This is a genomic window from Alteromonas stellipolaris (assembly GCF_001562115.1).
Lineage (GTDB): Bacteria > Pseudomonadota > Gammaproteobacteria > Enterobacterales > Alteromonadaceae > Alteromonas > Alteromonas stellipolaris.
Genome location: NZ_CP013926.1, coordinates 3056592 through 3287277 on the forward strand (window position 1 = coordinate 3056592; position 230686 = coordinate 3287277).

The 230686-nt window shown below is 42.8% G+C and carries 201 protein-coding genes and 5 tRNA genes (2 of these 206 only partly in view); 75 read left to right on the forward strand and 131 right to left on the reverse strand.

Annotation, left to right across the window (positions count from 1 at the left end; genetic code table 11):
* Window positions 1–743, reverse strand: partial view of a DNA repair protein RadA gene (radA, locus tag AVL57_RS13040; RefSeq protein ID WP_057790699.1) — the 5' portion only. The gene continues 625 nt to the left of window position 1, outside the view; only the first 743 of its 1368 coding nucleotides appear in the window; the start codon lies at window positions 741–743; its stop codon lies beyond the left edge, outside the window.
* 244 nt (window positions 744–987) lie between these two features.
* Here radA and AVL57_RS13045 point away from each other — a divergent pair, with 244 nt between their 5' ends.
* Window positions 988–3546: a PilZ domain-containing protein gene (locus AVL57_RS13045; protein WP_057790697.1), complete on the forward strand. Its 2559-nt coding sequence runs from the start codon at window positions 988–990 to the stop codon at window positions 3544–3546.
* 185 nt (window positions 3547–3731) lie between these two features.
* On the opposite strand, the gene serB is transcribed toward AVL57_RS13045, so the two are convergent.
* Complete coding sequence (gene serB, locus AVL57_RS13050; RefSeq protein WP_417878609.1) at window positions 3732–4742, reverse strand: phosphoserine phosphatase SerB; 1011 nt, start codon at window positions 4740–4742, stop codon at window positions 3732–3734.
* A gap of 126 nt (window positions 4743–4868) precedes the next feature.
* Here serB and AVL57_RS13055 point away from each other — a divergent pair, with 126 nt between their 5' ends.
* Window positions 4869–5486, forward strand: a complete 618-nt coding sequence (locus tag AVL57_RS13055; protein WP_057790695.1) for a hypothetical protein — start codon at window positions 4869–4871, stop codon at window positions 5484–5486.
* A 52-nt stretch (window positions 5487–5538) separates the two neighbouring features.
* On the opposite strand, the gene AVL57_RS13060 is transcribed toward AVL57_RS13055, so the two are convergent.
* The 10 genes from AVL57_RS13060 to rpoE all read right to left on the reverse strand — a co-directional run bounded on the left by AVL57_RS13060 (window position 5539) and on the right by rpoE (window position 14603).
* Window positions 5539–6351 carry a TatD family hydrolase gene (locus AVL57_RS13060; protein ID WP_057790692.1) on the reverse strand — a complete coding sequence of 271 codons (813 nt, stop codon included), beginning with the start codon at window positions 6349–6351 and terminating at the stop codon, window positions 5539–5541.
* A 25-nt stretch (window positions 6352–6376) separates the two neighbouring features.
* Window positions 6377–7015, reverse strand: coding sequence for a pyridoxamine 5'-phosphate oxidase (pdxH, locus tag AVL57_RS13065; RefSeq protein WP_057790690.1), 639 nt, complete (start codon window positions 7013–7015; stop codon window positions 6377–6379).
* 150 nt (window positions 7016–7165) lie between these two features.
* The gene (gene era / locus AVL57_RS13070; RefSeq protein ID WP_057790688.1) at window positions 7166–8077 is read right to left on the reverse strand and encodes a GTPase Era; all 912 of its coding nucleotides are present in this window, start codon (window positions 8075–8077) and stop codon (window positions 7166–7168) included.
* Entirely contained in the window at window positions 8061–8750 is a 690-nt protein-coding gene (gene rnc / locus AVL57_RS13075) for a ribonuclease III (RefSeq protein WP_057790686.1), read from the reverse strand. The genes era and rnc overlap by 17 nt, the downstream gene beginning before the upstream one ends.
* On the reverse strand, window positions 8750–9655 hold the full coding sequence (gene lepB, locus AVL57_RS13080) for a signal peptidase I (RefSeq protein WP_057790684.1): 906 nt from the start codon (window positions 9653–9655) through the stop codon (window positions 8750–8752). The genes rnc and lepB overlap by 1 nt, the downstream gene beginning before the upstream one ends.
* Window positions 9655–11451 carry a translation elongation factor 4 gene (gene lepA / locus AVL57_RS13085; RefSeq protein WP_013783347.1) on the reverse strand — a complete coding sequence of 599 codons (1797 nt, stop codon included), beginning with the start codon at window positions 11449–11451 and terminating at the stop codon, window positions 9655–9657. Before lepA ends, lepB begins: the two co-directional genes overlap by 1 nt.
* A 206-nt stretch (window positions 11452–11657) precedes the next feature.
* Window positions 11658–12098 (reverse strand): SoxR reducing system RseC family protein, encoded by a 441-nt coding sequence (locus AVL57_RS13090; RefSeq protein ID WP_057790682.1) that lies wholly within the window; start codon window positions 12096–12098, stop codon window positions 11658–11660.
* A complete protein-coding gene (locus tag AVL57_RS13095) occupies window positions 12098–13300 on the reverse strand; it encodes a MucB/RseB family sigma factor regulatory protein (protein ID WP_082604877.1) in 1203 nt (400 codons plus the stop codon). Before AVL57_RS13095 ends, AVL57_RS13090 begins: the two co-directional genes overlap by 1 nt.
* 35 nt (window positions 13301–13335) lie before the next feature.
* The gene (locus AVL57_RS13100) at window positions 13336–13935 is read right to left on the reverse strand and encodes a sigma-E factor negative regulatory protein (protein WP_013783343.1); all 600 of its coding nucleotides are present in this window, start codon (window positions 13933–13935) and stop codon (window positions 13336–13338) included.
* A gap of 89 nt (window positions 13936–14024) precedes the next feature.
* Window positions 14025–14603, reverse strand: coding sequence for an RNA polymerase sigma factor RpoE (gene rpoE, locus AVL57_RS13105; protein ID WP_013783342.1), 579 nt, complete (start codon window positions 14601–14603; stop codon window positions 14025–14027).
* Between the two features lie 195 nt (window positions 14604–14798).
* Here rpoE and nadB point away from each other — a divergent pair, with 195 nt between their 5' ends.
* The gene (gene nadB, locus AVL57_RS13110; protein WP_057790680.1) at window positions 14799–16460 is read left to right on the forward strand and encodes an L-aspartate oxidase; all 1662 of its coding nucleotides are present in this window, start codon (window positions 14799–14801) and stop codon (window positions 16458–16460) included.
* 246 nt (window positions 16461–16706) lie between these two features.
* On the opposite strand, the gene AVL57_RS13115 is transcribed toward nadB, so the two are convergent.
* Genes AVL57_RS13115 through AVL57_RS13125 form a run of 3 tightly spaced genes read right to left on the reverse strand, consistent with a single transcriptional unit; the run spans window position 16707 to window position 18316 of the window.
* Window positions 16707–17561: a MaoC family dehydratase gene (locus AVL57_RS13115; RefSeq protein ID WP_057790678.1), complete on the reverse strand. Its 855-nt coding sequence runs from the start codon at window positions 17559–17561 to the stop codon at window positions 16707–16709.
* Window positions 17551–18024: a hypothetical protein gene (locus AVL57_RS21315; protein WP_057790676.1), complete on the reverse strand. Its 474-nt coding sequence runs from the start codon at window positions 18022–18024 to the stop codon at window positions 17551–17553. The genes AVL57_RS13115 and AVL57_RS21315 overlap by 11 nt, the downstream gene beginning before the upstream one ends.
* Window positions 18025–18058: 34 nt before the next feature.
* On the reverse strand, window positions 18059–18316 hold the full coding sequence (locus tag AVL57_RS13125) for an FAD assembly factor SdhE (protein WP_013783338.1): 258 nt from the start codon (window positions 18314–18316) through the stop codon (window positions 18059–18061).
* Between the two features lie 212 nt (window positions 18317–18528).
* On the opposite strand from AVL57_RS13125, the gene ygfZ reads away from it, so the two are divergent.
* Both ygfZ and AVL57_RS13135 read left to right on the forward strand, forming a co-directional pair.
* A complete protein-coding gene (gene ygfZ, locus AVL57_RS13130) occupies window positions 18529–19527 on the forward strand; it encodes a CAF17-like 4Fe-4S cluster assembly/insertion protein YgfZ (protein ID WP_057790674.1) in 999 nt (332 codons plus the stop codon).
* A gap of 54 nt (window positions 19528–19581) precedes the next feature.
* Complete coding sequence (locus AVL57_RS13135) at window positions 19582–20067, forward strand: FKBP-type peptidyl-prolyl cis-trans isomerase (RefSeq protein ID WP_057790672.1); 486 nt, start codon at window positions 19582–19584, stop codon at window positions 20065–20067.
* Window positions 20068–20206: 139 nt separating this feature from the next.
* Here the strand turns inward: AVL57_RS13135 and AVL57_RS13140 are convergent, their stop codons facing one another.
* Together AVL57_RS13140 and nadE are read right to left on the reverse strand one after the other, a co-directional pair.
* Entirely contained in the window at window positions 20207–20545 is a 339-nt protein-coding gene (locus tag AVL57_RS13140) for a P-II family nitrogen regulator (protein ID WP_013783335.1), read from the reverse strand.
* A gap of 5 nt (window positions 20546–20550) precedes the next feature.
* Window positions 20551–21384 (reverse strand): NAD(+) synthase, encoded by an 834-nt coding sequence (gene nadE, locus AVL57_RS13145; protein ID WP_057790670.1) that lies wholly within the window; start codon window positions 21382–21384, stop codon window positions 20551–20553.
* Between the two features lie 266 nt (window positions 21385–21650).
* Between nadE and AVL57_RS13150 the strand changes: the two genes are divergently transcribed.
* Window positions 21651–22220, forward strand: a complete 570-nt coding sequence (locus AVL57_RS13150) for a GspH/FimT family pseudopilin (RefSeq protein ID WP_197427679.1) — start codon at window positions 21651–21653, stop codon at window positions 22218–22220.
* Window positions 22221–22277: 57 nt separating this feature from the next.
* Here AVL57_RS13150 and AVL57_RS13155 read toward each other — a convergent pair whose 3' ends face one another.
* Window positions 22278–22643, reverse strand: coding sequence for a type IV pilin protein (locus tag AVL57_RS13155; protein ID WP_057790668.1), 366 nt, complete (start codon window positions 22641–22643; stop codon window positions 22278–22280).
* 100 nt (window positions 22644–22743) lie between these two features.
* Here AVL57_RS13155 and AVL57_RS13160 point away from each other — a divergent pair, with 100 nt between their 5' ends.
* Genes AVL57_RS13160 through AVL57_RS13175 form a run of 4 tightly spaced genes read left to right on the forward strand, consistent with a single transcriptional unit; the run spans window position 22744 to window position 25393 of the window.
* Window positions 22744–23259 (forward strand): prepilin-type N-terminal cleavage/methylation domain-containing protein, encoded by a 516-nt coding sequence (locus AVL57_RS13160; RefSeq protein ID WP_057790666.1) that lies wholly within the window; start codon window positions 22744–22746, stop codon window positions 23257–23259.
* A complete protein-coding gene (locus AVL57_RS13165) occupies window positions 23253–23852 on the forward strand; it encodes a hypothetical protein (protein WP_057790664.1) in 600 nt (199 codons plus the stop codon). Before AVL57_RS13160 ends, AVL57_RS13165 begins: the two co-directional genes overlap by 7 nt.
* A complete protein-coding gene (locus AVL57_RS13170; protein ID WP_138118211.1) occupies window positions 23842–24846 on the forward strand; it encodes a hypothetical protein in 1005 nt (334 codons plus the stop codon). Before AVL57_RS13165 ends, AVL57_RS13170 begins: the two co-directional genes overlap by 11 nt.
* Window positions 24833–25393, forward strand: coding sequence for a PulJ/GspJ family protein (locus AVL57_RS13175; RefSeq protein WP_057790661.1), 561 nt, complete (start codon window positions 24833–24835; stop codon window positions 25391–25393). Before AVL57_RS13170 ends, AVL57_RS13175 begins: the two co-directional genes overlap by 14 nt.
* A 4-nt stretch (window positions 25394–25397) precedes the next feature.
* On the opposite strand, the gene AVL57_RS13180 is transcribed toward AVL57_RS13175, so the two are convergent.
* From AVL57_RS13180 to murJ, 11 genes are all read right to left on the reverse strand, one after another.
* Window positions 25398–25865, reverse strand: coding sequence for a type IV pilin protein (locus tag AVL57_RS13180; RefSeq protein WP_082604875.1), 468 nt, complete (start codon window positions 25863–25865; stop codon window positions 25398–25400).
* Entirely contained in the window at window positions 25862–29944 is a 4083-nt protein-coding gene (locus AVL57_RS13185) for a PilC/PilY family type IV pilus protein (protein WP_057790659.1), read from the reverse strand. Before AVL57_RS13185 ends, AVL57_RS13180 begins: the two co-directional genes overlap by 4 nt.
* A 14-nt stretch (window positions 29945–29958) precedes the next feature.
* On the reverse strand, window positions 29959–30522 hold the full coding sequence (locus AVL57_RS13190) for a PilX N-terminal domain-containing pilus assembly protein (protein ID WP_057790657.1): 564 nt from the start codon (window positions 30520–30522) through the stop codon (window positions 29959–29961).
* Entirely contained in the window at window positions 30519–31364 is an 846-nt protein-coding gene (locus AVL57_RS13195; protein ID WP_082604874.1) for a PilW family protein, read from the reverse strand. The genes AVL57_RS13190 and AVL57_RS13195 overlap by 4 nt, the downstream gene beginning before the upstream one ends.
* Entirely contained in the window at window positions 31361–31993 is a 633-nt protein-coding gene (locus AVL57_RS13200) for a prepilin-type N-terminal cleavage/methylation domain-containing protein (RefSeq protein ID WP_057790655.1), read from the reverse strand. The genes AVL57_RS13195 and AVL57_RS13200 overlap by 4 nt, the downstream gene beginning before the upstream one ends.
* A 205-nt stretch (window positions 31994–32198) precedes the next feature.
* On the reverse strand, window positions 32199–33143 hold the full coding sequence (gene ispH, locus AVL57_RS13205) for a 4-hydroxy-3-methylbut-2-enyl diphosphate reductase (protein ID WP_057790653.1): 945 nt from the start codon (window positions 33141–33143) through the stop codon (window positions 32199–32201).
* A gap of 2 nt (window positions 33144–33145) precedes the next feature.
* Window positions 33146–33613, reverse strand: coding sequence for an FKBP-type peptidyl-prolyl cis-trans isomerase (fkpB, locus tag AVL57_RS13210; protein ID WP_057790651.1), 468 nt, complete (start codon window positions 33611–33613; stop codon window positions 33146–33148).
* Between the two features lie 11 nt (window positions 33614–33624).
* Window positions 33625–34170: a signal peptidase II gene (gene lspA, locus AVL57_RS13215; protein ID WP_057790649.1), complete on the reverse strand. Its 546-nt coding sequence runs from the start codon at window positions 34168–34170 to the stop codon at window positions 33625–33627.
* Window positions 34163–36982, reverse strand: a complete 2820-nt coding sequence (ileS, locus tag AVL57_RS13220; RefSeq protein WP_057790646.1) for an isoleucine--tRNA ligase — start codon at window positions 36980–36982, stop codon at window positions 34163–34165. The genes lspA and ileS overlap by 8 nt, the downstream gene beginning before the upstream one ends.
* Window positions 36983–37091: 109 nt before the next feature.
* Window positions 37092–38012: a bifunctional riboflavin kinase/FAD synthetase gene (ribF, locus tag AVL57_RS13225; RefSeq protein WP_057790644.1), complete on the reverse strand. Its 921-nt coding sequence runs from the start codon at window positions 38010–38012 to the stop codon at window positions 37092–37094.
* Between the two features lie 76 nt (window positions 38013–38088).
* Window positions 38089–39645 (reverse strand): murein biosynthesis integral membrane protein MurJ, encoded by a 1557-nt coding sequence (gene murJ, locus AVL57_RS13230; RefSeq protein WP_057790642.1) that lies wholly within the window; start codon window positions 39643–39645, stop codon window positions 38089–38091.
* Window positions 39646–40022: 377 nt separating this feature from the next.
* Here murJ and rpsT point away from each other — a divergent pair, with 377 nt between their 5' ends.
* Entirely contained in the window at window positions 40023–40286 is a 264-nt protein-coding gene (gene rpsT, locus AVL57_RS13235; protein WP_013783316.1) for a 30S ribosomal protein S20, read from the forward strand.
* 91 nt (window positions 40287–40377) lie between these two features.
* On the opposite strand, the gene AVL57_RS13240 is transcribed toward rpsT, so the two are convergent.
* Genes AVL57_RS13240 through AVL57_RS13255 form a run of 4 tightly spaced genes read right to left on the reverse strand, consistent with a single transcriptional unit; the run spans window position 40378 to window position 44037 of the window.
* Entirely contained in the window at window positions 40378–41130 is a 753-nt protein-coding gene (locus AVL57_RS13240) for an SDR family oxidoreductase (protein WP_057790639.1), read from the reverse strand.
* Window positions 41127–42203, reverse strand: coding sequence for a phosphotransferase family protein (locus AVL57_RS13245; RefSeq protein WP_057790637.1), 1077 nt, complete (start codon window positions 42201–42203; stop codon window positions 41127–41129). The genes AVL57_RS13240 and AVL57_RS13245 overlap by 4 nt, the downstream gene beginning before the upstream one ends.
* Before the next feature lie 3 nt (window positions 42204–42206).
* Window positions 42207–43076 (reverse strand): SDR family oxidoreductase, encoded by an 870-nt coding sequence (locus AVL57_RS13250; RefSeq protein ID WP_057796022.1) that lies wholly within the window; start codon window positions 43074–43076, stop codon window positions 42207–42209.
* Window positions 43077–43119: 43 nt separating this feature from the next.
* On the reverse strand, window positions 43120–44037 hold the full coding sequence (locus AVL57_RS13255; protein ID WP_057790635.1) for a bile acid:sodium symporter family protein: 918 nt from the start codon (window positions 44035–44037) through the stop codon (window positions 43120–43122).
* A gap of 213 nt (window positions 44038–44250) precedes the next feature.
* Here AVL57_RS13255 and AVL57_RS13260 point away from each other — a divergent pair, with 213 nt between their 5' ends.
* The 3 genes from AVL57_RS13260 (at window position 44251) to olsF (ending at window position 47936) form a co-directional block, all read left to right on the forward strand.
* Window positions 44251–45156 carry a LysR family transcriptional regulator gene (locus AVL57_RS13260; RefSeq protein WP_197427680.1) on the forward strand — a complete coding sequence of 302 codons (906 nt, stop codon included), beginning with the start codon at window positions 44251–44253 and terminating at the stop codon, window positions 45154–45156.
* Between the two features lie 114 nt (window positions 45157–45270).
* A complete protein-coding gene (locus AVL57_RS13265; protein ID WP_057790634.1) occupies window positions 45271–46071 on the forward strand; it encodes a UDP-2,3-diacylglucosamine diphosphatase in 801 nt (266 codons plus the stop codon).
* A 128-nt stretch (window positions 46072–46199) separates the two neighbouring features.
* A complete protein-coding gene (gene olsF / locus AVL57_RS13270) occupies window positions 46200–47936 on the forward strand; it encodes a bifunctional ornithine lipid synthase OlsF (RefSeq protein ID WP_057790631.1) in 1737 nt (578 codons plus the stop codon).
* A 2-nt stretch (window positions 47937–47938) separates the two neighbouring features.
* Here the strand turns inward: olsF and dapE are convergent, their stop codons facing one another.
* From dapE to AVL57_RS13330, 12 genes are all read right to left on the reverse strand, one after another.
* Window positions 47939–49102 (reverse strand): succinyl-diaminopimelate desuccinylase, encoded by a 1164-nt coding sequence (dapE, locus tag AVL57_RS13275; protein WP_057790630.1) that lies wholly within the window; start codon window positions 49100–49102, stop codon window positions 47939–47941.
* Between the two features lie 815 nt (window positions 49103–49917).
* On the reverse strand, window positions 49918–51810 hold the full coding sequence (locus AVL57_RS13280; RefSeq protein ID WP_057790628.1) for a SurA N-terminal domain-containing protein: 1893 nt from the start codon (window positions 51808–51810) through the stop codon (window positions 49918–49920).
* 285 nt (window positions 51811–52095) lie between these two features.
* On the reverse strand, window positions 52096–52368 hold the full coding sequence (gene hupB, locus AVL57_RS13285; RefSeq protein WP_012518978.1) for a nucleoid-associated protein HU-beta: 273 nt from the start codon (window positions 52366–52368) through the stop codon (window positions 52096–52098).
* Between the two features lie 303 nt (window positions 52369–52671).
* The gene (gene lon, locus AVL57_RS13290; RefSeq protein ID WP_057790627.1) at window positions 52672–55026 is read right to left on the reverse strand and encodes an endopeptidase La; all 2355 of its coding nucleotides are present in this window, start codon (window positions 55024–55026) and stop codon (window positions 52672–52674) included.
* A 407-nt stretch (window positions 55027–55433) separates the two neighbouring features.
* Entirely contained in the window at window positions 55434–56711 is a 1278-nt protein-coding gene (gene clpX / locus AVL57_RS13295; protein ID WP_057790625.1) for an ATP-dependent protease ATP-binding subunit ClpX, read from the reverse strand.
* A 78-nt stretch (window positions 56712–56789) separates the two neighbouring features.
* Entirely contained in the window at window positions 56790–57419 is a 630-nt protein-coding gene (clpP, locus tag AVL57_RS13300) for an ATP-dependent Clp endopeptidase proteolytic subunit ClpP (protein WP_013783304.1), read from the reverse strand.
* 98 nt (window positions 57420–57517) lie between these two features.
* Complete coding sequence (gene tig / locus AVL57_RS13305) at window positions 57518–58822, reverse strand: trigger factor (RefSeq protein ID WP_013783303.1); 1305 nt, start codon at window positions 58820–58822, stop codon at window positions 57518–57520.
* A gap of 320 nt (window positions 58823–59142) precedes the next feature.
* Window positions 59143–59219: transfer RNA gene (locus tag AVL57_RS13310), tRNA-Pro, on the reverse strand.
* Between the two features lie 66 nt (window positions 59220–59285).
* Window positions 59286–59370 (reverse strand) — tRNA-Leu (locus tag AVL57_RS13315).
* A gap of 7 nt (window positions 59371–59377) precedes the next feature.
* Window positions 59378–59453 (reverse strand) — tRNA-His (locus tag AVL57_RS13320).
* 98 nt (window positions 59454–59551) lie between these two features.
* Window positions 59552–59628 (reverse strand) — tRNA-Arg (locus tag AVL57_RS13325).
* Window positions 59629–59653: 25 nt separating this feature from the next.
* A tRNA-Pro gene (locus tag AVL57_RS13330) sits at window positions 59654–59730 on the reverse strand.
* A 387-nt stretch (window positions 59731–60117) separates the two neighbouring features.
* Here AVL57_RS13330 and folD point away from each other — a divergent pair.
* The 6 genes from folD to AVL57_RS13360 all read left to right on the forward strand — a co-directional run bounded on the left by folD (window position 60118) and on the right by AVL57_RS13360 (window position 66122).
* Window positions 60118–60972, forward strand: a complete 855-nt coding sequence (folD, locus tag AVL57_RS13335; RefSeq protein WP_057790623.1) for a bifunctional methylenetetrahydrofolate dehydrogenase/methenyltetrahydrofolate cyclohydrolase FolD — start codon at window positions 60118–60120, stop codon at window positions 60970–60972.
* 9 nt (window positions 60973–60981) lie between these two features.
* On the forward strand, window positions 60982–61545 hold the full coding sequence (locus tag AVL57_RS13340) for a DUF1415 domain-containing protein (RefSeq protein ID WP_171008983.1): 564 nt from the start codon (window positions 60982–60984) through the stop codon (window positions 61543–61545).
* A 157-nt stretch (window positions 61546–61702) separates the two neighbouring features.
* Complete coding sequence (tsaA, locus tag AVL57_RS13345) at window positions 61703–62425, forward strand: tRNA (N6-threonylcarbamoyladenosine(37)-N6)-methyltransferase TrmO (protein ID WP_057790619.1); 723 nt, start codon at window positions 61703–61705, stop codon at window positions 62423–62425.
* Between the two features lie 85 nt (window positions 62426–62510).
* Window positions 62511–64175: a proline--tRNA ligase gene (locus tag AVL57_RS13350; RefSeq protein WP_057790617.1), complete on the forward strand. Its 1665-nt coding sequence runs from the start codon at window positions 62511–62513 to the stop codon at window positions 64173–64175.
* Window positions 64176–64284: 109 nt separating this feature from the next.
* Window positions 64285–65130 carry an MBL fold metallo-hydrolase gene (locus AVL57_RS13355; protein WP_057790615.1) on the forward strand — a complete coding sequence of 282 codons (846 nt, stop codon included), beginning with the start codon at window positions 64285–64287 and terminating at the stop codon, window positions 65128–65130.
* Between the two features lie 47 nt (window positions 65131–65177).
* Window positions 65178–66122, forward strand: coding sequence for a phospholipase A (locus tag AVL57_RS13360; protein ID WP_057790613.1), 945 nt, complete (start codon window positions 65178–65180; stop codon window positions 66120–66122).
* A gap of 41 nt (window positions 66123–66163) precedes the next feature.
* Here AVL57_RS13360 and AVL57_RS13365 read toward each other — a convergent pair whose 3' ends face one another.
* From AVL57_RS13365 to guaB, 5 genes are all read right to left on the reverse strand, one after another.
* Window positions 66164–67060 (reverse strand): histone deacetylase family protein, encoded by an 897-nt coding sequence (locus tag AVL57_RS13365; protein ID WP_057790611.1) that lies wholly within the window; start codon window positions 67058–67060, stop codon window positions 66164–66166.
* A gap of 102 nt (window positions 67061–67162) precedes the next feature.
* Window positions 67163–68785, reverse strand: a complete 1623-nt coding sequence (locus AVL57_RS13370; protein WP_057790609.1) for a methyl-accepting chemotaxis protein — start codon at window positions 68783–68785, stop codon at window positions 67163–67165.
* A 192-nt stretch (window positions 68786–68977) separates the two neighbouring features.
* The gene (locus AVL57_RS21040; RefSeq protein ID WP_063456891.1) at window positions 68978–70900 is read right to left on the reverse strand and encodes an acyltransferase family protein; all 1923 of its coding nucleotides are present in this window, start codon (window positions 70898–70900) and stop codon (window positions 68978–68980) included.
* A 269-nt stretch (window positions 70901–71169) separates the two neighbouring features.
* Window positions 71170–72747, reverse strand: a complete 1578-nt coding sequence (gene guaA / locus AVL57_RS13380) for a glutamine-hydrolyzing GMP synthase (RefSeq protein ID WP_057790607.1) — start codon at window positions 72745–72747, stop codon at window positions 71170–71172.
* Between the two features lie 95 nt (window positions 72748–72842).
* Window positions 72843–74312, reverse strand: a complete 1470-nt coding sequence (gene guaB / locus AVL57_RS13385; protein WP_057790605.1) for an IMP dehydrogenase — start codon at window positions 74310–74312, stop codon at window positions 72843–72845.
* A 100-nt stretch (window positions 74313–74412) separates the two neighbouring features.
* Between guaB and xseA the strand changes: the two genes are divergently transcribed.
* Together xseA and AVL57_RS13395 are read left to right on the forward strand one after the other, a co-directional pair.
* Window positions 74413–75768: an exodeoxyribonuclease VII large subunit gene (gene xseA / locus AVL57_RS13390; protein ID WP_057790603.1), complete on the forward strand. Its 1356-nt coding sequence runs from the start codon at window positions 74413–74415 to the stop codon at window positions 75766–75768.
* A 10-nt stretch (window positions 75769–75778) separates the two neighbouring features.
* The gene (locus tag AVL57_RS13395) at window positions 75779–76978 is read left to right on the forward strand and encodes a hypothetical protein (RefSeq protein ID WP_057790601.1); all 1200 of its coding nucleotides are present in this window, start codon (window positions 75779–75781) and stop codon (window positions 76976–76978) included.
* A gap of 349 nt (window positions 76979–77327) precedes the next feature.
* On the opposite strand, the gene der is transcribed toward AVL57_RS13395, so the two are convergent.
* The 20 genes from der to trmJ all read right to left on the reverse strand — a co-directional run bounded on the left by der (window position 77328) and on the right by trmJ (window position 97446).
* Window positions 77328–78773, reverse strand: coding sequence for a ribosome biogenesis GTPase Der (der, locus tag AVL57_RS13400; RefSeq protein WP_057790599.1), 1446 nt, complete (start codon window positions 78771–78773; stop codon window positions 77328–77330).
* 164 nt (window positions 78774–78937) lie between these two features.
* Entirely contained in the window at window positions 78938–80194 is a 1257-nt protein-coding gene (gene bamB, locus AVL57_RS13405) for an outer membrane protein assembly factor BamB (RefSeq protein WP_082604872.1), read from the reverse strand.
* A gap of 31 nt (window positions 80195–80225) precedes the next feature.
* Complete coding sequence (locus tag AVL57_RS13410; protein WP_057790597.1) at window positions 80226–80846, reverse strand: YfgM family protein; 621 nt, start codon at window positions 80844–80846, stop codon at window positions 80226–80228.
* A gap of 12 nt (window positions 80847–80858) precedes the next feature.
* On the reverse strand, window positions 80859–82139 hold the full coding sequence (gene hisS, locus AVL57_RS13415; protein WP_082604871.1) for a histidine--tRNA ligase: 1281 nt from the start codon (window positions 82137–82139) through the stop codon (window positions 80859–80861).
* Window positions 82140–82216: 77 nt separating this feature from the next.
* Window positions 82217–83335, reverse strand: coding sequence for a flavodoxin-dependent (E)-4-hydroxy-3-methylbut-2-enyl-diphosphate synthase (gene ispG / locus AVL57_RS13420; protein WP_057790593.1), 1119 nt, complete (start codon window positions 83333–83335; stop codon window positions 82217–82219).
* Window positions 83336–83343: 8 nt separating this feature from the next.
* Complete coding sequence (locus AVL57_RS13425; protein ID WP_057790591.1) at window positions 83344–84360, reverse strand: RodZ domain-containing protein; 1017 nt, start codon at window positions 84358–84360, stop codon at window positions 83344–83346.
* 8 nt (window positions 84361–84368) lie between these two features.
* Complete coding sequence (gene pilW / locus AVL57_RS13430) at window positions 84369–85403, reverse strand: type IV pilus biogenesis/stability protein PilW (RefSeq protein ID WP_057790590.1); 1035 nt, start codon at window positions 85401–85403, stop codon at window positions 84369–84371.
* Window positions 85404–85427: 24 nt separating this feature from the next.
* A complete protein-coding gene (gene rlmN, locus AVL57_RS13435) occupies window positions 85428–86546 on the reverse strand; it encodes a dual-specificity RNA methyltransferase RlmN (RefSeq protein WP_013783283.1) in 1119 nt (372 codons plus the stop codon).
* Between the two features lie 480 nt (window positions 86547–87026).
* Window positions 87027–87458: a nucleoside-diphosphate kinase gene (ndk, locus tag AVL57_RS13440; RefSeq protein ID WP_013783282.1), complete on the reverse strand. Its 432-nt coding sequence runs from the start codon at window positions 87456–87458 to the stop codon at window positions 87027–87029.
* A 211-nt stretch (window positions 87459–87669) separates the two neighbouring features.
* Window positions 87670–88080, reverse strand: coding sequence for a SufE family protein (locus tag AVL57_RS13445; RefSeq protein ID WP_057790588.1), 411 nt, complete (start codon window positions 88078–88080; stop codon window positions 87670–87672).
* 16 nt (window positions 88081–88096) lie between these two features.
* A complete protein-coding gene (gene sufT / locus AVL57_RS13450; RefSeq protein ID WP_057790586.1) occupies window positions 88097–88630 on the reverse strand; it encodes a putative Fe-S cluster assembly protein SufT in 534 nt (177 codons plus the stop codon).
* A gap of 23 nt (window positions 88631–88653) precedes the next feature.
* Window positions 88654–89010: a HesB/IscA family protein gene (locus tag AVL57_RS13455; RefSeq protein ID WP_057790584.1), complete on the reverse strand. Its 357-nt coding sequence runs from the start codon at window positions 89008–89010 to the stop codon at window positions 88654–88656.
* Window positions 89011–89019: 9 nt separating this feature from the next.
* Window positions 89020–90237, reverse strand: coding sequence for an aminotransferase class V-fold PLP-dependent enzyme (locus tag AVL57_RS13460; protein WP_057790583.1), 1218 nt, complete (start codon window positions 90235–90237; stop codon window positions 89020–89022).
* On the reverse strand, window positions 90234–91490 hold the full coding sequence (gene sufD, locus AVL57_RS13465; protein WP_057790581.1) for a Fe-S cluster assembly protein SufD: 1257 nt from the start codon (window positions 91488–91490) through the stop codon (window positions 90234–90236). The genes AVL57_RS13460 and sufD overlap by 4 nt, the downstream gene beginning before the upstream one ends.
* Window positions 91487–92248: a Fe-S cluster assembly ATPase SufC gene (sufC, locus tag AVL57_RS13470; protein ID WP_057790579.1), complete on the reverse strand. Its 762-nt coding sequence runs from the start codon at window positions 92246–92248 to the stop codon at window positions 91487–91489. The genes sufD and sufC overlap by 4 nt, the downstream gene beginning before the upstream one ends.
* A gap of 3 nt (window positions 92249–92251) precedes the next feature.
* Window positions 92252–93688 carry a Fe-S cluster assembly protein SufB gene (sufB, locus tag AVL57_RS13475; RefSeq protein ID WP_057790577.1) on the reverse strand — a complete coding sequence of 479 codons (1437 nt, stop codon included), beginning with the start codon at window positions 93686–93688 and terminating at the stop codon, window positions 92252–92254.
* Window positions 93689–93973: 285 nt separating this feature from the next.
* Window positions 93974–95152, reverse strand: a complete 1179-nt coding sequence (locus AVL57_RS13480) for an IscS subfamily cysteine desulfurase (RefSeq protein ID WP_057790575.1) — start codon at window positions 95150–95152, stop codon at window positions 93974–93976.
* A 29-nt stretch (window positions 95153–95181) separates the two neighbouring features.
* Window positions 95182–95667 (reverse strand): Fe-S cluster assembly transcriptional regulator IscR, encoded by a 486-nt coding sequence (gene iscR, locus AVL57_RS13485; RefSeq protein ID WP_057790573.1) that lies wholly within the window; start codon window positions 95665–95667, stop codon window positions 95182–95184.
* 187 nt (window positions 95668–95854) lie between these two features.
* Window positions 95855–96679: a serine O-acetyltransferase gene (gene cysE / locus AVL57_RS13490; protein WP_057790571.1), complete on the reverse strand. Its 825-nt coding sequence runs from the start codon at window positions 96677–96679 to the stop codon at window positions 95855–95857.
* An 11-nt stretch (window positions 96680–96690) separates the two neighbouring features.
* A complete protein-coding gene (gene trmJ / locus AVL57_RS13495; protein WP_057790570.1) occupies window positions 96691–97446 on the reverse strand; it encodes a tRNA (cytosine(32)/uridine(32)-2'-O)-methyltransferase TrmJ in 756 nt (251 codons plus the stop codon).
* Window positions 97447–97722: 276 nt separating this feature from the next.
* On the opposite strand from trmJ, the gene suhB reads away from it, so the two are divergent.
* Entirely contained in the window at window positions 97723–98499 is a 777-nt protein-coding gene (gene suhB / locus AVL57_RS13500) for an inositol-1-monophosphatase (RefSeq protein ID WP_057790568.1), read from the forward strand.
* An 89-nt stretch (window positions 98500–98588) separates the two neighbouring features.
* Here the strand turns inward: suhB and AVL57_RS13505 are convergent, their stop codons facing one another.
* Window positions 98589–99893 carry an acyltransferase family protein gene (locus AVL57_RS13505; protein ID WP_057790566.1) on the reverse strand — a complete coding sequence of 435 codons (1305 nt, stop codon included), beginning with the start codon at window positions 99891–99893 and terminating at the stop codon, window positions 98589–98591.
* 107 nt (window positions 99894–100000) lie between these two features.
* Between AVL57_RS13505 and AVL57_RS13510 the strand changes: the two genes are divergently transcribed.
* Window positions 100001–100915 (forward strand): LytR/AlgR family response regulator transcription factor, encoded by a 915-nt coding sequence (locus AVL57_RS13510; RefSeq protein ID WP_057790565.1) that lies wholly within the window; start codon window positions 100001–100003, stop codon window positions 100913–100915.
* 24 nt (window positions 100916–100939) lie between these two features.
* Here the strand turns inward: AVL57_RS13510 and AVL57_RS13515 are convergent, their stop codons facing one another.
* The 9 genes from AVL57_RS13515 to AVL57_RS13555 form a co-directional block, all read right to left on the reverse strand.
* Window positions 100940–102958: a putative bifunctional diguanylate cyclase/phosphodiesterase gene (locus AVL57_RS13515; protein WP_158443228.1), complete on the reverse strand. Its 2019-nt coding sequence runs from the start codon at window positions 102956–102958 to the stop codon at window positions 100940–100942.
* Between the two features lie 50 nt (window positions 102959–103008).
* On the reverse strand, window positions 103009–103548 hold the full coding sequence (locus AVL57_RS13520) for a YfiR family protein (RefSeq protein ID WP_057790561.1): 540 nt from the start codon (window positions 103546–103548) through the stop codon (window positions 103009–103011).
* Between the two features lie 6 nt (window positions 103549–103554).
* Window positions 103555–105507: a TonB-dependent receptor plug domain-containing protein gene (locus tag AVL57_RS13525; protein WP_057790559.1), complete on the reverse strand. Its 1953-nt coding sequence runs from the start codon at window positions 105505–105507 to the stop codon at window positions 103555–103557.
* 306 nt (window positions 105508–105813) lie between these two features.
* On the reverse strand, window positions 105814–106755 hold the full coding sequence (secF, locus tag AVL57_RS13530) for a protein translocase subunit SecF (RefSeq protein WP_057790557.1): 942 nt from the start codon (window positions 106753–106755) through the stop codon (window positions 105814–105816).
* Window positions 106756–106764: 9 nt separating this feature from the next.
* Window positions 106765–108612 carry a protein translocase subunit SecD gene (secD, locus tag AVL57_RS13535; protein WP_057790555.1) on the reverse strand — a complete coding sequence of 616 codons (1848 nt, stop codon included), beginning with the start codon at window positions 108610–108612 and terminating at the stop codon, window positions 106765–106767.
* A gap of 55 nt (window positions 108613–108667) precedes the next feature.
* On the reverse strand, window positions 108668–109006 hold the full coding sequence (gene yajC, locus AVL57_RS13540) for a preprotein translocase subunit YajC (RefSeq protein ID WP_013783253.1): 339 nt from the start codon (window positions 109004–109006) through the stop codon (window positions 108668–108670).
* A 24-nt stretch (window positions 109007–109030) separates the two neighbouring features.
* Window positions 109031–110143: a tRNA guanosine(34) transglycosylase Tgt gene (gene tgt / locus AVL57_RS13545; protein ID WP_057790553.1), complete on the reverse strand. Its 1113-nt coding sequence runs from the start codon at window positions 110141–110143 to the stop codon at window positions 109031–109033.
* Window positions 110144–110320: 177 nt separating this feature from the next.
* A complete protein-coding gene (gene queA, locus AVL57_RS13550; protein WP_057790551.1) occupies window positions 110321–111385 on the reverse strand; it encodes a tRNA preQ1(34) S-adenosylmethionine ribosyltransferase-isomerase QueA in 1065 nt (354 codons plus the stop codon).
* A 379-nt stretch (window positions 111386–111764) separates the two neighbouring features.
* Window positions 111765–112031 (reverse strand): DUF6471 domain-containing protein, encoded by a 267-nt coding sequence (locus tag AVL57_RS13555; protein ID WP_057790549.1) that lies wholly within the window; start codon window positions 112029–112031, stop codon window positions 111765–111767.
* A gap of 183 nt (window positions 112032–112214) precedes the next feature.
* Between AVL57_RS13555 and AVL57_RS13560 the strand changes: the two genes are divergently transcribed.
* From AVL57_RS13560 to AVL57_RS13600, 9 genes are all read left to right on the forward strand, one after another.
* Window positions 112215–112604: a DUF2170 family protein gene (locus tag AVL57_RS13560; protein WP_057790547.1), complete on the forward strand. Its 390-nt coding sequence runs from the start codon at window positions 112215–112217 to the stop codon at window positions 112602–112604.
* A 23-nt stretch (window positions 112605–112627) separates the two neighbouring features.
* Window positions 112628–113308, forward strand: coding sequence for a PspA/IM30 family protein (locus tag AVL57_RS13565; protein ID WP_057790545.1), 681 nt, complete (start codon window positions 112628–112630; stop codon window positions 113306–113308).
* A gap of 103 nt (window positions 113309–113411) precedes the next feature.
* Complete coding sequence (locus AVL57_RS13570; RefSeq protein WP_057790543.1) at window positions 113412–114467, forward strand: ion channel; 1056 nt, start codon at window positions 113412–113414, stop codon at window positions 114465–114467.
* A gap of 14 nt (window positions 114468–114481) precedes the next feature.
* Window positions 114482–115126: a YjfK family protein gene (locus tag AVL57_RS13575; RefSeq protein WP_057790541.1), complete on the forward strand. Its 645-nt coding sequence runs from the start codon at window positions 114482–114484 to the stop codon at window positions 115124–115126.
* 29 nt (window positions 115127–115155) lie between these two features.
* Window positions 115156–115572 (forward strand): DUF350 domain-containing protein, encoded by a 417-nt coding sequence (locus AVL57_RS13580; protein ID WP_057790539.1) that lies wholly within the window; start codon window positions 115156–115158, stop codon window positions 115570–115572.
* 9 nt (window positions 115573–115581) lie between these two features.
* Window positions 115582–116259, forward strand: coding sequence for a DUF1190 family protein (locus AVL57_RS13585; RefSeq protein WP_171008982.1), 678 nt, complete (start codon window positions 115582–115584; stop codon window positions 116257–116259).
* Window positions 116260–116262: 3 nt separating this feature from the next.
* Window positions 116263–117444, forward strand: a complete 1182-nt coding sequence (locus AVL57_RS13590) for a glutathionylspermidine synthase family protein (protein WP_057790536.1) — start codon at window positions 116263–116265, stop codon at window positions 117442–117444.
* Window positions 117445–117538: 94 nt separating this feature from the next.
* A complete protein-coding gene (locus AVL57_RS13595) occupies window positions 117539–118078 on the forward strand; it encodes a rhomboid family intramembrane serine protease (protein ID WP_057790534.1) in 540 nt (179 codons plus the stop codon).
* 63 nt (window positions 118079–118141) lie between these two features.
* A complete protein-coding gene (locus AVL57_RS13600) occupies window positions 118142–118840 on the forward strand; it encodes a VC0807 family protein (RefSeq protein WP_057790532.1) in 699 nt (232 codons plus the stop codon).
* Here the strand turns inward: AVL57_RS13600 and glsB are convergent.
* From glsB to AVL57_RS13615, 3 genes are all read right to left on the reverse strand, one after another.
* Window positions 118834–119742 carry a glutaminase B gene (gene glsB / locus AVL57_RS13605; protein ID WP_057790530.1) on the reverse strand — a complete coding sequence of 303 codons (909 nt, stop codon included), beginning with the start codon at window positions 119740–119742 and terminating at the stop codon, window positions 118834–118836. The genes AVL57_RS13600 and glsB overlap by 7 nt on opposite strands.
* A 23-nt stretch (window positions 119743–119765) precedes the next feature.
* Window positions 119766–121226 carry an alkaline phosphatase gene (locus AVL57_RS13610; protein WP_057790528.1) on the reverse strand — a complete coding sequence of 487 codons (1461 nt, stop codon included), beginning with the start codon at window positions 121224–121226 and terminating at the stop codon, window positions 119766–119768.
* A 247-nt stretch (window positions 121227–121473) separates the two neighbouring features.
* Window positions 121474–122427: a chemotaxis protein CheV gene (locus tag AVL57_RS13615; RefSeq protein ID WP_057790526.1), complete on the reverse strand. Its 954-nt coding sequence runs from the start codon at window positions 122425–122427 to the stop codon at window positions 121474–121476.
* 401 nt (window positions 122428–122828) lie between these two features.
* Between AVL57_RS13615 and AVL57_RS13620 the strand changes: the two genes are divergently transcribed.
* The 4 genes from AVL57_RS13620 to AVL57_RS13635 all read left to right on the forward strand — a co-directional run bounded on the left by AVL57_RS13620 (window position 122829) and on the right by AVL57_RS13635 (window position 129189).
* The gene (locus tag AVL57_RS13620) at window positions 122829–124424 is read left to right on the forward strand and encodes an isocitrate lyase (protein WP_057790524.1); all 1596 of its coding nucleotides are present in this window, start codon (window positions 122829–122831) and stop codon (window positions 124422–124424) included.
* A gap of 258 nt (window positions 124425–124682) precedes the next feature.
* Window positions 124683–125627, forward strand: coding sequence for a LysR family transcriptional regulator (locus AVL57_RS13625; RefSeq protein WP_057790522.1), 945 nt, complete (start codon window positions 124683–124685; stop codon window positions 125625–125627).
* Between the two features lie 154 nt (window positions 125628–125781).
* The gene (locus tag AVL57_RS13630; RefSeq protein WP_057790520.1) at window positions 125782–127959 is read left to right on the forward strand and encodes a malate synthase G; all 2178 of its coding nucleotides are present in this window, start codon (window positions 125782–125784) and stop codon (window positions 127957–127959) included.
* Between the two features lie 348 nt (window positions 127960–128307).
* A complete protein-coding gene (locus tag AVL57_RS13635) occupies window positions 128308–129189 on the forward strand; it encodes a patatin-like phospholipase family protein (RefSeq protein WP_057790517.1) in 882 nt (293 codons plus the stop codon).
* A gap of 21 nt (window positions 129190–129210) precedes the next feature.
* Here AVL57_RS13635 and AVL57_RS13640 read toward each other — a convergent pair whose 3' ends face one another.
* A complete protein-coding gene (locus tag AVL57_RS13640; protein ID WP_057790515.1) occupies window positions 129211–130227 on the reverse strand; it encodes an NAD-dependent epimerase in 1017 nt (338 codons plus the stop codon).
* A gap of 14 nt (window positions 130228–130241) precedes the next feature.
* Entirely contained in the window at window positions 130242–130973 is a 732-nt protein-coding gene (locus AVL57_RS13645) for a S1 family peptidase (RefSeq protein WP_057790513.1), read from the reverse strand.
* Window positions 130974–131235: 262 nt separating this feature from the next.
* Between AVL57_RS13645 and AVL57_RS13650 the strand changes: the two genes are divergently transcribed.
* The 13 genes from AVL57_RS13650 (at window position 131236) to AVL57_RS13710 (ending at window position 146517) form a co-directional block, all read left to right on the forward strand.
* The gene (locus tag AVL57_RS13650) at window positions 131236–132156 is read left to right on the forward strand and encodes a PEP-CTERM/exosortase system-associated acyltransferase (protein WP_082604869.1); all 921 of its coding nucleotides are present in this window, start codon (window positions 131236–131238) and stop codon (window positions 132154–132156) included.
* Window positions 132157–132220: 64 nt separating this feature from the next.
* Complete coding sequence (locus tag AVL57_RS13655) at window positions 132221–133123, forward strand: PEP-CTERM sorting domain-containing protein (RefSeq protein WP_057790511.1); 903 nt, start codon at window positions 132221–132223, stop codon at window positions 133121–133123.
* 168 nt (window positions 133124–133291) lie between these two features.
* The gene (gene prsT / locus AVL57_RS13660) at window positions 133292–136039 is read left to right on the forward strand and encodes an XrtA/PEP-CTERM system TPR-repeat protein PrsT (protein ID WP_057790509.1); all 2748 of its coding nucleotides are present in this window, start codon (window positions 133292–133294) and stop codon (window positions 136037–136039) included.
* A 23-nt stretch (window positions 136040–136062) separates the two neighbouring features.
* The gene (locus AVL57_RS13665) at window positions 136063–136959 is read left to right on the forward strand and encodes a ThiF family adenylyltransferase (RefSeq protein ID WP_057790507.1); all 897 of its coding nucleotides are present in this window, start codon (window positions 136063–136065) and stop codon (window positions 136957–136959) included.
* A 2-nt stretch (window positions 136960–136961) separates the two neighbouring features.
* On the forward strand, window positions 136962–137474 hold the full coding sequence (locus AVL57_RS13670; protein ID WP_057790506.1) for a serine O-acetyltransferase: 513 nt from the start codon (window positions 136962–136964) through the stop codon (window positions 137472–137474).
* Between the two features lie 6 nt (window positions 137475–137480).
* The gene (locus tag AVL57_RS13675; protein WP_057790504.1) at window positions 137481–138668 is read left to right on the forward strand and encodes a glycosyltransferase family 2 protein; all 1188 of its coding nucleotides are present in this window, start codon (window positions 137481–137483) and stop codon (window positions 138666–138668) included.
* The gene (locus tag AVL57_RS13680; protein ID WP_057790502.1) at window positions 138665–139828 is read left to right on the forward strand and encodes a hypothetical protein; all 1164 of its coding nucleotides are present in this window, start codon (window positions 138665–138667) and stop codon (window positions 139826–139828) included. The genes AVL57_RS13675 and AVL57_RS13680 overlap by 4 nt, the downstream gene beginning before the upstream one ends.
* 269 nt (window positions 139829–140097) lie before the next feature.
* A complete protein-coding gene (locus AVL57_RS13685; protein WP_231701217.1) occupies window positions 140098–140814 on the forward strand; it encodes a polysaccharide deacetylase family protein in 717 nt (238 codons plus the stop codon).
* Between the two features lie 2 nt (window positions 140815–140816).
* Window positions 140817–141860: a glycosyltransferase gene (locus tag AVL57_RS13690; protein ID WP_057790498.1), complete on the forward strand. Its 1044-nt coding sequence runs from the start codon at window positions 140817–140819 to the stop codon at window positions 141858–141860.
* On the forward strand, window positions 141857–142999 hold the full coding sequence (locus AVL57_RS13695; RefSeq protein ID WP_057790496.1) for a glycosyltransferase: 1143 nt from the start codon (window positions 141857–141859) through the stop codon (window positions 142997–142999). The genes AVL57_RS13690 and AVL57_RS13695 overlap by 4 nt, the downstream gene beginning before the upstream one ends.
* Entirely contained in the window at window positions 142986–143945 is a 960-nt protein-coding gene (locus tag AVL57_RS13700; RefSeq protein WP_057790494.1) for a GT-D fold domain-containing protein, read from the forward strand. The genes AVL57_RS13695 and AVL57_RS13700 overlap by 14 nt, the downstream gene beginning before the upstream one ends.
* Before the next feature lie 41 nt (window positions 143946–143986).
* Complete coding sequence (locus AVL57_RS13705; RefSeq protein ID WP_057790492.1) at window positions 143987–145483, forward strand: oligosaccharide flippase family protein; 1497 nt, start codon at window positions 143987–143989, stop codon at window positions 145481–145483.
* A 158-nt stretch (window positions 145484–145641) separates the two neighbouring features.
* On the forward strand, window positions 145642–146517 hold the full coding sequence (locus AVL57_RS13710; protein WP_057790490.1) for a sulfotransferase: 876 nt from the start codon (window positions 145642–145644) through the stop codon (window positions 146515–146517).
* 59 nt (window positions 146518–146576) lie between these two features.
* On the opposite strand, the gene AVL57_RS13715 is transcribed toward AVL57_RS13710, so the two are convergent.
* From AVL57_RS13715 to AVL57_RS13760, 10 genes are all read right to left on the reverse strand, one after another.
* Entirely contained in the window at window positions 146577–147710 is a 1134-nt protein-coding gene (locus AVL57_RS13715; RefSeq protein WP_057790488.1) for an acyltransferase family protein, read from the reverse strand.
* 92 nt (window positions 147711–147802) lie between these two features.
* On the reverse strand, window positions 147803–148861 hold the full coding sequence (locus tag AVL57_RS13720; protein WP_057790486.1) for a hypothetical protein: 1059 nt from the start codon (window positions 148859–148861) through the stop codon (window positions 147803–147805).
* Complete coding sequence (locus tag AVL57_RS13725; RefSeq protein WP_057790484.1) at window positions 148854–149840, reverse strand: endonuclease/exonuclease/phosphatase family protein; 987 nt, start codon at window positions 149838–149840, stop codon at window positions 148854–148856. Before AVL57_RS13725 ends, AVL57_RS13720 begins: the two co-directional genes overlap by 8 nt.
* Before the next feature lie 83 nt (window positions 149841–149923).
* Entirely contained in the window at window positions 149924–150847 is a 924-nt protein-coding gene (locus AVL57_RS13730) for a glycosyltransferase family 2 protein (protein ID WP_057790482.1), read from the reverse strand.
* A gap of 11 nt (window positions 150848–150858) precedes the next feature.
* Window positions 150859–151800, reverse strand: coding sequence for a sulfotransferase family protein (locus AVL57_RS13735; protein WP_057790480.1), 942 nt, complete (start codon window positions 151798–151800; stop codon window positions 150859–150861).
* Complete coding sequence (locus tag AVL57_RS13740; RefSeq protein WP_061997808.1) at window positions 151797–152732, reverse strand: glycosyltransferase; 936 nt, start codon at window positions 152730–152732, stop codon at window positions 151797–151799. The genes AVL57_RS13735 and AVL57_RS13740 overlap by 4 nt, the downstream gene beginning before the upstream one ends.
* Before the next feature lie 20 nt (window positions 152733–152752).
* Window positions 152753–154078, reverse strand: coding sequence for an O-antigen ligase family protein (locus tag AVL57_RS13745; protein ID WP_057790475.1), 1326 nt, complete (start codon window positions 154076–154078; stop codon window positions 152753–152755).
* Window positions 154068–155156: a GNAT family N-acetyltransferase gene (locus AVL57_RS13750; protein ID WP_057790473.1), complete on the reverse strand. Its 1089-nt coding sequence runs from the start codon at window positions 155154–155156 to the stop codon at window positions 154068–154070. Before AVL57_RS13750 ends, AVL57_RS13745 begins: the two co-directional genes overlap by 11 nt.
* Window positions 155157–155159: 3 nt before the next feature.
* Window positions 155160–156527 carry an exosortase gene (gene xrt / locus AVL57_RS13755; RefSeq protein ID WP_167542085.1) on the reverse strand — a complete coding sequence of 456 codons (1368 nt, stop codon included), beginning with the start codon at window positions 156525–156527 and terminating at the stop codon, window positions 155160–155162.
* An 81-nt stretch (window positions 156528–156608) separates the two neighbouring features.
* A complete protein-coding gene (locus AVL57_RS13760) occupies window positions 156609–158021 on the reverse strand; it encodes a TIGR03013 family XrtA/PEP-CTERM system glycosyltransferase (RefSeq protein ID WP_057790469.1) in 1413 nt (470 codons plus the stop codon).
* 149 nt (window positions 158022–158170) lie between these two features.
* On the opposite strand from AVL57_RS13760, the gene AVL57_RS13765 reads away from it, so the two are divergent.
* From AVL57_RS13765 to AVL57_RS13780, 4 genes are read left to right on the forward strand one after another with little or no spacing between them, the layout of a single operon-like run.
* A complete protein-coding gene (locus AVL57_RS13765) occupies window positions 158171–158803 on the forward strand; it encodes an XrtA/PEP-CTERM system exopolysaccharide export protein (protein ID WP_057790466.1) in 633 nt (210 codons plus the stop codon).
* Window positions 158804–158829: 26 nt separating this feature from the next.
* The gene (locus AVL57_RS13770; protein ID WP_057790464.1) at window positions 158830–160398 is read left to right on the forward strand and encodes an XrtA system polysaccharide chain length determinant; all 1569 of its coding nucleotides are present in this window, start codon (window positions 158830–158832) and stop codon (window positions 160396–160398) included.
* Complete coding sequence (locus AVL57_RS13775) at window positions 160398–161285, forward strand: XrtA-associated tyrosine autokinase (RefSeq protein ID WP_057790463.1); 888 nt, start codon at window positions 160398–160400, stop codon at window positions 161283–161285. Before AVL57_RS13770 ends, AVL57_RS13775 begins: the two co-directional genes overlap by 1 nt.
* A gap of 43 nt (window positions 161286–161328) precedes the next feature.
* Entirely contained in the window at window positions 161329–162933 is a 1605-nt protein-coding gene (locus tag AVL57_RS13780; RefSeq protein WP_231701218.1) for a TIGR03016 family PEP-CTERM system-associated outer membrane protein, read from the forward strand.
* Between the two features lie 38 nt (window positions 162934–162971).
* Here AVL57_RS13780 and AVL57_RS13785 read toward each other — a convergent pair whose 3' ends face one another.
* Window positions 162972–164045 (reverse strand): XrtA/PEP-CTERM system-associated ATPase, encoded by a 1074-nt coding sequence (locus AVL57_RS13785; RefSeq protein WP_057790459.1) that lies wholly within the window; start codon window positions 164043–164045, stop codon window positions 162972–162974.
* Window positions 164046–164153: 108 nt separating this feature from the next.
* Window positions 164154–165584, reverse strand: coding sequence for a bifunctional D-glycero-beta-D-manno-heptose-7-phosphate kinase/D-glycero-beta-D-manno-heptose 1-phosphate adenylyltransferase HldE (gene hldE / locus AVL57_RS13790; protein WP_057790457.1), 1431 nt, complete (start codon window positions 165582–165584; stop codon window positions 164154–164156).
* A gap of 37 nt (window positions 165585–165621) precedes the next feature.
* Here hldE and AVL57_RS13795 point away from each other — a divergent pair, with 37 nt between their 5' ends.
* Window positions 165622–166008: a GIY-YIG nuclease family protein gene (locus AVL57_RS13795; RefSeq protein ID WP_231751123.1), complete on the forward strand. Its 387-nt coding sequence runs from the start codon at window positions 165622–165624 to the stop codon at window positions 166006–166008.
* Between the two features lie 138 nt (window positions 166009–166146).
* Here AVL57_RS13795 and AVL57_RS13800 read toward each other — a convergent pair whose 3' ends face one another.
* Entirely contained in the window at window positions 166147–167052 is a 906-nt protein-coding gene (locus AVL57_RS13800) for a DUF350 domain-containing protein (RefSeq protein WP_057790453.1), read from the reverse strand.
* A gap of 116 nt (window positions 167053–167168) precedes the next feature.
* Between AVL57_RS13800 and glnE the strand changes: the two genes are divergently transcribed.
* A complete protein-coding gene (gene glnE / locus AVL57_RS13805; protein ID WP_057796016.1) occupies window positions 167169–170117 on the forward strand; it encodes a bifunctional [glutamate--ammonia ligase]-adenylyl-L-tyrosine phosphorylase/[glutamate--ammonia-ligase] adenylyltransferase in 2949 nt (982 codons plus the stop codon).
* A gap of 23 nt (window positions 170118–170140) precedes the next feature.
* Here the strand turns inward: glnE and AVL57_RS13810 are convergent, their stop codons facing one another.
* The 7 genes from AVL57_RS13810 to AVL57_RS13840 form a co-directional block, all read right to left on the reverse strand.
* A complete protein-coding gene (locus tag AVL57_RS13810; RefSeq protein ID WP_057790451.1) occupies window positions 170141–170755 on the reverse strand; it encodes a TcpQ domain-containing protein in 615 nt (204 codons plus the stop codon).
* 123 nt (window positions 170756–170878) lie between these two features.
* Window positions 170879–171805 carry an LpxL/LpxP family Kdo(2)-lipid IV(A) lauroyl/palmitoleoyl acyltransferase gene (gene lpxL, locus AVL57_RS13815; protein WP_057790449.1) on the reverse strand — a complete coding sequence of 309 codons (927 nt, stop codon included), beginning with the start codon at window positions 171803–171805 and terminating at the stop codon, window positions 170879–170881.
* Window positions 171806–171992: 187 nt separating this feature from the next.
* On the reverse strand, window positions 171993–172259 hold the full coding sequence (locus AVL57_RS13820; RefSeq protein ID WP_057790447.1) for a DUF3081 family protein: 267 nt from the start codon (window positions 172257–172259) through the stop codon (window positions 171993–171995).
* Window positions 172260–172365: 106 nt separating this feature from the next.
* Complete coding sequence (locus AVL57_RS13825; protein WP_057790445.1) at window positions 172366–172893, reverse strand: porin family protein; 528 nt, start codon at window positions 172891–172893, stop codon at window positions 172366–172368.
* 98 nt (window positions 172894–172991) lie between these two features.
* A complete protein-coding gene (locus tag AVL57_RS13830) occupies window positions 172992–174179 on the reverse strand; it encodes a hypothetical protein (protein ID WP_138118207.1) in 1188 nt (395 codons plus the stop codon).
* 3 nt (window positions 174180–174182) lie between these two features.
* Window positions 174183–174977 carry an outer membrane lipoprotein-sorting protein gene (locus tag AVL57_RS13835; RefSeq protein WP_057790443.1) on the reverse strand — a complete coding sequence of 265 codons (795 nt, stop codon included), beginning with the start codon at window positions 174975–174977 and terminating at the stop codon, window positions 174183–174185.
* On the reverse strand, window positions 174964–177273 hold the full coding sequence (locus AVL57_RS13840) for an efflux RND transporter permease subunit (protein WP_057790441.1): 2310 nt from the start codon (window positions 177271–177273) through the stop codon (window positions 174964–174966). Before AVL57_RS13840 ends, AVL57_RS13835 begins: the two co-directional genes overlap by 14 nt.
* Window positions 177274–177536: 263 nt before the next feature.
* Between AVL57_RS13840 and AVL57_RS13845 the strand changes: the two genes are divergently transcribed.
* The 5 genes from AVL57_RS13845 to AVL57_RS13865 all read left to right on the forward strand — a co-directional run bounded on the left by AVL57_RS13845 (window position 177537) and on the right by AVL57_RS13865 (window position 184096).
* A complete protein-coding gene (locus tag AVL57_RS13845; protein ID WP_057790438.1) occupies window positions 177537–179786 on the forward strand; it encodes an acyl-CoA dehydrogenase in 2250 nt (749 codons plus the stop codon).
* A 203-nt stretch (window positions 179787–179989) separates the two neighbouring features.
* Window positions 179990–180688 carry a type 2 periplasmic-binding domain-containing protein gene (locus AVL57_RS13850; RefSeq protein WP_061997814.1) on the forward strand — a complete coding sequence of 233 codons (699 nt, stop codon included), beginning with the start codon at window positions 179990–179992 and terminating at the stop codon, window positions 180686–180688.
* Between the two features lie 206 nt (window positions 180689–180894).
* The gene (locus AVL57_RS13855) at window positions 180895–182928 is read left to right on the forward strand and encodes a putative bifunctional diguanylate cyclase/phosphodiesterase (protein WP_231882108.1); all 2034 of its coding nucleotides are present in this window, start codon (window positions 180895–180897) and stop codon (window positions 182926–182928) included.
* A gap of 5 nt (window positions 182929–182933) precedes the next feature.
* Window positions 182934–183524 carry a thymidine kinase gene (locus AVL57_RS13860; RefSeq protein ID WP_057790434.1) on the forward strand — a complete coding sequence of 197 codons (591 nt, stop codon included), beginning with the start codon at window positions 182934–182936 and terminating at the stop codon, window positions 183522–183524.
* 77 nt (window positions 183525–183601) lie between these two features.
* Entirely contained in the window at window positions 183602–184096 is a 495-nt protein-coding gene (locus tag AVL57_RS13865) for a hypothetical protein (RefSeq protein ID WP_057790432.1), read from the forward strand.
* Between the two features lie 22 nt (window positions 184097–184118).
* On the opposite strand, the gene AVL57_RS13870 is transcribed toward AVL57_RS13865, so the two are convergent.
* The 3 genes from AVL57_RS13870 to relB all read right to left on the reverse strand — a co-directional run bounded on the left by AVL57_RS13870 (window position 184119) and on the right by relB (window position 186321).
* Window positions 184119–185150, reverse strand: coding sequence for a LacI family DNA-binding transcriptional regulator (locus tag AVL57_RS13870; protein WP_057790430.1), 1032 nt, complete (start codon window positions 185148–185150; stop codon window positions 184119–184121).
* A 246-nt stretch (window positions 185151–185396) separates the two neighbouring features.
* Window positions 185397–186026 (reverse strand): uracil phosphoribosyltransferase, encoded by a 630-nt coding sequence (upp, locus tag AVL57_RS13875; RefSeq protein ID WP_057790428.1) that lies wholly within the window; start codon window positions 186024–186026, stop codon window positions 185397–185399.
* Between the two features lie 58 nt (window positions 186027–186084).
* Complete coding sequence (gene relB / locus AVL57_RS13880) at window positions 186085–186321, reverse strand: type II toxin-antitoxin system RelB family anti-toxin (RefSeq protein WP_057790426.1); 237 nt, start codon at window positions 186319–186321, stop codon at window positions 186085–186087.
* A 481-nt stretch (window positions 186322–186802) separates the two neighbouring features.
* On the opposite strand from relB, the gene AVL57_RS13890 reads away from it, so the two are divergent.
* Window positions 186803–187258 (forward strand): hypothetical protein, encoded by a 456-nt coding sequence (locus tag AVL57_RS13890; protein ID WP_231751125.1) that lies wholly within the window; start codon window positions 186803–186805, stop codon window positions 187256–187258.
* 135 nt (window positions 187259–187393) lie between these two features.
* Here the strand turns inward: AVL57_RS13890 and AVL57_RS13895 are convergent, their stop codons facing one another.
* From AVL57_RS13895 to fdxA, 7 genes are all read right to left on the reverse strand, one after another.
* The gene (locus AVL57_RS13895) at window positions 187394–187882 is read right to left on the reverse strand and encodes a WbuC family cupin fold metalloprotein (protein WP_057790423.1); all 489 of its coding nucleotides are present in this window, start codon (window positions 187880–187882) and stop codon (window positions 187394–187396) included.
* Between the two features lie 240 nt (window positions 187883–188122).
* Window positions 188123–188656, reverse strand: coding sequence for a DUF2780 domain-containing protein (locus AVL57_RS13900; RefSeq protein WP_057790421.1), 534 nt, complete (start codon window positions 188654–188656; stop codon window positions 188123–188125).
* 179 nt (window positions 188657–188835) lie between these two features.
* Entirely contained in the window at window positions 188836–189639 is an 804-nt protein-coding gene (locus AVL57_RS13905; protein ID WP_057790419.1) for a transglutaminase-like domain-containing protein, read from the reverse strand.
* Window positions 189639–190871: a hypothetical protein gene (locus AVL57_RS13910; protein WP_057790417.1), complete on the reverse strand. Its 1233-nt coding sequence runs from the start codon at window positions 190869–190871 to the stop codon at window positions 189639–189641. The genes AVL57_RS13905 and AVL57_RS13910 overlap by 1 nt, the downstream gene beginning before the upstream one ends.
* Before the next feature lie 105 nt (window positions 190872–190976).
* Window positions 190977–191984, reverse strand: coding sequence for a ribosome biogenesis GTPase YlqF (gene ylqF / locus AVL57_RS13915; RefSeq protein WP_057790414.1), 1008 nt, complete (start codon window positions 191982–191984; stop codon window positions 190977–190979).
* 178 nt (window positions 191985–192162) lie between these two features.
* Window positions 192163–192975: a TrmH family RNA methyltransferase gene (locus AVL57_RS13920; protein ID WP_057796007.1), complete on the reverse strand. Its 813-nt coding sequence runs from the start codon at window positions 192973–192975 to the stop codon at window positions 192163–192165.
* A gap of 65 nt (window positions 192976–193040) precedes the next feature.
* The gene (gene fdxA / locus AVL57_RS13925; RefSeq protein ID WP_013783175.1) at window positions 193041–193367 is read right to left on the reverse strand and encodes a ferredoxin FdxA; all 327 of its coding nucleotides are present in this window, start codon (window positions 193365–193367) and stop codon (window positions 193041–193043) included.
* A gap of 215 nt (window positions 193368–193582) precedes the next feature.
* On the opposite strand from fdxA, the gene AVL57_RS13930 reads away from it, so the two are divergent.
* Window positions 193583–195262, forward strand: coding sequence for an NAD(P)/FAD-dependent oxidoreductase (locus tag AVL57_RS13930; protein WP_057790412.1), 1680 nt, complete (start codon window positions 193583–193585; stop codon window positions 195260–195262).
* 71 nt (window positions 195263–195333) lie between these two features.
* Here the strand turns inward: AVL57_RS13930 and AVL57_RS13935 are convergent, their stop codons facing one another.
* The 3 genes from AVL57_RS13935 to AVL57_RS13945 form a co-directional block, all read right to left on the reverse strand.
* On the reverse strand, window positions 195334–195633 hold the full coding sequence (locus tag AVL57_RS13935) for a hypothetical protein (RefSeq protein WP_057790410.1): 300 nt from the start codon (window positions 195631–195633) through the stop codon (window positions 195334–195336).
* Window positions 195634–195641: 8 nt separating this feature from the next.
* Window positions 195642–195944: a hypothetical protein gene (locus AVL57_RS13940; protein ID WP_057790409.1), complete on the reverse strand. Its 303-nt coding sequence runs from the start codon at window positions 195942–195944 to the stop codon at window positions 195642–195644.
* 177 nt (window positions 195945–196121) lie between these two features.
* Complete coding sequence (locus tag AVL57_RS13945) at window positions 196122–199424, reverse strand: PKD domain-containing protein (protein ID WP_057790407.1); 3303 nt, start codon at window positions 199422–199424, stop codon at window positions 196122–196124.
* Window positions 199425–199736: 312 nt separating this feature from the next.
* Here AVL57_RS13945 and AVL57_RS13950 point away from each other — a divergent pair, with 312 nt between their 5' ends.
* Entirely contained in the window at window positions 199737–200090 is a 354-nt protein-coding gene (locus AVL57_RS13950) for a helix-turn-helix transcriptional regulator (protein ID WP_158443227.1), read from the forward strand.
* Between the two features lie 102 nt (window positions 200091–200192).
* On the opposite strand, the gene AVL57_RS13955 is transcribed toward AVL57_RS13950, so the two are convergent.
* The 3 genes from AVL57_RS13955 to AVL57_RS13965 all read right to left on the reverse strand — a co-directional run bounded on the left by AVL57_RS13955 (window position 200193) and on the right by AVL57_RS13965 (window position 206281).
* Window positions 200193–203522, reverse strand: coding sequence for a serine/threonine-protein kinase (locus AVL57_RS13955; protein WP_057790402.1), 3330 nt, complete (start codon window positions 203520–203522; stop codon window positions 200193–200195).
* A 45-nt stretch (window positions 203523–203567) separates the two neighbouring features.
* Window positions 203568–204164, reverse strand: coding sequence for an ECF-type sigma factor (locus AVL57_RS13960; protein WP_057790400.1), 597 nt, complete (start codon window positions 204162–204164; stop codon window positions 203568–203570).
* A 161-nt stretch (window positions 204165–204325) separates the two neighbouring features.
* On the reverse strand, window positions 204326–206281 hold the full coding sequence (locus tag AVL57_RS13965; protein ID WP_057790397.1) for an aminotransferase class I/II-fold pyridoxal phosphate-dependent enzyme: 1956 nt from the start codon (window positions 206279–206281) through the stop codon (window positions 204326–204328).
* A gap of 270 nt (window positions 206282–206551) precedes the next feature.
* Here AVL57_RS13965 and AVL57_RS13975 point away from each other — a divergent pair, with 270 nt between their 5' ends.
* The gene (locus AVL57_RS13975; RefSeq protein ID WP_057790393.1) at window positions 206552–207208 is read left to right on the forward strand and encodes a crotonase/enoyl-CoA hydratase family protein; all 657 of its coding nucleotides are present in this window, start codon (window positions 206552–206554) and stop codon (window positions 207206–207208) included.
* Window positions 207209–207317: 109 nt separating this feature from the next.
* Here the strand turns inward: AVL57_RS13975 and AVL57_RS13980 are convergent, their stop codons facing one another.
* Window positions 207318–207833 (reverse strand): Mpo1 family 2-hydroxy fatty acid dioxygenase, encoded by a 516-nt coding sequence (locus AVL57_RS13980; RefSeq protein WP_057790391.1) that lies wholly within the window; start codon window positions 207831–207833, stop codon window positions 207318–207320.
* 271 nt (window positions 207834–208104) lie between these two features.
* On the opposite strand from AVL57_RS13980, the gene AVL57_RS13985 reads away from it, so the two are divergent.
* Entirely contained in the window at window positions 208105–209160 is a 1056-nt protein-coding gene (locus AVL57_RS13985; RefSeq protein ID WP_057790389.1) for a hypothetical protein, read from the forward strand.
* Between the two features lie 295 nt (window positions 209161–209455).
* Here AVL57_RS13985 and AVL57_RS13990 read toward each other — a convergent pair whose 3' ends face one another.
* From AVL57_RS13990 to AVL57_RS14005, 4 genes are all read right to left on the reverse strand, one after another.
* Window positions 209456–211468, reverse strand: a complete 2013-nt coding sequence (locus AVL57_RS13990) for a TonB-dependent receptor (RefSeq protein ID WP_138118209.1) — start codon at window positions 211466–211468, stop codon at window positions 209456–209458.
* A 273-nt stretch (window positions 211469–211741) separates the two neighbouring features.
* A complete protein-coding gene (locus AVL57_RS13995; RefSeq protein ID WP_082604866.1) occupies window positions 211742–213034 on the reverse strand; it encodes a PepSY-associated TM helix domain-containing protein in 1293 nt (430 codons plus the stop codon).
* A 3-nt stretch (window positions 213035–213037) separates the two neighbouring features.
* Complete coding sequence (locus AVL57_RS14000) at window positions 213038–215242, reverse strand: TonB-dependent siderophore receptor (RefSeq protein ID WP_057790385.1); 2205 nt, start codon at window positions 215240–215242, stop codon at window positions 213038–213040.
* Between the two features lie 120 nt (window positions 215243–215362).
* On the reverse strand, window positions 215363–216097 hold the full coding sequence (locus tag AVL57_RS14005) for an SDR family oxidoreductase (protein WP_057790383.1): 735 nt from the start codon (window positions 216095–216097) through the stop codon (window positions 215363–215365).
* Window positions 216098–216460: 363 nt separating this feature from the next.
* On the opposite strand from AVL57_RS14005, the gene AVL57_RS14010 reads away from it, so the two are divergent.
* From AVL57_RS14010 to yiaA, 4 genes are all read left to right on the forward strand, one after another.
* A complete protein-coding gene (locus tag AVL57_RS14010) occupies window positions 216461–217042 on the forward strand; it encodes a hypothetical protein (protein ID WP_061093592.1) in 582 nt (193 codons plus the stop codon).
* A 5-nt stretch (window positions 217043–217047) separates the two neighbouring features.
* Window positions 217048–218610 carry a PepSY-associated TM helix domain-containing protein gene (locus AVL57_RS14015; RefSeq protein WP_057790379.1) on the forward strand — a complete coding sequence of 521 codons (1563 nt, stop codon included), beginning with the start codon at window positions 217048–217050 and terminating at the stop codon, window positions 218608–218610.
* Between the two features lie 188 nt (window positions 218611–218798).
* Complete coding sequence (locus AVL57_RS14020) at window positions 218799–220895, forward strand: TonB-dependent receptor (protein ID WP_082604864.1); 2097 nt, start codon at window positions 218799–218801, stop codon at window positions 220893–220895.
* 573 nt (window positions 220896–221468) lie between these two features.
* Window positions 221469–221957: an inner membrane protein YiaA gene (gene yiaA / locus AVL57_RS14025; RefSeq protein ID WP_057790376.1), complete on the forward strand. Its 489-nt coding sequence runs from the start codon at window positions 221469–221471 to the stop codon at window positions 221955–221957.
* Window positions 221958–222012: 55 nt separating this feature from the next.
* Here yiaA and AVL57_RS14030 read toward each other — a convergent pair whose 3' ends face one another.
* The 3 genes from AVL57_RS14030 to rlmF form a co-directional block, all read right to left on the reverse strand.
* A complete protein-coding gene (locus AVL57_RS14030) occupies window positions 222013–222402 on the reverse strand; it encodes a hypothetical protein (protein ID WP_057790374.1) in 390 nt (129 codons plus the stop codon).
* 98 nt (window positions 222403–222500) lie between these two features.
* Window positions 222501–222938, reverse strand: coding sequence for a RidA family protein (locus AVL57_RS14035; RefSeq protein WP_167542087.1), 438 nt, complete (start codon window positions 222936–222938; stop codon window positions 222501–222503).
* An 89-nt stretch (window positions 222939–223027) separates the two neighbouring features.
* Window positions 223028–223999, reverse strand: coding sequence for a 23S rRNA (adenine(1618)-N(6))-methyltransferase RlmF (gene rlmF, locus AVL57_RS14040; protein WP_057790370.1), 972 nt, complete (start codon window positions 223997–223999; stop codon window positions 223028–223030).
* Between rlmF and AVL57_RS21320 the strand changes: the two genes are divergently transcribed.
* Window positions 223998–224165 carry a hypothetical protein gene (locus AVL57_RS21320; RefSeq protein ID WP_167542088.1) on the forward strand — a complete coding sequence of 56 codons (168 nt, stop codon included), beginning with the start codon at window positions 223998–224000 and terminating at the stop codon, window positions 224163–224165. The two genes, rlmF and AVL57_RS21320, sit on opposite strands and share 2 nt — an antisense overlap.
* Window positions 224166–224220: 55 nt before the next feature.
* Here AVL57_RS21320 and soxR read toward each other — a convergent pair whose 3' ends face one another.
* Entirely contained in the window at window positions 224221–224688 is a 468-nt protein-coding gene (gene soxR, locus AVL57_RS14045) for a redox-sensitive transcriptional activator SoxR (protein WP_057796001.1), read from the reverse strand.
* Between the two features lie 134 nt (window positions 224689–224822).
* Between soxR and AVL57_RS14050 the strand changes: the two genes are divergently transcribed.
* Complete coding sequence (locus AVL57_RS14050) at window positions 224823–225251, forward strand: VOC family protein (RefSeq protein WP_057790368.1); 429 nt, start codon at window positions 224823–224825, stop codon at window positions 225249–225251.
* Window positions 225252–225326: 75 nt separating this feature from the next.
* Here the strand turns inward: AVL57_RS14050 and AVL57_RS14055 are convergent, their stop codons facing one another.
* Window positions 225327–226427, reverse strand: a complete 1101-nt coding sequence (locus AVL57_RS14055) for a M20 family metallopeptidase (RefSeq protein WP_057790366.1) — start codon at window positions 226425–226427, stop codon at window positions 225327–225329.
* A gap of 352 nt (window positions 226428–226779) precedes the next feature.
* Here AVL57_RS14055 and AVL57_RS14060 point away from each other — a divergent pair, with 352 nt between their 5' ends.
* The 3 genes in view from AVL57_RS14060 to AVL57_RS14070 are tightly spaced (at most 13 nt apart) and all read left to right on the forward strand, a layout consistent with a single transcriptional unit that may run on beyond the window.
* A complete protein-coding gene (locus AVL57_RS14060; protein WP_126871610.1) occupies window positions 226780–227724 on the forward strand; it encodes an ATP-grasp domain-containing protein in 945 nt (314 codons plus the stop codon).
* A 13-nt stretch (window positions 227725–227737) separates the two neighbouring features.
* Window positions 227738–229204 carry an ATP-grasp domain-containing protein gene (locus AVL57_RS14065; protein WP_057790362.1) on the forward strand — a complete coding sequence of 489 codons (1467 nt, stop codon included), beginning with the start codon at window positions 227738–227740 and terminating at the stop codon, window positions 229202–229204.
* Between the two features lie 13 nt (window positions 229205–229217).
* A protein-coding gene (locus AVL57_RS14070; protein WP_057790360.1) for a M14 family metallopeptidase crosses the window boundary here: on the forward strand, window positions 229218–230686 show its 5' portion. The gene runs 1186 nt beyond the window's last position; the window shows 1469 of its 2655 coding nt (coding positions 1–1469); the start codon lies at window positions 229218–229220; its stop codon lies off the right edge, out of view.

A 230686-nucleotide genomic window follows, 5' to 3' on the forward strand; every position in this document is an offset into this window, starting at 1 on the left:
TAACGACCATCACTTTCCCCTTCTAGCATCATTGAACTGTCAATACAGTGCTCTAACACTTTCGGGCCAGCTAAGTTTCCGTCTTTGGTTACATGACCTACAAGAAACATTGAGATGTGGTGTTGTTTTGCAAAGCGGGTTAGATAAGCTGCACTTTCTCTAACTTGAGATACACTGCCCGGTGCAGATTGCACATCGGCCACATGCATTACTTGAATAGAGTCGATAACCATGATTTTTGGTTTTTTGGTTAACGCCAGTTCGCAAATAGTTTCTACACTGGTTTCTGCCAACATCATTAGCTTATCATCAGGTAGATTTAAGCGTTTTGCTCGCATCGCCACTTGCTGAAGCGACTCTTCCCCTGTTACGTATAAAGCGGTTTCGGTTTGTGCCATTTGACACATAACCTGAAGTAACAATGTACTTTTACCTGCCCCTGGCGAGCCGCCAATTAACATAGCAGCACCTGGCACTATTCCACCGCCCAATACTCTATCGAGCTCTTTAAACCCTGCGCTAAATCGGGGTAGAGATTCCAAATCAATCGCATTGAGCATTTCTATTTTAGCGGCAGTTTGCCCAGCATAACCTGACAAAGTTGGTTTTGAATTGGTTTTGGCGCTACTGACTACAAACTCGCTAATGGTGTTCCAAGCTTTGCATTCAGAACACTGCCCCTGCCAGCGTGGAAATTCAGCCCCACAATCTGAGCATACATAAGCCGTTTTTCGTTTTGCCATATTCCAGTTTTATCCCAGCGTGAAAAGGAGTATTCTATCTTATAAAGGACATCAAGGTACATTCAGCCAGGTCCAACCCAAGTTAACCCAACCCCACTTGGTAGCCCATCTAACAGTTATAGTAGGTTTTAACCCGGTGGTTGTTCGTGCGTCAAACTGCAAAATACTGTTTATTAATGGGTTTAGCATTAGTGCCGATAATAATAATGTCTATAATAATAGAAAGTAACTAAGTTGTGCATACATGAGCCAAGATTTACAGCAATACGCTGACATAATTGAGCAATTGAAACCTCTGGTGAACGAGCCTGAATTTAATAAGGTTCTGTTACAAATTGGCGGTGATATTCCCAAGGAGAAACGCTTTCTATTAAAAATGGAAGTGAAACGCCTTGCGAAGCCTTGTATGCGATCAATAGATTTACGTGGCCAAGTAGACGGTAAATGCAAAAGCTATTTGCATGATGGCAGAACCCATTACATGGATGAAATTGCTGTCGATAAATTCGAAGAGCAAATTAGAATATTTGGTGGGTATACATTCGGTGTTTACGAAGCCGTTCAAAATACTGAAAATAATTACCGTATTATTCGTGAGAAAGCAGAAGAAGCTCGAGACACAGGTTCAACATCAAATACACCTCGCAAAAAAGGCTCTGCTATTTTAGAGCAGTTTAAAGTGCCAACGGTAAACTTACTAGATTATCAACAACGCAATACAGAACGTATGAACTTTGCTGTTGCGGTTGAGCTATTTAACGAAAGTAATCATTCGATTAAAGGCTTAAGCGTTGATGTATCGCTAGAAGGCCTGCAAGTCAAACTCTCCAAAGAAACACTGTTTAAACAAAATGAGCTATTACAAGTCTACTTCCGTGGGCTTGAAGGCGAGTTCGCCATGGATAAGAAAAATGGCATTGCTTATCGCCTTGTGAAAACTATTCGCAAAAAAGATGTTATTTATTTAGCCCTACAGCGTGCGACAGAGCGCCCAGCACCCAGCTTCGATAAATTTCTAGAAAGCTTTATTCACGGCAACAAACGCCGTTATAAAGTGAACATGAACAACACTATTGAAGCGATAACCAGTAAAACGTGTGAACAGTACTTTTCGCCACGAAGCCCAACACTACCTATTTATGTCGATTTAATTGAAGAGCGTCTTATTCCACGCTTTGCAATGGTTAACGAAGTTAATCGCGAAACGGTGAGCTACTGGCAAGATGAAGAAGATGAATGTCGCTTAGGTTTTCTGCTGTCTCAAAATAGATTGAACACCTTGCACGCTAAGCCTGCGCACCGTCGCGAGATATTTGTGTTCAGCTTTACCCACTTACAAAATGACAAAGTCTTTTTTTACTCGGCCTCTTACGAGCAGCTTGTTGAAAAAGACATGTTAAAACAGGTTTTCTTAGGCTTTGGTTCTAAAAAGGTTAGCTGGCGAGTATTTAAACTTACCTTGACCGACATGTTGCCCGAGCAAGCTCATACCCCCTTGTCTATTCCAGACTCTGTGGGTTCGAAAATAAAGCGTCAAAATACACCGCCTTCGCCTCGAGTGATGTCGAAGTTGAAAAACCTAAAATACTTGCTTCATGTTACTGACGTAACCTCTATATATGGGCAGCAGGCGTATAACGAATTACAGTTCAACCGCGACAACCTTTCTCATCTTCGCGTTTTTGGTCATCCAAGAAATCAGAAGACCCCAAACATAGAGTTATTCCGATTCAAATATGAAGATCAACGTTTAGAATCTCGCTACCGTTTGCGCTCTCAAATAGAGCTTAGGTTATCTCATGACGACAGCGTACACGTTGGCGTAAGTGAAGATATCTCGGTACATGGATTGGGACTGCGTGTTGAGTTAAATAAAGAGTACGACGGTGAGCTAGAAGGGCAAGTTGAAGTATCCTTCCCTCGCCTTCAGCAGATTACGCAAAATTTTGACGTAATGCATTTGCAGTATTCGGTAATTTACCACAACGCTGAGAAAAACATTCTTCATTTAAAAGCCATGAACGGTGAAGCAGGTAAAAGTGCAAGGGCGTTCTTTGAAGAATTGATTAAAAAGAACAAACACAGCTTAGAAGAAGACTCTGGTGAAGAAGAATTGCCGGGTATGGGTCAGGCTCTTCGCTGTATCAATGCTCGTAATGCTACATCTCTATCCTTCTTGATGAGTAAGGAAGGGGTTAGGTATACACCGCAAGCGGGTATTATTGGAAAACAAGATGAACGAGTTTCAACGCTAGTTACCTATCTAACAGAAAAGCGTCAGGTAAACTTAGAATTTCTATTTAGAGACAGAAAGCTAGATACGCCTTTCATGCAAAGCGGTATCAAGCAGGTGAAGCTGGAAAATATGCCCTTGCGCCAAGAGCTTTTGATCTCTTTTGATGCCAAGCAAAAAGACCCTCGCATGGCCATTATTCCGCGGTATTCCCACCGGTTTGAAAACAATGAGCAGCGCAAGACCTTTATTACTGAAGCGTTAAACAGAGGGCAATTTATTGCTATTCACGTGATGCTTACCACTACAGGCAAACCAGATTTATCTATGTTACAAACAGAGATAAATTACGTTAGCGTGTATGCTATTCACCGGGCAAAGGAACTTGAAAATAAGCTTTGGAGCTTAGCTGCCTGTTCACACTTAATTGATGTCACTGATGAAGTATTGATTAGATATGAATTCGATGACGACACGATTTCCGCTAACCGAGACACCAAAGCGAAAATAGAAGAGCGCTCTCAGTCCGGTATTCAAGCCTTATTACAAGACCAAGCGTTTGCCAAATAAAGACAAGCTTTGAAGACTCTCGTATCACCTTCAGAGCTTGTACTCGCTATATATTCAGCGCTTCTTACTCTACGCCGCTAATACCCTCGAAAATATCTAACGACTAAAAGTAAGTATCGACCAAAGCGTTTTAGTTAACGCTCAGCTACGCCTTCGTCAACTGCGCCCTAATCAACACTAATCTACTAGGATAAAAAGTACAGTAGGCAATGTAAGCTGCCCAACCGAATAGCAACGTCTGCTTTTTCATTTACAACAGGCTTACCATGGCACGCCACTCCTAACGCCGATTCGGCCATCATGACTAAGTCGTTCGCACCGTCGCCCATCGCAACGGTTTGAGAGCTTGGAACTCCCCAACGTTCAGCCAACGCTTTCACGGTTCGCGCTTTTACCTCAGCATTAACAATTTCGCCAGACACTTCGCCGGTCAATATGCCTTGCTCTATCACCAACGTATTTGAAACCGCTTCATCAATATTTAAGCGGGCTTTTAGATGATTCGCAAAATAAGTAAAACCACCTGAAGCGATAGCTAGCTTCCAGTTATGTTGTTTTAAAATGGCAATCAGCAGTTGTACGCCTGGCATTATAGGCAAGCTATCACGTATTTGTTGAAGCTGGTGCTCTGGCACACCATCTAGGCAAGCCACTCGATGGTTTAAGCTGTCATTAAATGCTATTTCGCCCCGCATAGCCTGTTCGGTTACAGCAGCCACTTGCTCACCAACACCTGCCAGTTTGGCAATTTCATCGATGCACTCAATATCTATTAACGTACTGTCCATATCCATCACAAGAAGACCTGGCTCGTTAAGCGATGGCTGAGTGTCTTGAATGCCTAAATCCACATGATAACGGGCCGATAACGTAGTTATTAGCGACGGCAGCAGTGCTGGCACTGAAGCAGCATCTTGAGCGCCGGCGTTTTCACTTAAGCGCCCTTTCACAACCACCACGCCATCACCCAGTTTGTTGTGTAACGGATGTAAGTGAATCGATGTTGCCTCGAATACTTCGCCCAAACCTTCTACAACCTGACTAACAATATATGGGGTTAATGCTTGACCGATAACGGTTAAAATTGAAAGTCCAGCATCATCTTCATTTGAAGACTTTGTGGTAAGCTGCGTAGATAAGAAAGAGGTATCATGCATTGCATGAGGCGGTATTTCATTTAAAAACGTGATCACTATTAATTTAAACCTTTGTTAGTCTTGCCCATATGCTACCCAAACATTGCACATGTGGAAATACACACTTTCAAATTAGTCAAAATTACCCTACTGTTAGCGCATAAAGATAAAGGAAATTAAGGCGAAATGCTGAACCACTTAGAAAGCGAACGCATGGCTCACAAACACAGCGTTTCACACTCTGCTTACACAGCCTTTAAGCGGCTGATGCATACTATTATTATGGCTACCGCTGTGGCATTAGCTGTGGGTCTGTTTCTAATGTATCAACAGTACCAAACCCATTGGGTTGACGTACAAACGGCGCAACCTGGTACCAGCATAAGCAGTCAATATTCAAAAATCTTACAGCCTGCCTTAATGGCACAAGACACAGTTCGACTAGAGCGTTTAATTACCATTGCGTTAGAAGAGCCTGCCGTTATCTCTTTAAGCGTATTTAATGCCCAAGGCATTTATATAGCGCCTTTACCAAAAGTTGACAGTGTAGTCGCACTGGCCCGAGAACGTGAAGTTGCTCCCAATACTCATGTTGAAAAAATTCTCGATGACGATGGCAAAGTAATTGGTTATTTGAACGTTAACATCGATACTGAAGTGGTGCTTTCTAGTCCGCTAACGCTTCGCCAGCAACTATGGCTTATTATAAGCGCTGTTATTGTATTAGCGCTGATAGTGGGTGTTTATTTAACGCGAGGGTTTTATAAGTTCCGCCCGTGGATAATTCGAGTTTTTCAATCTTGAGTGAAATTTTCACAAATATTAAATAACCCAATTCAGCAAGCCGCACCTATTTTTAATTATTCTTCACCCTGTTACGAAAAAGCGTGAAATAATTTTGGGTGGTAAGTGCGTCTAAAGCTTGTTCATTATACTCCCCAAGTTTATCCAGCGCTGTTAACACATCGCCAAGGTATTCAGGGCTGTTTCGAGCCCCTTGTCGGCCCTGCATTGGCATATCAGGCGAATCAGTTTCTAGTAGCAATCGGTCTGCGTGGTGCTGAAGCAAGTAAGCAATGGTTTCTTTCGTTTTCTTCGCTCTGTCATAGGTAATAGTCCCCCCCACGCCAATATAAAAACCTTTATCGATATACGCTTGAGCCACCTCTACACTGCCAGAAAATGCATGAATAACACCGCCCTCTGTAAATCCTGTTTTTTTAAGACTTTCAAAAATAAGATGATGGCTTTTTCGATGATGCAAAATAACAGGAAGCGCATATTCACTCGCTAATCGCAACTGTGCTTCAAATACCTCTTGTTGAAGCTGCATAGGTATCGATATATGGCCATCTAAGCCGATTTCACCTAATGCTATCATGTGAACGCTAGATTGAGATAAAAGTCGCTGCAGGGCGGTTAAGGCAGTGGCATTATCAGTTTCGTTGGTAGATAAGAAGTAAGGATGCAGACCAAACGCGACATCTACTGAGATGGCGTGCGTACTTTGGTTTGAATAGGATTGTATCGCTTGTTGAGTAGACCACTGCGACACTTGCGTGCCAGGAATAAGAATACGTGTTACGCCAGCACTGATCGCGCGGTTTACCACTACCTGCCAGTCATCTTGAAATGCTGGCAAATCTAAATGGCAGTGGCTATCAATCATTAAAGAATGCCCGGATTAATCCCCCTTAAGGCATTAAACGCTGAGTATTCCAGTTGCCACTTTCATCACGGTTGTATTCAAACCGGTCATGTAACCTGTCTTCGCCGCCTTGCCAGAATTCAATTTGGTGAGGAACAATACGAAAGCCCCCCCAGAAGTCTGGTGCCGGCAGCGTTTTATTCGCAAACTTTTGTTTCATTTGCGCAAACTGAGTATGCAAAAGCTCGCGGCTGCTAATAGGTTTACTTTGCTCAGAAGCATAAGCCGCTAACTGGCTATCTTTGGGGCGAGAAAGGAAATAGGTCGCGTTTTCCTTAAAGGAAAGCTTTTCTACTACACCACACACTCTCACTTGTCGTTCCATGAAAAACCAAGGGAAATGACATGAAACCTTAGGGTTTTGACTAAGCTCTTGTGCTTTGCGGCTGCCTAAATTAGTAAAAAAGACAAACCCAGCTTCACTTACATCTTTTAAAAGCACAATACGCTGTGAAGGCTGACCTGCAGCATCAACGGTCGCCACAGTCATGGCAGTAGGATCGGGAATTTCAGCGCTGATGGCATCTTTTAGCCAACGGTCAAATAATGAAAAAGGATTAGCCGTTAAGTCTTTATCTTGCAGACTCCCTTTTGCATACTGTCTGCGCATATCAGAAATTGCCATACCTACCCCTTTTTATTGCTTTATAACTAATGGATACTAGCTGATTTTTTAGCTGATACGTTTGGGCTTTTGATTTGGGCTACACGTTCTTACATTATATTTTGGGCTAACGACTATTGCGTTAAGCCCAAAACAGATAATTGCTGAGTGCTAACTATCGTCTGAATAACCTAACGAACGTAGAGCACGTTCATCGTCAGCCCAACCTTGTTTCACTTTAACCCACATTTCTAAGAAAACTTTGTTATCAAACAAGTTTTCCATATCTTTACGGGCATGTTCACCAATGGTTTTAAGGTGCTTTCCACCCTTGCCAATAATCATACGCTTTTGCGTTTCACGCTCTACAAGGATAAGACCACTGATACGATAAACACCATTTTCAGCTAGCTTAAACTGTTCGATTTCTACCGTCGTGGCGTAAGGAAGTTCGTCCCCCGTGAAGCGCATTAGCTTTTCGCGAATGATTTCAGCGGCCATAAAGCGACTTGAGCGATCGGTAATGTAATCTTCTGGAAAGAAAAACTCGCTTTCAGGCAAACTCTTCGCCACAAGCTCTCGGATGTCATCCACCATTTTGCCCTGTTTAGCACTAATGGGGATTATATGCTCGAACTTATATTTTTCTGATAGACCTTGAAGGTGAACCATAAAGGCTTCTTTGTCTTCTACTTTATCCATTTTATTGACGATAAGGTAGCAAGGTAGGCCTGAGGCTTTCACTTTAGACAAGACCATTTCATCGTCGTCGTTCCAGCGTGTCCCTTCTATCACAAACAACACCAAACCCACTTCTGCAAGAGAACTTGAAGCAGCCCGGTTCATGTACCGATTCATGGCGCTTTTTTCTTCGCTATGAAGACCTGGGGTATCAACGTAGATGGCTTGATAATCGCCTTCAGTGTCGATACCTAAAATGCGGTGACGGGTCGTTTGTGGTTTACGCGACGTGATACTTACTTTTTGCCCGAGCAATCTATTAAGTAGTGTTGATTTACCTACGTTGGGGCGCCCTACAATAGCGACTAAGCCACATCGGGTTATATCATTTGGCTGTGTCATCGAGTGTCTCCAAGGTAAGTCTTGCTGCTTCCTGCTCGGCTTTTCTTCGGCTATTTCCAGAAGCCGAAACGGGCTTATCTAACGTTGTCACTGTGCAGCTCACTTCAAAAATTTGAGCGTGATCTTTCCCTGAGATAGAGATAACTTCATAAGACGGTAATGGTAGCTTACGACCTTGCAGGTACTCTTGAAGACGGGTTTTACTGTCTTTAGGGTGCGCGTTAGGATTTAACGCTTCAATACGGCTTTCCCATAAATGGTATATAACATTACAGACCTCATCCATCCCTGAGTCCAAGTAGATTGCGCCTAACACAGCTTCTACTGCGTCTGCCAATATTGAACTGCGACGATGACCGCCACTTTTAAGTTCACCAGGACCAAGGTGAAGTAGTTCACCCATGCTCGCTTCACGGGCCAATTCGGCCAACGTATCGCCTTTTACTAAGGTTGACCGCATACGGGTAAGCTTACCTTCAGGCACATCGGGGAAACGCTTAAACAAGGTTTCACCTATGACCATACCTAAAATAGCATCACCTAAAAACTCTAATCTTTCATTGTGCTGCTTTGCTGCACTTCTGTGGGTCAGCGCTTGCTCTAGCAAGGCTTCATTATTAAATGTGTACCCTAACGCTTTACTCAAGCGAATATATTTATCAATACCCTGCATTAATTAATGCCACCTACGCGTTCAAATCTAACGCCCGTTGGGATCCATGTTGGTAAAACACTGTCGCGGCTGCGTTCGAATTCAAATGAAATCCAAATGGCAACGGCTTTACCTACTAAGTTTTCGTCTGGTACAAAGCCCCAAAAACGGCTGTCTCGGCTGTTGTCACGATTATCGCCTAAAACGAAATAATGACCATCAGGTACAATCCATTCATTGCTGCGTGTACCTGGCTGAGTATAGAAGTTACTTGAAGAAATTTCTCTGACTGGGTGGCGTAATATGTCGTGCTCATTATCACCTAGCGTTTCTGTGTAACGCATAAGCTTAGCCATATCCTGCACAAATTCGTCACGGCCGACAAAATCTAGCGGCATAGCCGTAAGCTTACCGCAGTTTTTCGCAGCACCTTCGCACTTAGACTTGATATAAACTTGTTTATCTTGATAAACCACGGTGTCGCCAGGTAACCCGATAACACGTTTGATGTAATCTACCGATGTGTCTTCAGGATATTTAAATACCACCACATCGCCACGCTCTGGTACGCCGGTTTCAACCAGTTTACTGCGAAATACAGGGTCTTTTATTCCATAAGAAAACTTCTCAACCAGAATAAAATCGCCCACCAACAAGGTTGGCATCATCGAGCCTGATGGAATTTGAAATGGTTCGTAAATAAACGAACGCAATACCAACACAAAAGCGATAACCGGGAATATTTGCTGCGAAGTATCAACCAAGTAAGGAAGCTGTGGCTCACCTGCAAAGTTAACCCCTTCCGCTTTTGCCGATTCCTGTAACCGCGCCTTTCGCTTTGGCGCAAACACCATGCTATCCACCAGCCAAACTAGCCCGGTGGTTAGCGTTAGAAGTACTAAAATAAGCGAAAAGTAATTGGCCATTACTTACCTACCTTCAAAATTGCCAGGAATGCATCCTGCGGTAATTCAACATTACCTACCTGTTTCATTCTTTTCTTTCCATCTTTTTGCTTTTGAAGCAGCTTTTTCTTACGACTTACGTCACCACCGTAACACTTGGCGATAACGTTTTTACGTAATTGTTTCACCGTACTACGCGCAATAATGTGATTGCCAATAGCAGCTTGAATAGCGATATCAAACATCTGGCGAGGAATAAGCTCACGGAGTTTCTCAACCAATTCACGCCCACGGCCTTGAGAATTATCACGGTGAGTGATCATGGCTAGCGCATCTACGCGCTCGCCATTAATCATAATATCTACACGTACCATGTCAGAGACTTGGAAACGCTTGAAGTTATAATCAAGAGAAGCAAACCCACGGCTTGTTGATTTCAAACGGTCGAAGAAATCCAGAACCACTTCAGCCATAGGCAGCTCATAGGTTACTGCCACTTGCTTACCGTGATACGTCATTGCGGTTTGCATTCCACGTTTTTCAACACACAAGGTAATGACGTTACCTAAGTATTCCTGCGGCACAAGAATATTCGCTTCCACCAATGGTTCGCGAATTTCGGCAATGTCGTTAACTGCGGGTAGCTTAGACGGGTTATCACAGCTTAAAATTTCGCCTTTGGTGGTTTCTACTTCGTAGATTACCGTGGGTGCCGTCGTAATAAGACCTAAATCGTATTCGCGCTCTAAACGCTCTTGAATGATTTCCATATGAAGCATACCAAGGAAGCCAATACGGAATCCAAAGCCTAGCGCTTGCGAACTTTCTGGCTCATAAAACAATGAAGCATCATTCAAGCTTAGTTTAGCTAACGCATCACGAAAATCTTCGTAATCGTCAGAACTAATTGGGAAAATACCTGCGTAAACCTGCGGCTTAACTTTCTTAAAGCCAGGCAAAGCGCCTACCGCTGGTTGTCTCGCTAAGGTAATAGTATCGCCAACCGGTGCGCCTTGAATGTCTTTAATACCCGCAATAATAAAGCCTACTTCACCGGCGCGAAGCACGCCTGTATCTAGGGCTTTGGGGGTAAACACACCAATTTTATCAACTTGGTGTGTTTGGCCATTCGACATGATTTGAATTTTATCTTTCTTAGTAAGCTCGCCTTCTACGATACGAACTAATGACACTACCCCTTGGTAGTTGTCGAACCATGAATCAATGATAAGCGCTTTTAGCGGCTCTTCACGGTTCCCGCCCGGAGGGGGAATTTTATTTACAATAACTTCTAGTACATCTTCAATACCAATACCTGTTTTTGCCGAGCAGCGAACGGCGTCAATGGCATCTATACCAACAATGTCTTCAATTTCTTCGGCTACGCGCTCTGGTTCGGCCTGTGGCAAATCTATCTTATTTAAAATAGGTACCACTTCCATGTCCATGTCCATAGCGGTATAGCAGTTAGCTAGGGTTTGCGCTTCCACGCCCTGCCCTGCATCAACCACTAACAATGCACCTTCACATGCAGCAAGTGAGCGAGACACTTCGTAAGTAAAATCTACGTGTCCAGGCGTATCGATGAAATTCAGCTGGTAGACTTCACCATCTTTAGCAGTGTAATTAAGCGTTACGCTTTGTGCTTTAATAGTAATTCCACGCTCCCGCTCCAAGTCCATTGAATCAAGAACCTGTTCGGCCATTTCACGATCGGCTAGCCCGCCACAATGTTGAATGAGACGGTCAGACAGAGTCGATTTACCGTGATCGATGTGAGCAATAATACTGAAGTTACGAATGTGCGATTGTTGCATAATGCTGGAAATTACCTGCAGAAAAATTCATTAATATAAAAAAGAATGGTAGCTATTGTTTGTGTTGTAGCTAGCGCGTGCGGATTTTACCCATTTCTTTACACAAAAGCGAATAAGCTTGTGGGTTATATTGCCAAAGATTGGAATAGTGTAAGCCAAAGTAGCCATTTTGGTAATAATATTGCCGAATTCGCGCAAGTATTACGCTAAATAGTATTCAATAGTACGGGTTGAAACTTACCTTTATCAAGCCGTTTAAGCTTAAATGCGATGGCTTTATAAGTTACAAAGGTAAATGCGACGGCGGGTAGCAACCCCCACAATTCATGGCTAAGCCCAATGGAAGATAGCGTGGCATTCCCAAAGGCAAAAACCGCGATAAAAACCGTTAGGGGTAGCAAATACAGCCACGCGGAGGCACTTAACACCCCTTCTTCAGGTACACCCACCGTTACGTCTTGCCCTATCGTTACCGGCATAGGTGAACGCAATGTTAGCTGCTGAGTTTTAGGCGCTAATGCTCTGGATATAGCCCCCGTGCCACAGTCACTTTGGGCTTGGCAACTGCTACAAGTCGATTTAATGGCGGCCTCGACGGTAATAAGATCACCCTCTACAGCAACCACGCGTGCGGTTTCAGTGATCATTATTTATCTGCCATAGGAGAAAGCGAGGTAGCAATAGCATTTGCTGTTTGCAGTGGTATTTCACCCACCACGGTCACTTGCGTGTTTCCATCGGTAAGGGTTAAAAAAGTACTCAAATCATTTCTAAGCACTAAATCACCACCAAGGGCATCTTTTGCTGGTTGTACATAAACAGACACATCGACCAATCCATCACTGTACATCTTGTATTCTACCACTTGCCCCGTTAAGGCAAGACGACGAGTATCACCACGCACTTCTTCCATACCATTAGGCAAGTACTTAACTTCCCAATTAGGTTGGCGCGATTGCTTTTGCGTTAATGCCATAGGCTTAGGTAAAGACTCCTGATTAATTCGTGCGAAATAGTCATCAGGGGCGTCGGTTATTTTAAGTGAAGTTACTTGAATCTGCTCTAACAATCCGCCCTGCAAATCAAGCATGTTAAGTTTCAGTACCATGCCTGAATCTTCATCTAACCATAGCTGGTAGCTGAAGCGACTATTGTCGCGGCTAACGATACGGATTTGTTGAGCAGGTCTACCTGCAACGCGTGCTCTGCCCACAGAGACAAATTCATAACCGCTTTTCAATCTATCAGGATGATGAAGCAGTTCACTGGGGATAGGCCCATTGATAAACTCAGAACGAAGACTATACGGCGATACATCAGGTTCAAACACACTCACAATACCATTAACACGAATTTGCTCGCGGCCTGGCCCATTTTGTAAATTGAGTTGCTCCATACTGGTGCCATCCTCTAGCACTCCATGACGCCATAAAAAGGGAATGGTTTCGCGGCCCGCTCGACTTTGAACAAAAGCAACTTCAAAGTTTTGGGTTTTCACCACTTCACTTAGTTGCATAAGCCAATCTGACGTTGTTTGAGGATGGGGATTCACTACAACTACATCAGTAGCTTGAGGTACTAATTGAGGTACTGTCTGGGGCGAAGTCTGTGAAGCATCTGCGCTTGAGGGCAAAGTTGAAGGCAACGTATCAGCGCGCTCTGAAGATGTATTTTGCGCAGATACATTTTCTTGCGCTACGACGCTAAACGATAAACCCAAAGACGCTACGACGGCATAGAGCATGGCTTTAATGAAGGCCCGAATGCGAATACTTACTTTTACGTTGGCTAAAAACACGCGTACCAGCACTAAAAGCGCTGGTACGTTATTACGATAATCTATTTTCATTAAACGATATTCTTATTAAGCGTCGTATGAACTGCTTACGGGCGGTTATCTGCACTCGCCTCGGCATCGTCAGTTTCAGATTCTTGCGCTTGTTTCAATTTTACCTGCTGCTCGTGATCAGCAATAAGTGCATTGATTTTACGCTTTTTCTCTAATACTTCGTTCATGTCATTGCGAGGCAATGCGCGGGTTTGCTCTAAGCTAACTGGCGCTAAACCACCCTGCGGCCCTGCCGTAGGTGCTGTCATGAAAGGCTCAGTAGGCGCAGGTTGATTGAAGTGCTGAACACCTAAAATCACTGCTACCGCAACGGATGCAGCAACGGCAAACTGACCTGACTGTTTTGCAAAAGGCACTACACCGCCAGAAACTACGCTGCCGAGTACTGGAATTGAACGCCAACGTGAAGCTTTTGGCGCGACAATAGCAGGCTCATTTTCAAGCGCGGCGGCAACACTGGCAGTAATATCTAACTGCGGTGCGACACTGGCCTCTTTGCGCATTGCGCCCCTAATTACATGGTAGCGTTGCCATTTGGCCTGCAATTCTTCATCTTGCTTAATTGCATCAATGATTGCATCGCCATCTATTTCGCCATCCATGAAAGCGGACAAATTTTCTTGCTGTTGCGTCATAAATTCATTTCCTGATCAACTGTGATCAATTAATACCCTAACACAGCTGTTAGTCTGCTCAATATAATGAAAGTTCATTTTCATTATATTTAATTTTCTAACAATGGCTGAATCACTTTATCGATAGCCTCTCGCGCTCGGAAAATTCGTGAACGAACTGTACCCACTGGGCACGCCATCACATTTGCAATTTCCTCATAACTTAGCCCTTCTATTTCACGAAGGGTTATAGCCATGCGAAGGTCATCAGGTAACTTTTCCACCACTTTAAATAAGGTTTCTTCAATTTCATCCGTTAACAAACTGCGTTCTGGCGTGGATTGCTCTTTAAGCGCATCACTGCCTTCGTAAAAGTCTGCTTCGTCTGCGTCGACATCACTAGCGGGTGGCTTCCTTCCTTGCGCAACAAGATAGTTTTTAGCACTGTTTACCGCGATACGGTACAACCAAGTGTAAAACGCACTGTCGCCACGAAAGTTTGGTAATGCCCGATAAGCTTTAATAAACGCTTCTTGGGTAACATCAGCCACATCACCGCTGTTTTTTACATAGCGCGATACCAAATGCATAACTTTGTGCTGATAGCGAGTTACCAGTAAGTTAAATGCATTTTTATCGCCACGCTGTACTTTTTCGACCAATTGTTGGTCGGTTATCTGCTCGCTCATTCGAGCCATTACTCCTACTTCAACTACCCAATAGCTCTAACAAGCATTGATATAGACGCGTACTGTTACAAAAAGTTCTGTATTAGCATTAAAAATATTTAAAAATGCTGAGGGAAAGCCATCTGGATCATTGTGTTTTGCTACTCATCCTTTAGACTTGCCGAACCTTTGCTCGTTTAATATATACAAAAATACATGAAATCAGTGTCATCTTCACTAACTTCCACATCAAATTCTATTGAACATCGATGTGATGTACTGATTATAGGTAGCGGCGCAGCCGGGCTTAGCCTTGCACTTAGGCTTGCCGACCACTGTCAGGTTATTGTGCTCAGTAAGAGCGATCGTAATGAAGGGTCTACCCGCTATGCCCAAGGTGGCATTGCTGCGGTGTTCGATGAGCAAGATTCTATCGATGCTCATGTGCAAGATACGTTAAAAGCGGGCGGCGACCTATGCGATGAACCTGCCGTACGCTTTACTACCGAACGAGCAAAAGAAGCGCTAAGCTGGCTTATTGGTTACGGTGTGCCCTTTGATACCGAGACAACGGAGTCTGGTGAAGAACGTTTCCACCTTACCCGTGAAGGTGGGCATAGTCACAGACGCATTCTTCACGCCGCCGATGCCACCGGTGAAGCGCTGCAAATAACATTAAACGATGCAGTCTCTGCTCACCCTAACATTCACGTTTTTGAACGTTACAACGCTATCGACCTTATTCCTTCGAAGGATGATAAAAAGCGGGTTATCGGTGCGTATGTATGGAACCGCCAACAAGAGCATGTAGAAGTTATTCGCGCGCCTTTTATCTCATTAGCGACGGGCGGTGGAAGCAAGGTATACCAATATACTTCTAACCCTGATGTATCAAGCGGTGATGGTATTGCTATGGCCTGGCGAGCGGGTTGTCGAGTTGCCAATATGGAATTTAATCAATTCCACCCCACGTGTTTATTCCACCCGCAAGCCCGAAATTTTCTGATTACAGAAGCCCTTCGAGGCGAAGGCGCGAATTTATGTCACGCCGATGGCACCCGATTTATGCACAAGTTTGACGAACGAGGTGATTTAGCACCTAGGGATGTTGTGGCCCGGGCCATCGATTATGAAATGAAGCGCCTCGGTGCTGACTGTATGTATTTAGATATCAGTCATAAGCCTGCTGACTTTATTGTTAAACACTTTCCAAATATCTATCGTAAATGCCGCTCATTAGGCATAGATATTACTCGCGAGCCTATCCCTGTGGTGCCTGCAGCCCATTATAGCTGCGGAGGTGTAGTAACTGACTTTAATGGAAAAACAGATTTAGCCAATGTGTACGCGATAGGAGAAGTCGCCTATACCGGCTTGCACGGTGCAAACCGCATGGCATCTAACTCGCTGTTAGAATGCGTTGTGTTTGCCAGTGCTGCCGCCGAGCATATTATCTCTACGTTACCTTCAGCATCCTGTGAAGAAACCATTTTGCCTTGGGATGAAAGTCAGGTATCAGACTCTGATGAAGAAGTTATTATTCAGCATAACTGGCATGAACTACGCCTATTTATGTGGGATTACGTAGGCATTGTTCGCACCGACAAACGGTTAGAGCGCGCCATGCGCCGAATAAACTTACTAGAACAAGAAATTGCGGAATACTACGCGCATTTCAGAGTTAGCAATAACCTACTCGAGTTGAGAAACTTAGTTACTGTGGCTGAATTGATCGTGCGCTGCGCTATGCAACGAAAAGAAAGTCGAGGTCTACACTTCAATCTAGACCACCCTGGGCAACTTGAAAACCCTCAACCCACCTTTTTGTGCCCCGAAAAAGATGCTTTGCCGTCGGTACCGGGAACACTTATTTCTTAACTTTTTGGGGTGAGTTAACACCGTCCCTTAAAGCGTCAAGGTGACTTGGCGTTACAATAGAAATACAAAAAGCCCACTTCCTAATACAGCATATTCAATTCGCTATATTAGGAAGTGGGCTTTTCTATTTACCTTGCGCTTTACGTTGAGCTCGATTTGTTATTGTCTAAATAAACCAAACTAAACAGGTCGACTTACCCGTTAATGAAAACCACTTTGATATAGTATCGAAATAACAACCTCAACTTAAAGCGTCGATACCTCTGCATCTAAATGTACTTGCTGATCATCACTGCTCGTAATCTCCAAAATGGAGCGGTCTTCATCTCGACACATTTGATAGATATTAATGCTGCAAGGCAGCATTACGGGTCGCCTAAAACGACAAACTACATCTGAAATATGCTGACCTTCCGATACGGGTACAAATGATAACGCGCGGGCAAGTGTCCACATCCCATGGGCAATTGGCCGTTTAAAACCAAATGCTTTGGCACTCAATCCAAATAAATGGATGGGGTTATAGTCGCCAGAAATTTTTGCGTAACGTCGGCCGGTATCCGCCGTAACATCGAACTCTGCAAGCAGGTTTCTAGGGCTTTCTACACAGGTTTCAGTGGTATCTTGCACCGAAGCTCTAGGCGCCACGTGTACCGCTTTTACCTTCACCAAATAGCTACTGATTGCTTTGTAAACACAGCGCCCTTGTTGAAAAGCGTCTAAGGAAACATCAACTTCCCAGCCACGCGAGTGCGGCCTAACATCGCTGAATCGAACTCGGCATTCAAAAGTCTCGCTCAAATCGCATTCTTCTAGTACCTCTACACGATTGGCAGCATGTATCAATCCTAGCAAAGGAAACGGGCTTTTCTTATCAAGCAAACACTGCATTTGAAGGGGCAAAGACAGCATTTGCAGATACAAAGGATGCATGGTTGCTGCATCTGGCCACGCCACTTCTTGACAGAAGGCACCGTAGTGCTTGTTATCAATATTAATCTGCTTAGTGTAAATGCGAGGCGGTAATGTGGGTGGTTTGAATTGCATTAACTGTCGGGTGTCGACACGTTTAAACAAAGCTTTTGCATACTCACGAAACATTAATGTTATTCCTTGTTTGGCCTGCTCCTTGAGCGAAGATTATTGCTCGGCACAGCCGCCTATAATCTGCTTCAGAGCATTCACCTTTTAATACCCAGCGTACATGCTCGTAATACGGCTGGTACCATTTTCGCGCAGTTCGTTCCACGTTTAGGTTTAGACCCCATGGCAACAATAATGACGATTTATGAAGATTCACCGCTGGCGAATAAATCTCTTCACCCGATACCATCAACGCCCTCAATGAACCATCGTCTGTAAGCGTGTAAACATCGTTAGATGGCGCTGTTGTCGGTTTGCTTAATTTACGCCATGCATTTCGGCAAAACGCTATATACATCAGCCCACATATAGGCGTGCAAATCAGCGCGCACAACCAAAGCCAACTTGGACTTATCCAAGTCCATACGGCTTCTGGTAAATTTATAATACTGAAACCTAAAGCTGCAATAAGAATTAGCATTCCTACTACATGTCGCCATGGCGAGTAAGTGAGTTTAACCCTGTACTTTGACACGATTAACGATAGTAGACACCATACCAGCAAGTTCTGGATCTTGACATTGCTGATGGCCCATAAACCATGCAAACAAGTCCGGGTCGTCGCTGGTAAGTAAGCGTTCGAATATTTCTTGTTGTTCGTAATCTAGCGAGTCGAAGGCTTCATCAACAAAAGGCATGAGTAACACATCAAGTTCCAACATCCCTCTACGGCATGCCCACTTTAATCTAGCGCGTCTTTTTGGCTCAAACATATATTCTCATTCTTAATTATCGTTTTAACACTATCATCATATTACCACGGTGATGGGCGAAGGATCACTGCCCTTTTAGACAGAAACCCGTTTCAATAGCGCCTTTGATAGCAAGAATTAGCCACAAAATACGATAATCTCAAGGGTTCCCCTTGATAAAGCGCGCAAACCCCTCACCTACTACATTATAAATTCTTCATTCGGAATCTTTGATGACAGCGTTAACGACTCTTTCTGATTTACCTTCGCACTATGCGATTAAGTTAAATGACAACATGCTGATAAAATTGGAAGGCGAGCAAGCTGACAGCTACCTGCATGGTCAAGTGACAGTCAACATTAACGCCTTGGATGGGAATACGGTGAGGCATTGTGCCCATTGTGACAACAAAGGAAAGACTTGGTCTATTTCGTTTGTGGGTCGCCATGATAATGCTATTTTCATGCTGACTAATAAAGACGCAGGCGCACACTCCCTTGCTCAGTTGAATAAGTATGGTGTGTTTTCAAAGGTAGACATAACCGATGAATCAAATCAGTACACGCAATTCTTCTTAGGTGAAAACCTGGGTAAAATGTTGCTTGCCAGCTATTTTGACACCCTTCCTAGTGAGCCATTAACCAGTGTACATAGTGATGCAGGATGGGTATTTAAAAGTGATACTCAGCGCGCTGGTTATTATGTGGTGCTGGACTCTGGGCAGGTCCCTGAGTTCGAGCAAAAAGTTAAAGATACTAACGGCGCCATTTTTGAACAAAATGTATACGATGCTATTATGATAGAAAGTGCAATACCTTCTATTCAGGAAACTGGCATCAGTGAGTACGTTCCCCAAATGATGAACGTACAGGCACTCAACGGTATCGATTTTGACAAAGGCTGCTATATGGGCCAAGAAGTCGTTGCTCGCACTCGATTTTTAGGTAAGAACAAGCGCGCAGCTTATAGCTTCTCAGTGCCAAAAGCGTTTCACATTAACGCTGGCGATACGGTAGAAAAGCAATCAGGCGAGAACTGGCGTCGCGCAGGCATGGTCATTCGAAAGGCTGAACTTAGCGAAGAAACATGGTTTATGGCCGTGCTTTCAAACGATACCACTGAGCAAGATATTCATCGCCTAGCTGATCAAGTTGAAATTACCTGCTACCCTAGCCCTTTACCGTACAGCATTGAGCAGGCAAAGAGCTCATTGGTGAAAAAACGAAAATAAGCATTAAACAAATTTATAACCATCGCCCAGCAGGGCAAAACTACAGGACAAATTATGACTATAACCTCTGACAGCGTTGTCACCCTTCACTACACCGTTTCAACCGAAGACGGTACCGAGCTTGATTCTTCAGCCGGTAAGGAGCCGCTTGTAGTGCTTCAAGGGCGCCGCTTTCTAATTGAGGGACTAGAAGACGCATTGCTAGGTAAGGAAAAAGGCGAAAAGTTCAACTTGTCTGTTGAGCCAGAGAAAGCCTACGGTGAACGTATTGATGAACTCGTTCAGCGCGTACCTAGTTCAATGTTTGAAGGCATGGACGTTGAAGTTGGCATGTCTTTTCGTGCAACCACACCTGAAGGTGAGCAATCGGTCATTATAATCGAAACATCTGATGATGAAGTGGTGGTAGACGGTAACCACCCACTTGCAGGTATTCCGCTTACGTTCGATGTAGAAGTGGTAGATGTACGCGATGCTACTGCTGAAGAGTTAGAGCACGGCCATGCCCATACGCCAGGCGGCTGTGGACACGACCACTAAGTTGCCTTACTACGGTAAGAGTATTACTAACTAAAAAGGGAGCCTTGGCTCCCTTTTTTGTTCTTAGCGTTAACGCTGTATACACCAGCGTTATACACATATGCAACGTTAGGCTTTCTCTTTAGTCAGAAATGACTATTTATATTGCATCTTCGTTTTGCTCACCAGTACGAATTCGTACTGCTGATTCAACGTTAAATACGAATATTTTGCCGTCACCAATTTTTCCTGTTTTTGCTGAGTTTTCAATAGCTTCAATAGCTTGTTCTACTCGTTCATCATCAAGCACTAGCTCAATCTTAATTTTAGGCAGAAAATCCACTTGATATTCGGCACCGCGATAAAGCTCAGTATGTCCTTTTTGTCGCCCAAAGCCTTTAACTTCAGACACTGTCATTCCAGCAATACCAACTTCTGCTAATGCTTCCCTTACATCGTCCATCTTGAACGGTTTGACTATCGCTTCAATCTTTTTCATGGTAACTACTCATCATAAATGGTTGGAATAGGTACGCGCTTGTGCTGTGTACGCTGATAAATGTACAGCAACTTTTCATCTACCTCGGCAGAAACTGATTTACCTTCTAAGAAGTCATCAATTTGATCGTACGTCATGCCAAGGGCCTGTTCATCAGCTTTTTGCGGCGCGAGTGTTTCGAGATCGGCGGTGGGCGCTTTAGTGATAACGGTTTGGGGTGCACCTAAATGAGAGGCCAGTTGTCGAACTTGGCGTTTACTCAACCCAAACAAAGGCGCTAAATCGCACGCTCCATCGCCATACTTGGTATAAAAACCGGTAATATTTTCAGCTGAATGGTCTGTGCCTAACACGAGTCCATCGACCATTCCGGCAATTTCATACTGAATCACCATACGGGTTCGTGCTTTTACATTACCTTTAACAAAGTCACGCTTTGCTTCACTTTCAGGTAATAAACCAGCGCTTGATAATGATTCAGTGGTAGAAGCATGAATAGCATCTGCCCCGGGCTGCACATTCACCGTTACAGCATGGGAAGGCTCAATAAAGTCTATCGACAATTGAGCATCAGCTTCGTCAGCCTGTGTTTGATAAGGTAAACGGACGGCGACAAACTGAAAATTTTCGTGCTTTTCTTGGTTTAACTCATTTACTGCTAACTGGGCTAATTTGCCCAACGTACAAGAATCGATACCGCCACTAATGCCTAGCACCAGTGAATTTAGACCTGACGTAAGAAGCTGCTTTTTAATGAAAGCCACTCGACGAGTAACTTCAAATGCCACATCAATTTCAGGCAGCACTTTCATTTCTTCAATAACTGCTTGTTTTTGCATTATAATGTCCAATTAGTGAGTGGGCGTCCTGATATCTGAGTTTACGATAAACTCGCCTTAGATGTTAGTGGTAAAAGAATTCAAACTTCATTAATTACTAAAATTCGTTGCTTTTGTATCTTAGGGCATGCCTACACGCCTTTTTTTATACCCATTTCAAGGCAAATTGGTTTACCTTGGATGTTCCCGCGCGTTTGTATCTATTGTTGTAAATTTAGAGGCTAACGTTATTATCAGTATTCAACTAACTTAGTAAATAAATATCAGTGAAAACAAAGTCTTCTAACGCTATGCGTCTTCAGTACGGCCTGACTCTTTTAGAGATGCTAATTACGGTAGCCATTTTGGCAATCTTAGTAGGGGTTGTTGCCCCATCTATTAATAGTATTTTAGTCAAAAATAGAGTAACCGGCGACATCAATACGTTAAGCGCTATTGCACAGCAAGCTAGGTTTAGTGCCGTTAATGAGCAGTTTGACGTGATACTTTGCCCTACTACGAATTACGATACGTGTGTAAGCGATTGGGCGAACGCCAAAATGGCCTTTATTGATGAGAATACAAATGGAAGCAGAGACAGCAGCGAACCCCTTATTGCCAGCAGCGACCCGCTAAATTCAGGTAATACAATCAGCGGCATTTCGGGAACTATTTCTTTTTCTGAACAAGGCAGTATTAGTACCAGTGCAACCATTACCATTTGCCCTAGCAGCAAAGATGCCTCGTATGCCTCTGCCCTCTTATTATCACTATTCGGTAGAATATCTGTTGCCATCGACAGTGACGACGATGGCGTTAATGAAGATTTATCAGGCACTGCCCTTACTTGCCCTTAATGCCTTGCCGCGGTGTTCTTTAGTGGCGAAATAATGATAAGCCATATCAAATACAGGCTACCTTCCCCAACACCCATGAGGTAAATTCTCGTGAGGGGTGATAGTGAGTAATCGACAAGGATTAGATTTGTCCAAAAAGCCTAGAGATGCTGTAATGCTATAATTTCCATCCTTAGATTCGCTGTATGTCAGTGTAACGCCGTCTATATTGGATGCCGGCAACCCACTAAGCCCCGAGTATTTACCTTCACTCAACCAGTACCTTTCTTGCTTTATTTGCAGAGAAAGCAAATAGCTAATGGTTTCATGCTTATTCGCAAGCGCGATAGTTGATGAGTAGCTAGGAATGGCAAACATAGAAACAATACCCACAATCGCAACGGCGATCAAAAGCTCGATTAACGTAATACCCCACATTCTCATTAAATTGATTTTCCCTTCCATGGTACAGCAGCCCTCTATTTGTTGATTCGCTATGCTGTAAACCTAACAGTAAACAAATGACAAATAACCGGACTAAGGCATGGTTTTAAACAAAGCAGATGGATTTTCATTGTTAGAGATACTAGTGGTGCTTTGCATTGTGGTCATTATTAGTGCTTTAGCCGTGCCCTCTTTTGTTGAATGGCGACAAGCGAACGCTATAAAAAGTGCGTTAAAGCATACCGCAGACATCGCAAAGTACGCCCGTACGCTTTCTATCTCTGAGCGAAAGCCAGTTACTTTGGTTATCGACGCTTCAGCGAATCATTGCATCAGTATAACGTCAGCGAGTGACTGCGATTGCAGTGCAGCAAGCAGTTGCCACGCTTTTAGCCAGCAGAAGCGGCTTGTTATGCAAAACTATCATGCCGTCATTGCGAGTCCTGCCAATAAAAAGTCATTACTGACGTTCGATGGAACGCATGGAATGAGCTTCGGCAGCGCAATGACAGTAAGCATAACTAACGCTCGATATACCGGTAAAGTTATCATTAATAATCTTGGCCGGGTACGGTATTGCACTTCCACTGCACTAGAGGGTATTCCTCTATGTTAAGGTTATCTGGCATTAGCCTAGTAGAGCTCACTATAACCATGGCAATTAGCACAACACTGGTGCTTTTTTCTGCCATGGGGGCGGCTACTATTTCAAAAGAACTCGGTTATTTTCAACAACAATTAGTACTGCAAAGTGAGTTACGGCTTATTAGTCACTCGCTTTCTTTACAACTACAGCGGGCAGGATACGTAGCTCGCCCCTTCGAAGAAATTTTTGCCAACAGCGCATTACTACCGCCAGCTATTAACATCAGCCATCATCCGCTAGAGGTTGAAAATTCTTGTGTCTTATTTTCTTATGATAAAAATGCTGATGGCGATATTAGCCACGAAAACCCCGCCGAATTGTTAGGCTTTCGATTACGTGACAAAGCCCTTGAGTACCGTGTCGCCAGTAAAAGTTGCGAGCAAGGTGGATGGCATGATTTAACCGACGCATCAGAATTACACGTCACTCAATTCACTATATCTTTACACGGCGAGGTAAACCATGCCTCTGTTTACAAGGTTAAGCTGGCTGTGCAAAGCAAAGCGTCTGCCCAGCTTACCGCCGAGCAACATCTGCATATACGAGTTGCCAATGCGATATAGCACTGATTGTTATTCATTATGTTCGCCCGCTAGATCCTCACTAGCTCACCCCTCACTCGCTACTATTGGCGGTAAAGGGTCGATACGCATAAAAGGCGCCGTATTGTTAAGCGTGGTGGGTATACTGTTAAGCTTAATAACACTGGTTCTTTGGGCAACCAGTTCACTACTTACAAGCGAGTTTCAAGCCAGTAAGCGCAGCATTGCTTATAACGAAGTGATGAATATATTGCACAACGATGTAACGCAGTTAACCGAGCAGCTGCGTACTAGCGAAGATTGGCAGCAAACCGCTGGTTTATTCAACCGCGCATCTGTGTCAGCAACCCACTATGTAGGAAGGGATTCACAACATTTAACCTTGTTTTCAGTGACCATGACTCATCCTGTAACGTCACTCTTCATTAGGCAAGATTTTTTACGCCACCCCGCAATAGTTCGTATTCCTGCCACCGGCGTAGTAACAGGTGCGACTAATTCTATACTTCCTCATCTGTTTGAACGTCATCAAAGTAATTTTACACCGATGTACTTTCCAGAACCGCACATAACAGATGACTGCGACGAACTTACCCGCCATCTCGTATTTTGGGTGCGTGGTTCTTGTCATATTTCGGGCAGTGAAACCATAGGGTCAGCGAGTCAGCCTGTTTTACTTGTAATAGAAAAGGGAGATTTCACCCTTGATGCCCACGCCCAAATTTACGGGTTAGTGGTGATATTAAGCGAAACCAGCACGCCTACTAGTTCTTCGCACTCTTCGCCGTCTATCACCTCGGCTACCTCTTCAGCCCCCCTTATCACCGCTGTCTCCCCTGTCGCTACTATCGCCTCTTCGGCCAAGCTTGTAGGCGCCATGGTAAGCAATGAGGAAGTCACTAGGGTTTTCCATGGGCACATCGATTTCAATCTAAGCGTATTACGCGCCCTTCAACAATCTAGCGGTTTGCAAAAGATGCAACCTATCCCCGGGAGTTGGCATGACTTCAATTAAAAAGACCCAAGGTTTTTCGCTTATAGAGGTAATGATTGCATCAGGACTCTTTGCACTCACCTTTACCGCAGGCCTTAAGCTTTATCAGCAAATATATGGACAATGGCAGCAACTAAACAAGGTGCAGCAAGCACGGCATCAGCTTGAAACCGACCAAACTGATTTACTAATAAATGTGAATACGAATCAGGATACATATGCCACCATTCCCTCCTCGTCTACCCCGAGCGGGTTAAAAGCCGTGACCTTAGTCAAAGTTGTAGAACCTTTACCCAAATTCAACCATACAGAAGAAGCTGCACACACCGATAAAACACATACCGATAAAACGCTTAATGAAGGGAGTGAAACGACAACTGAAGAAACAAATGCAAAAGAGGCGCTTGGTGACGCGCAAGAACTCATCGAAAAAGTAAAAACCGAAAGCCAAGCTATTAACTTAACATTGACGGTTGTAGTGCCACCGCCGTATCAGTCCCGTTGGCAAGATGTGATGAGCATGGGGCCGCTAGTGCCGTTAATGCCCCTTCCACCCGCAACGCCTTAGCTTGCTAACAAGACCAGCAATACTCGCCCGCCGCCAACGAACCATTATTGTTTACGTCCCAGCCTTTGCGGCCATCACTAAAATAAAACAGCGCGCCATCAGCAGCCTGCGCAGTTCCGCTTACTGGCGTTGCTTTTAGCTGGTAACTGGTTGCATCGGCAGACACTATGGTGAGGTTATAGCGTTTATTCGCCGCCGCTTCGGTCGAGGGAGAGTAAGTAGCAAATATGGTTGGTGCTCCCGTATTTCCGCCACCTGCGCCCGCGCCTTGGTAACTAAAAGAGCCACTATGATGACGTTCCATTGCAGCAGCAAATGCCAGCATGTCTGCTTGCGCCGAGCCTCTATATCCATCCGTCATAAAAGACTGGTATGAAGGGTAAGCAATGCTGGCAAGAATGCCAACAATGGCCACCACTATCATTAATTCAATAAGGGAAAAGCCTTTGTTTTTTTCGTCACTACTAATCACCGAGATGTATCCTCTCGCTCAGTTTCGGAATGCCAACTGCCTCGTTGTATTCGCTCAAACTTGCCATAAATATTTTGCGCTAAGCACTCGAACGCTGAACCGCAAGCCTCTTCATTGCCATCATTGTCGACACTGATAACAGTAGATGCACACTCGGTACCAAGGCACACCACAGGGCTGGTTATATCTTCAATAAGAATTTTAGTCTCTGGCGCAATCCCTGTTTGCTGTAACTCTACTGATCTATCCGAACTATCGAGTTCGCCATTATTATTGAGGTCTGATACGGCATTAGCATTAAATAAATTAACGAGATAAGCGCGGCTATTACCAGATGGCGGCGCACACAAACTGGTGCTACTAACCGCAGGCACATAAGTAGTAAAGAATATTTTGTAATCGATGATTAAGGGTGATGCCAATACTTTCTCGCCATCGGTCGTAAGCTCTATATACCACCCCGCCTTATTAGCAAAGCTTGATGCTGCCACACCTTGCTCGCCTTCATCGCTACTGGTGAGCAAATGTTCGGTAGCATTATATAAATCTGACTCATATACCGTACTCATGAAGGTAAAATGACCACTCGCATCGCGATTAAATACCCCCTCGTCTTTGAGCATATAAAAATTGTCTTCTACTGTGACATCAAGCGGTGATGCTCGCCATCCACTGCCCATTGCCACGGCATAATATAATTCCTCACCCAGCGCGACTTCCGATACATCAGGACCATAGTAAAAACGGCGGTTAGTTTCAGCGGTGTCTCCAGCAAAATCTGCCAACCTAGCCCCTTTTACAAAATTGCTGCCCGACTCGCCATTATAAATGTCCAAACGGAACAGCTGCCCGCCCATGTCACCTACATACATATGGTCAGCGAAGCCATCGTTGTCTCTGTCAATAACAGATATACGACCTGGAATACTGTAGTTCATATCAACTAGATTCAAATCTGCATCAGCATTACTGGCGTGCCAAAGTAAGCTTCCAGTGTCGGCATCGAACATATATACCGCATTTCCAACAGCATCAGCACTTCTTACTGATTTATCATCTTGCGAGTCATCGTAACCGCCGCCGATGATCATGACATTTTTCTCTTGGGTGCCGTAGCGCACTTTTGTGATAGTGGGGCGCGACCATGTTTGGCCTAATTTCTCAAGACCCGTGGAGCCCCCTTCAATCACAAACTTAACGGTTGGCGACGTCTTCTGGGTTACATCAAACACATAATAGTTACGGCCACCTCGGCGCATTCCTAAATACAAATAAGTTGATGTGCCCACTGTGCGTAACACCATCTCGCCGTCTAAGCCATAAACGTGATTAAACGTAGAAATATCTTCATAAAAGTGGTGCAAGTTTGGCAGTAACGCCTTAGGCATAATGCCGAAGTTTTCTTCGCCGGTTTCTGCATCGAACGAATGAAGCATACCTTGGTTTGTAGCAACTAATATGGCTGAATCTGTACTACCGTAATTGACCACTACAGGCTGTGAATGAATGGGGTCGCCCATTTGAAGCCGATAGTCAGTGGTATCACCATCGCCATCATTATCTTTGACATCTAGGCCTCGTGCCCATTTGAGCAGCACTTCGCGAAGCTCTTCTGCATCAAGCTCATCATCCACACCTAATAATGCCGTCGTAATATCACTGTTGTCTTCATGCAATTCATTACTAGATTGGACAATGTTGCCAGCACCATCGAAAACATACAAATTACGGTTAGATGTCATTTTACTCGCGGTACCGCCCTCTCGAACATCACTACCATCAGCAAGGGTCGACCAATAGCTATGGGAGGTATCCTTAAAGAACCCCGTATCACCATCAACAGCAACCAATGAATTTTGATCTAAAATATTCTCACCATCTAATCGGTAACGTTTAAGGTTACCTGGCCAGATAGCACCTTCACTGGGCTTAAACAACGCAAAGTAGAGTTCATCGTTATGGGTCAAGCGATTAAGTTGATTCACCGCTACACCGGGTGATACGAAGGTTGAATTAACATCTTTTACGGAGCGTAGAATAGTGTTGAATGCCTCAAGTAGCTCAGTGCTGTCATCGGCTTGATAGAATCCACCACCACTTTGCACTGCCAGTTGGTTCAAGAAGTTGTTGGCAGTACTATTCGCTGCAAATCCTATTGTATGGGTGATCACGCGACGCCCAATAACCGAAGTATCGGAGTCACTGACATTTTTCACTAGATTTAAACCACACTTTTCGCCGCCACTTCCGGTACAGCTTTCACCTAGTAATGATTCGATAAGGGATACACTGTGGTTATTGTTTGCTTCACCATCTGACAGTAAAACAATATGGTTGTTGGTCTGGCACTGCAGATCGCTAACCGGTGATATATAGGTTGCCCCGCTAGGGATATATTCATTAATACAGTCGCTATCAGATAGGTTGTCATCGGAACACCCATTGGGTTGAACCGCATCTGCGCCCAAATATGCACTTCTGTGACTGACTCGCGTATTCTTCCTCACCGTATTTGAAACATTATAATTACCACGAGTTAGCCCGTAATCAACGTCTCTGCCGCCGTAATAGTTAACAGCTTCGTAAAGGGTATCTACGATGGGCGTATAACCACTGGCAGTAAGCTCATCCACTTTACTAACTAAGTGTTCTCTAACTGTCGATGTCTGCCCAGGCGAAGCTGAACCATTGAACTTAACCACTAGTTTTGCCGCGGAAGACTGGGAACCACTGTAGGTATACGCACCTCGATAACCGGTAAAGTCACTGAACACGAAAGCCATCGCATTACCAGATTGCCAGCCCGATCTATCTACAATCTCTTTAACAACACCTGATATATCCGGTGAAGCGTAATCGTTGCCCGATGAGAACGACCCCATATTCCAGGTTACACCCGACGTTTTTCCAATATTTCTAAGCAAATAACGATTGCCTGAGGAAAAGTCGTCAGCATCATTATCTGCAACACCGCGAATTAACATGCTCGAGTTATTAGTGTTGTAGCTACTATAAGCGGTAAGTTCTATATAAGCTTCCGAAATTTCAGCGCCTTGAGGGATGTTTACATTTTGAAATCGAACACCGATATAACTGTTATAGCTGCTTGAGAAAGTAAGCTCTGAGCCTGTATTCTCATACCCGTTGTTGTTTTCTTCTATGTTGTCGTTAGAACGGCTAACCTGGTAAACACTTTCACCACTGATACAACCTGTAGCGGTTGCATCATCATAAGACACCACCAATTGAGGTGATCCGGTTTGCCCAGCGTCAAATGCCCGGGCTTCACGGCTGCTGGCAGCATCTGAACTTGTGCCTTCTATAAGAATATTGAGGTCGTCCCCCCCACACCACTGTGGCAAATCTACAATTTCTTGAATAACCGATGAGATATCGGGCGTGGCAATGATCTCATCAGCAGATGGAAAGTCATTATTACTTATCCATTCAACTTCTGACGCGGTTTTCGTTCTTGAAGAAAGGTTATTATATGCCGTCGAAAATTCCGTACTAGTGGCTGACGCTTCACCGCTTATGGTGAGTGTGGTGCCTGCTATATTAAATTTTTCTGATGTAAAACGAAGGTGCGCACTCACTATCGTGGCCCCCTGAGGAATATTCATCTCAGTAAAACGCATTCCTGATGTAACTACATTTGTGCCTGAACTCAATACTAGGTCATTAGCCGTAGTATTTACCGTACCATTAATCTCTGATGCATCGTGGCTACTTGCCCCTGTTGAGGTGATGAGTTCCGGTTGAATGGCATCATCAATTCCGCTTACTGGGAAAAGTATAGGGCCACCATAATCTGAGAAGCGCATAAGGCCTGCATCTATATTAGTGGCTGAGGTTAACGCCTCTTTAAGGGCATTTTGTACTCTTAGAATACGGGATTGGCCGGTACCATCTTTGCCCGTCATACTGCCGGAGGTGTCCATGATAAAAAGCACATTTGGATTATAAGTTGCCGACTCTGACGCCGTGCCTAAGTAGATATCCAAATCATCACCGACAGCGGAAAAGCCAATGCAAGAAAACATCACTACCGAGACAAAAAAACTACTTACGCGTTTCATAATTATTACTCTTTTTATTGTGATGCAGGGCCAAACACTGATGCCGCTAGAGAGTTCGCAACCACCGTAGATTTACTACCTACTTTGCCGCAGCCTCTAATAATAAACACGTGGCAATTTACGTTGCTACCACCAATCACGTTGCTTGAGCCACGACACGCTTGCTCTCTTATAAACGCAGTACGAGACCAACTCTTGGTACTTGCCATTGTTTGATAAGTACCATTTGTTGTGTGTTCATTGCCCCATGAGAGACCACCTTCGGTCATGTACCTATCAGTCCATTCATTTTCATCGAAGCAGCTCATTGCTTCTGTTTCTGGATCGTAGGGATCAAGCTGGCGTGCCGCAGAAAGAGGATCTACTTTAGTGTCATCTTGTAATAGCGATTCATCCTCTGACTCAAAAAACACTCCCGCAATAGCCGCTTCTGCCGCGTCGAACGCTAGCCCAGTCTGTTGCATCGACATTGCCATTTTAGATTGGGACAAACTGCTGGTTACCGCGCTTACGCCTAAAATAGTAAGGGAGAGCAGCACTAACAATGCAAACACCATTACTAATCCACGCTGTTTCATTGAATGCTCCTAACAAAGTTTTTCATATTTCGAAGTGACACGGTTTTAGTAAAGACCTGATAATAATGGGTCGAGTCTAGCGTGACTTGATTCTCGTTTAGTAAGGCAAATGTAGGGGCTGAGGTTTGCTGTACTTGGTTTTGATAGCTTTTAAGTAAGATAGCCCAGCGCAACGCAACCACCTGTTGATTCTGTGCTCGTAGCGCTGCCAACCTATCTGCCGTCACATAGGTTATCGCTTGCCCGTTGGAATTCTCAGCAACATCACTAACGCCATATTGAAGCTGGAAGTTACTGACATTGTCTAGCAAGGTCACAGTATTCGGTGAAACCGATTGTGTTTTAAGGCCCCGTAATACTCGACCGTCGTAGCCTGTACATCTAAATTCATTGCCGCTAACGTAGTATCGGTTTACCACATGAAACTCATCATCGGCAGCGTAGCCATGTTTACTGCCCGTACAATCTGCAAGTGCAAGTAAACTCACCACTAACTCATCACTTGCGCCACTCGATGCTTGCGTGCTCCCGAGCGTGGCATTTGAGGCAAAGTCTCCGGCCAAACCAATCGGCCTATTTTCAATAAATCCAGCCTCCGCCACCGTATCAACTGAATCATCGATAGAAGCAACAATAGTGTCGTAGCGACCAATTTCGTAAAATTCACTACTGAGCCGGCTAGTTATATAACGTCCAGATTCCTGAACCTGTGACACCGCTTGATTAAGCTTATTCGTTACACTGCTACTCACTAATACCTGAATTATAGCGCCAGATATAACCAACCCTAACGCCAATGAAATCATTAATTCTACAAGAGAAAAACCCTGTGCACGCTTCACAAGGTTAAATCCTTTATTACGCAGGCATTACTGTCTGATTCATTTGGATTGCAACGCGTATTCAAGGTATAAGATTGATTACCTGCTGATGATACTGGCCACGCTAGAATAACTTGCAATCGTGAGCCCGCACTGCAACTGTAAACATCCGCGGCGTTATTATCTGCACAGGTTAACGATAATGTAGTTTGAGGGTTAGTTTGCACTGCTGCGCATGAAAGTGCCCAGCCATCGTATTTCGCCATATCCTGCTCGTTGCAGGTGGCCGTTTCGCAATTGGGCACCCCAGTAGGGCGACTCAAACAAAAACATTTGTATGGGTGAGTAGCACCTGAACAACTAAGCCCGTTAAAATTGTAGTTGCTTGCATTAAAATATTGGTTGTTGACCACAATGCCATCCCCTACCGTTGCCACGCGCGCAGCAGCACGCAAACGTTCAGCTACCTGAGCTGCAACAAATTCGCTTTGCGTACGGCTAATCGCATCTTTGTTGGCAAACGAACCGGTGAATTGAAGTGCGGCCACACCGAGTAAACCAATAGCAAGAATGAACATAGTGACAAGGACCTCTATAAGGCCAACGCCTTGTTGGTTACCTAATCCACTAGTGTTTATCGTTTGATTCATAGTCCCTGCATTGCACGGTGGCATTCACGCTAAAATTTAGACACAACCTTATGTTTAGCATTCTATGCTAAAAATTTCTTGCCCAAGGTATTAGCAACCATAAAACGTATAAGATTGTATTACCATTAGACGATAGCGTAAAAAAAAGCACCGCATATCAATGCAGTGCTTTCAAATGCAACCCAATTTTTATACCTAAACGGCGTTAGCTTACTTGTTTAACTCTAAGCTCTTTGGGAACCGCGAATTCAACATTTTCTTCTCGGCCTGCACGTTCAGAGGCAGATACCGCACCCCATGCTTTAAGCCTATCAACCACGCCTTGCACTAGCACCTCAGGTGCTGAAGCTCCGGCAGTCACACCTATGTGTTCAACGCCTTCAAGCCAGCTTTCCTGAATGCAATTCGCATCGGCAATTAAGTGCGCTTTTGCACCAATCTTTTCGGCTAGCTCACGTAAGCGATTTGAATTTGAGCTATTTTGCGCACCCACTACCAATAATACTTGGCAGTCTTGAGACAAATCCCGCACGGCGTCTTGACGATTTTGTGTGGCATAGCAAATATCGTCTTTACGAGGCCCTTGAATATCAGGGAAACGTTCACGTAATGCATCAATGACATCTGCGGTGTCATCAACTGACAACGTCGTTTGGCTACAGTAATAGAGGTTTTTGGCGTCCTTCACTTCAAGGGTCGCCACATCAGCCTCAGACTCAACAAGGTAAATCCCACCCTCATTGTTACTGTACTGCCCCATCGTACCCTCTACTTCAGGGTGCCCTGCATGGCCAATCAAAATACACTCAGTGCCTGTTTTACTCGCACGGGTCACTTCCATATGCACTTTAGTCACCAACGGACAAGTAGCGTCAAATACCTTTAAGCCTCGATTTTCAGCTTCTTTTCTTACTGCTTGAGAAACCCCATGGGCAGAAAAGATAACAATGCAGTTATCGGGCACTTCATGCAATTCATCTACAAAAATAGCGCCACGCTCACGTAGCCCATCTACCACAAATTTATTGTGAACGACTTCATGGCGAACATAGATAGGCGGCTCAAATATTTCGAGCGCTCTTTCTACAATAGTGATGGCTCTGTCTACACCGGCACAAAAGCCACGAGGGTTAGCGAGATGAATTTGCATAATTACTGGTCACCTTCTGGAGTAGGTGCGGCTTTCACATCAACTATTTCAACATCGAAAATAACCGTTTGCCCAGCTAATGGGTGGTTAAAATCAACCGTGATAGAGTCGCCCGCTACACTTCTGATAATACCGGGTATTTCTGAGCCATCTGGCTGAGAAAATGCAAGAATAGCACCTTCTTGAATTTCTAAATCAGCACCAAATCGGCTTCTATCCATGTAATGGATATTATTTGGGTTAGGCTCACCAAAGGCATCGTTCGCAGCTAGCGTAAATGATTTCTTTTCACCTTTTTGAAGCCCTAATAAGCAAGCTTCAAAGTTGGGGGTAAGACTACCGTCACCCATTACCATTTTCGCAGGCTTATTGTTTACACGGGTGCTGTCAGCGGCTGAGCCATCTTCAAGTTTTAAATCAAAGTGAAGTATAACTTCGCTGTCAGAACCAATAATAAGGTTGTCGGTCATTGTGGCTCCGGTTACTGCTTTGACGTATTGGCTGAATCGGCGCTTTTATGCTTCTCACCGTTCTTGAACATATCAATAATTAAAAGGGCTGCACCAATAAATATAGCGCTATCGGCAATATTGAAGGCAGGCCAGTGCATGTTGTTTACGTGAAAATCGAGAAAATCGATAACGTACCCATGCACTAAACGATCGTACACATTACCTAGCGCGCCACCTAATATAAAAGAAAAGGCGACAGGCAACAGGGTTTGGTTTTTAGGCGATTGTTTCAACCACCATAAAATAACCACACTGACAACAGTCGCGATGGCAGTAAAAAACCATCGCTGCCAGCCACCGGCACTATCAAGAAAGCTAAACGCTGCGCCATAATTATGTACGTACGTTAAATTGAAAAACGGTAATACCTCTATTGATTGATAAAGTGACATACCGCCTAACACTGCGTACTTACTAACTTGGTCGAGCACGAAAGCAATTAGGGTTATCCAAAGAAACCGTAAACCGGTTTCACTGAATAGCTTAGGCTTGGTATCCGCCGAAGTATTAAGCATACTGACGCGTTTCCCCTTCGCCATCAATGTTAGTTACACAACGGCCACATAGCTCTTCATGCCCTTCGTGGGTACCAACATCTTCGCGATGGTGCCAACAACGAACACATTTGTCGCCGCTTGCTTTGTTTACGCTTAACCATAGGCCTTCAACATCGGTAGCAGCAGCATTGTCTGGTGCGCTGTCTACTTTTGTCAGGTTCACTGCTGATGTAATCAATACAAAGCGCAATTCATCTTCAAGTGAGGCCAAGGTGTTAAACAAAGACTCTGTAGCATACAGGTCAATCTTCGCTTCTAACGAGCCGCCTAGCTGACCATCTTTACGAGCTTGCTCCATGGCTTGGTTAGCTGCGTCTTTCACGCTTAATACCTGATGCCAAAGTTCATCGTTAAATACGTCGCTTTGGGTGAAGCTGTTAAAGCCTTCGTACCAGGTTTCGGTAAACACAAATTCACTACGCTCGCCCGGTAAAGCTTCCCAAATCTCTTGCGCTGTAAAGCTTGTGATTGGTGCCATCCAGCGAACTAACGCTTCCATAATATGGTAAAGCGCAGTTTGGCAAGAACGACGTGCATTGCCGTCTGATTTCGCCGTGTACTGTCTGTCTTTAATCACGTCTAGGTAGAAAGAACCCAACTCGATTGAGCAGAAGTGCATTAGCTTTTGCGTTACTACTAGCAAGTCATACTTTTCAAACGCTTCAACAAGTTCTTCCTGTAGTGCTTTAGCACGGGCTACAATCCAGCGATCCAGTGCCACCATCTCTTCTTCTGGCAAAGCATCTTCTGGCACAAAGCCATTAAGGTTTGCCAATAAGAAACGTGAAGTATTACGTAGGCGGCGATATGCATCAGCAGCACGTTTTAGAATTTCATCAGATACCGCAATTTCACCGCGGTAATCGGTAGAAGCAACCCATAGACGAAGAATGTCTGCGCCTAGTTTGTTCGTTACTTCTTGCGGCGCAACAACGTTACCAACCGACTTCGACATCTTTCTGCCGTGGGCATCAACGGTAAAGCCGTGGGTTAATACTTCTTTGTAAGGCGCATGGCCATGCATAGCAGTAGATGTCATAAGTGATGACATAAACCAACCACGGTGTTGGTCTGACCCTTCAAGGTACAAATCGGCGCTAGCTGGAATGTCTTCACGTTGATCAACCACAAAGTAATGCGTTACACCTGAGTCGAACCATACGTCTAGGGTATCGGTCACTTTATCGTAGTTATCGGCTTCGCTACCTAGTAGTGCAGCATCGTCGATATCCCACCAAGCTTGAATGCCTTTGGTTTCAACTTCAGCGGCCACTTTTTCCATAAGTGCAACCGACTCAGGATGAAGTTCACCGGTAAGCTTGTGCACGTATAATGGAATTGGCACACCCCATGTACGTTGGCGAGAAATACACCAATCTGGGCGACCTTCTACCATTTTCTGGATGCGGTTTTCGCCCCACTCTGGGATCCACTTGGTTTGCTTAATTTGTTCGATTGACTCAGCACGTAGGCCCTTTTTGTCCATGCTGATGAACCACTGCGGCGTAGCACGAAAAATAATAGGCGTTTTATGGCGCCAGCAATGGGGGTAGCTGTGCTCGTATTTCACGTTAAGCACTAGGTTACCGTGCTCTTTTACCGTTTCAACAATGGTATCGTTGGCTTTAAATACGAACTGGCCAGCAAACAAAGGGGTGTTTTCTAAATACACACCGTTATTACCAACTGGGTTGTACACTTCAATGTCGTATTGTTTACCTACATTGAAATCGTCAACACCGTGAGCAGGCGCGGTATGAACACAACCAGTGCCTGATTCAGTGGTAACGTGCTCGCCTAAAATAAGCGGTACTTTTAAATCTAAGAACGGATGATTAACCAATAATCGCTCTAGGCTTGAACCTACACAGGTCGCCACTTCACGATATTCTTCAATACCGTAGCGCGTCATGCAGCTTTCAAGTAAGTCTTGTGCTACTACTAACCATTCGCTGGTCGACGTAATTTCAACAATCGCGTAGGTTAATTCTGGGTGCAAGCTGATGGCGCGGTTTGCAGGCAATGTCCACGGTGTGGTTGTCCAGATAACAACACCGGTTTTATGCGCAGTTAAATCTTCACTACTTACACCAAACGCAGCCGCGATAGCGTCTACATCAGCAACAGGGAATTTCACATCGATAGCAGGTGAAATTTTGTCTTGGTATTCTACTTCTGCTTCTGCCAACGCAGAACCACAGTCAGTACACCAGTGAACAGGCTTGAAGCCTTTTTCTAAATGGCCTGATTTAACCACTTTACCCAGTGCGCGAATAATGTCTGCTTCTGAGCGAAAATCCATGGTTTTATAAGGATTATCCCACGTACCAAACACGCCAAGGCGTTTGAAGTCAGCCATTTGGCCGTCAATTTGACGTTGTGCGTATTCACGGCACTTTTGGCGAAACTCAGCAGCCGTCACTTTTTTGCCAGGCTTACCAACTTTCTTTTCTACCATTAATTCGATAGGCAAACCGTGACAGTCCCAACCCGGCACATAAGGCGAGTCGAAATCTGACAAGGTTTTAGACTTAACAATAATGTCTTTCAGAATTTTATTTACTGCGTGACCAATATGAATATCGCCGTTTGCGTACGGAGGGCCATCATGAAGAATGAAAGGCTTCTTACCTTTCTTCGCTTCTCTAATCTTTGTGTATACCCCTTTTTCTTGCCAGTCTTTAAGCATTTTAGGCTCACGCTGAGCAAGGTTACCGCGCATTGGAAAGGCGGTTTCAGGTAGGTTTAATGTGGCTTTATAATCACTCATATAATTGTATTATCCGGTTACCTTTAATAATACCCAACGCCTCGTTAGGCGTTGTATAGGCTTGCATTGGTCGACGCTATGATAAGCGTGGTGACTTTATCACGTTTCACTATTCTAATAACAGGCGCGCCTTAGCGGCATCGGCCTGAATTTGTGCTTTTAGTATCTCAAACGAGTCAAATTTCTGTTCATCTCGTATTTTTGCAACAGGAAACACGGTCATTGGTTTCCCATACAGGTCGGCTGACATATCGAAGATATGCACTTCTAATTGGTTTCGCACACCATTTAACGTGGGACGAGTGCCTATGTTTGCCACACCATTGAATTTCTTTCCATCTACGGCAACGTGTACTGCAAATACACCGTGAATAGGCGCCCTGCAACGTTTCAGCATGACATTCGCGGTAGGAAACCCTATGGTCCGCCCTTTCTTTTCACCATGAACCACGCGGCCATATACAGCAAACGGCCTACCTAACATTTCTTCGGCAAGCGCAAAATCAGAGTCAGCGAGGGCTTCGCGTACTGCAGTAGAGCTAATGCGATGTGCATGCATCATAAAGCTTTGTGTGCTAACCACTTCAAAGCCGTACTTTTGCCCAGCGGCTTGCAGCATGGCAAAGTCGCCCTGACGACCTTGTCCAAAGCGAAAGTCATCGCCTACCACAAGAAATTTAACGCCTAACTTATCCACCAGCAAATCATGCACGAAGGTATCGGCACTTTGACTAGCAAAGGCTCTGTTGAAACGCACTGCCAATAAACGATTGACGCCCTGCTGTTTCAGCAATTCGTACTTTTCACGCAATGGACTAATTCGAGCTGGCGCAGTGTCAGGCGTAAATACTTCCTCAGGTTGAGGTTCGAACACCATCACTGTAGCCGGCAACCCAAGTGCTTTGGCTTTTTGAAGCACATTACCCAGTACTGCCTGATGGCCCAAGTGCACACCATCAAATTTCCCGATGGTAAGTACACACCCACTGTGCTGCGGTTTTACGTTGTTAAGCCCGCGGATAAATTCCACAATTAGCCACTGCCTTTAGTTACTACTGAAAATTCAAAGCTCGCGATTATAAACGACCCAGCACGGAATACCAATATTACCCGCCCCCACTTTTGAAATGACGACGCCTTGCACCTAATAAAATCATGCATGAAAAGAAGGCAGCTGCAGATAATGCGATAGTTATAGCAACATCCATTACTTGTACTATCCATTCAAGGTCGAAAAATTCCACGCCCTTATCACGATAAAAAATCACCGCCCCCATTACCGTACTGGCAATAAGCACGCGAAGTATGAACATCACGGACGTACGGCTAAGCACAAAAACACCTTGCTTGTGCAGGGTAATATACAGCAGTGCGGCGTTCAGCGTGGCCGACATGCTAGTGGCAATGGCTAGGCCAATATAGCCAAAGGGAATAGCTAACAGATTAAACACCATGTTTGCCGCCATGCACCAAATACCAAATCTAACGGGGGTTTTGGTGTCTTGTCTCGAGTAAAACCCTGGCGCGAGTACCTTTACTAACATGAAACTAAGCAAGCCGAAGGCATAAGCTGTTAATGAATAAGACGCCATAGTAGCGGTTTCAGCCGTAAAGGCGCCCCGCTGAAATATCACCGTTAAAATTGGCCTGGCCATTGTCGCCAGTCCTACTGCAGCTGGAATACCCAGTAAGCACACCATGCGAAACGCCCAATCTATGTTTGCTGAAAAGGCTTTCGGATCTTTACTCACATGATTACGTGACAGCGCAGGCAATATTACGGTAGCGATGGCGATACCAAACAGCCCTAACGGAAATTCAAGCAAGCGGTCGGAGTAGTACAGCCAGCTAATAGAGCCCGTCATAAGGAAGCTGGCAATGAAAGTATCGAACAATAAGTTAATTTGCCCCACCGATACCCCGAATAAAGCAGGGATCATAAGGGTGCGTACCTTAACAACGTTTTCATCTCGCCAACCCCATTTAGGCTTAACTAATAAACCCGCCCGATACAGAAACGGCAATTGAAAGGCAAGTTGTACTATGCCACCTATAAAGACCCCCCACGCTAATGCAAAGGCGGGTTGGTCCATATCGGGGGCTAAAAATACTGCACAGGCAATAATACATACGTTGAGTAGCACGGGTGTAAACGCTGCCACTGCAAATTTATTTAGTGTATTTAATATAGCCCCAGCCAGCCCAGTTAATGATACAAAGGCAAGATACGGAAAGGTGATTTTTAACATAGTAGAGGCGAGTAAGAATTTATCGCCCGCTTCATCGCCCTGCATCCACGCAATGAACCAGCCTGTGCCAAATAACGCGGCTAAAACAGGGGATGCTATTACACCAATAAGAGAAACGATAAATACTATGGCTCCGAGTGTGCCGGATATTTTAGCGACAAACGCTTTAAGCTCTGCTTTCTCGTGATTTTGGTGTACTTCGGTTAATACCGGAATAAATGCTTGCGCGAATGCACCTTCGGCAAATAAGCGGCGCAGGAAGTTAGGAATTTTATTTGCAAAGAAAAACACGTCGGCGGCGGCGCCATCCCCCATTAGCTTTGCGACTACCACATCTCGCACTAGCCCTAATACGCGGGATATCAATGTCATTACACTGACAATAAGGCCTGATTTTAATAACTTCCGTGACACTAAGACTATTCCAATAAATGCATTTCATTCAGTTAAGCGCTCAATCATAACGAAACCCCGCAAAGGGCGAAACGTATTATTCAAAATATAAGTGCATCTCATGAATTTTTTTTGCTATAATCCGCGCCCGTTGTGGGTATGGTTTCGTGCTGTTCCATCTGTACATGAGTACATAGCCATTTCGTTCTGCACTTTTTATGTAGCGCTTATTAGCTTTTTACTAAGAACAGGACGAAAAACCAAAGCATTCGATAAACATCTTATTTAATGTAGAAATTAACTTTCTACTTATTGGGTTAAATCGTTTGACTTTTGGCTGGATGATAGGCAAAATCCGCACCCTCGTTTTTGACATGAATTTATTTGGGAGTTACACCTTGGCTAACATCAAGTCTGCTAAGAAACGTGCAATCCAAGCCGAAAAGCGTCGCCAGCATAACGCTAGCCGTCGCTCCATGACTCGTACAAGCTTGAAGAAAGTAGTAGCTGCTATCGCTAGTGGTGATAAAGAAGGTGCACAAACTGCATTTGCTGCTGCAACTCCGATTCTTGACAGAATGGCTACTAAAGGTTTGATTCACAAGAATAAAGCTGCTCGTCACAAGAGCCGCCTAGCTGCACAAATTAAAGCTTTAGCTTAAATTTTACAGTTAGTAAAAAAGCGCCTATTGGCGCTTTTTTTGTGCCTTTTATTTGAGGCTTTTATCAGAACCTTTTATCAGAACCTTAGCCCTAACTCATTTTGCGAATGGTGCTAGAAGGCGCAACACGTAGTATCCAATGTAATAACGCCCACGGCCAACTTGGCACATAAGACACTGCTTTTTCCTTATTAATCGCTTTTACCAACGCTTTACAGCCGGTCTCAGTATCGACAATAAACGGTACTTTCTCTACGGTTTCATTAATTTCGGTACGAATAAACCCTGGATGAACACAGCTCACCTTAATTGGTGTATTCATCACATCCAAACGAATACCCTCTGTCATCGACGTAAGCCCTGCTTTAGTGGCCGCATACACTGTCATGGCTCGCCTAAAGCCTCTTACCGCACTAATTGATGAAATCGTCACTAGGTGACCTGCATTTTGCGCTCTAAAAATGGTCATGGCCGCTTCGGCTTGTGCAAGTGCTGCCACAAAATTAGTCTCTGCGGTTTGCTTATTCGCATTAAAAAAACCCGTGCCAATAGAGGCACCTTTACCCATTCCCGCGTTGATGATAACTCTATCGAGTTGCCCCATCTCTTGTTTAAATGCGTCAAACACTTCAAAAACCGCGTTGTGGTCGTTCACGTCAAGCGACTTAATTAGCACCTTGATGTTAGGGTTTACTGCTAGTAGTTCACTTCTAAGCGCCTCTAGGCGGTCTAAACGCCTTGCGCACAATGCTAAGTTGCTTCCTTGCTTTGCGAACTCCGCCGCCATTCCTTTACCAAGGCCTGAGCTAGCCCCCGTTATCAGAATATTTTGTCTTGTTGTCATTTTCTTTTTCCTGATTTACGAATGGCCTTTTTACAACGCCACATTAAATAATGAATGAATATCCAAAAGTTTTTAAACGCTGGGTTATTGGTTTGCCCATGGTGATAGCGGTAGTAGATTTGCTGTGCAATACCCGCTAAACGAAACAAGCCATACACTTCATAGAAAGTGAAATCATCAACGTCAATATCCATTTGCTTGCAGTAATAAGCCACCACTTCATCTCGTGTCATCATGCCTTTTAGATGAGTGGGCTGCCTACGTGTAGATTGAGCGAGAAAATCATCATCTGCATTAACCCAATAGGCCAACGTATTGCCCAAGTCCATCAAGGGATCGCCAAGAGTGGCCAACTCCCAATCAAGCACACCTAAAATTTTGGTGTAGTCGTTAGGATCTAACACCACATTGTCGAATCTAAAATCGTTGTGAGTAATGCAAATACGCTCTTCACTTGGCATATTAGCTTTAAGCCAGCGCATAACACCTTTGCCCGAAGGGACATTCCAAGTTTTTGCTTTGGTGTAGCGCTCACTCCAGCCGGTAATTTGGCGTTCTATATAACCGCTACCTTTGCCAATAGTGTCTAAACCTGCCGCTTTATAGTCAACTTTGTGCAGCTCTATTAAGCTATCAAGTACATTTTTGCACAACTGACGCGTCTGTTCTGAAGAGGTCTTTAAATCGCGAGGAAGATTCTTACGGGGAATAACGCCAGTCAGCTTTTCCATGATATAGAATTCTGTACCAATCACGGCTTCATCATCGCAATACGCTAGCATGTCAGGCACATAACTATAAACCGGCTTCAGCGCGGCTTGAAGACGATATTCACGCCCCATATCATGGGCACCTTTCGCTTTAGTGCCCGCGGGTGCACGGCGTAATATTAACGACGTATTGTCGTATTCAAGACAGTAGGTCCAGTTAGACGCACCGCCTGAATATTGTGTCACCCTAGGTGTGCCGATAAGGTTTTGAATATGATTTTTCAGCCACCCATCGACAACATTAACGTCTAGTTCTTCGCCTTCTCTTACTGATACTGCTTTATCTAATACTGTATTCGTCATGGGTTACCGTCTTTCCATTGCACGTTTCATCGCTTTAGTTTGTTTTAGCATGTTATTAATATAGGTCTGGGTGGGTAATAGTTTTTTCATCAAAAATGCCCGTTTACCTAATTTGTGGGTAAGGATTAAAAACCGCTTTTGGGTAACCTGATCACAGATACTTTGCGCCACCTCTTCTTTAGTCATATCTGCTTTTTTAAAGAACCGCGCCATCATTTTATGCATAGCGGGGTTGTCGCTTCGCATCGACTCATCAAGGTTGGTTTTGAAAAAACTAGGGCACACCACGCTCACATCGATATTATCGGGAGCAAGCTCTAGCTTCATGGTTTCAGACAGTGATACCACAGCCGCCTTCACTGCGTTGTAACTGTTCATGTAAGGAATAGGCGTTAGCCCCGCTTGCGACGCTATATTTACAAAATAGCCCCCGCCCTGCGCTTTAAACAAAGGCAATATAGCCTTGCTGACACGCACCATACCTAGCAGGTTAATATCGAAAATCCATTTCCACTGGTCAATACTTTCATCACTTAAACTACCGCCAGACGCTACGCCAGCGTTGTTGAACACAAGATCAACACCGCCCCATTGTGCTTCTATAGCGCTAACCAAATTAGCGACTTCATCGTCTTGGGTAATGTCACATGGCTGATAGAAAGCCTCTGTACCTTTTTCTGTTAGTAAGGCAAGCGTTTCTAGCCCTCGCTCCTCATGGATATCAGCGATACATATTTTCAGTTTTTCGCCGCGTTTACTGTGCTCGTTAATTAATGCAAGTGCTATGGCTTGCCCTAGTCCCGTGGCGCCACCGGTAATAAGGATGCGTTTTTCTTTATCGTTTGTTTTTATATGACTTGTCTTTGTACCCATGTTTTTGTACTCGTATGTTTTGCTCTTATTGTTAGCGCTCAGCTTAGGCTTTTTGAGTAGCAAGTGGTTTGTCCTTACCTTCATCACCATCAGCGCTTTTAGTGGCATTTTTCAGGCGCTTCGACCATACAGCTAAAAGCCCAGGGCCTGCATACATGGTTAACCCATAAACTCCAGCCGCTACGGCAAATTCAGGAGAATTTAAGAAGGTAATACAAATTAACATGGCCAGCGCTGCGTTTTGCACACCCACTTCAATAGCCAGTGTAATACCGTCAATGTTCGACAATTTAAAGGCAAAAGCCAAAATAAGCCCCAGTATCACAGCTGAAATATTCAGGGCTAAGCATACTAGCAAGGCCTCTTCTAGTGACGCCATCAAGTTCGCCCGCTCACTAATTAATATGCCAATGATCATGGCAATCATGAACCATAATGAAAACGTTCTAAAAAAGCCCTCTACCTTAATAGAGAATGCAGGTTTGAAGTGCCGTATCGCCATACCAATGATGACAGGCACGATAGACACACATACCAAGCCGACGACGGTAGTAACAATGGAAAATGAAGGTGCGTTCTCACCAGCGAAATAGTCCATGGAATAGTGGATTATAAAAGGCGTTGAGAATACGCAAATAAAGGTAGATAGTGCTGTTAAACTTACAGATAACGCAAGGTTCGCTCGCCCAATATGACTTATTAAGTTGCTCATCGTGCCACCTGGACACGCTGATAAAATCATAATACCTATGGCCATTGCTGGATGAAGAGAAAATGCCATGCACAAGCCAAACGCCAATAAAGGCAGCAATACGGTTTGCCCCACCAGCCCCACTACGATGGCTTTAGGCGCTTTAAGTAGACGGGTGAAATCGGCTACCGTTAACGTAAGCCCCATACCAAACATCACGAAAGCCAAAGCCAGTGGAAGAAGTATTTCGGTAAAAATCGAGGCCTGCATATACACCCTTTTTATTGTAATAATAGTAAATAAGCCAGTTTACAAACTGCCACTAAACTTTCTGTGTAATGGCTGAAACTTCATTTTGGCAGCGATTTCCCCGCCCCACACGTAACAGTTTAGCTACAAAGTCACACTTCAATTAACATTAAATCCAGTGTAACCTCGATAAAAATAAATGAAAATGATACTTCTTTATGGAATTTCATAAATATGATGCATGGAAAAATAGATCTTAATTTGTTTTTTGTACTTAAAGCCGTGTATGAAGAAGAGAGTATTACTGCGGCCGCCAAAGCATTGCATCTAACGCAACCGGCCGTGAGTCATGCAATGTCACGTTTACGAGAAAAGTTTGATGATGAACTATTCGTGCGCCATAGCCGGCGGATGGTACCAACCCCTTTGTGCCAATCTATCATTCAACAGGTGAAAGAAGCCCTCTCGCATTTAGAGTCTACGCTGTCAGATCCCATTGATTTTGATATCAGCCGCTATAAAAGAGAAATTAAGTTAGGGTTAAGAGACATTCTTGAGTCAACCTTTCTACCCACGCTTATTCCCGAGCTTTTGCAAAATGCAGCAAATATTACCGTAACTAGTAGACGGGTTACCCGCCCTGAACTTGAAAACGCTCTTGCTAATAAAGAACTGGATATTGTTATCGATGCATTGGTGCCTACAGGCCCTGATATTCGTTCAACACTGGTATGCGACGAGCATTTCGTACTTATCTGTGCGCGAGAACACTCCATTTTAAAAGACAAAACGCTAGCGAATTATGTATCAGCATCACACGTTCTGGTTACCTTGAAAGACTCTCGATTAGATACGGTAGACTTAGCGCTTGCGAAACAAAACGCCACGCGACAATTTGCCCTGCAGTGCGAACATTACTTCGCTGCCGCAAGTGTAGTCAGTAAATCAGATTTATTACTTACCGTACCAAGTCGTTATGCACAGCAGATTACTAGCAGCCTGCCAGTTGCCGTTACCACACTGCCCTTTGACGTACCACTTATGCCCATTCACATGTATTGGCATCAGCAAGCTGATGAGGATTTAGTGAATAAGTGGATGCGAGAGAAGTTACTGGCGTTAGCCGATGAGCTTCTATAAGAACCAGAGTATGTAGAAAAGCTAGCTGTAACACTATCGTCAAACAAGTGTCACTATTTTGTCAATTAACCTCCATATAGTGGCGTTCCAAGGCAATCGCTTTGGGACCTTGCTATGAAAAAAACACATTACCGCACACTTTGGCTTTCTGACATTCATCTTGGCAATCGTGATTGCAAAGCTGAATACCTACTTTCGTTTTTAAACGGCGTCACTGTCGACACGCTTTATTTGGTTGGCGACATTGTCGATATGTGGCAAATGACAAAACAGTTTCGTTGGCCGCAAGCGCACAATCAAGTTATGCATAAGCTGATGGCCATGAGCCAAGATGGCACTCGCGTCGTTTATCTCCCAGGTAATCACGACGAGCCAATTCAGTCTTATTCCGGTATGGCGTTTGGTGATATCGAAATTGAGCGTCAACTTGTGCATACCACCGCCCAAGGCAAACGTTACCTTGTGTTACATGGCGATCAGTTTGATGGCGATGTCACCATGGGTAAATTTCATGCGTGGATTGGTGATAAAGGTTACGACCTATTGCTGTTTTTAAATCGCGAGTTCAATCGTTTTCGTAGTTGGCGTAAACGTGAGTATTGGTCACTTGCCGGTTACATTAAAAAACACATCAAAGGAGCAAACGAAGCGATTGCTCGCTACCGCGAGGCTTGTTGTTCACGGGCTGCAGAAATGGGGCTTGATGGTGTAATTTGCGGTCATATTCATCACCCTGAAAGCACAATGGAAAATGGCATCCACTATATTAACGACGGCGATTGGATGGAAAACTGTACTGCATTGGGTGAAGACGAAAATGGAAACCTATCCCTGATTTATTCCCTTGAGACCATGATCAAAGCAGATAACGTTACCCCATTAAAAGTGAAAAATTCACCATCAAGAGCAGCATAAGCATACCACTTAAACCCGCGTTTCATAATGCACGAAACGCGGGCCTCTGCATTGTCAGATAACTGACATCAAACTGTGTGAAAAACGTCATATTCCCCTGCTATTGTTCGCAAAAACCGAGAAAGACTATGTTTACAGTTGATGAAGTACTAAATAAACACTATCCCCAAGTGGCTAACAACCCCTTGTTGTTTAGGTCTTTATCGTTCGTGCTGCGCCACCTTTTGCATGAACGAGAAATAATAGAGTTCGGCGAAACTTACCCCCACTACGAAGATATCGACTTTGTAGAGCAGGTGCTTGAATACTTTAATATTAGTTACTCTACCCGCGATGTAGAGAAAGAGCGTATTCCATCACAAGGACGCGTGGTGATTATTGCCAATCACCCTATCGGCTCACTAGATGCCCTTGCATTAATCAAGCTGGTGAGTGAAGTTCGTCACGACTTAAAAGTAGTCGCGAACCAAATGCTCATGGCTATTGAGCCTTTGCACGACATGTTACTGCCAGTAAACAACATGCAAGGCGGTACGCCGAAGCAGCATTTAAGTGCTATACAAGAACACTTGCGTTCAGACGGCGCCATTTTAATATTTCCCGCGGGAGAAGTGTCACGACTACGACCTCAAGGAGTGCGAGATACGCTGTGGCATTCAGGCTTTTTACGCATAGCCCGACAAGCCAAATCTCCCATTCTCCCGGTTTATATCGATGCCAAAAATAGCCCGCTATTTTACGGAGTGTCTATGGTGTACAAACCTTTAGCCACTGCGCTGCTGGTAAAAGAGATGTTTAAGCAACGCAAGAAACACCTTCCTATGCGAATAGGCGAGCTTATTCCCTTTGAGTCTTACCAACAAACTAGCATAGCGCTTAAAGATCAGGTGAAACTATTTAAGCGCCACTTATATCGGATTGGCAGTAATAAAAAAGCCATTTTCGACACCCAAGCCCCTGTGGCCATGCCGGAAGACAGAAAAGAGCTTTCCCGTGCGATGAAGCAATGCGAACACTTAGGCCACACCAGTGATGGTCAGTCGATATATTTATACCAACATAAAAATTGCTCACCGATTATGCGTGAAATTGGCCGCTTGAGAGAAATTGCTTTTCGTGCAGTGGGCGAAGGCACGAACAAACGCCGTGATATAGACCAATACGACACCCATTATTACCATTTAATTTTATGGGATGAGAGTAATTTAGAAATAGTAGGGGCTTATCGATTTGGTGATGCTGAGTTATTGAGCAAACAAGATCACCCCACAGGTTTATATTCAGCCACCTTGTTCGATTATGGTACCGATGACAGTAACGCCGTCATGTTTGGTGCTGGATTGGAGCTGGGTAGAAGTTTTGTGCAACCCTGTTATTGGGGTAAACGCAGCCTAGATTATCTATGGGTGGGCATTGGTGCTTTTTTAAATCGTTACCCGAAGTACCGATATATGTTTGGGGCAGTATCATTAAGCAACGCTTATCCTCAGCCAGCTAAAGATTTGATAGTACAGTTTTACTCCATTTACTTCCCGGCCAAATTTGGCCAAGCTAAATCGAAACGCCCTTATCAAATGTCACAAGACGCCTTGTATACTTTTACCGGTAAAGACTATAAATCTGAGTTTACTCAGTTAAAGCATTTACTCGCTAATATGGGGGTTAATGTCCCAACTTTATACAAGCAATACAGTGAACTATCGAAGACTGGTGGAGTGGCCTTTCTCGATTTCAATGTAGATCCTGATTTTAACGACTGTATAGATGGCTTAGTCGTGGTTGATTTAGAAGCACTGACGCCCAAGAAAAAGGAACGGTATTTAGGGGCAACTCAATTAAAACCTGAACTAAAGAAGTCGGCGTAAATTTATAGGCTTAGCAGAATATCGGTGAAGATATCTTCTAAGGTTACTATATCCGATAAATGCACGTGTTCATTAACTTGATGGATGGTAGCATTTGGCACACCGACTTCCACTACTTGCGTTGTGTCTGATGCGAAAAACCGTCCATCTGATGTTCCTCCAGAGGTGCTGACTAGGGGATATCTGCCTGAGGCTTGCACAATGGCTTTTTCTGCAATAGTAATTAAGCAGCGCTTTTCTGTATTGGTTTTACTCATATAGGATTCACAAGGTCTAGACCAGCTTATCGACGCATCACCATCTATGTCACCGATAATACCTGCTAGCAACTTAACTAGGCTGTCGCGGTTAAATTGCCAAGCGTAACGCACATTAAATTCAATACGCGTACTCCCCGGCACTAAATTATCAGTAAAAGCGCCCGTATCAACGTGAGTGACTTGCAGGGACGTTCCGGGAAAGTCTGGACTACCTTGTTCAAATTCATAAGAGGATAGCGCCTGTATAATTCTGCTTGCTTTGTGAATAGCGTTATCACACGTATGTGGGTAGGCTACGTGACCCTGCTTACCCGATACGAGAATAGTGCCTGATAAGGAGCCTCTACGCCCTACTTTTATGGTATCGCCAGTAGTGTGCGTAGCAGTAGGCTCGCCTACTAAGCACATATCAAGGGTAATTTTTTTAGCATCTAAATAGGCCTTTATCCATCTAGAGCCATATTCAGCCACGCCTTCTTCATCACTGGTAATCAACCACCAATAAGTATATTGGTTCGAATCCATTGATGGGAGCGCTCTTTCTGTGGCTGCTAGCATAGCAGCAACACCCGTTTTCATGTCGGCAGCACCACGACCATAAAGTTTATTTTGGCTTATCACTGGACAAAAAGGGTGAGATTTCCATTTTTCCAGCGGTCCTGGTGGCACCACATCGGTGTGGCCAGAAAAAGCAAAGTGAGTAGGTCCATTGCCCCATTTAGCAATTAAATTAGTCACTCCTTTTACTTTATACTTTTCACATACAAAACCTAGCTTTTCCAAACGGTGCATAAGATAGCTTTGACACCCTGCATCAACTGGGGTGATGGATTCTCGTGCCATAAGCACCTCAGCAAAATGAATGCTTCTAGCGTGTTGAAGTAAGGAAACCGCTGTAGTGTTCATAAGGGTAAATAGAGTTTATTAGTTTGCTTACACGTTATTACACAAAGTAAAGATGACACGGGGATAACAAAATTAAGACAAGGAAATGACAAAGAAAAGGATAAACAAAACGAGGTTAATACAGAAAGGCCAATCGAACTGCTTAGTTACTAGCCCGTGAATTACTAGCCCCTTCGTTACTAGCTTATTAGTTACCAGCCGCATTAATTACTATTACAGGTATCAATGCCCCGAAAATGAAAATAACCCACAGGCTTAACTGAATTCCCCTTATACACTTTACTCATATATAGTTAGGGATATAGTTTGAATTTATCGTTAAACTTATAATCATGCAGCGGGCTCATGCAGTGGAATTAGATTACTACTGAAAGCTACCGCACTATACATAATGTAATAACCCTTTACCGATACAACGCGAGGTCGAGTTTTGCTAAAGATTATTGTACTGATACCACTTATCTTGTCGTTATTGTGGTTTGGCTACTTAAGGGTGAATAGCTATTCCCTAGCGCAGGGTAAACAAGGTTTTACTTACATACTGGTATTGTCGAGTGTTATTGCGGCTTTTTACGCTCTCATGCTTTTTCTCACCCATTAGTACTTTTACTTATTAAAGACAAACGCCCACAAAAAAAGCCAGTGTTGGCGAAGCGATAACAACATCGCTTGTTCAACACTGGCTTTTTTAGTGTATTTTTCGCTTACTTTAAGGTCAAGGCTAGAACAAACCAGCGCTAGGACTAAAACATAATAGTATTACGTTTCAGCCTACTTAAATTCTCGCCAGCCTCTAAACAGTAAGTTCAACAATACTAAAGGCTTTCAGACACTGTCACATCGGCATCAGCACGTAATGCTTCAATGAACTGTTGGTAAACACGTTGACCTTGCATCTGCGCTAAACGAGGTTTCAGACTTTCTGACATCTCAGCACTTAACGTAGGCGCACTGTTCACTTTAACAAGTTCAACAATGGCAACGTCACCGTTCACAGTTGCAATCACATCTACGCGCTTTTCTGCTTCACTAGATAAGGTAAACAGTTTATCTACGATACTGCGGTTTAGTGTACTACCACTTCTCGCAACAGCTTCAGCAGTTTCCCAACTTAGTGATTTTTCCGCTAATGTAGAAGCTACACTTTCGCCTTGTTTCAGCGAATCAACAATACCTGTAGCCCAGCTTTCAGCCGCTTCTTGCGCCTTCTGTGCTTTCACTGTTGCTACAATACCGTCACGAACTTCGTCTAACGCTTGAGTACGCTGTGGCAAATGTTCTACAACACGCACTACAACTACCGTTTCATCATCTAACTCGATAATGTCACTGTTAACGCCTTCATCAATAAGTTCAGAAGAAAACGCGACTTCAGCCAGTGCAGGTGAGCTCATATCTACTGGCACAGTGTTACGACTAAACAAGTCAGTTTCTTGCACAGGTAAATCAACTGCGTTAGCCACATCTTCTAGGGTATCTGGCACTTCAAATGCAATTTCAGCCATGGTATTTTGCAACTCAAAGAATTCTTCTAATGCTTTGTCAGTTAGCAATGTCTCGCGGATTTCTGCTTTTACATCTTCAAATGCTTGAACTTGCGCTTCTTTAAGTTCAGTTAATTTAATGATGTGAAAACCGAACTCGGTTTCAACAACGTCGGTATAGTCACCCACATTGGCTAAACTAAATACCGCTTCGTCAAACGCATCGTCCATCATTCCAGGCGTAATGAAATCGAGATCACCGCCATTTTCAGCAGAAAAGGTGTCATCTGAACTACTTTCAGCTAACTCTGCAAAATCAGCACCATCGTTCAATTGGTTTAAAAGCGCTTGAGTTTTCGCTTTCGCTGCTTCAGCGTCATCGCCAGCTTCAATAAGAATATGTGACACACGACGCTCTTCTTCTTTGCCATAACCGCTTAAGTTATTGTCATAGTAAGTGCGAACGGCGTCGTCATCTACGCTTACGCGGCTTTTAACGTCTTCTACCGTGAGTGATACATAAGCAAGTTTAATTTGCTCTTCTGTATCAAATGCAGTGATGTTGGCGTTGTAATATTCAGCAACATCATCTTCTGTGACTTCCACCGACTCGGCGAATGAAGCAGAATCAATCATCACGTATTTAGCGTCACGAGTTTGAAGTTGCAATGCATTTGCACGTTCAGCTTCACCAGGTAACGCAAACTCAGAATTTGTTAACGCTGCAGCCAATTGATTTTGCGTCATTTGAATTCGTAAGTAGTCACGGAAGTCAGCAACCTGAAAACCGTTTTGACGCAAAATAGTTTGGAAACGTTCGTTGTCGAATTGGCCACCGAACTGAAACTCTGGCATTTGTACGATAGTTTCACGAATTTGAGCATCGCTAACGCGCAAGCCCATTTCCTGTGCTTGTTGCTGAATAAGTTTTTCAGCAATAAGTCTATCTAGTACGTTACGACGAAAGTCACTTAAATACTGTTCGCTTGAAAACAACTGGGCAATGCTTTCGCCAAATTGTGATTCCATTTGTGCCCGTTGGTTCTGATAACCGCGTTCTAATTCCTGAGCAGAAATTTCTTCGCCATTAACTGTTGCTACTGCCGTAGTACCTGAAGACGTCAGGTAGCTTCCTACACCAGCAAACACGAAACTCAATACGATAAGGGCAATAATTGCCATTGCCCATGGGCCTTGAGAACCTTCTCTGATTCTTTCTAGCATGATTGTTGTTCAACTCCGTTGCTTACTACACTTGCCCTTTAGCGTTGGATAATACCTACGCTAACATCATGGCAAAAAATAAGCGGTGATTATAACCTAATACCTGTGAAGATAAACGGCTTAACAAAAACTAATCCTTCTATTGTTCAATAAAACCGCAGCGTGGTACGCAATGCACTGTCGCGCTATAGGTGAGATAAAGAAAATAGTGGGAAATGATAAATTCGGCGTTACAAATAAAAAAGGCGATGGCATAAGCCATCGCCTTTTTCTTGCAAGTTTTGCTTAGTTACAAGCGTCTTTCAGAGCTTTACCAGCTTTGAAAGAAGGAACTTTCGCCGCTGAAATCTGAATAGTCTCACCAGTTTGTGGATTACGACCACTACGAGCAGAGCGCTCACGTACTGAGAAAGTACCGAAACCGACTAGTGCCACTTGGTCACCGTCTTTAAGTGCTGCAGTTACTGAGTCAGTGAATGCATCTAGAGCGCGGCCGGCAGCTGCTTTTGAAATATCTGCGCCAGCAGCAATTTGGTCGATAAGTTGAGACTTGTTCACTATTATGATCCCCTTCGATTGTTATTATACTGTTTGTCCAAAACGATTTGATTGAACGTTATAGCAAGCTTGATTCTGAACATCAAGCATCTGTCACAATTAATTAACTTTTATTGAATCGCTGCAATCCCTTTTGTGGCAAGGCTTCAAGCGAATACAAATTAAAGGTAACACAACTCTTGCGACAAGAAAGCCCTATTTTGAAAAAAATAGGCGAATTGACGAAGGTATGCACACTTTTTAATCAATTATTGCAAATTTAAGGCTGCAAGCCTTTAAAATTAGGACATGCAGCCAACCATTTTAGCTTTTCGTCGCAACCTCAAAAGACTCTACTGGCTCTTGAAGTGCAATATCAAGCACATCATCAATCCACTTTACAGGGTGAATTGATAAATCTTTTTTTACATTTTCTGGAATTTCTTCCAAATCACGTTCATTTTCTGCTGGAATAACCACCGTTTTAATTCCACCACGGTGCGCAGCTAGTAGCTTTTCTTTCAACCCACCAATGGCTAACACTTCACCACGCAGTGTGATTTCACCCGTCATGGCCACATCACATTTAACAGGGTTACCCGTTAATGATGACACTAAAGCAGTACACATAGCGATACCAGCACTGGGGCCATCTTTCGGTGTAGCACCTTCAGGCACGTGCACGTGAATATCGCGTTTTTCATAAAAATCTTCGTTAATACGAAGCTTTTCAGCGCGACTGCGCACAACCGTCATTGCAGCTTTAATAGATTCCTGCATAACATCACCAAGCGAACCAGTTGATGTCATCTTGCCTTTACCCGGCACAGACGTAGTTTCGATAGTAAGTAAATCACCACCAACCTGTGTCCATGCTAATCCAGTAACTTGGCCAATTTGATTGTCTTTATCAGCTTTACCGTAATCGAAACGTTGTACACCTAAGTAATCTTTAAGGTTATCTTGGGTCACTGACACTTTATCTTTGCTCTTATTCAGCAAGATATCTTTTACAGCTTTACGACATACCTTAGAAATTTCACGCTCTAAACTACGTACACCTGCTTCACGGGTATAATACCGAATCATACCAATAATGGCCGACTCGGTAATCTCAAGCTCTTTAGACTTAAGCCCGTTACGTTCCATTTGCTTGCTGATTAGGTGACGCGTTGCAATATTGAGTTTTTCGTCTTCGGTATAACCAGAAAGACGAATAACTTCCATACGATCAAGTAACGGGCCTGGAATATTCATGCTATTCGAGGTAGCCACAAACATCACATCAGATAAGTCGTAATCCACTTCTAAATAGTGGTCACTGAAACTATTATTCTGTTCTGGGTCAAGCACTTCTAGTAACGCAGACGCTGGATCACCACGCATATCAGACGACATCTTATCAATTTCATCTAATAGGAAAAGTGGGTTTTTCACCCCTACCTTTGCCATCTTTTGCACTAGCTTGCCGGGCAATGAGCCAATGTAGGTACGTCTGTGCCCACGAATTTCAGCTTCATCACGCACGCCGCCCAATGCCATACGTACATACTTGCGCCCTGTCGCTTTCGCAACAGATTGGCCTAGAGAGGTTTTACCTACACCAGGAGGCCCTACAAGACACAAAATGGGTCCTTTAAGCTTCTTAACACGCTGTTGTACCGCAAGATATTCTAAAATGCGTTCTTTGACTTTCTCTAAGCCGTAATGGTCTTCATTTAAAACCACTTCAGCGCGAGATAAATCTTTCTTCACTGGGGAGCGTTTGTTCCACGGTACATTGGTTAGCCACTCAATATAGCTGCGCAACACAGTAGCTTCTGCCGACATAGGCGACATCATCTTAAGCTTTTGGAGCTCAGACTTTGCTTTATCTAACGCTTCTTGCGGCATTTTAGCGTCTTCGATTTTCTTCGCTAACGCTTCAAATTCGTCTGGTGCATCATCAAGCTCGCCGAGCTCTTTTTGAATGGCTTTCATTTGCTCATTCAAATAGTACTCACGCTGACTTTTTTCCATCTGCTTTTTAACACGGGTTCGAATTTTCTTCTCAACCTGTAGCAAATCGATTTCACCTTCCATCAAGGCCATTAAATACTCAAGGCGTTCGTTCACCCCTTTCATTTCTAGCACTTTCTGTTTTTCGGTGAGTTTAAGCGGCATGTGCGCAGCCATGGTATCTGCTAAGCGTGCAGCATCTTCAATACCATTAAGCGACGTAAGTACCTCAGGCGGTATTTTTTTGTTTAGCTTAACATAACCTTCAAACTGCGATACCGCAGAGCGAATAAGCACTTCTTGCTCGCTCTCATCGATAGCACCGTCTTCAATTTTATTTACGTTAGCAACAAAGAAAGGCTCTGATTGCTCATAACCTTCAACTTCACCACGCACACTCCCTTCTACTAACACTTTTACCGTGCCGTCAGGTAGTTTCAAAAGTTGAAGAATAGTAGCAATTGTACCAACGGTATAAATGTCATCGGCATCGGGTTCGTCCACACCGGCGTCTTTCTGGGCCACTAAGAAAATCTGTTTCTCGTTTTCCATTGCCGCTTCAAGACAACGGATCGATTTTTCTCGCCCGACGAATAAGGGTATGACCATATGCGGATAAACAACCACGTCCCTTAAGGCAAGCACAGGAATTTCAATGCGATTTTCTCGCTCAACTGTCATACGTGTTCTCTATTAGTTAGCATTGTCGTTTGATATGGGGATGCTAGCGCAAAGTTCAAATAAAACATTATTAATGTACGTAAATTCGCTGCTTTCCCTGCTTTTCTTTACCATTATCGATTTTAGACCGTATGGCAACAGTTTGTTGCCGAATCTATCAGAAAGGATAGGTTAAACGAGTTCGTTTGCTTAAATAACCAGCAAGTTGGGTTTTAAAAGGCAGAAAAAAGCTGATTCACACCCTATTGGAATGCGTAAAATTTTAGTATCACGTTACGAATTTGAAAGGAAAAACTCTTAATGTTGAGTTTGAACTTGAGAATAGCAGTACCTAATGCAGAAATTATTTTTACGCTTTTAGAAAACAAAAAAGGTCCCGAAGGACCTTTTTTTAAACGTAAAACAGCTTACTCAGAAGCCGCTTTCTTATCTGTATTGTCGTAGATTAAAATAGGTTTTGATTCGCCGCGAATAACGGTTTCATCAATAACTACTTTGCTTACATCTACCGCAGACGGTAATTCGTACATGGTATCAAGCAAAACAGCTTCAACAATTGAACGAAGACCACGGGCACCGGTTTTACGATCCATCGCCTTTTTAGCGATAGCGTGCAATGCGTCGTCACGGAACTCAAGTTCCACATCTTCCATATCAAATAATGCTGAGTACTGCTTCGTAATCGCATTCTTAGGCTCTTTAAGAATTTGAATCAAGGCTTCTTCATTCAATTCTTCAAGGCTAGTTACCACAGGTAGACGACCGATAAATTCAGGAATTAATCCGTATTTAACCAAGTCTTGTGGTTCTACTTGCTTGAACAACTCGCTTATTTGCGCAGTGTTTTCAGATTTAGACTTAACAGCCGCACCAAATCCAATACCTGTGCCCTTTTGTGCACGTTGTTCAATAACCTTATCTAGGCCAGCGAACGCACCACCACAAATAAACAGAATCTTAGAGGTATCTACCTGTAAAAATTCTTGCTGTGGATGCTTACGACCACCTTGCGGAGGAACTGAGGCAACCGTGCCCTCAATAAGCTTAAGCAATGCTTGCTGTACACCTTCACCCGAAACGTCACGAGTAATAGATGGGTTGTCTGATTTACGAGAAATTTTATCAATTTCATCAATATAAACAATGCCGCGTTGGGCTTTTTCTACATCGTAATCACATTTTTGCAGAAGCTTTTGAATGATGTTTTCAACATCTTCACCCACATAACCGGCTTCGGTTAACGTAGTTGCATCTGCCATAGTGAAAGGAACGTCAAGCAAACGTGCAAGGGTTTCTGCCAGTAATGTTTTACCACTACCCGTTGGACCGATAAGTAGGATATTACTCTTACCAAGCTCCACACCATCGTGCACATCACCGTTACGCAAACGTTTGTAATGGTTATACACCGCTACAGACAATACTTTTTTGGCGTGCTCTTGACCGATAACGTAGTCATCTAAGTGTGCATGGATTTCATTTGGCTTTGGTAAAGCATCCTGCTTTTGCTTAGGCGCGATTTCCTTGATTTCTTCGCGAATGATATCGTTACATAACTCAACACACTCATCGCAAATAAATACCGACGGGCCTGCTATTAACTTTCTTACTTCGTGTTGGCTTTTGCCACAAAACGAGCAGTACAGTAACTTGTTATCACCGTCACCGCTTTGTTTATCACTCATTACTATTGCCTCTGCCTTGCCTGAACCGAAAACCAAATCGTGCCAAGCACTAGTTCAGGTCTACTATATATAACTATACTACTTAGTTGCAGCCGCGTCAGATCGATTTGTCATAACTTGGTCGATCAAGCCGTATTCTTTGGCTTCAGTTGCACTAAGGAAGTTGTCACGATCGGTGTCGTGGGCAACTTTTTCGTAATCTTGTCCAGTGTGTTGCGCCATTAAGCGGTTTAACTTCTCTTTAATAGACAGGATTTCTTTCGCATGAATTTCAAAATCTGATGCTTGACCTTGGAAACCACCCAAAGGTTGGTGAATCATCACGCGAGAATTTGGTAAACAGTAACGCTTACCTTTAGCACCACCAGATAGCAAAAACGCTCCCATGCTAGCCGCTTGACCTACACATACTGTGCTTACGTCTGGCTTGATGAAATTCATGGTGTCGTAAATTGCCATACCTGCAGTTACAGAACCGCCAGGTGAATTGATATAAAGGAAAATGTCTTTTTCTGGATTTTCAGCTTCCAAAAATAGCATTTGAGCCACAATCAGGTTGGCCATGTGGTCTTCTACCTGCCCTACTAAGAAAATAACATTTTCTTTCAATAGACGAGAATAGATGTCGTACGAACGTTCACCTTTGGAAGTCTGTTCAACTACCATAGGAACAAGTGCATTCATTGGATCAAATGGGGTATTAGTCATAGCTACCTTGATTATCTAGCGTTAAAAACAAAAATGCTCGGAAGGCTCCGAGCATTTAAGCAGTTGCTGACAGGTGAAGTCAATCAGACAGTAAAAAATTACGCCTGTTTGTTCATAACCTCGTCAAAAGCTTTAGTTACTTCGGTAACTTTAGCTTGCTCAAGTACCCACTCAACCGCCTGCTCTTCTAGTGCAACGTTTTGCATTTGCTGCATAAGCTCTTGGTTGTTGTTGTAATATTCTACAACTTCTTGAGGGTCTTCATACGCAGAAGCAGCAGTTTCGATCATCTCGTTTACTTTTGCTTCGTCAGCTTTAAGTTCGTTTTGTTTAATTACTTCACCTAATAATAGGCCAATTGAAACACGACGCTTGGCATTATCGGTAAATAATTCAGCTGGCAGCTCTGGAAGGTTTTGACCACCGCCCTGTTGGCTGAAACGCTGTTTAGCTTGTTCACGTAAAGCGTTAACTTCTTGGTCGATAAGTGCTTGAGGAATATCAAGCTCGTTAGCGTCAACCAATTTAGCAATAACGTCTTCTTTAACCTGAGTTTTAAGTGTTTGATCTAGCTCGCGTTGCATGTTCTTACGAACTTCAGCTTTAAGCGCATCAACACCACCTTCCTGAACACCGAACAAGGTAGCAAACTCTTCGTCAACTTTAGGAAGTGACTGGCCTTCTACTTTTTTCACTGTTACTTGGAATACCGCATCTTTACCTTTAAGGTTTTCTGCGTGGTAATCTTCAGGGAAAGCAACTTCTACTGTTACTTCTTCGCCCGCTTTCGCGCCAACAAGTGGCTTCTCGAAACCTGGGATCATGCGATCTTGACCTAGTTCAAGTTCGAAATCTTCAGCTTTTCCGCCTTCAAATTCTTCACCGTCGATAGAGCCAACGAAATCGATAACAACTTTATCGTCTTTCTTCGCTTTACGTTTAACTTCTTTCCAAGAAGCGTGTTGCTTCTGTAGCGTTACCATCATGTTATCAAGATCTTCGTCAGTAATTTCTACTACTGGCTTTTCAATTTCGATATCGTTGATGCCTTTAACTTCTACTTCTGGATACACTTCAAAAGAAGCAACAAATTCCAAATCCTGACCATCTTCATCTTTAGTCAGTTCGAAATTAGGCATACCAGCTGGTTGAATTTTTTCTTGAACGATAGCCTGGTAGAAGTTTTGCTGCATTACATCACCAGCAATTTCTTGACGCACTGCTTGGCCGAAACGCTTTTTGATTACGCTTACTGGTACCTTGCCTGGGCGGAAACCGTTGATTCGTTGCGTTTTCGCCAATTGCTGTAGGCGAGATTTAACAGCTGAATCAATAGCGTCAGCTGGAACGGTGATAGTAAGACGGCGTTCTAAACCCTGGGTCGTCTCGACTGAAACTTGCATTATATTACCTCAACTTTACGCTTATTTAAGCGCTTTGTTCTCAATCCCCTCTCCCGTCATGCCTATTTGGCATATCACACCGGGGTAGAGGTCGTTTCCGACGTTTGCACTAACAAAACACCACACAATACAGTGTTAATCGCGTATTTGTTACAAACATACGAGTTAAAAAAAGACGCCGTAGTATACAGTCGCAGAGAACCAGAGTCGAGAGGGAAACACAAGTTTGTAACACGCTTTTGAACGATAAGTGTGCAAATAGATAGAAAAAGAGATTTAAAAAGAAATTTTACAAGGAAATATATAGAGGATAGAGTAAATGGTCGGTGAGATAGGATTTGAACCTACGACCCCTTGTACCCAAAACAAGTGCGCTACCAAGCTGCGCCACTCACCGACAATATTACTACATTAGCGCTAAAGAAAGCACTTACAACAGCTTTTGTAAAAAAAGCTTAAAATATGGTGCGGAAGGAGAGACTTGAACTCTCACGCCGTGAAGCACTGGAACCTAAATCCAGCGTGTCTACCAATTCCACCACTCCCGCGAAAAAGTGGGGTGGACGATGGGGCTCGAACCCACGACAACCGGAATCACAATCCGGGGCTCTACCAACTGAGCTACGCCCACCACTGATGGTGCTTGCAATAAATAAACATGTTGAATTGATAGTACATGTTTACCTTTAAAGATTCGACCAATCCGAATCAGGTCCTACCTGACTCGCATGGCGCGTCCGGCAGGATTCGAACCTGCGACCCACGGCTTAGAAGGCCGTTGCTCTATCCAGCTGAGCTACGGACGCTCGGCGAATCTTCGCTTGCAAAAAATGGTCGGTGAGATAGGATTTGAACCTACGACCCCTTGTACCCAAAACAAGTGCGCTACCAAGCTGCGCCACTCACCGACTGTGTAACGATACGTTTGAAGCAATTTGCGTCTGTGCCGTTACGGGGTGCGAATATTACTGAGAAGACCCCACCTCGTCAAACACTTTTTTAAATAAAATATTCAACCGCTCATAAAGCGCCCATAAATGTGCTTTTTTGAGCACTTTGGGCATTTTTCAAGCTAACCGAAACTCAAAAACCTATTATTTAATCCAATCCCGAAGGTAGAACACGAGTTTACTCATGGTAGACATTTTTATTATTTATCGAAATTTACCTTATATAAGCGCAAATCTTTTTAAACTTTTTGCGATTTACAGTATTTGTGTGTTTCTACTGGTCGCCACATGCTGTTTTATGAAACAATAATTAGCACTTAATGACCACACATTATAATCACTTCTATGACAGCTCATTTAATTGACGGCAAATTAATTGCCAAACAAGTTCGCCAGCACGTTGCTTCTTATGTAGATTCACTTATTGACGCGAAGAAACGTCAACCTGGATTAGCCGTTGTGTTAGTCGGCAGCGATGCCGCCTCACAAGTCTATGTTTCTAACAAACGAAAAGCGTGTGATGAAGTGGGGTTTGTATCTCGCTCTTTTGATTTACCCGCCGATACTACAGAAAGCGAATTGTTAGCACTTGTTGACCAATTAAATGACGACAAGGAAATAGACGGTATTTTAGTGCAGTTGCCCTTACCTGCCGGTTTGAATGCAGAAAAAGTATTAGAGCGCATTCACCCCCATAAAGATGTAGATGGTTTTCATCCTTATAATATAGGTAGATTGGCACAACGTATTCCAGCGCTTCGCCCCTGTACTCCGAAAGGTATCATGACCATGATTGAGGCCACTAAGCGACCAGTGAAAGGACTAGACGCTGTGATTGTGGGAGCCTCTAATATTGTGGGCCGCCCAATGAGCTTAGAATTATTGCTTGCTGGTTGTACGGTTACTACTTGTCATAAATTTACACAAGATTTAAAAGCCCATGTCAGTCGTGCAGACCTTCTTGTGGTTGCGGTAGGTAAACCAAACTTTATTCCTGGCGACTGGATTAAGCCTGGCGCTATTGTTATCGATGTAGGTATTAACCGTGTGAGTGATGGTTCATTAGTTGGTGACGTGGATTTTGAGCCTGCCAAACAACGTGCAGGATGGATTACCCCAGTGCCTGGTGGTGTGGGCCCCATGACAGTCGCTAGCTTAATAGAAAATACCTTAGAAGCTTACGTTAAATACCACTCTTAAGTTGAAATCGTGAACGATACACATCTTATAGAAGCCACAATGCGTTGGGTTGATGACATTGTCATCAACCACAACTTTTGCCCCTTTGCCGGTTTCGTACGCCAACCTAGCCAAATTCACTGTGTCGTGGTTAATGGGGATGCTGGCGATGTTATTGCCTCGCTTTTCGATGAGTGTAAACGTTTAGACGAACAAGACGATATTGCCACTACCCTCATTATTGCGCCCTCATCGTCTACAGCTTCCTTTGATGACTACCTAGATGTATTGGCGATATGTGAACGTATGCTATCTGATTGGGGGTATACGGGCGTGTATCAACTTGCCAGTTTTCATCCTGACTACCAGTTTGATGGCGAAGCGAAAGACAGCGTAGCAAATTATACCAACCGCTCTCCCTACCCTTTACTTCATTTAATTCGCGAGCGTGATATTGCCCGCTATATGAAAAACGAAGATGATGCAGAGAAAATTTACACGCACAATATTGCCAAAGCTAATGAACTAGGCTGCCCTTATTTTGAAAAAGCATTGAATGAGATGCGATGCGCTAAAAATAAAAACGGCCTGTAAAAATACAGGCCAAAGGGTTTGATTGGGTCCAGGGATGCCAAATACGGCCGCCCCAGATGTCCGTAATTGGTTCAAGGTTTTAAACTTGAACCCGTACTCTACGTAAACTATGTGAGAATTTTATGACAGTGCGCTATGCAAATGGGATTTTACGGTAATGCCCCTTAATCAGTTCCCCCTTTGTGCCATCGGCCATATACAAACACCGTTTAAACAAAAGTTTGCCATTCCCCGACAACCTAATTTAGCCAAGGCGAGGGGACAAGTCGTGTTAGCGCCGGACTTTGATGACCCTCGTGTCTTTAAAGGTTTAGAAGTATTTAGTCATGTATGGCTACTCTTTCTATTCCATGAGAATTTAGACAAAGGCTGGAAACCTTCGGTTAAAGCCCCTCGTTTAGGTGGAAATGCAACGCTTGGGGTGTTTGCCTCTAGAAGCACACATCGCCCAAATGGTATAGGCATGTCGGCAGTGAAAAATTTAGGTTCTGAAACTGTGGATGGAAAGCTTACCTTGAATGTCGAAGGGGTAGATTTATTAGATGGCACGCCCATTATCGATATTAAACCTTATTTGCCCTATGCCGATGCGCTTCCCCATGCATCAGATAGCATGGCTGAACTGACACATGCCGCCCCTATCCCCAACCTTGATGTGACAATTAACCCTCTCGTGCAAAACTTGTTGCTAGAAGCCGCGGCACAGCACCCCGATCTGCCCACATTACTAAATGCAGTGCTGGCTCAAGATCCCCGTCCCGCTTATCGTCATAAACTAAGCAATGATGAAAAAACTTACCATACTACACTGTATAACTATGATTTTGCCTTCACGGTAAAAAGTGGTGTTGTCGACGTCGTTGGGATTAACGCGCTTTAGACGCACGTGGTTGTAGCACTATTGCTCACAGTTAATTAGAATACGCTCAATTGTATTTTTCATAGTTATAGGAAGACCGCTTCGAATGCGCACTAGTCAATATTTACTTGCCACGCAGAAAGAAACTCCGGCCGACGCTGAGGTTATCAGCCACCAGTTAATGTTACGTGCTGGTATGATAAGAAAACTGGCATCAGGCCTTTACACATGGTTGCCTACCGGGCTTCGCGTACTGAATAAAGTGGCAAACATCGTTCGTGAAGAAATGAACAAAGCAGGCGGTGTAGAAGTGTTAATGCCCGTAGTTCAACCTGCTGACTTGTGGGAAGAGTCTGGTCGTTGGGAAGAATACGGCCCAGAATTACTGCGCATTAAAGACCGCCACCAGCGAGACTTCGTGCTAGGTCCTACACATGAAGAAGTGATCACATCGTTAGTTAGAAACGAAATCAGTAGTTACAAACAACTGCCTATCAATCTTTATCAAATCCAAACTAAATTCCGTGATGAAGTACGTCCTCGTTTTGGCATTATGCGTGGTCGTGAATTCACCATGAAAGATGCTTACAGCTTCCACTTAGACGATACGTGTTTAGATAAAACGTACCAAACAATGTATGAAGCCTATGGCAATATCTTTAATCGCATGGGCTTAGACTACCGTGCTGTTATTGCCGACTCGGGATCAATTGGTGGAAACCATTCCCATGAGTTCCACGTACTTGCCGAGTCTGGTGAAGATGCAATTGCCTTTGCGAGTGACAGCGACTACGCCGCAAACGTTGAAATGGCTGCAACGGCAATGCCAGAAAAACAACAAGCTTCAGGCGCAGCAGCTGAAGTAGTAAGTGGCAAAGATTCAGATAGCGCGCTTAGCATTTATGTTGTTAAAGGCGAAACAGTAGAAGAAAATACAACTGAACAATGGGTAGTATTAGTATTGCGCGCAGAACACGCGCTTAACGATATTAAAGCTGAAAAAGTAGCTGGCGTAGCCAGTCCGCTTGTTATAGCAAGTGAAGAAAAAGCCACTGAAATTTTAGGCGCTCACCCTGCTTTCATTAACCCTAATGATATTACATTGCCAATGCATGTGGATTTTAGTGCCGCTGCACTTGCCGATTTCATATGTGGTGCCGGCGAAAACGGCCAAATCACGAAAAATGCAAACTGGACTGTCGATTTACAAACAGCAGATTTACGTAACATTGTGGCGGGTGATGCTTCACCTGACGGCAATGGTACTATTGAAATAAAGCGCGGTATTGAAGTAGGCCACATTTTCCAATTGGGTAGCAAATACTCAGAAGCGATGAATTGTGGTGTACTAAGCGAAACGGGCAAGCATCAAACCCTAACCATGGGATGCTATGGAATTGGCGTTTCACGTATTGTTGCGGCAGCTATTGAACAAAACCATGATAAATACGGCATTATGTGGCCTGATCCAATCGCGCCTTTCAAAATTGCATTAATACCAATGAATATGCATAAGTCTCACCGTATTAAAGAAGCGGCTGAGGCACTTTACGAACAACTAATTGCGTTGGGTATAGACGTATTATTTGACGATCGTAAAGAACGCCCAGGTGTTATGTTTAACGATATGGAATTAATTGGCATACCTCATAGTATTGTTATCGGTGAGAGAAACCTCGACAATCAACAAATTGAGTACAAAAACCGCCGTACAGGTGAAAAGCAGTTACTAGATTTAGATTCGGCAAAAGACTTTGTTGTTAGTCTTTAACATTGTCTATCATTGAAAGATAAATATTAGTAATCTTGCATTTAATTTTGTGTATAGCTTTGCGATAACGGCAATAGCGGTTAGCTAAAAGAATAAAAACGGTGAACATATGCGGTTAACATTTTACGGCGTGAGAGGCTCTATTCCTACTCCTGGAAAAGCCTACGCACGCTATGGTGGTAATACCGCATGCGTTCATATTGAATTAGCCGATGGCACAGATATTGTGCTTGATTCTGGAACGGGTATCAGGCTGTTGGGGAATAAACTTCGCAGCAAAGATACCCCTATTCACTTATTGCTCAGCCATAATCACTGGGATCACATACAAGGTTTTCCATTCTTTAGCCCTATCTTTCAAAAAGATAGAGATATCTATATTTATCCAGGGCAAACGACCTTACCCGAGCACGATCAAATTTTAAAACAAATGCAAGGCTCAACGTTTCCTGTCCCTGTCAGTGCGTTACAGTCAAAGCTCCATTTAACCATTATTCCGCCAGAGCAAGATATTTGGGAAATTGGTTCTGCTACCATTCGCCGAATACCTATTAATCACCCTGGCAAGGGTAGCGCCTATAGTATTGAAGAAAAAGGCACTAAAATTGCCTACATTACTGACAACGAACTCTACCCGCCGTATAAAAAAGAAACTGACTTTCTAACGTTTGTCGATTTTGCTAGAAACGCAGACGTTATTATCCATGATGCACAATATATGATGTCAGATATGCCTGCTAAAACAGGCTGGGGTCATTCAGTTGCTGAAGAAGCCGTAAAGCTTGCTATAGCGAGTAATTCAAAAAAATTAGCGCTATATAGCCATGATCCAGATCGCACAGATGAGGATATTGATAAGGTGGTTGAACACTGCATGGATTACATCACAATTGCAGAGTCGAGCCTGAAAATATTTGCATCAGCGGAAGGCCAGTCACTGGATTTCACTAATTAAAATAATTTATAAAAAAACAACGACTTACCTAACGGAGAACACCACCAGTGTCAGTGTTTAAGCCATTTTTAATATTGGCTGCAGTCAGTCTGTGCAGCATAAATGCTCTTGCCCAAGAAAATGCGCAAGATGAACAAGAGAGTGATATTGAAGTTATTGATATCATTAAACGAGATACCACAACTGAAAGTGCGCTCGATAATCGCTTGGAAGGTGACAAGGAAGCAATTGATAACGTTTTTGCTATTACACAACATAGACAAAACTATTTACTTCCTATGACTTACATTACCAATCCAAACTCAAACGGTAATGATGAACTCACAGAAGAGAATGTCGATAAAAAAGAAGCCAAATTTCAGGTTAGCGTAAAGCTGCCTCTTTATTTGGAAGACACTGGGTTTGACGGCGTTTACCTTGGTTTTACCCTTACTTCGTTTTGGCAACTATACAACAGCGAAGTGTCTAAACCCTTTAGAGAAACCAATTATGAGCCAGAGATATTTTGGCAAGAAACGGCAGACTATTCTGTTTTAGGGTATAAGTTTAATACCTTTCAAGTAGGGTTTAATCATATGTCTAATGGACAGAGTGGCCTTAGCTCTAGAAGTTGGAACCGTATTTTCGCCTCTGTTGTATTTAGTGACCAAGATGATATTTATTATTTAAAAACTTGGTATCGTATTCCAGAAGATGAAAAAGAAGACCTGCTCGACCCTACCGGTGATGATAACCCTGATATCGAAAACTATTATGGTCGTATGGAATTTGGTTACGGGCGAAAGCTTGGTAATTTCAAAGTAATGGCATTGCTTCGCAATAACCTTAACTTAGGGAATAACCGAGGTAGTATACAGGTTGATTTAACTTATCCACTCACCGACCGTTATGAATTACTGTTTCAGTACTTTAACGGCTATGGCGACTCACTGATTGATTATAACCGCTCTCAAGAGCGTGTGGGCTTAGGCTTCCAGCTACTTTTCCTATAAGTATTAAATCAATAAGAGGCCTTATTTGATGGGCCTCTTATTCAAATAACACCAGCAGCTTTATACAATTGCAAATGAACATCCACTAACGCATCTATGTCGCGCTGATAACCACCACCGATAACCGCCGCAATGGGTACTCCCATACGTTCAGCAAACGCAAAAACCATATCATCTCGAGCACTAACGCCTTCGGTTGTGATATTTAATAAACCCAAGTCGTCATTAATATGAATATCTACGCCAGCATCATAAATAATGGCATCTGCTTGAAATTGCATGGCCACCATGGTGAGAGTTTCTTGTACCGCATTTAAATATTCGTCGTCTTCACAGCCCTTCACCATGCCTATATCGATATTTGAATGCTGCTTTCGATACGGAAAGTTCTTCTCACCATGAACTGACACGGTGAAAATACTATTATCGTATTGGGCAAGCTTAGCGGTACCGTCACCCTGATGGACGTCAAAGTCGATAATCAAAACATTGTCTATGCCTTCACATTTTTGCATCGCTTTAGCGGCAAGAAATAAATCGTTAAATAAGCAAAACCCTGATCCAAAATCTGAGAAGGCATGATGGTAGCCACCGGTTAAATTTAACGCCTTACCATGCTTTATAGCCAATTGGGCAGTTAAACAGGTGCCAGCCACTGCGGTTAGCGTACGTTCGATTAGTTGATCTGACCAAGGAAAGCCGATACGACGCATAGCTTTTTTATCTAATGTGCCGCTTGTTAACTGCTGAACATAGTCTTTGTCAAAGTGAGACTCCAACTCTGTTACCGCAAACGGTGAAGGTGTGTGAAACACACTATCAGCGACACCGTGAGCCGATAACGCATTTCGAATGCCTTGGTATTTATCGATGGGGAAGCGATGACGTTCAGGTAAGCTGAGTTGGCTATAAATAGGATGAAATACCAGTGGGATCATAACGTTTCAATCATTACCTTGTTTATTTGCGGAGAAAGCCCCCAGTGGGATTTTAAAAAAACGGAGCCTATGGCTCCGTTTCATTATACGCAATGTCATAGATTACCGGGTTAAACTGCTCACCACTTTTTCTACGTTAACTGACATACTCTTCATCGACTCTGCCATGTCATCACGTTGCGCCAATTTATGAAAGCGATCTGACGATGCCACCACATTCGCAATAATACTTTCCACCTGCGACAACACTGCCTCTTGCTCGTCAGCTGCTTCATTAAGGGCAACCACAACGCTTGCCGTTTCCTTAATATCATCAACCACGTTATTCAGGGTTTGTAATGCAATAGCAGCTTCAGCCGCATTGCTGTCTGAGAGCTGCTTACCTTCTTCCATGGCCAACACGGCTCCACGGGCTTCGGCTTCAAAACTACTAAGAATATCGTTTATCTCTTTCGTCGATTGCTGTGTCTTCGCTGCCAACGCCCGCACTTCATCTGCTACCACGGCAAAGCCTCTGCCATGCTCGCCTGCCCGAGCGGCTTCAATGGCAGCATTCAGTGCTAATAAGTTGGTTTGATCGGCAATTTCGTTAATCACATTAACCACTTTGAGAATATTTTTACTGCGGCTTTGTAGGTCGCTTACAATATCGCTCGACTCTGTTACTGTTTTTGCTAGTTGCTTAAACCCTGCATTCGCTCGCTCAAAAGTTGAATAGCAACTCGCTACGTTCTCTTCTGAATTTCTGGTAGCCACAGCCACTTGGTCGGTAATCGCAACCAAGTTCTGCACTATGCCTTTTAATTTATCAGTGGTGGCATCTAACGAAAGTGAAGCATCGCGCTGCTCTACCGCGCCATCCATGATTGATTGCCCCACATCGCCAAGGGCAATGAAAGCACGTTCCATTTCTAATTCAGTTTGATGCAACTGGGTAACCGAGCTTTTTAATTTGCTTTGTAATGCTCTGGCAGAATCAGCCAAAATGCCTAGCTCGTGTCCACTTGAGTAAGTCAGCGGGTAATCGTATTGACTAGTAGCGAGGTTAGAAATACACGCGGCTACTTCACGAGTAGGATTAATCACTTGGGAGCGAAGACGACTAATTACATAAACTACAGATAGCAGTGATAGCACAATAGCAGCAAACAGAATTAGCCATAACATCCTGCGCGTACCGTCCTTTAAGTCGGTGATGGCGAGTGCAGATTGATTCGCTATTTCATCGGCAATACTTTCAAGTAGTTTTGCTGGCTCTCGGTCGATACCACGAACATAGCTATCCCCTACTTTCGGGTCAAAGCCCGATGCGATAAAAGCCGCATAACCTTCTCTATACTTTTCGGCCATATAGGCGTGCGCTGTTTGGAATTTTCGAATATCCGCTTTGGCTTTATCACTTACTACAGGGTTCGCTAGCATTTGGCTAAATTGTTGCTTTATCTCGGCTTCGCGTTTTTGAAAACGAGACCAGTACTTTTCACGATCGTCGTTGTTGTGTCCTCTCAGCAGTGTATTTTTCCACTCCTGTACTTGGGTTTTGAAGGTATTTAAGGTTGCGTTAACGTCACGCTCCGCCTGAACAAGTGTATGCTCTAGTGATTCGAAACTGCTTAACAGCGAGAAAGATTTATAGATGGATGCGGCGTTTAGAAAAACCAATAAACATAAGCTCGCAAGCACAGGGGTAATTACCAATCGACTGATACTGGTATAATTGAACACAGCGGTTAACCTTTAGTCTAATAAAAATGCGAAAATCGTGAAACGCCGCCATTAAATGATATGTTAATGACAGAAACGTTACAGAAAAGGTATAACTCTGAATACCTTTACCTATTCGTTAATACGTAATAATTATAGAGCTAACAGCAAGTTTTGAAACTTTCATATCTGACAATAAAAGGGCGCTAACAACTAGGGTTCCAACCAGTTTATACGGCTAACCTCTGCACCAAAGTATCTTGCCCCTTCTAACGTGTGATGCCCATAATCGTAAAATAGCTTTTCTAACGATTCATTTACTCCAGAACACAGTTTCAACTCAGATTGACAAATATAGTCCATCCTATCCAGCAGCGTAACATTAGGAAACCCTTTCACGATAAGGGCGAGCGATTCGTTAATTTCACTCACTGTTCCAGTGAAGTCCACTCTTGTAGTTGTTTTATTACCACTGTAGGCATTGAAATAAGCTGAATTGATATGGTTTACGAGAACCTCATCATCGGCGTACGACTTATCATCTCTGACGACATAAGCAATAAAGTCTGCAAGTGTCCAATTACGTGTTCTGTATTCAGGGAATTCGTGGATATTATTCACTACAATAATTTCTTTCCCAGCTTCTATAAATTTTTCTATAACTTGATTTAAAGAAGCTACATCCTCTAGGTCATATCTAGAAGCTATAATTATAGTATCAGCGTGTTTGAAGTTTGGTACGCCCGAAAGCTCAGAAAAATTCTTATTGATATCACTAATTTCACTCCCATAACGAGCAAAAGAAAATTCGGAGCCGTTATACTTCGAATGTAACAGAACGTTATATAAATCCTTGGAATGAGAATTTCCTATAATCAATGCGTTCTCATAGTTATTATCTAAGTCAAACCACAACTCATTTTCGTTATATTGTCGCACCAACCCCCAAGATTCTTCTCTTAATAGTGTATTACTCCGCGATGCCTCTGAAATTTGAAAACTGTTTAGCGGGTTAAAGTTACCAGGGTTCAGCTTTTGGGAAAAAATTGCACTACTAGAACCAATCACTATAAAACCTATTAATGATACGCAAGAATACGTAAATATCGTTTTACGATTTATTTTATCCTTGAATCTAAAGGGGGTTTCTACATACTTCCAACTTCCATAGGCCAACAACATAGTTAACATGCTAAGGGATAGCATCAAATCATGGGAAGGCTCTTCCACTGAAAGTATTCTGGTAAAGGCGAAGATAGGCTGATGCCAAAGGTAGGCTGAATAGCTGATTAAGCCTATTCCTACGAATAGTCTAAGGCTAAGCAAGCGGCCAACTAATGTTTTACTATCGGCAAATAAAACGATTAACACCACACCAAACACGGGCACTAACGTATAAAAACTAGGAAATGGCACGAAGCTATCGAAGAAAAATGTAGCATAAAGCACCATTAGAAGGCCGATAGATGCCGCTATATTGTTAGATCTCACACCATGTTTCTGAACAGTAAAAGCGGCTAGAGAGCCAGCTAACAATTCCCAACCACGAAATGGAGCGAGATAAAAATTTGCACTTGGACTGTTTCGAGAGCCCCACTCACATGCCAGCAGACTCAGCGCGGCAATAAATGCTATCAGCCAAAAAAGCCGTTCCCTTTTAAAACCTTGTCGCCATGCAAACATAAGTAACAAAGGAAATATTAGATAATACTGTTCTTCTACCGCTAAACTCCATGTATGAAGTAAAGGTTTCTCTTCAGCAGCAGCTTCAAAGTAGCCGCTCTCTCGCCAAAAAAGAATATTGGATGCGAAAAGACTAACGGCAACAATACTATGGGAAAACTCTTTAAAACTGTCTACTGTCATGGTCAACCATGCAATAGGGATACATAAGACAATAACAAATACGAGTGCAGGTAATATTCTTCTAGCGCGACGTTCGTAAAAATTAACTAGGCTGAATTTTTCACGCTCTATTTCTACGATGAGAATAGAGGTAATCAAATAGCCACTTATAACAAAGAAAACATCGACTCCGACGAATCCACCGGCAAAGAATTTGAACCCGGCATGAAATAGAATGACAGGTAATACGGCTAATGCTCTTAAGCCATCAATCTCGGAGCGATATTGCAAAATAAAGTCCCTTTAGGAAATAGCTGCTCTTTCCCCTACTCAGTCGACATCTATAACGTTGCGGTAATAGTGAAGACGTTATCTAGAGGGATTAGTATTATTATGCTTTATTTTCACTTAACGATAGAAAAATTGACACTGGTATTTTAATACTACTATCAAAAAATTGTGCGCTTTTGCGCTTAAAAAGCCTCTTCGCTTTTAACGCAATTTAGGGTAAAACACATTTACTAAGCCTTTAAGCGCACAATAATTAAGCTACGATATTCTTATTCCCATTCAATCGTCGCTGGCGGTTTACCCGATATATCGTAAACAACACGGGAGATACCATCGATTTCGTTGATGATACGGTTCGATACTTTACCTAAAAAGTCATAAGGTAAATGCGCCCAATGTGCCGTCATAAAGTCGATAGTTTCTACCGCGCGAAGTGACACAACCCAATCGTATTTACGGGCATCGCCCATTACGCCCACAGAGCGTACAGGCAAGAATACGGTAAAGGCTTGGCTTACTTTCTGGTATAAATCGGCGTTGTACAATTCTTCAATGAAAATAGCGTCTGCGCGACGTAGTAAGTCGCAATACTCTTTTTTCACTTCACCTAGAACACGTACACCTAAACCAGGCCCTGGGAATGGGTGACGATAGAGCATGTCGTACGGTAAACCTAGCTCAAGGCCAATTTTACGCACTTCATCTTTAAACAATTCACGCAGTGGCTCAACTAAACCTAGTGCCATGTCTTCTGGCAAGCCGCCCACATTGTGGTGAGACTTAATCACATGGGCTTTACCTGTTGCAGAACCTGCAGATTCAATAACATCTGGGTAGATAGTGCCTTGGGCTAACCATTTCGCATTGGCAAGCTTACCAGCTTCTTCATCGAACACTCTGACAAATTCATTACCAATAGCTTTACGTTTAAGCTCTGGATCTTCAATATCTTTTAAACGCCCTAAGAATCGCTCTTCAGCGTCAACACGAATAATATTGAGACCGAAATGATCGCCAAACATTTCCATCACTTGATCTGCTTCGTTCAAGCGAAGTAGTCCATTATCCACAAACACACAGGTGAGGTTTTCACCAATGGCGCGGTGAAGCAGCATGGCAGTCACCGATGAATCGACACCACCCGATAAACCTAATATAACGCGGTCGTCGCCAACTTTTTGTTGAATGCGCGCAATCGCATCTTCAATGATGGCATCAGCAGTCCATAACTTTTCGCATTTACACACATCCATAACAAAGTGGCTTAGCAAACGCATGCCTTGCTTAGTGTGGGTAACTTCAGGGTGAAACTGAACACCATAAAATTGCTTTTCTTCGTTATACATAGCAGCGTGCGGACAAGAAGCCGTTTGCGCGATAGTTTCGAACCCAGCAGGTACTGCGGCAACTTTATCACCGTGACTCATCCATACATCAAGCAGTGCATTGCCATTCTCACCAATGCTATCTTCAATGTGGCTGAGTAAAGACGTAGGTTTAATAATTTCTACCTGTGCGTAACCAAATTCTCGCTTGTCAGAGCCTAAAACACCGCCACCCAGTTGGGCCGCCATGGTTTGCATGCCATAACAAATACCAAAAACAGGCACGCCAGCTTCGAACACGTACTCTGGGGCGCGAGGAGAATTTTCTTCGGTCACCGATTCAGGGCCGCCCGACAAAATAATACCTTGTGGATTAAATTCTCGAATTTGCTCTTCGGTCACATCCCAAGCCCAAAGCTCACAATAAACGCCTATTTCACGTACACGGCGTGCTATCAGCTGCGTGTACTGTGAACCAAAATCTAAAATAAGAATGCGTTGGTCATGGATATTTGTGGTCATGTTTTTACCCGTTATATAATAGAACGAAGGCGGCAATGAGGCGGAAAGGTAACCGCCTCACGATGCGCTGTATATGGTTATATCTTGTCGCGAATCTAGCCTAGGCGGTAGTTCGGTGCTTCTTTAGTAATGCTAACGTCATGAACGTGAGACTCGCCCATACCTGCAGAGGTAACACGAACAAACTGTGCTTTTGTGCGAAGTTCATCAATACTGCCACAGCCGGTAAGCCCCATCGCTGAGCGTAGCCCGCCCATTTGCTGATGGATGATATTCGCAATAGGCCCTTTATAAGCTACGCGACCTTCAATACCTTCAGGCACAAGCTTTTCTGCATTGTTTGATTCTTGGAAATAACGGTCAGATGAACCGTGATTTTGGTTCATTGCGCCTAGTGAACCCATACCGCGGTACGATTTGAAATAACGACCTTGATAAAGTTCAACTTCACCTGGCGCTTCTTCCGTTCCCGCTAACATGCTACCCACCATCACGCAGCTTGCGCCAGCGGCTAAGGCTTTCGCGATATCACCAGAGAAACGAATACCGCCATCGGCAATAACCGGAATGTCTGTACCTGCAAGCGCATCCACCGCATCAGACACCGCTGTAATTTGTGGTACACCACAACCGGTAACGATACGGGTAGTACAAATTGAACCTGGGCCTATCCCAACTTTGACTGCATCAACGCCTGCATCGGCCAGTGCTTTTGCACCATCCCCTGTTGCTACGTTACCCGCAATAATTTGTACATCAGGATAATCGGAACGTACTTTCTTAACGCGGTCAATAACGCCTTGCGAATGACCATGAGAGGTGTCGATAAGTAAAACATCTACACCGGCTTCAACTAAAAGTTGAATGCGCTCATCAGTACCTGGCCCAACGCTAACCGCTGCACCAACACGTAATCGACCCAACGAATCTTTACAGGCATTTGGTTTGTTTTCGGCTTTTTGGAAATCTTTAACCGTAATTAGCCCGGTAAGTTTGAACGCATCATCTACCACAAGAATTTTTTCAATGCGGTGTTCATGCATAAGATCAAGTACTTGATCTGAACTTGCACCTTCTTTAACAGTAACAAGATCGTCTTTACCTGTCATAACATTGCTAATAGGCAGTTCAAGACGTTTTTCAAAACGTAAATCACGGCCAGTAACGATACCAATGAGGTTATTTTGATGGTCGGTTACCGGAAAACCAGAGTAACCTAGGCGCTTAGAAAGGTTAATAACTTCGCCGATGGTGGCATCTTTAGCAACCGTAACGGGGTCTGATACCACGCCACTTTCGTATTTTTTCACTTCACGAACATGTTTTGCCTGCTGCGCAGGTTCCATATTTTTGTGAATAAAACCGATGCCACCCTCTTGAGCAAGTGCAATCGCTAGGCGTGCTTCAGAGACGGTGTCCATCGCCGCAGATACCATAGGGATATTTAACGTGACACCACGAGTTAGACGAGTTTGAAGTTTGGCAGTATGTGGAAGAACTGTCGAGTGGCCGGGAACCAGCAACACATCGTCGAACGTCAGGGCTTCTTGGATGATTCGTAGCATGCAACAACACCTATTCAGTTGAGGGTTAATTGCGGCGCAATTGTAGTGTTTTTTAGATTTCAGGTAAACTCTATTTTATTAAACCAGACGATTTTTTCTTATGTTTACATCTTCACCCTCTACATCGCGACAAATTTTAACAGTTACTAAGCTAAATCGGCTTGCTCGAACCGTGCTTGAAAGCGAGGTAGGACTTGTATGGTTATCCGCTGAAATATCTAATTTTGTGAGTGCCGCTTCCGGTCATTGGTATTTCACGTTAAAAGATAACAAGGCACAAGTGCGCGCTGCTATGTTTAAAAATACCAATCGCACCGTGAAACAGCGCCCGAAAGAAGGCGATAAGGTACTTGTAAGGGCATCTGTAGGTATTTACGAAGCACGTGGCGACTACCAGCTTGTCATAGAACATTTGGAAAGCGACGGCGAAGGCGCACTACAGCAAGCCTATGAAGCCTTAAAAGCAAAGCTAAACGCTGAAGGCTTGTTCAGCATCGAACGTAAACGCCCTATGCCAGAGGTTATTAATCGCATTGGTGTTATTACCTCATCAACGGGTGCAGCACTGCACGATGTTCTTAGTGTGTTAAAACGCCGTAGCCCCCAAACTGAAGTTATTGTTTACCCTTCTATGGTGCAAGGTGAAACCGCGCCAGCTCAGCTTATTAATGCCTTACGAACGGCAAATCAACGAAATGAAGTCGATGCACTTTTGCTAACCCGTGGTGGAGGCTCGTTAGAAGACTTATGGTGTTTTAACAATGAAAACCTTGCTAGAGAAATTGCCGAGTCACAATTACCGTTAATTAGCGCCGTTGGTCATGAAGTTGATTTTACTATTGCTGATTTTGTTGCCGATTTACGCGCCCCTACACCATCGGCGGCCGCTGAAATATTGAGCCAAGATACTAATGCGCTCAGTGAGAGCCTAGTTCAGTATAAGCAACGCTTAACCCGTGCCATGCTGCAAAAACTCAGTCATTTAGCTCAACAGCATAAACTTGGGCACCAACGTTTGCAGTCAGTACATCCGCAAAGCAAAATACAAAATCAGTGGCAAGCCCTCGATAGGCTTCAATTACGTTTAAGCCATGCTATCAATAATAAACTCGCAATCGAAAATAAACGGTTTGAGTATGTGAATAATCGCTTGGCGCAACAAAGCCCAGCGGAGCGTGTGAATCAAGCGAAAGCGCGCATAGCACAAACCCATAAAACGCTATGTAACAACATGAAGCAGTTAGTAAATAGTAAACAACAAGCTTTTGCTGCAAAAGTCGGTTTGTTACAGTCTGTTAGTCCGCTTTCTACATTGTCGCGAGGCTACAGTATTACCATGTCGAGCGGTACGGCAGTTACCTCAGTAGATACTGTTAAAGAGAACGATATACTTAAGTCTCGAGTGACTGATGGAGAAATAACCAGTAAAATAGTGGAAATTCGTCGTCATCAATAAAGGTTGGTTTTTGTTTCCTATTTTTTCGCGTTCGCTCTGGTTACTACTTGCCCTAGCTTCTTTATGCGCACCGGCTGTTTATGGTCAGCAACAGGCAGCATTATCTGAGTTGTCGGTTTTGCCTAAACCGTCATCCTCATCGACGACTGTGTCTGAAAACCCTGCAATAGCAATTTCACTGGCGGTGTTTTCTACTTACCCCAGTGAAACCCTTTTGGATGCCTGTGGCAATACAGAGGCTATACAGGAGTGTATTGAAGATACTATTGCCCCAGAAGCATTTATCTCCACACTGATAACAAAGTCTTGGTTCACTGAGATTAAACCTTTCGGAAATGAATCAGACTATGAGCTGCTTATTGCCAACGTGGCTAAGCAAGGTGAAACCTTAAATCCAAATAAAAAGCTAAGTGCCGAACTAAGCGAAGAACCAAGCAAAGAACCAAGCAAAGAAAAACACTTCACTGAATTAACACTGCAATGGCGAGGCATTGAGATTGATTCTTTGGTTATTGCCAGCCAAGTAAATAGCAATGAAGCTTCAACTGAGAAAGCCATAGAACCGCTGGTATCTTGGTACAAGCATGCTACCGAAAATGGGCTGTTTACCCCAACCTTTTTATATCGTGCGCTGAATGCGAGCGATTACGCCGAGCATTTGAGCGTTCCTGAGTCTTTGGGTGATTTCACTAGGTTAGATACTCAGCTGTATCCAGACCCATTCAAAGGCTCGATTACAAGGTACACCCATCCTTCCTTTGAAGATGCGTTAGTGGATGTCACGGTTTACCCCATTTTGGCGAAACTCGACACGAATGCACCAAGTAATAAAGCGAGCACTGCGGACACCAGCACTGAAAACTCAGCTCGCACTGACGCGTTACTTCATCAGCAATTAGATGAGGATTGGAATAAAGCTGATCACGTCGCTAACGCGCGCAATTTAATCCTTTCACAACCCCAGCCAATATCGGCGTTTAATGTAAAGGGTTTTGCCAATGGGTGGCGACTAGCGCTTAAAGCTGACTCGCCAGTAGACGATCCTATTTTCGCGACAACCTATGTATTTACCCGTAATGATAAAATAGTGAAAGTGGCTACCACCTTCCCTAGCGACTTTTCTGACGATTTAGCCAACGAGCTCATTGCTCATATCACGGTGCCTGAAGAATCTATGCTTATGCAGCAAGTTCGCGCCATGCTTAAGTAGAAGGCACGGCCAATACCCCTGCCAATAGGGCTTTTTGAAAAGCGAGTTATTACAGGCTCATAGAGAATAGCTCGAAGTTAGGCGTTTGTGGCGATTAACTTTTAGCGACTAACTTTTGATGACTAACTTTTAGTGGCTAGCTTTGAGCGACTAGCTTTTAAGCGAAAAGCCCGTAAAAAGCCCTTCGTAAATAATAAATAAACACGTGAAGAATACGCTCACTAAAACAAAAAAGGTCGGCGCTTGTAATAGCGTCGACCTTTTTATATGTGTGAAGTAGTACGTTTCAAAACCCGCATTTCGTTATTACAACAAAGCGCTTTGTTATCAGGCTTGCGCTAATGCTCGGCTATTTTTTCTTACTATGATAAGACAGTAAACGTTTTCGCTTACGCTCTTGAGTAAGGGTGAGCTTATTCTTTTTGCCTTCAAACGGGTTAGCCCCTTCCCTGAATTCAATGCGTATAGGTGTGCCCATCACCTGAAGCGCTTTACGGAAATAGTTCATCAAGAAGCGTTTGTACGACGTAGGTAAATCGTCAACTTGGTTACCGTGAATAACAATCACAGGCGGATTGTAACCACCAGCATGGGCATATTTCATTTTAACCCGGCGTCCGCGCACTAGCGGCGGCTGATGGTCATCTTGCGCCATTTCCATAATCTGCGTAAGCATAGAGGTATTAATACGCTTAGTGGCGCTTAGGTAAGCTTCTTGTACTGATTCAAATAAGTTACCCACACCGGTACCGTGCATTGCAGAGATAAAGTGCAAACGTGCAAAGTCAATAAAACCAAGACGGCGATCGAGTTCCCGCTTTATATCGTTTTTAATATCAGTACTAAGCCCATCCCACTTGTTCACTGCAATTACCAGTGAGCGACCGGAATTTAACACGAAGCCGAGTAAGCTTAAGTCTTGGTCGGTAATACCTTCACGGGCATCTATTACCATCAGCACTACGTTGGCTTCATCAATCGCTTGCAAAGTTTTAACGATAGAGAATTTTTCAACCGCCTCATTCACTTTTCTACGTTTACGGACCCCTGCGGTATCAATAAGAATATATTCACGCTCGTCACGTTCCATTGGAATAAAAACGCTATCGCGGGTCGTACCTGGAAGGTCAAAAACGACAACCCGTTCTTCACCTAAAATACGATTCGTTAATGTAGATTTACCCACGTTAGGCTTGCCAACAATGGCCAGCTTAATAGGCTGATCTTGAAGGCGCTTAAGTTGCTCTTCCGCATCAAGCTCTTCTTCTTGCGTTTCCTCAACAATGCGCATGTCAGGAAAAGACGCTTCAAGTGGCACTAGTGCATCTTGAAGCAATTGGCTTACACCACGCCCGTGGGCCGCGGCAATTTGCTTAACTGTTCCTAAGCCCAGCGCGTAAAAATCAGCGCTTTCGCTATCGCCATCAATGCCATCGACTTTATTCGCAACAACAAAAACTTGTTTGTTAAGCCGGCGAATGTGGTCAGCAATACCTTGGTCTGCCGGCAACAATCCTGCTCTAGCATCAACAAGTAGTAATACTACATCGGCTTCCTCAATGGCTAAAAGAGACTGCTGCGCCATTTCAGCATCAATACCTTCTTCGTCACCCGTGATACCACCGGTATCCACCACGATGAATTGACGCTGCTCAAACTTAGCCTGACCGTACTTGCGGTCGCGGGTAAGCCCTGGGTAATCAGCGACCAGCGCATCACGTGTATTAGTTAAACGATTAAACAAGGTGGACTTACCCACATTAGGGCGGCCTACCAAAGCAACAACGGGCAACATGTATCAAATCCTAAAGGAAAAAAAGCTAAAAAACACAAACCGCAAGTAAGCATAGCTTACTTGCGGTCAGAGTGTGATTGGGCATTATACCTGTTTAGGTATGATGCGTCAGCCTAACAGAAGATATTAGGCTAACAATCCAACAAATTATGCTGTTGAACAGGCTATAACGTAGAGATAGCTGCCACTACGCCGTTACGGGTCATAGTCACTACCACACCGTCAACATTCAATGGTGCATCGTATATAGCATCGTCTTCATCGTCGCCACCTACATCGACGCGAGCAACTATTTGGCCTGTCTCTTGTTCAATCCAATGAACGAAGCCCCAGTTGTCACCCACAACAATATGCTCACCAACTGGCGTTGCCGCAGTAACAGAGCGAGACTTTAAGCCACCTTGTGACCAAAGCTCTACACCGTTTCGTCTGTCTAGGGCATAAATATTAGAGTTGTTATCTACAACAAAAATACTGTTCCCTTCAATACTTAGGTTGCGATATGAGCCGTACTCACGCTTCCAAATAATACGACCACTACGCAGTTCTACTGCTGCCAGCGTACCATTGTAAGAAACCGTATAAATAGTACCGCCAAAAAGTACAGGGGTGGTATCAAGGTCAACAATTCGTTCTAACTCTGTGGCGCCTGTTGGCGTGGCAATTACCGTTTCCCAAGCAAGAATACCTGACTCTAGTAAGTTAACTTGCAATTTACCCGTAGGCGTTCCAATTAAAGCGCCGCCATTTGCCGCCACTGGGCCAGAAATGCCACGAAGGGTTAATGGAGGCGTATCGCCTTCATGTCGCCATAATTGCTCACCCGTACGCGTATCAAAGCCAAACAAGGTACCCGCGCCAGTATTAACTACAAGAATACCTTCGTCTGCAGAAGGAGCTGCTAACACTTCACCAGGAATTGATGCTTCCCACTTGGTTTCGCCAGTTTCGTAGTCAAGTGCCATTACTGCACCGTTTTCTGTACCTACAAACAATAATCGGTCTGCAACAGAAATGCCGCCAATACGTGCACTTGCTCCACTACGCCAAAGACGTGCTATGGAATCCCACCAACCGTCACCTTCAAATACGGCGAAGTTACGTTCCCATAGAACATCACCGTTCTCTGGGTTCATAGCAACAACGCTGCCATGGCGATCAGCGGCATAAAGATTTTCGTAAGCATATACTGGACGAAGGCGAGAGAAGTAATGATCTACACCATCGCCGATGTCTCTGTCCCATTTTACCGAGGGCGTAAACTTCGCATCGATCGGTTTCAAACGGCGAATTTCAAGTTCTTCTTCATCTGCAAACCAATCAGAAACGGTAGAACAACCAGAAAGCGTTACAGAGATGGCCAATGCCATGCCCATCACGCGAGCAAATCGGCCCTTACGGCCACACGTATTGTGAAACAAATTGCTTACCTCTTTATTTTTATGTACCAGCTTATTGGCCCGCCGCAACGGCTAAGTTGTCTAACTTCATTTGCAATAACGGGTTGTTGGCATTTTTTTCAAGCGCACCTGAGTAGGCTAAACGAGCATCATCAAATTTACTTTGTTGCTGATACACATCGCCTTTCAGTTCAGATACTTCAGCAGCAAATGCTTCGTTCGTAATATTGCCTAGCGTAGACAACGCAGCGTCTAGCTGGTTCATTTCAATTTGTACTCGCGTTAACCGAATAGCAGCTAGCGCTTTTAATTCTTCATTTTCTGCAAAAGTAACCACACGATTTAGGTGTGATGCAGCGGCGTCAAAATCGCCAGCATCAACCGCTTGTTTTGCAGCTAGAAGGCTAGCAATACTGGCGTAGCCTGAGTCTTCGTTTGCATTAATAAAGGCAGCAATTTTATCTGCGCTACCTTCTTCACCATAGGTTTCAACTGCATTTTGGTACTCTACTGATGCCGCTTCTTTGGATGCCATTTGCGTATCAGAGTAATAACGCCAGCCCCAAAGGCCACCTAAACCTAATGCTGCACCTACAATAATGGCGGTACCATGCTCTTTCCAAAAGCGTTTAATCGCTTCTACTTGTTGGTCTTCTGTTGCGAATTGTTCCATGATTTCCTCTTATTATGCGTTCAGCAGGTCGGCAATCGTGCTCGACAACGCATCAAAAGCGATTGTCTGTTGCTCTTGACCATCACGTAACGGCTTTACTGCCACTTCACGCGATTGCATTTCTTGTGACCCCAACAACAAGGCAAAACTTGCCCCTGTTTTGTCAGCGCGTTTTAATTGTTTTTTAAAGTTTCCGCCGCCACAGTGCATCATAACCCGCACATTCGGCAATGTATCACGAAGATGTTCTGAAACTTCTAAGGCATAAGCCTGAGCATCATCACCCATCGCGGTAACATACACATCAGCACTACTAGAATCTAGTGCATCTTCACTTAACGTAGTGAGTAAAAGTACTAAACGTTCCATACCCATGGCAAAACCTACAGCTGGCGTTGCTTTTCCGCCTAGCTGTTCTACCAATCCATCGTACCGGCCGCCCGCACAAACTGTTCCTTGTGAACCTAAGCTTTCGGTTACCCACTCAAAAACAGTGCGATTATAATAATCAAGCCCGCGCACTAAGCGAGGGTTAATTTCAAAGGCAATACCTGCCTGTGTTAATCGTTCGCATAAATTATCAAAATGGGTTTTCGATTCTTCATCTAAATGATCTAGCAAAGATGGTGCATCAGCAATAGCCGCTTGCACATTGGGGTTCTTGCTATCAAGAACGCGAAGTGGGTTTGACTCTAACCGGCGAAGTGATTCTTCATCTAGCTTATCTGCGCGTTCTTTCAAATAATCAATTAAGGTTTCACGATAGGCCTGACGGGCTTCGTTTGAACCTAAAGAGTTAATTTGCAACGTAACGTGCTTTTCAATACCAAACGCTTTCCATAGTCGAGCGCTTAATAAAATCACTTCCAAATCGATATCTGGGCCATCAAGGCCGTAGGTTTCAACACCGAACTGGTGGAACTGGCGATAACGCCCTTTTTGCGGACGTTCATGGCGGAACATTGGCCCCATGTACCACAAGCGCTGCTGTTGGTTGTACAACAATCCATGCTCATTGCCAGCACGCACCGTGCTGGCAGTACCTTCAGGGCGAAGGGTTAAACTGTCACCGTTTCTGTCTTCAAAGGTATACATTTCCTTTTCGACAATGTCGGTCACTTCGCCAATAGAGCGCTTGAACAAGTCAGTGCTCTCTACAATGGGCGTGCGAATTTCTTGATAGCCATAACTGGCCACCACTTGACGGAGTACAGATTCTACTTTCTGCCATGTACCGGATACTTCCGGCAGGCAATCATTCATTCCGCGAATTGCCTGAATAGTTTTAGCCACGTGAAATTCTCATACTGCTAAATAGTGAAAAGCCCCGCATTATAGGGGCTTTGAAGATAAACAACAATCGTACAGGCTTAGTCTTTCACCGATACCTGTATTTTGTTGGCTTCGCTCATACGGGTTGCTTTGGCACGAATTCTTGTCTCAAGCTTATCGATAAGGTCATCGTTGGCTAATCGTTCTTTCACGCGTTTACCATCTTCGTATAACCCGCTCATGTTTCTGGCGCCCGTCAAGCCTAAGTCTGATACTTCAGCTTCACCTGGACCATTTACAACACAGCCGATAATAGACACGTCCATAGGCGTTAGAATATCTTCAAGACGTTGTTCTAACGCGTTGACCGTACCGATTACGTCGAACTCTTGTCTTGAACAGCTTGGGCATGCGATAAAGTTAATGCCACGTGAGCGAATTCGAAGCGACTTTAAAATGTCAAAACCCACTTTGATTTCTTCAACCGGATCGGCAGCCAGTGAAATACGAATAGTATCGCCGATACCCTCTGCCAGCAGCATACCTAAACCAACAGAGCTTTTTACTGCGCCTGCACGTTGACCGCCAGCTTCAGTAATACCTAAATGAAGTGGCTGATCGATTTGCTCTGCTAATAGTCGATAAGCACCTACCGCCAGAAATACATCAGAGGCTTTAACACTCACTTTAAACTGGTCGAAGTTAAGCTTATCGAGTATGTCTACATGTCGCATGGCCGACTCAACCAAAGCTTCAGGTGTAGGCTCTCCGTATTTTTCTTGTAAGTCTTTTTCGAGAGAGCCACCATTTACGCCAATGCGAATAGGGATGTTCTTGTCTTTGGCACAATCAACAACAGAACGTACACGCTCCATATTGCCGATATTACCTGGGTTAATTCGCAAACAATCAACACCGTACTCGGCCACTTTAAGTGCTATACGGTAGTCGAAATGAATATCAGCGACCAAAGGCGTGCTAACTTGCTTACGAATTTCTTTGAATGCTTCAGCGGCGTCCATGGTAGGCACGGACACGCGAACAATCTCGCCACCCACGGCGACAATACGATTAATTTGATCAACCGTCGCAGCCACATCAGTGGTACGAGTATTCGTCATAGATTGAACGGCAATGGGCGCGCCATCGCCAATAGGAATATTACCTACATTAATACGCGTGGACTTTCTGCGTTTGATAGGACTTTCTGCAAACATCTAATTACCTACATAGGAAGCGAGAATCGCGCAATCTGGCCATTTTGAAAGGCCGTGATATCCACGGGGTCGCCATTAACTGATATACGTACATTATCCGGTTTGCCGAGTGTAACTGCAACAGGAGGCACACCTTGAATTTCCATTACGCGGCCAGATTGCTTAACACCGTAAGCAATTGCCTCACCGGTTGCGTCTTTTATGTTCACCCAACAATCATCATCAAAGGTAAATGTCATCGATATAGGCACCGCCCCGCTTTGACTGCCTGAGGTTGATGAGTTGCTTGCAACTTGACTACCAAAGCGGATGTCGCCGGAATCTGAGTCGCTCACTAATGCTGTCAGGTTATTACTTTGGTTAATACCTGCAGATGGTGGCAAGCTTTCATCGTCTGCATTACTGCTATTGCCGCTACTGTTGAAATTGCCATCGCCAGATTGAGGAAGCGTGGGACTTTCCGTTTCAGTACTCGAATCAGGAATTGTGCTGTTTAACACACCCGAATTGGTACGAATAGTTGCTTCAGGAATGGAGGTGTTTGCCGCTTCCTCTTTAATTTTGTCAAGATTAGGCGCTTCAACGATAGCTTCATCACTAGGTTGTTGAACCCACCACGCTACAATGCCACCGATTATCAGCAACAAAATAATATAGGTAACCATCATCCAGCGATCATCGTGTGTCTGTTTAGCGACACGACGAGAAAAACTCTGGAGTTTAGCTGGAGGTTCTACACTTGTATGATATTGCTCAAAGGCAGCAACAACCTGTTCGGCATTTAGCCCTAGTTGTTTCGCGTAGTTTCTTACATAGCCCTTGGTGAAAGTAATAGATGTGGTTTTATCCACAGCATCTTCTTCTAAGGCGTTGATTTGCGAGACTTTCAAGAAAAGCTTATCAGCAATTTGTTGCTGAGTTAGCCCTAGCGATTCCCGTCGCTCTCGAAGCATTTTACCTGGGCTTGGCACGGTAGATTCTTGTGCGAAACCTGCTTCTTCAGTCGTTTGTTGTTCTGACACCATTCGACTTCCTATTCCCCTTGCATGTTGTGTGGTACTAACCAAAGCTTCATACCGGCAAAAATCGAGCCAGCATTCTCAATGTTGTTCCACTCCTTCAGCGAGGTAATTTTAATGTTATGCTTTAGAGAAATACGATAAAGGTTTTCGTTCGCCTTTACTATGTGGAATTGCGCTTGCTGGGAAGACAACCCCGTTTTTGTTTCTGTTTCTGTTTCTGCCTGTACTGAGTTAGATACTTTATCAGCATTAGTATCTTCCCCTTTTACTTTTCGTTCAACCTGTGGAGTATGCTGCGCAAGAATATTCTTATAGTCAGCTGTATACGGACTGTCTGGAAATAAGGTTGATAATTTATACCCTACTTCTTTTGCCCCTTCCCAGTCGTTTGTTCCTTGGTGTATTTCAAAAGACAGCCATAATGAATCAGGAGAAGGTTTAGCGACGCGTTGATACTTGTCTAACGTGTACTTAGCTGATGTCCACTGCTCGGTGGCAACATAAAGCTCTGTCAGTAAGTATAAACTTTTAGCACGTAGGGGCTGGTGTTTGAGAGCATTTTGAAAATAGGTAATAGCATCTTCAGTATTGCCTTGGCTTTGTGCACATAGGGCCAAGTTTTCATAAGTTTCTGCGGAATTAGCATATTGTTGATTACTAACGGCCTTAAGGAAGTACTCCTTAGCGCCGTCGTAATCACCGTCTTGGCACTTGAACGCACCATAACTGTTTGCGATATCGCCGTTGTTTGGTGCTAACGACATTGCCGTTTGATAGAGCTCATCGGCTCGATTCACTTCCCCTACCAGTTGGTAATAGTACGCAATAGCGTAATTGACTTCAGCTGAACGTGGGTCGTACTCTAGCGCTTGGTCTAGATTAACTTTAGCTTGTTTATAATTATTGTTTTTAAGGTAGGTTAACCCTAAAGACATACGAGTTTTAGCAGCTTCCTGGCGGTCAAAGTTACTATTGTAACTTCCAGGTTGCGAGTTGCTTACGCACCCCGCTAAAAAGACTACAGCTGCTATCAATCCTATTCGCATGTTATTACCCTAATATCTTAATGATTATTGGGCCATTTTTACCGAAATCGCTTCGCCCTTCACCTGTTTTTTTAACAATCGTTTAGTTCTGTCTACTACATCACCCACTAATTGCCCACAAGCAGCATCGATATCGTCGCCTCGTGTTTTACGTACAACGGTGGTAAACCCATAATCCATAAGCACTTTTGAGAATCTATCTATACGAGAATTGCTTGAACAAAGGTACGGTGAACCCGGATAAGGGTTAAACGGAATTAAGTTTATTTTACACGGTGTATCTTTCAATACTTTCGCTAATTCATGGGCTTGGTCAGTACTGTCGTTAATGTGCGAGAGCATAACGTATTCAACCGTCACTCGACCTTGGTTAGCTTTCGACTTTTCAAGATAACGACGTACGCCAGCCAAAAAGGCTTCAATGTTGTATTTTTTATTCACCGGTACAATTTCATTACGCAGCTCGTCGTTTGGCGCATGCAATGAAATCGCTAAGGCCACATCGATTTGGTCACCAAGCATATCAAGTGCAGGTACAACACCCGAGGTACTTAATGTCACGCGGCGCTTAGATAAGCCAAACCCGAAGTCATCTAACATGATGTTCATGGCAGGCACCACGTTTTTAAGGTTAAGCAAAGGCTCACCCATACCCATCATCACTACGTTAGTGATAGGTCGTTTGCTGGTATCTTTTGATAAACCAAGGAAGGTAGCGACACGCCATACTTGACCAATAATTTCACTGACGCTCAAATTACGGTTAAAGCCTTGTTGAGCAGTAGAACAGAATGTACATTCAAGGGCACAGCCTACTTGTGACGATACACAAAGCGTTGCACGGTCGGCTTCTGGGATCCATACCGTTTCCACTTCCTGACCACCTTCAAGGGCTAACGCGAACTTAATTGTGCCATCGCTGGCTTCTTGGAAATAGGCAATCTCTGGCGCTTTCACTTCACAGTGTTCTATCAACATCGCGCGCAGGTTTTTATTCAGGTTGCTCATTTTCTCAAAATCGCTTTCACCCTGCTGATAAATCCACTTCATTACCTGATCGGCACGAAATGGTTTTTCTCCTTTTTCTTTGAAGAAATTACGCAAGCCTTCGCGATTAAGATTTAACAAATTTGTCTTTGCCATAAAATGATGACCCTTTTACCTATTCAAGGCTATTGCCTTGTACTGCTAATATGATGACGCGAACGGACATTTGGAGGTTCGAATCCATGTTGCTCTAAATCTACTTGCGTTATTAAGGTGAAGCCTCGGGAGCCTTTATCAGGTGCCCCTAAATAATGGATTACACTTAAAAAGTAAGTAGTGAAAAGCCGTTCACTTGTAGGACGTAAGCAGAAGATATGCTGCTAAGAAAAACGTTACGCCCAAAACGGTCAAAAGTCATAGACCAAAGCCGTTCAAAATTTGCGCGGATTTTACCATACTTGTTCAACTAGAAAAAGCGTAACCCACAGACTAAATACAGGGTGTAACAAGCTATATTGTTGCTGTTACTTGACGAAGTGAACCAATGCCAGACGCCAGACAATAAAGCGAAAAAACAGACTTACAGAAACAAAAAACGAGGCCGAAGCCTCGTTTTTTAGATTCGGTCGTTTGCGATTAACGCGTACGAGGACAAATCTCTTCTTCAGAGAAGAAGTAAGCAATTTCACGTGCAGCTGATTCTGGTGCATCAGAACCGTGACATGCGTTTTCATCAATTGAAGCAGCGTAGTCAGAACGAAGTGTTCCAGCAGCAGCATCAGCTGGGTTAGTTGCACCCATGATTTCACGGTTTTTAACAACAGCGTTTTCGCCTTCAAGAACCTGAACCATAACTGGGCCAGATGTCATGAAATCAACTAGAGCGCCGAAAAAAGGACGTTCTTTATGTTCTGCGTAAAAACCTTCAGCTTGTTCTTTGCTCATGTGGATCATCTTAGATGCCACGATGCGAAGACCTGCAGATTCGAAACGGTTGTAAATTGCACCGATAACGTTTTTAGCTACCGCATCAGGCTTGATAATCGAAAAAGTACGCTCTAGAGCCATTGTTCTCTCCAAACAAATTAAGTCTTATGTATTTTTGGCCGCGAATTATAGGCAATTATTAACGGCTTGACCAGCGGCGATTTCAACACCCCATGGCGTTCTACTACACGTGATAACGATGACACTATTATGACAGCGATTACCGCGACTTAGGCAAGGGACAGTTGTAGCACTTAATTTAGGCTAACGCTCCACACCAATTTAAATATAACTAACTGTTTTCTTTCGCAAGATGCTGAATTTTTGCCACTATTGCACGAAGACCATTACCGCGAGTAGGCGTAATATGGCGTTCTAAATCTAATGCTTCGAAATAGCCATCAATATCAAATTCAAGAATGTCTTTCGGCGATTTATTATTGTAAGCCGCCAAAACTAACGCTAATAAGCCTTGAACAATCACTGCGTCACTGTCTACTTCGAAGGTAATTTGGTTATTGTTGTACGACTCAACCAGCCACACACTGCTTTGGCAACCTTTTACAAGTCTGTCTGGCGTGCGCTTGTCTTCTGCCAAGCCTGGTACAGATTTACCTAAATCGATAATATATTGATAGCGCTGTTCCCAATCATCGAAAAACGCTAAATCATCAATAATTTCTTCAGTAGAGGGTAATGCCATGGATATTCCTGTGTTATTAAAAGAAAAGGCCAGCTTCTAGCTGCGCTTCTTCACTCATCATTTCTCGTGACCACGCAGGGTCGAAGACTAACTCTACATTCACAGCGGTAACGAAAGGAACCAATGCTACACGATATTCAACATCGCCCACCAATACCGGGCCCATGCCGCAGCCTGGCGCAGTTAAGGTCATATCTATATCAACTTCACCGTTATCTTGATTAACGCTAACCTTATAGATAAGCCCCAGCGACACCAAGTTAATGGGTATTTCAGGGTCGAAGATAGTTTCAAGCGCATCCCAGACTTGCTGCTCACTGACTTTGCCATCTTCAAGCTCAGAAAAATTAAGCACTTGGGCTTTGCGGCCGATTGCATCGGCATCGGTGCCGTCAATACGGTACATATTGCCACGCCACGTAACGGTGTAGTTTCCACCTAAATCTTGCGTGATCGTAACAAACTCACCTTCTGGTATGGTTGCAGGGTTTCCTGCAGGAACAAGACGTGCTTTACACTCTCGTTCTGTCACCACCATCTTCTGCTTCATGCTATAACTTCTTAATATTGCAGTTAGCCAACGTTGAAGCTTTCGCCACAACCACACTCATCAACCACATTCGGGTTGTTGTACTTAATAATGCCGTTCACGCCTTCAGTCACGTAGTCGATTTCTGTACTACGTACTAGGTCGGCAGCATCTTCTGAAACCGCAACACGAAGGGTTGGCGAAATTTCTACAATTTCGTCACTGTCTTTCGCGCTATCAGCAAAATCAAGTTCGTATGCATAACCGGTACAGCCGCTTACACGAGTAGACAAGCGGATTAACTGACCCGGTTTATCTTTGAGCTTGCTTTCAAAGTGCTTAATGGCGCTGTCGCTCAAGGTAATAAGCTTTGTGCTAGGAACAAATGTTTCAACACTCATAGTGCCTCCTTAGGCCAACATCATTTTCGCTTTTTTAAGTGCAGCAAATAAGCTGTCCACTTCTTCAAGCGTGTTGTAAATTGAGAACGATGCACGCGCAGTGCCTGGAATACCAAAGCGCTTCATCAGCGGCTGAGCACAGTTATCGCCTGTTCTTATTGCTACGCCTTGTCTGTCAAGAATAAACCCAACATCGGCAGGGTGCGCGCCGTCTAATAAAAAGCTTAATACACCGACTTTGTTAGGCGCTGTGCCAATTAAACGCATGCCGTCAAGAGCAAGTGCTTGTTCAGTGGCGTAGCGTAATAAAGCTTGTTCATGGTTATGTAATGCGGCCATATCAAGGTTTTTAAACCAATCAACTGCTGCACCTAAACCAATAGCGCCTGCAATATTAGGCGTGCCTGCCTCTAAGCGGTTTGGCAATTCGCCCCAGGTGGCTTCATGATAAGTGACGTCTTTTATCATTTCGCCGCCAGTTTGCCATACAGGCCAGTCTTCTAGCACCGACTTACGGCCCCACAAAACACCTATACCTGTGGGTCCGAACAACTTGTGTCCAGAGAAGACGTAAAAATCACAACCAATCTCTTGCACGTCAACGCCGCCATGGGCAATGCCCTGCGCGCCGTCAACTAATACCCATGCACCTACTGCTTTCGCTTTTTCAGTTAGCAATTTAATGGGGTTTACTGTACCTAATGCATTAGATACATGCGGAAACGCCACCATTTTAGTGTTGGGTGTTAGCAGTCTATCGAATGCATCGATATCGAGCTCACCGTTGTCGAATATCGGCACAATATTTAGTGTTGCGCCTGAACGTCGACACGCTTGTTGCCACGTGACCAAGTTTGCATGGTGCTCTAATTCTGTCACCATGACTTGGTCGCCTTCGCGAAGCAGTTGCCCTACCCCGTTAGCCACAATATTAATGGCTTCAGTGGTACCGCTAGTCCAAATCACTTCTTCACGCGCACTGGCGTTAATGAAACCAGCTACGCTGGTGCGCGCGTTTTCATAACGACGGGTTGCTTCATCAGACAAATGATGGGCGCCTCGGTGCACGTTGGCATTGGTATTCGTGTAGAAATCGACAATGGCATCAATTACCGCTTGTGGCTTTTGCGTTGAAGCCGCATTGTCGAGGTAAACCAGAGGCTTACCGTCTACCGTCTTAGCAAGGATTGGAAACTGGGCGCGAAGCGCAGCAACGTCTAAGCTCATTTAACCTCCATGTGTGCAAAGCGCTCGCTTAGCACAGGAAGTAACCAATCACGAATAGCCGCATTTGGCATATCGTTAATCAGCTCTTGAATGAAACCAAAGTTCAGCATCACCAAAGCTTTGCTGCGCGGTACGCCGCGAGTCAGCATATAATAAAGCGCTTCACCTTCAATTTCTGCCACTGTTGCACCATGAGCACAGCGCACGTCGTCGGCATAAATTTCTAGTTCAGGTTTTGTGTTGATAACACCACGACGAGACAACAACAAGTTACGGTTGTTAAGCTCTGCCAAGGTTTTCTGTGCATCACGGTGAATGTGAATACGACCATTGAATACCGCACGAGCTTTATCACCCACAATACCGCGAGCGTTTTCTTCCGTGGTGCCGTTAGGCATAGCGTGCTCAATGGTTGAATGTAAGTCGAACAACTCACCTTCCGCCAATAAATAAATCGCGTTCATTTTGGCGTTCGCAAATTCACCTGCATGATGCATATCCACATCTAAGCGCGACAACTCACTGCCATAGCCCACTAGGGTGCTATTTAGCGTTGAGCGGTTATGCAACATAAAGTGGCTACCACCTAGTTGCTTAGCACTGCCAGTAAACATAGCAAAGCGGTAATGCTCTAAGTGCGCATCATCGGCAATATCGTATTCAGCGAATGCTGTTGTAAGGCTATCGGTATCACCTGAACCTTGTTCAATGATAACTGCGCTTGATGCGTTACCTAGCTTAACCAATACGCGAGTATGGGCATCCACGTTTTTAGTCGCTAAATTCACTATGCGAATAGGCTTGGTAACTTTTGCGCCGTCTACTACATTAATGAAAACACCGTGCTGGCAAAGTGCATCGTTAACACGGCCAAATAAATGGCGCGTTGGCTTCACTTGACCAAACACACTAGCAATAGCTGCTTGCGTGCTTGCATCGTCAACGTTAAGCGATGTAATTGTCATGCCTTCTGGCACGTCAAGCGTGTTAATTTGCGTTACTAACACACCATCAACAAATACGATATCAAGTGCGTTTAGGTTATCGATGTTTGGTACAGGTACGCTGTCAGCTTGGGTGGCAATCGCAACGTTACGCTTTTCAACGGGCGTAAGTGGCGTATTGATCCAGCTTTCGTTTCGGCGTTTTGGCCAACCATCGTTTTTTAACTGTGTTAAGGCCTGCTGACGCACGGGCGCCAGATAATCATCTAGCGCTGCCCCATCAATGACCTGTTCTAGCCATTGACTCATGCTTCAGCCTCCTCGTATGCTTTACCTAAGAAAGCATAACCACTTTTCTCTACTTCTAGCGCCAGTGATGCATCACCACTTTTCACAATTTTACCGTCGGCAAGAATGTGTACAAAGTCAGGTTTGATGTAATCAAGCAAACGCTGGTAGTGAGTCACTACAATAAAGCTACGCTCACCGTCACGTTGGCTGTTAACACCATCGGCAACCACTTGAAGTGCATCAACGTCTAGACCTGAGTCAGACTCATCTAGAATACAAAGCTTTGGCTCTAACAAAATCATTTGCATGATTTCGTTACGCTTTTTCTCACCACCAGAGAAGCCTTCGTTAACACCACGCTTTAAGAAATCTAGCGGCAATTGAACTTGCTTACAGGCTTCTTTCGCTTTCTTTAAAAACTCTGCTGCAGTAAGAGGCTCTTTGCCGCGCTGTTCACGCATAGCATTTACAGACTCTTTCATGAATTCCATGTTGCTAACGCCTGGAATTTCTACTGGATATTGAAACGCTAAGAACAAACCTTCGCGGGCACGTTCTTCAACTTCTAAATCAAGTAAATCTTTACCGTTCAGTGTTACATCGCCTTCGCTCACTTCGTAGCCATCACGGCCAGAAAGTACGTAACCAAGGGTACTCTTACCGGCACCGTTAGGGCCCATGATAGCGTGTACTTCACCTGGCTTAACTTCTAGGCTAAGCCCTTTAATGATGTTTTTCTCTTCTACGCTGGCATGTAAATTCTTGATACTAAGCATTGATTACCCCACTGAACCTTCAAGACTAATTTCGAGCAGCTTGCCGGCTTCTACGGCGAATTCCATCGGCAGCTCTTTGAATACTTCTTTACAGAAACCGTTAACAATCATAGATACGGCTTTTTCTGTGTCTAAACCACGTTGTTTACACAAGAACAACTGCTCGTCGCTTACTTTCGACGTTGTTGCTTCATGCTCAACAATGGCACTTGGATTTCTACTTTCTATATACGGGAACGTGTGTGCGCCACATTTATCGCCAATTAGTAGCGAGTCACATTCTGTGAAATTACGTGCGCCATCGGCACGTGGGCCCATTTGCACTAAACCACGATAAGCGTTGTTACTGTTACCCGCTGAAATACCTTTAGAGATAATGGTAGAGCGTGTGTTCTTACCAAGGTGAATCATTTTAGTACCCGTGTCGGCTTGCTGCCTACCGCGGGTTAACGCTACTGAGTAAAACTCACCTACGCTGTTATCACCTTTAAGCACACAGCTTGGGTATTTCCAGGTTACTGCTGAACCCGTTTCAACTTGGGTCCACGAGATTTTTGCGTTCTTATGACAAATACCACGCTTGGTCACAAAGTTGTAAATACCGCCTTTACCGTTTTCATCACCTGGGTACCAGTTTTGTACGGTTGAGTACTTAATAGTAGCGTCATCCATAGCAACCAATTCAACCACGGCAGCGTGCAATTGATTTTCATCACGCTGAGGTGCAGTACAGCCTTCTAAGTAGCTTACGTAGCTGCCTTCTTCAGCAACAATTAAAGTACGTTCAAACTGACCTGTGTTCATTTCGTTTATACGGAAATATGTAGAAAGCTCCATAGGGCAACGTGTGCCTTTTGGAATATAAACGAATGATCCATCGGTAAATACGGCACTGTTTAATGCGGCAAAGTAGTTATCGGTGCGCGGTACTACCGAGCCGATGTACTTTTTCACTAAATCTGGGTATTTCACAAGTGCTTCTGAAATGGGGCAAAAGATAACGCCCGCTTCTTCTAACTTGCTGCGAAAAGTGGTTACCACCGATACTGAGTCGAATACCGCGTCTACTGCAACGCCCGCTAGCATTTCTTGTTCGTGCAACGGAATACCTAGCTTTTCGTAGGTACGCAGCAGTTCAGGGTCAACTTCGTCAAGTGACTGAGGCTTGTCTTTCATACTCTTTGGTGCCGAGTAATAAGAAATGGCTTGATAGTCAATTTTAGGATAATCGACATGAGCCCAATCAGGCTCTTCCATTTCAAGCCACGAATGATACGCCTTTAAGCGCCATTCTAGCATCCACTCTGGCTCGTCTTTCATTGCTGAAATACGGCGAATTACTGACTCGTCGAGGCCACTTTCAAAAGTCTCAGATTCGATCTCTGAATAAAATCCAGCATCGTACTTTCTTTCTAACGCCTGTTCGATCTGTTCACTCATGTTGGGATCTCACTTGTTTGCCTGCGTTTGCTGCCTTCACTACTGGCCTCTCGGTCTTGCCAGTAAGTCACGTCGCCGTTTTGGCTATTTATCTATTTGCCAAAACGTATTTGCGATATTCCTATCGAATATCTAGACAGCCTAAAATTTTGGAGCCGTATTATATAATACCTGAGTATTTCACTCAAATATTCAACAGCCTTGTTAAATAAAAATTAAATATCGTGCTTTTGGACAGTTAAAATACCCGTCAGTGAAGCTTGACTAAGCGGGTACAACATCGCCTTAACGACTTGCAGCCAGCACTGTTGCTTCCCGTAACCGGGTTACCACGTCGATAACTTTGCTAATGACGTAGGTAATATCGTCTAATGTGGTGAACCTACCAATACTAAAACGTATGCCAGCGTGAGCAAGTTCACTACTTCTACCAATGGCGCGTAATACGTATGAAGGTTCTAAGCTTGCCGATGTGCAGGCAGAGCCAGAAGATACCGCAATATCGTTCATCGCCATCATCATGCTTTCCCCATCAACACCACCAAAACTCACATTTAAAATGTTCGCTATACGTTGAGTTTCATGGCCATTAAGGTGAACATCATCTAGCTGGCTTAGCCCTTCCCATAATGCTGTTTTCAACTCACTAATGTGAGCTGAATCCTGTTCTAGCTGCTGATAGGCCAGGTGTATTGCTTCGCCCATGCCCACAATCTGATGGGTTGCTAATGTACCTGAACGCATACCCCGTTCATGCCCGCCCCCATGAATTTGGGCAGCTAAATTAATTTTTGGACGACGGCGAACGTATAACGCCCCCATGCCTTTCGGACCATAAATTTTATGTGCCGAAATAGACAACAGGTCAACTGGTAACGCCTGTAAATCTATGGCGAGTTTACCCACGCTTTGCGCCGCATCTACATGAAACATAATGTTCTTCGCTCGGCACAACTCACCGATACCGTTAATATCTTGAACAACACCTAATTCATTATTCACGTGCATTACTGAGATCAAAATAGTCTCATCAGTTATCGCCGCTTCAAGCTGTGAAACTGAAATAAGGCCAGAAGAATCTACATCAAGATAGGTTACTTCAAAACCTTGTTTCTCTAAATGTTCACAGGTATCAAGTACTGCTTTGTGTTCGGTATTAACGGTAATGATATGTTTGCCGTTATTCGCATAGCCTTCGGCTACACCTTTAATAGCCAAATTGTTTGACTCTGTCGCACCCGAGGTAAAAACAATTTCACGTGGGTCGCAGTTCAGCGCATCACTTATCTGATTGCGGGCGACGTCTACTGCTTCTTCGGCCATCCAACCAAAACGATACGAACGGGAAGCAGGATTACCGAAATTGCCATCTAGAGTAAGGCATTGCACCATTTTCTCTGCAACCCGTGGGTCGACAGGTGTTGTAGCGGCATAATCTAAGTAAATAGGTGTTGAACGAGACATAGCGATTTATACATTCTCTAAAGCTGATGTTATAACTGAAAACTAACTTCGATATCGTTGGCAACATTACGAAGAGACGCGCTTTTATCTTGGCGCCCAGCCACTTCCTGAACATCGCGCTTCGCCATTAATTCACCAAGAGTAATATCGTTTAAAAAGGAGCTTATACGATCGCTCAAATCTTGCCACAAACTATGGGTTAGGCAACGGTCACCACTTTGACAGTCAGCTTGCCCTTGGCAACGGGTAGCATCTACAGATTCGTCTACCGCACGAATAACTTCACCAATTGATATATTGGCTGCATCGCGCCCTAGTAAATAGCCACCACCTGGCCCACGAACACTGTCGACTAATTGATCTTTACGTAATCGAGAGAAAAGCTGTTCTAAATAAGATAGCGAGATAGCTTGGCGTTCAGAGATATCAGCGAGAGGCACAGGACCGCGTGTCGAATGCAATGCTACATCAAGCATTGCCGTTACTGCGTAGCGCCCTTTAGATGTTAATTTCATAGAATCCTCCCGCTATTAAGATAGCAGGAATTTTCACATACCTGACTAAAATGGTCAAGTATAAGACCTAGTAATTTAGTCAAGTATTATTGATTACGCTAATCGTTTTTATCGCTGAACTTTTGCTAAACAATTTAAGTTTGAAAATTAGTAACTTAAATGCCATTAATTTAATAACCATTAATGATTAGATTGTTGGGTCAAATGCCTCTTGGCCAGCTTTAGCTTTACTCTCGTCTGCAAATTCAATACCTGTATCGGCGAAATCTTGCGCAGATATGTTATGCAAGTTATCAGTACAAACGTCACCACCGAGGGATTGAATCACTTTGCACATCTCTTCTACCTTGGTGTCCATCTGATGCATATGCTCTAACATAATCCCCATAGCATTGGCGACAGGATCTGGATTATCGGGCGCAACTGCGTAAGCATCGAACCCGTATTTTTCCGCAATTTTATGGCGATTGGGGTTAATCTGCGCTGCATCACTTTGTTGCTTAGAGATAATAATTCGCCCAGGAATCCCCACTGCTGTGGCGCCTGCAGGTATATCTTTTACTACTACCGAATTAGAACCAACTTTGGCATTTTCACCTATGGTAATAGGACCGAGCACTTTAGCGCCTGCGCCTACTACCGCGCCCTTTTCTAATGTAGGGTGACGTTTCCCCGGCGTCCAACTAGTACCGCCTAATGTTACCCCGTGATACAAAGTAACGTCGTCGCCCACTTCTGCTGTTTCACCAATCACAACGCCCATGCCATGGTCGATAAATACACGGCGGCCTAGGGTCGCCCCGGGGTGAATTTCTATTCCCGTTAGCCACCGATTGAATGTGGATAGACTGCGTGCCAACCATTTCCAGTCGGCTTTCCATAATTTGTGACTGACACGATGCAGCCACACGGCATGCAAACCTGGGTAATTGGTTAACACTTCAAAGGTATTTCGCGCCGCTGGGTCGCGATGAAATACCCCTTGAATGTCGTCTTTAATTCTAGAGAACACGAGTGCCTCGCCTAGTTAGGTGATTCATTTTCGTTGTCAGGCTCTGGCAATGGCGCTTTGACCGATTTATCGATAGACGCCAAGATGCCACGTAATATGTTGAGCTCTTGAGATTCAGGACGAGCGCGATTGAACAAACGACGAAGTTTAGTCATTACCACGCCAGGGTGGCTCTTACGAATGAAAGACGTACCTTCTAATGTTGATTCAAGGTGCGTATAAAAACGTTCTAAATCTTCATTCAGCGGGTACGCTTCTTCAGCCGTAGGTAAAGCTTCTTTGTTTAAGTACGCCATACGAATTTCATAGCATAAGGTTTGTACCGCAGCGGCTAAGTTCAGCGAGCTGTATTCGGGGTTTGCAGGAATACACATATGAAAGTGACATTGTTGTAACTCTTCGTTGCTTAACCCACTATTTTCGCGACCAAATACCAGCGCTACAGGGAAGTTACTTACTTCTTGTACTAGTTTTTCACCGCATTCACGTGGACCTAGCATAGGCCATGAGTGCGTTCTAGAACGGGCCGATGTACCCACAACCAAACCACAATCAGACACGGCTTCTTCTAAGGTGCTAACTATTTTGGCGTTCGCTAAAACGTCCCCCGCCCCAGCAGCCAAAGCACTTGCTTGACCATCAGGCTCATGTACAGGATTAACTAGATAGAGGCTACTCAAGCCCATGGTTTTCATCGCTCGCGCTGTGGAGCCAATGTTGCCAGTGTGTGATGTACTCACCAAAATAATACGGATGTTCTCGAGCATGCTTTTTATTACCTGTAGCCTCGTCAATATTGAACGGAATAGTAGCACAATGGCGGTATAGATGGCTATCTGCTGCCCTACATTGATACCTCAATATTGTCAGCATCACACATGCTTGTGCAGCCCATCCACATTTCATTTGCATCACACCGCCATTCTGGTTAAGATGCGCGCGTTTTGAACACCTTACCTTGTTGGTCACTTGCGTAAAACGCATGTTGGGCTAACCTATGGTCGAGGTCAGTTCTTTGGTCTTTTACAATTGGTGGTTTATCTATGCATCCTATGCTGAATATTGCGGTGCGCGCAGCGCGTGCGGCCGGCACAATTATTGTTCGTGGTTTTGAAAAACACAACGAAGTAGCAACTGAATCAAAAGGTTTGAACGATTACGTCACCCAAGTTGATAAAGAAGCTGAGCAAGCTATTATTGCTAAAATTCAGCAATCATTTCCAAATCACTGCTTTATGGGCGAAGAGTCTGGCGAAACTGCTGGCGCAGATACTGACTTTCAGTGGATTATTGACCCATTAGATGGCACCACCAATTTCATTAAAGGCATTCCTCACTTTGCCGTATCTATTGCATTACTTCACAAAGGTCGTTTAGACCAAGCTGTTGTATTTGATCCTATCCGTAGCGAATTATTCACAGCTAGCCGCGGACAAGGCGCCCAGTTAAATGGTTATCGTATTCGTGCGTCTAAGCCGCGCGATTTAACCGAGACTATTCTAGCCACCGGTATGCCGTTTAAAAACAAAGCTAAGTTTGGCGAGTATGCACTAAGCCTTAATAAAATTTTCCATGAGTGTGGCGACATCCGCCGTGCTGGTAGTGCAGCGTTAGATTTAGCATACGTTGCTGCTGGTCGTCATGATGGCTACTGGGAACGTGGTATTAAAACGTGGGATATCGCAGCTGGAGAACTTATTGTTCGTGAAGCTGGCGGCTTAGTCACCGACTTTAAAGGCGGCAACGATCCACTTTATAGCGGCGAAATCGTGGCAGGTAGTGCCAAAGTAGTTCAAGGCTTAGTTAAGCATTTAAAATAGTCTTTTTAAATAGGGCAATTTGTTGACTGATTGCCTGTAAAAAAGGTTAAATAAAAGCGGTGTTCATACACCGCTTTTTTTGTGCCTGTTTATAGCGATGTTTTTGTCGCTGGCTTGGTAAATATCAATGATGCAGATGCTGGACTGGTTGTGTCATTCTCTCTGCTAGCGCCCTTACGCTTTACTTTCAAACCAAACAATACTCGTGTCACCACGTTTCTCTTCGCAAGCTCATAAGTGAGTGCACAACCTAATAACGTAAACAGTAAAATGAGCACAAACTGAATTCCTACTGGAAAGCCTATTGAATGCAGAGCATACGCGGCAACCACAATTAATGTTTGGTGCATCATGTAGTAAGGAAGCACACCGCTATTAAGGTAGTTAACCCAAGCCATGGGTTTACTTAAATAACGCTTTCCAAAACCTAGTATCGCGGCTAACCAAGCCCAATGATTAAGCACGACAATATAGCCTACCATCACTCTGAACCACCAGAACTCAGTCATCCAATCGCCAACAGGCCCCAACATATCGTGCCTATCGGCAATAATAAGTGAATACATGCACAACGCGACCAGCATGCTTACATAGCGAGTACGCTCTAGCGCTTCCCATAATTTGGGCTGCAAAATGATAACGGCACCAACTATCATAACGAGAAAGTATTTAGCATGGCTGTACCAATCATTAAGCAAGTCGTGTGTTGTCGGGTACGTATTTCGTAACATTAGCCATATCGCTACCATTGCCGTAGAAGATGCAAACGCGAAGGTTATCATTCCAATCTGAAGTTTTCGCAACTGAGCCATCACCGGAAACAGCAAAATTAACAGTATTGAATACACCCACAAGTAAGGTAGAAACCAAAGATGATTCCATGTCAGTAAGCCAATGTCAGAATGACGCTCGGCTAGCCACTGCGTATTGGGGTTAATGTATTCTATATAGAACTGCGTAAAGCTAGTATCAATTATCCCATTTACCGTCCACTCAATATAAACTTGCGGAGCAACTATCACAAACATGCCAAACAGCAACGGAATCAATAATCGCTGTGTTCGCTGGGCTATCAACACCCCAGACCGTTTTAAAAACAAAAGTGGTTGAGGCTCAATGCGAGTTAACAGCGCGGTAAGTACCATCGAAGAAATCAAAAACAACAGCGACATTCGCCACTGGTTCGTTAAAATCATAACATCTTGTAGCCACGCCTGTGGCTGTTCACTTTTGATATGCCATCCCCATTCTAAAACGTAGTACATACCAATGTGATAAAGAATCAACACACCAAATGCGATAACTCTTAGCGCATCGAGCGCATGAAACCGGGTTGATTGACTTTTATATGTGGTGTTGCCCGTGACTTCGCTGCTACTTATTATTTGTGTCATTACTGTCTGTCCTATTCAATAATATAGTAATAGCGTTTGATATAACGTAGATTTTCTTACTCGCACTAGCGTAGAGTGACGAAAGAATGAGAATTTGGGGGTGAGCGGTGGGTAGCAGTGACGAAAAACTCAGTCAGTTTTTTCGCAATACAGAGCGATATCATAAATGGGCAGCCTTTGTACTGCTGGTGATTTATTTATTTTTGAATAACTCCATTAATGCCGCATCAGATTGGACAGAACTATCAAGAGACGCAAACAACAGCACTGCGTTATGGGAACCTTATCTGTGGGAATATAGCAGCGCATTAGCTACTGCTTTATTAGTCGTTCCGCTTATTTTCTCCATTCGTAAACTCGATACTTACTCATTTGGAATTAGGATATGGCTACTCTGGCATTTTGCTTTCGCAAGTCTATTTTCTATTGCCCATGTAACATTGATGGTAACATTTAGAGAGCTTTGCTACTTACTATCAGATAAAGAATATAATTTCGGGCCGCTAGCCCGCGAATTTTTTTATGAGTACCGTAAGGATATATGGGGCTATATCACCCTTATCACCTTTTATTACATCATTATGTTCAGTTATCGAAGGCTTATCGGAGAAGCTTCAGTTCTTCGGGAACATGATGCGGATGAGCAACTTCATGGCGCGGGAGGCACTACTTTGTCCTCAACCCTGCCCGACAACCTGTTGGTAAAGAAACTTAACAGAGAATTTCTGGTGAAACTCAGTGACGTATACTGGATAGAAGCCTCGGGAAACTATATTAATCTTCACACTTTAAAATCAACATTCCCTTTACGATATACCATGAAACAATTCTGTGAGAACGCAGGTGACAAGGGCTTTATTCGCGTTCATCGTTCCTACGCTATTCAATGTACATTTATAAACAATATCGCATTTGAAGAGAGTGGAGACGGGACCGCCGTCTTACTGGATGGTACAAAAGTAGCTATATCACGGCGATATAAAGAAGATTTAAAAGCACGGTTAACGCCCAGTCTATCGTGAATGATTACGAGAGAATTGCGCGTATTATAACAACACCTCACCTTTCAGCGCCGTTTTTGATGCAATATGTGCAGGCTTAAATGCGTGAAAAAACGTTTCGAATTTTTTCGCTTGCGCGGGTTTAGCGATAAAATATCCTTGACCAAAATGGCAACCAAACTCCGTTAACATCTGTAGTTGGGCTTCATCCTCGATACCTTCAGCAACCACCTTAATATTTAGATTTTTCGCCATTTGAACAATGGTATTGCACAGTGTAGTACCTGCTGAATCAATACCTAGCTGTTGGACGAAACTTTTGTCTATCTTGATGATATCTATTTTTAGCTGTTGCAAATACGACAATGAAGAATACCCTACTCCAAAGTCATCAATAGCGATCTCAACACCTTTTTCTTTCAGTAAACGTAAGTCTTCAACCACCTTCTTTCTATCTGTCATCAATGCAGTTTCAGTGATTTCTATTGCTATTGCATTTGCGCCTAAATTAGCGTCATCCAGAATACGGATAAACTCAGGTATCCAGTTGTCTTCTGGCTTTAATTGCGCGGCAGAAACATTAATATTTACGCAAAAGTTAGGGCACAAGCTTTGCCTAAACGCTTGAACATTAGCAATCGCATTTTGAAGCACCCAATTTCCCAGCTCTACAATTAGGCCATTTTCTTCCGCGATAGGAATAAAGTCCTGAGGTGAAATTACCCCCTTCTCTGGATGATGCCAACGAATTAACGCTTCTGCTTTATCAATTTTTCGTGTTTCAATGTTGTAGATAGGTTGATAGAAGAGTTCTAGTTCGTCATTTTTCAAGGCTTGGCGCAAGTCGCTTATCACCAGCTTTTTGGCTTCTAATTTTTCTAACATTGAAGTGTGAAAGAAGCGATAGCAATTCCTTCCTGATGATTTTGCCTCATACATTGCTAAGTCGGCTTTTTTCATTATTTCTTCAGCAGACTGACCACACTCTGGGTAAGAACTCGCGCCAATACTGGCGGTTATATGGACACTTTCATCGCGGATCAGGAAGGGTTTATTAAACTCATATCTAATTCGATTCGCAATGCTTTCGATAACACTGGGCTCTGCTACATCGCGCAGGAATATAGTGAATTCATCGCCGCCTAATCGCGCAAGGGTATCGCCTTTGTTAATAATGGCCTGAATACGTTTTGCTGCATCAACAATTAACAAATCGCCATAATCATGACCTAACGTGTCATTCACCTCCTTAAAGCCATCCAAGTCAAGGAACAGCAATGTAAAGGTATGGGGCTTTACATTTTTACTCACGTCGTTTATTAATTCATAAATATAACGCCGATTTGGCAAACCGGATAAACTGTCTTTGTATGCTTGATCTCTTAATTCAATATTGGCCTTTTCTAATTCACCAGTCCGTTGCTGAACCGTACTCTCTAACAAGTTATCTCTAAGGGAAATGGTTTCTAACATCGAATTAAACCCTTTCGTTAAGTCCCCTATTTCATCAAAGGAACTATAGGTCGCTCTTATTGAGTAATCATGACTGTGAGTCACCTTTTTAACCACTGCCGCCAAGCGCAAAATAGGATAGATAAAACGCTTACTAGCGAAAAGTGAAAGGAAAAAGCCAAAAACGATAATAGTGATAAAGATGGCACCTAGAAACATCAAATAGAATGAAACATGTTTCCTCACTGAACTATCATCCGTATAGATAATAAGTGAGCCATAATGAGAGTCATGCGCTTCTAAGCTAGTCTCAGTTTTAGTCAGCGCTTGGTTATCTAATCGTGCTGCACTCTCAGCGATATCAATTGATGTAAAAACATCACCTTGATGATCTATTACACTCACCATGACCACACTGTCCTGATAGGCGAGTGGTTCTATAAGCTCATGAATAGCTTCTTTGTCGTTAAAAATGAGTGATGCCGTGACATTGGGAGCGAGTATTTGTGCCAGTGAATTTACCCGTCGAACTTCAGCGTTACTCAACGTATTAATTTGATACACCGACATGACTAGCAACGTGATAAGCGTAGAAAATGACGCTACTGCCATGAACATAGCCGTCAATCTAAATAATAGTGAACGCTTTTTCAGAAACATATTCACCATGGCTCTCGCGGCGTGTCAACAACTCGCCCCAATCTCATTACCTTTGAACTCATTACGATATTTGCTCTCTCGAGCCTTTGCGGGGCTATTTCAAAACGTATTTTTCCGCCCGTCTTAAATAAGTTTATATGCCCTGACCACTGAGCAATATTTTTGGACTCTGAAATAATCATAGTACTGATGAACTCAGCACTATCGAGTGAGACTGGCTTATGCTGACTTTTCTCTACGATAAACAGCGAGTGACACCCAGACTCAGGGTGATCTATATAAGTAGCTACAACAGGCTTTCCTTTCACCTTCTGATTTGCGAGCGTAATTAAAGCTGAATTTACAAAATCAGAATCGTTGCTGCATATTCTGTAGACATCACTTTCGTTAGGATCGAACCACTCACCAGAGCTGTAAAGTGCAAAGTTATAGATAAATCCTGCTTTAATCGCATTTTCTCTGTTACTTGAGCGTGCATGTGACTCACTAAATGGCAGTGCAATGATAAAAATGATAAGTACTATTTTGATGTAATTCTTCATAGATATTTACTCAAAAAAGTAGCTAAGGTTGATAACGTAAGAGGGTTCAATAAACGAAGGAACTACAAAAAGTTGCCGCGTATTTGCATACTCAACCCTATCACTAATAAACAAATTATTTCCGGTGGCACTAAACTGTAAGTTCTCCGATATTTGCCATTGCCATGATACGTCTAACGCATAGTAGTCGTCAGTACTGTAAGCGTCCCCCCTCTCCCAGCGAGCAGTAGTAAAGAGTGAATGAGCATCACTAAGCTGCAAAGATGTTTTGAACAACCACTGTTCAACCTTTGAATTTTCGCCCGTTGGTGATTGCAAATTTTCTGAGAGATCATAATCGATTTTGGCAAAACTATAGGTAAGTTCAGTATTAACCCAGGAGGCAACTTGCCAATCTACAAAGGCCTCTGCACCGTAAGTATCCAATCGTCCGTCAGAGACAAATGTTTGAATGAATAAGGAAGGCGGATTTATCGCAACGTCAGTGGTGAGTACGTTGTCAGCTTCGGTTTTAAACAACGATAAATCGATATCCCATCGACTGGCGCTGTAGCGATAGCCAACCTCTTTTGAAACTGACTGCTCAGCTTGTATATCTTTATTGCCTTGAATGATTTGCGCCAATATAAAGTTGCCGAAAGGGATACCTGCAGCGCGGAAAGATAAATCCATTTCAGTAAACGATGGAAAGCGGCTGCCTTTTGATATTGACCCCCAAAGCGTAGACTCCTCATTCACCTTCCACATCACTTTGGCTGAGGGTTGATGCTGCCAACCTATGGCACTATTACGCTCAACTTTACTTCCTAAGCTAACGCTAACTTGGCTGGGAATGTGTTCATATTGGGCTTGTAAAAAAGCACTGTAATACTGCAGGCTATCAAGATTATTTAACGAGGTAAGGTAGTCATTATTTGTCAGCGTTAAGCCGATATTGCGATAATTTAATCCAAAGTCGAACTGAAATGCATTGATTTGTGAGCTTATCAAATAATCAATACTGACATCTTCTTGTTTATCTTCGAAATAAAATGAATCGTACTCTTCGTTGTTGTAGGTTAACTGGAAAACTTGGCTGGTATTGTTATCGATGATGTGATCAAGTCGAACCGCAAAATTAAATAAGTCTCTTGTCTCTGAATCTTCATTAAATTGGGTGGCGTTTGTTAGTAAATCGGGAGCCAACACGACATTTCTAATGTCGATGTTTTGGTACTCACCTTGCACTAATACGAATACGCTGTCACTCAAGTTGAGGTCAAAGCGCGTACCAATACCTTGAGAGTGGTTACTATCATTGGGGGTAATAGAAAAATGAGCGTTGTTTGATTCTCGAAGGTTTTTACTAAAAGCATGAACCCTAAACGAACCCAAAGAGTCGAGATCTTTACCAAAGCGAATAGCGGCGTTTGTCAGTTCACTACCCACCTCTAAGGTACTCAGTAAACCACGGGTATCTTCGCTATGTTTAGTAATAATATTTACCACACCATTAGTGGCATTATTTCCCCATGACAATCCACCATTACTTCTAACTACTTCAATTCTTTCAATGTCATACAACGGAGTATTGAGGCTTTCCCAGTTGACTCCACCGTCTACTGCATCATAAATACTTTGCCCATTGACAAGCACTAACATTCGGCTAGAAAAACGCCCTGCTACCGCACGTAATGTTACAGCCCAGTTGTTGTTATCAATTTTTCGCACCTGTAGACCAGGCACAAGCGATAGGGCTTGGGGAATAGAGGTTACACCTGAACGCTTTATTTCATCGCCAGGAAGAACATAAATGGATGCAGCATTTTCCTTTGCAACACGTAACCGACGAGTAACGGTGGAAAGTTGCACATCTAAATCCATCAGTGCGTCTAACGCTAGATGTTTACTATCTATCGACTGCGAGGCTGCCCCAAATGGGATAAGCAACGCTACCAAAAGTCCGGTTAAAACTTTCATCCATTAATCACCAAGAAGAGACTATAAGCATTGTGTTCTGATTAGCAGTCATAGAATTAGAAAAGAGTACGTACTACGCCAAACCGTGTTATTTATTGGTTATGGAATTCTATGTATAACCGGTTAGAAACGACTAAATTATAGCCTACCGTTAAATAATTGGATGTAATACTTAATGATAATTTTCTTGGTGAAGATAAAGAGTGAACACTAACTTGTATCTGGGGGAAACAGGCCGAAGGCAAAAAAAAGCTAGTCAGTAATCTGACTAGCTTTTTCGTGTCTGGCAATACCTAGCGTTTATGATTACGGCATAGGATCTAAATCGGCACCTTCTTTTTCCACCTGAGGTGGCATCAAATCTTCTTTGCTGATCCCCAGTGCTAGTGCAACCGAGCTGGCAATATAAACTGAAGAGTAGGTACCCACAACCACACCGAACAACAATGCAGTAGCGAATCCGTGAATTAGCGCGCCGCCTTTGTAAAACAGTGCAACCAATACCAGTACCGTGGTTAATGACGTAATAATGGTACGGTTCAAGGTTTGCGTAAGCGAGATATTGATAATATCAATAGGCTCACCTTTGCGAATTTTACGGAAGTTTTCACGAATACGATCGGATACAACAATGGTATCGTTAAGCGAGTAACCAATTACCGCTAATACCGCTGCGAGTACCGTTAAATCAAATTCAATTTGAAGTATCGAAAATAACCCCAAGGTCAGAATAACATCATGAGCAAGAGCCGATACAGAACCTAGTGCGAAACGCCATTCAAAACGCATGGCAACGTAAACTAATATACAAATTAGCGCCACCAACATGGCTAAGCCGCCCTGTTCGGTAAGCTCTTCGCCAACGTTTGGCCCTACGAACTCAATACGACGCATATCAACCGCAGTGCCGTCAGCACGTAGCGCTGCTAATACTTGCTCACCAATGGTGGCGGCTTTAACACCGTCACGAGGGGCAATACGAATAAGCACCTCTTGGCTGCTGCCAAAGTTTTGTACAATAGCATCTTCGAATTCCGCATTGTTAAGTAACGTACGAATCGATTCGAGGTTTGCCGAATCTTCATAACCAACTTCAATTAGCGTTCCGCCAGTGAAATCTAATCCCCAATTAAGACTGTTCACGCCTAAAGAGACGAACGAGCCTAAAATAAGAATGGTAGATAGCACCATCGCTGGCACACGCAGACGCATGAAATTAATGGTTTCAGATAACTTTAATAATTGCATGTCCTGCTCCTATATCGCTAATTTCTGTACATTACGTCGACCGCCCCACACTGCGTTAACGATAACGCGTGTCAGTAAAATAGCAGTAAACATAGAGGTAGCAATACCAATCATTAGCGTAATAGAGAAGCCTTTAATTGGACCGGTTCCTACAGCGAACAGAATAAGACCCGCAATAAACGTGGTGATGTTAGCATCTAAAATGGTAGAGAACGCGCTGTCATAGCCATGATGAATAGCTTGTTGAGGGCTTCTTCCATCACGCAACTCTTCTCGAATTCGCTCGAAAATAAGCACGTTAGCATCTACCGCCATACCAACGGTAAGTACAATACCTGCCATACCGGGTAAGGTTAGCGTAGCACCAGGGATCATCGACATAATACCCACAATCATCACTAAGTTCGTGATAAGTGCAATGTTTGCCACAATACCAAAAGCTTTGTAGTAAATAAGCATAAATACCAGAACCGCTAACAAACCATACACAATAGCTTGCGTACCAAGTTCAATATTCTCTTTACCTAAGCTTGGCCCTACCGTGCGCTCTTCAACAATTTGAATAGGGGCAATCAATGCACCGGCGCGAAGTAGTAAAGCTAAATCGCGGGCTTCTTTTGGAGAATCAAGGCCGGTAATTTGAAATTTACTGCCCAGCTGAGCTCGGATGGTGGCAACAGAGATAACTTGCTCATGCTTTTCAAAGATAAGCTTGTCGTCTTTATTACGCTCGCCATTTGACTTGTATTCAATAAACACCGTGGCCATTGGTTTGCCAATGTTGCCGCGGGTCGAGCGAGACATTTTATTGCCGCCCTCTGAATCAAGAGAAATATTAACGTTAGGTAAACCGTACTCATCTACGCCACTGTTGGCATCGATAATATGACTACCCGTAAGCATGATGCGTTTTTCAAGCAACTGAGGAATACCTTGCTGGTCTTCAATAACCTGAGAGCCCGCTGGTACGCGGCCATTTAATGCATCACGTACATCGTTTTTCTGATCAACCATTCTAAATTCTAGCGTTGCCGTTGCATTTAGAATTTCTTTTGCACGAGCGGTGTCTTGAATACCTGGAAGTTGCACAACAATACGGTCGGCACCTTGCTTTTGAACCAAAGGCTCAGCAACACCTAATTGGTTAACCCGGTTACGAATGATCGTTATGTTTTGCTTAACCGCGTTCTCGCGAATCTCTTGAAGTTTAGCTTCAGAAAATACTGCACGAAGCACTAAGTCATCAGTTTGGCTTAGCGTAAGGTCGCGATTTTGGTTACGTAAGAAAAACTCTGCTTTATCAAGCGTTTCTTCATCACGGAAGGTGATTTCTACGTAATCTTCTTTTTGCGTAACACCACGATAACGAATGCCTTCTTCACGCAAAGAAGTACGAAAACCGCTTTCAGCATCTTCCAATGACTTGGTGATCACTTCGGTCATGTCCACTTCCATTAAGAAATGAACGCCACCACGTAAATCCAAACCGAGCTTCATTGGCGTGCCACCTAACCCTTCAAGCCATTCTGGCGTATCAGGTGCTAAGTTCATTGCCACAAAATAATCGTCACCTAATGCATCTTCCAATGCTTCACGGGCAACTAATTGAGTGTCTGAATCTGAGATGCGAACGAGAATCTGCTCATCTTCGAATTCGATGCGCTTAGGAGTAATACCTTTTGCCGCCAACGTAGACTCAACTTGGCCTACCATTGACTCGGTTACAACAGCGTCACGGCCTGCAGAAATCTGCACAGCGTGATCTTCACCGTAGATATTGGGAAGTGCATAAAGTGCGCATAGTCCAATGACAATAAGCGTACTTAGCACTTTCCAGATTGAATTTTTATTTAGCACTGGATAGTTCCTTTCGTGCCAGTACCGGGAAGGTCCCGGCCCCGGCGTTTGTCAATTACAGCGACTTCATAGTGCCTTTTGGCAACACTGCTGTTACAGACGACTTCTGTACAACAATGTTGTTCGTGTCGTTAAGAGAGATTTCGATGAAATCTTTGTCGTCAGACACTTTGGTAATACGACCAACAATGCCACCTTGTGTTAGCACTTCATCGCCTTTACCCAGTGAGGTAACTAAGTTTTTATGCTCTTTTACACGCTTCGCTTGAGGGCGATAAAGTAAGAAGTAAAAGATTAAACCGAATACGGCCAACATGATGATCATTTCCATGCCACCGCCTTGTGCAGCGCCACCAGAAGCTTGCGCGTGTGCGCTTGAGATAAATAGGCTCATAAAATTCCCCAATTATTTTCGTTGTTATAGTGCCGGAACCGGCATATTTTTTTGTTCATAAAAAGTGTGTACGAAATCATCCAGCGAGTCTGCTTCAATAGCATCGCGAAGGCCTTGCATAACACGTTGGTAGTAACGAAGGTTATGGATGGTGTTTAAACGCGCACCCAAAATCTCATTACACTTATCTAAATGATGTAGATAAGAGCGAGAATAGTTTTTACAAGTGTAACAGTCACAATTTCCATCAAGAGGCGACGTATCATTGCGGTGTACCGCATTACGAATTTTTACTACCCCATCGGTAACAAACAAGTGACCATTTCTAGCGTTACGGGTTGGCATAACGCAATCGAACATATCGATACCACGGCGCACCGCTTCTACGATATCTTCTGGCTTACCCACGCCCATTAAATAACGAGGTTTGTCTTCTGGAATTTGCGGCGCGGTATGATCGATAATGCGGATCATATCTTCTTTAGGTTCACCAACTGATAAGCCACCAATGGCATATCCGTCGAAGCCAATAGCTTCAAGTCCAGCTAGCGATACATCACGCAGACCTTCGTACATACCACCTTGAATGATACCAAACAAAGCAGCAGGGCTATCGCCATGAGATTCTTTGCTTCGCTTCGCCCAACGCAGAGACATTTCCATGGATACTCGCGCTTCTTGCTCAGTCGCAGGATAAGGCGTGCACTCATCAAAAATCATCACGATGTCAGAGCCTAGGTCACGTTGCACTTCCATCGACTTTTCTGGCGTAAGTAAAATCTTCTCACCGTTAATTGGCGAGCGGAAGGTTACCCCTTCTTCGGTAATTTTACGTAAATCACCTAAGCTAAACACTTGGAAACCACCTGAATCAGTAAGGATTGGCTTGTCCCAATGCATAAAGTCATGCAAGTCGCCATGCTGGCGGATAACACCAGTACCTGGACGCAACATTAAGTGGAACGTATTGCCAAGGCAAATATGTGCACCACTGTCTTCTAATTCTTCAGGGGTCATCCCTTTTACTGTGCCGTAGGTACCCACTGGCATAAATGCTGGGGTTTCTACCACACCACGATCAAAAACCAGACGCCCGCGTCTGGCTTTACCATCGGTTTTCAACAACTCAAATTGCATGTAAAGCGTTCCCAATTAGGTGCGCACTCTGGCGCTGGGTCAAACGAAATTGTGGGCGATTATACCAGTTATTCTTCTGAGATCATGCCCAATACGCATGTTTATCGTTGAGATAAAGAAATAGGGCGGTCATCCTCTGCCCTATTCCCTAAAATATCGTTTTTGTTATGGCTTTAATCAGGCTTTTTCGATAAACATACTGTCGCCGTAACTAAAGAATCGATACTCCTTCTCGATAGCTTCTTGATACGCATTCATAACATTCTCCCTGCCAGCAAAAGCACTTATTAGCATCATAAGTGTCGATTCAGGCAAATGAAAATTAGTGAACATGGCATCGACGACTTTGAAGGTAAAACCTGGGTAGATAAAAATTTCGGTATCGGAATGAAAAGGCGCAATCACAGGGCTTTCTCCCGCATTATTTTCTATTGCCTGCTCTGCACTGGCTTTTGCCGCAGATTCTAATGAACGTACCGATGTCGTGCCTACCGCAATAACCCGCTTGCCGTTGGCTTTGGTTGTCAATACGGCATCTACCACGTCTTGGGATACTTCGGCGTACTCGGCATGCATTTTATGCTCTTCAATATTCTCCACTCTTACAGGCTGGAAAGTACCTGCCCCAACATGCAAGGTAACAAAGGCTAAATTAACGCCTTTTGCTTTCAGCGCAGCTAGCATATCGTCATCAAAGTGTAAGCCCGCGGTAGGTGCTGCAACTGCCCCTGGCGTTTCGTTGTAAACCGTTTGGTAGCGCTCTTTATCGGTGGATTCATCAGGGCGGTCAATATAGGGTGGCAATGGCATGTGACCATACTGCTCTAACAACGAAAGTGCTGTTTCGTCATGGTCGAAGCGCAGTAAGAACAAGGCATCATCACGTCCTTCAACCGATATATTTACATGATCTTCTAGCAATAAACGGGTACCAGGCTTTGGTGCTTTACTGGCTCGCACATGCGCAAGAGCGGTGTGCTCGGTTAAAATACGTTCTATAAGCACTTCAACTTGCCCGCCGGTTTCTTTCTTACCTAACAGGCGAGCAGGAATTACCCGAGTGTTATTAAATACCAGAAGGTCACCCTCTTCAACTAACGACAGCATGTCGTTAAACATAGAATGAGTAACAGCGCCCGACTTACCATTCAACTGAAGTAAACGGCTTGCCGTTCTGTCTTCTGTTGGGTACTTGGCAATAAGGTTTTCTGGAAGTGTGAAGCGATAATCTGATAATTTCATATGTACTATTTAAAAACGCTAAAATTGAACTAAAGAATTAAGACAAAAGTTGAATATTAAGTAAATTTAAGTTTCATGCACTTTGGCATTTTTAACCAAAATACAATTTCACCCACTCACCCAACCTCTTATTTTTATTAGCCTAAAGTAGCCATGTATAATTTGCCATACCTACTTATAGAACCCAATACGGTTAAATATCAAACAAAGATAGAAGAAAAAACCTTAAACGGTTAAGATTCAGCCCAGATAGTGATGATGTTCTCCCTTAACATTCCTTATCTTAGACCCGACACTTGTCGGGTTTTTTTTCGCCTGTCGATTGCTACCGACTTCCCGAGCGAACTTTTCACTTCATATCTTTTTGAGATAAAGTATTTTACCTGTTTGTATCGTCAAGATCAGTTAAGATTTCTTCGATTAACGCCGCATCTACTGCTCGCGCTTTAAGTACGTATAATATTTGTACTAACAAATCTGCGCCCATAATGCCTTTATTCACTTTGTTCCTCAGATTATCAGCACTTTGTTCTATGCCAATGTCGGCTAAACGCATGCTGAGCGCTTGATATTTTACTCCACGCACAGACATTTCAGACTTAACGAGTCGTGCTACGGTTTGTCGCCATGCATTTTTAGCACTCAAATTAACACCCCATTTGTGACGTATAGTTTACAAAAACACACTTTTTTACACATTTAAAGCGCATTCGTTGTTGACGATTATGGCATAATCGGTCTACACTGCAAGTCAAGAATATTGGCGAGTGCGTAATTTGTGGTTACAGTGGCACTCGACATTATCGCTTCAATCGAAAAGGAGAACTGTATGAGTTGGGATCTAGAGAGCATCGAATCTTTGTTTAAAGGGCACGATGACTTTGTGGTGACGCGTGAGGAAAACTGTTTACTCATTGCGAATCAAGACGGTATAGACGCGTGGCTAGCTATAAGCGGCGAGCAAATTTTAGTAGAAACCTTATTGTTTGCTTCATCTGAAGTGAAAAACAAAGCGGCTTTAGATCACGAGATTTTATCTACCCACATGCTGTTCCCATTAACCACGGTAGGCATTTCGACTGTTGGTGACGAAGAGTACTACGTTGCCTTTGGTGCCCTCAGTGCACAGTCGAAGTCAGAAAGTATTGTGATTGAAGTAGAAACACTGTTTCAGAACGTCGCATCATTTTTAGATGCCTACGAAACACACCTTAGTTAATATTTACTTCGAAGGAGAAGCGAATGTCAGTTTGGAAAAAATTAGTTACTGCAGTAAAGGGTGGTGCCAACGAAGCGGCACAGTCGGTAGTAGATAGCCAAGCTATCCGTATTCTGGAGCAAGAAATCAGAGAAGCTAAAGAAGAGTTACGTAAATCTGATCATGCAAGAACGCAGATTTTAGCGAAATGTAAGTTGTCTCAACAAAAAGTAGATAGCTTTAATTCATCCATTGCTGAATATGAAGCGCATGCACGAAAAGCCATTGATAACGATCGCCAGTTAGCCCTGGATTGTGCTCAGAAAGTGTCTGAATTGAAAGAAGAACAAGCGCAAGAACAAGCGTATCTTGATCAGTTCCAACAATCAGAGAAGCAATTGGCACAGAATATCCAACAAGCAAAAGCGAACTTGCGCCGTTTAGAGCAGCAAGTGGATATGGTGAAAGCCACTGAAAGTGTACAAAAAGCGCAAGTTGCTGTTTCATCTCGCCACATGGGCGCGAACAGCAAAATGAAAACCGCAACGGAATCGCTTTCACGCATTCAAGATAAGCAGAAGATGCGTAACGCTGAACTTCAAGCGGCAGAAGAACTTGCCACTGAAGAGTCGAGCAGCGATTTAGAAAAGCGCCTCTCAGAAGCCGGTATTAAAGGGGGCAAAACCTCAGCCGATGATGAGCTTGCTCGTATTTTAGGCAAATAAAGTAATATTTAACGGGAGCTTAGGCTCCCGCTTTGTCTTTTATAGACATCTCCCCCGCTTAAAGGCACAGTTAAGAAAAGACAAACAAAGGTTGTTTCTCGCTATGTCTCAATGGACAAAACTGCGCAAAATAATGTTGCAGTATTTCGCCGAGTCTCGTTGGTACACCATTTTAGGCGCAACTGCTTTTTATGGGGTCAGTAGTTATTGGCTTTTATATGCTGCCAATGAAAATGCGTTAATTGCACAAGCAGACTTTATTTATTGGTTAGCAGTCACTGCATCTACCGTTGGTTATGGCGACTTATCGCCCAACACATCAGCGGGCAAACTCATCGTTGCATTTTACGTTATACCGCTAGGACTCAGTATTTTTGCCATGGTGATTGGCCGAATTGCAGCTTGGGTATCTGGACAATGGAGAAAAGGGGTAATGGGCATGACAAGCCTTCACGTTAGTAAACATATTTTAGTGATTGGTTGGAATGAACAGCGCACCATGCTGCTGCTCAATTTATTACTGCAAGAACGAGAAGACATGACCGAGCGGCCTGACATTGTCTTGTGTGTAAAAGCCGACATTACCAACCCCATGCCCGGCATCATTGAGTTTGTAAAAGTAGACTCGTTTAATAAAGATGATGATATGGACAGAGCCTGTATAGATTCAGCGCAAACTATTTTGATCGACAATCCGCAAGACGATGTGACCATGACCACCGCACTGTATTGTTCAAAGCGAAATCCACAAGCCCATCAAGTGGCTTATTTTAACGATGATAGCCTAGTCGGTTTACTACAAGAGCATTGCCCGAAAGTGGAATGCACACCCAGTGTGGCCGTTGAAATGCTAGCCAAAGCAGCGTTTGACCCAGGCTCTAGTATGCTGCATCACGACTTACTTAGCGTTGATGAAGGCCAAGCCCAATTTTCAGTAAAAATTCCTAGCGATAGCCCAAGTATTTCAGTCGCCAAATTATTTATGAACTTAAAGCGTCGACACGATGCCATATTCATTGGTTACGCCCCTGGCGGACAAGTTAAAGAGATGGTGGTGAACCCACCATTAGAGTCGACGTTAGCACCAGGCGATACCTTATTTTACATTGCCGACAGGCGTATCAATGCTATTAACTGGCCATCGTTAGACGCCGAATAGCACAGGAGTGTATTGTGTTTAGTAAATTATTTAAGAAAAAAGCGCCCGAGAAACCTAAAGCCCCAGAAGTGATGGGCTTATACCTAGGTGGTTCATTCGAGCTAGATAATTTAAAGCTGTCGCTACTAGAGCCATCGCTCACGATAGAAGGCGCTGCACGTTCACAACTTATTCAAGCCGTTGGCGAAGCCCCGCTTGATACAGGCGGTACTTTACTGCGTTTTTACACTGATGATGACGCTTTTCTGCAGGTTGTGTTAGATGGCGGGCTTACAGAAAACCATATAACAGACGTGAAGCTATGGCATTTTTATAGCACTGAAACCATTGGCAGTGAGCAACAATGGAAATCATGCGTTAATACCCTGATTAGCCAACCGACTTATACCCTTGATGGCAAAGTATTTAAACGAGTTTGGGAAGCGGTAGGGGCTGAATCACCGCCTGTGGCAGTGACAGAAACCACCTACGAAGAAGATGAAGATATCAGCACAACTGATCAGTTTATGATGCTCTACGAACGAGAGATAGAAAATGATAGAGTGGAGTCATTACTGGTGGCGGGTGAAGAAAAGATAGTGGGAAGTAATTTTGACCGCTGCCTAGTTATTTCCACTGGGTTTGATGTAGAGCCCGCAGACATTACGATAAACGGTTAACCGACATATAAAAAAGGTAAGGACGTTCTATGGACACTATTATGGACTCATTGGCAGGATTAGATAACTTTGCGGTGTATTTCGGCCTCTCAATTGTTTTCTTATTCGTCTTCAAACTTGTGTATGCCTTAGTTACCCCTCACGATGAGTGGAAACTGGTAAAAGAAGAGAAAAACGTAGCAGCTGCCATTGGTTTTGGCGGCGCGATTGTGGGTTTTGCCATTGCACTTGCTAGCGCAGCGACTCACTCAGTCGCCATTGTCGATTTCATTATTTGGGCTGTTGTCGCTATTATCGCGCAATCGTTAGCCTTTGCATTATTACGCTTCACTTTTATGCCTAAGATTGCACAGCGTATTAACGAAAATGAAGTCTCTGCAGGCGTAATGCTAGCCAGTATGTCTATTGCAGTGGGTTTATTAAATGCGGCATGCATGACCTATTAAGGGGGATCCATGACAAATTCTAATAAATCACAGGCCGAACAAGACGAAATGATGGATAGCCAATCAGGTGTAGCCACCAGCCGTAAACGTAGCTCAGGTATCAACCTTTCTCGTATGCGCAAAAGTTACGCGTTAAAGCCTCTGGCTATTGGTATTGCCAGTGTTTTTTTGAGTGCTTGCGGTGAAGAGAAACAAGACGCACAAATTTATACTTCATTGGAAGACTGTAAGCGAGATTTCCCTGATGCGGTAGAACGCTGTGATGCAGCTTATAAAACCGCGACAGAAGAAGCGATGCGCACCAGCCCTCGCTTCAATAGCGAATACGATTGTGAGTACGAATTTGGAGCCAACCAATGTCGTACGGTAAATACCAATTCGGGTAGTGTATTTATGCCCTTCATGGCCGGCTTCATGGTGAGCCAGTTATTATCACCAAATCGCTATTATTCACAGCCGCTCTATACCTCATATTCCCCCTACTCTTCTTATCGTTCTCGTTGGGTTACCGCCGATGGTAACGTCTTTAGTGGTGATATTCGCAAACGCAATTACAAAGTGGGCTCAGATACACTAAAACCTAAACCTACGGTAAACCGCACCATGAAACGCGGCGGTTTCGGTAGCAGTGTTAGGGCAAAATCGTCGTGGGGAAGTAGCTCACGCAAAGGAAGTTGGGGCGGGTAAGCCATGTTTAGAATGCCATGCCAGCCACGCAAAGGTTGGCAGCAATTGGCCGGCGAATTTGGGTTCCACTTTCATACTATGTATGGCGAACCCTACTGGGATGAGCGCGCCTACTATCAATTTACTCTTTCTCAGATTGAAAAAGACATTGAAGATCCCACCGCAGAGCTTCATCAAATGTGCTTAGCTGTGGTTGATGATGTGGTTAATAGTGAGCAGTTACTCACCCGCTTTTCTATTCCTGAAGCCCACTGGGATTTAGTGAAAGACAGTTGGCGCAACCGCGACCCTAGCTTGTACTCCCGCCTAGATTTAGTTTATTCCGGCAAGGGCCCCGCAAAACTTCTTGAGAACAACGCCGATACGCCCACCAGCTTGTACGAGTCAGGCTTTTGGCAATGGCTGTGGTTAGAACAGCAAGTGAATGCGGGTGTATTAGCACGAAATGCAGATCAGTTTAATAGCTTGCAAGAAAAGTTAGTGTTTCGCTTTGGTGAAATAGCCCAGCATTATCAAGTGAATCAAATGCACTTTTCTTGCTGCAAAGACACAGAAGAAGATCGCGGTACGGTGCAGTATTTACAAGACTGCGCCCAAGAAGCCGGTATTAAAAGCGACTTTGTTTTTATTGAAGATATTGGTTTGGCAGATACTGGCGTATTTACCGACCTTGCCAATGCCCCCATTACCGATTGCTTTAAGCTCTATCCTTGGGAGTTTATTTTACGAGAAGAGTTCGGTAATGCCCTCGCCGATGCGAAAGTAAATTGGTTAGAGCCTGCGTGGAAGTCTATTATTTCAAACAAAGCATTACTGCCTTTGTTGTGGCAGAAATTTAAAGGCCATCCTAATTTACTGCCTGCCTATTTCGCCGACGATATTCCACATAATATCCCTCATGATGCGATACATGGTGGAAAGTGGGTGAAAAAGCCGTTATTTTCAAGAGAAGGCGCGAATATTTCATTGATTGAAAATGGAAAGGAATCGGAATTAAGTCCTGGCCCGTATGGAGAAGAAGGGTTTATTGTGCAAGCTTTTCACCCCCTCCCTGTGTTTGATGGAAACCATACACTCATCGGTAGTTGGTTGGTAGATGACATGCCTGCAGGTATTTCGGTACGCGAAGACAGCAATGCGATTACGCAAGACTTGTCTCGATATCTACCCCATATCATCTTGTAATCAAGCAACTAAACTTTATTGCTTGATGAGCTTAATTGCCACCAATACTACCGCGCTAGACAAAGTGTGATAATGAAGGAATAAAATACTGTTTATGAAGCCACTGTCTTTTCAACTTCGCGTGTTACTTACCTTAGGCGCATTTCTCATTGTCATTGAGATAGTGAACTTAGTAACTGGAAACAGCTTAAATCAGTTTGGTGTATATCCACGCTCGTTGTCTCACTTGCCCTTTATCTTCACAGCCCCCTTCTTACACGGTACGCCGTCGCATTTAATGGCTAACTTTATCCCTTTGTTATTGTTTATGTGGCTTACCATGCAGTGGGGAAAGCGCACCTTCCTCATCGCCACCGCAAGTGCATTGATTATTGGCGGCCTGGGCGTGTGGATTTTTGGTCGTAGCGCTATGCATATTGGCGCAAGTGGTATGGTTTACGGCTACTTCGGCTTCTTAGTTTTAGCCGGCTTTAAAAGCAAAAAAATCAAATACCTACTTATTTCTATTATTGTTGCCATCGTTTATGGCGGAATGTTGGTAGGTATATTGCCAACCTCTAGGTTTATTTCATTTGAATATCATCTATTTGGCTTTTTAGGTGGGTTATTTGCCGCTTGGCACTGGGCACGCTGAATGGATGCCGTATAATTGTAGTCCATTAAACAGTGCGGCTAATAAGAGAAAGATAAAGGCGTTATGGCAGAAGTACAATCTCAGCAAAAAAATCAGGGCTTTTTCGGCAACCTTGCTTTCAACATTATTATACCCGTGGTGTTAATGAGCTATGCTAGCTCTGAAGACTATTTAGGCCCAGAATGGAGTATCGTCGCAGCACTCGCTTTCCCCATAGGTTACGGACTATGGGATTTAAAAGAATCAGGCAAAGTAAACGGATTTTCTGTTTTAGGTATTATCAGTGTATTGCTGACTGGCGGCTTTAGTTTGTTAAAACTACCTGCCGAGTATATTGCCATTAAAGAAGCGGCTATTCCTGCTGCTATTGGTTTAGCAGTATTAATCACCCAATACACTGAAAAGCCGCTGGTCAAAATGCTGATCTTAAACGACCAAATTATAAACTGGCCTCACTTGAACCGCGTACTTGATGAACAAAACAAACAGGCTTTGTTTAAACGCAAAGTCGCAGTAAGTTCATACATTGTGGCCAGCTCGTTCTTTTTATCTTCCGCCTTAAACTATATTTTGGCTAAAGTGATTTTAGTAAGCGAGCCAGGCACTACGGCGTATACCGAAGAGCTAGGCCGAATGACTGCGTTGAGCTACCCAGTCATTGTTATCCCTAGCATGATTTTGCTTATTACTGCATTATGGTATTTATTCAGCCAGATTAAGAAGATCACTGGCGAAGAGTTGGATGATTTTATTAATCAGTAAACCGACCAATTAATGCGCTTGCTCAATGAAGTAAGCGCAGCAACACCTAAATGGGAATTCCCTACCGCGTTTAGCGCAGGAGAGAACACACAAATAGAAAAGCGACCAGGTACTACGGCAATCACTCCCCCGCCAACCCCGCTTTTCCCCGGTAAGCCAACCTTAAAGGCAAAACTCCCCGCTTCGTCATACATACCGCTTGTAGCTAACAATGCGTTCACTTGACGGTTTTGGTCTGGGCTTAGTACCTGTTCATCGGCACAAATAGAGTAGCCTCTATTAGCTAAAAAGTTTGTGGCGCGCGCTAAATCAACACAACTCATTTCCAATGCGCAGTTGTTAAAGTAGCTATGCAATACATCTTCAACTTCATTTTCGAAATTGTTGTAGGCTTTCATTAAATAGGCCATTGCTGCATTTCTAGCTCGGTGCTCAAATTCAGAGTCAGCAACCACTTTATTGGCAAAAATATTATCGTTGCAGGATAGGCGCCTAACAAAATCTCGCATACCAATATGAGGTGAGGCGAAACGAGACTGTGTCATGTCACTAACCACTAATGCCCCCGCATTAATAAACGGGTTTCGTGGTATACCATCTTCATACTCCAACTGCACTAGCGAGTTAAAAGGCAGACCCGACGGTTCACAGCCCACCCGTTCCCACATATCTTCGCCATAGTGATTCATAGCAAGCACTAAGTTGAAAACTTTGGATATACTTTGAATAGAAAAAGGCACGTCGGCATCACCAATTGATGTAATGCGCCCTTCTATATCACAAATGGCAATGCCAAATTGATGAGGGTCTACACTGGCTAGCGCAGGAATATAGTCTGCGACTTTCCCCTCTCCTAGCATAGGTTTTACTTCATCAAAAATGGCTTCTAACAGTTCAAGCATTAGCGCAGTATTCCTTTATTTTTTTAATCACAACGCCAATTTTCTTTAAAGTCACAACTTGTGTTGGTCGCGTCTTTTTTATCAGTTGCTTTTATTAACTCAACATTTGTTGAGATACCTTGGGTAGTCGTATTACGTTTATCAATGAAGTTAAAAATCTTCTTAGCGATATCCGTATTGTCTATTTGCCCCATAAAATCACTATGCCCAGCGCCGAACGCGAATACTTCTACATCGACACCGGTATGACCTGATGTTGTCCAGCCTGTATTGGTTTTATTGTCTAAAAATACTTTCAAGGCATTAAAGCGCGCTTTTACATCTTGCTGCGCAATGCTGTCGAACGTGGCAATTTCTTCATCGGTAACATCAAAACCAAAAGTCGTTGCAACATATTCACCTGGATTATCTTGCTCAACCATATTCTTGGCTATAGTACCCAGTGACGCTTGCAGATTATTTAAATACTCTGGGCTCCAGCTATAGTCACCTCTAGCACCTATGGTTAAACCGCCAGTACTGTGATCAGCCGTTAAAACAACCAAGGTATCTGGGTGCGCTTGCACATAAGTCTTTAAGAATTCTATGGTGTAGGCGAGGTCTTGCATTTCAGCCATCGCCGATGCGATATCATTGGCGTGACCCGCCCAGTCTACTTGGCTGGCTTCAATCAACAAGAAGTACCCATTGTCGTTTTCTAGGTGCTTGATTGCATGTTCTGTTAAGTATTTAAGGCGATTGTCGCGGCTGTCGTCCAGCATGGCAGGTAAAGCTACCGGTGCAAATAAGCCCAATACATTGCTGCCTTTAGGCACAGTAGCTAAACGGTTGTAGGTATCAGTATATTCATAACCGGCATCGATGAACTCACCAATGATATTGCGATCTTCGCGTTCAAAATAATCAGTACCGCCACCTAGCATTACATCAGCAACAAGCTCACCATTTACGCGCACATCGAAAAAATCGTCGGCGATGGCATTGTAGTTCTGACGACTTTCGTTGTGTGCAATATAAGCCGCTGGCGTAGCGTGAACAATTTGTGAGGTAACCGCTAAACCTGTCCGCATGCCTTTCAATTTGGCGTAATACATAACCGATTTAACCGGCTTTTTATCTACATCAACGCCAACTGCACCGTTATAAGATTTCACACCAGACGCTAATGCGGTGGCCGCAGCAGCTGAATCGGTTACAAAACCTGATACTGGAGCTGGGTAAGTGGATGCATTACCCATCAGAATATCATCGAATACTACCGCATCTACTTCAGGGGTATTTTTATCATCAACATAGTTACGGTAAGCCGTAGTGAAAGCAGGCCCCATTCCATCAGCGACCACCATGATAATATTTTTAGGTGCTGAGTTTTGCGCGACTGTCTTTTGCGCACTTTCATTTGATGTAGAGCCACACCCAGACAATACACAAAGCGAGCCGCATAGTGTTAAGGTGGTTAATAGTTTGCGTTTACTATAAATCATGAAACTTCCCTGAGAACTAAAAAAGCGCCATATATCAAAAAACGAGGGCGCGGACGACCCTCATCCTAAATGGGTCGCATTTAAGAATTGTGTCATTTCACACATTGCACAAAATATTCACCAGAAGATGGCGAGAATGTTGAACATGCTTATTATTGAAGGCGTTAGTGTAAGGCAGACCTGCCCTTTTCTCAAAGTATTAAGGGTAAATAGCGTAGACAGGGGGTTAATGTCTTTTGAGGAATAACTAATTTTCTGAGAGGAAGTCTCGAAGTCGTTGTTGGGCTACTTCGACAAGCATATCGGGTTGGAATTTGGATATAAACCGGTCGCAGCCTACCTTTTCAACCATAGCATCATTAAAGCTGCCGCTTAATGAGGTGTTTAGCGTTATGAAGAGATCTTGCATTCTGGGGTCATTTCGTACTTCCGATGTTAATCTATAGCCATCCATCTCTGGCATTTCAGCATCGGTAAACATCATCAATATTTCATCACTGGGGCGCTTACCTGCATCCGCCCACTCTTGAAGTAAGGCTAATGCCTCAGCACCATTTTTTCGCTCAATGATGGTTATTCCTAATTGCTCTAGCGTGTCTCTAACTTGTTTTCTTGCCGTGCTTGAATCATCAACAATCAGTACTTTTTTGTCTTTAAAGTGATTAACGATGTCTTTATCAAGCACTTTGTCGGAAATAGAGATATCGTAATCAATGATCTCGGCAAGTACTTTTTCCACATCAATAATTTCAACAATCTCTTTTTTACCTTGTACTTCAACTTGTGTGATGGCAGTAAGGTAATTAGTTTTACCCATTCCACTGGGCGGCGGCTGGATAGTATCCCAAGACGTATTCACAATGTTCATTACTTTACCAATAATGAAACCCTGAACAGTTCGGTTGTACTCTGTAATGATAACGTTATGTGCATCGCTACCTATTGAACCGCCGCGCATTTTAATCGCCTGACGTATATCAATGATAGGAATGGCACTGCCTCGATAGTTCATCACACCTTTAAGGTTTTGGTGAGAACCAGGCATGCTATTAAATTTAGGAATGTTGATAACTTCTTTGATTTTGAAAACATTCATAGCAAAGATGTGACGAGAACCCAACTGAAACATCAGCAATTCAAGCCTATTTTCACCCACTAGCTTAGTGCGCTGATCAACTGAGGAAAGGACGCCGTTACTCATCGTTACTCACTTTAATTCTCTAAATCAATTATTCGGAATGCCTGTTGCCATTTGCTGAAATACAGCCAAGTGTCAAAAGAATTTACACGTCCTGCAATCAGAAACCTATTATCAATTATGCTAATAACCCGCCTAATTTTTATTCTTCACAGTAAAAGCTAGTCCACAAATCACGTTCTTACGAATATTAGTGAACATCGATGCTAGGTAAGTACCGACTCTCGATACTTTTCAAAACTTCTCACCACCTCAAATATTCACATCATGAATGATGGCAATCCAAATTATACACTTTTATTATTTTGATTGCCGCACTAGGATGAAGTGGAAGCTTAAGAGAACGCACCAATGCGAATTCTCAAAACAACATTTGAAAACAATTATAGTAGGGAGAAACGCTCATGTCGCAGTATCAAACAGATATTGATAACTTCGCCACGTTAAAAGCAGCACAAAAAGGTGCTTGGGAAGGCATTAGCCCTGAGTACGCTGCTAGAATGAAAATCCAAAACCGGTTCAAGACTGGGTTAGACATTGCGCGTTACACTGCTGCTATCATGCGAAAAGACATGGCAGATTATGATGCTGACACGGCTCAATACACTCAGTCTTTAGGTTGCTGGCACGGTTTTGTAGGTCAACAGAAAATGTTGGCAGTGAAAAAACACCAAGGTACTACTGATAAGAGCTACTTATATCTTTCAGGCTGGATGGTAGCCGCCCTTCGCTCTGAATTCGGACCTCTTCCAGATCAATCAATGCATGAAAAAACGACCGTTTCTTCACTCATTGAAGAGTTATACACTTTCTTGCGTCAAGCGGACGCTCGTGAGTTAGGCGACTTGTTCCATAAGCTAGATGATGCGAAAGCCAATGGCGGCGATACAGCTGCTATTCAAAGCCAGATTGATAACTACGAAACACATGTAGTACCGATTATTGCCGATATCGACGCGGGCTTCGGAAACGAAGAAGCTACTTACTTGCTTGCTAAGCAAATGATTGAAGCCGGTGCTTGCTGTATTCAAATTGAAAACCAAGTTTCTGATGCAAAGCAGTGTGGACACCAAGATGGTAAAGTAACAGTTCCACATGAAGACTTCCTAGCTAAAATTAATGCGGTTCGTTATGCATTCTTGGAGCTTGGCGTAGATGATGGCGTTATTGTTGCTCGTACCGATTCACTAGGTGCTGGTCTAACACAGAAAATCCCCGTATCAACCTCTGAAAGCGACCTTGCGGCTCAGTACAACGCATTCTTAAAAACAACACCAGTTAACGGTGCTGACGACTTATCTGAAGGCGACCTTGTATTGAAGCAAGGTGGACAATTAGTGAAGCCTGAGCGCTTACCTAATGGTTTGTTCCGCTTTAAAGACAACTCTGGTTTCGACCGCGTAGTACTAGACTGTATAACATCACTTAAACACGGCGCAGACTTGTTGTGGATTGAAACTGAAAAGCCTCACGTTGGTCAGATTGCTGAAATGGTTAATGCCATTCGTAAAGAAGTGCCAAACGCGAAATTAGTTTATAACAACTCTCCTTCATTCAACTGGACACTGAACTTCCGCCAGCAAGTATTTGATACTTGGGCAGAAGAAGGTAAAGATGTTTCTGCATACGATCGTGCTAAGTTGATGAGCGAAGAGTACGATACAACTGAACTAGCCACTACAGCTGATGAAAAAATCAAGAGCTTCCAAGCAGATGCTGCACGTGAAGCGGGTATCTTCCATCACCTTATTACACTACCGACTTACCACACTACGGCATTGTCTACTGACAACTTGGCTAAAGGCTACTTTGGTGAAGAAGGTATGCTGGCTTATGTTCGCGGTGTTCAGCGCAAAGAAATTCGCCAAGGCCTTGCGTGCGTTAAACACCAAGCAATGGCAGGTTCAGATTTAGGTGATACACACAAAGAGTACTTCTCTGGTGAAGGTGCACTTAAAGCTTCTGGTGATGATAACACCATGAACCAGTTCGACGTTTAAACACAAAGTATCCCAACTTTGTTCAAAGGCACCTTCGGGTGCCTTTTTTTATTATTCAGCGAATTTATCTGAATTTACCATGTCGCAAAATTTTGGACGTTATGGCCAAATTAGCACTATAAATATAATTAAATATATTTTTCAGTAGCTTAAGCATTTTACGCTTTTTAAACGTAAGACCAAAAGCGTATCTGACAGCAGATTAAAAAGGCTTTATAATAGCCCTGTCTAATTGAGTTTATTAAGAGCATTACAATAATGAATATAGCGAAGGTCGACTTAAATTTACTGGTATATTTAGATGTTTTACTGCGCGAAGGCAGTGTAACAAAAGCGGCCAATCAGCTAAGTATTACGCAACCTGCAATGAGCAATGGGCTTAAGCGTTTACGTGACTTGTTTAAAGACCCATTATTGGTGCGCACCAGCGACGGAATGACGCCAACAAAACGAGCATTGGAACTTCAACCTACCATTCGTGACGTACTAAGTCGGCTTGAAAGTTCAATTCAACCTGAAACCGATTTTGATCCGCTGACTAGCGAACGTACCTTTCGTATCATGACCAGTGACTATGCTGAAAGCACTTTATTGCTTGAGCTAGTAGGTCGGTTAGCTGACCTGGCGCCTAATATCACATTAGATTTAATCACCCCTAGTGACGTAACCTTCCATGATGTAGAGCAAGGCAAGGTCGATATGGCTATTAACCGCTTTGAAGAGCTGCCCTTGTCTTTTCATCAAAAAGTGATTTGGTACGATACCTTTAGCTGTGTGATGAGTTCAGACCACCCGCTCGTAGCAAAGTGCGACTTAGACAGTTATTTAAACGCTCAACATATTTGGGTAAGTAAAACCGGCTTTGGTGTTGGTGTAGGTATTGACCCAACGGAAGTACAGAAGCTAGGTTGGGTAGACGCTGAGCTAACCAAAATCGGCAAACAGCGTGCTATTAGAGTGTTTACGCGCCATTACCACGCCGCATTACAAATAGCGAAAACGCAAAAGCTTATAGCCACCTTACCAAGCAAAGCGGCAAAGTTATTCAAAGACGATCCTAGCGTTGTGGTGAAAGAACCACCGTTTGATATTCCCCCTATTGCGTTAAAAATGGCGTGGAGTGCGCTACTGCATCATGATGCTGGGCACATTTGGTTACGCCGTTTGATTAGTGATGTAGCAAATGAAATGAGTGACAGCTAGAGCACCATATTGCTTCACGCTATTACGATTTCACATGTGAATACTAATTGCACACAAACATTCACTGGAGAAATGGCAAAGATAGGAACCATAAATTAAAAAACTGCCTCTATACTCTCTACACTAGAGCTACAGAAAATGTATAGAGGTAGTTATGCAAAATTATATTACACGAGGCCGTTTACAGGTTGCTGAGCAACTCGATGACTTCATCAACCAACAGGCAATGCCAGGCACTGGTGTTCAGCCAGACGCATTTTGGCAAGGTGCAGAAGCCCTCTTTTCAGAATTTGTTCCTCAAAATCGTGCCCTGCTAGAAAAACGAGAACAACTCCAACTCGCTATCGATAACTATCACAAAGCAGGAAACCCCGCTTTCGGTGAGCAGTACATTACTTTCCTAAAAGAAATTGGTTATCTAGTAGAACAGCCTGAAACGGTGCAAGCCGATACCACAAACGTGGATGCAGAAATTGCTACCATGGCTGGCCCTCAATTAGTGGTACCAATTAACAACGCCCGCTATGCATTAAATGCTGTTAATGCCCGCTGGGGTAGTTTGTACGATGCTTTGTATGGCACTGATGTTATTAGCGATGAGAACGGGGCAGAACCCGGCAAAAACTATAACCCTGTGCGTGGCGAGAAAGTGGTAGCGAAAGCGAAAGCCTACTTAGACAATATGCTTCCACTTGCGAAGGGAAGTCACGCAGATGTTACCGGTTATAAAATTGAAACCGGCAAATTAGCGATTTCGTTAACCGATGGTGACATCACCACACTTGCAAACACCGAGCAATGGCAAGGTTACCAAGGTGATATAACTGCTCCCACTGCGCTGTTGTTTATTCACAACGGCCTGCACTTTGAAATTCAGATAGATATTACTAGCCCTATTGGTAAAACTGACGCCGCTGGTGTGAAAGATGTGTTAATTGAAGCCGCGCTCACTACCATTATGGATTGCGAAGACTCAGTCGCCGCTGTTGATGCCGAAGACAAAACCCTGGTGTACAGCAACTGGCTGGGGCTAATGAAAGGCTCTTTAAGCATTGAAATGAACAAAGGTGGCAAAACCATCGTTCGCGCCATGCATGAAGATAGAGTGTACTCGCCTTCAAAACATGTAACGAACCAGGAGCAATTGTCTTTATCCGCGCGTAGCCTTATGTTTGTGCGTAACGTAGGTCATCTAATGACAAACGACGCTATGCTATTTGATGGTGAGCCAGTACCAGAAGGTATTATGGACGGTTTAGTGACTTCGCTCATCGCCAAGCATGATTTACTGAATAATAGCCCATTCCAAAATTCTCGTCATGGCAGCATTTATATTGTTAAACCCAAAATGCATGGCCCTGAAGAAGTGGCCTTTTCTGATGCCCTATTTGCCAAGATTGAAACCGTTATCAATGTGCCTAAAAACACATTGAAAATGGGTATCATGGATGAAGAACGCCGCACCAGCGTTAACTTAGATGCCTGTATCAATGCTGCGAAGTCTCGTGTTGTATTTATTAATACCGGCTTCTTAGACAGAACAGGCGATGAAATTCATACGTCTATGCTTGCAGGAGCCTTCGCCGAGAAAGCGACCCTTAAGACCATGCCTTGGATTAAAGCGTATGAAACCGCAAATGTAGCGGTCGGCCTTCGCTGTGGTCTTTCTGGTAAGGCACAAATTGGTAAAGGCATGTGGCCTATTCCCGATGAAATGCAAAATATGATGGATGCCAAAATTGGACATCCAAAATCTGGCGCGAATACCGCTTGGGTTCCCTCACCTACCGCTGCCACTTTGCACGCTCTGCATTACCATGATGTAAATGTTTTCGACATTCAAAAAGGATTAAATGAGCGTTTCTCAGGCCTTAACGATATCTTGACTATTCCGCTGCTAGAAAGCAAAGATTCACTATCAGCCGATACCATACAGCGCGAAATAGATAACAATGTGCAAGGTATATTAGGTTATGTGGTCCGTTGGGTGCATCAAGGTGTAGGCTGCTCTAAAGTGCCAGATATTAACAACGTTGGACTGATGGAAGACAGGGCCACACTACGTATTTCATCACAGCATATTGCAAATTGGCTTGAGCACGGCATTGTAAGTGCAGCGCAAGTTGATGAATCACTTCGCCGTATGGCAAAGCTAGTGGATGAGCAAAATGCTGGCGACGCAGAATATATCCCCATGATGCCGGACTTAGATAGCTCAATTGGTTTCTTAGCCGCTAGCGATCTTATCTTTAAAGGGAAGGAACAGCCAAGTGGTTATACAGAGCCATTACTGCACGCGAGACGCCGTGAGATGAAGGCGAAATTAGTCTAGCGAAATTGATCAGGCGAAATTAGTCTAGCGAAATTGATCAGGCTAAATTAGCCGAGTTAACACAATGGTGTATTCGTTGTCGTTATTTCTATGGCTACGCCAGTAAAAAAGCAATGTCGAGCTTAGCTAACTTATCATTAAGGTTAGTTAAGTTCGCCATTTTTACCGATTTATCCCCACCTTGTTTTTATCGCTACAAATACATTCTAAGACACGACTATCTTGCACATTCAGCGCTGCTAACATGAGTGCTTAATCACTTGTTAAGTAAACATACTAGTACACCAATAAAGTGGCAGGCTCGGCTAACTCTACTACGCTTTTACTATAATCACTGGAGTTAAAAACATGCAGGTAACTTCATCGGTACCCGTTGCTAAGGTACCCGCTTCCATCGTGCCTATTTTGTCGGGCGGGGGCACACGGCTTAGTGCCCATATAGGCATACTTAAAGCGCTTAAAGATTTAAATGTAGAAATTAACACCCTCGTGGGCGTCTCTGGGGGCTCAATTATTGCGGCGATGTACGCCAAAGGTCATAGCATTGAAGAGATGCGTGAATTAGTCATCGCCACCGACTTCAAACAGTTTACTGCTTTTTCTGTATGGCGGTTGTTGCGAGAAGGCGGGTTGTCGTCGGGCGATCATTTCGAACGCTGGATTGATGATAAGCTTGAAGGCATTACTTTTGCCGACCTTCCTATCGCGCTTACTATTTTAGCAACCGATGTAAACGGTGGCGGCCCTGTATTGTTTGGAAAGGACAATACCCCCGACATGAAGGTGTCAGAAGCCGTGCGTTATTCAATGTCTATCCCTCTACTCTTTTCCTTTAAACCTTTCAAAGAACACTTATTGGTAGACGGCGCGATATTATCAGAAGATGCTTTGTTTGAAGATTGGCAACATGATGGCACGCCTACAGTATGCTTTCGACTTCAAAGTGCTATTCAAAAACGCAAAATAATTAAGAAAGGGGTACTGCTTCTGCCACAGTATTTATCTATGTTGATACGTACCTTTATGACCGCAATATCTAGGGAATATATCAACGCGAAATACTGGCATAACACGGTAGTCATTAATACGGGAGAAATTTCAGCGGTAGACTTTGCGTTAACCGCTGAAATGAAGAACCATTTGTTTGAACTTGGTTACGAAACCACTAAAGAATTTCTTCCCAAAAAGTGCGCCGCTTTTCAATCTTTCAAAGTGGCTTCTACTGGCTAGAAATTACTTTAGACAGGCTTTCTAGATGTTATAAAAATCTTTGTACCAATCGACGAAGTTTTTAACACCTACATCGATAGACGTAGACGGTTTATAGCCTGTGTCATTAACTAATGATGATACATCGGCATAGGTATCTGGAACATCTCCAGGTTGCAATGGTAAAAGCTCTTTATTCGCTTCAACACCCAGTGACGCTTCTAAGGTTTCGATAAATTTAAGCAAATGCACAGGTGTTTGTGCACCAATGTTATAAACCTTATAAGGCGCTTTACTAGAGCTAGGATCTGGTGCACTCGCATCCCAGCTTTCGTTTGGCTTCGCTACGTTATCAAGTGAGCGAATTACCCCTTCAACGATATCATCAATGTAGGTGAAGTCTCGTCTGTGGTTACCGAAGTTGTAAACTTGAATGGTTTTACCTTCTAATATGGCCTTAGTAAATTTAAATAGCGCCATATCAGGGCGCCCCCAAGGGCCATATACGGTGAAGAAGCGTAATCCAGTGGTAGGAAGGTTATATAGATGGCTGTAGGTATGCGCCATGAGCTCGTTCGCTTTTTTCGACGCTGCGTATAAGCTTACTTGGTGATCGACATTATGCTGTTCTGAGAACGGCATTGTTTCATTGGCACCATAAACAGAACTTGATGATGCATAAACCAAGTGACCTACTTTATTATGGCGACATCCCTCAAGGATGTTCATGAAGCCAACTAAGTTGGCATCTACATAAGCATTAGGGTTTTCAATTGAATACCGTACCCCAGCCTGCGCTGCTAAATGCACCACTTTATCGAACTTTTGGTCTTCGAATAAGGCTGCCATTTCAGGGCGATCTTCAACACCCATCTTAATAAATGTAAAGCGTTCCCCTGCCGCTGAGTTTTGAACTTGCTCAAGCCTGGCATGTTTAAGCGCGACATCGTAATAATCGTTAATGTTGTCAATCCCAACAACATCGTCACCGCGATTAATTAAATATTGAGAAACGGCCGCACCAATGAAGCCTGCAGCGCCGGTAACCAGAATTTTCATAAAAGTCCTATTTTCTATTTTTCCATTTCACGCTTTAACAGTGCATGAACGTGCTCAATTGGAATAGCATAAGAAATGCCTGAAGGATGCGTTAACGCACTTTCTTTACTGTCTCTAACGTAAACTTTATTGATGACCGCGAACACCTCCCCTGTTTCAACATTAACAACAGGGCTACCTGAGTTTCCTGGATAAGCGGTCACATCTAATTGATAAATCAAGTCTGGATTCTTAAGTCTATCAAGACTTTTCGCAGTAAGCGATCTCGCATTATTAGAAGGCATGTAATCAGGCGTAATCGTCGCCACTATGCCTTTATGGACAGCAGGGAACAATCCTAATGCTCCTCCCAATGGATAACCAAAAATAGCAAGCTCCGTGCCGGCATCAACTAAGGTGTTATTGGCTAATTTAAACGAAGGGAAAGGATTATTAACCTTTAATAATGCTAAATCATGTTTTTCATCAATGGCCAGTATTTCTACTTTATCAAAGCGTACTTGTTTGCCATCTGGCAACATCACAACAAAGTGTTCGACTATAGTAGGGTCTAGCTCTTCGTCAACAACGTGGTAGTTTGTAACAACGTGTTTGCCATCACCAACAACAAAGCCTGTGCCTTTTATTTGAGGTGTTGTGTGTTTCAAAGGGCTATGCAACCCAATGGCCACCGTAGATTTTACCGAGCTTTTAGTCAGCTCAACGAGATTTTTTGCTAGTGCTTGTGCCGATAAAATACAAGCCATTATGAATACGCATAGCACTAAAGCTCTACTTTTTGAGTCTGTTTTCACGATGCACCTTTTGGTTAATCGATATCAATGTAGACATCAGGAAAGATATAACTAACAGTTTCACTTATATTTACTAATAAATACAACTACAAAAATAATACGTTCATAATATTAGGAATACAATCTATACTGCTTAGACGTTGCACTGCTTAGGTTGCAGATACCTTTATAGCCTTTCTGGATGTATGGTCTTTATAAATAGGTACGAATTAACATGCAAAAAAGGAAATTAATTTCTACGATCCAAACTATATTTGGAAAAAAAAGTAGAATATCAAAAGCATTAAGTGGATATCAAAAGTTACAAGAGGTCAGAGAAATCTCTTCGCACTTTTCTGCGTATTTAACACCACTTGTCGCAAGCAATAAGGATTTAAAAGAACAATCTTACGGCATTAGACATCAAGTCTATTGCGTAGAAGAAGGCTTTGAACCAGAAAGAGAATCAAAACTAGAGATTGACGAGTTTGATGCTTACTCTACAGCTTGCATGATTGAACATAAAAAGACACATCGTTTTGCTGGTACAGTTCGACTCGTTCGCCCGCAAAAAGAAGATGAATTATTACCTATTGAAAAATATTGCCCCTCTTCGATAACCCATCCAGAACTTAACCCGGCAAATTTCAAGCGTAGCGAAATTTGTGAAGTATCGAGATTAGCAGTACCTGAAGAATTTCGCCGTCGTAATAGCGATAAGTTTGATGGTGCATCTACAGGTGTGATCAATACATCGACGTACTCGGAAACTGAACTTCGATGTTTTCCTTTTATTGCTATTGGGCTTTACTTAGCGGCAGCGTCAATATCAATTAATTCAGGTATTAAGCACACTTATGTAATGATGGAGCCACGTCTAGCTCGTTCAATGCGCTTCATTGGGATAAAATTCGAACAAATTGGTCCTGTTGTGGATTACCACGGAAAACGTGCCGCTTATTACATAACGCCCGAGATGCTACATAAAAACCTACCAAAAGGCTTTGCTGCTATGTTTAAGCATATTCAAGCCTCACTTGGGCATAATGTTGAGAATAATGATATTTCCGCTAAAAACGCCGATAGAATTGTCGAGTTTATTTACAGATCTTTTTCGACCAATTTTATTAGTCAACAAAATCAACAGCTTAAATAGTGGCACGCTAACTGCTTTGTAAAAATGCAATATTTAGATCGCTGCATACTTACGGAGAGCAGAAATGAAAAAGTTACTACTTACAACGATTACAGCTGCGGGTTTAGTGCTTAGTGGACAAGCCGCAGCTACCCCTTTTTATCTTGATTTATCTGACGATGCGACTGTTAATCCTTTAGGTCCTATCGAACAGCTTGATCTTTCTTACGATTCATACACTGAAGTAAACCTTGTTACCAACGAAGTTTCAACACGCGCTGGTACATCGTTAATCGGTTACGATTTCGGCGGTGTATTAACATCTCCAGTTTATGACGACTTCGCTGACATGGTTTTAGATGGTACTGCTATCCAAAACACTTTCACTTACACGCCTTCACCAGGTGGTTTAGGTGTTGATTTCACTACGTTCCCTTTTTCTCAAACACGTTTATCGTTTGATCTTGCATTAGAAGGCGATTTGGTTTCTGGTGTTGGTGTTGATTACACTGGCGGTTCTCTTGACATTTATGCTTACGATGTTTCTGACCCATTCAACCAAGCTTCAGGTACTTCGTTCCTAAGCGGCCCTGTTTTGTTGATGAGCACTATGTTCAGCTACAGCAGCATTAACATTGGTGAGCAAGTTGTAGAAAGTTTAGTGACGGATTCAAGCTTAACTGCTGCAGGCGAAGAAGTATTTTACTTTTCTAATGTTGCAGGCACAGTATTTACTTCTTTCCAACAGTATATTGAAGATACATTGACTGATATCGTATTGAGTGCTGCGCAAACAGTTTCTATCGATGAGTTAGAAGCTAACATTCTTGCACCTTTAGCAGTAAGCGCTGACGGTAGCACTGTTTTAGTATCTGATGACCACACTGCTGCAGTTACTTTCCAAGTGGCTGAGCCATCAACAGTTGCTGTATTCGGCCTTGGCCTTATGAGCATGTTTGGTTTTGCTCGCAGACGTCGTCAAAAATAAAATTTTGATTACAATGTAATCTATTTAAAAACCGCTCTTTATTGAGCGGTTTTTTTTTAAACATTTAATCCAGATATACACACTCTATACCGATTTAATTGTTCATATTATCTTGTATATTTATTCTGATGCGTTAGTTTAGTGTAAAGAAATAATAAGGAAATTAATGTGGATACTTCAGTCAAATTAGCGGTTTTAACCTCCCTCCTACTTTTGAATCTTACAGCGTGCAGCCCTAAATCGACTAACGAAGTACTTCTTGATGCTGAGCAACTGAAACAAGAAGGAAAGTATCAAGAAGCGTCAATAGCCTTAAAAAACATAATTAAAGAAGAGCCAAATAACTTTACGGCAAGGGAGTCCCTAGGTTTAGTCTATTTAGAGCAAGGCCTTTATTCGGCGGCGAGAAAAGAGCTCGTTCGCGCTGATACCGCTTTATCGCCGAATGGCGTTGTATCCCTTGCAGAAACATATTTATGGCTTGAGTCATTCGACGAACTACAAAAGCTATCTATCCCAAACACTGACGAGAATACTGAAAGCTTTTTAGAATTAGCAATATATAAAGCGATTGCAACTTATAATAGTGGTGGAAAGTTCAGAGCGGCAGCGAGCTTTTCTCGTCTTACTGAAAGTGACTCGTTAAAAGTTTCCCAACTGGCAAAAGCTTACTTAGCCATTCAAAATAATAGAATTGGAGATGCAATTGATTACACCAATAAAAGTGTAGAAGCTCAACCAGACTTTATCGCAGCACTTCAGTTAAAGGCTATTTTAGAAGCCGTCGAAGGGAAGTGGAGCCTTGCTATTCAAACTTTAGAGGGCTTGCTTGAAAAAAGAGCTCATGACTACAAAATCAAGCTAAAATTAGCAGACGCATTAGTAAATAATAAAGAATACGATAAAGCTGAACCCTTTGTTAATCAGCTTTTGTCACTTTCGGCAAATCACCCTTATTTTAATCAATTGAAAGGAACGATTGAGTTTTCCAAAAATGACTTCGAGAGTGCGCTGATATACCTCGATACCGCAATAAAAAATGGCCGTTCAAATTCTGTCACACGACTTCTAGCTGCGCTAGCAAATTACTATGAAAATAATTTAGAACAGGCATACCAAAACTTAAAGGTAATAGTAGAAACCTTACCACCAGAGCATTTTTCTCATAAGCTTTATTCAATAGTTCAGGTTCAATTAGGCTATAGCAATGACAACGATGAGTCTCTAGAGGATATTGCGACTATTCCCGTTGGCGAAGCGCTCTACTTAGCAAAGTCTTCATCCTTACTTATTCAAGAAGGTGAAATTGCGCAAGCCAAAAGCCTGATAGAACAGATAAGCACAGATGATGTACAAGACGCCGAACTACTAAGAAGTATTGGCCTTTTAAAAATTCTAACTGCTGACACAGGAATTGAGGAGTTAGAGAAAAGTTTTAAGCAGGATCCCGATTCCGAGAAATCTTTTCTTGTACTGGCATTCGCCTACCTTAATGCAGAGCAATTTGATAAAGCTGAACAACTAGCAGTAAATTGGTTAAAGGCACACCCCGACACAGTATCGGCACTACATATTCAAGCGCAAGCGAGCTCACATACCAGTAACGCCAATAAGGTAGCTGGCATCTATAGTAAAATTCTTGGATTAGAGCCTGAACACGTTTCTGCAAACTTGTTTTTCGTTGAAAAAGACGTGAGAAATAACGACTTGGCTTCAGCTAAAGCTAAGATTGAATCATTAGTGAATTATCACCCCCTTGATATGGTTGTCCTTATTCGACACTTTCAGATTCAAAAAGAACTTGAATACTACAGTGTCGCAATAGAACCGTTCAAGAAAGCGTATAATTCATCGGATGATATAAAGTATGCATTACTTTACGCGGGGGCTCTAGCAGAACTAAATAAAACAGATGAACAGCTTTCTGTATTAAAAAACATTCATAGCAAGGCGGAAAACGAACCAAAATATTGGATGATGCTAGCTGATGCTTATTGGGAAAGAAAGGACTTCGTAAATGCCGCACAGGCGCTTGAAAAATGGCGAGGACTAGAGCAAAGCACTAAGGCCTTTTTAAAGTCTATCGAGTTGGCTGAAATCACAAGAGACTACAAAGGTGCTCTTGAACTTGTGGAAGAGGGAATTTCGCTATTCCCTGACCAAACACAACTTAAACTGATAAAGGCTCGCATTTTAATTTTAGATGGTGATATTGAACAAGCCACTACCGTTTTCGACTCACTCAGCCCTGCGATCAAAAGCTCAACTCTAGGGCTAACAGTTCAAAGCAAACTATTGATCGCGAAGCGAAAATACTCAGAAGCAGTTAATGCAATAGATAAAGTTTATCAAAATGTCAAAAGCCAAGAAGTCGCGTCTATCCTATACACTGCATTGTTTAGAGCCAATAAAGAAGCAGAAGCTCTAGCATTTACTGAAAAACATCTTTCGATAGCGCCAAGTCACAATAAAATTCGTTTATTGGCCGCCAATCAACAAATGTACTCTGCACCGAATAAATCGATTGCTCATTATAAGTACTTGGTGGAGAACGAAGCAGTACAAAGTCCATTGGTATTAAATAATTTAGCTTGGCTTTTGGGTGAAGCGCAAAAATATGATGACGCTTTAGTGTACGCGAACAGAGCTCAAGCTATACTTCCAGAGAATCCTTCGATAATGGCAACCCGTGGTAAAATTTTACTGCAACTAGACCGAATAGATGAATCGTTAGACCTACTCGAGAATGCGTTTAAAACTAGCGCAAACTCCCCCGATATTGGTATCGATTACGTTGTTGCACTTTTGAAAGCTAAAGATAAAAGTGAAGCCCAAAAGGTATTAACGCAATTAAAGCCAAAAACTCAAGAGCACGAGCGTAGGATTGACGAACTGAAGGTTCAGGCAAATCTTTAATAATTAATATAACGAGATATCTCATGTTCAATTATAACGAAGCGTTCTCGAGAAATATCGGCTGGGTAACGGAAGCTGAGCAAGAAAAAATTAAAAATACCAAAGTAGCTATTGGCGGATTGGGTGGCGTTGGAGGCGATCACGCCATTGTATGTGCTCGAATGGGCATTTCAAACTTCCATATTTCTGATTTAGATGAATATGATTACGCCAACTTTAATCGTCAGGCCGGTGCTTTTGTATCTACAATTGGTGAAGAAAAGTCAGTTGTGATGGAAAAAACGTTAAGAGACATCAACCCTGACGCGCAGATAAAGAATTTTGACAGAGGGATTTCGCTCGAAAACCTTGAAGCCTTTTTAGATGGCGTTGATGTATACATAGACAGTTTAGATATCTTCGCATTAGAAATTAGAAGGCAAGTCTTTCGCCGCTGCTATGAATTAGGTATACCTACTATTACTGCAGCCCCAATGGGGATGGGTACGGCTATGCTATGTTTCAAACCTGGCGGCATGTCGTTTGACGAATATTTTGCAATGGTTGACGCCCCCGACGGTGCTGACGATGCCACTAAAGAGCTATACTTCGAGGACAATATTGTTCGCTTTGTAATAGGCGTTTCACCTTCAGTACAGCAAAGACATTACCTCGTTCAAAATTCGTCAGTAAACTTCATGAAAAAGAAGGTACCCTCGACATGTATGGGTATTTCGTTAGCGGCGGGTGTATTGTGTACGAATGTATTGAAACTTCTATTAGATAGAGGTGAAGTTGTCTGTGCTCCTAAAGGCCTACACTTCGACGCATACCGAAATAACTTGATTAAGACATGGAGACCTTGGGGAAACAGAAATCCTTTGCAGAAGTATATGTTTAAGAAAGTGAAACAGATTTTAGAAGAAAGCAAAGACACATAATCATGCCATCTACATTGCAACTTATAAAATCTGACTTAAAAAGAAAACAGGAAATTTTTCATCAAGATGGCGCTGAAATTTCATTACTTAGAACGTGCCTTACTGATGGAACTAGTGCTAATATCCTTTTCCGCTTAGCCGGCAGGTGTGCGAAAACAAAAATTTTGGCACCTATCGCGTTGATAATTCAACACGTAAATAGGGTTTATAATGGCTGTGTTATCGGCGTAAATGCGGATTTCGGCGAAGGTTTTGTCATTATGCATCCTATCGGCGTAGTCATAAACTCTAAAGTAAAAGGTGGTATCAATATCACTGTAGAAAGCGGTGTTGTAATGGGTGATGAAAAAGGAAAATCTCCCACTCTTGGAAGCCATATATTTATTGGTGCTGGTGCTAAAGTTTTTGGCCCAATCACTGTGGGTGATAATGTAAAAGTAGGCGCTAATGCAGTGGTCGTAAAGGACGTAGAGTCGAACAAAACTGCACTTGGCATTCCCGCGAAATCAAAGTAAGCATAAATGAAGTATATCGAAATTTTATTCTGGGTTGTCTCTTTGGCTATTATCTATAGCTATGTTATCTATCCTTTCATATTAATATTGGTCAGCGCGTTGGTTCAATGCGTTAGGGACACCCGCTATACACTAATTAAGAAAGAACGTCGTTTAGATGCATCTGATGACTCTTCTGTCACTATCGTTATATCTGCATTCAACGAAGAATCATGTATTAAAGAACGCATTGAAAATTTACTCGCTTTAGATTATCCGGCAGAAAAGCTCAATATCTTCGTTGCGTCTGATGGAAGTACGGACAACACGAATTCCATATTGGCATCATTTGACGACCCTCGACTAAGTACTTTTTGCTTCGAGGAGAATCGAGGCAAAATTAATGTATTAAATGATTTGATGGAACGTGTTACTTCAGAAATAACTATTTTTTCAGATGCGAATACTGCCTTCGAAAAAGACGCAGTTACCCAGCTTGTCATGTCTATCAATCAGAAGGGAGTTGGCGCTGTGTGTGGTGAGTTAGCTCTCGTTGATGCACATTCTGGAGATAACAAAGACAACCTTTATTGGAAGTATGAACAAGTACTGAAATTCCATGAATCAAGGTTAGATGCTCTATTGGGAGCGAATGGCGGAATTTATGCCATCAAAACTGAATTTTATATACCACTGCCAAGCAACACGATTATCGATGATTTCTGTATTGTGATGAATGTGGCTCGCCAAAATCAATCTGTGGTTTATACGCCAGAAGCAAAAGCAATAGAAGAGATAGCCCCAAGCATGCAAGAAGAAGCCAATCGTCGCGTGCGCATTGGCGCAGGCAATTACCAAGCTTTTGCCAGGCTGACATGGTTACTCAACCCTAAATATAAGTGGCGCTGGTTTTCCTATATAAGTCATAAAGTTATTCGTTGGTTTGTACCACACTTCATGATCCTCTCTTTATCTACAAATTTCGTTTTGCTTTGGCATAGTAATTCGATTTACACTTACCTTTTTATCGCGCAAGTTGCATTCTATTGCCTGTGGCTAGTTGGAAGTCTTAAGCTATTAAAAAACATACCTATTGTTAGTGGTCTAGTATCATTAATAACGTTTTTTGTATCCATGAATATATCGCTCTTTCGCGGCTACATTAGATATTTAACAAGCAATTTATCTGCTACTTGGCAAAGGACATCTCGATGATTGCAGTTGTTGCAATAATTTTACTTACACTCTTTATAGCCGCTTTTATTTTCATTGTTAGAAAGAAAAAAATGCAAAGCTGGCTATGGAACTATACCAAGAGCCAATTTTCGACAGCGCCAGAACATTCTGGTACGAAGCATGTCATGTTTTGCTTCGTAGACCATTATGAACCTCAATGGCTTAACAAAGATAATATTGAATTAGAAAGAAAACGTGTAGATCGCTGGATGTCAGATTATCCATTAATGGCATCGAAGTTTACTGATTCAGATGGTTGCCATCCCAAACATAGTTTTTTCTACCCAGAAGAAGAATATAGAAAAGAACACCTAGACAAAATTTCAGACCTTTGTGCTAAAGGATTCGGCGAAATTGAAATTCATTTACACCATGAGAATGATACGAGTGATAATTTGAGAAAGACCCTGTCGGGATTTGCGCAATGCCTTCATGAAGAGCACAATGCATTGAGTATTGACCCCCAAACGGGAAAGCCTACCTATGCTTTTATTCATGGAAATTGGGTATTGGATAATTCACACCCTGAAGGTCATTGGTGTGGCGTGAACGATGAGTTAATTGTATTAAACGAAACTGGTTGTTATGCAGATTTCACATTCCCATCACCAGATACATCTCAGCCTGCCATGCTCAATACTATTTATTACGCTAAAGATGATCCTGAAAAACCAAAATCCTACGAAACTGGCAAGCCAATAGAAAAAGGTGGACGAGCATGGGGCGACCTACTTCTTATCCAAGGTATTTTAGGGCTGAATTGGAAGGTTAAGAAAAAAGGAATTTTCCCACAAATTGAAAATTCTGATGTCAGACATACTTTCCCCCCAACCCCAAACCGCGTCGATTTGTGGGTTGACCAAGGCATTCATGTTAAAGGGAAGCCTGAGTGGGTATTTATCAAAATTCACACTCATGGTGCGCAGGATGGGGATATGGATACGCTTTTAGGGAAACCTGTAGAAGCAATGCATCGCCACCTTAATGACAAGTACAACGATGGCGAAAACTACTTACTTCACTATGTTTCCGCTCGAGAAATGTACAATATAATCAAAGCTGCAGAAGCTGGCGAAGAAGGTAACCCCAACGCATATAGAGATTATATTTTACCCTCTCCATCATTTAAGCGGCTTTAAGTTTGACGATGTCTCGTATTAAGAAGAAATTCGGAAACTTGTTAGGGCTGGACAAGTATTTTTGGTCATCTAGACCAAATGGCTTATACAGTGTTAATTTCCATAGGATTGGAGATAGTGCAGATACGCAATTTGACCCTTGTGTTTATTCTTGTTCCACAAAAGAATTAGAACAGCACCTCACATTTTTTAAGAAACACTTTCGAATAATTAGTCTGAGCGCCCTTAGTGAATACCTTCGTACTAACGAGGCTATCAATGAAAGAGTGATGTGTATAACATTTGACGATGGTTATATTGATAATTACAGTAATGCACTCCCTATTCTTAAAAGCCATAATGTAACCGCTAGTTTCTTCATTGCAACGGGCCTAATAGGAAACACCGTCGTTCCTTGGTGGGATAAAGCTGCTTATTTAATTAAAACCTATAACCCAAAAGCAATCAAACTCTCTGGTTGGTCTGATAAGGTCATTAACCAGCATGATGGTGATCACTTTATCCGAGCGGTTTTAGCGTCAATCAAACACTGTAAAAGCGCCGCCGAAGAACAAATTAAAGAGTTAGAGGCATTCTTTAATCATTCGGGTTCATACCCAGAAGCAGAATTTATGGACTGGAGTCACTTACAAGTACTTATTGATAATGGTATGGAATTAGGTGCTCACTCCCATAATCACGATATTCTTACAAAGCTAACCACTGATGAGCTTTTTTACGAGCTTAGTCATTCAAAAGCGCTTTTAGAGTCGAACTTGCAATGCAAGATTTCGGCATTTTCATACCCTGTAGGAAATCGCTCAACGTATGATGACAATGTTGTGGATGGCCTTAAAAACAATGGTTATGAACTAGCTTTTAATTTTCAATCAGGCATCAACCAACTTCCTTCTTCTTCACCTTACGATTTACATCGATTCCCAATTGCGCCAGGAATGAGTGAAGCCGATTTGATGCAGATGTTTGGTTATGCCAGGAAGTTTTAAAAATGAGAATTATCCATTGCGTAAGTAGTCTGCAAGTGGGCGGTGCTGAAAAATGCGTGAAGAATTTAGTCACGAGACAAAAAGATAAAGGGCTGGATGTTTCTGTTTTGTCATTCGGAAATAAAGATGACGCATTCCAGCACAGCATCGAGACGAAAAACGTTGATGTGATTAATGTGAATGGGAATATCATCTTACGCCTTTTAAAACTGTTAATCGTTTTAATAAAATACTCATCAATACATATTCATTCACCTGCCGTTATTAAAGCCTTCGCCCCCATTTTTCCGATACTTCTCTTTAAAAATGTCATTTACACTATTCATGGTGAGGTCGAACCCCCCATAGGCTTTCTAAGGGGCTCGCACAAAATCGCATCTATATACCTCAATAAAATCTTTGCGGTTTCTGAGCCTATAAAGACTGGAATTTATAAACGCTATGGCTGGCACCCAAGTAACGTTGAGGTAATAAAAAACGGTGTAGAAGTTGCTGACGCTCCTCTTAGGGTAGGCCGCAATAACAAACTTAATCTGTGTACTGTTTCTCGCCTAGTTTCTCTGAAAAATATCGAACAACTTATCGAAAACTATGCGGATAAAAAGGTATATGATTTTAGTCACTTACATATATACGGGAATGGTCCCGAACTTGAAAAGTTAACCACACTTACAGAAAGGTTAGCAATGTCGCCATTTGTGACATTCCACGGCGCAGTATTGGACGAATATATAATTTACGATGATAAGGACGTTTTGTTAATTAACTCCACTACCGAAGGCCTTCCCATGTCCTTACTCGAGGCTATGGCTAGGGGAATACCCGCATTATCAACCAATGTGGGTGATATTGGTGCTGTCATTGATAGTGGAGAGAATGGATATGTATACGACAGAGATGATATGAACACCTGGTTTACACATTTGAAACACCTAAATGAAAACCGTAAAGCATTGAAAGAAATGGGTGAAAAGGCTTTCAGCTTTATTATTAATAACTACTCAATTGACAGTGTATCCGCGCTATATGAGACCTATTACTCATGAGCAAAAAAAAACCGCTACTTTTCTTCACTAATTTGCACCCTCTCCCCTGGCAAGAGACAAGAGCAACTTACAACTTAGAAGAAACTAAACATTTAAGCGAACACTACGACATAAAGAAGCTCATTCCAGTACCTTGGTTTACATGGCTAAAGCAAGTATTAGTTAAAGGTTATCGTGCTGATAAAGATACATGCTTATTTCCGTTTTTTTACGTTCCAAAGCTAATGACCTCACTGCATCCTCTCTTTCTAGGGATCTCCATGGTTATTTCTGTTAAGCCATTACTTTGGATGTTAAGTGCCAAACGAGTGATAGCCAGTTGGGCCTATGCCGAAGGTGTTTGCGCGGCATTCTTTAAAGGGATTGTGGGCAATAAGCTTATTATTGAAAGTTTAGGAAGTGACATTAATGCGCTAATGACGAAACCGCTTCATAAGCGTCAAATGAAATGGGCGTTTAAAAAAGCCTCCTTTGTAACGGGTAAAAGCCAAGCATTGGTCACGGCAATAAAGAGTCATATATCGCAAGTAAAGACTGAAGTTGTCTATAATGGAGTCGATTTTGACTCCTTTACTTTAAGAACATCGCCAGTATTCGAATCTGCTACAATCAACCTCGTTTTTATCGGCTCAGTTATAAAGACAAAAGGAATTTTTGAACTCATTGACGCCATCGCACTGTTGAAAGCCCAGAATATCTCTATTAACTTAGCCCTGGTGGGTGCAGGGGCACAGATGAATGAGCTCAAAGAAAAAATTAATCAACTTGGTATTGCTGACAGCGTTAATATAGTAGGTCCAATCCCACACGAAAGCTTAATGAGTTTTATACATAAATCAGATGCTTTGATCCTACCTAGTTATAGAGAAGGCGTACCGAATGTTGTTATGGAGTCTCTATCAACTGGAACGCCCGTGATCGTGACTAAGGTTGGTGGCATACCTGAGGTAGTAAAGGACAACGTAAACGGAATATTCATAGGCGCATTAAGTGCCCAAAGCGTTTCAGAGGCTATTCTACAAGCTAGGAATATCACATGGCAGCGCGAGACTATACGCGCGTCTATTTCCCATCTGACGTGGACCAATACTGCGCAGCATATCCAATCTCTATTAGAAAAGAATAATGACAGTATATAAATCTTTAGCTCTAGCTTCTTATGATGAATTTGAGTTTGCAGTAAATGAAGCCTTTGAAAAAAAACAACCCTTCAGCTTTGTTCGTCTTGGTGATGGAGAAGGCGCGTTATTAGATTTTGACGAAAAATGCTCAATCGAAGATATTGAATATTTGTCAGAACACGTAGGTAAAAAAGCGACAATTGAACAGCTTTCGGCATTAAAACATAACTTGTTAGCCGCCATCGACAATACGAATATAGTTGGTATCCGAAATGATGTGCTTGGTGTCTCATTTAATGAAAATTTACTACATCAGAACGATGAGCAACTTTTCTTAAATGAATTTAAACAAGCCTTTACCCTACGCGCTACTGAATTAGATATTTGCTATTCTGACGCCAGACGTATTGCCAAACTGTATAAAGCAATTAAACACAATGCTTATTCTCAGCAGAAGCTATGCACCCAATGGATCCCTTTTGACTACTTCCTTTCCGGCGCGCTTACTAACTTGCTCGAACGAGCTGGCGAAATTGGTGTAGTAACCGCCCGTCAAAATATTCCTGACAAGCTCAGAAAAGCGCTAAACATAAAAGTGGTTGAACATATCACGCCCGACAAGTCTGCTAGGCAGGTTGGCACTTTCATCCCGCATTATCCAAAGCACTTTAATAGAATAAAAAACGAAATAAACGTGAAATACCCAGGTATGCCCTATTTAGTTGCGGCGGGGTTGATTGGAAAAGGTTACTGTGCCGAAATACAAAGGCAAGGCGGTATTGCTTTGGATATCGGCGCACTAATTGACTGCTGGGATGGCCGATACAGCCGGCCCAAAGTTATAGAGTCAAAATTCAATGTTAAAAAGACCTTAATGGGCAAGAAAAAGTTACCCGAAGAGTTGAAAATGACAACTGAAAACGCTGAAAGGCTTCGTGAGTTATTCCGCAATACCAGAAACTAATTCACTTATAATTATATTTGAATCAATAGGTACTTAATACATTGAGTAAAAAACGTCTTCTCTCTTCCGGCTTCTTTTCATTTATTGAAAAAATAGTCGTCGTTGCCGCCATGCTAATACTAACCCCCAGTATTATTACTAGTATTGGCAGTGATGGTTATGGCCTTTGGTTATTAATACTATCTGTTCTGGCATTTTTCAATATTATTGAGCTTGGCTTCCCTGCTGCAGTACAACGATTTGTAACACTTTATCTCGAAAAAGATGATAAGGAATCGGCAAATAGATTTTTAACTGTTTCATTATTACTGTTTACTGCGTTAGGGCTAATATCGTCCAGTTTAGCGTTTCTAATGTTTAATACACCTGAGTTGCTTGGCCTTGATAACAGTATGAAATCTTTACTTATCAATGTGGCATTGGTGTTTGTTTTCAAAATCGTTATGGATTTTGCAATGAATCCTATAAATGCAATATATGCCGCCTATTTAAGAGTCGACATTGATGCCGTTCTGGCTATTTTTAACGTTTTTATTAAATCGTTACTGATTTATTATGTAGGCAGACACCAGGGGATTGCAGCAATGGCCATGTGTGCAGTTTCTACTGACGTCGTCATTAATATTATAAAAATTGCTATCGCTAGAAAGATATATCCGCATTGGCAATTTCACTTATCAGATATCAACCTTTTGACACTAAAAGAGCTATTTAACTTTTCGAAGTACATCATCATTATGTCTATCGCAAAAGTGATAAATCAACGCTCTGCCCCTATTATTATTAGCAACCTCATGACTGTAAAATCAGTTGCTATATTTGGTGTGGCACAGAATCTAATCAATCATGCAGATACGTTAACCCACTCTATCTTCAATGCCTTTTCGGCGTATTTCACTCAACTTGTCGCCAGAGGTAGTGAAATGACGGAATACATCGTTAGAACCGCCAAAATGGGCTTTTTAGTGAGTACACTTTTGGCAGTTAATATTCTATTGTTCAGTCAATCTTTTATTACCGTATGGCTTGGAGAGACTTTTGAGCAGGCTGCTACCGTTGTTTCTATAATGGCTTTTGCGCTTTTAACTAGCCCTTATGCAATGATCTTTAGAAAAATACTGATTGCTCAAGCTAACCACAAAAATCTCATGTACGTTTCTCTATTTGGCTCTGTCATTACCTTATTGTTAATTTTTATCTTAGGAAGCAAATATGGGATTATTGGCGTAGCTTTGACGTTTACTTTAGTCTCCTATTTAGTTCAGTTTTTTCTATTCCGTGTTGTGTTCAATCAATTCAATTCCGTGCCATTGTACCGAGTAGACATTTGCTTTTTGATTTCGCTAATCCTTTGCCTAGTAGCACTTTTAGCTTCTCACTTTTACCCCCTTTTCTGGATTGATAATTGGGGTTCTCTAGTTGTGTCAGGCATCTTATTTAATATTGTGTTTTTACCCTGTTTAGCTTATTTGACATTACCAAAAGAGTTTATAGTTCAAATTATTACGTTGCTTAAGAATAAGGTTCGTCGAGCTTAGTAAGCCTAAATGAGGTTTTCGCAGGTTATGTGGGAAGTAACTAGACTTCGCTGTTTTGTTATATCTTCCCCTAGACTTCACAATATGCTGATATGCTAGCGTGTAAACCAAAAAAATATAAATGAGATGTTTTTAAAAAGGTAGATAGAGGAAAAGAAATGCCGACCCAACTTAACCCGATAGAAGTGAGCCAAGACGAAGTGAGCAAATACTCAAAGCTCATTCGTACCAATAAATACAAGTACCCACTTCGTCGTGTAGTGCAAAAAAGAAAGTTTCATGCTTTTTGTTTAGGTACGCCTAAGTCTGGAACGCACTCGGTAGCAAACATCCTATCCAATTTTCGCTCTTATCATGAAATTAACGATACATTTATCATTGCTATGATATATCTATCAAAAGCAGGCTTGCTATCAGATGCAGATATTAAGAGAGAGCTTTCTGTGCGAGACCGCTACAACTGGCTCGAAATGGACTCGTCACATTACTATGGCCAATTCCCACAACAACTCATCGAAACATTTGCCAATGCTAAATATGTGTTGACCATTCGAGACTGCATTTCGTGGATTGATTCATGGTTCAATCACCAGTTGGCCAGAGATGTTCAAGAGAAAAATTCGCTCTATGATTTAGGCAGAACAAACTATTACGATAGAGGCTTTGAATACACCAAGTACGATGAACCACTTCGTCAATATGGATTATTTCCATTGGCTTCTTATTTCCAATTCTGGGCCGAGCATAACAACAACGTGCTCACCAGTATTCCGAAAGAACAACTGCTAATAATTAAGACCAAAGAACTAGGCAGCGCTAGCACTAAGCTTGCGAGCTTCTTGAATATAGAGCCAAAAGAACTGGTCACTGAAAAATCGCATAGTTTCAAAGCGAAAGAAAAATTGAATATTTTACAGCAGCTGGATAAAAGCTTTGTACGTGATACTGCAACACAGTATTGTGAAAGTATTAACAATACTATTTTTCCTGAAGCTAAAATTGTTGACGCTATTGATAAGATGTTTCAGAAGTAACCTTTTAATTTTGAAATATCTTATTTACTGAGCCCCTATCAATTTAAGAAAAATCCTTATTACACTGCTTTGTTTTTTTGCTGGGGCTCTTTATTTCGCGATAGAACCTTAATAAACCAATCTCTTTTATTCCGAAGAGGCTTTTCAAGTAATATTAAGCTAAGGCTAGCTACCGTAATTGTTGCTAGAAGGAACGTGAGTAACCTTGCCAACCAGTTGTCGTCAAATATTCCCAAGTACATAATTGTGTTCAGCATGACCATTTGGTAAACGAATAGACCAAATGAAATATCGTTCTTCGCGATGAACTTCTCTATACGATTGAACCACGATAGGTTTGAAGGTACTTTAAAAGCAATACTTACGATTGAGAATGCTAATACCGTAAACAAAATCGGGTTAATGTCATTTCTACCCCACTTAAATCCCAGTGCCCCTAGAGTACAAAATAACGCAACATGTAGTACAAGCCATGGACTCGCATAAGTAGTTAACCTCTTTAACCTTCCGTAGTCACGACTAAATATGTACCCTAATAGAAAAAAGAACAACCACGGCAAAAGCGTTAGAAAGTGTATGATTTTCGTGTAAACATTCGGCGTAAAGTTATTAAAGTAATGAAATACCATATTGAACAAAGCACAAACGACTAACAGTAAGTAAATATAATGAGATTTACCTTTCCCTATCCAATAATTATCTAATTTTCTAAGTAAAGGAAGGCCGAGATAAAATTGAAGAATAACGGGAATAACCCACAAGCTACCGTTCAATACACCTGTACCTACATGACTAAGAAAGTCAGGATGGTAGAAAAACACTACGGTAACTTGCCCTATACTCCACATAAGGAACTTGAGCCAGTCATCGCCGTGTAACTCGACCATGCCTAATGAAAATATTAAAACCACGCTGACACTAAAAGAGGCCCATAAAGGTGGATAAACACGCAGGATTCTTTTTACAAAAAAGGCGGTTAGTGATTGACTGTTTGATGAACTTAGGGATATCAAAAAACCACTGATAAAGAACAGTATTGGAACACCTGGCACGAACCACGTTAGTGTACCTACTACGTCGATATAGGACTGCGGCGCAGTATCAAACTGCTTGGAATGTGAGAATACAATCGAGAAAGCAGCAAGATATCGTATCCAAATAAAATGGTTAGTTCTTGGAATAATATTGTTCACGCACCAATTCCTTGGAGATTTATTATTTACAAACGCAGGAGTCTACTGTCGTTTATTTAATTTAAAAAGCCTTAGGTTTACGCTATATCTATCTAAAGCACTTGTTCAAAACATTTCATTAAAAGGGCATCTGGTCTTAAATTAGACTTATAATAACTATGATTCTCTTCCATCATTTTAAATCTAGTATCTGTGCCTACATCTAACCTAATAGCTTGATCAACACACTCTTGTGCAGTGGTAAACGATAAATAGTGATTCCCCTCAGATAAGTTAGGAACATAATTTAAGTTTCTTTCTGCAACAATTGATTTAGACATCGCGACGTACTCGCCAAACTTCCACCCTATAGAGCCGTGAAGGCCTGTAGACGCAATACATATATCATGAGACTTCACTGTATGCAGGTAATTACTTTTCGTCGTTAGGCCGGTGTTATCAACCACTAATTCAGGATGTTGCTTTACTGCGAAATCCGTAGCAATTAACCCTCCGGTAAATCGGCTCCCAAATTTATCTCTTAAAAGCTCAATACACTTAGCACGCTGTGTATTAATCTCTTCTCTCTGAGCTTTTTGCTGTTCACTAATTTGGAAATAACTGTCGCTCTGAGTATCCCAAAGGCGGGCTAAAAAAAGTACTTTTGGTTCCTCCCTGAAAACCGGAGGAGAATAAATATTAGAAACTGATGCTTTGAAGTGTAACTTCCCTAGAAAGTCAGCTTGCTTTATTAACTCTTTTTTCCACTCTTTCGTACTGTAAAAAAGCGCACAACGTTTAAATCCGAAAGGATCAAATCCATCTGGATACACCAAGTAATTTAGTCCATACGGATAAACATTCTTGTGATAATTGTGGGGCTCTAAAGATGGGTTAAAACTACGTTTAAAATAATGATCAGTAAGCGCGTACGCTTCGAGGTCAATTGCAGCACTATCAGATGTATCAAAGCACAACTTTTTACCAGCTAGTTCTATGTGCAGTATATTAGGCTGCACGCTGAACGGCACCGTGCTTTTCCTAGCATCTTTACCTACTCGCATCGATACTTTGAGTGTGCCCTTTCGATGCAGCATTGTAAGCCCTGTATAGATTTGCTGTAAATGATTCGAGTTATTATCAGCATAGACAGTACATTTAAGCTTATTCACTCTCGGTTCCCTCCAAGACTATGGTACCTAGGATTGGCAAATGGTCACTTCCCAAATCATCACCTATCTCGGAATAAATAGGTGTAAACGCTTTAGTTACCAGTAAATGGTCTATACGCGGGCTTACCAGCCTACTTTTACGGGTTGAACCGTATCCGTTACCGCTGACGGCAAAAAGGTTGTCTAATTCGCCCCAATAGTGTTCATATTGGGCGTTTCTATCAGTGATATTAAAATCCCCTGCTATTATGACTGCATCGTTGGTAGACCACTTATTTACCAAAGCCTTAACTAGACCAAACTCAACGGCCTTTGCCTCTTTAAACAAAGACACCTTTGATTCAAAACCCTTTAACGTAGTAAAGCGATACCCAAAATTAGATATTGATGCAAAATGAACATTTGCTAGAAGAACAGATTCCCCTTCGATTTCTACCTTGTGTAATGACACAAACCTACCCCATCCGCCTAAAGGTTTCCTATCAAGACTATCTAGCTCTTCAAGCGCAAAACGCGACAATATGCACAAGCGCTGAACGCAATTAGTATAGATACCCTCATATTCACCTACATTGAACTGACCTAGGCGCGATGCCTCTTGAATAAAAAGGATATCTAAATCTTGTTCCACGAACCAATTGTATAGTCTTTCTTTCTCTACACGTTGAGCAACATTGTATGATGCAATTGAGAGCTGGTTCTCATGATTTGTCGCTGCGCCAACCTCGCTATTGAATAAAGAGAGGTTAAAAGGTGAAGCAAAGAATATGGCAACTAATGCTAAGGGAACAAGAAATTGTTTTGACTTCCCAAGAAAAATTAACGCTGGAACACACAATAAAAATAAAACGTAGTCAGGTAAAAAATCGATAAAATAAAAGATATCAAATAATTCTATATTAAAGATAAAGGCGCAACTGACCACGAATACAATACAAAGCAGGAGTATGCTAACTGCGCGACATAAAGCAAGAATCATTATTTTCGGTTCCGATATTTATAGTGGCTGTTTTAATGGTGTTTCGGGTCAAGAATTATCGGCGTAACGATGTCGCACACGGCTCATTTCCCATGAATTTTTTTGTATTCATCGTGCTTAACGCCGAATAGCCCCATAAAAGTGCCAACGCCAGAACACACTCTAAACAATCCATCAACAAGGCTACCTTTATTTCGCTTCAATAAAGACTTCAATATAAGCAGAACACCTCGCAAAACGCGGACGAGTGAATAAACAAGGCTCTTCAACACCGCTTTGATAAGCGATTCCTCAAAAATATGCGAACGTGTAAAGCCTATACCCGAACGAAATCCACGACGACAAAACCACTTTATATTTTTTCGGCTTGAAGGCATTTCTTCAACAACTGGCGCATCTGTGTAGATACACTTAAATCCTGCATGGGTGCATTTAAGTGCAAAATGATAATCACTTGCGCCAGTCATCGCAAAACGCTCATCAAAACAGGGCGACATCTCTACCAGTACGCGTTTACTTAAAAGCAAGTTATTGGTGTAAAAAACACTTATTTCCTGTCCTTCGCTTTGGTCTGGTGCAGGGTAAAGAATTTCAGTCGCCCAGTTTTGTTTACCAGCTTCGTCCACTGAAATGACATGGCTTGTCACGATATCTGCTGTGTACCTTTTCGCACTTAAAACTAAATCTGAAGCCCAAGTGTTATCTTTTGGCCATTCATCGTCATCAATGAATATCAAGTAATCACTATTCATAGAAGTTGTGATAGATACACACTTGTTACGGGCGTATACAATGCCAGCCTGTTTTTCAACATCATAATGAATTGGTATACAACCAGAGCGGCGTTGCTCTACAACTTCCTTTGTCTCTTCATCACAAGCGTTATCGACTACTAAAATAGAGGGTACTATACTTTCTGTGAATACCTGTTCCTGTAGAGCATCGAGTAATCGGGCTAACCAAATAGGCCTTTTACAAGTAATAATAGCGATGGTGACTTTTTCCATAGCAGGCCTTCTCAATATTTTGTTCTTAAAAACGATTCAACTTTTTTGAGTGGCCAGCTTAGTTTCCACCAAATCGACTCATAAGCGTCTAAAAAGTGACGTTTAAAATAAACCTCTTCAGTTTTAACCGCACTCAAATGCTCTGAAAGAACGCCGGACAAAGATGCTAAATAAGCTTTATATTCATTGACTGACTCAGATAGTCGAACTTCATCGACCACGTCACTACTGAGTGTTTCATAGACATCCATCGCAAGTTTAACGAGAGGCTCATCAGGAACTTCTACTGCCTGTTGATTCTTTAATTTCTTATCTATAAAACTTTGTTTTTGAGGATTTTGGCCAACAGATATTTCGAAGTGTTCAAATATTTTTCTTGCTGAATCGTCTGGAGAATTCAACAAGTCTTGATACTTGAGGATAAAAGGATTCAGCCCTTTTGCGCCGATGTAACCAGAAAGCGTATAGTTTAGCCAAAGATGCATAGATTTATTGATAGAAAACCCATCTCGTTTTTTAAGAGAGCCATGAACTTCCATTGGTGAACGTAACATCAAAACAAAGTTAATTTTGATTCCTCTGCTTTCGAGCACCTCTCTCCAGAAAGGCAATAGCAAAGTGGTTCTTGGGTCTTTCATACCCCAAAGGGTCTTTTTTGCATAATCTTTATCTAAAAGATGTTGAGCTTGAGCGCTATACCCAGCTAAAGATTTAGCTATTTCAGGGTCGATGCAAAGCGCTAACGGGTGGTCCCAAGACAATAATTGCTCGTCTAAAAGTCTGTCATTAAGATCCACAAGTAAGGAGTTTTCGAAAAAGCCTTTTTCGTTGACCCCTTTTTGCGGTGCAAACAAAGAACTTCCCATAAAAACACCGAGTTCGGAAAGAAGCCCCGATACTGCCGAGGTTCCACTTCTGTGCATGCCTACCACTACAATCGCATTTGGTTTCATACCATTTCACCTTTGATTCTTTTTCTCGTTCTTTTAATGGACACCAAAAATGAGCGAGGCGTCACTTTCAGAATCAAGGATGCAATCAATAAATCAACTCTGTATTTTTTAAGCTTCCATGAATTCAAATAGCAAGAAGCACATTCGTTAAGCTCGTTGATGTAGAAAAAATTGCTCGCATAGTGCCGAAAAACCCGGTATTCAGCTTCTTTGCACCATGCTTTCTCTTGTGCAGACAAATCGCTAATTGAGGATATTTTACTTATGCAGATTAAATCTGCAGTAAGCATTTTGGCCTCATTTAACGAATAGTTGGCACCATGGATTACGTAAGTCGCCAAGGGTTCATTCACTACGCCGAAGCGCGTAATTCGTGCTAAGCGAAGCCACACATGACGATCGTCTACACCATGCAATTCTCGGCTTTCATCAAAGCCTCCTATTTGAAGCAGTAAACTGCGCCTAGCCATTCCAGTGCAACACGATATGAAATTCTGCATCAGTAAGGCTTCGAAACAATCACCTTCAAAGCACGGCTTACTAATACTAAAATCACCGTTTCTATCAACTTCAATCCAGCTATAAACAACGCCGACATCAGGGTGTTGCTCGAACATTTTCATTTGCATTTCAAGCTTATTTGGCTTCCATAAATCATCCTGATCACAAAAGCCAACTATATCGCCTACTGCATGCTCAATACCTACGTTTCTCGCGGCTGCTACCCCACCATTCTCTTTGAAAACATATCGAACTCTCGGGTTATCAATATATTTATCTACAACATCTTTTGATGAATCTGTGGAGCCGTCGTCCACTATAATAATTTCAAAGTTTTCATAGGATTGAGCTAATAAACTTATAAGCGTCTTTTCTACGGTTGCTTCACCGTTGTACATAGCAACAATGACACTAGCTTTTAGTTGGTTCAATTGATTGTTCTCATCTACAGTTACAGTGATAGCAATATTCTAATGACTAGGTAAAGCGCTCCTAAGCTAATGACCGCTAACCCGCAAATTTTTTTAATTATGCCGCCATTGAGTGTAAGTGGCGTAATTTTTCCAACGCGATAATACATAGCGGCTGTCATCGCGACGAATATATAAACGACCATTATATAACTACGGCTTATAAAAAACGCGGTGACAGCATAGCCAATAAGTGCAACCAGTAAATACTGACTTAAGACTTGCTCTTTTTTAAGCGCCTCTTCATGACCAGGGCTAACATTTTCGCATTTCATAACACTTAAAAGCATGTAAAGGGCGGTAATCATAAACATCGCCCACATTATATATCCAAATATTCCAAGTTCAGCCATTACCGTGACATAGGTATTATGTGCGACCTTCGAGTGATATTCTAAAAAACGTTCTTTGCCGAAGCCAAACAAGGGCCTATGCTTAAGCATTTGAATACCCTCATACCATGCCGTCAAACGTTGACTCGCACTTTCATCATCCTTACTGATTTTACGGAAAGTCCCCATCGCAACGAGTACGCCTGGAATACTAATTGATGCAAGGATTATTGCCTTAACTTTACCGAATTTTATGTAGAACAAACAAAAGAAAACGCTCAAAAGCCCTAAAAGAGAACCTCTGCTGCCACTCCAATAAACCCCTAGACATAGCGCTAAGACTGAGGCCAACGCGCACAACCTCGTCATCACCCCCTTGCCTGTCAGCAGAAAGTACACTGCAACTGGAATATTCATGACAAGAAACATGCCCATATCATTGGGGTCGTTAAAGCTTCCGACAAACCGCGCCTGGACCGACTCCCCCCCGCCATCGTAACGATAAACTACCGACTCAGCCCATCCCTGACCTGTCGGGCTTTGCATTTGACTGTAGGCGTGTTGAACCATAATTAAAGCAGAGCTCAAGAATATGAAAAAAATCACATTTTGCCGTTTAATCGTGCTTAGCAAGCTGAAGTAGAGAATAAATGGAATAATGTTGGCGTTAACCCACTCTATTAACTTACTCAGGTCGCTAAAATAGCGAAAGGCGCGAATCTCAGATAACAACATAGAGAAAAGCAGTAGAATTAATAAGGTACATTGGATATTCCAAATTTTCGGTCTAAAGCTCACTAAATAGGAGAAAAACGTCAGTATCAGAAATGTTCTCAAAAGTGGAAATTCAATATCAAATAACGGCCACTCATGAGGACGAGCCAGCAGTAAAAAGGTATATATTGAAAGAAGAAAGAACCCAAACGAGGCATGATTTGCAGTATTGCTACTCATTTGCTTGTTGTTATTTACCATGACGCTCCCCTAAGAATTGTACTCTTAGGTTACTCAATATTTTCATGATAGCGTTTCGCCAACACTGAAAGAAAAATGTAAAACTACTTTTATGAAAAGTGAAGCCGTAAATAGGCTGGCTGTGCTCTGTAATGCCTTCCTTATAGGTAGGAGGCTTGGATAGTAAGAAATCATAATATTTTAGTTTTAAAGTGCGAGCCTGTCGAAGTTGTGCGCAATGCAAAAGCATACCGGGAGAAATATTGGGTTTAAAGGAAGTGTCTACTCCACTTTGATAAAACACCAAGTCATTGCCAGAGATAATTGAATAATTAACCGCTATTGTTTGTTCACCCTTTTTTACCGCAATTAAAGATAATTTCTCACTTACTAATAGCGCTTGCAAAATACTGGTGTGAAAGCGGTTAAAAGAAGTATTATCAAAAATGGAAGGGTGATCTGGCTGTCGCCATTTTATATTGTGAAGATGCTTCAATTCATCAAAGGTACGCGCTAAATCAGAAACACTGTTTACAGAATGATACGTAATACCAAGCTTTTCAGCGGCTTTGACATAACGTGCTGTTTTTTTCTCGAGCTTAGTTTCGCTATCAAGGGTATCAATAAAATATCGATTCCCTCTAAATTCTTTAAGATACCTATAACCTAGCTGATCAAACACTGACTTAATTTGACTATCTTTAGAGCAATTTGTTACTACTAACTTCTTTAGGCCAATAGTGTCAATCGCCTCTGTGAGAAGTTGACTAAGCTCGGAATTAAACGAACTAACTGACAGCATATCGAGGCCTTCACTACATACTTCTGCCGTTTCTGGTTCACCACTCCCTATGAACCAAAAAGTACCGGTACTGTCACCTACGCGTTTGTAAAGAGGTAATAAACATATGATCTCATCAAGATCCCATATAGATATGATTGAAAACGCCGTTACATGATTTTTGAATACATTTAGCCACGTCGTGATCCAATCGTAACTTAGAAAAACATTGCTGTTTATTGCATGTTTATAAAGCTTCTGCCAAGACTCTTTGATGTCTACTATTTGTTGTTCTGAGTCTAAAATGCGCGCTTCCATTACTTAAGACTCAGCATATGAAGAGCTTAGTGCGGATGTAGAACTTAGTAAGGAGCAATCACCAGAGCATTTAGTAATGGTAACCGCCAAACGATGGGCATTTACCCCATTTAATGCGCTTTTAATTCGAGCAAGTTTAAAGCTTCGTACAGAAGAAAACTGCTGCCCTTCGATTTCATAAGTATATTTAATAAGCCAGTAGCCACCCAACTTGTCACGACTGACTACTTGAATAGTTCTGTCAGACACTTCTTTTGATAGGGATGTGTGGTCGGTAGGTATTACAGTGTTTAAGTAAAATGTTGCTTTATTATCTAATTCTTCGCCATTGAAATAAAAGACACGACTCTGCTCGTTATTGCCCACACTGCTATCACTGCATACGAACGAGTAGTTTTCTACGGCCAAATTAATATCGTGTAGCTTTTCAGAGTTTGACTCACAATTCTCAGGTAGAACAATAGTATTGTGAATAGAAGTTTGCGCGGCATATGATGAAAAGCAGAGCGTCATTATTATTGCTATCGCCCCAGTAATCTTCACAGGAAAGTTTCCTGCTACTTCTTCCGCTGCTACTTTCGTGGTGGGATTGCTTAAACGCTTTCTTTCGTCTGCCTGCTCTAATTTCCCACCCAGATAAAATTGAATTAATGCCACTGGAACATAAATATACCAACCAAAGTTATTATGGTCCGTCATTAAAGAGCTTTCCATATTGGTATAGTCACCAATTAGAATGAGAAAAACTATTCTTAACCAGTTAGTGACTAAAGCCCCTGCGATTGCAAATACTATGAAGATAAACGCGCTTTTAAATGTTCTAAGATAAAGAAACACGTACAGTGAGCTAATCGCAAGCGATACGATGATATACCGCAAACCACTACACCCTCTGGCGATTTCAAATACACCTGCAGGAATGGTGACATATTCATTTTCTACAAAAACGGGAATATCCGTAAATGACATAATGAACGTAACCATAAACACAGAGAGTTCTTGAAAAAAGCCAGCGAATGCCCCCCAAAAGGGATAAATGAAGATGAGGTAAGAGAGAGGAAATATGAGCGACCAATTCAATCTAAAAACTTGTAAGCTCAAGAGAATAAGCAGTGAGAGGGATAACGACCAATACAACAGACTAATTTGCGACCAAACACTTATCCAAAATAAAACGCCAACGATAATGCCTGCAGCTAACCATCCATAATTAATTTTTGCTCTAAAAATCAACTTTTCTTGTTCAGCTGCAGTGTATATCAGATATAAAATAATAGCGGGGATTAAATAAGCGTGAGAGTACGTACCGTCGTCAAAGCCATTATCCCACAACGTCTTCATAACGGGATAGTTTAATAACGCCCAACTCAATATGACCATAGCCATCGTAACAAACGCAATTAGGCTATTCCTTGCTAGCATACTCTTAATCCCTATTTGAATACTTGAAGTCTATCTGCCTTTACCAAACAACACCACTTCAACAGTTCTGATAAGTATAAGTATATCTAGCAGAAGACTTTGGTGCTTAACGTAATACAAGTCGAACTTTAGCTTCTCCATGGAATCTTCCACACTTGCACCATAGGGATAGTTGAGCTGAGCCCACCCAGCCAATCCAGGTTTTACATTGTGTCGCTGATTATAATAGGGAACTTCCTTCACTAATTGCTCAACAAACTGAGGTCTTTCTGGGCGAGGGCCAATGAAAGACATTTCACCTTTAAATACGTTTAGCAACTGAGGCAATTCATCGACGCGGTATTTTCTAATAAAATGCCCAATTCGCGTTACTCGATCGTCATTTTTACTTGCCCATTTTGCACCGTCTTTTTCGGCATCAGGCCGCATACTTCGAAACTTTAGTATTTTGAACAACTGCCCATTTAAGCCAACTCGCTCTTGCGCGTAAAACACGGATACCCCTGTGCGGCGACCATCATCAAGATAGATTATGAGAGCAGTAGTCAGCATGATTGGCCATACAAATATGAACACAAATAACGCTAATATGGCGTTAAGGCTGTAATCCAGTGCATCTCTTAGATAATTTTGGCTTTGGAAACCATTTGAATAGATAACCCAACTTGGATACATCAAGTTTACAACAATTTGCCCAGTCTCTCTTTCCATAAAGTCGAGTAATTCGGTAACCTCGATACCGCGAAGGCGGCATTCAAAAAGAACTTCAACGGGCAAAGTACCGCGACGCTGGTCACACGCAATGACAATTTCTTCAATATCATTGTCATTAATAAACTGCTGGAAGTTCTCATCCACCTTTATGTGAACGATTTTTTCCCTACGAATACCATCTTCTCGGTTGTCACCGGGAATAGGCACAAACCCAACCATTTCAAAACCAATCCTATCAACATCGCGACGCATTCGCTTTTCAATAATTGATGCTCTCTCACCTGCACCCAACACAACTATACGAACTTTGCCTAAACCCAAAAGCCCCAAGCGGTTAGTAAAGTAGCGAAAAATGACCAGCGTGATGATAATCGAAAATACAGCAGCCGGCAGGAAATAAGCATCCATCACCAGATCATCGAATAACGCTCTACTGATGATTTCAACAAGAAAGTAACTTAACCCAACACTGACAAATATTCGTCTTATAATCCCGCGAAAAGTTTCCCTTAGTTTTGCTTCATACAAGCCCACAGATAGTGAGCAAAGAAGAATAGAAACGGTAAGTAACCCTACGTTAATGATTAGCTTTTCCGGTGGAACTGATGAAACAAGCCCAACTTGTGTAAGGATAAAGTACGTAATATATCCCATATAAGCTATAAGTAGCGCTTCTGTCACTACAAGAATATTAGAGCGCTTATTTTGATTTCGCTTATTTACTGCCACCCCTGGCCCCTTAATACTACGAACTAATCCCTATCATAGAGGGATTTATTCTAATAGACTAGAATTGTTATTGGCATTATAGTGAGATTTGCCGTAGGGTAAACACCGAAAGCAACAATTTAACCATAATGAGTGTAGGATGATCTCTTATGTTTCGTTTTAAAAACATGCATTTAAGCTTTGCATTTTTACTTGTATTAATACTTGCTGGGTGCTCGAATACTTCAACTCTCCCCCAAGCTACCACCAGAGCATCATTAACAACCGATGTAAATGAATACCAATATCTAATCGGTCCTGGCGACTCGCTAACTATTTTTGTTTGGCGTAATCCTGAAGTGTCCGGTCAGTTTATTGTTAGACCTGATGGGAAAGTAACTACTTCACTTGTCGAGGATATCGATGTAGCAGGACGAACGCCGTCTATGCTCGCTCGCGAAATTGAAGAACAGTTATCAATATACATAAACAACCCTCGAGTTACTGTGAGTGTAAATAATTTCTCTGGTCCTCTTAGTGAACAAGTTAGAGTTATCGGTGAAGCCACTAACCCAAGTGCGGTAAGTTATACCGAACACATGACTTTGCTCGATTTAATGATAGCTGTTGGCGGATTAACGGAGTTTGCTGACGGTAATAATGCAAAATTAGTTCGCGTAATCAATGGACAGCAATCCACATTTGCCCTAAGCATTGACGACTTAATTCGAAGCGGTGACATTCAACAAAATGTAGACATTCTCCCAGGCGATATAATTATTATTCCAGAAGCTTGGTTTTAGTTCTAAGTAGTAAACGGAACATTTAAATGCAGGATTTACAACAAACCTTACTCCAATTTTTAGATCTACTAAAAGGGATTTGGATTAAGAAACGCCATGTCATAATTATGTCGTGGATAATTTGCCCAATTGGCTTCTTTATGGTTGCCAATTTGCCGGATCAGTACACCTCTACCGCAAAAGTCTATGTTGACACCCGTTCGGTTCTTCAACCTCTGCTGAAAGGTCTCGCTATTCAGTCTGACCCAGATCAAGAAGTCAAAATGATGGCCAGGACGTTACTAAGTAGAACTAACGTTGAAACCATAGCTCGAGAGAGTGATTTAGATATTACCACTAATTCAGAAAGAGAATTTGAAGATTTAGTAACCCAACTTTCTTCATCAATTGATTTACGTTCAGCTGGCAGGGACAACATCTATAACATCTCATTTGCTAATGCCAACGCAATTACCGCACAAAGGGTTGTACAAGAGACGTTAGACCTTTTTGTGGAAGGCTCATTAGGAAACAACCGCCGGGACACTGATACTGCAGGACGTTTTTTAGAAGAGCAAATTGCTGAATATGAAAGCCGACTAGGTGAATCTGAACAACGACTTGCCCAATTTAAACGTCAGTACAATAATATTCTCCCCCTTTCAGGCACTTATTATAGCAGCCTCCAAGGTCTTAATGCGGAACTTGAGTTAACTCGTTTAAGCATCAAACAGACTAAACAACAAGTTGACTCATTGAAGTCGCAGATAAAGAAAACATCAGCAAAAGATAGTTTTGCGGTAACTAATCAAGAAAACTCCGGCTTAAAAACTCGATATGACGATCGAATCAGAAAATTAGAGGAAGACTTAGACCGCCTTCAACTTAGGTTCACAGATAAACACCCTGATGTAGTTGAATCTCAATTGCTCCTATCTAGCTTAGAGAAGTCTCGTCAGCGAGAGATTGAGGCATTCCTTTCAAGTGTTGACGAAGAAGACCAATTACCTCTTAACGAGCTAACTCAAGAAATCCGACTAGAAATGAGTAAACTTCAAAGTGAGGTTGCCTCATTAGAAGTAAAAGAGACAGATTTACAAAATAAAATTGCGGAGCTTGAATCTAAAGTCGACTTAATACCGCAGATTGAAGCGGAGTCCTCAGCGCTTAATAGGGACTATGGAATAACGAAAAAGAAATACGAAGAGTTATTGTCAAGAAGAGAAGCCGCAGGCCTTTCAAGACGGGCAGAAGTTTCTGCTGAAGAACTTCAGTTTCGTATCATAGAGCCGCCTCTTGCCGCCAGTTCACCGTCAGGTCCAAATAGACTAATCCTTTACACTGCAGTATTACTTGCAGGGTTTGGTTCTGGAGTAGGTGTAGCGTTTCTAGTAAGCCAGCTTTCTCCGATATTGATAAGACCTAAGCAATTAAACAGTCTCTCAGACTACCCAATATGGGGAACGGTAAGCCATTTAAATATTGTCAACATTCAGAAAAAGAACAAATTTAGATTATTAATCTTCGCTTTGTCCTGCGGGATGATTCTGCTGCAATATGGTATATTAGTGGCTGCAGAAGTGATGAATATTAATTTAATCGAGAGGTTTTTCTAATGTCTAATACAATTGAAAAAGCATTGTTAAAACAAAAACAGAAAAACGCTTTAGCAAACAGCTCGAATCAGGAAAGCGCGAGCAATCACGTTACCGAGCCTCAACTTGAACCTAATGACGTTGCTAAGCCAGAGACCAAATCTCCCAAGAGCGGTTTTAAGATTAATCTAGAGAGACTAAGTGACAATGGTCATATCTCTCTATCTGGTGAGCGCAGACAAATTAACGAAGAGTACCGAGAGATTAAGCGGAAATTACTCGCTAACGCTTTTGGCCCACTCGCTAAAACCCTTCATAACCCTAATATTATAATGGTTACAAGCAGTCGCCCTTCTGAAGGTAAAACATTTACTGCGACAAACCTCGCGTTGAGTATTGCTGCAGAGCAGGATAAAACCGTACTATTAGTAGACGCGGATGTGCTAAAACCGAACGTGCTAAACACATTAGGTTTAGAGAGGCGTAAGGGATTAATGGAGTATCTTATTGGTGAGGTCGACGATATTTCAGAAGTGCTGTATTCCACCAACATCGACAAGTTGAAAATTATCCCTGCGGGTCGATCGCATCACCTTTCTACGGAGATGCTTGCTAGTCATAAAATGCATGAAACGGTTGATGAATTTGCCAACCGTTATCCTGACCGAATTGTGATATTTGACACGCCTCCGCTAATTGGTATTAATGAAAGCGCTATTTTAGCTAATTTTGCAGGTCAAGCAGTAGTTGTCGTGGAAGAAGGTAAAGCGAAACTTAACGACGTTAAAATGTCTGTAGAACGATTGAACCCTGATATGGCAATTGGATTTGTGGTTAACAAGTCAGTGCACTATGACACCGATGGAAGCGGATATTATGGATATTACTACTCTGAGCGTAAAGACTAAGTTCCGCAAGGTCGTGCACAGAAACATATCAAGAAAAGCATATTTGGCGATTGGTCTCGGTGCACTGTCGCCTTGTGTTTACGCTGAGCTCGATATAACTGGTTCCGCGCAAGGGAAGAGTATTTTCCAAGAAGTAGAGAGGCAGGATGAAGATACGCTGTCACTCACCACTTTCTCAGTAATACCTCAAGTAAATGCCACATATCAAACTCGTACTTTTAGTGGGCTGTGGTCGGGCACACTGACGCATTTAGAACGTGACAACGACGATATTGGCCAAACTCAAGACTACGCAGAATATAGTTATTCCGCGCAATGGGCACCTATTGGAAGAGCGTTGGTTTTCCAAGCGACCGGCGCACTAAATTATCGAAATGGAGACTCAAGTAGCTTTTTAGTTTCTGATTTCCTCACAAATTCGAACAGCTTAGCAAAAACTCGCAATAACACACTTTCATCGTCACTTCTTATCGAGAACAACAATTGGGTAAATGCTCAAGGGAGTGCATCATATTCAGATGTCGCCTCTGAATCCACGTCTGCGAATGATACCCCTCTCGACAATGACTCATACCAGTTATATGGCTCACTAACTAATGGGGAATATGCTAGATACTTAATATGGGAAGTAACGGGTTCATACCAAAATACAGCTAGCAACCAATCATCTCGTGGAGACTTCATAACGCGGTCTGCTGAAGCTTTTACCGACTTTCGTGTTCTGCAAAAATGGGCTATTCGGTTAACAGCTACTCATGAAGCGAATCAGATCTCAGATAGAACCGATACTAATAGTATAACTCGTGAGTTTAATTCCTATGGCGCAGGACTGACTTATCGTCAAGCTGAAAATAGATATATTGCACTTACGATAAACAGAAGTGATTCTGATACCAGTGAAGATGATGACGAGACCTTTGTCGGGCTCGATTTGTTGTGGGCATTAAGTTCACGTACTGAAATAGGTGGCAGCTATGGTCGTCGATTCTACGGTGACTCTGCTTCTGCCAATATGAGCTATAACTCAAAACATTTTAGGTCTTCGCTTTCTTATAGTGAAGATGTTACTAATACCTCTCGCTTGTTATCAAACCCTGAAAATTTGGGGGTTTTTGTATGCCCTGTAGGAGCAACATCTATCGCAAGTTGTTTTCAACCGGCAAGTCTGAGTTATTCACCTTCCGCTGATGAACAATTTGTTGAGTTGAATTCCCAAAATTTGGATTTCGACGACCGAATCATTCTCCAGAAGCGCACTAATTTCCAAATGGGCTACGATTTTTCAAGAGTAAATCTAGGCGTTTCGTGGCTATATTCTGAAAACGATTATTTAGATGAAGACAGGCTTCAGCGTACGCTCTCAATGACTACCACACTGTCTTATAAATTAGGTTCATATACAAATCTAAACACATCTTTAAGCTTTGCCAGAATTGATGGACAGTCTGAAGACAACACTTATGACGGCAGCAGTGATAACTTAAATGCGACCTTGGGTCTAGATAGAAGCTTCGGGAAGCACTTAGTAACAAGCTTGGACGTAAGCTATTTAGATAAGAGCGGAGATTTGTCGTTTGGTGGGGGTCTTTACGGCAGCGATTACACCGATAGGCGAATAACGCTTTCAGTTACCTACACCTATCAGTAATATGGAATCTCAGTAAATGGGGGGCAGTAAATGACTCTTTACTGGGTATCACTCTTATCCGTACTCTTCAGCCTTACGTAAGTTTTAAACTTTTTCTTCATTAGTTTATCTACATACTGCGTCATTTTAACTTTATGAGATATTGCGTCATCGAGCGCATCTACCAACTCTGCCAACATATCAAGATAGTACTTACTATCTCGTATGACATTACCGCCTGGTGTCATAATAGCTCTGCTTTCAGGGTGCCCTGCATAATCTTGGGTTTGGGATGTTGAATGACCCACCCCACTCTCTGGCTCAAACATTTCTGCTTTAACTTCATCTATCACTTCTTTAACGGCGTCTTCATCAAAGCTTTTAAGTTCTTCAAGAAAGCCGAACAGCATGATGCGATCCATCAGCGTATTTATTTTACGAGGCACACCGCGAGTAAACTGATAAATGCGCTCATACGCCCCTTCTGAAAATAAATCTTCGCCATTCCAGCCAGCATGATGTAAGCGATATTCGATATATTCTTTGCACTCATCTAAGGTGAGCGGCGCTAAATGGCATGAAGCCACAATTCGCTGTCTGAACTGCTCCATGTTAGGGGCACGCAAAATGGGCTGTAGTTCTTCTTGCCCTAGTAAAAAGCTTTGAATTAACGGCTTACCATTAAGTTGAAAATTAGACAGCATACGTAGCTCTTCTATCGATTCTAGCGGTAAGTTCTGCGCTTCATCAACAAGCAGTAGTGCACGGCGGCCTTGGGTGCTCAAGTCGTACAAGAACACCTCAAGCATCTTTAAAATTTCAGCTTTGCTTCTTCCGTCCGTATTTATATCAAACTTTGAGGCCACCATTTTAACCAGTTCATCAGGAGACAGCTTCGGCGTTACGATTTGAGCTGCGAAAATATCGTCTTGGATTTCAGCCAATAAACTATTTGCGACAGTAGTTTTCCCTGTACCTATATCACCCGTAATGACAATAAAACCTTCGGCCTGAGACAGCCCATATTGAAGGTATGACATGGCGCGTTTATGCCACTTACTAGCAAAAAAGAAACCAGGGTCTGGTGTTAACTGAAAAGGTTTTGCGTTAAGTCCGTAGTAACTTTCGTACATGCTCGTATCCGTTTAAAAAACTGCTTATGTTGCTAGCTCACCAATTAAGTGATGTGGCTAGCAAACGACTACATTTACTGAGATATAAATTTAAATAACGTCGAAACGCTAGGTTAGCTTATTACGTGTTATACGCTCTATGATTCCGGTGGTCGAAACGCCATCTTCAAACGTTAACACCTGCACCTCACCGCCGTTGGCAATGACTTCTTTGCCGCCAGCAATTTCATCAATTTTATAATCGCCCCCTTTCACCAATATATCTGGTAATAACGAGGCAATTAACCGCTGCGGCGTATCTTCAGTGAAGGGCACAACCCAATCCACGGCACTTAAACCCGCTAACACGGCCATACGGCGACTTGTATTGTTTACAGGTCGTCCAGGGCCTTTAAGTTTGGTGACAGACGCATCAGTATTTACCGCAACGATTAATCTGTCGCCTAACAATGCAGCTTCTTCTAAATACGCCACATGGCCGGAATGGAGAATATCGAAACAGCCGTTAGTCATTACAATACGTTCTCCCCTAGCTTTCGCCGCAGCCATCGCCATCTCAAGCTGACCTTCGGTCATTACACCGCCATCTAAATGAACAGATTGTTCACCTAAGGCTAGCGCCAATTCAGTATTGGTGACGGTAGACGTACCTAATTTTCCTACCACTACACTGGCAGCTAAATTAGCTAACACACATGCCGCTTGTAGGGGTAATTTACATGCTAACGCCACAGCTAATGTTGATACCACGGTATCGCCGGCACCCGTGACGTCATACACTTCTTTGGCTTTCGCCGGCAAATGAAACTCCGCGTTATTGCCTTCAAACAAGGTCATACCTTGTTCAGAACGGGTCAGTAGTAAAGCATTTAACTGCAAATCAGATTTGACCCGTTGTGCATTTTCAACCAATGACTTTTCAGAACTAGATTCACCGACTACATGATTCAACTCTTCCAGATTCGGCGTAATTAGCGTAGCATTAGCATATTTAGTGAAATCACTCCCTTTAGGGTCGACAATCACTCGCTTACCTTTTGCTTTAGCTGCTTGAATAAGTGCTTGAGGGTTGCTTAAACATCCCTTGGCGTAGTCAGACAATATAACAATATCAACATCATCAAGGGCGCCATCAAATGCGTTTTCTAGTTCAGATTTATCTGAATCAGCAAAGCTCTTTTCGAAATCAAGTCGAAGCAATTGCTGATTTCTGCTCATCACACGAAGCTTGGTTATTGTGTCTTGGCCTTCGACAGCGAAAAACTGGCAATCGATATCATAAGACTCTAAGCGCTCACGTAATAGTTTGGCATTTTCATCGTTACCGCACATACCGAGCAAGGTGACTTTAGCACCAAGGGTAGCCACATTCACCGCCACATTTGCCGCGCCGCCGGGGCGATCTTCAGAGGACTGCACATTTACTACTGGTACAGGGGCTTCAGGGGAAATACGACCTGTACCACCGCTCCAATAGCGGTCCAACATTAGGTCACCTACAATAAGCACTTTCGCTTTACTAAAATCTGGTAAAATCATTGATGAGACAACTTTATCGATGTATTTCAAATTGCCAATGAGTATAACAGCCAACAACGTGAATACCCACCAACAGCCTTCAACTTGGTATCTTTATCTTATCGAAAATAAACTAGGTCACTTGTATACGGGTATTACGACTTCGCCGGCGCGAAGAATATCTCAGCATAGAGGTGATATTGTTGGTGGTGCGCGGGCTTTGAAAGGAAAAGGCCCGCTTCACTTTAGGGCCATTTTTTTAATTGGTGATAGGTCGACAGCCTCGCAAATTGAATACAAAGTAAAGCGACTTTCTAAACAGAAAAAACGGGCTATCGTAAAACAGAAGGTTTTGCCCAAAAATTTATGTGGAAACCTTTGTGAAAACCTATGTGAAGATCTATGTCGAAACAGCCAGTATATTTCTCCTTGCGAGTATGAGTAGTATCGTTTTTAATTAAAGCTCTCAAGGTTGAACCACAAATATTTGCCGTGCATCTTTGCCATGAATATCTGAGGCTAGCACTTCCCCCCCCCAAAAAAAACATGCTTAAAGCATTACGCTAGTAGCTTACAAACTACATTAACCACCCAGCACACCATTTATCACCATGGCAGTACCTATGCTTAGTGTAAAGCCTAGCGACGCTACACCAACGTTGTGTTGTTGATCGACTTCTTGTCTAAAGTTCATTCCAAACAGAATCACTTTTTTGTTGATAAGCACCAGTATATGCAATGCGATTGCTAACGCTACACTTACCACTAGCCAGCCTGTTACATTACTTACATAACCTGAGGGGTTATAGATAAGTAAGTTTTTCGCCGCTGAAACAATCATAGCGGTGCCTAGTAAATTCCCCGAATGTTCGATAGCTAGGGCCAGTTGCCCTTTTCGCAAAGCACCTTGAAATGAATCGTTTTGATTATCTTTTGCATAGCGCACTTCCAAAATACGGGTCATCACCAATAACATGGTAAGTACTACCGAGAATCCTGTCACGATAGCGATAATGGCGTTCATGTCACTACCATCTACCCATACCATAATATTTTTCAGCACAATGGCGCTAGCGACTAAGCTTGCAGCATCTACCAGTGCAACACTTACGCTTCGCTCAGAAATCATGGCATGGGTATCTACGCGATTAAGCACTAGTTTGTCGTGGGCAAAACGACCAAACTTCACCAGCAGAATACCGACAATACCAAACGTTACCATACCAATTGCAGCTTCACTGTAGCCCTGCCCGATATGTCGACCTACTACCGAACTTAGCACGATACAAAGTGACAACATGCCACCGGCTATACTAATACCAAAAGCAAAATTATCTTTAATACCAAGCTCTTCGGTGACAGAGTTTTTTCGCATGAGCCCAGTCACCCACTTCATAACCACTAACAGTGCTAGGGCGATACTTACATCGATGGCAAGGTAAATCCATAAATCAGAACCAAGCGGCACGAGTTTAATTAAAGCATCCACGTAATATTACTCCTTTTACCTAAACACAACCTTAGGGTGGTTACGCCCTAAAAACTGTGACAGACTCTTTTTTATCTCAATGTTTTGAAATATTTATTATTGTCGAAGCCAGTATTATGCCAACAGACAACACAATTACCATGAGCAATGCACAACAAGCTAACGAAACCTGGGAAAAGCTTTCAGATAATGAACGCTTTAATAGTGACTTAGCGCATCATCGAAACGACTTCACCACCCTATTTGGCCGCTCACTATTTTTTGCAGAGACTTGCCTTCAGCACCCTGAGTGGGTTGGCGCTATGCTGATTGAATCTATTCCTGACGAGCCGCATACCTTTTACAATTATGCTGTTGCCCAAAAATTGGAAAATGTTAAATCCGAAGATGAACTGCTTATTGTCCTGCGCCAATGTCGCCATTTTTATATGGCTGCTATCACCTATCGCGACGGACTTAACAAACAGACTATTACGCAATCGTTAGCACAGGTTTCTGCGTTAGCTGATGTATTAATTACATCAGCTTACCAATGGCTTTACACCATGTTAAGTACAAAACATGGTGTGCCGTGGGGTGAAAATGGCCCTATTCATATGTACATTTTGGGCATGGGAAAATTAGGTGGCCGTGAACTTAACTTTTCATCAGATATCGATTTGATTTTTGCCTACCCCGAGAAAGGCATGACAAATGGCGAAAAGAAACCTATTGAAAATCAGCAGTTTTTTACTCGTTTAGCGCAAAAATTGATTCAAGCGCTCAACAAGGTTACACCGGATGGCCAAGTCTATCGTGTAGACATGAGACTGCGGCCATTCGGTGAATCAGGGCCTTTGGTGATGCACTTCGACGCCATGGAAGATTATTATCAAGAGCAAGGCCGTCATTGGGAACGTTTTGCAATGGTGAAGGCGCGGGTGATCAACGATGACAATTCAGAAGACGTGGCCTCATTAAACGCCATACTGACCCCCTTTACCTTCAGGCGGTACTTAGATTTTACTACCATCGATGCATTGAGAAACATGAAGCATCTTATCGCTACGGAAATTAGACGCCGACGCTTGAGCAACAATATTAAACTTGGAGCAGGCGGCATTCGCGAAGTTGAATTTTTTGCGCAGAGCTTTCAGCTTATCCATGGAGGCAGAGAGCCTGAGTTACAAAGTAAGTCACTACTTACTACCCTTGATAAGCTTGCTGATTTTGAAATTGTTGAACCTGATGTGACTGAACAACTTCGGACAGACTATCTCTTTCTTCGTAAAACTGAGCACACGCTTCAACAATGCCAAGACCGTCAAACTCAAACTCTGCCCGATAGTGAGTGGGAGAAAAACGCATTAATTGCCGTGCTAGGCTTCAGTTCTTATGACGCGTTTATGGCGAAGCTGCAAAGTACCATGTCTAGAATACATGGGCATTTCAATGAATTAGTTGAAGAGGCTAAAGATACTCACACTAGCGAAGATACGTTGTTTGAAGCATGCCGCGACGCCTGGCAACTTTCCCTCGATAAAGAGGAGTTTAGCACTACGCTAACCCCTTTCATTAGCGTTGAGGAAGCGCAAGGCATTTGTACCCAGCTACAAGAGTTTAAAACCAATCAGCGCGGATATCGAATGGGTCAAAAAGGCGAAGACACGCTTAATAAACTCATCCCCGAAATACTGTGTGTGCTGATTAAATTCGACCCCAGTAAAGCAAACAATGTACTAAAACGAATCTTCGGCGTGATAGATTCAATTACGGGCAGAACAACCTATTTAGACTTATTACTGGAAAACCCCAACGTGCTCCAACAGTTGGTTAAGTTATGTGACAGAAGTGAATGGATAGCGAATGAAATAAAACGCTTCCCGCTGCTGTTAGATGAACTGCTTACTCCGCTTTATTTGCAGCAACAAAACTCAGATATTACCACCAGTAAATACGAATACGCCCAAGAGTTACGGCAGACCATGCTGCGAGTTGAACACGACGATGTTGAGCTCGCTATGGATACATGGCGGCAGTTTAAGCTTTGTCAGCAACTGCGTATTGCAGCCAGTGATATCAGCGGCTCGTTACCTATTGCGAATGTAAGCGATAAGCTTACCGTATTAGCGGAAGTGCTTCTTGAGCACGTTATTGAAGCAGCGTGGCATCAAGTTTCAGCGCGCTTCGGTGTGCCGCGTCACTTGAATGATGACGAACTGGGCTTTGCGGTTATTGGGTATGGCAAGCTTGGGGGCTACGAGCTTGGATATGGCTCTGATCTCGACCTTGTGTTTTTGCACAATGCTCCCCGACAGTCCACCACCGATGGGGCTAAGTCTATCGAAGCCCAGCAGTTTTACATCAAACTTGCTCAGCGTATTATGCATTTGTTGAATACCAAAACCTTATTTGGTCAGCTGTATGAAACGGATTTACGCTTGCGTCCCTCCGGTAATGCCGGGCTGCTTTGTTGTCATATAGATGGGTTTGAGCGCTACCAACAAGAAGAGGCGTGGACATGGGAACATCAAGCGCTGGTGAGAGCCCGCGGCATTTGTGGTGATATATCACTGCTTAGTGCGTTTAATACTGTGCGTCATAACATTCTGTCTATTCATAGAGACCAGCCTACGCTATCTACTGAAGTGAGCGAAATGCGCGCGAAAATGCGCAAGCATTTACTTACTGCAAGTAATCAAAAAGTCGATTTAAAGCAATGTGTGGGAGGCATTGCGGACATTGAATTTATGACTCAGTACTGGGTGTTAGCCCATGCGAGCAAGATTGAAAGCTTAACGGAATTTTCAGACAATTTGCGTTTACTAGACGCTACCCATAACGCAGGCATTATTGATGAAAAACAATCTCACGCGCTGCAACAAGCTTACCTTGCGCTAAGAGAACAATATCATCACCTCACTCTTGCCGACACAAAGTATGCAGAGCAAACCGAGCATTTAAGCCAAATGAGAGAAACGGTAAGTGAATATTGGCGGGCATTGTTTGGCAGTGGTGCCGAGAGTGATGACAGTGGTGCCGACACTGACGGCAGTAATGATAATAATAACAAAGGTGAGCAGTAGCTCACCTTTGATTTAACTAATCGTCAACGAACTAGAGTACATCGGGTAGCTAAAAATTCGGTTTCTTCAGCGGTCACTACTAAGGAACGTTGCTCGGGGCATAGATAGGCATTCACCTGCCCTTCGAAGCTACTGTCGATAGCGCTAGCAATTTTTGCCAACGAACCGGCTACCGTATTATCTAACTGAAACTGATGTTTGATTATGAAGTCTTGCTCTAAATTCCATATCAGCTGCATTCCTTCGGCTTGCGCAAAAGTAGAGATAGCTTCTCGCAGCGTACTGCCTTCTTTAAAGGTGCGGAATTTTTGCTCGCCAGTCCAGCTAGTATCTACTGTCGTATTCAAGCTGGACATGCTTTCTAGTCGGCTATCAAGCTGAGGATCAACGCCACCAGTTTCGATGACAAAACTCCCCTGCTCTTCTTTTACTGGATCGGTGGAAGACATTCTAAATTCGCGGTAAAACTCGCTCAATCCCTTTGCCACCGACTTTTCTTCAACGGGTTTACCAGAAGGAACGTCATCACTGTTATTTTGTTGCAAATAAATCATCACACCCGCAATCACTATCAATACGAATGCTAGCGCAACGTGACGCGCCCAAAATAATGTATTTGAATAACCTTTTTTAGCCATGACTTTATTAATGCATCCAATAACTTAAACCCAAGGTACAGCTTACCTCGCTTTTACCTTACGCACAAAAAGCGCGCTACATCAGTAATTGTACACCTAACGATGTAATAGGTAACTGCTCCGTTAGTACAATGATGGGGTGTCTTTACTGGGTCTGGTTTTAAACCGCTTGTGCATCCACAAGTAACTTTCGGGCTGCTCCTTAATGGCCTTGTCGATATGGGTGTTCAATTCCGTTAATGCAGCAATATCGTCCATATCCCCTAAATGCGTCAATGGAGGGTATATTTTGATTTTGTAACCTCTCGCAGTGTACTGAGACGTAATTATCATGGGTACACTGGTAGAGCGACGAATAAACATCAGCGTAGCAGTAGTGGTCGCGGTTTCAGCTACCCCACCAAAGGGGACGAACACGCTTTGCTTTGGTCCGTAATCTTGATCTGGAAGGTACAAGCAAAGCTCTTTGTCTTCTAAGGCCATTAACAAGGCCTTGGCATTTCGCTTATCAATCATGTACTTATTTGAGCGGTTACGACCATGGTACTGTAAATAGTCGACTAGCGGATTATTGTGCTTTCTATAGAAGGCGATACTTGGGTGGAAATAACCAATCCCCCTGCATGCAAATTCAAGATTCATATTGTGCAGGGCCATACCAAAAACCCCATGGCCGCTGGCTATGGCCGCTTCAACATGCTCTGCACCTTCAATTTCTATGGCCTTTTTCACTCGCCAATCAGGCCACCACCACCCCATAGCCGTTTCAAATAACGCCATACCGGTTCTACGCACGTTTTCCTTTAATAGCGCCTGCACTTCTGACTCTGATAATGAAGGGTTCCAAAGTTCAAGGTTTCGCTTTGCTACGCGCACGCGCTTAGGAACAATTTTCGCAATCAGTTTACCTGCACCACCACCAATAAATCGTATGACTGGTAGAGGGAGCCAAGTGATGATGTAGAGAAGGAATACTCCTAGCCATACCGGCCAAAATTTTGGAGTAAGAAAAGACAGTTTGAATTTAGGAGCCTTAATTGCCGCAGCCAACGCACTCTATTCCTAACAAATTAAGAGGAGCGCTATTGTAGCAGACCAAATTAAAGTCGAAAGTGCGTTGGTGGAATAATTCGACACTACTGCCGTGGTATTTTGTTTTCAATGCGCCATGATGTGGTTTAACAATCTCGATAAACGTCAATTTTTGAAAGAAGGTTGCCCTCCCCAATCAAGCGATTTAGTGAGCGCCGTACTCTTTATCTATCTGCTTCAGCTTTTTCTCAAAAGTTTGAAAGTGATCGTCTTTTTCGTAATCAAAGTGATATTGATTATGGAAACCAAATTGCAGTTTACAATTTTTATCTTCAATAAATAGCGTGTAGCCATCGAGGTCGGTGTACGCAACGATACCATTTAGATGATACTGATCTTCTTTCTTATCACCGTTAGTTCGGATTTTTTCAAACACCTGTAATAGGAATTTACTGTCTAATTCATTTTTCATAAATGGTTCCTTAGTTTTTGACTAGCAACTCTTTTTACGCTGAATGATAGTGTTTGGATTACACCGCTATATTTGTATGTGTTTGGTCACCCAACCCTATTGAGCATTAAAAATTATAACGAAAGCCCAAAGACACTAAATGCGTTGATAGGTCGTCTTCCCCGCCTAAATATATATATTCCAGTCGCACCATAGATTTTAGACCAACATAATAATCAAATCCAAGGCCAGCAATACCTGCCACCACACCCTCGTCAAATGAGCATGCATCACCTGATAACGCTGAGTTGCCACAGTAACGCGTACTTGCAATATCAGCGTTTGCGATACCTAACTTATAAAACAGTTCCCCGTACTCGCTTTTCGCCTTTCCAAGTACAGCAAGGTAAAGCGCATCACCCGAAAGCTCGGTATCATCTTCGCTATCATTAGTTAAATTAAGGTAACCCACTTCTGCATACCACTGTCTATGGATTTGGCGCCCGAAAGCAACACTGTAAGCTAGCCCGCTATTCTCGACATTTGTGAACTCAAAATCACTAAACCCAACTGACGCAATACCATAATGAGTAGAAGCACTATGTGCGTTAAACATTGAAAAAAGCGCAATAAAACCAACGACAAACTGCTTCATTAAAACCTCAAGTTAGAACCACAAAAAATAACCCTAATAGTAAATAACTAGGGTTACGAGTGTAAATATTTAATTTAAATCAGAAATAACGCCTCGTACTAAAAAAAGTACTCAAGGGTAAATTGAAGATGATCATCTCTTCTTAGGAAATAAAAGGTATCGTCAGTATCATCACTTGAAAAGAAATAGCCATCCAATTTCCAGCGCCAATGAGGTGAAATACGACTAGACGCTTCAATAAATGCACTGGAGGTACTCGATTCATCTAAATCTTGCACGTATCCCATGAGCACTTCGGTTCCATCAATATCGTTAAAGATAAACCGTAAGCCCACCATAAGGTCATTTTGACCCACAGCAAAGAAGTTATCTTCGCGCTCATCGAACTGGTACTCACTCAATACGCCTAGGCCATATTGAGTATCGAATACGCCTTGTGTGGTGTATTCGAAACCTGTTACTACCGCAGTAAAATCTTCCGATTGTCCTTCACGATATATCGACTCAAATTTAAGTAACCACGCACCATATACGGTAAGTAAATCCACGCCTACCTGACTGATTTGCGCGTAATAGGGAAGAATCTCTGGCTGACCTTCTTCATTTATCGTAGTAACAAGTTCTGGCTCTCTGCTTGTACCTGAAAAATAAGATAGCCCCACTTCCCAATCACTGATACTTGATTGCCACCTCAGCGCATAATCAACATGGCTTTGTTCACCATCCGACTCGTACAAGGCTTCTCCTACAGCAATGGGCGGACGCAAACGTCCATCTGCACTTTCAAAGGTGCGCTCTCTAAAATAGGGCAACACAAATGCTGAAAACGTGCCGAAGTCACTAAAGTAAGAAACATTAACCATAGGCTGACCAAGTTTATCTTCGCCATCTACCGCTTCAATGGCATCGGTTTGGTTAACGATGTCAACCAGGTGAATAGACTCGGTTTGCCCCCAGAATACTTTTCCAATCCCTACTTTGGTTTCCCATGTGTCTGCCACATGCATCCATTGCAGTTCTCGAACATCGAAGTGTGTTCTTTCCTCATCGTGTTGGTCGGCCCTGAAAAAGGGCTTAAACAGCAAGCTGTCTTCACCATCATTCCACTCGGTATAAGTTTCGGGGCTAAAAAAGACTGAGCCGTAAGTTCTTTCTTGCACTTCGTAGAGGGCGTCTTGCATGAAATAGCGCAGCTCTCCACCGGCAGAGCCTGTTATTTCCGTATTGGCCAGTAGAGAGAATGAAGCCGTAATACTCGATACAAATAAAGCGATGGATTTAATCACGAACTACCGCGCTCTTTTTAAACTGTTTTTGTCAAAGTCTGATTCTGACAAGTCGGTATCAAAAACTAAGCTTTCTGTAATCAGCGACGTAGACTTACGCGTTTGTAAGTTCGTCATCTCGCTACGGATAGGACGCCAGTATTTCTCTTTATAAAGCTCGTAATCTTTTAGCTCAAGCACCTTAAGTAGCGCCCCTTTCTTATCGTAAAACTCAACTTTATGTACACGGTAGTGAGACTTATCAATCCATACTTTTTGCAGCGTATAACCCGAATAATCGTATTGAGGAACTTGCTCTAATACAAAGCACGCTTCACCATCAATCGTCTCGTCACCCACATAGGTATAAGAAAACTTCTCTACTTCGAACGATGTCATATCTTCAAAAGCAAACTCACTGCCGACAAAAGGTCCACTCTTGTTTTTGGACGCGATACGCTTTACCCGTTTTAAAGCAGGAAGAAATATCCACTGTTCATCAGCATCGAAAACATGGGAGAAGCTCAAAAATGCAGTCCCTTTTACATCCCGAGGCGATTGAAAAACCGTTAGTGCTTTATCACCATCATCGGTCAACTCCATCGATTTCACGTTGAGTTTGCGTGTTGCTTCTTGGCCTTGCGCATTGCGTAGTACCATTAAAATTTTGGCCTCTGAATTATTCCATCCACGATCTCTCGCTTTTCGCTCTTGGGCTATTTCCAGTCCCTTTGCGCTAGGCTCACTCTCGGCGGCAACGCCATTGAATGTGGTGATAGATATGAACGACGCCAGTAAAACAAGGCTAATGTATCTCACTATTCTTCTCCGGTAACGGGGTTTCATCTTTATCCAACCACATCAATAATGCAGGCAGGAAGATAAGGTCAACAGCCAAAGCCGCGATGATAATAATAATAGTTAATATGCCCATATGCGCATTCAGCATAAAGCTTGAAGACGCTAGCACACCAAAGCCGACTGTCAGCACAATTGTAGTTGTGGTTAATGCCATCCCAACCGTGTTAAATGCATACAGCACACTTTCTTTAACCGACTTACGTGTCAGCCTCGCCGACTGATACTTCGACAAGAAGTGCACTGTATCGTCAACAATAATGCCCATGGTCATACTGATAACCACCGACAGTGCCATATTAATTTGGCCAGAGATTAACCCCCAAACGCCAAACCCGATAGCGGCGGGTAGCAAATTAGTAAACAAGCTTACCAACCCTAGTCGCCACGAACGTAACGCGAACAATATCAAAACAGAAATAAGGACTAAGGCATAAATAGAGCCCTTTACCATACTTTCCATATTTCGATCGCCAATATGCGCAAACATTAATGGCGGACTTGCGGCTTCCAGACGGTTGTCGCTGCCAAGGCTTTTAAAATACGCTTTGGCATCAGACTCTAATGCGGTTAAATCTTTACTGCCTAAGTTATCAATAACGGCGATAATTCTCATTGCCGATTTATCAATATCTAACTGATTGCTTAAGTCTAGACCAAATGGCAGCGACATTTCGTACAGCAAAACATACTGCGAGGCCAGTTCCCCATCTTCTGGTAATCGATAATAAGTGTCGTCATCACCATGCATATTTTTATTTAACCGTTTTAATGTATCGGCAAATGACAGCACATGATGAACTTCTTCTTTATCGCGCAACCATTTAGTGAGTAATTCTACTCGCGCTAAAAAGTCAGGTTCTGTAGCACCATAAGGGGTATCAGAATAAATGACGAAGTCGATGTTAGACATACCACCAAGCTTCTCTTCATTTATTTCCACCGCTTGCCCAAACGTACTTCTATCGTCGAAGTATTTCACTGCAACATCATTTAGCTCGTTATTGGTAGCAAAAAAACTGATGCCTACAATCACTACCGCACAAATGGGTAACAGAGCTCGGTAATTCGATGTGACTTTATTTCCCAATCGCTCGAAGACCTTGTTATTTTTTGTTGTCTTCACTTTTAGTGGCTTCAATAGCAATAAAGCAGGCAGGAACCAAAGCGATAATACACAAGCGAGCATTACGCCAAATGCAGTCATGTTACCTAAATCGGACAAGACAGGAACGGCAGAAAAGTTCAGCATTAAAAAGCCAATCGCCGTGGTAACACTGGTGATAATAATAGGCTTAGTATTAATTCTTAAGCTTTCATTGATCGCATTAGCGTTAGTGAGGCCGCGCCCAAGAAAGTACTGCACACCCACAATAATGTGGATACAGTCAGCCACTGCCAGCGTGGTTATCATGGTGGGGGCGTTTACCGTAGCCGTACTTAAAAACATACCGAGCCAGCCAGATACACCGATGGACGTGGCGATAGAGACAATAACCACTAATAATGTGGCAAGCGCTGCAAACACGGAACGAACAATCACGCCTATCATGACAATGATAAGGAAAAACATGAGGGGAATAAGCGTACTTGCGTCTTGCTGTGCAGCCACCGCAAAGGCATCGTTCATTACAACCATACCGGTAAGGTAGATAGTGTGGCCGGGATATTTTCTCTCTAACTGCTGCTTTAACGCAGTGGCAGCTGTTGCGATTTCAATCACTTCTTTTGTTTGGTCGCCGTCAGGGAGTTGAATGGTCGTATTCACTACCAAAACATCCCCTGGGTACGACACTAACCTTCCGGTTAGTTCAGGGGTACTATCAAGTACATTTTTAATATCCGTTATTTCAGAATTCGAGAGCGAACCCGAAGTAATTAAGTCTTCTACAATAAGATCGTCATCTTCGGCGTAGGTGTATTGGAAGTTAGAGATGGATTCCACGCGGGTAGAAAGAGGGAGTTGCCATGCAGCTTCTGTAAGCTCAACAACTAAAGATAAGGTAGACGGTTTAAACACATTATCGTCATCTGGCACAACCATAAAAGCGACATTTTCGCTTTTATTAAATATGTTCTGCATTTCTTCAAAGGCAAGTCGTTGCGGATTGTCAGGCTCAAAAAATACTTTGTAGTCGCCCCGAAAGTATAAATTTTTAGCACCGACTATCGCAACTAACATCGCAACAATAACCACACAGATAGTTAACTTTGGTGACGCAAACCACCTTGATGTGTTCGATGATGTTTCTTGCATTACAACTTCCTGTAACTCGCTCTGTTATCGAAAGTTTACCTGTAAATGGTTAATAAACATAACTCAGTTACCAGAATATTTTTGGATGCTGCCTCACATTTGTTACATAAGCTCACATGATCCATTTACCGCGCTATCGTAATCGCTTCATTTTATTAAATTTTACATATACAACACTATTTATGAGCAATTTTTTTGATCTTTTCTGAAACTGATGTAGTATTAACACAATACAACTGGTCAGATGAGCGGATGAGTCAAATATGAGTATTAGAACTAGCTTAAAAAAAGTGTTACCACCAATTTCTGTAACAGAGCAGGAAGCGTTAGACGCAGGTGACGTTTGGATTGAATCTTCTATTTATCAGGGTAAACCTGATATGCAGGCACTTCGTGATATCCCTCAAGCAAAATTGAGCACTGAAGAGCAAGCATTTATGGACGGCCCAGTATCAGAATTACTGGGTATGATTGATGACTTCGAGTTAAACAACGGCGATCATATTCCTCAAGACGTTTTAGACTTCTTAGGTAAGAACCGTTTCTTCTCCATGATCATCCCTAAGAAATTTGGCGGCCTTGAGTTTAGCCCGTACGCTAACTCAACGATTGTTGCCACTATCGCAGCAAAATCTGGTGCAATCGCAGTAACCGTTATGGTACCTAACTCGTTAGGCCCAGGTGAGTTGCTGATGCATTATGGTACTACTGCCCAACAAGATTACTGGTTACCACGCCTTTCAGATGGCCGTGATATTCCATGTTTCGCCCTTACTAGCCCAGAAGCGGGTTCAGATGCCGGTGCTATTCCAGATGCTGCTATCGTCACCAAAGGTGAGTATAACGGCGAAGAAGTACTTGGTCTTCGTATCAGTTGGGACAAGCGTTACATTACGCTAGCGCCAATTGCTACTGTACTTGGCTTGGCATTTAAAGTATTCGATCCAGAGCAATTACTTGGCGACAAACTAGAGCTAGGTATTACCTGTGCCCTACTGCCTAAATCTCACCCTGGTGTAGAGCTTGGTAATCGTCACGACCCTATGGGCGTGCGTTTCTATAACGGTACCACTCGTGGCCAAGATGTATTTATTCCTATGGAATTTATCATAGGTGGTCAGAAAAATATTGGTCGCGGTTGGCAGATGCTAGTAGCGTGTCTTGGTGCAGGTCGTGGTATTTCACTTCCAGCGATGGGCGTTGCAACAGCACAATCTGCATTCAAAGGTACGGTTGAGTATTCATTTGTACGTGAGCAATTCGGTGTGCCGATTGGTCGCTTCGAAGGTATTCAAGAGAAGATGGCAGATATCGCAGGTAAGACTTTCTTACTTGAAGCCATGCGTGTACTTACCACTGAAGGCTTAGGCTTAGGTGTTAAACCATCGGTTGTTACTGCTATTGCTAAATACCATATGACCGAACTTGGTCGTGATGTGATGAACTCAGCTATGGATATTCAAGCAGGTAAAGCGATTCAGCGCGGCCCGCAAAATACCCTTGCAGGTGGATATGCAGCACTTCCTATTGCCATTACGGTTGAAGGTGCAAACATTCTTACTCGTAACCTAATGATTTTCGGTCAAGGTGCAATGCGTTGTCACCCTTACTTGAAAGACATGGTTGACCTTATTCACAGCAACGAAAGTTCTGCTGATAAAGAATTCAACAAAGTGTTACGTAAAACCGTTGGTTTTAGTGTTAAGAATGCATTTCGCAGCCTTGGTAAAGGTTACTTACCTTTCCTACGCGGTTCAGAGTCTGCACTGCCTGAAGTACGTAAGTATGAAAAGCGTGTAAACAGCATTTCAGCTAAATTAGCGCCACTTGCTGACTTATCACTAGCAGTACTTGGTGGTGACCTTAAGAAGGCAGAGTTACTTTCAGCCCGTCTGGGTGATGTGATGAGCTACCTTTACGGTGCAATGGCAGCCATTCGTTTTTACGAGCAGCGCATTGAAGATCGTAAACTTGCACTACCGTATTTCGAATACGCTATGCAATGGTCATTACAACAAGCTGATCAGGCCATTGTTAACTTCATCAACAATTTCCCGAACACACCGACTCGTGGCCTAATGCGCTTACTGACCAACACTTACTCAAACAGTGTTGCAGGTATCAGCGATGACCTAGTACGTGAATTGTCTATGGCATCTATGCAAGACAACAGTGTGAAAGCCCAGCTGACTCACTTAGTTCGCGTTAGCCCAGGTGATGGTAACGACATTAACGAGCAAGCGTTCAAAGCGAAACATGCGGTTGCACACCTGTTAGGTAAAGTGCAAAAAGCACTTCGCAAAGAGCCAGTGGTGCCGTTTATCTCGTTTGAACACGCACTGAACAAGCTTCAAGAAAAAGGTGTTATTAATCCCGAAGAAGCAGCACAGTTGCATGATTACAACGAAAAACGCCAATTGGCGGTTCGTGTTGATGAGTACACTTTCGACATGGAACTATTGCCAGCAACTGAGACGTTGCGCGCAATTGATGGCGGAAAAAACGCGGCTTAGTACTACTTATTTAGCTCGCTACTAATTGAAAGCTCTGGCCTATGGCCGGAGCTTTTTTGTATGTGAAAATGACTTTGCTGTAGCGCATAAAAGCGCAGCCTACCCTCTTTGTATATGCAAACCTACGCGGCTTGCACCAAAGTGTGAAAATTCCCCTTTTAACATCTACGCTTTATATATTCATTCTTATCCATAAAAAATTTATGCAAATACTAAAACTTCTTAGTACTGCTTTGTTTTTTTCTTTTATTTGCTCAGCTGATTGTTTAGCCAATGGGGCCGACGATTCGCCTATGCTTATAGGCTATATAGGGCACCCTAGAGTGGTGAGTCATTACAACGATATTATTGCCAGAACTTATAGCAAACTTGGTATATCCGTCGAATTTATTGAAGTAGGTGGGGAGAGAGGCCTTCGCTTGCTGGATGAAGGTGTGACAGATGCCGATACTATCCGCTACGAATTAGCCGCAAACGATTTTAGCAACTTTTTCGTCGTGCACCCCGTTATCGCAAAAGGCGCGACAATCTTATTATGCATGCGCGATAGCCCTTGTGTAGCCAATATACTTTCAAACCCAAAAATCGCCATTGCCGCTACTACCCGGTTTAACGTGAATACAGACCATTGCGGTCTTGTCATTACTGCAGATATCCGCGAATACGACCGCTTCGACCAAGTTGTGAATCTACTCGTTTCAGGTCGATACGACTACGCATTATTGCCGACCGACTTTTCCGATGAAGCTACTTTTAAAAATTTAGGTGCTCAACACCTTGTCATTGTAGAGCACGATATCGTTCATGTGGTTAACAATAAATATCTTCACCTGCAAGAGGACTTATCAGAGGCTCTGAGTGCCGTTTTAAAAGAAGTTAATGCAATTACGACCCGTAATTAACGCGATTGGCACTAAATGGCCGTTGCTATTAAAACGTTACTTCTTACGTCGCATAGCAATTTTGATGATTTGCGTGTAATTTAACCAAGGTAAGTGTGTAAATTTAAAGCAGTAAAAGCAATATCACTGCTATTGTTTACTAAACCAATAAAAACTTCACACCAAGTTTAGCTTAAAAGCTTATTGAGTTGGAACGTAGATTTATAGTGAAAAGTTTTGATGAACAAAGAGGTTCAACCTCCCCTATTCCTATAACGCCGCAAATGCAGCGCGACATGATAGATATGCTCAACAGTAATATGTTTACTGGTTTAGCCATGACTTTCGGCGCTTTCTTGGGGTTAACGTTCGGTTTCGATACCGAAGCGGAGCAGAGCTCAAAAATATGGCTTTTTATCGCAATGAGCACTGTTATTCTTCTTCGTTTTGCGGATGGCCTTTACTGGCTAACTAGATTAAAAGGCACTGAATATAATGTGCGGCCTGTAAAATTTAGGTTCGCGATTGGCGTGTATTTAGCCTCTGCGGTATGGGCACTTTATTCAATTCTTCTCTACGCAACAATGAACCCGGTAGAGTTAGCGACAACCATGGTTGTTTTAGGCGCGATGGCCGGTGGTGCAGCTTCAGTGTTAGCGCCGAGTAAAGTTTTCGTTTTTGTCTACACCACTTCACTGCTTGTGCCCATATCAATTATAGCCTTGTTTGACGATGACAGAAATTTTGTTGTTTTAGGAATATTAGGCCTTATTTTTTGTATAGGTATACTCGTTAGTTCCTTGCGTTACCACCGATTCTTTTTTGACACCGTATCGCTTAGGTATAAGAACAACCGTCTTGTAGAGCAAATGCAAGCCGATAGAAAAGAGACTGCCAAAATTAACGCTATGCTGCGTAAATCCAACGAGCAGTTAGATGATGCTAATGCCAATCTAGAAGATGAAGTAGAGAAACGTACCGCCGATATTTTTAGATTATCCAATAGAGATCCGTTGACCAATTTACTGAACAGAAACGGTCTGTTCAAACAGTTGAACACTCTCATTGAAAGCACCAAAGCACTTGATAATAACCTTGCGGTTTTGTTTATCGATTTAGATGGTTTTAAGCAGGTAAACGATAGCTTAGGGCATAAGGTCGGCGATATTGTACTTGCAGAAATTGCTAACCGACTCGCCGAATATTGTGAAAAAGATCATCTCGCCAGATGGGGAGGCGATGAGTTTGTTGCGGTAACCCCCTACGCTACCGTTCATACCGCAGTAGCCGTTGCCCATGCTATGCGTAGCGGAGTCACTGAGCCCATCATAGCTTTAGAAAACCAAATCACATTAGATGCCACTATCGGCATTGCCATATACCCTGAGCATGGCAACGACACCATGACACTTATTCAACAAGCTGACTTGACCATGTACGATCAAAAACGCAAACAAAGGGGCACTATCGGCGTTTTTAGTGAAGACTTACATGAAAAGATAAAGAGCGAACAGCGCCTTTGTGAACAATTAAGGCACGCCATCGATAAAAACGCATTTTCTGTGCACTACCAGCCTATTATTTGCGCCGATACGCAAAAATTAACATCAGTTGAAGCGCTACTTCGTTGGAATTGTGATGGCAAAGTAATCTCACCAGCGCGCTTTATTCCCCTTGCTGAACGCACAGGTTTAATGCCTGAGATTGGCGCTTGGGTGTTAAACCATGCCTGTATAGATGCAACAGAATGGCCATTCAAAGATGACATTGCGTTATCTGTGAATGTATCTATTAGTCAGTTGCTTGATGAAACCTTCATTAATACGCTAGATAAGGTGCTAGCATCTACCAATATTGCCCCTTCCCGTCTTTACTTGGAAATAACAGAAAGCGTTTTCGCCAACAATGTTAATGCGGTTGCCAGCCAAATACATAACGTTAAGGCGCGGGGTGTTAAGATATCAATCGATGACTTTGGTACAGGGTACTCGTCGTTGAGCAGATTGCAGTCAATGCCTTGTGATTTTATAAAAATTGATCGCTCATTTGTACAGAATACCAATGAAGGTAGTGATACTATTATGCGCGCAACCATGCTCATCGCAAACGAGTTTGGTTGTAAGACCATTGCTGAGGGCATTGAAACCTTAGACCAAATGAACCACATCAAAACCCTGGGTGTGGATTATATCCAAGGCTTTCTTTACGCTAAACCAATGCCATTGAGCGACCTTAAAACCTGGTATAACGAAAACAAATAACATTCATGGCTCAACTTTATTTTTATTACTCTGCAATGAACGCAGGAAAATCGACCTCTCTTTTACAATCAGCTTATAACTATCGCGAGAGAGGCATGCACTCTCTGATTTATACCGCTGCTTTTGATGACCGCTATGGCGTAGGAAAAGTAACCTCTAGGATTGGGCTACAAGCCGACGCAAAACTTTATGGAAATGATGACGATCTTTATGAAGCCATAAAACAAGACAATGAAGAAAAGCGCTTAGATTGTATTTTCATTGATGAAGCACAGTTTCTAACACAAGTTCAAGTTCGTCAGCTAATAGAAGTGGTAGACGAATTAGATATCCCCGTTTTGGCTTACGGATTACGTACTGACTTTTTGGGTGGCACTTTCGAAGGAAGCCACTACCTTCTTGCTTGGGCTGATAAGTTGTTCGAACTTAAAACGGTTTGCCACTGTGGGCGCAAAGCGAACTTCGTGGTAAGGCTAGATGAAAAGGGCAATGCGGTTACCGATGGAGATCAAGTACAAATTGGTGGTAACGATCGCTACGAGTCAATGTGCAGAAAGCATTTCAAAGAGTTGGTCTGGGATAAAAACAAAATTTAATGTTTCTTAAACTTCACTCTTTGAAAGTAAGTATATACTTAAACTAATATGTTTGAATCACCTCAAAGAGTGTCGCTTTGGATATAGACCGCTATACAACACTCGTCATTTCATTATCAAAATGCGGATTGGATGAGCAAGATAAACTATCTGCCATAGTGTCGTGCCTTAGACTAAGCATTCCAGCCGCGAACCGAATAAGCTTATGGCGATTCGAAGAAAACAAAACCAGAATTCGGTGCCTTACGTTAAATCAGGATGGTCAAAATTTGCCAACTCATGGTTTATCGCTGTCTGAAGAAGATAGTCCCAATTATTTCGACAACATACTAAACCAAAGTGTTTTAGTAGCTTCAGATGCCCGCAACCACTCTGCCACCAAGTGTTTCAACGAAAATTACTTCAAGCCAAACGACATTTACTCACTAATGGATTTTACCTTCCACCACCACTTCAATCCTATTGGCGTTATATGCTGCGAGAAGACACACTGTGCAATCCAATGGTCACAAAATGATATCGATAACTTAAAGCGTGTGGCGCAAATAACATCTATGTTTTACGACAGCTAGTTACTCAACTTAGCACTCACAACTAAGCGCTAACGGTTTCACCCATTTTTAAGTCAAACGGCAGCACGGTACTTTTCAGCGATTCGCTGAGTAACGCTTGTGCAGCCATCTCGCCTTTAAGTGCACTTGATTGGCAAACAGTGGTTAAATTAGGACGCGTTCTGTCTGCTTCTTCGATACCATCAAAGCCTGTAATTTTTAGTTCTTCAGGTACTTTGATACCCATTGAAAGCGCTGATTGCAGCAGTTCTAGGGCAATAATGTCACTCATACATAAGACGGTATTAGGCCTAGGGTTACTGTTTAACACCTCTTTAGCCGCTTGCTTTGCGAAGCTACGCTCACTTTCTGGAATGTGCCAAACCCAATCATTTGATATTGTTGCTTCACTTTCATCAATTGCTTTCATATAACCGTCTAGTCGGCGATGAGAAATAGAGGTTTGAACTTCTATAAGCGGACTGTCATAAATGCGGCAGGTACTTGGAGATTCAATCAATCGCAGCCCTAAAATGGCAACCTGATCACCTGGGGAAATAGCTTTTTTAGCGATTTGATACGCGGCGTTATAATTATCGATATTAACAGAAGGAAGCCCTTCAATATCAAAATCTACCGTAATAGCAGGTTTACTTTGTCTGGCCAGCTCTTCCGCTAGTTTATAATTGCGTGGTGCGCCATAACAAATGAACCCATCAACGAAATCCACCACATCAAGGATACTTTCTGAGTCGCCCGCATAAAGAAGCAGGTGTTTACCTTGCTGCTGCAATATACTTGAAACCCCTTTGATGAAGGTGCTGGCCACTGGGTCGCTGACGGTATAAGGAATACTATCAGCCAGTACTAGGGCCACAATATTAGAACGCCCTTTTCTTAAGATTTGTGCGGCTTTGTTAGGCCCGGTGTAACCAATGCGATCGCACTCGGCAAGGATATGCTCTCGACGTGCTTTAGATAGTTGATCGGGCCTATTAAATGCATTTGAAATAGTGGCGGTAGACACACCTAACTGCAACGCTACATCTTTAAGTGTCAATTTAGTTTTGGTCATTTTTATTTGTACTATTCCCTGCGTATTTAGCAACAACACTAACGGTAACTATTTACGCGTAAAACACGCTTTAAGCTTACCTATTTGTTGGCTACCCGCTATTTACAGTAAAGATAACCTTAACTATATCACCACTTAAACGATTAAATCACACCTCTTATCGAATACCTACGACTGAAAGGTTTTAAGCGAATGAGGAATGAATACTATTGGGCTAAGTTACCTTAATCCCTATCGGTCTTGTGACTACCGTGTTCCAAATATTTTATCGCCTGCATCACCTAATCCAGGCAATATGTAGCCCTTTTCGTCCAGTCGGTGGTCAATAGCAGCAGTGAAAATCTCTACATCAGGATGGGCATCGACCACAGCTTTAATACCTTCTGGCGCCGCTACTAAAAAGAGCCCCATGATTTTCTTACAACCCTTTTGCTTCAGTAGGTCGATGGTGGCAATTAACGTACCGCCAGTCGCAAGCATTGGGTCAACGATTAACGCGGTGCGTTCGTCAATGTTTTTTACTACTTTGTCAAAGTAGGCAACAGGCTGCAGTGTGTCTTCGTCGCGATACAAACCAACCACACTAATTTTTGCATTAGGGATTAGCTCTAATACGCCCTCTAGCATGCCCAACCCAGCACGAAGGATGGGGACTACGGTAATCTTCTTACCTTTAATTTGTTTAACTTCAACATCATCACCAGACCAACTTTTTATCACCGCACGCTCTGTGGGTAGCGTTCGAGTTGCCTCGTATGTCAGTAAGTTACCTACTTCTGATGCTAACTCTCGAAAGTCTTTACTGCTAATTTTGGCGTAACGCATCAACCCTAATTTGTGTGCAATTAATGGGTGAGTTATTTCATGAACGGCCATTTTACTTCCTTAAGTATCTGTTTTACACAGTTTAACCGCTCATTCCATTTAGGCAAAATTAACCTAACGTATTTTCTCCTACATTCACGGTGCTACCGTCAGGTAATGTCATTTCTATTTTGATGCTTCCCCCAACTGCCGCTAGGTAAGCCGACGCTCTATGAAGAGGTACATCTTGAATGCGTTTCGACTCAAGTTTACTTACGCCAGAAGCAGTAACGCAAAGCGCCATCGCCACGACTTCTTGTTTTACTCTGTGTTGCTTTCTAATTTCACCTAACGTTAATTCTCTCATTGTTTTGCCGCCGATATATTTTGGGCATAAAAAAACCCAGATAGTTTAACCTTTCTGGGCTTTTGCAAAACATTCTTACTTTTATGCTATGCCCAGAAGCGAATACTTGCCCCTGAACACTCAGCGTCAGGCGCTATTATTGGGTATAATTGTAAAAGTAATTAAAGGTAACGTTTTGCATGATGAATTCTCTTTCGTGGTTAAAATGCGCACTTGCGCTGCTCACTTATCCTTTACCATACCATTATTAAGTGCAATCACAACAACTTTCCATTTTGGAATCTTTCTACTTAAAACGAACGATAGTATTGAGTTAACCGTAATCAAAGAAGGCTATCCGCATATTATATATGGATTATATTTAAGCTTTGAAGGAATGACAATTTCACTCTCCTTTACTAGAAACTTACACTTTACTTGGCAACTTTAGTGTCTAAAATCACTCTTAAGGTTATCTTTAGCTACCTCAAAAATTATAATTATGAAATTACTAGTTCCCTTTTTAGTTGCTACTGCCGTGTTAGCAGGCTGTGCCGGAAAACCAGACCATCGAGATCAAGGTGAAGTGTTTTTCGAAACCAAAATTAACCCCGACGGCACCAAATTATTTGCCTTTAGCATTGGTATGCCGAGCCGAGGCAACCGAGAAGACGGCAACGGTCAGCGCCCCTCTCGAGGCGGTGAAGGTGGTGGTCGCGGCGGCAGAAGTGGCGGCCAAAACGGTGGCGGAGAAACTAGGGGCGGTAACGATCGTGATGCCGAACGTATGGAAGCTTTTTACGATACATTGCGTGAAAAGTTATTTGAAACGCAATATTGTCGTAATGGCTATATTGAAATTGATACTCATGAAACTGAAGGCCGTTATCACCTTCTAGGCGAGTGCCAAGAATCAGCGTCAGAGGAAGATAAACTCAAATTTGCCAATCCTTATTAACTGATAAGTCATCGCTCATACACCTATTAATCGCGGTATGGGCGATCACTTTTCATGTTTGGATAAATATGAAAAGTGCTAACGCATGTTGGATGGAACGTTAATCACAAGCTTCTGTTGCAAGCACAATAAACGTTAAAACTGCGCACCTAGTTCCGCCCCTTTTAGTTTTTCTAAAAAAGCCGCAACCGCCACCTCGCCTTCTTCAGGCGCCCAACTTGCAAAACCCTTGTCGTCCATGACTTCGTAGGGCCCTTGTTTCACTTCCATAAATACCACTGGCTCAAAACAAACCGTGGCATGCCATACGTTAGGCGGGATCTCTACCCCTACACAATCACCACCAGCGCTTAAGGTTATGCGCTTAGTTAACACAGAATTATCATCGAAAAATAGTAAATCGATACTCCCTTCCACAGCCATAAAAAACTCCCATTTATGCTGTTGGGTATGGCGATGCGGACGAACATAAGAGTCTGGCTCCATTGCAATGAATAGGCGCTGGACTAAATCTTCATAACTTTTATGAACGTTGTGGTTCGCTCTTCGTCTTGGGCTACTTTTCGCACTTTCTTTAAGTGCGTCGCGCTGTTCGTGATTAAAAAGCTGGATATCGTTAAGCATGACACCTTCCTTGTATTGCTTTTTTAACAGGGTTGCCTGTCTTCGACGCCCAAAAGGGCTAAAGGGCTGCACATTTAGATTAACGCGTAGTCCGGTCAACGAGGGCTTCTCGTATTTTGTAGTAGCCTCTACGTTAGCATCGACAGTGTTGAGAAAGCAAAAAGACGAGCATATTGCTCGCCTTTGTCATTCGGTCACAGTCTGAGCCTTCGGCTCAGCATTTTATGTTAGCCTATTAGCTTAACCGCTGAACTTGCCTAAACCTTCAACCAATAGTGCTTTAATCTCTTGCCCTTGCTCGGTATCAAGGTAAGCTTTTGCACTATTCACAATTTGCATGATTTGCTCAGGTTCTAGGCCTAGCGCCTCAAATTGCTTGTTTAATTCATTCACTGACTTAAAACTATCGCTATAACTTGCGGCTTTATCAAGAATACTGCTTAAACCGCCTTCAGAAGTTACGTTGCTAATATCAGGTACTGAGCCTAATAGAGATTCAAGCCCTGGCAACGAGTTACTTAACTGACTGAACTGGCTAGCTGAAATATTGTCTTTTGCGTAGTTGAAGATAGATGCTAAGCCACCTGTCGCTTGAGATTCAGTAATGCCTACCGCGTCACTGACTGAACGGGTCATGTCAGAAATATTGGGCACCGCTTCAACTTCTTCGGTCATACCAAACAAGCCTTTAAGGGAATCCAACCATCCTTCGGCATGGCTTTGAGGGGCAACGATAAGTCCTGATACTAAAACAAGAGCGTATATTTTCTTCATAATTATTTTTATTGTGAGCAGGGTGCTAAGGGCGCTGCCGACAATCCATCCTTAGTGATTTTAAGAGCCACAATTCTATGCGTATTTAAAATTATCGCAATTAGGCAAAAGGATAAAACTACGCCCTAGCACTTATTCGTACAGGGCTGAGTTATTATTTTAGGGAGGGGCTAATGCGGTTAGGGCTTACTACGAAGAGAGTGAAGTTGCTCTGGCATTAGTACGAAGGCTCTTGCAAGCCCCATCCCATAACCCGGCCCTTCATTGTCTAGTTCAGAGGCTGGCAAATAAAATTGCTGTGTTGCATTTGAGCGATATAAGGCTGAATCTACAATGTGCCATTGTCCATTATGCCAAACTTCAGTCCAAGCGTGTCCAAACGCATTGACATGATCAGTTTGCTCAACAATGACAGTACCAATAATGACTCTTGCAGATAGACCTAAAGAGCGGGCTAGTGCCGCTGTAAGTACCGCATATTCGGTGCAATCACCGCTACGTTGGCTAGCAACCACCGAAGCAATGTTAAAACCGTGAATATAGTTTGGGTCAACGATATAGCCAGCAACAAAGGCTGTAAGATGTTCTAGCTCAAAGGGGAGATCCCCGTAAGCTTGTTGATAGCTAGCAACGAACGCTTTCGTACTGGGCTCACTCAAATCCATAACAAAACTATCTGCGCTATGCTTGTCGTTGGCTGGTTTAACAAAACGAGGCATTGAAGATAAGGTAATCGATAAGCGATTATCGCCCACGTGCTCAGCAGTAACGCCCTGCCAATCTGCTAAATTAGTCGCTAGCTTGGCTGAGTTTGATGATACCAACTCAAAATTAATCTGTTTTGAAAGCGGCAAAGCCTGACCTTCAGCAAGCTCGATACCTATTTCAGCAATAGAGGGCACAGACTGCGCACTTGCTGTATAAGTAAACGCAAAGCCAAATAGTAGGCTCAACCCAATAGATAACCGGCTTGAAAACCGCATTATAATGTTGGGTTCCCTTCAAAATGCATTAACACCATGTCCATCTTGAGCCCACCTTGTTGCATAATACCTTTACTAATGACGCCTTTTTTGTCAGACAACATAGTCATGACCATTGGACCCATGTCAATCTTGATGTTGCCATTTGGATTATCAGCCATCTCGGTGATAACAACCTCAATTGCAGCGGTAGGATCGGCGTCAGCCGTCCACATGTAGAAACTGCCGGAGTTACTGTCTGAGTTGAGTATATTAACTGATTCCAAATAGCTGCCGTAGTTTGATAGTAACCAGTCTTTATGGGCCAGTTCAATTTCTACCGGTTTACCCTGCAGCTCTCCTTTTACCTGCCAAGCATCTTCAACATAATTAATTTCAAAGCTTGATGCCATAGTGCTATTTTCAATGGAGTATTCGCTTGCGTTAATTAAAGAACCATCTGGACTGCTCCAAGAAAAAGCGACAGAGTCTGAACGAGCAATTGATGTTTCATCTACGGGGATCATAAATGCTGTCCCTACTTCAATTTCAACATCGCCTTCGTTATCTTCAATATATTTTTCACGGGTGAACCCCATGGGGATGTCATTTATTAATACTTGATAGGTAGACTTATAGAATTCTGGAGACGGTTGTGCCTCGGTAAATGCGCGTACGAATGACTTAAAAACCGCAACAAACGCGTCCTGATAACCCATTTCATTATGAATGCAGACTTGCAAACTATTATCAGTTTCAGCAGACAGGCCTTTTAAAAGGCCTGATACCTTTTCATCACCCTCACCCAACGTATATAAAGTATCGAGTGAAAGGTAAGGCGTTGCGTCTACTACACCTACATCAATGGCATAGTTAAATTGACCAGAAAGCGTTTTTTCATTCAATGTTTCAACACCCGACAAGCTATATTCTACAATTGAATATAGCGAGTTGGCTGGGCCATCAAATTCATTAAATGCGTAACATTCTACTGGTGAATCGGTACCTATATCGATGGTGTAGTACCACGTACCGTCAGAAGCATCTTGCAAAGTAGCTTGCCCCAACACCGAGCTATTTACTTGGAAATCGGCTATTTCTATAGGTGAAGTGTTAGTGACTTTCGTATCTCTTCCCATTGCCTCTTTGAACCAGCCTGGAAAATCGTTAAGGTTGACTAATTCAACAGCACTTACATTAAACGCTAAAAAACTTGAGAATGATAAAGAGGTAACAATACTGCCTAACTTCATAAATAGTCGTTCCTTGATTATATGTCACTGGTTAGCAAGTGCTCTGCTTGCTCAATTAATTTACAATACGTCTTTTATGCGAATATTTCTATATCCTTTTGCGCGTTACTTCTTGGCGTTTTTCTTCATTCTTATACTTTGTGCTTCACGCTTTTCATTTCGTTTTTCTTTTCTAGCTTTTTTATCTGGCGTGAGCGAGCCATCTTTGAACCTTTGCTTGCGCTTAGCGTTATCAGCCGCTTTCTTTGCTGCCGCTTCTGCTATTTCACGTTTTTCGACTTCAATCATCTCTGGTGTTTCTAGGGTTATTCGGCCTAATTTACCTGATTGCAGTTCATTCAATAACACTTCACATATTTTATGAAGATTAACACGACCGCCAGTCATTATCGCGCCCCGCTTTTTCGCCGCGGCTTCTAAAAACTCGATTTCAGTGTCGGGAATGTCTTCTAATTTGTAATTTGTTTTTAGCACTTCAGGATACGCTTTAATTAGGTAATCGGCAGCGTAAAACCCTACATCATCATATTCCATTGCGGTGTTCTTAACCGCCCCTGAAGACGCTAAACGATATATAGAATTGGGGTTTTCCAGCTTTGGCCATAACACACCTGGGGTATCGAAAAGCACAATGCCATCACCTAAATTAATACGTTGCTGGCTTTTAGTAACCGCTGGCTCGTTACCGGTTTTAGCAATAATACGGTCGGCCAAAATGTTGATAAGCGTAGATTTCCCTACGTTAGGTATTCCCGTGATCATGGCTTTAATCACTTTATGCTGCACGTCTTTATGTGCACAAATGGTTTTAATCAGCCCCATAACTTGTTTACTACTAGCAGGATTATCGCTAGAAGTAGTAAGGGTTTTAACCCCCCGTTCAGATTCCAAGTATGCTTGCCACTGCGCCGTTATTTCGGGGTCGGCCAAATCGTATTTATTGAGAATTTTTATGCACGGCTTATCGCCTCGTAATTTTGCAATCTCTGGGTTTTCGCTTGAAAACGGGATGCGTGCATCTAGCACTTCAATCAGTACATCTACCTGACTAAGCGATTCCTTAATCTCTTTAAGGGCTTTGTGCATGTGCCCAGGAAACCATTGTAAGGCCACTGTTATTATCCTTTTCGGGTGTGATACCAAGCTATTAGCACTTTGCTAATGTCTAGGCTGTTATCAAGCTAATGAGGAACAAGCGAATAACGCTAAGCCGCATTAATTTTTTAATAATGTATTAACTGCATATTGTCGCACTAGGGTGAATATATGATGGAATAGCCTTAGTAAAAGACTAACGGGACAACTCATAAACACACATATTCACGGCGCTGGCTAAGTTAAGCGAATCTATCTTACCACTGCCAGCTATGGTGTATGCCTTGGCATTAAACTGAGAAAGCGCCGCTTTAGGAACGCCGCGGGCCTCATTACCAAATAAGTAGCAATCGAAATCTGAAAACGACGATGTGGTAACGGCTTCACCTGCCATATCTAAATAGGCGAAACGGTTGAAGCGAGTTTGCAATGTATCTAGGCTCACGTCTAATTCAATGGGCACGTGAAATATTGCCCCCATACTCGAACGCACCACTTTAGAATTAAAAGGGTCTACACTGCTAGGGCTCAGTAACAAGGTAAAATTATCGAACCAGGCTAATGTTCTTATTATAGTGCCCAAATTTCCTGGGTCTTGAACTTCGTGCAGATACACGTAACGCTGCTTACCTGTATGTTTAAGCTCTTTCTTCGAAACTTCATTCGACACTTGCTCTAGAGTATCGGCCGCACTAGCTTTTGAGCTAGCTCTACAGCTAGGCAGTGGCACACAGGCAATGATACCTTGCGGCGTTTTAGTATCACTTAGCTGCGACATTTGCTTTTGGTTAACGTTTACAACCGTAAAACCCGAATTAAGGGCCCTCGCCTTCTGTTCAAAGTCATCGGTGATGTAAAGCGTGATAGATTCTGCACTTGGCTTTTCACTAGTATGAGCATTTACCGCCTTAAGAAGCTCCAGTACCAAATGCTCGCCTTCCACTAAATAAAAGCCGAATTGGCCACGGTATTTTTTCTGATGCAGCTTTTTAACATCATCAAGTTTCATCATTTTATTTTTCCGTTTTAGGAGGCGAAGCACACAGGTGCATTTTTGTTTATTAACCGTGCACGCTATTCGTGTTCAAGCAAGGCGAGTTTATCTGGCACACCATTCCATACATCGGCGTCTTCAGGCGGCGCTTTAAGCTCGATGATGTTAGGCCATTTCGCGGCAAGTTCTTCGTTGATGGCCAAATACGGTTTTTGCGCATCAGTGAGGTGTGTGTCTTGAACGATAGCGTCTGCAGGACATTCAGGCACACATAGCGCGCAATCAATACAGATTGCGGGATCTATAGCTAAAAAATTGGGGCCTTCGAAAAATGCATCCACTGGGCAAACGGCCACACAGTCTGTGTATTTACAGTTTATGCAATTGTCTGTCACTACAAAGGTCATTTCCACCCACATGCTTAGGTTATTATTCCAGGGGGCCAAGTTTAAATTAGCCAGTGTAAAACTCAAATTTCTTTTTCCTCTATTATTCTAGGGTAAATAAGCTAATTAACCCACTGCTTAACCCCGATTGCAGCTAGTATTAGTCTTGATGCTGATTTACCATACGCGCGCCCTGACGGAGAGGCCGTCCGGCAAAGCCAAGAGTACCTATTATCATGTTGCGTTTAACCGATATTAAATTACCGCTAGATCACGATGAAGTTGCGATAGAAAACGCAATTTTGCACAAGCTTCAAATCACAAAATCGATGCTACTTGAAACCACGGTATTTAAACGAGGTTACGATGCTCGTAATAATAGAGACATCCAACTTATTTACACCCTTGATGTATCGGTAGAAAACGAAGCTGCGATGCTCGAAAAATTCGCCAAAGATACCAGCGTGCGATTAACCCCTGACATGCGTTATAAGTTTGTTGCCACTGCACCAAGTGATATTACCGACCGTCCAGTGGTGGTTGGTCTTGGGCCTTGCGGTCTATTCGCCGCACTGATTTTGGCACAAATGGGTTTCAAACCCATTGTACTTGAGCGAGGCAAAGCCGTTCGTGAACGTACCAAAGACACCTTTGGTTTTTGGCGTAAACAACCATTAAACCCAGAGTCAAATGTACAATTTGGTGAAGGCGGTGCAGGCACCTTTTCTGACGGTAAGCTATACAGCCAAGTTAAAGATCGCAAGCATTATGGCCGCAAGGTACTAAACGAATTTGTTGCTGCTGGCGCCCCTGAAGAAATTATGTACGTGAGTAAGCCGCATATTGGGACGTTTAAACTGGTGAGCATGGTAGAGAAAATGCGGGAGCAGATCATTTCTCTTGGCGGTGAAATTCGCTTTAGCACGCGGGTAGAACGCTTGGATTTAGACAGCCCTGAAGCGGAGATAAATAGCCTTGAAGCCGATATAAATAGCCCTAGTGCCGATGAAAAAAGCCATAAAATTAAAGGGCTTTTCTTATCTGACGGTAGCTATCTCCCCTGCACCAAGGTAATTATGGCAATAGGCCACAGCGCACGAGATACCTTCCAATCGCTTTATGACCAAGGTGTGTACATAGAAGCTAAACCTTTTTCAATAGGTTTTAGAATTGAACACGAGCAAAGCATGATCGACAGTTGTCGATTTGGCGATAACGCTGGAAACCCTATTTTGGGCGCAGCCGACTACAAGCTCGTACATCACTGTAGAAATGGCCGCACCGTATACAGCTTTTGTATGTGCCCAGGTGGAACTGTCGTGGCAGCGGCATCGGAGCCTGGCCGCGTAGTCACCAATGGCATGAGCCAATACTCTCGCCATGAACGAAACGCCAACAGCGCTATTGTGGTAGGTATAACCCCTGAAAAAGACTACCCAGAACACCCGTTGGCAGGCATAGATCTTCAGCGCAGATTAGAAGAACTGGCTTATAAAGTTGGCGGCGAAAACTACCACGCACCCGCCCAGCTTATTGGCGATTTTTTAGCAGGTAAGCCAAGTGAAGAAGTGGGTGAAGTGAAGCCCTCTTATACCCCAGGTATTACACTGACTGATTTAAGTAAGGTAGTTCCCGATTTTGTTATCGAATCTATCCGCGAAGCCATTCCCGCATTTAACCGTCAAATCAAAGGCTTTGCTAAGGCTGATGGTATGCTCACAGGCGTTGAAACCCGTACATCCTCTCCTGTATGCATTAAACGTGACAAACAATACGAAAGCGTAAATATTGAAGGCTTGTACCCTGCCGGTGAAGGTGCAGGTTATGCCGGAGGCATTTGGTCCGCTGGTATTGATGGCATACGTGTAGCAGAAGCGGTAGCTCTGGCTTTGGTCCCCTCTAATTCTAATAACTAGCACCGAGTCGCATTCGCGACGTGGCTTTTATTAGCAGAATACGGTCAGTTTTGCTGCTGACCGTTAGAGAGTCATTTAAGCAAACCAAATAAACGCCATTTCTTTCGATGCTGTGCCAGCGGAACTCTTACTACCCGCTCGTCAGTATCGCAAGGCTCGACTTTGGCATCCACTTTAACATTTATAAGTTCAAGCGCTAATTGCTGAGCATAAGCTTCATCAACACCACTTACCAAGGTAAAGCGCTCAAGTGAGCTAATGGCTTTAGCCATTTGAATCACCTTCGACAGCGGCAAATCAACCAGAGTACGCAGCACTTTTAGTGCAGACACCGTATCAATATTACTTCCACTTACAATGACTTTATACATAGTTGGCTCTATTCGTCTTCGGTTTCAGATTCTTGCATTTTAGTACTGCTAGAGCTGCTTGAACTGCTTGAACTGCTACTAGCACCTCCACCAATGGCAAGCCCACCCATACCAGCTAGCCCTATGCCTGCTGCACCTAATCCGATTTCACCAATCGTTGCAGCACCAGCCAAGGCGATAGGAACCGTTGCTAATCCAGCGGTAGAAACTATTGCAATCCCAAGCCCTACCATAGCAATACCAACGCCGATTTGCTCCCATTCATAGCCGCCAGCCACTTGATTTAATTCTAATTCAGTGAGTTGTTTCATTTCCTTGCTTTCCTTTTTAAGTATTCAATTAATTCGCTAGTGTTGTCTAGCAAGGAAAGCTTACTAATAGAGGAGAAAGTAAAATACTGATCTTCGGCTTAGTTATCGAGCAGTTTTAACCTTTTATAACAAAAAAGGGCCGTTAGGCCCCTTTAATTATCTGCGTTAATTAAGCAATCAATTGTCACCTAACTGTTCTGCCGTCGCGCGCAAGTTATTTGCGTTTTCAACGAACTGTGCGGCTATTGTCGTATCTTCAAAAAGGTAGTTGAAGTCAATATAATCCCCCTCACCTTCATCAGAAACGAAAACCGAAAACCCAGTCGTACTCAAAGAAAGATACACTCTACCACCCACATCTATGCTTCCATCATCGTTTAATGAGTAGCCAAAACTGTCATCTACTTCTGAGTAAGTGCTGTCGGTGTAGATAACCACATTGGTACCATCAAACTGTAAATAAGTGGCAGACCATTCACCGTTTTGTGATGCGTCTACCAAAACTAGACTCTTATCTTTTAACGAATCAAACGAAGCAACTGAAGTTCCTTCTCTTAACACCGTTTCATAATCATCAGCCTGTTGCTGTGTTTCAAAAAACGGGACTGGCGCGCCTAGATGAGCACCTATTAACACGTCATCAGAAGACAGTAGAAATGCTTGAAGCGCATTCGGCGCCGTAACATCACCTGCCTGTAGAAGAATAGTGTTGTCTGCTGCAACCAAGTAACTTCCACTTTCACTGCCCTGGGGCAATCCTTCGAAGGTTCGAGTATAAGTTTCGTCGGCCTCTAGGCTCAATGTTATAGATGCGTCGTCGACTGTGTACAACCCGTTTTGCTCAACCCCATATATGGTTGTACCCATATAATCTGAGGGTGCCACTAAATTTACAAACGCTTGAGGCGGTAGCGCTGGTAAATGCGGGTGTTCAGGCAGTGTTGCGGTTACAGGACGATTCGCCTGTTTTGACACTCGGCGGTTATCTTGAGTAAAGTAATCAACTATACCATCGAATCCACCGCGGCCATCTTGTTGGCTAAAATCAAATTCGTGCAGATTTGTAATATGATAGGCATCGCCAACTTGGGCAAATATCGACCATGTGCGACTGTTATATAAATAACAATCCGCTGATTCGTCAAAACAACCTGGCCAACTATAGTCAGTAAAGCGGTAGCGGTTTATTTTTAGTTCCCCATTCGCTTCCACTGACCAACTTCCATACATCACCAAAATTTCTTCCGTTGTAATTTTGCCGTCACCGTTATCATCACCCACCTCAATGGTATAGGCCTTTCCATTCGGCCAAAGCTCCCACCAAAATTCATTAAGGCTATCTCCATCAAAAGCGTAACTATAGATACCTGGTACTGATGCCACGTCGAACTTATCTTCATCGGTTATGGTACCTCCAGCATCTACTTTGAATGAGTCACTTTGCCCATCTGACGAGATTCCACTAACCGCATAAAGATTATTGTCGCTGGAGTCTGTAAGTTGCACGTAGGACTGTGTTGTCCCATTGTCAAACGTAATAACTAGCTCGTTAATGTCTGGGTTCAACGCGTAGGGTTGCTTCACCCATGTAAAATCATTATCTACAACACGGGTACTACCTGTTCCATCCTGATTAAATTCGAATGTGTCTGAAGCCCAAGAAAAAGTAAATAAATTGCTGTTATCAGTATCGAATAACGAATCAGTGATGGGGAGCGATAACGCCTTGTTATCGGCACTATCAATAACAATTTCTTTGGCGTTATTTAACGCAATTCCAGTAACTTGCGCTGGTCCATCTATAATATTGTGAATATCTTCCAATTCACCATTGGGGTAATACTTTGAGTAAAGTGACGTCACTTCAAACGTCACTACACCATCTTGCTCACTTAGCGGTAAAAATGTGATTTCATGGTAAGCATATTCAACGTCAACTCTTAGTAAATCCCCATCAACGTTTACAGTTTCAACTTGATAGAAATGATACTCTCCGTATTCAAATTCCAATGTTATTTCATTGTCATCACTAAAGCGCTCAGCTTCAAACGTGCCTAAATAGTTGCTATAAGTAGCCGTCGTATCACTGGTTAACGTAAGTTTTTTGCCTGGGTAGCTAATTAGCGGATTGTAGTAATCAAGCAGAAAGTAGGTGGTAATCGACGAATCTAAATCACTATCTACTAGCTCTGGGTCTGCAATAATTTCTTCGTAGGCTGACTCATAAGCCTCGGTATCTTCAATAGTTTCAATATAGGCTGTGGAAGCTTCTGGATTTTGGGCTAGTGCTAGCGTATCAGCAATACCTTCAGGAAGGGCCAAGCTGGCATCATCGCCCGCTTTATCTATTGCCACTTTAATCGCGGTGGCCAACGCAAATTTCTCTTGTTGTGAAACCCGAAGATTCAGTGCCGTTAGCGTTGCGTCATCGACGATGGGCGCGCCCAGGTTTTCTCGCTGCATTAAACCGGCGTTTGCAGTGGTAACGTTGGTCACATTCACGCCGAAAAAATCATCTTTCGTTACCTCGCCGTCACCGTTAGAGGCTTCATTGAGTGCTTCAACCGACCCCAGCATCGACATAAGTTTAGCTTGCGTTTGCGATCCTACACCACTAGCTACAATAGACACCATTTTATCAGTCGCATCATCATCCACACTCAATGTAGCAGAATAACTTCCATCGCTACCAGCCGTCACTACTTGTTGCTCATCGCCTACATGAATGACTAAGTTTGCATCAATAATCGGGGAATCGGTCACTAGGCCTGTTAGTGTTAAATCAACTGTTTTATGAAGCACATTAACGTTAACCGTTTCAGTCGTCGTCTCACCTTCATCATCTTCTACGGTAAGCACAAAGGATAAGGTTTCATCACTGTCTACTGAAGGTGCAATAAAGGAAAGCGTTGCGGTAGTCGCCCCGCTTAGCTCAACCTCTATACCGCCCGTTTGCATCCACAAATAGCTGGCAATTTCACCGTCGTCTTCAGCTACCGCATCAATAGAGTGAGCCTCTTTCTCTTCTACTTCTTGTGCTGATATTGAGATTGTCGGCGATGCGTTGATGTGAGTAACTGTGACAGACACACTATCTGTGGCAGTCGCCCCAGCATCATCAGTTACAGTCAGTTCGAACGTAAGTGTTTCGGAAGGTTTCACATCTGGGGCGGTAAATTCAGCAGAAGCTTGGTCGGCATTTGTTAACGTCACCGCTACGCCTTCGGTTTGCACCCAATTATAAGATGCAATAGTACCGTCATCATCTACACCACTACCGGAAAGTGTAACCTGCGTATTTTCGTCAACGGTTGCATCCTCGCCGGCTTGAGCGACGGGGGCAACATTAACCACCTCTTCATTAACCGACTCTTCTTCGTTAACAATAACATTTTCTTTGTCATCGTCGTTACAACCTGACAAGGCTAGTACCAGTGACGCAGCGATAATGCTTTTCTTATAATTTGCTCTGATGAACATGAAACACTTCCTTATACTTTTTATTGGTTAAACATTAAACTAAAAAAGCATAAACCTAATCGCCCGCTCCTTTCCTTCCTTAAATCGCGCAACTTGTCCGTCACACAGGTGAAAATTGCTATAGCAAAGCGCCGCAGAACCAAAAACATAAAAAGAATGGTAGAAACGAAAAAATTAAAATTTTTTTTGGAAAAAACCTGCGCATTTTCTTTCTACCGCGATAAGTGGAATAAAAACACAATACCGCCATAGCCAATTTCAAGTAGGTTAACGGCAATGAGGGCAAGTGAGGCAGAACGAAAAATACGGTTCATGGTGAAATTTGAACAACAGCTTAGCTGTGAAATGAATAGAAGAGCGCTAAGTCACGACATGTGTGATATACGGGTAAGTGATATGGCCAACGCCCTAAATATGGATGTGTCGACCCTTAGGCGCTTATGCCAGAAGCACTACGGGAAATCGCCTAAAGCTTGTATAGATACAATGCGTATTGCAGAGGCGAGGAAATTACTCTTAGTGGGTGAAAGACCTTCCACTATTGCCGATAAGCTGGGTTTCTATGAACACAAAACCTTCTCTACCTTGTTCAAAAAATATGAAGGTGTGAGCCCCGCAATTTATACCCAAACCGATAATACGAAGGCCTTCGCGGCAAGCCGCTAACAAGTTGCCGATACGCCTTCGCACCGCTTAATATCACAGGCTAATGACACAAATAATAACACGTGATTATTCGTAGGTGTTTTTAAGTGTTCTTAGATGCTGTTAATGCGGATTAACTACCGTAAATCGCTCATCGGACACAGCCCAATACCCTGAGTCACTGATGATAAGTATTTTATAGGCATTTCCTTGACCATTAAATTGCGCTGGATCTAACCCATACTCTCCCGAGTTGGGTGTCCTACTTGTCACTAAATACCAACGTCGTTTCAACACAGTAGTGATCTGCGCATTGCGTCCGTTGCCAATATTAATAGGGTTGTCGTGAAGTACATATATCCCTACGGCATCGCCTTTTAACGCGGCATTATCCCATTCAATAGTATTACGCTCGCCCACATTATAAACCTCAGAAGCTTCAGGTTTACTTATAGCATCAACGAGTAAACGAGGATTGATGGAATGGGTAATGCCGTTATCTATCGCAGTGCCATTTAGTACACCAAACGAGCCGTCACTGAGTGACCAATAGCCTTGATCGGATACCATCATTACCTTAAAGCCCTGCCCGCCATTTGCCATAAGAAAGAAAGGATCTATCTCTACTTCGCCCGTATTAGGAACTTGCTTAGCAAACATCTGCCAGCGCAAGCCTTGTATGTTTTCAAATGAATCAAACGCTTTGGCTTCAAAATTTAGTTTATGATTGATATACAAAGAAATGCTTTCGCCTTTAAGGGCATCTTTATTCCACTTAAAGGTAAAAGGCGTACCCATTTTAAGGTTATCCCCGTGGGTTGGCGCGGTTACCCCAGCAACTCTTCGATTACTCACTAAGCGATTTTGCCCCTCTAACGCCACCATATGAAGGGTCTTAAAATCAGGTGCTATTAATACCTCTGGGGGCAAAATACTGGCAAGCGTATCGCCATACTCTTTGCTTATGGGAAGCGAGCTCGATGTTGCTAACATTTCGTCAGCTTTTTGCTTCTCTCCCTTAACCGCATACGCCGAAGCCAGGGCTAAGTGTCTTTCGATATCATCGTTTTGAGTATGTGTGAGCCCATATTCAATCGCTAAATCAGTAAATCCTGCACGTAAAGCAGTATGGATAATATAGGCGGTATGTTCACCCAAGGTATCTTTTGCGGCCAATGCTTGAATATCAGCTTGCTTCACCGCAGATCCCAAACCTATTTCACTATTCAATGCCACCAGCGAGAAGAAAAATGAGAAAGAAGCCGCTAAATTTTCGTTGGACGCGCCGTCATTATTTTTCGGCGCTTTTATTTCCGCTGCCTTAATAACCGATAGCGCACTTGTGAAATCATTAACAAGATATAAGGCTATTGCTTGTTTTAACTTTAACCGAGCACAATGGCTTTGTTGTTCACACAAGGCTACCGCAGATTCAATAAAAGACACACTCTGAGCATACATTTTGCCGTAGGCATAATAGTTGTGTTGTTGCTCATAAACTTTTATAAGTTGATTTTCAAACAAGGGCGTTAGTGCAAGGTAAATACTTTGCTGCTTACTAAGTAAAAACTCTACCACAAGTGGGTCGTCTATTAGCGCCGCGGTTTCTAGTAGGTATCCATATAATTGCGCGAGCTCTGGATTGGTTGCATTGTAGGCTTGCTCACCTAATGCCAATGATGATTTCATTCGTGCTGCTGCGCTATTCATATCGCCGGTTTTAGCTAACGCTAATGATTTCATACCTTCAAACCATGCTTTTTGGTGGGTAGGCATATCAGACGGCAAGGGCCCCTCCCCCCTAGTAAGTAACGTTGCAGGCTCGTGTCTAAGCAAAATTTCCCATTGGAATTTTTGCAGCCTAAACTTATCTTCCGGCAACATTTGCTTGTCGAACTTGTTTAGAAGATTCGCTAGCGTATCTAACACTTGCGAGCTTTGTGTTTCGGCGTACTCAATCTGAGCTTTCAGAAATTCGCTTTCAAAGGTACTGGGGTAATCATTATTATGTTTTGTAAGCCACTGCATCGCGCCGTTAACGTCACCACTGTAATACGCTATTTTTGCCTGCATCAATGCACCGCTAGCATCATCCGTATCTAATCGCTCAATAACGTACTTAGCTTTCTCTACGTACCCTAAGTTCAATAGCGCTTGCGATAAGGTGGCCACAATCGATGCGCGGGTTTCGCTATCGCTCAGCGATGTGGAAAACGCGATATCAACACCATGGTTAATAAAGTCAGCGGCACTTAACGCGCCACCGCCTTCTGATTGTGGTGAGTGCGCCAAAAATAACTCGTCGTAAAAAGAAAGTGTCTGCTGTGTTTTCTTAGACTCTTGTATTAACGACTTATTTTGTATAAACAGCGCAGCCGCCCCCAACACCAGCACGCAAGGGATGATTAAGGCCGATAACGCAGTTGCAGGCGAACGTTGAAACCATTTTTTATAGTAATATGGCTTGCTGCTTTTAAACCACTTAAGTGGCCGATTAGCCAATAAACATTCCAGTGCATCGTTAAATTGCTCGGCACTTTGAAAGCGTTCCTTCGGGTCGCTAGATGTAGCTTTTTGAATGACCGCCTCAAATTCAGCATTGGTGGTGTGATGCTGAAACATAAACGCCATCACTTTACCTAGCGCATAGATGTCATCGGTTACCTTTGCTTGGTCGCCACATTGTTGTTGAGGACTTGCAAAATGATTACTGACTGCGGTCAGCTGTTGGTTATCTGGATGGTTTAACGAGTGAGAAATACCAAAGTCGAGTAATTTGGGTTGGTTATTTTCATCCACAATAATATTCGACGGTTTAATATCAGCGTGAATAATACCGCTTTGATGCGCTTCAAACAGCGCACTACAAAGTTTAATCAATATTGTGAGATGTGCACTTGTGCTGCCCGACAAACTTTCTTTTTTTAGTAATGGTGCCTCAGATAGAGGCGCGCCCTCAATATATTCCATGACCAAATAGGGTATATCTTCTTCGGTGACATCGATGGTATAAATTTTAGCTATGTTAGGGTGATTTAAATTGGCTAAATGTTGCGCCTCTCGTTGTATAAAGTTATCACCCGCTAAATCTGCAATAGATGAGTAAACAAACTTAATCGCGACTTTTTGCTCAATTAATCCGTCATTTCGCTGACCTAAATACACTGCCCCCATTCCGCCATGACCAAGCTTCTTCTTCAACAGGTAAGGCCCAACTTGGCTACCTTCTAGAGATTTCGCGTGATTATCATTACACAATAAATCGGCTTGAGCCCCCACTAACTGTGTGAAGCCACTTCGTTGTTGATTCGCATAATGAGCATCGATCAATGCCAAGGTTTCAGCAAATATTGGGGCTTCTTTGGGACATAACTGCGACAAATTTTCGCGCATTTTAGCTTCATCCAACCCAATAAGGTGCTGAAAAAAGAGTAAGGCATTTTCAAACTTCATGAATAGCTCTTATGGTTTAACTGAACAACATTATGGCGGGGTGAACTATGCGGCTTCGCACTGAACTCGAAGGTAGGCTTTCGCCGCCGACAATTCGTTGTAAACCGTAGATTCGCTTAAATTGAGCTGAGAGGTTATTTCGCCTACATTTTGCCCTAGATAATAGTGAAGAAGCGCTATTTGGTAACAACGCTTAGATACATTTTCGAGTGAAGATAACGCATTGTCGAAACTAAGATATAAACCTGAGTCGATAGAAGCGTCGGTTATCTGTAGCATGTCTTCTAAATCGTTAGTGCGTTTTTTCGCAGAGCGCTTTTTAATTTCATCTTGCAGCATCCAGCGCACAAACACCGCGAGAGAAGCATAAAACTGCTGCCTATTTTCAAAGATTTCATCAGGAGCAGTCAGTTTGATAATGACATCGTGAAGGAGTGAGGTGGTATTAGGAAGCTTGTCGAGCAGGCTAAGCGCATTGTCAGACCCCGCTTTTTTGCTAATTTGCTTTTTCACCATGCCTTTTAAATGATAGTAGACAATACTACGAAGCTGATTGGCACTTTTTAAATCGTTATTAATTACCCAAGCGTTTAACACTTCGGTAAATTCGCCGCTTGTATCCCTCAAATGAACATCTTCCATACTGCTGCCTAGCGCATTGGCTAATCACTTTATTTACCAACATAGAAATAATATGGCGATTAGTCAACGCTTAAATGCACTTTATCTTAAGTAATAATTCAAAAACCCTAAACTCAACCACAGTATAATCATTTGTTATTACTAACAATTACTTACACTCATTAATCAGGACATTTAACATAGAGCTCACCATCGTAAAGCCCTTGTATGGTGAGTTTCTGATTAGACAAAGACCGCAAATAGTTAATGTGATCATCCTCTATTAATTGTCCAGGAATAAGCAGTGGAATGCCCGGCGGGTAAGGTGTCACCAACCCAGCGGCAATACGCCCCGCACTGTCTTGCCAATCGATAGACTCCCGCTTCCCGAAAAACGCTTTAGAGGGTAGTTCGACTAAGTTGATGGGCGGAATAGTGGCTGGTATAACACTACGGCTTTTGCTTTTATTCAGCGAAACCTTGCCTTCATCTAGCTTTTTAAGGGCGTTATATAGTCTGACAATTTTAGAGCGCATGCCGCCTAATGTTAGCAATACTAGAATAGTGCTATGAGTAAACTTCTCTATTTCTAACCCCACTTCGTCCATCAAAAATCGATGAATTTCTTGATTCGAATATTCTAATGCAGAAATATCGATAAGAATTTTAAGCGGGTCGTGCCCCGTGTTATCTTGCTCAAAATGGGGAAATACACGCGCAAAGTCTGCTTTTTCTAAAATACGAATTCGGCTAAAACGCGCTACCTGTTGTTTCAACTCTTCTACGTTGGCCAATAATTCGTTAAGTATTTTATAGCCTTCCATTTCTAACTGCTGTCGACACACATCAAGGGATGCCATTAGCTGGTATTTTGGTGATGTACTGGTGTGAATGCTGTAAATCTCTTTAAAGAAATCACGGTCGAAGTCAGGGTCGTTAACGTGAATAAACGAGGCTTGAGAGAACGCCGAGACTACTTTATGTGCTGAATGGGTAACGTAATCAGCACCGGCTTCAATAGCGGAATACTCTCTAAACTGAGGATGAAATAAGGAATAGGCAAACCACGCTTCATCGATAAACACCTTAATGCCGTGTTTGTGCCCTAGTGCCACCACTTGTTTCAAATCAGTAAGCAGGCCATCGTAGGTACATCCCGTCAGCACAATCAGCTTAGCGTCAGTATTCGCTTCAATAACTTCTTTTAACTGCGACAAACGAGGCGGTGAAAATATACCGTAGTCTGGGTTGAACACGCTGTCTAAATACACGGGCATAGCGCGGGCTTGCACAATGCCGTAGTGCACCGACTTATGGCAATTTCTGTCAGCGATGACTTTATCGCCTTCTCGCAGTAAGGTTTGCAGAATAATTTTGTTTGAGGTTGATGAACCATTAGTCACGAAATAAGACTGCCTAACTTCAAAGGTATTGGCGACATTCGCCTGAGCCCTGCCAATAGCGTGAGTACCATCTGAAAGTGAACCGAGGGAGTCAACACTTACTGATAAATCACTCACAAATACATTTCGCCCAAAGAAGCGGTAGAAATCACTGATGTAGGGAGAGTTTCTAAAGCTTGCCCCACCGCTGTGACCTGGCGTATGCCAAGAATCATTCGCTTCTACCACATAGTCTTTATAAGCGGTCCAAAACGGCGTTTCGTTTCTGTCATCAAAATCGTTGATGATGTAACCCAAAATAGATTCCGGATCGGAAATAATATCATTGCGATAGAAAAACGACTCCATGCCACTGGCCTGATTCACAATATCTAAACCCTTTATAGCGTCGCCCAATACATAAACAGGCAACTCTCTGCGGATCGCTTTAATAGCACTAATCACTACTGCATTGTTTTCTAGCTTTGGTTTTTCTTTCTTCTTAGCCTGATTAAGACTTGTGCTCATACTCACTTCATCAAGTAAAACCGTGGTATCCCAGCTAAATACCACAGCCTGTATTTCGCCGTCGTTTCTTACCACATCAAGGGCGCGTGATACTGAAACTGCCTCGACAACGCTCATTTCGATATCCGGTCTGTCGAACAGTTCTATGGTAGAGCGAATACTGTCAGACAGTTGCTCTAATAATTCTTGTGAATCTTCAATGATCAGAATTTTTAATTTTGGAAGCATAGTATGGTTAACGTAAGTAATTAGAAATAAGCTAGAAAAAGAGTGTACGCCTGAATTGCTAAGTTGTCAGCGTACCTGATTCTACGCGCGGAAAAATGCTTTCTTTTAGTAGGGTAAAATGCGTGAATATAGATCACGGGCTCTATCCCACAATCTGCCAAAAACTCAATTATAAGCGAACGCCAATACCCTTCATTATTTAAAAAAACTTGCTTCTTAGCGTCACTAAAAACAAACTCCCCCAATAGTATTAACAATAAAGAGGCAGTGATGGCTTTCGAATTAAAAATTGAAAACAAGGTAGCACTTATTACCTTTGATGACGGGAAAGTAAACGCAGTGGGCTTTACCCTTATTGATGCGTTAAATAACGCATTAGATGAAGCTGAGCAAAAAGCTGATGCAGTAGTAATGTACGGCGGTGCCGATAAGTTTTGCGGCGGCTTCGACCTTTCCGTTATGAAAGCTGAAGATAAAACCGAACAAGTTAAATTAGTGCAAGCAGGTGCCGACTTAATTATACGGCTGTACAGCTATCCTAAACCCCTTATTGTTGCCGCTGAAGGCCATAGTATCGCGCTAGGGGCAATATTCTTGATGGCCGCTGACTTACGTATAGGTAAAGATGGTGACACTAAATATGGTTTAACCGAAACCGCTATCGGCATGGTTTTACCTGCGTTTGGTATGGAACTGGCGAAGTCACGTTTAGCTCCAACTTCTTTAACCGAAGCATTACTTTTTTCGCGCGTATATCCAGGGAAGGAAGCCGTAAAAGTGGGCTATTTGGATGCAGCAGTGCCTCAAGATCAAGTACTTGCTACCGCAATGGGCTATGCTGAAAAACTTAAAATGTTGCCTGCGAAAGCGTTTGCAGAATCGAAGCTACAACTTCGCAAAGAAACGCTATCAAAAATGCGTGGCTAAACAAAAAACTAAAATGGCACCGAAAAGGTGCCATTTTCTGCTCGCGCTGTTTCAATATTTTCGTTAACTAACGAAGCGTGCTTCATTGTGTACCAATTGGGCGTTTTAACTAATGCACTGCACCTGAAGTTTCTTCAATTTTCGCTTGAAGTTCTCCTCGCAAACCCAATTCGAAACCAAGTTCTGCAACCACAAACAACGGCCCAATAGCCAAGCCCATAATATCGTCTACGAAGGCTGGTTTTTTGCCTTCAAAATGATGCCCAACAAATTGTAAAATCCAGCCGCCAACAAAAATACCGATTGAAGCAGATAGCCATAACCATGTTGCGCTCTGCGCTAAAGGCTGTGCGATGTAAAGCAAAGCCCCTGTTAACACCACCATAGTTAAGCCAAGTTTCACATCTAACTTTAAGTAAAATACATTACCTATTACCCACACGAGCAACGCAGGGCTTAGCAATAATGCACCTACAATTGGCGCTGTAACTTCAAAAGCCGGGCGGCTTAACAAGCTTAAAAACGCAAAAACAATAAGGGGAATACCAATGTAATGGGTAAAGATATTACGCTGATCTCTATGGTATTTAGCGTACTCACTTAAATGCTGCTCAAGCGTTTTCATTTAGCTACCTGTAAACTTTTTCTTATACTGGGGAGAGATTATCGAGAAAAAGCACTTCACACTGTCGTAAAGCCGACAATTATTTCAAATTGATAAGTAGTGCATACCATAGTAGGCACCAGAATAGTCGGCACCATTAGGGCGAAGCTCCTAAAAAAGGTTTAATCGCCAAAGCCACTAAAAATTGCCTTATCGCGCAATATAACTTACCTTTTTGAAGACAAAGATAAAACCAAAAATCATTGAGTTATAAATTTTACAAGGATGTTTCATGCGCAAGGCCATTCGCTTTAGGCTACTTTACTTATTATTCGCCGTTGCTACTTACGTTTTAGGCTTCACCTTATTACCAGAAACCATTAGCTCTTCATTCGACCAGATACTTTCTGCTGGCTTCCTGATTGCCTACTTTGTAATACTCCCCGCTGTTTTTTGGTTTTGTGTAATTAAAATCGGTGAGCAGAAAAAATGGAAGATTATTATTCCGTTCAGTATTGCCAGCGTGGTGGCCCGTTATTCCATGCCCGACACTCTTGCTAGTTACTTTGAATTTTTAAGCCTGGTACGCTACCCCATTATCGCCATACTGCTTATTATTGAGTTTGTGGTTATTTATCACGTGGTTTCAATGCTCTGGAAATCAAGAAAGCTTAAAGGTGACCCTCGAATTAACACGTTAATTGACAATATTGATGCGGACGATAAGAAAAGAGAAATAACCTTAATTATGGCCAGCGAGCCGGCTAGCTGGTACTACGCTATTCCTAAGTTTACAAGAAACCATACTGCCACTTTGACCAATTTATCCTTACTCAGCGCCAAACGATGGCACTTCGCTTTAGTACTGTTAGGCTTAATTGCTGTTACGTGGGTATCTTATTCTTTATTAATTTTATGGAGTGAAATTGCCGCCATTATTGTCGCGTCGGTCATTTTCTATTGCATTGTTAGTGTCACGGCGAGTCATCGAATTAGCAGGCGCTTTTCTGTTTATTGTCACAATAATCACCTCATTGTGAATGCCACCTTTTTCAATCTGCTTTTTGTTCCCTTATCGCACCTTAAAGCTTGTGAAGCAGGCGAGTGGAAATGCGACAAAGAGCAATTAAAAATAGGTCGCGGTACGGCGAATATCAAGCTTACGTTTTCAATCCCCGTTTATTGGTTCACGCTGATGGGTACCTTTTGTGAACGCCCTACCGAAGTCTATTTATGTGTAGATGCACCACATGAACTCGTGAATTCTCTAAATACTGGTTACTTAACAACTGGGGATTTGAGCGCTGGAACAACTAATGACAATATTGATAAATCAGCGTGTGCTTAACGAACACAATACAACGTAGTCAGTAAATCAAGTTGCTAATGCGAAGATGTTTTGAAGCGCTGTCTATTTTAAAAGAAGGTATTTTAAAAAGAAGATACTTTGGTGCGATTTAAGGCGAAAGGGTTTAAGGAGGCTTTTAGTGTGGTTAGTTGCTTAAATAATGCGATATATACTGGGTAAATAAAACAGCCCTCTAGCTTAAATAAGCTAGAGGGCTGTTAAGTATTACGGCTAATTATTACGGTGCTTTTCAGCAGTATTTTTTTACCATGCTATTTTCACCGTATAAACGCTATTACAGAGACGTTTTGAATTCTATGCGAGCAGTCGCACCGTCACCAATAGTCACGTTGTTAATTCCGCCACCAACAAGGTAATTGGTATCAAATACGTTTTCTACATTTAACCTTACATCAACTTGTTTACCCATAATATCAGTACGGTATGTCGCACCTATATCAACACGGCTGTAAGCGTCTTTTAACACAGTATTGGCGTTGTCAGCATAGCGCTCGCCCTGATAAAAGATACCCGCATTTAATGCTAATTTCTCAGTAACTTCGTAGCGGCTCCATAATGACGCTGACCATTTAGGCGCATCAACTGGCGTATTGCCTTCAAAGTTCTCGTCTTTTTCATACTCAGCATCTAAGTACATCATAGATGTCATCACAAACCATTTATCGCTTACCGCACCTTGTGCAGCAAGTTCTAGGCCTCTGTGAGTTTGCTTACCAGATTGGGTAGTAACCGTGGTGTAAAGTGGGTCGTTCAATAACTGCTCTGAAATAAGGGTTCCCGTTTTTTCTATATTAAATAGTGCACCATTTAACAATAGACGTTCTGATACTTCCCATTTCGCGCCCAACTCTACTTGCTTTGAAGTAGTTGCATCTAATTCCATACCAAAGTTTTGATCAAGTTCGTCTTCAATGGTTTCACTTGATTGAGGCTCAAACCCTTCTGAGTAGTTCACATAAATCGTGCTGTTCTCTGCTGGGTGATACAACACCCCAACTTTTGGCAATAAAGATTCGTTGTCAGCGCCTTCACGACTCTGCTTATCGAAGCGACCACCAATGGCAACTTGCCATTGATCGTTAAACGTCATCAAATCTTGGAAATACACACCGTAATAATCGTATTCAGTGGTACTTAAGGTTTCATCATTATTGAAGTTTAAATCTGGTTTAGCAGGCTCTGGTTGCCCTACGGTGTAGGTGATTGAATCCCCTCTTTCGATAAGCTGGCCATAATAATAATCCAGTGAGTTTCCGCCAATAAGGATATTGTGCTCAATACCACCAAACGAAACTTCACCATTAAAATCGATAAACGCGGTTTTAAATTGCCAATCATCTGAACGATCGTATGGGTTAGAGGTATAGCTGTTACCAATTTCGTAGTCTGAAGGAAGTCGAGGCGATGATTCAAAACGCTGTCTTTCAAACGATTGCTCGTTGTAACCCACCTTCACTTGCCACTCTGGATTCATGAAATAGGTTAATTTAACCCCTTTGTTTTCAACATGGATATCAGTGAACGCCCACGAGAAGTCGTTAATGGTATTTCTATTACTTATTACGTTAGCATCTTCATCTAACCATGCGCCGGTATCTAAACCTGCTTTATCGTTAGTGCGATCGTAATAAGCATTCACTATTAAGCTGTCGTTAATTTTATGTTCAAGCACCAATGAACCTAGGAAACGATCACGCTCTCTTGTTTCGCCATTTTGATATTCGCGATCGAAATTAACATCCTGCTTTACCAATACCGCGCGATAGCCTGTATCTTCGGTAATCTCGCCACCAGCATCTAGCATAAATCGTGTAGAACCATATTGGTCGGTGTCTGCGCTAACTTCCAATAAACGAGATGCCGTAGGTTGCTTGGTTACCATATTAATAAGCCCACCTGGTGCAGACTGACCATATAGAATACTTGAAGGCCCTTTGATAACCTCTACTCTTGAAAGCGTTTCGATTGGCTGTTGATAGTGAGACCAATGTTGATGTCCGTCACGTAAATAGCCGGTAGAAGAGCTCAATTCAAAGCCACGAGAGCTGAATACTTCACGGTTTCGTTGTTTAGAACCCGGTGACAAACTTGCATCGTTATTGAGTACTTCCCCTAACGTGGTGGCAAGCTGCTCATCAATAATAGTTTCAGGGATTACTGTTACTGCTTGAGAGGTTTCAAGCAATGAGACATTAGCACGCATAGCACCGGAAGCATCACCTACTTTATAGTCGTTAAAATAGGTACCTTTTACCTTGATTACTTCTACTTCGCTTTCGCTTGTCATTGTTTCTTCTGCGTAAGCCGCATTCGATAATGCAATGCCCCCAACGCTCAGACCCAAGCCTAGACCCAAACTTTTGCCTAACTTAAGGCCTAAACGAACTTTTACTGATGTGCGACTAAGTTGCATCTTTGTTTTCCCTTTACACAAAACTGACAGTAGCTTTCAAAAAACGCGATGCTACCACAAACACAAATGATAAACATTCACATTCAGATAATTATTTTTAAGATAAGCTAACATCTGTATTGATAAAAATAGAGAAGAAAGTCTTTACTAACCGCCAAAAGGTAAATAGATATAGGCTCCATAGCCCAAGCAAGTAATAACAGCAGAAGTAAAGAACCACGCTACCCACCCCACCTTTTGTAAAGCGGCTTGCCAGGTCCGAAACGGAGTATTGGGTAGTGATTTGACTGTTAGCCGGGCATTTTTCATCGGTGAGCTTTTAGAAGAAATACTTTTACCTTTTCGCCCTACTTGCAATCCGTACATGTAAGTGCCAGTTATACAAAGGCCAGTAAGAAAAACACCAAATATAAAATACAGAAGCTTACTCAATAACTTAGCCGTATTTCCTTGCACTTCCCCCCACACGCCAAAATGCAACGGGTCGGCTGCTTCTGAAACACGGGTATGTAACGAGAAATCACTACCATCTTGCTTAAAAACGGCTTCAGCAGAAACGGGGTCAAATTGAATAGTGTTCGCTCGGTTTCGTACCAGTATTGCACTAGCTTGCCCTTGAAACGCCACTACCCCACCCGCTTTGTTAGGAAAGCGCACTTCTTCGATACTAAGGGCTGGGAATTGCACGCGAGCAATATGCAGCATAGTGTTAAGCGAGGTTTGCGTTGGCATTACAGGTTCATTTATCGCGTCATCGGTTACAGCGTAACCTTTGTCTGTACTAGGAGCGGCTGCGCCCCAACGCTCAGCTAAATACCAGCTGCCGGTAAGCCCTATCACAAGCAAAAACCACAAGCTCCAAACACCCACGATTCGGTGAAAGTCGCCCCAACGGGTTTGTCTGTGCCGCCAACGAGGCTTGCGAAAGAAGCCCTTCCACCAGTGCCTATAAATATATAAGCTAGATATCAGTAGGGCTAATATAGCAATAGAAAAGGCACTTACAATGGTAATACCAAGGGTTAGCGGTAACATTAGATGCCGGTGGGTTACACGAAAAAAACGCTGCCAATTTAACCAGCGTCCGTCACCTAAATATTCACCGGTTGTGGGATGAAAAAACAAGCGATGCCGCAAGCTATCCTTATCTCGATAAATAACTTCTGCACTGAACCAAGGGTGAAGAGGCGCGTGGATAGATTCTATTTTTCGTACAGGGGTGGCTAATTTCGCAGTTTCATTAAGAGCTTGTACATAAACCGCCTGCCAATTCATATCACTTACGGTTGATGGGGCAACCCGTTTTGCAGGGTTAGCTAACCAATCAATTTCGTGTGACACCACAGAAAGCGTGCCGGTAGCTACAATAAAGCACAGCAGGATGGAAAGCTTAACGCCCACCCAACTGTGAATTGCAATCCATGTAGACTTGCTTAGCACTTATTAAAAGTTATATTGAAGCTGAGCGATAATTTCGCGAGGTTGCCCTGGAAAGTGGCCATTTCTTTCGCTAAATCCGCTTACTGCATATTCTTTATCAAACAGGTTGTTCACATTTACGCTAAGTAAAACCGCGTCCCATCGCGTTGTCCAGCTTGCATCAAATACAGTGAAAGGCTTCACCTTTTGTGCATCTGCACTTATTTGCTCGCTCACATAATTCACTCCAAAAGCAATCGATGAGTCGATACTGTCGATGGCATATCTTGTCCACAACCCGGCTTGATGACGAGGTGCATTTACAAATCTATCGCCCGCACCAAAAGTGTTACTTGAGCTACCGTCAACCACAATAGTATCGTTATACGCGTAATTTGCAGTTACGCTGATGGTATTGCTTATATCGCCTACCAAGGTAAATTCAGCACCGTCACTTTCTACTACACCAAAATTGATAAGTGCTGACTCGGTATCGTCATTCACGCCTTCAATATAGTCTGGGTTGCTATACACTAAGTTTTCTTTACTTATGTGGTACACGGCGAATGTGGTCATAATGCTGCCGTTCAACCATTCGTTTTTCACACCGAACTCAATGGCATCACCGCTAACCGGCTCTAGTGCGGTAACATTGGCATCAGCTTGGTCAGTAGCATCAACAGGATTGAAGCTTTCGGAATAGTTGGCGTACATCGACATCGCTTTAAAAGGTTTGTAAGTAATACCGGCACGATACGTTACATCTGAATCGTCGTATTCGGTACCAGTTTCTTTGTCTCGCTCGTCAAACCTATCGAAGCGTGCGCCAGCCATTACAATAATATTATCTGTCAGGTGCATCATATCCTGAATGTACAACCCCTGACGATTACGACGTATGCCGTCTCTATCTAAGTCGGTCAGGTTATAGGTACTAGGGTCGGTTTCGCCATAATTTAAGGTGAAGATATTTAAGTTGGCCACGCCGTCAGCTTCATACCGAGCACGTAAGTAATCGTACTCTGTGTCCATATAGTGCCAATCGCCACCAAACAGGAACTGATGCTCCACACCAGCTGCGTTGAAATCGTAAACAAAGTCGGTGGTTAAGCTGACTTCATCGTTAGCGCGGTATTGGTCTCGATATTCACGTTGAATGGTCTCGTCATCAATATTGGCTTCGCCGTCACCGTTAACATCAACCCAACTGCGGGACTCGTGATAAGCCTGATCTCGCTCATTCGTTAAATAGCGAAGGGTAGAATTAACTTTTAATGCGTCGCTAAAGGTATGTGCTAACTGGGTTTGAAAAACAAATGCTTCCATATCTTGAAAGTCACTTTCTTCATTCGCGTTATAGGTTAAATCAACAAGGAAATTACCTTCATCATCTACCGGTACGCCGCGAAGTCGATGACCACCTAGGTTTTGTACTATGTAATCGAAGGTAGTGGTTAATCGAGTGTTGTCGCTAACATCGTAAAGTAAGCCGCCAGCAAGTTCGATATTTTCCATATCTGCGTTATTTCTAAAGCTATCTTGGACTTCATAAAAGCCACCAATTCGATAGGCTACATCTTCTGTTAGCCCACCTGTCGCTTCACCTGAAATACCGCGAAGGTCATAGTTACCACCTGTTAGGGTTATTTCTTTATTTTCGGTAAAGGTAGGTTTTTTGGTGACGTAATTAATCATGCCTCCAGGTTCACCACCGCCGTATAACGCTGCCGCAGGACCTTTCAGTACTTCTACTCTGGCGACATTGAATAAGTCAGGCACACTAAAGCCTGAGTAAGGGTCGCCCCTTACACCATCATAAAATACGTTGTCTTCGTCTCGAAAGCCGCGAAATGTCACGCCGGAATAGCTGTACTCGCTGACGCCAGCGATAGAGCGATACAAGTCGGTAATATCACGAGCAGCCTGATCAGCAATAAGCTGCGCACTAAGTACTTGTGCTGACATGGGAATATCGATGAGATCGGCATCAGTTTTAGTACCAATTTTGGTTTTGGTATCTAAATAAAACTGCTGCGCCCTCCCTTTTACTTCAACACGCTCTACCGTGTCAGGTTCACCCTCTTGAGCCTGTCCATTAGACTCTGCATGAACTGCAGCTTGTGGGGGTATAGCAGATTGAGCGTAAACATTAGTAGAACTAAGTCCAAGAGAAACGAACCCAGATAAGCCAGAAAGAAAAATTCCAAGTGAGGTAGTGCTGCGCGACATTTTTTATACTCCACTAAAGTATAAAGGGATAAAATTTGGCGCGCACCTTAACCTAAATAAGAATCATTTTCAATTGAGTTTTAAGAACTTTACCTTTATTAAAATATTTATCGCGATATGTTAAACAATTCCTCCATTTGCTCGTAACACTTGCCCATTAATCCAATGCCCTTCGTCACTGGCTAAAAAGTTAACTACATTCGCTATGTCTTCTGGCTGGCCTAGCCTTTCCATGGGGCTCATATTGGCAAGCTTATCGATGAACTCTTGGGATTTTCCTTCGGTAAACAAATCAGTTTCAGTAGGCCCCGGCGCTACACAATTTACCGCGACATCCTTACCTCTAAGCTCTTTTGATAAAATAGCCGACATGGTTTCAACCGCAGATTTTGTAGCAGCATAAACGCCGTAACGCTCTAATTTCAGCCCCACTACACTGGTGGATAAATTGATAATACTGCCGCCTTGATGAAGATGCTTTGAGGCTAAGCGAAGCATGTTAAATACCCCTTTCATATTAACGTCGAATTGTTTATTAAAATCGTCATCGCTCGTTTCGTTAAGTGTTGAAAGCACCATCACGCCCGCATTGTTCACCAATACGTCTACCTTGCCAAATTCCTGCAACGCTGCTTCAAACAAACTTTCTGCCTGAGTGGTTTTCGAAACATCAGCTTGCACAGCAATCACTTGCCCACCTCTACCTTTGATTTTATCAACGAGTTCGTATGCCGCATCGCTACTACTGGCGTAATTGATGACCACGGCAAAATTACTTGCCGCTAACTTTTCAACGATACTTGCGCCAATGCCTTTCGCGCCACCTGTTACTAAGGCTACTTTTACATTTTCCATATACTACCTACTGTTTAATCTTTTAAATACTGAGTTAATACAGGTTCAAATACTGTGATAATCAATGCTGCATTAACCAATCGCAAACCTACCTACAAATTCATACCCACGCCAAAGGTAGAAAGATTGATTTTGATTTGTAAACCCATGCCTTAGCTGAATAGCAATTCGCCTTTAAACAGAGGTTTAGAAAGTTGATTTTGTACCGTTTTTTTGAATTTGTGATCTAAAAATGTAAAACTACAAATAAAAATCATTTTTATTTGCATTGGTGAAAGTTAAACTTTAGTCTACTGCCACTTTAAAATATCTCGCGCAAAAAATGCGCACTTGTCACAACCCTAGTTGCAAGGAGCAGTAAAGGTGAACTCGGCAATATTGATAGGCGCACTCGTCTGTTTACTGGCTAATCTCGTGTTTTACGCAGGTTGTCCGAACCAACAATGGTTTAAGAAAAGTCTACTATCATTTAACACTGCACTGTTAATTGCCTTGGCGCTATTGGTGTTAAGCACGGCAATATTCAGCTTAACGTTTTCATTACCTGCCGCCATCTATACCATTATCACGCTGTGTATGTTGTTGTTGGGAACCCTTCCTTTCTTTACCCGTTACACCGCACCTCTTAAATCTGTACGCTCTCGCGGTACAGGGCTCACTAGAGATGAGAGTTACACTACCTTTAAGGCGCACTGGTGGTTAAAAACTATTGGAGCAACACTAATTAGTTTTCCCTTTGCATTATTCACTAGCAGTTTAATTAGTCTTCTTTTTCTTTCTAATACACCGCTTGATGTGAAGAGCCAATTTTTAATGTGGCTGATAGTCCCTTTTTGGTTAACCCCGATAAGCCTTATCTTTTTTGCTAAAAAACCTTGGCTGCCACTGGCTCTGCTCTCGCTTATTACACTGTTTGAATTTTCCGTCTTACAGGTTCTGGGGTAACACCAATGAAATTACAGAATTATAAAAGCTATCAGCAAGTACACATTTGGACCGGCATTATTTCAGGCTTACTGTTATTTATTTGCTTTGTGGCCGGTGCATTAACCATGTTCAAGGCGCCACTAAATATATGGGCTATGCACGAAAAAAATGCGCTACCAGCTATTGAACTAAACCAATATGACAGCCTCATTAAAACCGTTTTACAGACCCACCCCGACGCTAGTAAAGAGATGACGGTTTATCTTCCTTCTGCCCAACCAAATCATGCCCCAGTTACTTGGACTATTGAAGATGAAGCCACACATACACACACCTTTTGGCATGCTTCATTAGATAGCTCAGGGGAATTGGTAAGCGAACAAACCCATATTTCAGCTATTGGCGATTTTCTCGACCATATACACCGTACCGCGGGTATTCCTGGCGGCGATGATCATGATGCGTTAGGCATTTTCGTAATGGGATTTGTATCGATTTTGTACTTTGTGGCCATAGTGTCAGGTTTAGTCATTTTCCTACCCACATGGTTTAAAGATTTATTTAGCTTACGGAAAAAGAAGAACGGAAAAAGATTTTGGGTCGATTTTCATAATATTCTGGGCATTACCGCTCTGCCTTTTCACATTATTATTGCCATCACCACCGTGGTATTTGCCTACCACGATATTCTGTATGGCAGCATGCAACAATGGGTTTATAAAGACAGCCCTATGTTCAACCGACCCGCTCCTACAGAGATGAACCGAGGCGTTGATAATCTAATTTCAATTGCCCAGCTCACCAAAGAAATTACCGATATTGAACCCGAATTCGAGATTGCAGAGCTTCGCTTTGCAGGCCTAGGGACTCCCCGTGCAAGAGTGCTAGTAGGTGGAGAATTAGTCGGGGAAATTATACGTGGCCCCGATTACGCTTTCTGGGTTACCGATCCCTACACCGCATCCTCTGGATACACGGCTATGCTACCGTCAATTTCTGGTGTGCCAGGAAAGGTAGTGAATAGTTTCTTTACCCTACACTTTGGCGGATTTGGTGGCTCATTTATTCACTGGGTTTACTTTGCTATGGGCTTAAGCGGCGCACTGTTATTTTTAACGGGCAACGTGGTTTGGGTTGAGTCTAGACGCAAAAAACAAATTCAGAATAAGGCACCCGCAGAGCAAAAACGCTCAGTTCGTATTATGGCGCGGCTTACCGTTGGCGTGTGTGCTGGTACGGTTGTAGGTATCGTTTTGTCTTTGCTAGCAGCGAAAGTGTTCTCAATCGATAACCCCAATATTCGAACTTATCAGCTTATCGCTTATTACATCGGTTTTTTCACGCCTGTACTTTACAGCTTCATTGTGACGCCAATAAAAGCCGCAATCGATTCACTGTACCTATCGAGCTTGCTGCTCCTAGCCACTATTGGCATTACCCTTTATTTCAGCAGCAGTAGTTTATCTGCAAGCATTGATATTGGGGTTTGCTTAGTATCAGCAACGATACTGCTAGCTCTGCTAACTACCGCCCGTCATTTACAAAAACGCCGTTCGGCTATTCCTATCGATTCGGTGTGGGCTTAATCAGATAACAAAATACTTAGGAAAATTGCAAATGAAATGAGTATTTTCACCGTGTAGTTAGTTGCGCTAGCCGTTGGCGCAACCTTCCCATTCTAAACTGCACTTTTAAACTAAAACCCAATAATAATAAGCGCTCCTTCGAAGGTAGCCACATCGCTCATTTACACTTACTTTAAGGAAAAACTATTATGGCTTTCGGCACCACAAAAAACGTCTCAGATAGAAATTCAACACGGCTATCATCAAGGCTTTTACCAAGTACATCTTTGCTAGCACTCGCCATTTCTTCTGCCATAAGCGGCGTGCATGCACAAGAGATACAAACCCCAGATAGAGATATCACTGATATTGAAAAGATTGTGGTTATTGGTGAAAAAGCGAACCGTTCATTAAAAGACTCAACCACGTCAATTTCTGTTTTAACCGAAGAGGCAATTAATAACACCCAATATAAATCGGTATCTGATGCTATTTCTGATATTGCTAATGTGGTAGTTCCTTCAGGTTCCTTGCCCGACATTCGAGGGGTTTCTGGAAACGGTGCGGCAGGCGGTTTCAATTCTATTTCCGGTGGTGCGAACGGACGGGTAATGACGTTAATTGATGGCGTATCGCAACCTTTTGTGGCTGATTTAAGTGGCGACTCAGGCATGTGGGATTTACAACAAATTGAAGTATACCGCGGCCCGCAATCTACCAGTAATGGGCGTAACAGTATTGGTGGCGCAGTCTATATTAAGACGAATGATCCTAGCCAAGAGTGGGAAGGCGCTGCTCGAATAGGTTACAGAAACAACGATCAATACATAGATACTGCAGGAGTAATTTCAGGCCCGCTTATTGAAGATAAACTGGTGTTTCGATTGAGCGTTCAAAACTTGAATGCCGATACCATTACCGATGGTGAGGGTTATGAATCAAACTCACCCGACTATGATATTGATAAAATTGAAACCCAGCGCGTGCGTGGTAAATTACTATGGACGCCAAATGATGATTTATCTTTCACGCTTTCGCATACCTACAACAATGAAGAAGGTGACACTGGACGAGTTTACTACGCGTTAGAAAACTTAGAAGAATATAATCGTATCTACTTTCGAGATATTAGTACAACGGCCTCAACAACAGCATTAAATACTCAGTACTCAATTTCGGACAACATGTCTTTCGACTTGCTTGTTTCCTATATGGATTATGAGTGGGGCTTTGACACTTATGAAGCTTCGGATGATGCAGAGCAAACGTTGGTATTTGATGAAACAAACGTAACAGTAGATGCAAAAATTAACTTCGCCCTACCGAACAACAACATTGATGGCTTTGTAGGTTTGTATTATTTCGAGCGTGAGCAAGATATTTTGAGCACCGGCGCTTACCCCTACTACGGTAGCGATGAAAGCGAATCTATCGCTATTTATGGCGAAACCACGTTTGCGCTTTCAGATAAGCTCAATATTATTGCGGGTGTTCGAGTAGAACGAGAAAGCCAGTCTAGGCATTTTGTTTACGAGCCAATAGATTCGAATCTTGATGACGATACCAACATATTCTTGCCTAAGTTCGTTGTTCAATACGCTTTTACACCACAAACTACGTTAGCGTTTAGTGCGCGCAAGGGCTATAACGCTGGAGGCGGTGCACTAAACTTTACCGCGCAAGAGTACTATTACTATGAAGAAGAGAAGGTAAATACGTTCGAGCTAAGCAGCCGCACCCAGTTTGAAAATGGTACTGGTTTTATTAGTGCCAACATTTTCTACAACGATTACGATGGCTTTCAAGCACTCAGCTCTACACGATTCATTACCAATATGCCAAGTGTGGCGACATACGGCGCTGAGTTAGAAGTGCATGCTAATGTAACAGATAGTATAGAAGTGAACGCTGGAATGGGTCTACTTCATTCAGACATTAAAGATGCCGGTGAGGATTACACCGATGCGCAGGGCAATGAATTAAACTCAGCCCCTAGCTTTAACGCTAATGTAGGTGCCAAATATTGGGTGACAGATGCCATCAGCGTTGGCGGCTCTGTTCGTTACATAGGCGAATACTTTGGCGACTTCACCAATACCGCAGAACGGGTTGCCGGCGATTATACAATAGCCCGCTTCACTGCTAATTATACCTCTGACAACTGGCTGCTTACTGCGTATTTAGATAACGCGTTTGATGAAACTGCACTGGTATCGCAAGAGCCTGATAGTGCACGCTACCCCGGAGGTTATGCCGCCGTTGTCGACCCTAGAACTGTTGGTGTATCGGCCACTTATCGCTTTTAGTCTTTAGCTATAAGCTTAGGCTTTAGCAATTTGGAAACCGTTAAAAATAGTAAAGGGCATCATAAGATGCCCTATTTTGTGTTCGGTTGTTTACTCTTCTATTTTACACCATTCATAAGTCTTGGTATCTGTGTAAACCAAGGCCCCCTCCCATTTGAATCATAAACCGCAGCTACACGTGCATCGCAAGATTTACTCGCTTTTCTATCTAAGCCTATTATGGCGCAAAGCACTATCAAGCACATTTACGTGTGCGTATTTACTAATACAACTAATGTTCGTATATTTGCTTCAGTATTTTTTGGAAACTAACCTTCCATGTAATTGCTTGTAAAATCAGAATTTCGTCAGTAAGCCGTTTTTCGGTAGGCCACCTACAAGCTAGAGACTTATTGCGACATACTTGTAATTGAGGAAATTAAGAGTGTTTACGCTGCATGGCTGACACTGTTAACAAGGAGGTTCGAATAGACTAGGATGCTGATAATTAAAAGTATATATCTAACCGCGGTTAGATATATTTTCAAAGGAACTCGAGTAGGGTTAAAGATAACTCAAAAGGAATTTATAACAATGCAAACAACATCACATCGAATATATAAACCAACACAAGCATATATCTCAGCAACATGGGCTTCCCTTGCGATTGGAGTTATTGGCTACCTTGTTGGATTATGGAACGCCAACATTCTACTTAATGAAAAAGGCTATTATTTGGCAATATTCATTTTAGCCATGTTTTCAGCTGTAACCTTACAAAAGACGGTAAGAGATAAACAAGAAGGCCTACCAACTACCACTGTTTTCGTTGGTATGTGTTGGGCAGCTTTTTTTAGTGCTGTTGCCCTGCTGGGTATAGGCCTTTTTAATGCCGACATGTTTCTAAGTGAAAAAGGATTTTACGGTATGGCATTTATACTTAGCTTATTTTCTATCATTACCGTTCAGAAAAATATGCGCGATTTAACCAATGAAGATGGAAGCACTTTATCATCAGCTTACCCTGGGGTAGCGAATAGTATCGATGTAGCACTCGAAACCACTGACATAGTAGGCGAGTAAACCGAAATGGGGGCAGAGCACTTTACTGGTTACTAATATACTCTGGCCCTACTATTTAGCGATCTTCTTTCGAAAGTAAGAATCTATTCTTCCATTCGTAAACTGCCAACAAACCGACAAATAATGCTTCGCCACAGATGAAAAACACACCAACTGGGCTTGCTATGTGGGCATACAAGATAACGATAGCAGCACAAACAACCACCCAAACGCTATTTGCGATGGCAAGAACCTTAATGCTCATCAAGCTTTTCTTGTTTGATAGTGCCAGCGCTAATGCATAACAGCCATAGATAGTGTTTGCACTTGCCAGGAAAAGAATAGTGTTAAGGGGCAATTGATAAAGCTCACTAACCCATCCCGCAAAGGCAAATAACGCTAAGCCCACTGCTAAACCAGCACTACCATCTATGTATAAGACGCTGATGTTTTTACGCCATATCATCAGAGCTCCTTAGAGTTGTCCTAATATGTCCTTCTATTACACTCTTTTGGTTACATTCTCATAATTCAAGCGATGGCTAAATTAATTCTCTGATACGTCTACTCTTTAAATGCAACCACTTCTATTTCAATCATGTGGTTTGGGCTATAGAGCCTCTGTACTTCTACTAGCGTAGAACTTGGGTATTGGCCCTCTTTAAACTTTTCTTTTCGCACCTTGCCCAGCTTTTTAAACGCTTCAATATCAGTGGTATAAATTACCTGCTTTACGATACTTTCCATGCCTAAGTTATTATCTTTCAGGGTATTTTGTATAAGGGTATAGATTTCCCTTACTTGCTCTTCCAGTGTAGCTTTGTCACTTGCGATACCAGATAGGTAAACGTTGTTACCTGCAATAACCACTTGGGAGTAACCAATTTCTGCCTCCCACGGGTTATACATTTTTCTCTCTATTTTGGTATCAGCAGTAGAAACAGAACAAAAGAGCAATGTTGAGCTAAGAAGTACGAGGTTTCGAACCAGTCTGAGAAACAATTGAACTCTCCTAAATAAACGAAAAGGGGTTAGAGTACTTTAATGATCGTTCATTAATTAACATACTCTGTCCCCATTGTTCAATGTGCTTATTCAATAAACGTCCACGCCACAAAGCGACTTTGCTTTTGCCCTTGCCCCATATCTACTTTCAGAAACTTCGTTGCACCGTAGTAATTTATACTGGTTTCAATGGCTTTTAAGTGGTCGCTTTTAGACACTAAACAAGTAAACCAATCTACTTGTGATTTGTACTTTACACTTTCAATAATCATGCGCTGAATGAAGGCTAGTTCCCCTCCTTCGCACCACAGTTCGTTACCTGTTCCCGCGAAGTTTAGCTTTATGTTACTGATATCGGGCTTCGCTTTAGCAGAGGCGTTTGTATTAGCGTTAATATCAGCATTGGCATCAATTCGAGGCTTTTTACCACTTCGCTTGTGCTTGTTTCCTTTAAGGCCAATGGCTTTGCGCTCGCTTCCAAGCGCAGCCGCTTCAGCAGATTTGTGAAAAGGTGGGTTACACATCGTGAAAGTGAAGTGCTCGTTAGGCTGAATAATACCTTCAAATATTTTCGTTTTATTCGGCTGCTTTCGAACCGACAATAAAGGAGTAAGCTTAGGATTTTTTGTAGCGATTGATTTAGCCGATTTTACCGATACCACATCGATGTCGCTTCCCACAAACTGCCAACCATAGCTTTGACTGCCAATGATAGGATAAATAGCATTAGCGCCTATGCCTACATCCAGTCCTTTTACGCTTTTACCTTTTGGGATAACACCTTTATTGCTAGATGCCAACACATCGGCTATGCCATGAATATAATCGGCGCGCCCAGGTACTGGCGGGCACAGGTAGCCGTTAGGTATGTCCCAGGTTTTCAGCCCGTAATAATAGATAAGCAATGCTGCATTGAGGGTTTTAACGGCGTCTTGGTTGGCAAAGTCGATACTCTTTTTGCCGCTTTTTGCATTAATCACATAGCCAGATAATGCTGGGTGTGCCTGGCACAACGCCGCCATTGGGTAACCATCTTTATGCACATTACGAACATGCATGGAGGTGCCGGCCTTAGTCGTGGATTTTAACGAAGACTTAGGCGAACTTTTTGTTTTGGGTCTGGTTTTACTGGTTGAGCTTGAGTTGCTGTTAGGTGTGGAGTCTACCAAGGCGACTATCCTATTTTTAGATATTTGGCTAAGTGAATTTCTAATAAATGTTTAATCGCCGTCGAGGCTACAGGCACCACATCAGAAATAACTAAATAGATGAGAAAAGGCTATTTTATAACAGCATCGCTAGGGCTATCGCCTAGTAAAAACCGAGCGCCCGCCCCTTTCTCGGCAATGCGATCGTGCTTATTGTACAGCTTGCACTTATCTAAAGACAAACAACCACAACCAATACAGCCCTCTAACGAAGATTTCAATGCGGTTAACTCAGCAATACGCTTTGCAATGTGTTTGTTGAATACTTCACTAAGCCTAGCCCAATCTTCTTTATTCGGCGTGCGATTATCTGGCAGAGTTTGCAGTAGTTGTCGAATGTCATCCAGTGCATAGCCCATGTTTTGCGCGATTAGAATAAACGACACCCTGCGAATGACTGAACGAGGAAACATTCTATTTCCGCCTTGGGTTCGCACGGAAGGAATAAGGGATTCGTTGGCATAATAGCGAATAAGCGATACTGCGTTACCGGTTCGCTTTGCAACAAAGCCAATACGCACTAGGGGTTCAGGGGCCATTTTAAAAATCTGCATTTAATACTTGATCTAAAGTTAGCTTTAGATATTAAGCTGTTGCTGTCTATTAATCCACTGCGCTTTTTTATCGAAAAAGTTACCGGTGAAAAACACACAACAGAAAATAAGGAAATACGATGCAAGCAGCCTCACTTGAACACGCCAATATTACCGTCACTAACCCAGATGCTATTGCTGATGCCTTGTGCCAGTTGTTCAATTGGCACATACGTTGGCGCGGGCCAGCCAAAGATGATGGTTATACGGTACACGTGGGTTCAGATACCGCTTATTTAGCGTTGTATAAGCCAAAACAGTTTAGCTCGAATCACTACAATCAAAATGGACTAGCGTCGAACTCAAGTGCCGAGAACACATTCGATCACACCACGGTAGCCCACGTTAATCACTTAGGTATTGTGGTTGATAATTTAGACGAGGTAGAAAAAAAGGTATTCGCTTTAGGATTTAATACTTACAACCACGGTGATTATGAACCTGGAAGGCGCTTTTATTTCATGCTTGGAGAGGGTCTTGAAGCCGAAGTGGTGTCGTATACTAGCTAAACTATACTAATCTTTAAGGTCAGAGTTAATAAAACCAACTCTGACCTTGCATCGTTTTGCCTAATTATTAATTACTTAGCAACCATTAAAGTGCGCTAAAATTTTACTTACCTCGCCTATACGCCGTTCAAAGCTAGCCTTGCTTGCACGTTCATGAATGGTATGATCGCCATCGCCGTAAGGGCCAAAGCCATCAAGGGTTGGCACGCCTGCAGCCGACACTACATTCGCATCACTCACCCCACCACGTTTTTCCAGCTTAAGTGGCGCACCCAATACACTTTCTAATTCAGCGATAAACTGCGCCTGTTCATCTGTAGGTTGCATAACATCTCGTTGCAAACCACCAGTTACGGCTACTTTTACCCCTTCAACCGCAGGGTTTTGGGTTACTTCTTCAAACGCGGCTAACACTCTGTCCCGCTCTTCTGATTGAGTGAAGCGCGCTTCTACCGTTAAGCTAGCACTGGGTGAAATAGTATTTGCGCCTAACCCACCTTTCATTTTACCGGCGTTAACCGTGGTGCCTTTTTCTAGGTCGGTTAAATTAGTCAGGGCAATTAACATATGAGCCGCAGCCAAGTTCGCATTAATACCGTCGGTATAATGGTTACCCGCGTGAGCGCCTTTACCTTCGAATTCGATTTGAAAAGTCGCAATACCCTTGCGAGAGATAACCACATCATGATCGAGGCCCGCCGCTTCAAAAACCATACAGGCATCGTAGGCTTTGGCTAATTCACTGGTAAGCAGCTTACTGTCGTCACTGCCACTTTCTTCATCGCTTACCAATAGCATATCAATGTTCGCGATGTGGCCTTGTTCGGCAAATACATTTCGAAGTGCGGCAAGAGCGATGTAATTGCCGCCTTTCATATCACATACGCCAGGGCCGTAAATCCATTCTTTATCTTCACGGAATTCGGTAAAAGTGTCTGGCGGAAAAACGGTATCTAGGTGGCCAAGTAGCAGTAATTTTGCGCCTTCACTCTTTTTAGACAGGTAGTGAACATGGTTACCTATTGCTTCACGTCGATGCGTTTCTACAGAGAATCCAAGTTGCTCCATCCACGCATTAAAGATGTCAGCATTGTGATCTACACCCGCTTTATTTTTAGTGTAAGAGTTGAGCGATATAATTGAGGCAAGTTCGGTAAAGTCCAGACTACTATTCATGATATTTATTCCAAGTATTGATTAAAACCAAACTACGCTAAAGCCCTTGTTTTAATTGAGCTATTCACAGTAATAACACATGCTTTAAACGTTAAAGTTACAAATATTGAAATTAATTCCAATTGAGCAAAAATTAAACTTGAATAGTTCGCAATTTAGCCGTTTAATAGCGCCGCTTTTGGGAGGGACTCCTCGTACCAAGACGTACCCTGAAGTCTAATATATGTCATATTTCTCATCTAAAATAGATATTTACCACCCATTTTGGTGCAGAATTTTATTTTGAGAAATCTTCTTACTTAAATCGAACAGAATGTCAATTCATCGATTCATAAAAACAGGGTTAAAAGTCGTGCCAAAGTATACAGTCGGGATGTGGATGTACAGCAACAGCGGCGGTACTGCCATACAGGCTAAAATCGTCAACCAATTACGAGATCGCGATATCGAAGCAATTACCGATCTTAACTTAGGTCATGCAAACGCACACAACGGAACCATTACGTGCCATAACGTGAATATGGAAGAATTAGATGCGTTCTTTTCATACAATGCAGGTCAACAAACACCTTATCAAGTTTTTCTTTATCAAGTATTGAACGAATCAATTCCGTGCCTTAACAGTTTTGAGTCTTTTTCGTTATCTGAAGATAAACTTCGCACTTCGCATCGCTTATCTCGCGCAGGTATTCGTACACCTGATTACCGACTATGTAATACCAAAGACAAACCCATGCTTAAAAATACCATCCGCGAATGGGGCGGACGCTTGGTTTACAAGCCTACCGACGGCTGGGGTGGAATGGGCATAGTAAAAGTGGAAGATGAGCGTTCTTTAGATATGCTTATCCCTTTTTTGGATCAAACCAATATTCCCCACTTCTATGTCGAACGTTTTATCAATTACGACATGACAGATTATCGCATCGACATTGTAGATGGTGAATTTGTAGGCTGTTATGGACGCAAAGCACCTAAAGACGACTGGAAAACCAATGTCACCAGCGGCGGCTCTGTTATTCGCCGTGAACCCAATGATGAATTAGTTGCCCTAGCCATTAAAGCAGCAAAAGTTACCGGCCTAGATATCGCTGGGGTTGATGTAATTTATGACCAAGAACATGAAGAATATGTAGTACTAGAAGTAAACGGTATTCCTGCATTCGCCACGCCTGAGCAAGAAGCTGCAGGCTTGACGTTTAATGATGGAAAAATCGAGCGGATCGTTAACTTGATTGAGCGAAAAGCAATTGAAAAGCGCGCAAGTTTGCAAGCTGCGCTAACCTCTCAACTTTAAACGAGAAAGTAAAATGTCTACGACTAAACTACCTACTATTGGCCTTCTCTACCTAGACCATGTACTGCGCTTTTTCGACAAGTCTAACTTTAAAGGCTGGCCTGATAAAATTGAAACTGTGTGTTACCACTGGGGTAACGACAAAGCCCGCTTTGTTCGTGAAGTGAAAAGCAAAAATATCGATATTCTGATTGGTAATATTCCTGCTACGGCTTATGAGACGTTCCGTGAAATTGCTCGCGAACTGCCAGACGTGCGCTTTTTGCCTTCAATGGATACGCAGTTTGCCAACAAGTCGAAAGAAAATGTGACCCATTTTTGCGAAAAGCATGACTTGCCTATTCCGAAAACTGATATTTTTTACGAAAAAGACGAAGCTATGGCGTTTTTACGTAAAACCAGTTATCCAAAAATTATTAAAAAATCTTATGGCCCATCTAACTATGGCGGCTACTTCGTACATAAAGTAGATAGCTTCAAAGAAGTGGTTGAACTGCTTAATAAAAAGAAATACCACCCGATTTACGTGCAAGAATTTGTGCCAATGAAGGCCGATATTCGCGTGATGCTAATTGGCCACAAGCCTGTTTGTGCGTTTTGGCGTCGTCCACCTGAAGGTGAATGGCTAACCAATACCAGTCAGGGTGGCTCGATGGATTATTCTGATGTGCCCAAAGAAGCGTTACAAATAGCAGTGAATGCGTCTAAAGCCGCAAAAGCTGAATATTGGGCATCTGATATTGCCTTGGGTGTAGACGGTAAATACCGTATTTTAGAATGTGCAACTGCGTTTGCCGCCTTCCCTTACATTCGTGATTGGATTGGCCAGTATATAATGTGGACCTTGTGTTCAGAGCGCTTTAAGAAGCCGCATATTCCTTTGTATAACTGGGAGGAACTGGGTAAGATTCGCACGCCGCTATTACGCACCATGAGAAATATTACTTTTGGCGAATATACTCCAAGTAGTGATAGTGCAGACTCAGCAGCGGTAACTAATCCTGAACTTTATCCTTTGTTACCCGTTGAACTACAGCTCGATGAAGAGTGGCCAAGTGAATCCTGGAATTTTCAAGATAATTACACGCCAAAAAGTAAGGCCAAAATAGTAACCGACTTGCATTTAGAAAACCAAGATGTGAGTGAAGATGATGGCCTAGAAGACGTCATCGGTGATGGACTAGAACGTGTATTAAATGATAGCAACGATGAGTTTGAAGTCGACGCCGAAGTAGATGCGGGCGAACTCATTTTAACTACGTCAGAGTTAGAAAACTTTTTTGCTGGCGTAAAAGGTATAGGCCCTAAACTTACAGAGGTGATAATCAGTACTCTGGGTGAAGAGGGCACGTCAAAAGCGATTTACGCTGATCCAAGCGTGTTTCTGACGGTTAAAAACATTCAGCAGAAGAAAGTCGATGCAATTATCGCGCATTGGGATAATTTCAAGACTACGCTGGTAACCACTGATTTCTCTTAGTAAAGAAGAAATAATGAAAAAACAATATACCTCGTATCAAGAAACAATGGCGTTTTTAGAACAAGCTCAGGAAAAATATCCTGAGCTTATTCGCGTGCATAGCATTGGAACGACGTGGGAAGGTAGACCAATTATGATGGCGACCCTTTCTGCTAACATTGAAACTGCGGACAGTAAACCCGCTCTGCTTTTTACAGGAACCATCCATGCTCGCGAGTGGATTGGCAACGAGTTAGCCATTAAGTTTATTGATAACGTGCTAACCAATATTGATCACAACCCATCTATACAACAGGCATTAAGTCGTAATACCTTATATATGGTGCCTTGTTTAAATCCAGATGGGTTTGAGTATTCTCGTACCCACTTCTCTTTTTGGCGTAAGAATAGACGCGACAACGGCGATGGCACCTTTGGTGTAGATTTAAACCGTAATTTTGGTGTTCGCTTTAAGCGTTCTGCTGATACCACGGTAAACACCTACTCAGGCCCAGCGGCTTTTTCTGAGCCAGAAACTGCTGCCATTCGTGATTTCGTACTTACGCATAAAAACATTACTATTGCGCTAGATTATCACTCGCAAGGTAACGTATTTTTCCCTGCGCATAAGTTTAATCACGAGTCTGAAATTGAAGGCACCGACTTAAACGTATTGTGCGCCAATATGAACCGTGAAATCCATAAGGTAACGGGTCGCCAGTACGGTATACACCGTGGCAAGCCACCTACGAACCTTATCAATGGTAGTGGCCGTGAATATTACTACTCGTTAGGCATTATCTCGGCTGTAGTAGAAGTGGGCACTCGCAACATTCCTGATTACATGGCGAATATGTCGCAAAGTGTAGATGAAAATGTGCCTGCGGTACTTTACGCACTTTCAGAAGCGAAAAATTATTCAGATGAAGCACCGGCTCGTGTAGACAATTTCACTATTGAATCTGTGGGCGTTTACGAAGCGACCCTATGCTGGGATTACCCAGAGTCTGATGACATCTATTTTGAATTGTATCGTTCTGAAACAGTGAAAAGCCCTTGTCGAGAAGATAATCTTATTGCGATTATTGGCAAGCACACGTTCACAGATGTGCAGCTTAAAAGTGGCCAAAAATATTTCTACAATATACGTGCGGTTAATAAAGTTACCGATACCAAGTCGCCTTTCAGCCCTGAAATTAAGCTTAAGACCCAGCTATCTGAAGATGAATATTTCAGAGGCTTGTTCCCGTCGAAACGCGATATCGGTTATGTAGGCCAATATACGCTCGAGAAAAACCGCGACCATTTCGGTTACAACTCATTGTTTGTAGGTGTGAACAAACGCCGTGGTATTTGTTACGGCGTAATAGCGTTTAATATGGAAAACTTACCTGAAGATGCCCGTATTAAGAACGCGAGTTTTTCCTTGTACCCGATGAACCGTGTTAACGCGAAAGTAGAGAATTTTGGTGAATGGACGGTGTCTATTCTCGATCCGTCAGA

Coding starts and splice junctions, on each gene's coding strand:
- AVL57_RS13045 (WP_057790697.1), top strand. CDS start 988: ATGAGCCAAGATTTACAGCAATACGCTGACATAATTGAGCAATTGAAA.
- AVL57_RS13055 (WP_057790695.1), top strand. CDS start 4,869: ATGCTGAACCACTTAGAAAGCGAACGCATGGCTCACAAACACAGCGTT.
- AVL57_RS13060 (WP_057790692.1), bottom strand. CDS start 6,351: ATGATTGATAGCCACTGCCATTTAGATTTGCCAGCATTTCAAGATGAC.
- pdxH (WP_057790690.1), bottom strand. CDS start 7,015: ATGGCAATTTCTGATATGCGCAGACAGTATGCAAAAGGGAGTCTGCAA.
- era (WP_057790688.1), bottom strand. CDS start 8,077: ATGACACAGCCAAATGATATAACCCGATGTGGCTTAGTCGCTATTGTA.
- rnc (WP_057790686.1), bottom strand. CDS start 8,750: ATGCAGGGTATTGATAAATATATTCGCTTGAGTAAAGCGTTAGGGTAC.
- lepB (WP_057790684.1), bottom strand. CDS start 9,655: ATGGCCAATTACTTTTCGCTTATTTTAGTACTTCTAACGCTAACCACC.
- lepA (WP_013783347.1), bottom strand. CDS start 11,451: ATGCAACAATCGCACATTCGTAACTTCAGTATTATTGCTCACATCGAT.
- AVL57_RS13090 (WP_057790682.1), bottom strand. CDS start 12,098: ATGATCACTGAAACCGCACGCGTGGTTGCTGTAGAGGGTGATCTTATT.
- AVL57_RS13095 (WP_082604877.1), bottom strand. CDS start 13,300: ATGAAAATAGATTATCGTAATAACGTACCAGCGCTTTTAGTGCTGGTA.
- AVL57_RS13100 (WP_013783343.1), bottom strand. CDS start 13,935: ATGACGCAACAGCAAGAAAATTTGTCCGCTTTCATGGATGGCGAAATA.
- rpoE (WP_013783342.1), bottom strand. CDS start 14,603: ATGAGCGAGCAGATAACCGACCAACAATTGGTCGAAAAAGTACAGCGT.
- nadB (WP_057790680.1), top strand. CDS start 14,799: ATGAAATCAGTGTCATCTTCACTAACTTCCACATCAAATTCTATTGAA.
- AVL57_RS13115 (WP_057790678.1), bottom strand. CDS start 17,561: ATGTTTCGTGAGTATGCAAAAGCTTTGTTTAAACGTGTCGACACCCGA.
- AVL57_RS21315 (WP_057790676.1), bottom strand. CDS start 18,024: ATGCTAATTCTTATTGCAGCTTTAGGTTTCAGTATTATAAATTTACCA.
- AVL57_RS13125 (WP_013783338.1), bottom strand. CDS start 18,316: ATGTTTGAGCCAAAAAGACGCGCTAGATTAAAGTGGGCATGCCGTAGA.
- ygfZ (WP_057790674.1), top strand. CDS start 18,529: ATGACAGCGTTAACGACTCTTTCTGATTTACCTTCGCACTATGCGATT.
- AVL57_RS13135 (WP_057790672.1), top strand. CDS start 19,582: ATGACTATAACCTCTGACAGCGTTGTCACCCTTCACTACACCGTTTCA.
- AVL57_RS13140 (WP_013783335.1), bottom strand. CDS start 20,545: ATGAAAAAGATTGAAGCGATAGTCAAACCGTTCAAGATGGACGATGTA.
- nadE (WP_057790670.1), bottom strand. CDS start 21,384: ATGCAAAAACAAGCAGTTATTGAAGAAATGAAAGTGCTGCCTGAAATT.
- AVL57_RS13155 (WP_057790668.1), bottom strand. CDS start 22,643: ATGAGAATGTGGGGTATTACGTTAATCGAGCTTTTGATCGCCGTTGCG.
- AVL57_RS13160 (WP_057790666.1), top strand. CDS start 22,744: ATGGTTTTAAACAAAGCAGATGGATTTTCATTGTTAGAGATACTAGTG.
- AVL57_RS13165 (WP_057790664.1), top strand. CDS start 23,253: ATGTTAAGGTTATCTGGCATTAGCCTAGTAGAGCTCACTATAACCATG.
- AVL57_RS13170 (WP_138118211.1), top strand. CDS start 23,842: ATGCGATATAGCACTGATTGTTATTCATTATGTTCGCCCGCTAGATCC.
- AVL57_RS13175 (WP_057790661.1), top strand. CDS start 24,833: ATGACTTCAATTAAAAAGACCCAAGGTTTTTCGCTTATAGAGGTAATG.
- AVL57_RS13185 (WP_057790659.1), bottom strand. CDS start 29,944: ATGAAACGCGTAAGTAGTTTTTTTGTCTCGGTAGTGATGTTTTCTTGC.
- AVL57_RS13190 (WP_057790657.1), bottom strand. CDS start 30,522: ATGAAACAGCGTGGATTAGTAATGGTGTTTGCATTGTTAGTGCTGCTC.
- AVL57_RS13200 (WP_057790655.1), bottom strand. CDS start 31,993: ATGAATCAAACGATAAACACTAGTGGATTAGGTAACCAACAAGGCGTT.
- ispH (WP_057790653.1), bottom strand. CDS start 33,143: ATGCAAATTCATCTCGCTAACCCTCGTGGCTTTTGTGCCGGTGTAGAC.
- fkpB (WP_057790651.1), bottom strand. CDS start 33,613: ATGACCGACAACCTTATTATTGGTTCTGACAGCGAAGTTATACTTCAC.
- lspA (WP_057790649.1), bottom strand. CDS start 34,170: ATGCTTAATACTTCGGCGGATACCAAGCCTAAGCTATTCAGTGAAACC.
- ileS (WP_057790646.1), bottom strand. CDS start 36,982: ATGAGTGATTATAAAGCCACATTAAACCTACCTGAAACCGCCTTTCCA.
- AVL57_RS13240 (WP_057790639.1), bottom strand. CDS start 41,130: ATGACAACAAGACAAAATATTCTGATAACGGGGGCTAGCTCAGGCCTT.
- AVL57_RS13245 (WP_057790637.1), bottom strand. CDS start 42,203: ATGACGAATACAGTATTAGATAAAGCAGTATCAGTAAGAGAAGGCGAA.
- AVL57_RS13250 (WP_057796022.1), bottom strand. CDS start 43,076: ATGGGTACAAAGACAAGTCATATAAAAACAAACGATAAAGAAAAACGC.
- AVL57_RS13255 (WP_057790635.1), bottom strand. CDS start 44,037: ATGCAGGCCTCGATTTTTACCGAAATACTTCTTCCACTGGCTTTGGCT.
- AVL57_RS13260 (WP_197427680.1), top strand. CDS start 44,251: ATGATGCATGGAAAAATAGATCTTAATTTGTTTTTTGTACTTAAAGCC.
- AVL57_RS13265 (WP_057790634.1), top strand. CDS start 45,271: ATGAAAAAAACACATTACCGCACACTTTGGCTTTCTGACATTCATCTT.
- olsF (WP_057790631.1), top strand. CDS start 46,200: ATGTTTACAGTTGATGAAGTACTAAATAAACACTATCCCCAAGTGGCT.
- dapE (WP_057790630.1), bottom strand. CDS start 49,102: ATGAACACTACAGCGGTTTCCTTACTTCAACACGCTAGAAGCATTCAT.
- AVL57_RS13280 (WP_057790628.1), bottom strand. CDS start 51,810: ATGCTAGAAAGAATCAGAGAAGGTTCTCAAGGCCCATGGGCAATGGCA.
- lon (WP_057790627.1), bottom strand. CDS start 55,026: ATGACAGTTGAGCGAGAAAATCGCATTGAAATTCCTGTGCTTGCCTTA.
- clpX (WP_057790625.1), bottom strand. CDS start 56,711: ATGAGTGATAAACAAAGCGGTGACGGTGATAACAAGTTACTGTACTGC.
- clpP (WP_013783304.1), bottom strand. CDS start 57,419: ATGACTAATACCCCATTTGATCCAATGAATGCACTTGTTCCTATGGTA.
- tig (WP_013783303.1), bottom strand. CDS start 58,822: ATGCAAGTTTCAGTCGAGACGACCCAGGGTTTAGAACGCCGTCTTACT.
- folD (WP_057790623.1), top strand. CDS start 60,118: ATGACAGCTCATTTAATTGACGGCAAATTAATTGCCAAACAAGTTCGC.
- tsaA (WP_057790619.1), top strand. CDS start 61,703: ATGCCCCTTAATCAGTTCCCCCTTTGTGCCATCGGCCATATACAAACA.
- AVL57_RS13350 (WP_057790617.1), top strand. CDS start 62,511: ATGCGCACTAGTCAATATTTACTTGCCACGCAGAAAGAAACTCCGGCC.
- AVL57_RS13355 (WP_057790615.1), top strand. CDS start 64,285: ATGCGGTTAACATTTTACGGCGTGAGAGGCTCTATTCCTACTCCTGGA.
- AVL57_RS13365 (WP_057790611.1), bottom strand. CDS start 67,060: ATGATCCCACTGGTATTTCATCCTATTTATAGCCAACTCAGCTTACCT.
- guaA (WP_057790607.1), bottom strand. CDS start 72,747: ATGACCACAAATATCCATGACCAACGCATTCTTATTTTAGATTTTGGT.
- guaB (WP_057790605.1), bottom strand. CDS start 74,312: ATGCTACGAATCATCCAAGAAGCCCTGACGTTCGACGATGTGTTGCTG.
- xseA (WP_057790603.1), top strand. CDS start 74,413: ATGTTTACATCTTCACCCTCTACATCGCGACAAATTTTAACAGTTACT.
- der (WP_057790599.1), bottom strand. CDS start 78,773: ATGTTGCCCGTTGTTGCTTTGGTAGGCCGCCCTAATGTGGGTAAGTCC.
- AVL57_RS13410 (WP_057790597.1), bottom strand. CDS start 80,846: ATGGAACAATTCGCAACAGAAGACCAACAAGTAGAAGCGATTAAACGC.
- ispG (WP_057790593.1), bottom strand. CDS start 83,335: ATGTTTGCAGAAAGTCCTATCAAACGCAGAAAGTCCACGCGTATTAAT.
- AVL57_RS13425 (WP_057790591.1), bottom strand. CDS start 84,360: ATGGTGTCAGAACAACAAACGACTGAAGAAGCAGGTTTCGCACAAGAA.
- pilW (WP_057790590.1), bottom strand. CDS start 85,403: ATGCGAATAGGATTGATAGCAGCTGTAGTCTTTTTAGCGGGGTGCGTA.
- rlmN (WP_013783283.1), bottom strand. CDS start 86,546: ATGGCAAAGACAAATTTGTTAAATCTTAATCGCGAAGGCTTGCGTAAT.
- ndk (WP_013783282.1), bottom strand. CDS start 87,458: ATGGCTCTAGAGCGTACTTTTTCGATTATCAAGCCTGATGCGGTAGCT.
- AVL57_RS13445 (WP_057790588.1), bottom strand. CDS start 88,080: ATGGCATTACCCTCTACTGAAGAAATTATTGATGATTTAGCGTTTTTC.
- sufT (WP_057790586.1), bottom strand. CDS start 88,630: ATGAAGCAGAAGATGGTGGTGACAGAACGAGAGTGTAAAGCACGTCTT.
- AVL57_RS13455 (WP_057790584.1), bottom strand. CDS start 89,010: ATGAGTGTTGAAACATTTGTTCCTAGCACAAAGCTTATTACCTTGAGC.
- AVL57_RS13460 (WP_057790583.1), bottom strand. CDS start 90,237: ATGAGCTTAGACGTTGCTGCGCTTCGCGCCCAGTTTCCAATCCTTGCT.
- sufD (WP_057790581.1), bottom strand. CDS start 91,490: ATGAGTCAATGGCTAGAACAGGTCATTGATGGGGCAGCGCTAGATGAT.
- sufC (WP_057790579.1), bottom strand. CDS start 92,248: ATGCTTAGTATCAAGAATTTACATGCCAGCGTAGAAGAGAAAAACATC.
- sufB (WP_057790577.1), bottom strand. CDS start 93,688: ATGAGTGAACAGATCGAACAGGCGTTAGAAAGAAAGTACGATGCTGGA.
- AVL57_RS13480 (WP_057790575.1), bottom strand. CDS start 95,152: ATGTCTCGTTCAACACCTATTTACTTAGATTATGCCGCTACAACACCT.
- iscR (WP_057790573.1), bottom strand. CDS start 95,667: ATGAAATTAACATCTAAAGGGCGCTACGCAGTAACGGCAATGCTTGAT.
- trmJ (WP_057790570.1), bottom strand. CDS start 97,446: ATGCTCGAGAACATCCGTATTATTTTGGTGAGTACATCACACACTGGC.
- suhB (WP_057790568.1), top strand. CDS start 97,723: ATGCATCCTATGCTGAATATTGCGGTGCGCGCAGCGCGTGCGGCCGGC.
- AVL57_RS13505 (WP_057790566.1), bottom strand. CDS start 99,893: ATGACACAAATAATAAGTAGCAGCGAAGTCACGGGCAACACCACATAT.
- AVL57_RS13515 (WP_158443228.1), bottom strand. CDS start 102,958: ATGGCAGTAGCGTCATTTTCTACGCTTATCACGTTGCTAGTCATGTCG.
- AVL57_RS13520 (WP_057790561.1), bottom strand. CDS start 103,548: ATGAAGAATTACATCAAAATAGTACTTATCATTTTTATCATTGCACTG.
- AVL57_RS13525 (WP_057790559.1), bottom strand. CDS start 105,507: ATGAAAGTTTTAACCGGACTTTTGGTAGCGTTGCTTATCCCATTTGGG.
- secF (WP_057790557.1), bottom strand. CDS start 106,755: ATGCAATTATTAAAGTTATCTGAAACCATTAATTTCATGCGTCTGCGT.
- yajC (WP_013783253.1), bottom strand. CDS start 109,006: ATGAGCCTATTTATCTCAAGCGCACACGCGCAAGCTTCTGGTGGCGCT.
- tgt (WP_057790553.1), bottom strand. CDS start 110,143: ATGCAATTTGAGTTGTTGAAAACCGATGGTAAAGCCAGACGCGGGCGT.
- queA (WP_057790551.1), bottom strand. CDS start 111,385: ATGAAATTATCAGATTATCGCTTCACACTTCCAGAAAACCTTATTGCC.
- AVL57_RS13560 (WP_057790547.1), top strand. CDS start 112,215: ATGAGTTGGGATCTAGAGAGCATCGAATCTTTGTTTAAAGGGCACGAT.
- AVL57_RS13565 (WP_057790545.1), top strand. CDS start 112,628: ATGTCAGTTTGGAAAAAATTAGTTACTGCAGTAAAGGGTGGTGCCAAC.
- AVL57_RS13570 (WP_057790543.1), top strand. CDS start 113,412: ATGTCTCAATGGACAAAACTGCGCAAAATAATGTTGCAGTATTTCGCC.
- AVL57_RS13580 (WP_057790539.1), top strand. CDS start 115,156: ATGGACACTATTATGGACTCATTGGCAGGATTAGATAACTTTGCGGTG.
- AVL57_RS13585 (WP_171008982.1), top strand. CDS start 115,582: ATGACAAATTCTAATAAATCACAGGCCGAACAAGACGAAATGATGGAT.
- AVL57_RS13590 (WP_057790536.1), top strand. CDS start 116,263: ATGTTTAGAATGCCATGCCAGCCACGCAAAGGTTGGCAGCAATTGGCC.
- AVL57_RS13595 (WP_057790534.1), top strand. CDS start 117,539: ATGAAGCCACTGTCTTTTCAACTTCGCGTGTTACTTACCTTAGGCGCA.
- AVL57_RS13600 (WP_057790532.1), top strand. CDS start 118,142: ATGGCAGAAGTACAATCTCAGCAAAAAAATCAGGGCTTTTTCGGCAAC.
- glsB (WP_057790530.1), bottom strand. CDS start 119,742: ATGCTTGAACTGTTAGAAGCCATTTTTGATGAAGTAAAACCTATGCTA.
- AVL57_RS13610 (WP_057790528.1), bottom strand. CDS start 121,226: ATGATTTATAGTAAACGCAAACTATTAACCACCTTAACACTATGCGGC.
- AVL57_RS13615 (WP_057790526.1), bottom strand. CDS start 122,427: ATGAGTAACGGCGTCCTTTCCTCAGTTGATCAGCGCACTAAGCTAGTG.
- AVL57_RS13620 (WP_057790524.1), top strand. CDS start 122,829: ATGTCGCAGTATCAAACAGATATTGATAACTTCGCCACGTTAAAAGCA.
- AVL57_RS13625 (WP_057790522.1), top strand. CDS start 124,683: ATGAATATAGCGAAGGTCGACTTAAATTTACTGGTATATTTAGATGTT.
- AVL57_RS13630 (WP_057790520.1), top strand. CDS start 125,782: ATGCAAAATTATATTACACGAGGCCGTTTACAGGTTGCTGAGCAACTC.
- AVL57_RS13635 (WP_057790517.1), top strand. CDS start 128,308: ATGCAGGTAACTTCATCGGTACCCGTTGCTAAGGTACCCGCTTCCATC.
- AVL57_RS13640 (WP_057790515.1), bottom strand. CDS start 130,227: ATGAAAATTCTGGTTACCGGCGCTGCAGGCTTCATTGGTGCGGCCGTT.
- AVL57_RS13645 (WP_057790513.1), bottom strand. CDS start 130,973: ATGGCTTGTATTTTATCGGCACAAGCACTAGCAAAAAATCTCGTTGAG.
- AVL57_RS13650 (WP_082604869.1), top strand. CDS start 131,236: ATGCAAAAAAGGAAATTAATTTCTACGATCCAAACTATATTTGGAAAA.
- AVL57_RS13655 (WP_057790511.1), top strand. CDS start 132,221: ATGAAAAAGTTACTACTTACAACGATTACAGCTGCGGGTTTAGTGCTT.
- AVL57_RS13665 (WP_057790507.1), top strand. CDS start 136,063: ATGTTCAATTATAACGAAGCGTTCTCGAGAAATATCGGCTGGGTAACG.
- AVL57_RS13670 (WP_057790506.1), top strand. CDS start 136,962: ATGCCATCTACATTGCAACTTATAAAATCTGACTTAAAAAGAAAACAG.
- AVL57_RS13675 (WP_057790504.1), top strand. CDS start 137,481: ATGAAGTATATCGAAATTTTATTCTGGGTTGTCTCTTTGGCTATTATC.
- AVL57_RS13680 (WP_057790502.1), top strand. CDS start 138,665: ATGATTGCAGTTGTTGCAATAATTTTACTTACACTCTTTATAGCCGCT.
- AVL57_RS13685 (WP_231701217.1), top strand. CDS start 140,098: ATGTGTATAACATTTGACGATGGTTATATTGATAATTACAGTAATGCA.
- AVL57_RS13690 (WP_057790498.1), top strand. CDS start 140,817: ATGAGAATTATCCATTGCGTAAGTAGTCTGCAAGTGGGCGGTGCTGAA.
- AVL57_RS13695 (WP_057790496.1), top strand. CDS start 141,857: ATGAGCAAAAAAAAACCGCTACTTTTCTTCACTAATTTGCACCCTCTC.
- AVL57_RS13700 (WP_057790494.1), top strand. CDS start 142,986: ATGACAGTATATAAATCTTTAGCTCTAGCTTCTTATGATGAATTTGAG.
- AVL57_RS13710 (WP_057790490.1), top strand. CDS start 145,642: ATGCCGACCCAACTTAACCCGATAGAAGTGAGCCAAGACGAAGTGAGC.
- AVL57_RS13725 (WP_057790484.1), bottom strand. CDS start 149,840: ATGATTCTTGCTTTATGTCGCGCAGTTAGCATACTCCTGCTTTGTATT.
- AVL57_RS13730 (WP_057790482.1), bottom strand. CDS start 150,847: ATGGAAAAAGTCACCATCGCTATTATTACTTGTAAAAGGCCTATTTGG.
- AVL57_RS13735 (WP_057790480.1), bottom strand. CDS start 151,800: ATGAAACCAAATGCGATTGTAGTGGTAGGCATGCACAGAAGTGGAACC.
- AVL57_RS13745 (WP_057790475.1), bottom strand. CDS start 154,078: ATGGTAAATAACAACAAGCAAATGAGTAGCAATACTGCAAATCATGCC.
- AVL57_RS13750 (WP_057790473.1), bottom strand. CDS start 155,156: ATGGAAGCGCGCATTTTAGACTCAGAACAACAAATAGTAGACATCAAA.
- AVL57_RS13765 (WP_057790466.1), top strand. CDS start 158,171: ATGTTTCGTTTTAAAAACATGCATTTAAGCTTTGCATTTTTACTTGTA.
- AVL57_RS13770 (WP_057790464.1), top strand. CDS start 158,830: ATGCAGGATTTACAACAAACCTTACTCCAATTTTTAGATCTACTAAAA.
- AVL57_RS13775 (WP_057790463.1), top strand. CDS start 160,398: ATGTCTAATACAATTGAAAAAGCATTGTTAAAACAAAAACAGAAAAAC.
- AVL57_RS13785 (WP_057790459.1), bottom strand. CDS start 164,045: ATGTACGAAAGTTACTACGGACTTAACGCAAAACCTTTTCAGTTAACA.
- hldE (WP_057790457.1), bottom strand. CDS start 165,584: ATGATTTTACCAGATTTTAGTAAAGCGAAAGTGCTTATTGTAGGTGAC.
- AVL57_RS13795 (WP_231751123.1), top strand. CDS start 165,622: ATGAGTATAACAGCCAACAACGTGAATACCCACCAACAGCCTTCAACT.
- glnE (WP_057796016.1), top strand. CDS start 167,169: ATGCCAACAGACAACACAATTACCATGAGCAATGCACAACAAGCTAAC.
- AVL57_RS13810 (WP_057790451.1), bottom strand. CDS start 170,755: ATGGCTAAAAAAGGTTATTCAAATACATTATTTTGGGCGCGTCACGTT.
- AVL57_RS13820 (WP_057790447.1), bottom strand. CDS start 172,259: ATGAAAAATGAATTAGACAGTAAATTCCTATTACAGGTGTTTGAAAAA.
- AVL57_RS13825 (WP_057790445.1), bottom strand. CDS start 172,893: ATGAAGCAGTTTGTCGTTGGTTTTATTGCGCTTTTTTCAATGTTTAAC.
- AVL57_RS13840 (WP_057790441.1), bottom strand. CDS start 177,273: ATGCAAGAAACATCATCGAACACATCAAGGTGGTTTGCGTCACCAAAG.
- AVL57_RS13845 (WP_057790438.1), top strand. CDS start 177,537: ATGAGTATTAGAACTAGCTTAAAAAAAGTGTTACCACCAATTTCTGTA.
- AVL57_RS13850 (WP_061997814.1), top strand. CDS start 179,990: ATGCAAATACTAAAACTTCTTAGTACTGCTTTGTTTTTTTCTTTTATT.
- AVL57_RS13860 (WP_057790434.1), top strand. CDS start 182,934: ATGGCTCAACTTTATTTTTATTACTCTGCAATGAACGCAGGAAAATCG.
- AVL57_RS13870 (WP_057790430.1), bottom strand. CDS start 185,150: ATGACCAAAACTAAATTGACACTTAAAGATGTAGCGTTGCAGTTAGGT.
- upp (WP_057790428.1), bottom strand. CDS start 186,026: ATGGCCGTTCATGAAATAACTCACCCATTAATTGCACACAAATTAGGG.
- relB (WP_057790426.1), bottom strand. CDS start 186,321: ATGAGAGAATTAACGTTAGGTGAAATTAGAAAGCAACACAGAGTAAAA.
- AVL57_RS13890 (WP_231751125.1), top strand. CDS start 186,803: ATGAAATTACTAGTTCCCTTTTTAGTTGCTACTGCCGTGTTAGCAGGC.
- AVL57_RS13895 (WP_057790423.1), bottom strand. CDS start 187,882: ATGCTTAACGATATCCAGCTTTTTAATCACGAACAGCGCGACGCACTT.
- AVL57_RS13900 (WP_057790421.1), bottom strand. CDS start 188,656: ATGAAGAAAATATACGCTCTTGTTTTAGTATCAGGACTTATCGTTGCC.
- AVL57_RS13905 (WP_057790419.1), bottom strand. CDS start 189,639: ATGCGGTTTTCAAGCCGGTTATCTATTGGGTTGAGCCTACTATTTGGC.
- AVL57_RS13910 (WP_057790417.1), bottom strand. CDS start 190,871: ATGAAGTTAGGCAGTATTGTTACCTCTTTATCATTCTCAAGTTTTTTA.
- AVL57_RS13920 (WP_057796007.1), bottom strand. CDS start 192,975: ATGAAACTTGATGATGTTAAAAAGCTGCATCAGAAAAAATACCGTGGC.
- fdxA (WP_013783175.1), bottom strand. CDS start 193,367: ATGACCTTTGTAGTGACAGACAATTGCATAAACTGTAAATACACAGAC.
- AVL57_RS13930 (WP_057790412.1), top strand. CDS start 193,583: ATGTTGCGTTTAACCGATATTAAATTACCGCTAGATCACGATGAAGTT.
- AVL57_RS13935 (WP_057790410.1), bottom strand. CDS start 195,633: ATGTATAAAGTCATTGTAAGTGGAAGTAATATTGATACGGTGTCTGCA.
- AVL57_RS13940 (WP_057790409.1), bottom strand. CDS start 195,944: ATGAAACAACTCACTGAATTAGAATTAAATCAAGTGGCTGGCGGCTAT.
- AVL57_RS13945 (WP_057790407.1), bottom strand. CDS start 199,424: ATGTTCATCAGAGCAAATTATAAGAAAAGCATTATCGCTGCGTCACTG.
- AVL57_RS13950 (WP_158443227.1), top strand. CDS start 199,737: ATGGTGAAATTTGAACAACAGCTTAGCTGTGAAATGAATAGAAGAGCG.
- AVL57_RS13955 (WP_057790402.1), bottom strand. CDS start 203,522: ATGAAGTTTGAAAATGCCTTACTCTTTTTTCAGCACCTTATTGGGTTG.
- AVL57_RS13960 (WP_057790400.1), bottom strand. CDS start 204,164: ATGGAAGATGTTCATTTGAGGGATACAAGCGGCGAATTTACCGAAGTG.
- AVL57_RS13965 (WP_057790397.1), bottom strand. CDS start 206,281: ATGCTTCCAAAATTAAAAATTCTGATCATTGAAGATTCACAAGAATTA.
- AVL57_RS13975 (WP_057790393.1), top strand. CDS start 206,552: ATGGCTTTCGAATTAAAAATTGAAAACAAGGTAGCACTTATTACCTTT.
- AVL57_RS13980 (WP_057790391.1), bottom strand. CDS start 207,833: ATGAAAACGCTTGAGCAGCATTTAAGTGAGTACGCTAAATACCATAGA.
- AVL57_RS13985 (WP_057790389.1), top strand. CDS start 208,105: ATGCGCAAGGCCATTCGCTTTAGGCTACTTTACTTATTATTCGCCGTT.
- AVL57_RS13990 (WP_138118209.1), bottom strand. CDS start 211,468: ATGACAAGCGAAAGCGAAGTAGAAGTAATCAAGGTAAAAGGTACCTAT.
- AVL57_RS14000 (WP_057790385.1), bottom strand. CDS start 215,242: ATGTCGCGCAGCACTACCTCACTTGGAATTTTTCTTTCTGGCTTATCT.
- AVL57_RS14005 (WP_057790383.1), bottom strand. CDS start 216,097: ATGGAAAATGTAAAAGTAGCCTTAGTAACAGGTGGCGCGAAAGGCATT.
- AVL57_RS14015 (WP_057790379.1), top strand. CDS start 217,048: ATGAAATTACAGAATTATAAAAGCTATCAGCAAGTACACATTTGGACC.
- AVL57_RS14020 (WP_082604864.1), top strand. CDS start 218,799: ATGGCTTTCGGCACCACAAAAAACGTCTCAGATAGAAATTCAACACGG.
- yiaA (WP_057790376.1), top strand. CDS start 221,469: ATGCAAACAACATCACATCGAATATATAAACCAACACAAGCATATATC.
- AVL57_RS14030 (WP_057790374.1), bottom strand. CDS start 222,402: ATGATATGGCGTAAAAACATCAGCGTCTTATACATAGATGGTAGTGCT.
- AVL57_RS21320 (WP_167542088.1), top strand. CDS start 223,998: ATGGAGGTGCCGGCCTTAGTCGTGGATTTTAACGAAGACTTAGGCGAA.
- rlmF (WP_057790370.1), bottom strand. CDS start 223,999: ATGCATGTTCGTAATGTGCATAAAGATGGTTACCCAATGGCGGCGTTG.
- soxR (WP_057796001.1), bottom strand. CDS start 224,688: ATGGCCCCTGAACCCCTAGTGCGTATTGGCTTTGTTGCAAAGCGAACC.
- AVL57_RS14050 (WP_057790368.1), top strand. CDS start 224,823: ATGCAAGCAGCCTCACTTGAACACGCCAATATTACCGTCACTAACCCA.
- AVL57_RS14055 (WP_057790366.1), bottom strand. CDS start 226,427: ATGAATAGTAGTCTGGACTTTACCGAACTTGCCTCAATTATATCGCTC.
- AVL57_RS14065 (WP_057790362.1), top strand. CDS start 227,738: ATGTCTACGACTAAACTACCTACTATTGGCCTTCTCTACCTAGACCAT.